Annotated in this window: 201 protein-coding genes, 5 pseudogenes and 1 riboswitch (1 of these 207 cut by a window edge); of the genes and pseudogenes, 85 read left to right on the forward strand and 121 right to left on the reverse strand. The window is 63.5% G+C overall.

What is annotated here, in order from left to right:
- Nucleotides 1-309 precede the first annotated feature (309 nt).
- The 3 genes from QAZ47_RS29280 to QAZ47_RS29290 all read right to left on the reverse strand — a co-directional run bounded on the left by QAZ47_RS29280 (nt 310) and on the right by QAZ47_RS29290 (nt 3980).
- Nucleotides 310-1362, reverse strand: a complete 1053-nt coding sequence (locus QAZ47_RS29280; protein ID WP_278204409.1) for a substrate-binding domain-containing protein — start codon at nt 1360-1362, stop codon at nt 310-312.
- 33 nt (nt 1363-1395) lie between these two features.
- Nucleotides 1396-2391 (reverse strand): ABC transporter permease, encoded by a 996-nt coding sequence (locus tag QAZ47_RS29285; protein ID WP_278204410.1) that lies wholly within the window; start codon nt 2389-2391, stop codon nt 1396-1398.
- Between the two features lie 77 nt (nt 2392-2468).
- On the reverse strand, nt 2469-3980 hold the full coding sequence (locus QAZ47_RS29290) for a sugar ABC transporter ATP-binding protein (protein WP_278231687.1): 1512 nt from the start codon (nt 3978-3980) through the stop codon (nt 2469-2471).
- Nucleotides 3981-4118: 138 nt separating this feature from the next.
- On the opposite strand from QAZ47_RS29290, the gene mtnK reads away from it, so the two are divergent.
- Together mtnK and mtnA are read left to right on the forward strand one after the other, a co-directional pair.
- Nucleotides 4119-5393, forward strand: coding sequence for an S-methyl-5-thioribose kinase (gene mtnK / locus QAZ47_RS29295; protein ID WP_278231688.1), 1275 nt, complete (start codon nt 4119-4121; stop codon nt 5391-5393).
- The gene (gene mtnA, locus QAZ47_RS29300; RefSeq protein ID WP_278231689.1) at nt 5390-6484 is read left to right on the forward strand and encodes an S-methyl-5-thioribose-1-phosphate isomerase; all 1095 of its coding nucleotides are present in this window, start codon (nt 5390-5392) and stop codon (nt 6482-6484) included. Before mtnK ends, mtnA begins: the two co-directional genes overlap by 4 nt.
- 330 nt (nt 6485-6814) lie before the next feature.
- Here the strand turns inward: mtnA and QAZ47_RS29305 are convergent, their stop codons facing one another.
- Together QAZ47_RS29305 and QAZ47_RS29310 are read right to left on the reverse strand one after the other, a co-directional pair.
- A complete protein-coding gene (locus tag QAZ47_RS29305) occupies nt 6815-7897 on the reverse strand; it encodes a transposase (protein WP_278230985.1) in 1083 nt (360 codons plus the stop codon).
- Between the two features lie 127 nt (nt 7898-8024).
- Nucleotides 8025-9131 carry an IS481 family transposase gene (locus QAZ47_RS29310; RefSeq protein WP_278233866.1) on the reverse strand — a complete coding sequence of 369 codons (1107 nt, stop codon included), beginning with the start codon at nt 9129-9131 and terminating at the stop codon, nt 8025-8027.
- Nucleotides 9132-9305: 174 nt separating this feature from the next.
- Nucleotides 9306-9450: riboswitch (FMN riboswitch) on the forward strand.
- A gap of 78 nt (nt 9451-9528) precedes the next feature.
- On the opposite strand from QAZ47_RS29310, the gene QAZ47_RS29315 reads away from it, so the two are divergent.
- Together QAZ47_RS29315 and fba are read left to right on the forward strand one after the other, a co-directional pair.
- Nucleotides 9529-9996 (forward strand): 6,7-dimethyl-8-ribityllumazine synthase, encoded by a 468-nt coding sequence (locus QAZ47_RS29315; protein ID WP_278231690.1) that lies wholly within the window; start codon nt 9529-9531, stop codon nt 9994-9996.
- Between the two features lie 149 nt (nt 9997-10145).
- The gene (gene fba, locus QAZ47_RS29320) at nt 10146-11210 is read left to right on the forward strand and encodes a class II fructose-bisphosphate aldolase (RefSeq protein WP_059185845.1); all 1065 of its coding nucleotides are present in this window, start codon (nt 10146-10148) and stop codon (nt 11208-11210) included.
- Nucleotides 11211-11291: 81 nt separating this feature from the next.
- Here the strand turns inward: fba and QAZ47_RS29325 are convergent, their stop codons facing one another.
- The 6 genes from QAZ47_RS29325 to QAZ47_RS29350 form a co-directional block, all read right to left on the reverse strand.
- Nucleotides 11292-12569: a trehalase family glycosidase gene (locus tag QAZ47_RS29325; protein WP_278231691.1), complete on the reverse strand. Its 1278-nt coding sequence runs from the start codon at nt 12567-12569 to the stop codon at nt 11292-11294.
- 16 nt (nt 12570-12585) lie between these two features.
- A complete protein-coding gene (locus QAZ47_RS29330; protein WP_278231692.1) occupies nt 12586-13626 on the reverse strand; it encodes an ABC transporter ATP-binding protein in 1041 nt (346 codons plus the stop codon).
- A 21-nt stretch (nt 13627-13647) separates the two neighbouring features.
- Nucleotides 13648-14496: a carbohydrate ABC transporter permease gene (locus QAZ47_RS29335; RefSeq protein WP_278231693.1), complete on the reverse strand. Its 849-nt coding sequence runs from the start codon at nt 14494-14496 to the stop codon at nt 13648-13650.
- Nucleotides 14497-14509: 13 nt separating this feature from the next.
- Nucleotides 14510-15355 carry a sugar ABC transporter permease gene (locus QAZ47_RS29340; RefSeq protein ID WP_278231694.1) on the reverse strand — a complete coding sequence of 282 codons (846 nt, stop codon included), beginning with the start codon at nt 15353-15355 and terminating at the stop codon, nt 14510-14512.
- Nucleotides 15356-15450: 95 nt separating this feature from the next.
- Complete coding sequence (locus QAZ47_RS29345; protein WP_278231695.1) at nt 15451-16722, reverse strand: ABC transporter substrate-binding protein; 1272 nt, start codon at nt 16720-16722, stop codon at nt 15451-15453.
- Nucleotides 16723-16758: 36 nt separating this feature from the next.
- The gene (locus tag QAZ47_RS29350; protein WP_278204421.1) at nt 16759-17802 is read right to left on the reverse strand and encodes a substrate-binding domain-containing protein; all 1044 of its coding nucleotides are present in this window, start codon (nt 17800-17802) and stop codon (nt 16759-16761) included.
- A 305-nt stretch (nt 17803-18107) separates the two neighbouring features.
- On the opposite strand from QAZ47_RS29350, the gene QAZ47_RS29355 reads away from it, so the two are divergent.
- A complete protein-coding gene (locus QAZ47_RS29355) occupies nt 18108-18266 on the forward strand; it encodes a peptide ABC transporter permease (RefSeq protein WP_278204422.1) in 159 nt (52 codons plus the stop codon).
- A gap of 113 nt (nt 18267-18379) precedes the next feature.
- The gene (locus QAZ47_RS29360) at nt 18380-19105 is read left to right on the forward strand and encodes an MgtC/SapB family protein (RefSeq protein WP_278231696.1); all 726 of its coding nucleotides are present in this window, start codon (nt 18380-18382) and stop codon (nt 19103-19105) included.
- A gap of 16 nt (nt 19106-19121) precedes the next feature.
- Here QAZ47_RS29360 and QAZ47_RS29365 read toward each other — a convergent pair whose 3' ends face one another.
- The 6 genes and pseudogenes from QAZ47_RS29365 to QAZ47_RS29390 all read right to left on the reverse strand — a co-directional run.
- Nucleotides 19122-20351: a VWA domain-containing protein gene (locus QAZ47_RS29365; RefSeq protein ID WP_278231697.1), complete on the reverse strand. Its 1230-nt coding sequence runs from the start codon at nt 20349-20351 to the stop codon at nt 19122-19124.
- The gene (locus QAZ47_RS29370; protein WP_278231698.1) at nt 20344-22602 is read right to left on the reverse strand and encodes a DUF5682 family protein; all 2259 of its coding nucleotides are present in this window, start codon (nt 22600-22602) and stop codon (nt 20344-20346) included. Before QAZ47_RS29370 ends, QAZ47_RS29365 begins: the two co-directional genes overlap by 8 nt.
- A gap of 3 nt (nt 22603-22605) precedes the next feature.
- A complete protein-coding gene (locus tag QAZ47_RS29375) occupies nt 22606-23685 on the reverse strand; it encodes an AAA family ATPase (RefSeq protein ID WP_278231699.1) in 1080 nt (359 codons plus the stop codon).
- Nucleotides 23686-23703: 18 nt separating this feature from the next.
- Complete coding sequence (locus tag QAZ47_RS29380) at nt 23704-25107, reverse strand: DUF5691 domain-containing protein (protein ID WP_278231700.1); 1404 nt, start codon at nt 25105-25107, stop codon at nt 23704-23706.
- A 29-nt stretch (nt 25108-25136) separates the two neighbouring features.
- A complete protein-coding gene (locus QAZ47_RS29385; RefSeq protein ID WP_278231701.1) occupies nt 25137-26531 on the reverse strand; it encodes an SWIM zinc finger family protein in 1395 nt (464 codons plus the stop codon).
- 126 nt (nt 26532-26657) lie between these two features.
- A pseudogene (locus QAZ47_RS29390) lies at nt 26658-26951 on the reverse strand (ABC transporter ATP-binding protein); the annotation flags it as partial.
- A gap of 38 nt (nt 26952-26989) precedes the next feature.
- Here QAZ47_RS29390 and QAZ47_RS29395 point away from each other — a divergent pair.
- Nucleotides 26990-27376: an IclR family transcriptional regulator C-terminal domain-containing protein gene (locus QAZ47_RS29395; protein ID WP_278233909.1), complete on the forward strand. Its 387-nt coding sequence runs from the start codon at nt 26990-26992 to the stop codon at nt 27374-27376.
- A gap of 162 nt (nt 27377-27538) precedes the next feature.
- Here QAZ47_RS29395 and QAZ47_RS29400 read toward each other — a convergent pair whose 3' ends face one another.
- The 5 genes from QAZ47_RS29400 to QAZ47_RS29420 all read right to left on the reverse strand — a co-directional run bounded on the left by QAZ47_RS29400 (nt 27539) and on the right by QAZ47_RS29420 (nt 31122).
- On the reverse strand, nt 27539-27925 hold the full coding sequence (locus QAZ47_RS29400; RefSeq protein WP_278231702.1) for a VOC family protein: 387 nt from the start codon (nt 27923-27925) through the stop codon (nt 27539-27541).
- Nucleotides 27926-28133: 208 nt separating this feature from the next.
- Complete coding sequence (locus QAZ47_RS29405; protein WP_278204430.1) at nt 28134-28484, reverse strand: hypothetical protein; 351 nt, start codon at nt 28482-28484, stop codon at nt 28134-28136.
- A 188-nt stretch (nt 28485-28672) separates the two neighbouring features.
- Nucleotides 28673-29326, reverse strand: a complete 654-nt coding sequence (locus QAZ47_RS29410) for a glutathione S-transferase family protein (protein WP_278231703.1) — start codon at nt 29324-29326, stop codon at nt 28673-28675.
- Between the two features lie 238 nt (nt 29327-29564).
- Nucleotides 29565-30086 carry a hypothetical protein gene (locus QAZ47_RS29415; RefSeq protein WP_278231704.1) on the reverse strand — a complete coding sequence of 174 codons (522 nt, stop codon included), beginning with the start codon at nt 30084-30086 and terminating at the stop codon, nt 29565-29567.
- A gap of 49 nt (nt 30087-30135) precedes the next feature.
- Entirely contained in the window at nt 30136-31122 is a 987-nt protein-coding gene (locus tag QAZ47_RS29420) for a zinc-dependent alcohol dehydrogenase family protein (RefSeq protein WP_278204433.1), read from the reverse strand.
- Between the two features lie 101 nt (nt 31123-31223).
- Between QAZ47_RS29420 and QAZ47_RS29425 the strand changes: the two genes are divergently transcribed.
- On the forward strand, nt 31224-32126 hold the full coding sequence (locus tag QAZ47_RS29425; protein ID WP_278231705.1) for a LysR family transcriptional regulator: 903 nt from the start codon (nt 31224-31226) through the stop codon (nt 32124-32126).
- Nucleotides 32127-32449: 323 nt separating this feature from the next.
- Here QAZ47_RS29425 and hpaR read toward each other — a convergent pair whose 3' ends face one another.
- On the reverse strand, nt 32450-32854 hold the full coding sequence (gene hpaR / locus QAZ47_RS29430) for a homoprotocatechuate degradation operon regulator HpaR (RefSeq protein WP_278207982.1): 405 nt from the start codon (nt 32852-32854) through the stop codon (nt 32450-32452).
- 143 nt (nt 32855-32997) lie between these two features.
- On the opposite strand from hpaR, the pseudogene QAZ47_RS29435 reads away from it, so the two are divergent.
- Nucleotides 32998-33615: pseudogene (locus QAZ47_RS29435) on the forward strand (fumarylacetoacetate hydrolase family protein); the annotation flags it as partial.
- Nucleotides 33616-33876: 261 nt separating this feature from the next.
- Here the strand turns inward: QAZ47_RS29435 and QAZ47_RS29440 are convergent.
- The 8 genes from QAZ47_RS29440 to QAZ47_RS29475 all read right to left on the reverse strand — a co-directional run bounded on the left by QAZ47_RS29440 (nt 33877) and on the right by QAZ47_RS29475 (nt 41874).
- Nucleotides 33877-34893, reverse strand: coding sequence for an isopenicillin N synthase family oxygenase (locus tag QAZ47_RS29440; protein WP_278231706.1), 1017 nt, complete (start codon nt 34891-34893; stop codon nt 33877-33879).
- A gap of 226 nt (nt 34894-35119) precedes the next feature.
- On the reverse strand, nt 35120-35776 hold the full coding sequence (locus QAZ47_RS29445; RefSeq protein WP_278231707.1) for a methionine ABC transporter permease: 657 nt from the start codon (nt 35774-35776) through the stop codon (nt 35120-35122).
- Nucleotides 35757-36842, reverse strand: coding sequence for a methionine ABC transporter ATP-binding protein (locus QAZ47_RS29450; RefSeq protein ID WP_278231708.1), 1086 nt, complete (start codon nt 36840-36842; stop codon nt 35757-35759). The genes QAZ47_RS29445 and QAZ47_RS29450 overlap by 20 nt, the downstream gene beginning before the upstream one ends.
- A gap of 83 nt (nt 36843-36925) precedes the next feature.
- Nucleotides 36926-37777 carry a MetQ/NlpA family lipoprotein gene (locus QAZ47_RS29455; RefSeq protein WP_278231709.1) on the reverse strand — a complete coding sequence of 284 codons (852 nt, stop codon included), beginning with the start codon at nt 37775-37777 and terminating at the stop codon, nt 36926-36928.
- A gap of 210 nt (nt 37778-37987) precedes the next feature.
- Entirely contained in the window at nt 37988-38785 is a 798-nt protein-coding gene (locus tag QAZ47_RS29460; protein ID WP_278231710.1) for an amino acid racemase, read from the reverse strand.
- Entirely contained in the window at nt 38782-40146 is a 1365-nt protein-coding gene (locus QAZ47_RS29465; RefSeq protein WP_278231711.1) for a cation:dicarboxylase symporter family transporter, read from the reverse strand. Before QAZ47_RS29465 ends, QAZ47_RS29460 begins: the two co-directional genes overlap by 4 nt.
- 2 nt (nt 40147-40148) lie before the next feature.
- Nucleotides 40149-40991, reverse strand: coding sequence for a transporter substrate-binding domain-containing protein (locus tag QAZ47_RS29470; RefSeq protein WP_278231712.1), 843 nt, complete (start codon nt 40989-40991; stop codon nt 40149-40151).
- A gap of 193 nt (nt 40992-41184) precedes the next feature.
- Nucleotides 41185-41874 carry an SDR family NAD(P)-dependent oxidoreductase gene (locus tag QAZ47_RS29475; RefSeq protein WP_278231713.1) on the reverse strand — a complete coding sequence of 230 codons (690 nt, stop codon included), beginning with the start codon at nt 41872-41874 and terminating at the stop codon, nt 41185-41187.
- A 213-nt stretch (nt 41875-42087) separates the two neighbouring features.
- Here QAZ47_RS29475 and QAZ47_RS29480 point away from each other — a divergent pair, with 213 nt between their 5' ends.
- A complete protein-coding gene (locus QAZ47_RS29480; RefSeq protein ID WP_278231714.1) occupies nt 42088-43203 on the forward strand; it encodes an anhydro-N-acetylmuramic acid kinase in 1116 nt (371 codons plus the stop codon).
- Here QAZ47_RS29480 and QAZ47_RS29485 read toward each other — a convergent pair whose 3' ends face one another.
- Nucleotides 43204-43629 (reverse strand): GNAT family N-acetyltransferase, encoded by a 426-nt coding sequence (locus QAZ47_RS29485; RefSeq protein WP_278204445.1) that lies wholly within the window; start codon nt 43627-43629, stop codon nt 43204-43206.
- A 58-nt stretch (nt 43630-43687) separates the two neighbouring features.
- A complete protein-coding gene (locus QAZ47_RS29490; protein ID WP_278231715.1) occupies nt 43688-44875 on the reverse strand; it encodes an MFS transporter in 1188 nt (395 codons plus the stop codon).
- Nucleotides 44876-44923: 48 nt separating this feature from the next.
- On the opposite strand from QAZ47_RS29490, the gene QAZ47_RS29495 reads away from it, so the two are divergent.
- The gene (locus QAZ47_RS29495) at nt 44924-45463 is read left to right on the forward strand and encodes an Lrp/AsnC family transcriptional regulator (protein WP_278231716.1); all 540 of its coding nucleotides are present in this window, start codon (nt 44924-44926) and stop codon (nt 45461-45463) included.
- A 62-nt stretch (nt 45464-45525) separates the two neighbouring features.
- On the opposite strand, the gene QAZ47_RS29500 is transcribed toward QAZ47_RS29495, so the two are convergent.
- From QAZ47_RS29500 to QAZ47_RS29510, 3 genes are all read right to left on the reverse strand, one after another.
- The gene (locus QAZ47_RS29500; protein ID WP_278231717.1) at nt 45526-45840 is read right to left on the reverse strand and encodes an EthD family reductase; all 315 of its coding nucleotides are present in this window, start codon (nt 45838-45840) and stop codon (nt 45526-45528) included.
- 138 nt (nt 45841-45978) lie between these two features.
- Nucleotides 45979-47265 carry a D-tagatose-bisphosphate aldolase, class II, non-catalytic subunit gene (locus tag QAZ47_RS29505; RefSeq protein WP_278231718.1) on the reverse strand — a complete coding sequence of 429 codons (1287 nt, stop codon included), beginning with the start codon at nt 47263-47265 and terminating at the stop codon, nt 45979-45981.
- Nucleotides 47262-48209, reverse strand: a complete 948-nt coding sequence (locus tag QAZ47_RS29510) for a sugar kinase (RefSeq protein ID WP_278231719.1) — start codon at nt 48207-48209, stop codon at nt 47262-47264. Before QAZ47_RS29510 ends, QAZ47_RS29505 begins: the two co-directional genes overlap by 4 nt.
- Before the next feature lie 225 nt (nt 48210-48434).
- Here QAZ47_RS29510 and QAZ47_RS29515 point away from each other — a divergent pair, with 225 nt between their 5' ends.
- Nucleotides 48435-49457, forward strand: coding sequence for a LacI family DNA-binding transcriptional regulator (locus tag QAZ47_RS29515; protein WP_278231720.1), 1023 nt, complete (start codon nt 48435-48437; stop codon nt 49455-49457).
- Between the two features lie 49 nt (nt 49458-49506).
- Here the strand turns inward: QAZ47_RS29515 and QAZ47_RS29520 are convergent, their stop codons facing one another.
- Nucleotides 49507-50655, reverse strand: coding sequence for a Gfo/Idh/MocA family oxidoreductase (locus QAZ47_RS29520; RefSeq protein WP_278231721.1), 1149 nt, complete (start codon nt 50653-50655; stop codon nt 49507-49509).
- Nucleotides 50656-50847: 192 nt separating this feature from the next.
- Between QAZ47_RS29520 and QAZ47_RS29525 the strand changes: the two genes are divergently transcribed.
- The 12 genes from QAZ47_RS29525 to QAZ47_RS29580 all read left to right on the forward strand — a co-directional run bounded on the left by QAZ47_RS29525 (nt 50848) and on the right by QAZ47_RS29580 (nt 62421).
- On the forward strand, nt 50848-51648 hold the full coding sequence (locus tag QAZ47_RS29525) for a class I fructose-bisphosphate aldolase (protein WP_278204453.1): 801 nt from the start codon (nt 50848-50850) through the stop codon (nt 51646-51648).
- Between the two features lie 3 nt (nt 51649-51651).
- Entirely contained in the window at nt 51652-52602 is a 951-nt protein-coding gene (locus QAZ47_RS29530) for a PfkB family carbohydrate kinase (protein WP_278231722.1), read from the forward strand.
- An 86-nt stretch (nt 52603-52688) separates the two neighbouring features.
- A complete protein-coding gene (locus QAZ47_RS29535) occupies nt 52689-53834 on the forward strand; it encodes an ABC transporter ATP-binding protein (RefSeq protein ID WP_278231723.1) in 1146 nt (381 codons plus the stop codon).
- Between the two features lie 110 nt (nt 53835-53944).
- A complete protein-coding gene (locus tag QAZ47_RS29540) occupies nt 53945-55192 on the forward strand; it encodes a sugar ABC transporter substrate-binding protein (protein WP_278204456.1) in 1248 nt (415 codons plus the stop codon).
- 133 nt (nt 55193-55325) lie between these two features.
- On the forward strand, nt 55326-56222 hold the full coding sequence (locus QAZ47_RS29545) for a sugar ABC transporter permease (protein ID WP_278204457.1): 897 nt from the start codon (nt 55326-55328) through the stop codon (nt 56220-56222).
- Between the two features lie 5 nt (nt 56223-56227).
- On the forward strand, nt 56228-57070 hold the full coding sequence (locus QAZ47_RS29550) for a carbohydrate ABC transporter permease (protein WP_278204458.1): 843 nt from the start codon (nt 56228-56230) through the stop codon (nt 57068-57070).
- A 61-nt stretch (nt 57071-57131) separates the two neighbouring features.
- Complete coding sequence (locus QAZ47_RS29555; RefSeq protein ID WP_278231724.1) at nt 57132-57953, forward strand: sugar phosphate isomerase/epimerase; 822 nt, start codon at nt 57132-57134, stop codon at nt 57951-57953.
- Nucleotides 57954-57958: 5 nt separating this feature from the next.
- Nucleotides 57959-59035 (forward strand): Gfo/Idh/MocA family oxidoreductase, encoded by a 1077-nt coding sequence (locus QAZ47_RS29560; protein WP_278231725.1) that lies wholly within the window; start codon nt 57959-57961, stop codon nt 59033-59035.
- Nucleotides 59035-59853 (forward strand): sugar phosphate isomerase/epimerase, encoded by an 819-nt coding sequence (locus tag QAZ47_RS29565; RefSeq protein ID WP_278231726.1) that lies wholly within the window; start codon nt 59035-59037, stop codon nt 59851-59853. Before QAZ47_RS29560 ends, QAZ47_RS29565 begins: the two co-directional genes overlap by 1 nt.
- On the forward strand, nt 59853-60671 hold the full coding sequence (locus QAZ47_RS29570; RefSeq protein WP_278231727.1) for an alpha/beta hydrolase: 819 nt from the start codon (nt 59853-59855) through the stop codon (nt 60669-60671). Before QAZ47_RS29565 ends, QAZ47_RS29570 begins: the two co-directional genes overlap by 1 nt.
- Entirely contained in the window at nt 60668-61390 is a 723-nt protein-coding gene (locus QAZ47_RS29575) for a ribulose-phosphate 3-epimerase (RefSeq protein ID WP_278231728.1), read from the forward strand. The genes QAZ47_RS29570 and QAZ47_RS29575 overlap by 4 nt, the downstream gene beginning before the upstream one ends.
- Entirely contained in the window at nt 61390-62421 is a 1032-nt protein-coding gene (locus QAZ47_RS29580; protein WP_278231729.1) for an ROK family protein, read from the forward strand. The genes QAZ47_RS29575 and QAZ47_RS29580 overlap by 1 nt, the downstream gene beginning before the upstream one ends.
- Before the next feature lie 53 nt (nt 62422-62474).
- Here QAZ47_RS29580 and QAZ47_RS29585 read toward each other — a convergent pair whose 3' ends face one another.
- Both QAZ47_RS29585 and QAZ47_RS29590 read right to left on the reverse strand, forming a co-directional pair.
- A complete protein-coding gene (locus QAZ47_RS29585) occupies nt 62475-63032 on the reverse strand; it encodes a hypothetical protein (protein WP_278231730.1) in 558 nt (185 codons plus the stop codon).
- A 10-nt stretch (nt 63033-63042) separates the two neighbouring features.
- Nucleotides 63043-63873 (reverse strand): class I SAM-dependent methyltransferase, encoded by an 831-nt coding sequence (locus tag QAZ47_RS29590; protein WP_278204466.1) that lies wholly within the window; start codon nt 63871-63873, stop codon nt 63043-63045.
- An 83-nt stretch (nt 63874-63956) separates the two neighbouring features.
- Here QAZ47_RS29590 and QAZ47_RS29595 point away from each other — a divergent pair, with 83 nt between their 5' ends.
- Complete coding sequence (locus tag QAZ47_RS29595; protein WP_278204467.1) at nt 63957-64913, forward strand: LysR family transcriptional regulator; 957 nt, start codon at nt 63957-63959, stop codon at nt 64911-64913.
- A 30-nt stretch (nt 64914-64943) separates the two neighbouring features.
- On the opposite strand, the gene QAZ47_RS29600 is transcribed toward QAZ47_RS29595, so the two are convergent.
- A complete protein-coding gene (locus QAZ47_RS29600) occupies nt 64944-65279 on the reverse strand; it encodes a hypothetical protein (protein WP_278204468.1) in 336 nt (111 codons plus the stop codon).
- Nucleotides 65280-65352: 73 nt separating this feature from the next.
- Nucleotides 65353-66201 (reverse strand): helix-turn-helix transcriptional regulator, encoded by an 849-nt coding sequence (locus tag QAZ47_RS29605; RefSeq protein WP_278231731.1) that lies wholly within the window; start codon nt 66199-66201, stop codon nt 65353-65355.
- 98 nt (nt 66202-66299) lie between these two features.
- Between QAZ47_RS29605 and QAZ47_RS29610 the strand changes: the two genes are divergently transcribed.
- Entirely contained in the window at nt 66300-67202 is a 903-nt protein-coding gene (locus QAZ47_RS29610; RefSeq protein WP_278231732.1) for an SDR family oxidoreductase, read from the forward strand.
- A gap of 408 nt (nt 67203-67610) precedes the next feature.
- On the opposite strand, the gene QAZ47_RS29615 is transcribed toward QAZ47_RS29610, so the two are convergent.
- The 11 genes from QAZ47_RS29615 to tssH all read right to left on the reverse strand — a co-directional run bounded on the left by QAZ47_RS29615 (nt 67611) and on the right by tssH (nt 78845).
- Nucleotides 67611-68318 (reverse strand): GntR family transcriptional regulator, encoded by a 708-nt coding sequence (locus QAZ47_RS29615; protein ID WP_278204471.1) that lies wholly within the window; start codon nt 68316-68318, stop codon nt 67611-67613.
- A gap of 108 nt (nt 68319-68426) precedes the next feature.
- Nucleotides 68427-69173, reverse strand: coding sequence for an aspartate/glutamate racemase family protein (locus QAZ47_RS29620; RefSeq protein ID WP_278231733.1), 747 nt, complete (start codon nt 69171-69173; stop codon nt 68427-68429).
- A gap of 11 nt (nt 69174-69184) precedes the next feature.
- Entirely contained in the window at nt 69185-69907 is a 723-nt protein-coding gene (locus tag QAZ47_RS29625; RefSeq protein WP_278231734.1) for an ABC transporter ATP-binding protein, read from the reverse strand.
- Nucleotides 69904-70683, reverse strand: coding sequence for an ABC transporter ATP-binding protein (locus QAZ47_RS29630; protein ID WP_278231735.1), 780 nt, complete (start codon nt 70681-70683; stop codon nt 69904-69906). The genes QAZ47_RS29625 and QAZ47_RS29630 overlap by 4 nt, the downstream gene beginning before the upstream one ends.
- A gap of 3 nt (nt 70684-70686) precedes the next feature.
- Nucleotides 70687-71667, reverse strand: a complete 981-nt coding sequence (locus QAZ47_RS29635; RefSeq protein WP_278231736.1) for a branched-chain amino acid ABC transporter permease — start codon at nt 71665-71667, stop codon at nt 70687-70689.
- A 7-nt stretch (nt 71668-71674) separates the two neighbouring features.
- On the reverse strand, nt 71675-72541 hold the full coding sequence (locus tag QAZ47_RS29640) for a branched-chain amino acid ABC transporter permease (RefSeq protein WP_278231737.1): 867 nt from the start codon (nt 72539-72541) through the stop codon (nt 71675-71677).
- 161 nt (nt 72542-72702) lie between these two features.
- A complete protein-coding gene (locus QAZ47_RS29645) occupies nt 72703-73905 on the reverse strand; it encodes an ABC transporter substrate-binding protein (RefSeq protein ID WP_278204477.1) in 1203 nt (400 codons plus the stop codon).
- 278 nt (nt 73906-74183) lie between these two features.
- The gene (locus QAZ47_RS29650) at nt 74184-74459 is read right to left on the reverse strand and encodes a hypothetical protein (RefSeq protein ID WP_278231738.1); all 276 of its coding nucleotides are present in this window, start codon (nt 74457-74459) and stop codon (nt 74184-74186) included.
- A gap of 107 nt (nt 74460-74566) precedes the next feature.
- Nucleotides 74567-75424 (reverse strand): sigma-70 family RNA polymerase sigma factor, encoded by an 858-nt coding sequence (locus QAZ47_RS29655; protein ID WP_278231739.1) that lies wholly within the window; start codon nt 75422-75424, stop codon nt 74567-74569.
- On the reverse strand, nt 75424-75912 hold the full coding sequence (locus tag QAZ47_RS29660) for a carboxymuconolactone decarboxylase family protein (protein ID WP_278231740.1): 489 nt from the start codon (nt 75910-75912) through the stop codon (nt 75424-75426). The genes QAZ47_RS29655 and QAZ47_RS29660 overlap by 1 nt, the downstream gene beginning before the upstream one ends.
- Before the next feature lie 89 nt (nt 75913-76001).
- Complete coding sequence (gene tssH / locus QAZ47_RS29665; protein ID WP_278231741.1) at nt 76002-78845, reverse strand: type VI secretion system ATPase TssH; 2844 nt, start codon at nt 78843-78845, stop codon at nt 76002-76004.
- Nucleotides 78846-79177: 332 nt separating this feature from the next.
- Here tssH and tssA point away from each other — a divergent pair, with 332 nt between their 5' ends.
- From tssA to QAZ47_RS29750, 17 genes are all read left to right on the forward strand, one after another.
- Nucleotides 79178-80368, forward strand: a complete 1191-nt coding sequence (gene tssA / locus QAZ47_RS29670) for a type VI secretion system protein TssA (RefSeq protein ID WP_278231742.1) — start codon at nt 79178-79180, stop codon at nt 80366-80368.
- Between the two features lie 5 nt (nt 80369-80373).
- On the forward strand, nt 80374-80910 hold the full coding sequence (gene tssB, locus QAZ47_RS29675; protein ID WP_278073505.1) for a type VI secretion system contractile sheath small subunit: 537 nt from the start codon (nt 80374-80376) through the stop codon (nt 80908-80910).
- A gap of 3 nt (nt 80911-80913) precedes the next feature.
- Nucleotides 80914-82419 (forward strand): type VI secretion system contractile sheath large subunit, encoded by a 1506-nt coding sequence (gene tssC / locus QAZ47_RS29680; protein WP_278073506.1) that lies wholly within the window; start codon nt 80914-80916, stop codon nt 82417-82419.
- A gap of 82 nt (nt 82420-82501) precedes the next feature.
- Nucleotides 82502-82951: an Hcp family type VI secretion system effector gene (locus QAZ47_RS29685; protein ID WP_188131293.1), complete on the forward strand. Its 450-nt coding sequence runs from the start codon at nt 82502-82504 to the stop codon at nt 82949-82951.
- A complete protein-coding gene (tssE, locus tag QAZ47_RS29690; RefSeq protein WP_278073550.1) occupies nt 82938-83690 on the forward strand; it encodes a type VI secretion system baseplate subunit TssE in 753 nt (250 codons plus the stop codon). The genes QAZ47_RS29685 and tssE overlap by 14 nt, the downstream gene beginning before the upstream one ends.
- 1 nt (nt 83691) lies before the next feature.
- Entirely contained in the window at nt 83692-85566 is a 1875-nt protein-coding gene (gene tssF, locus QAZ47_RS29695) for a type VI secretion system baseplate subunit TssF (RefSeq protein ID WP_278231743.1), read from the forward strand.
- Nucleotides 85530-86612 (forward strand): type VI secretion system baseplate subunit TssG, encoded by a 1083-nt coding sequence (gene tssG, locus QAZ47_RS29700; RefSeq protein WP_278231744.1) that lies wholly within the window; start codon nt 85530-85532, stop codon nt 86610-86612. Before tssF ends, tssG begins: the two co-directional genes overlap by 37 nt.
- A complete protein-coding gene (gene tagH, locus QAZ47_RS29705) occupies nt 86609-88066 on the forward strand; it encodes a type VI secretion system-associated FHA domain protein TagH (RefSeq protein WP_278231745.1) in 1458 nt (485 codons plus the stop codon). Before tssG ends, tagH (QAZ47_RS29705) begins: the two co-directional genes overlap by 4 nt.
- A gap of 3 nt (nt 88067-88069) precedes the next feature.
- Nucleotides 88070-88522, forward strand: coding sequence for a type VI secretion system lipoprotein TssJ (gene tssJ / locus QAZ47_RS29710; protein WP_278073510.1), 453 nt, complete (start codon nt 88070-88072; stop codon nt 88520-88522).
- A 37-nt stretch (nt 88523-88559) separates the two neighbouring features.
- Nucleotides 88560-89894: a type VI secretion system baseplate subunit TssK gene (gene tssK, locus QAZ47_RS29715; RefSeq protein ID WP_278231746.1), complete on the forward strand. Its 1335-nt coding sequence runs from the start codon at nt 88560-88562 to the stop codon at nt 89892-89894.
- Nucleotides 89895-89898: 4 nt separating this feature from the next.
- Nucleotides 89899-91227, forward strand: coding sequence for a type VI secretion system protein TssL, long form (tssL, locus tag QAZ47_RS29720; RefSeq protein ID WP_278231747.1), 1329 nt, complete (start codon nt 89899-89901; stop codon nt 91225-91227).
- On the forward strand, nt 91227-94769 hold the full coding sequence (gene tssM, locus QAZ47_RS29725) for a type VI secretion system membrane subunit TssM (RefSeq protein ID WP_278231748.1): 3543 nt from the start codon (nt 91227-91229) through the stop codon (nt 94767-94769). The genes tssL (QAZ47_RS29720) and tssM (QAZ47_RS29725) overlap by 1 nt, the downstream gene beginning before the upstream one ends.
- Nucleotides 94751-95293 carry a type VI secretion system-associated protein TagF gene (tagF, locus tag QAZ47_RS29730; protein WP_278204490.1) on the forward strand — a complete coding sequence of 181 codons (543 nt, stop codon included), beginning with the start codon at nt 94751-94753 and terminating at the stop codon, nt 95291-95293. Before tssM (QAZ47_RS29725) ends, tagF begins: the two co-directional genes overlap by 19 nt.
- Entirely contained in the window at nt 95293-96396 is a 1104-nt protein-coding gene (locus tag QAZ47_RS29735) for a DUF2169 domain-containing protein (protein ID WP_278231749.1), read from the forward strand. Before tagF ends, QAZ47_RS29735 begins: the two co-directional genes overlap by 1 nt.
- On the forward strand, nt 96393-97415 hold the full coding sequence (locus tag QAZ47_RS29740; RefSeq protein WP_278231750.1) for a beta-ketoacyl synthase N-terminal-like domain-containing protein: 1023 nt from the start codon (nt 96393-96395) through the stop codon (nt 97413-97415). Before QAZ47_RS29735 ends, QAZ47_RS29740 begins: the two co-directional genes overlap by 4 nt.
- Nucleotides 97415-98524, forward strand: coding sequence for a DUF4150 domain-containing protein (locus QAZ47_RS29745; protein WP_278231751.1), 1110 nt, complete (start codon nt 97415-97417; stop codon nt 98522-98524). Before QAZ47_RS29740 ends, QAZ47_RS29745 begins: the two co-directional genes overlap by 1 nt.
- Nucleotides 98521-99360, forward strand: coding sequence for a hypothetical protein (locus tag QAZ47_RS29750; protein ID WP_278231752.1), 840 nt, complete (start codon nt 98521-98523; stop codon nt 99358-99360). Before QAZ47_RS29745 ends, QAZ47_RS29750 begins: the two co-directional genes overlap by 4 nt.
- On the opposite strand, the gene QAZ47_RS29755 is transcribed toward QAZ47_RS29750, so the two are convergent.
- The 3 genes from QAZ47_RS29755 to tssI are packed head-to-tail and all read right to left on the reverse strand — an operon-like array spanning nt 99330 to nt 102495.
- Nucleotides 99330-99725, reverse strand: coding sequence for a hypothetical protein (locus QAZ47_RS29755; RefSeq protein ID WP_278233910.1), 396 nt, complete (start codon nt 99723-99725; stop codon nt 99330-99332). The genes QAZ47_RS29750 and QAZ47_RS29755 overlap by 31 nt on opposite strands.
- Nucleotides 99722-100162 carry a DUF6484 domain-containing protein gene (locus tag QAZ47_RS29760; protein ID WP_278231753.1) on the reverse strand — a complete coding sequence of 147 codons (441 nt, stop codon included), beginning with the start codon at nt 100160-100162 and terminating at the stop codon, nt 99722-99724. The genes QAZ47_RS29755 and QAZ47_RS29760 overlap by 4 nt, the downstream gene beginning before the upstream one ends.
- Nucleotides 100163-100170: 8 nt before the next feature.
- Complete coding sequence (gene tssI, locus QAZ47_RS29765) at nt 100171-102495, reverse strand: type VI secretion system tip protein TssI/VgrG (RefSeq protein ID WP_278231754.1); 2325 nt, start codon at nt 102493-102495, stop codon at nt 100171-100173.
- A 309-nt stretch (nt 102496-102804) separates the two neighbouring features.
- On the opposite strand from tssI, the gene tagH (QAZ47_RS29770) reads away from it, so the two are divergent.
- The 7 genes from tagH (QAZ47_RS29770) (at nt 102805) to QAZ47_RS29800 (ending at nt 115720) form a co-directional block, all read left to right on the forward strand.
- The gene (gene tagH, locus QAZ47_RS29770) at nt 102805-103890 is read left to right on the forward strand and encodes a type VI secretion system-associated FHA domain protein TagH (protein WP_278231755.1); all 1086 of its coding nucleotides are present in this window, start codon (nt 102805-102807) and stop codon (nt 103888-103890) included.
- Between the two features lie 380 nt (nt 103891-104270).
- On the forward strand, nt 104271-105761 hold the full coding sequence (gene tssL / locus QAZ47_RS29775; protein ID WP_278231756.1) for a type VI secretion system protein TssL, long form: 1491 nt from the start codon (nt 104271-104273) through the stop codon (nt 105759-105761).
- Between the two features lie 28 nt (nt 105762-105789).
- Nucleotides 105790-109320, forward strand: a complete 3531-nt coding sequence (tssM, locus tag QAZ47_RS29780) for a type VI secretion system membrane subunit TssM (RefSeq protein WP_278231757.1) — start codon at nt 105790-105792, stop codon at nt 109318-109320.
- A gap of 135 nt (nt 109321-109455) precedes the next feature.
- On the forward strand, nt 109456-110229 hold the full coding sequence (locus tag QAZ47_RS29785) for a protein phosphatase 2C domain-containing protein (protein WP_278231758.1): 774 nt from the start codon (nt 109456-109458) through the stop codon (nt 110227-110229).
- Nucleotides 110230-110234: 5 nt separating this feature from the next.
- Nucleotides 110235-112808, forward strand: coding sequence for a serine/threonine protein kinase (locus tag QAZ47_RS29790; RefSeq protein ID WP_278231759.1), 2574 nt, complete (start codon nt 110235-110237; stop codon nt 112806-112808).
- 90 nt (nt 112809-112898) lie between these two features.
- A complete protein-coding gene (locus tag QAZ47_RS29795; RefSeq protein ID WP_278231760.1) occupies nt 112899-113309 on the forward strand; it encodes a DUF1036 domain-containing protein in 411 nt (136 codons plus the stop codon).
- Nucleotides 113306-115720, forward strand: coding sequence for a M23 family metallopeptidase (locus QAZ47_RS29800; RefSeq protein WP_278231761.1), 2415 nt, complete (start codon nt 113306-113308; stop codon nt 115718-115720). The genes QAZ47_RS29795 and QAZ47_RS29800 overlap by 4 nt, the downstream gene beginning before the upstream one ends.
- A 160-nt stretch (nt 115721-115880) precedes the next feature.
- On the opposite strand, the gene QAZ47_RS29805 is transcribed toward QAZ47_RS29800, so the two are convergent.
- Nucleotides 115881-116414 carry an OmpA family protein gene (locus QAZ47_RS29805; protein ID WP_278231762.1) on the reverse strand — a complete coding sequence of 178 codons (534 nt, stop codon included), beginning with the start codon at nt 116412-116414 and terminating at the stop codon, nt 115881-115883.
- Between the two features lie 345 nt (nt 116415-116759).
- Here QAZ47_RS29805 and QAZ47_RS29810 point away from each other — a divergent pair, with 345 nt between their 5' ends.
- The gene (locus QAZ47_RS29810; RefSeq protein ID WP_278231763.1) at nt 116760-117257 is read left to right on the forward strand and encodes a hypothetical protein; all 498 of its coding nucleotides are present in this window, start codon (nt 116760-116762) and stop codon (nt 117255-117257) included.
- A 155-nt stretch (nt 117258-117412) separates the two neighbouring features.
- Here the strand turns inward: QAZ47_RS29810 and QAZ47_RS29815 are convergent, their stop codons facing one another.
- The 5 genes from QAZ47_RS29815 to fghA all read right to left on the reverse strand — a co-directional run bounded on the left by QAZ47_RS29815 (nt 117413) and on the right by fghA (nt 123824).
- The gene (locus QAZ47_RS29815) at nt 117413-118651 is read right to left on the reverse strand and encodes a caspase domain-containing protein (RefSeq protein ID WP_278231764.1); all 1239 of its coding nucleotides are present in this window, start codon (nt 118649-118651) and stop codon (nt 117413-117415) included.
- Nucleotides 118652-118659: 8 nt separating this feature from the next.
- Nucleotides 118660-119766 carry an OmpA family protein gene (locus tag QAZ47_RS29820; protein ID WP_278231765.1) on the reverse strand — a complete coding sequence of 369 codons (1107 nt, stop codon included), beginning with the start codon at nt 119764-119766 and terminating at the stop codon, nt 118660-118662.
- 122 nt (nt 119767-119888) lie between these two features.
- A complete protein-coding gene (locus QAZ47_RS29825; RefSeq protein WP_278231766.1) occupies nt 119889-120158 on the reverse strand; it encodes a hypothetical protein in 270 nt (89 codons plus the stop codon).
- Nucleotides 120159-120187: 29 nt separating this feature from the next.
- Nucleotides 120188-122737: a caspase family protein gene (locus tag QAZ47_RS29830; protein WP_278231767.1), complete on the reverse strand. Its 2550-nt coding sequence runs from the start codon at nt 122735-122737 to the stop codon at nt 120188-120190.
- Between the two features lie 253 nt (nt 122738-122990).
- A complete protein-coding gene (gene fghA / locus QAZ47_RS29835) occupies nt 122991-123824 on the reverse strand; it encodes an S-formylglutathione hydrolase (protein ID WP_278231768.1) in 834 nt (277 codons plus the stop codon).
- A gap of 165 nt (nt 123825-123989) precedes the next feature.
- On the opposite strand from fghA, the gene QAZ47_RS29840 reads away from it, so the two are divergent.
- The gene (locus tag QAZ47_RS29840) at nt 123990-124823 is read left to right on the forward strand and encodes a 3-keto-5-aminohexanoate cleavage protein (protein WP_278231769.1); all 834 of its coding nucleotides are present in this window, start codon (nt 123990-123992) and stop codon (nt 124821-124823) included.
- A 25-nt stretch (nt 124824-124848) separates the two neighbouring features.
- On the opposite strand, the gene QAZ47_RS29845 is transcribed toward QAZ47_RS29840, so the two are convergent.
- Genes QAZ47_RS29845 through QAZ47_RS29855 form a run of 3 tightly spaced genes read right to left on the reverse strand, consistent with a single transcriptional unit; the run spans nt 124849 to nt 128776 of the window.
- Nucleotides 124849-127128 carry a xanthine dehydrogenase family protein molybdopterin-binding subunit gene (locus QAZ47_RS29845; RefSeq protein ID WP_278231770.1) on the reverse strand — a complete coding sequence of 760 codons (2280 nt, stop codon included), beginning with the start codon at nt 127126-127128 and terminating at the stop codon, nt 124849-124851.
- A gap of 2 nt (nt 127129-127130) precedes the next feature.
- Nucleotides 127131-128153, reverse strand: coding sequence for a xanthine dehydrogenase family protein subunit M (locus tag QAZ47_RS29850; protein WP_278231771.1), 1023 nt, complete (start codon nt 128151-128153; stop codon nt 127131-127133).
- Between the two features lie 2 nt (nt 128154-128155).
- Nucleotides 128156-128776, reverse strand: coding sequence for a (2Fe-2S)-binding protein (locus QAZ47_RS29855; RefSeq protein WP_278231772.1), 621 nt, complete (start codon nt 128774-128776; stop codon nt 128156-128158).
- A 332-nt stretch (nt 128777-129108) separates the two neighbouring features.
- Between QAZ47_RS29855 and QAZ47_RS29860 the strand changes: the two genes are divergently transcribed.
- The 4 genes from QAZ47_RS29860 to QAZ47_RS29875 all read left to right on the forward strand — a co-directional run bounded on the left by QAZ47_RS29860 (nt 129109) and on the right by QAZ47_RS29875 (nt 132771).
- On the forward strand, nt 129109-130323 hold the full coding sequence (locus tag QAZ47_RS29860; RefSeq protein WP_278231773.1) for an HlyD family secretion protein: 1215 nt from the start codon (nt 129109-129111) through the stop codon (nt 130321-130323).
- Entirely contained in the window at nt 130320-131918 is a 1599-nt protein-coding gene (locus tag QAZ47_RS29865; RefSeq protein WP_278231774.1) for a DHA2 family efflux MFS transporter permease subunit, read from the forward strand. Before QAZ47_RS29860 ends, QAZ47_RS29865 begins: the two co-directional genes overlap by 4 nt.
- A 71-nt stretch (nt 131919-131989) precedes the next feature.
- Nucleotides 131990-132433: a PPC domain-containing DNA-binding protein gene (locus QAZ47_RS29870; RefSeq protein WP_278231775.1), complete on the forward strand. Its 444-nt coding sequence runs from the start codon at nt 131990-131992 to the stop codon at nt 132431-132433.
- Nucleotides 132434-132492: 59 nt separating this feature from the next.
- A complete protein-coding gene (locus QAZ47_RS29875; protein ID WP_278231776.1) occupies nt 132493-132771 on the forward strand; it encodes a hypothetical protein in 279 nt (92 codons plus the stop codon).
- Nucleotides 132772-132857: 86 nt separating this feature from the next.
- Here QAZ47_RS29875 and QAZ47_RS29880 read toward each other — a convergent pair whose 3' ends face one another.
- Nucleotides 132858-133073, reverse strand: coding sequence for a KTSC domain-containing protein (locus QAZ47_RS29880; protein WP_278231777.1), 216 nt, complete (start codon nt 133071-133073; stop codon nt 132858-132860).
- A 114-nt stretch (nt 133074-133187) separates the two neighbouring features.
- On the opposite strand from QAZ47_RS29880, the gene QAZ47_RS29885 reads away from it, so the two are divergent.
- Nucleotides 133188-133793, forward strand: coding sequence for an alpha-ketoglutarate-dependent dioxygenase AlkB (locus tag QAZ47_RS29885; protein ID WP_278204519.1), 606 nt, complete (start codon nt 133188-133190; stop codon nt 133791-133793).
- 12 nt (nt 133794-133805) lie between these two features.
- On the opposite strand, the gene QAZ47_RS29890 is transcribed toward QAZ47_RS29885, so the two are convergent.
- From QAZ47_RS29890 to QAZ47_RS29900, 3 genes are all read right to left on the reverse strand, one after another.
- Nucleotides 133806-135116, reverse strand: a complete 1311-nt coding sequence (locus QAZ47_RS29890) for a sorbosone dehydrogenase family protein (RefSeq protein ID WP_278231778.1) — start codon at nt 135114-135116, stop codon at nt 133806-133808.
- Between the two features lie 19 nt (nt 135117-135135).
- On the reverse strand, nt 135136-135588 hold the full coding sequence (locus QAZ47_RS29895; protein WP_278231779.1) for a DUF2231 domain-containing protein: 453 nt from the start codon (nt 135586-135588) through the stop codon (nt 135136-135138).
- Nucleotides 135589-135884: 296 nt separating this feature from the next.
- Nucleotides 135885-137309 (reverse strand): hypothetical protein, encoded by a 1425-nt coding sequence (locus QAZ47_RS29900; protein ID WP_278231780.1) that lies wholly within the window; start codon nt 137307-137309, stop codon nt 135885-135887.
- Nucleotides 137310-137836: 527 nt separating this feature from the next.
- On the opposite strand from QAZ47_RS29900, the gene QAZ47_RS29905 reads away from it, so the two are divergent.
- From QAZ47_RS29905 to QAZ47_RS29920, 4 genes are all read left to right on the forward strand, one after another.
- Nucleotides 137837-138061 (forward strand): hypothetical protein, encoded by a 225-nt coding sequence (locus QAZ47_RS29905; protein WP_278204524.1) that lies wholly within the window; start codon nt 137837-137839, stop codon nt 138059-138061.
- Between the two features lie 476 nt (nt 138062-138537).
- The gene (locus tag QAZ47_RS29910; protein WP_278204525.1) at nt 138538-139242 is read left to right on the forward strand and encodes a Crp/Fnr family transcriptional regulator; all 705 of its coding nucleotides are present in this window, start codon (nt 138538-138540) and stop codon (nt 139240-139242) included.
- A 492-nt stretch (nt 139243-139734) separates the two neighbouring features.
- On the forward strand, nt 139735-140430 hold the full coding sequence (locus tag QAZ47_RS29915) for a response regulator transcription factor (protein WP_278207985.1): 696 nt from the start codon (nt 139735-139737) through the stop codon (nt 140428-140430).
- A 533-nt stretch (nt 140431-140963) separates the two neighbouring features.
- Nucleotides 140964-142382, forward strand: a complete 1419-nt coding sequence (locus tag QAZ47_RS29920; RefSeq protein ID WP_278231781.1) for a glutamate-1-semialdehyde 2,1-aminomutase — start codon at nt 140964-140966, stop codon at nt 142380-142382.
- A gap of 207 nt (nt 142383-142589) precedes the next feature.
- Here QAZ47_RS29920 and QAZ47_RS29925 read toward each other — a convergent pair whose 3' ends face one another.
- The 4 genes from QAZ47_RS29925 to QAZ47_RS29940 all read right to left on the reverse strand — a co-directional run bounded on the left by QAZ47_RS29925 (nt 142590) and on the right by QAZ47_RS29940 (nt 145844).
- Nucleotides 142590-142898 carry a hypothetical protein gene (locus tag QAZ47_RS29925; RefSeq protein WP_278204527.1) on the reverse strand — a complete coding sequence of 103 codons (309 nt, stop codon included), beginning with the start codon at nt 142896-142898 and terminating at the stop codon, nt 142590-142592.
- Nucleotides 142899-143086: 188 nt separating this feature from the next.
- The gene (locus QAZ47_RS29930; RefSeq protein ID WP_278231782.1) at nt 143087-143740 is read right to left on the reverse strand and encodes a PIG-L deacetylase family protein; all 654 of its coding nucleotides are present in this window, start codon (nt 143738-143740) and stop codon (nt 143087-143089) included.
- Nucleotides 143737-144552: a sugar phosphate nucleotidyltransferase gene (locus QAZ47_RS29935; RefSeq protein WP_278231783.1), complete on the reverse strand. Its 816-nt coding sequence runs from the start codon at nt 144550-144552 to the stop codon at nt 143737-143739. The genes QAZ47_RS29930 and QAZ47_RS29935 overlap by 4 nt, the downstream gene beginning before the upstream one ends.
- Complete coding sequence (locus tag QAZ47_RS29940) at nt 144549-145844, reverse strand: class I SAM-dependent methyltransferase (protein WP_278231784.1); 1296 nt, start codon at nt 145842-145844, stop codon at nt 144549-144551. The genes QAZ47_RS29935 and QAZ47_RS29940 overlap by 4 nt, the downstream gene beginning before the upstream one ends.
- A 320-nt stretch (nt 145845-146164) precedes the next feature.
- Between QAZ47_RS29940 and rfbC the strand changes: the two genes are divergently transcribed.
- Nucleotides 146165-146704 carry a dTDP-4-dehydrorhamnose 3,5-epimerase gene (gene rfbC, locus QAZ47_RS29945; protein ID WP_278207986.1) on the forward strand — a complete coding sequence of 180 codons (540 nt, stop codon included), beginning with the start codon at nt 146165-146167 and terminating at the stop codon, nt 146702-146704.
- Nucleotides 146705-146710: 6 nt separating this feature from the next.
- On the opposite strand, the gene QAZ47_RS29950 is transcribed toward rfbC, so the two are convergent.
- From QAZ47_RS29950 to QAZ47_RS29965, 4 genes are all read right to left on the reverse strand, one after another.
- Entirely contained in the window at nt 146711-148033 is a 1323-nt protein-coding gene (locus QAZ47_RS29950) for a DUF4910 domain-containing protein (protein ID WP_278231785.1), read from the reverse strand.
- 5 nt (nt 148034-148038) lie between these two features.
- Nucleotides 148039-149100 carry an SDR family oxidoreductase gene (locus tag QAZ47_RS29955; RefSeq protein WP_278231786.1) on the reverse strand — a complete coding sequence of 354 codons (1062 nt, stop codon included), beginning with the start codon at nt 149098-149100 and terminating at the stop codon, nt 148039-148041.
- A gap of 250 nt (nt 149101-149350) precedes the next feature.
- Nucleotides 149351-150703 (reverse strand): DUF4038 domain-containing protein, encoded by a 1353-nt coding sequence (locus tag QAZ47_RS29960; RefSeq protein WP_278231787.1) that lies wholly within the window; start codon nt 150701-150703, stop codon nt 149351-149353.
- Between the two features lie 32 nt (nt 150704-150735).
- Nucleotides 150736-152169, reverse strand: coding sequence for a DUF4214 domain-containing protein (locus QAZ47_RS29965; protein WP_278231788.1), 1434 nt, complete (start codon nt 152167-152169; stop codon nt 150736-150738).
- A 356-nt stretch (nt 152170-152525) separates the two neighbouring features.
- Here QAZ47_RS29965 and QAZ47_RS29970 point away from each other — a divergent pair, with 356 nt between their 5' ends.
- Nucleotides 152526-153983 (forward strand): oligosaccharide flippase family protein, encoded by a 1458-nt coding sequence (locus tag QAZ47_RS29970; RefSeq protein ID WP_278231789.1) that lies wholly within the window; start codon nt 152526-152528, stop codon nt 153981-153983.
- A 104-nt stretch (nt 153984-154087) separates the two neighbouring features.
- On the opposite strand, the gene QAZ47_RS29975 is transcribed toward QAZ47_RS29970, so the two are convergent.
- The 5 genes from QAZ47_RS29975 to QAZ47_RS29995 all read right to left on the reverse strand — a co-directional run bounded on the left by QAZ47_RS29975 (nt 154088) and on the right by QAZ47_RS29995 (nt 160236).
- Nucleotides 154088-155017, reverse strand: a complete 930-nt coding sequence (locus QAZ47_RS29975; protein WP_278204537.1) for a glycosyltransferase — start codon at nt 155015-155017, stop codon at nt 154088-154090.
- Between the two features lie 71 nt (nt 155018-155088).
- Nucleotides 155089-156066, reverse strand: a complete 978-nt coding sequence (locus tag QAZ47_RS29980) for a glycosyltransferase family 2 protein (protein WP_278204538.1) — start codon at nt 156064-156066, stop codon at nt 155089-155091.
- Nucleotides 156067-156185: 119 nt separating this feature from the next.
- Complete coding sequence (locus QAZ47_RS29985) at nt 156186-157508, reverse strand: polysaccharide pyruvyl transferase family protein (RefSeq protein ID WP_278204539.1); 1323 nt, start codon at nt 157506-157508, stop codon at nt 156186-156188.
- A gap of 248 nt (nt 157509-157756) precedes the next feature.
- Complete coding sequence (locus QAZ47_RS29990; protein WP_278204540.1) at nt 157757-158899, reverse strand: glycosyltransferase; 1143 nt, start codon at nt 158897-158899, stop codon at nt 157757-157759.
- A gap of 62 nt (nt 158900-158961) precedes the next feature.
- Nucleotides 158962-160236 (reverse strand): glycosyltransferase family 1 protein, encoded by a 1275-nt coding sequence (locus tag QAZ47_RS29995; protein ID WP_278231790.1) that lies wholly within the window; start codon nt 160234-160236, stop codon nt 158962-158964.
- Between the two features lie 191 nt (nt 160237-160427).
- Between QAZ47_RS29995 and QAZ47_RS30000 the strand changes: the two genes are divergently transcribed.
- Nucleotides 160428-161558 carry a glycosyltransferase family 1 protein gene (locus QAZ47_RS30000; protein ID WP_278204543.1) on the forward strand — a complete coding sequence of 377 codons (1131 nt, stop codon included), beginning with the start codon at nt 160428-160430 and terminating at the stop codon, nt 161556-161558.
- Here the strand turns inward: QAZ47_RS30000 and QAZ47_RS30005 are convergent.
- Nucleotides 161551-162735, reverse strand: coding sequence for a glycosyltransferase (locus QAZ47_RS30005; protein WP_278207987.1), 1185 nt, complete (start codon nt 162733-162735; stop codon nt 161551-161553). The two genes, QAZ47_RS30000 and QAZ47_RS30005, sit on opposite strands and share 8 nt — an antisense overlap.
- Nucleotides 162736-163029: 294 nt before the next feature.
- On the opposite strand from QAZ47_RS30005, the gene QAZ47_RS30010 reads away from it, so the two are divergent.
- The 3 genes from QAZ47_RS30010 (at nt 163030) to QAZ47_RS30020 (ending at nt 165857) form a co-directional block, all read left to right on the forward strand.
- Entirely contained in the window at nt 163030-163902 is an 873-nt protein-coding gene (locus QAZ47_RS30010) for a glycosyltransferase (RefSeq protein ID WP_278204544.1), read from the forward strand.
- A gap of 2 nt (nt 163903-163904) precedes the next feature.
- Nucleotides 163905-165227, forward strand: a complete 1323-nt coding sequence (locus tag QAZ47_RS30015; protein WP_278204545.1) for a polysaccharide biosynthesis/export family protein — start codon at nt 163905-163907, stop codon at nt 165225-165227.
- A gap of 399 nt (nt 165228-165626) precedes the next feature.
- Complete coding sequence (locus QAZ47_RS30020; RefSeq protein WP_278204546.1) at nt 165627-165857, forward strand: hypothetical protein; 231 nt, start codon at nt 165627-165629, stop codon at nt 165855-165857.
- A 16-nt stretch (nt 165858-165873) separates the two neighbouring features.
- On the opposite strand, the gene QAZ47_RS30025 is transcribed toward QAZ47_RS30020, so the two are convergent.
- Nucleotides 165874-166674 (reverse strand): sugar transferase, encoded by an 801-nt coding sequence (locus tag QAZ47_RS30025; protein WP_278231791.1) that lies wholly within the window; start codon nt 166672-166674, stop codon nt 165874-165876.
- Between the two features lie 173 nt (nt 166675-166847).
- Entirely contained in the window at nt 166848-168674 is a 1827-nt protein-coding gene (locus QAZ47_RS30030) for a GNVR domain-containing protein (protein ID WP_278231792.1), read from the reverse strand.
- 241 nt (nt 168675-168915) lie between these two features.
- On the opposite strand from QAZ47_RS30030, the gene QAZ47_RS30035 reads away from it, so the two are divergent.
- The 3 genes from QAZ47_RS30035 to QAZ47_RS30045 all read left to right on the forward strand — a co-directional run bounded on the left by QAZ47_RS30035 (nt 168916) and on the right by QAZ47_RS30045 (nt 173238).
- A complete protein-coding gene (locus QAZ47_RS30035; RefSeq protein ID WP_278231793.1) occupies nt 168916-169194 on the forward strand; it encodes a hypothetical protein in 279 nt (92 codons plus the stop codon).
- 193 nt (nt 169195-169387) lie between these two features.
- On the forward strand, nt 169388-170908 hold the full coding sequence (locus QAZ47_RS30040; protein ID WP_278231794.1) for a phosphomannomutase/phosphoglucomutase: 1521 nt from the start codon (nt 169388-169390) through the stop codon (nt 170906-170908).
- Nucleotides 170909-170934: 26 nt separating this feature from the next.
- The gene (locus QAZ47_RS30045) at nt 170935-173238 is read left to right on the forward strand and encodes an AGE family epimerase/isomerase (protein WP_278231795.1); all 2304 of its coding nucleotides are present in this window, start codon (nt 170935-170937) and stop codon (nt 173236-173238) included.
- A gap of 500 nt (nt 173239-173738) precedes the next feature.
- Here QAZ47_RS30045 and QAZ47_RS30050 read toward each other — a convergent pair whose 3' ends face one another.
- Nucleotides 173739-174218, reverse strand: coding sequence for a cupin domain-containing protein (locus QAZ47_RS30050; RefSeq protein ID WP_278231796.1), 480 nt, complete (start codon nt 174216-174218; stop codon nt 173739-173741).
- Nucleotides 174219-174328: 110 nt separating this feature from the next.
- Between QAZ47_RS30050 and QAZ47_RS30055 the strand changes: the two genes are divergently transcribed.
- The 5 genes from QAZ47_RS30055 (at nt 174329) to QAZ47_RS30075 (ending at nt 179959) form a co-directional block, all read left to right on the forward strand.
- Nucleotides 174329-175237, forward strand: a complete 909-nt coding sequence (locus QAZ47_RS30055) for a LysR family transcriptional regulator (RefSeq protein WP_278231797.1) — start codon at nt 174329-174331, stop codon at nt 175235-175237.
- Nucleotides 175238-175402: 165 nt separating this feature from the next.
- Entirely contained in the window at nt 175403-176269 is an 867-nt protein-coding gene (locus QAZ47_RS30060; protein ID WP_278231798.1) for an oxidoreductase, read from the forward strand.
- 36 nt (nt 176270-176305) lie between these two features.
- Nucleotides 176306-176641, forward strand: coding sequence for a hypothetical protein (locus QAZ47_RS30065; RefSeq protein WP_278231799.1), 336 nt, complete (start codon nt 176306-176308; stop codon nt 176639-176641).
- A gap of 458 nt (nt 176642-177099) precedes the next feature.
- Nucleotides 177100-179319 (forward strand): mechanosensitive ion channel family protein, encoded by a 2220-nt coding sequence (locus QAZ47_RS30070; protein WP_278231800.1) that lies wholly within the window; start codon nt 177100-177102, stop codon nt 179317-179319.
- Nucleotides 179320-179398: 79 nt separating this feature from the next.
- Nucleotides 179399-179959 carry a YdeI/OmpD-associated family protein gene (locus tag QAZ47_RS30075; RefSeq protein ID WP_278231801.1) on the forward strand — a complete coding sequence of 187 codons (561 nt, stop codon included), beginning with the start codon at nt 179399-179401 and terminating at the stop codon, nt 179957-179959.
- Between the two features lie 384 nt (nt 179960-180343).
- On the opposite strand, the gene QAZ47_RS30080 is transcribed toward QAZ47_RS30075, so the two are convergent.
- A complete protein-coding gene (locus QAZ47_RS30080) occupies nt 180344-180709 on the reverse strand; it encodes a VOC family protein (RefSeq protein ID WP_278231802.1) in 366 nt (121 codons plus the stop codon).
- A gap of 311 nt (nt 180710-181020) precedes the next feature.
- Between QAZ47_RS30080 and QAZ47_RS30085 the strand changes: the two genes are divergently transcribed.
- Nucleotides 181021-181752 carry an SDR family oxidoreductase gene (locus QAZ47_RS30085; RefSeq protein WP_278231803.1) on the forward strand — a complete coding sequence of 244 codons (732 nt, stop codon included), beginning with the start codon at nt 181021-181023 and terminating at the stop codon, nt 181750-181752.
- Between the two features lie 283 nt (nt 181753-182035).
- On the opposite strand, the gene QAZ47_RS30090 is transcribed toward QAZ47_RS30085, so the two are convergent.
- From QAZ47_RS30090 to QAZ47_RS30155, 14 genes are all read right to left on the reverse strand, one after another.
- The gene (locus QAZ47_RS30090) at nt 182036-182704 is read right to left on the reverse strand and encodes an MFS transporter (protein WP_278231804.1); all 669 of its coding nucleotides are present in this window, start codon (nt 182702-182704) and stop codon (nt 182036-182038) included.
- 556 nt (nt 182705-183260) lie between these two features.
- Nucleotides 183261-184268, reverse strand: a complete 1008-nt coding sequence (locus QAZ47_RS30095) for a sugar-binding protein (RefSeq protein ID WP_278231805.1) — start codon at nt 184266-184268, stop codon at nt 183261-183263.
- A 78-nt stretch (nt 184269-184346) separates the two neighbouring features.
- Complete coding sequence (locus tag QAZ47_RS30100) at nt 184347-185351, reverse strand: ABC transporter permease (protein ID WP_278231806.1); 1005 nt, start codon at nt 185349-185351, stop codon at nt 184347-184349.
- A 17-nt stretch (nt 185352-185368) separates the two neighbouring features.
- On the reverse strand, nt 185369-186109 hold the full coding sequence (locus QAZ47_RS30105; RefSeq protein WP_278204566.1) for an ATP-binding cassette domain-containing protein: 741 nt from the start codon (nt 186107-186109) through the stop codon (nt 185369-185371).
- Nucleotides 186106-187065, reverse strand: a complete 960-nt coding sequence (locus QAZ47_RS30110) for an ROK family protein (RefSeq protein ID WP_278231807.1) — start codon at nt 187063-187065, stop codon at nt 186106-186108. The genes QAZ47_RS30105 and QAZ47_RS30110 overlap by 4 nt, the downstream gene beginning before the upstream one ends.
- On the reverse strand, nt 187062-187880 hold the full coding sequence (locus tag QAZ47_RS30115; protein ID WP_278231808.1) for an alpha/beta hydrolase: 819 nt from the start codon (nt 187878-187880) through the stop codon (nt 187062-187064). Before QAZ47_RS30115 ends, QAZ47_RS30110 begins: the two co-directional genes overlap by 4 nt.
- Nucleotides 187877-188704, reverse strand: a complete 828-nt coding sequence (locus QAZ47_RS30120) for a sugar phosphate isomerase/epimerase (protein WP_278231809.1) — start codon at nt 188702-188704, stop codon at nt 187877-187879. The genes QAZ47_RS30115 and QAZ47_RS30120 overlap by 4 nt, the downstream gene beginning before the upstream one ends.
- Nucleotides 188704-189783 (reverse strand): Gfo/Idh/MocA family oxidoreductase, encoded by a 1080-nt coding sequence (locus QAZ47_RS30125; protein ID WP_278231810.1) that lies wholly within the window; start codon nt 189781-189783, stop codon nt 188704-188706. Before QAZ47_RS30125 ends, QAZ47_RS30120 begins: the two co-directional genes overlap by 1 nt.
- A gap of 231 nt (nt 189784-190014) precedes the next feature.
- Complete coding sequence (locus tag QAZ47_RS30130; RefSeq protein WP_278231811.1) at nt 190015-191172, reverse strand: ROK family transcriptional regulator; 1158 nt, start codon at nt 191170-191172, stop codon at nt 190015-190017.
- A gap of 297 nt (nt 191173-191469) precedes the next feature.
- Entirely contained in the window at nt 191470-192243 is a 774-nt protein-coding gene (locus QAZ47_RS30135; protein ID WP_278204572.1) for a glucose 1-dehydrogenase, read from the reverse strand.
- A 104-nt stretch (nt 192244-192347) separates the two neighbouring features.
- Nucleotides 192348-193379 (reverse strand): ABC transporter permease, encoded by a 1032-nt coding sequence (locus QAZ47_RS30140; protein ID WP_278231812.1) that lies wholly within the window; start codon nt 193377-193379, stop codon nt 192348-192350.
- Nucleotides 193380-193402: 23 nt separating this feature from the next.
- Entirely contained in the window at nt 193403-194929 is a 1527-nt protein-coding gene (locus QAZ47_RS30145) for a sugar ABC transporter ATP-binding protein (RefSeq protein ID WP_278204574.1), read from the reverse strand.
- A 130-nt stretch (nt 194930-195059) separates the two neighbouring features.
- Nucleotides 195060-196052 (reverse strand): substrate-binding domain-containing protein, encoded by a 993-nt coding sequence (locus QAZ47_RS30150; RefSeq protein WP_278204575.1) that lies wholly within the window; start codon nt 196050-196052, stop codon nt 195060-195062.
- An 86-nt stretch (nt 196053-196138) separates the two neighbouring features.
- The gene (locus QAZ47_RS30155) at nt 196139-196576 is read right to left on the reverse strand and encodes an RbsD/FucU domain-containing protein (protein ID WP_278204576.1); all 438 of its coding nucleotides are present in this window, start codon (nt 196574-196576) and stop codon (nt 196139-196141) included.
- A gap of 285 nt (nt 196577-196861) precedes the next feature.
- On the opposite strand from QAZ47_RS30155, the gene QAZ47_RS30160 reads away from it, so the two are divergent.
- Nucleotides 196862-198088 (forward strand): ROK family transcriptional regulator, encoded by a 1227-nt coding sequence (locus QAZ47_RS30160; protein WP_278204577.1) that lies wholly within the window; start codon nt 196862-196864, stop codon nt 198086-198088.
- A 488-nt stretch (nt 198089-198576) separates the two neighbouring features.
- Here the strand turns inward: QAZ47_RS30160 and QAZ47_RS30165 are convergent.
- Nucleotides 198577-198876, reverse strand: a pseudogene (locus QAZ47_RS30165) (zinc-binding dehydrogenase); the annotation flags it as partial.
- A gap of 416 nt (nt 198877-199292) precedes the next feature.
- On the opposite strand from QAZ47_RS30165, the gene dctP reads away from it, so the two are divergent.
- From dctP to QAZ47_RS30190, 5 genes are all read left to right on the forward strand, one after another.
- Complete coding sequence (dctP, locus tag QAZ47_RS30170; RefSeq protein ID WP_278204578.1) at nt 199293-200411, forward strand: TRAP transporter substrate-binding protein DctP; 1119 nt, start codon at nt 199293-199295, stop codon at nt 200409-200411.
- A 58-nt stretch (nt 200412-200469) separates the two neighbouring features.
- A complete protein-coding gene (locus tag QAZ47_RS30175; protein WP_278204580.1) occupies nt 200470-201573 on the forward strand; it encodes a TRAP transporter small permease subunit in 1104 nt (367 codons plus the stop codon).
- A 60-nt stretch (nt 201574-201633) separates the two neighbouring features.
- Nucleotides 201634-202947 carry a TRAP transporter large permease subunit gene (locus QAZ47_RS30180; protein ID WP_278204581.1) on the forward strand — a complete coding sequence of 438 codons (1314 nt, stop codon included), beginning with the start codon at nt 201634-201636 and terminating at the stop codon, nt 202945-202947.
- 870 nt (nt 202948-203817) lie between these two features.
- Nucleotides 203818-205020, forward strand: a complete 1203-nt coding sequence (locus QAZ47_RS30185; protein WP_278231813.1) for a cation:proton antiporter — start codon at nt 203818-203820, stop codon at nt 205018-205020.
- Between the two features lie 1109 nt (nt 205021-206129).
- Nucleotides 206130-206438: a hypothetical protein gene (locus QAZ47_RS30190; protein WP_278231814.1), complete on the forward strand. Its 309-nt coding sequence runs from the start codon at nt 206130-206132 to the stop codon at nt 206436-206438.
- A gap of 1466 nt (nt 206439-207904) precedes the next feature.
- Here QAZ47_RS30190 and QAZ47_RS30195 read toward each other — a convergent pair.
- The 14 genes from QAZ47_RS30195 to QAZ47_RS30260 all read right to left on the reverse strand — a co-directional run bounded on the left by QAZ47_RS30195 (nt 207905) and on the right by QAZ47_RS30260 (nt 222148).
- The gene (locus tag QAZ47_RS30195; protein ID WP_278231815.1) at nt 207905-208672 is read right to left on the reverse strand and encodes an SDR family NAD(P)-dependent oxidoreductase; all 768 of its coding nucleotides are present in this window, start codon (nt 208670-208672) and stop codon (nt 207905-207907) included.
- Nucleotides 208669-209634 (reverse strand): sugar kinase, encoded by a 966-nt coding sequence (locus tag QAZ47_RS30200; RefSeq protein WP_278231816.1) that lies wholly within the window; start codon nt 209632-209634, stop codon nt 208669-208671. Before QAZ47_RS30200 ends, QAZ47_RS30195 begins: the two co-directional genes overlap by 4 nt.
- Before the next feature lie 21 nt (nt 209635-209655).
- Nucleotides 209656-210642, reverse strand: coding sequence for an ABC transporter permease (locus QAZ47_RS30205; RefSeq protein WP_278231817.1), 987 nt, complete (start codon nt 210640-210642; stop codon nt 209656-209658).
- Entirely contained in the window at nt 210639-211670 is a 1032-nt protein-coding gene (locus tag QAZ47_RS30210) for an ABC transporter permease (protein WP_278231818.1), read from the reverse strand. The genes QAZ47_RS30205 and QAZ47_RS30210 overlap by 4 nt, the downstream gene beginning before the upstream one ends.
- Nucleotides 211667-213193 carry a sugar ABC transporter ATP-binding protein gene (locus QAZ47_RS30215; protein ID WP_278231819.1) on the reverse strand — a complete coding sequence of 509 codons (1527 nt, stop codon included), beginning with the start codon at nt 213191-213193 and terminating at the stop codon, nt 211667-211669. Before QAZ47_RS30215 ends, QAZ47_RS30210 begins: the two co-directional genes overlap by 4 nt.
- A gap of 68 nt (nt 213194-213261) precedes the next feature.
- Nucleotides 213262-214263: a sugar ABC transporter substrate-binding protein gene (locus tag QAZ47_RS30220; protein ID WP_278204589.1), complete on the reverse strand. Its 1002-nt coding sequence runs from the start codon at nt 214261-214263 to the stop codon at nt 213262-213264.
- A 71-nt stretch (nt 214264-214334) separates the two neighbouring features.
- Nucleotides 214335-214994: an L-fuculose-phosphate aldolase gene (locus QAZ47_RS30225; protein ID WP_278231820.1), complete on the reverse strand. Its 660-nt coding sequence runs from the start codon at nt 214992-214994 to the stop codon at nt 214335-214337.
- Nucleotides 214995-215021: 27 nt separating this feature from the next.
- Nucleotides 215022-215798 (reverse strand): SDR family oxidoreductase, encoded by a 777-nt coding sequence (locus tag QAZ47_RS30230; protein ID WP_278231821.1) that lies wholly within the window; start codon nt 215796-215798, stop codon nt 215022-215024.
- A gap of 200 nt (nt 215799-215998) precedes the next feature.
- Complete coding sequence (locus tag QAZ47_RS30235; RefSeq protein WP_278204592.1) at nt 215999-216835, reverse strand: GntR family transcriptional regulator; 837 nt, start codon at nt 216833-216835, stop codon at nt 215999-216001.
- A gap of 88 nt (nt 216836-216923) precedes the next feature.
- On the reverse strand, nt 216924-218168 hold the full coding sequence (locus tag QAZ47_RS30240; protein WP_278231822.1) for an MFS transporter: 1245 nt from the start codon (nt 218166-218168) through the stop codon (nt 216924-216926).
- The gene (locus tag QAZ47_RS30245) at nt 218165-218617 is read right to left on the reverse strand and encodes a MaoC family dehydratase (RefSeq protein ID WP_278204594.1); all 453 of its coding nucleotides are present in this window, start codon (nt 218615-218617) and stop codon (nt 218165-218167) included. Before QAZ47_RS30245 ends, QAZ47_RS30240 begins: the two co-directional genes overlap by 4 nt.
- Nucleotides 218614-219054, reverse strand: a complete 441-nt coding sequence (locus QAZ47_RS30250) for a zinc ribbon domain-containing protein (protein ID WP_278204595.1) — start codon at nt 219052-219054, stop codon at nt 218614-218616. The genes QAZ47_RS30245 and QAZ47_RS30250 overlap by 4 nt, the downstream gene beginning before the upstream one ends.
- On the reverse strand, nt 219054-220205 hold the full coding sequence (locus tag QAZ47_RS30255; RefSeq protein WP_278204596.1) for a thiolase family protein: 1152 nt from the start codon (nt 220203-220205) through the stop codon (nt 219054-219056). The genes QAZ47_RS30250 and QAZ47_RS30255 overlap by 1 nt, the downstream gene beginning before the upstream one ends.
- Nucleotides 220202-222148 (reverse strand): acetoacetate--CoA ligase, encoded by a 1947-nt coding sequence (locus QAZ47_RS30260; protein ID WP_278231823.1) that lies wholly within the window; start codon nt 222146-222148, stop codon nt 220202-220204. The genes QAZ47_RS30255 and QAZ47_RS30260 overlap by 4 nt, the downstream gene beginning before the upstream one ends.
- Before the next feature lie 134 nt (nt 222149-222282).
- Here QAZ47_RS30260 and QAZ47_RS30265 point away from each other — a divergent pair.
- A pseudogene (locus tag QAZ47_RS30265) lies at nt 222283-223239 on the forward strand (acetyl-CoA C-acyltransferase); the annotation flags it as partial.
- A 55-nt stretch (nt 223240-223294) separates the two neighbouring features.
- On the opposite strand, the pseudogene QAZ47_RS30270 reads toward QAZ47_RS30265, so the two are convergent.
- The 3 genes and pseudogenes from QAZ47_RS30270 to QAZ47_RS30280 all read right to left on the reverse strand — a co-directional run.
- A pseudogene (locus tag QAZ47_RS30270) lies at nt 223295-223609 on the reverse strand (Arm DNA-binding domain-containing protein); the annotation flags it as partial.
- 317 nt (nt 223610-223926) lie between these two features.
- The gene (guaA, locus tag QAZ47_RS30275) at nt 223927-225492 is read right to left on the reverse strand and encodes a glutamine-hydrolyzing GMP synthase (RefSeq protein WP_278231824.1); all 1566 of its coding nucleotides are present in this window, start codon (nt 225490-225492) and stop codon (nt 223927-223929) included.
- 56 nt (nt 225493-225548) lie between these two features.
- The gene (locus QAZ47_RS30280; RefSeq protein WP_278231825.1) at nt 225549-226031 is read right to left on the reverse strand and encodes a MarR family winged helix-turn-helix transcriptional regulator; all 483 of its coding nucleotides are present in this window, start codon (nt 226029-226031) and stop codon (nt 225549-225551) included.
- Between the two features lie 85 nt (nt 226032-226116).
- On the opposite strand from QAZ47_RS30280, the gene QAZ47_RS30285 reads away from it, so the two are divergent.
- A complete protein-coding gene (locus QAZ47_RS30285; RefSeq protein ID WP_278231826.1) occupies nt 226117-226434 on the forward strand; it encodes a hypothetical protein in 318 nt (105 codons plus the stop codon).
- Nucleotides 226435-226446: 12 nt separating this feature from the next.
- Here the strand turns inward: QAZ47_RS30285 and QAZ47_RS30290 are convergent, their stop codons facing one another.
- The 3 genes from QAZ47_RS30290 to QAZ47_RS30300 form a co-directional block, all read right to left on the reverse strand.
- Entirely contained in the window at nt 226447-227085 is a 639-nt protein-coding gene (locus QAZ47_RS30290) for a 5'-methylthioadenosine/S-adenosylhomocysteine nucleosidase (protein ID WP_278231827.1), read from the reverse strand.
- A gap of 136 nt (nt 227086-227221) precedes the next feature.
- Nucleotides 227222-227680, reverse strand: a complete 459-nt coding sequence (locus QAZ47_RS30295) for a PaaI family thioesterase (protein ID WP_040973884.1) — start codon at nt 227678-227680, stop codon at nt 227222-227224.
- A 96-nt stretch (nt 227681-227776) separates the two neighbouring features.
- Nucleotides 227777-229066, reverse strand: coding sequence for an RsmB/NOP family class I SAM-dependent RNA methyltransferase (locus QAZ47_RS30300; RefSeq protein ID WP_278231828.1), 1290 nt, complete (start codon nt 229064-229066; stop codon nt 227777-227779).
- A gap of 333 nt (nt 229067-229399) precedes the next feature.
- On the opposite strand from QAZ47_RS30300, the gene QAZ47_RS30305 reads away from it, so the two are divergent.
- Nucleotides 229400-229641: the start of an MIP family channel protein gene (locus QAZ47_RS30305; protein WP_278204603.1), read on the forward strand. 436 nt of this gene lie beyond the right edge of the window; only the first 242 of its 678 coding nucleotides appear in the window; the start codon lies at nt 229400-229402; its stop codon lies off the right edge, out of view.

The raw sequence follows: 229641 nt of genomic DNA on the forward strand, positions 1-229641 counted from the left end.
CCTCTTCTCTGATCACTGGGGCGTCGCCAAAGACGCTTCGCGCGAGGCACTCCGACAAAATTTCGTCGGCCGCCGCTGCCCCTCATCCGCCTGCCGGGCCCCCTTCTCCCCGTAAGTGACGGGGAGAAGGGGGCCCGGCCGTAGCGCCGGTGCCTCGTCTGCGACGGCGACAATTGGCGAAAGCGTCGACGACGGCGTCTTTCTCGGTGCCGACATTTCCAATTGCGCGCGACGGCTGAGATAGCGATTTGCCTAGAATGGGAGCCCGAAGCGCGCCGCATCTACAGACGACGCGCTTCACACCCGAACCTACTTGGCGTTCGGGTTCGGCATCCAGGCGGGCATCGCGACGTCGGCATGGGCGAACTGCGGCAGCTTGGCCGACAGGTCTTCCATGTTCTTGATGTCCTTGTCGACGAGTTCCTTCTGGGTGATCAGCGTAGGCGGCACGATGACGTTGTGGCCGGGATCCTCGCCGGCGAGCAGCTGCGCCAGCGCGCGCACCGAAACCTGGCCGACGACGGCCGGGTTGGTGGCGGCCGTCGCTGCCCAGGCGCTGTCCGGCTCGCGCATCGCGGCGATATCCGAGGTCGAGATGTCGGCCGAGTAGATCTTGATGCCCTTGTTCAGGCCCGCCTCGTCGACGGCGATCTTCACGCCCTTGGCGAATTCGTCATACGGCGCGAACATCACCTTGATGTCGGGATGCGCCTGCAGCACCGAACGCGCCTGGTTGGCGACGGAGTTGGCGATCGGGTTGTCGAGCGTGCCGAACATGGCGACCTCGCTGATGCCCGAATATTTCTTCTTCACGTCGACCCAGGTTTCGTTGCGGCGGTCGAGCGGCGCAATGCCGGCGACATAGACATAGCCGGCCTTCCAGGCCTCGCCATTGTCCTTCACCGCCTGCTCGAGAGCGAGCTTTGCCAAGTCGCGGTCGGACTGCTCGATCTGCGGGATCTTCGGGTTCTCGACATTGACGTCGAAGGCGACGACCTTGATGCCGGCGTCGACCGCGCGCTGGGCGGCGTCCTTCATCGATTCCGTCAGTCCGTGCTGGATGATGATGCCCTGCACGCCGAGCGCGATGGCCTGGTCGACCATGTCCGCCTGGAGGGCGGCATCCTGGCGGCTGTCCAGCACGCGCAGGTCGACGCCGAGCGCCTTGGCCTGCGCCTCGACGCCGGAGAGATAGGCCTGGAAGAAGTCACCGGTCGAGAGATAGCGCACCAGCGCGATCTTGACGCCCGGCTTGTCGAACGGCGCCGGGCGATCCGCCGCCAATGCCGTGCCCTGCATCAGCAGCGCCGCGCCCGCGAGGCCAAGTGCGGCCTTCCCCAGAAGTCTTCTTGTGATGCTCACGTCGTTTTCCTCCGTTGTTTGCCCCGGTCGAAACTATCTCTTGCCCCTGCCGGAAAGGGCGAAGGTGAAGACAAGGGCGACGACGAGCACCGCGCCCTTGACGAAATCCTGCGTGTAGTAAGGGGCGTTCATCATCGTCAGGCCCTGCAGCAGGACGCCGACGAACACCGCGCCGACGGCCGTGCCGAAGGCGTTGGGCTTGGCGGCGCCGAGCACCGCGTAGCCGATGAGCGCCGCCGCTACTGCGTCGAGCAGCAGATTATTACCCGAGGCGATGTCGCCGCGTCCAAGCCGGGCGGCGAGCAAAATCCCGCCGATCGAGGCAAAAACTCCCGAAATGACATAGGCCCAGATTTTGTATGCCTTGACAGGGGCGCCGGCGAGTTCGGCGGCGCGTTCGTTGCTGCCGACGGCGTACATCATGCGGCCGAAGCGGGTGTATTCGAGGAAGAACCAGATCAGCACCGCGAGCACGACGAGCACCACCACGGAAACCGGGATCAGGCTCGGGATGAAGAAGTCGATGCGGTGGCGGCCGAGCGCCAGGAAGGCTTCCGAGAACTTGCCGTTGGCGACCGAGCCGTCGGGCATCGTCATGCCGGTGGCGATCGAGCGGCCCTCGGTCGGGATGCGCTGCAGGCCGAGCAGCAGGAACATCATGCCGAGCGTCGCCAAGAGATCGGGCACGCGCATATAGACGATCAGCCAGCCATTGATAAGGCCGACGACCACGCCGATGACCAGGCAGGCGATGACGGCGACGATGGCATTCTGCTCCAGCACCACCATGGCGTAGGAGGCGGCCATCATGGCGCTGGTGGCGACCGACCCTATCGACAGGTCGAAGCCGCCGACGACGAGCGTCGCGGTGACGCCGAGCGCCAACACGCCGGTGATCGCCACCGACTGGAAAATGAAGACGGCGCTCTGCGGCGAGACGAACCCGTCGGCGGCGATCGCGAAATAGGCGATCAACCCGACCAGAAGGACGATGAAACCATAGCGGATGGCATAGTCACGCAATGTCATCGAACGCTCCCGCGCTGTTGCCCTCTCCGCCAAACTGGAACTCATGCATGCACTCCAAGTATCGTCATCGGTCGACCTCACGCCGCGCTGTGCAGCGGCCCGCCGGCGACTTGCGCCAGCAGCCGGTCGAGATCGATATCGGCGTTCCTGTGCTCGCCGGCGATCGTGTGTTCCGACATCACCAGGATGCGGTCGGCGGTCTCGAGCGCCTCGTCGATCTCGGTGACGAAGAGGAGCGTCGCGCGGCCGTCGGCGCTCGCCCTCAGCTTGGCCGCGATATCGCGCCGCGCCGAGATGTCGACGCCCTGAAACGGCTCGTCGAGGATGAACAGGCGCGAGGCCTGCGACATCCAGCGCGCCACCATCACCTTCTGCTGGTTGCCGCCGGACAGCGCCGAGAGCTCGTCCTTTTCCGAACGACAGACGATGCCGAGCTCGGTGATCTGGCGGCGGGCGGCGGCGCGCTCGGCGCGGCGCTTCATGACGCTGAAGCCCGACATGCGCTTGAGGAACGGCAGGCTGATATTGCGCTCGATGTTGAAGCCGCCGACGATGCCACTGTCGGCGCGGTCCTTGGCGACGAGGAAGACGCCGGCGGCGATCGCTTCGCGCGCCGAGTGTGGCGCGTAGGGCCTGCCGTCCATATGCATGGTGCCGGCCAGCGGCCTGCGCACGCCGAACAGCGTTTCGGCCAGCGCCGTCTTGCCGACGCCGACGAGACCGGTAATCGCCACCACCTCGCCAGCGCCGAGCGTCATCGAGATCGGCTTGGCGCCCTGCGCCAGCTGAAGTCCTTCGGCTGTGAAGACGGCGCGCGCCGAATTTCTGGCGACGACCTGGTCGAGGTGGATCTTGCGGCCGAGCATGGCATTGACGGCGCCCTCATAGTCGAGCGGCTTCCGGTCGAAGACGCCGGAGATGACGCCGTCGCGCATCGAGACGATGCGGTCGGCAAGGCGCCGGATGTCGGACATGCGGTGCGAGATGTAGAGGATCGCGACACCCTGCCCGCGCAACCGGTCGATCAGCGAAAACAGCCGGTCTGCTTCGGCGCTCGATAGCGAGGAGGTCGGCTCGTCGAGGATCAGCACCTTGGGCTGGTGCGCCATGGCGCGGGCAATGGCCACCATCTGCCGGTCGGCGAGCGATAGGTCGGCGACACGCGCCCTGAGGTCGATGGCGAGGCCCATGCGGTCGGCGACGGCCCTTGCCTCGGCGCGAACATTGGCAGGCTTGAACAGCAGCGATGCGCCCTTGCCGCTCAACCGGTCGAGCGTCAGGTTGGTGGCGACGTCGAGATCGGCCACCACGCCGTCGTTGATGTTCTGATGCACGGTGACGACGCCGGCGCGGATGGCTTCCGCCGGCGTGACGGGATCGAATGCCTGGCCGGCAAGCCGCATCGCGCCGCCGCCGCGCTCGTAGACGCCGCTGATGATCTTGACCAGCGTGGACTTGCCGGCGCCGTTGGCGCCCATCAGCACGGTAACCTCACCGGCATGCAATTCGACCGAGATGCCGCCAAGCACCTCGTTCTGGCCGAAGGATTTCCTCAGGCCCTCCACACGGAACACGGCATCTGCGCCCATTCGTTCCTCCCTGGCCACGACGCTATGGGCTCACTCGTCAATTGTCAACACGATTGACAATTGCCAGAGCGCTACCTAGCTTGGCCCCGCCGCCGTGGCTCCGCTATCGTTGGCGACCCACGAGCAGGAGGGGAGAGGATGACCGAGAAGAAGCCGTTCGAAGCATTGTCGGTGGAGACGCTGCCGAAGCGCCTTGGCGGAAACGCGGCGCTGACCGAGCGCATCGGCGAGGACGCCGGCCGCTGGAAGGTACGCGAGGTCGGCGACGGCAATTTGAACCTCGTCTTCATCGTCGAGGGCGACAAGGGCGCGGCGGTGGTCAAGCAGGCGCTGCCCTATGTGCGGTTGGTCGGCGACAGCTGGCCGCTGCCCTTGAAGCGCTCCTTCTTCGAATATCATGCCCTGACCAGGCAAGAGCGCCGAGCGCCCGGCTCGGTGCCGGCGATCTACCATTTCGATGAGACGCAAGCGCTGATCGTGATGGAGTATCTGGCGCCGCCGCACGTCATTCTCAGGCGGGCGCTGATCGACGGACGCGAGCTGCCGAATATCGCGCGCGATATCGGCCTGTTCATGGCCCGCACGCTGTTTCGCGGCTCGGACCTGTCGATGGCGGCGCGCGAGCGCAAGGCCGATCTCGCTTTATTCGCCGACAATGTCGAGCTCTGCGACATCACCGAGAACCTGGTTTTCTCCGACCCCTATTTCGACGCCGAGATGAACCGGCACACCAGCCCGCAGCTCGACGGCCTGGTCGCCGAATTGCGCGCCGACCGCGACCTCAAGGTCGAGGCGCAGCGGCTGAAGCATCTCTTCGCCGCCAATGCCGAGACGCTGCTGCATGGCGACCTGCATTCCGGCTCGATCATGGTCACCGAAGCCGAGACTCGGATGATCGATCCGGAGTTCGCCTTCTACGGCCCGATCGCCTTCGACGTCGGCATGCTGCTCGCCAATTTCTGGATGGCCTACTTCTCGCAGCGCGGCCATGAGGAGAACGGCAGCCGGGATTCGATGCGCGCCTATCTGCTCAGGGTCACGGCCGAAACCTGGACGGTGTTCCGCGCCGAGTTCTCGCATCTGTGGCGAACCGAGCGCACCGGCATGCTCTACCAGAAGAGCCTGTTCGAGGATCAGGGCGACCGCCTGGGCGCCGAACAGGCGCTCGACCACATGCTTGGCGGCATCTGGACCGACCTGCTGGGCTTTGCCGGCATCGAGGTGCACCGGCGTATCCTCGGCCTCGCCCACAATGCCGATTTCGAGACCATTGCCGATCAAGACCTGCGCGCCACATGTGAGGCCAAGGCACTGCGCTTCGGCCGCCACATCGCCGTCAACCGGCATCGGATCCACAGCATCGATGAGGTCAACACCTTGGCCGCGCTGATCGAACAGGAGAGCAGAATTTGAACGTCGGCGAGCGCCACTACCGCACCATTTGGCTCAGCGACGACAAGCGTTCGGTCGAGATCATCGACCAGCGCTGGCTGCCGCATGAGTTCCGCATCGAGACGATCGGAACAGTTGCCGGCATCGCCACCGCGATCCGCGACATGTGGGTGCGCGGCGCGCCGCTGATCGGCGTCACCGCCGCCTATGGCGTCGCCATCCAGATGACGGACGATCCGTCGGACGAGGCGCTCGACGCGGTGTGGGAGACGCTGCACAAAACGCGGCCGACGGCGATCAACCTGCGCTGGGCGCTGGACGAGATGCGGCGGTTTCTCAGGCCGCTGGCGCCGGGAGAGCGCGCCGAGGCCGCCTATCGCCGTGCCGCCGAGATTGCCGACGAGGATGTCGGGCTGAACCGCGCCATCGGCGAGAACGGGCTTGCCATCATTAAGGCGATCGCGGCGAAGAAGAAGCCGGGCGAGACGGTCAACATCCTCACCCATTGCAACGCCGGCTGGCTGGCGACGGTCGACTACGGCACCGCCACGGCGCCGATCTATCTCGCGACGGAAGCCGGCATCCCGGTCCATGTCTATGTCGACGAGACCAGGCCGCGCAACCAAGGCGCCCAGCTGACCGCCTGGGAGATGGCCGGCCACGGTGTGCCGCATACGCTGATCGTCGACAATGCCGGCGGCCATCTGATGCAGCATGGCGACATCGACATGGTGATCGTCGGCACCGACCGCACGACCGCCAATGGCGACGTCTGCAACAAGATCGGCACCTATCTCAAGGCTTTGGCCGCCGCCGACAATGACGTGCCCTTCTATGTCGCGCTGCCCTCGCCCACCATCGACTGGACCGTGGCCGACGGGCTTGCGGAAATTCCGATCGAGGAGCGCTCCGGCGACGAAGTTTCGCTGGTCTGGGGCAAGACGGCCGACGGCAAGGTCGCGCAGGTGCGCGTCTCGCCGGATGCGACGCCGGCGGCCAATCCCGCCTTCGACGTGACGCCGGCAAGGCTGGTGACCGGGCTGATCACAGAGCGCGGCGTGGCGAAGGCTTCGCGCGAGGGGCTGAGGGCGATGTTTCCGGAGCTGGGGTGATCTCCCCCCTCGAGGGGGAGATGTCGCCGAAGGCGACAGAGGGGGCGCTGCGCGTGGAGCGCCGACGCCCTTGCGGACGTGAAGAAGAAGTTGGCGCTCCACGCGCAGCGACCCCTCTGCCCTGCCGGCCATCTCCCCCTCAAGGGCATATGCGCTAAGATAGCTTTGGCATGGCTTGAAATTTGCGTTTTCGCGGTGGCTCACGCCAACGATGCCGCAAGGCATGGAGATTTTGGCGCAAGCTTGCCAAGCGAGGCTGAGTAAAGATCGCTGCGATCAGCGAGGCGACGATCTGGCGGGTGGCGCGCCACAGCAGCGGGCGCCCGTCGCTCAAGGGGGAGAGACACCCAACTCCTGCGAGAGGGGTTCGGTCACAAGCGCGATGAGGAAGTGGGCAAGAATCCAAGGCTTTGCGATCCTTGGGTCTTTGGCGGGAGGCGCGCGCAGCCCGATCAGGCTCTTCAGACGCTTGAAGGCGAGCTCGATGCGCCAGCGCATGCGATAGAGCTTGAGAACCGTGCCGGCGGGAAACTCCTGCCGGTCAAGCGAGGTCACAAGGATGACGAAGCCGGCCGCAATCAGCGTCTCGGGTCGAACCTTGTTGCCCTTGGCCTTGGCTTCCTTGTTGATTTTGCGCCGCGCTTCTTGTGCCGCTGCCTCGGATTTGCGCAAGGCGATCAGGCGCATCTTCACAGGCTCGCCCTTCTTGAGGGCCAACCGGACAGGCGTTTCGAAGACTTCCTCGCGGCGGCTCTCCAGGTAGCCGATGAGATCGAACGCCTTGCCGTTGGCGTCGAGCCATCGCGCATTCTTCCACGACGCGCGCACGACAACGTCGCCGCCTTGCGCCATGACCCTTGCGATCCGCTCGGCCTGCAGATAGGCGCGGTCGCCGATGCGGATCTCGCCCGCCACCACCGGCACGCGGTCGATCAGCTCGGCCTCGCTTTGGTCGGTGATCTCGAGGAAATCGAACTGCTCGCGCTCAAGCTCGAAGGCGCAGTGCATGCGCCAAAGGCCATTGTTCTTCTTCTCATGCGCACCGGCCTTGGCAACCGCCGTCGCATCGAGGATGCGGATCAGCCGGCCCTTGGCCAAGCCTTTTTCCTCGCGCTTCAAAAGATGCCCAATCAACTGCTGCAGCCACGGCCCTGCATTGCGCAGCCGGCCGAGCAAGGCCACGTCCGAGATGTCGGCAATCCCGCTCGCCGCCGCCCAGGCCACGACGCCCCGCATGCCCACCTTGCCAAGGCAGTAAGCCAATGTCAGGCGCAACAGATCGCACGCCGACCGGATACCCCGCGGTCGCAGGAACGCCTTCGTCTCGCGCGCACTTCCTGCGATCAACTCTTCGCCGCCGAGAAGCGCAATCGTCTCGGCCCAGCCGTCATCAACAAGTGATTCGTGTGTCATCCTCAGCGTAGAATCACAACCGATTCCGCGCTGCAACACCTATCTTAGCGCCTATGCCCTCAAGGGGGTGTATGGACTGGGGACATCGCGAACAGGTGTGCGAAGACATCGCGAACAGTTTCCCATGCTAGCGCTGGAACTGGTTGAGGTCGATGGTTTGGATCTTCTGGTGTCGGAAGAAGACATCGAAGACGCCGTCGATTTCGGTCGGCCTGAAGGCGACGACCTTGCCGGCGACGGCGTTGCAGATCTTGAAGGCACGCCCGAACAGCGAGGTCGCTCCCTTCTGCTGGATTTTGCGCAGGAGGTCGCCGGCGGCGTAGTCGAAGGGCGCCACGGTCTCGCAGAAGTCGCGGCCGGAGGGCCGGTAGCGGTCGAGCGGCACAGCGCCGGCAAGGCCATCGTGCGGGCGCTTGGTGTTGTAGAGATGGCGCCAGCTGTCGAAGGCGCTCTGGGCGTGCTGGAGGCTCTCGAAGGGCGGCCCCTGCAGCGCCTCGGCCTTGAGGGAGCGGTGGAAGCGCTCGTCCTTGCCCAGCGTCTGGGGATGGTAGGGCCGGGAATGACTGATGGCCACGCCCACCTCGATCAGCCAGACGCCGAGCACGGTGAGGTTGTTGCGGCCGCCGTCGCCCCAGGGCGGGCCGTTGTCGATGGCGATGCGCCACGGCAGGCCATAGCGCCGGAACGCCGTGATCAGCCGCGCCTTGACGGTCTCGGTCGTCTCGTCGGAGCAGGCCTCCAGGGCCAGCGAGAAGCGCGAATGGTCGTCGAGCACGGTGAGCGGATGCAGCCGTCCCTGGCGCAGTGGCACATGGCCCTTGAAGTCCATCTGCCACAGATCGTTGGGGGCTTCGTGCTCGAAGCGGATGAAGGGCTGAGCGCCGCCGCCCAACGCACCCAGCTCGACGCCGTTGCGCCGCAAGATGCCGCTCACCGTCGAAGGAGCAATGGCGCCGATGCCGTCGCGCTCGAGCACGCCAGCGATCTTGCGCCCACCCCAGGCCGGGCATTCCTTCCGCAGCGACACAACCGCTGCTTCCAGCGACGGCGGGCTGCGCCGCGGGCTCGACTTTGGCCGCCGCGAACGCTCCGCCAGCCCGGCTACGCCTTCCGCACGAAATCGCGCGATCAATTTGTGCCCGCAGGTTCGTCCGATCCCGAAGCGACGGCACAGCGCGCTCACATTCGCCCCTGGCGCCAGCGCCAGTCTTACAAACTCTTCCTTCTGGCTCATCACGCTCCTGGCCTCGAATGGCACCACGAACCTCCCCGCGCAAAACGCACGAAACTGTTCGCGATGTCTTCGCACACCTGTTCGCGATGTCCCCAGTCCATACAGGGGGGAGATCACAGCTCCAGCGACGGCGTCGATTGACATCAGTAATGCACTCTCCCATACACACCGGGTCAATGTTCTCAGGGCGGGGTGAAAGTCCCCACCGGCGGTAAGGGTCTCGACCCAAGCCCGCGAGCGCCTCCCGGCAACGGGAGGGTCAGCAGATCCGGTGTGATTCCGGAGCCGACGGTTACAGTCCGGATGGAAGAGAACGTACGCAAGGACGGTCCGCTCGCGCGGGCCGGTTTTTTGCGTCGTGCGTCCTGATTCTGGTTCGAAACGGAAGGAAGGACCCATGAATCAGCATTCCCCCAAAGACCGTGCATACCGTCGCGTCGCCGTCATCCGTGCGCGCTGGCACGCCGATATCGTCGACCAGTGCGCGACGGCTTTCGAGGCGGAGCTTGCCGCCCTCGGCGGCTTTGCCGTCGATGTCTTCGACGTGCCGGGCGCCTACGAGATCCCGTTGCACGCCAAGACGCTCGCCGAGACCGGCCGCTACGTCGCGATCCTCGGCACCGCCTTCGTCGTCAACGGCGGCATCTATCGGCACGATTTCGTCGCAAGCGCCGTCATCGACGGCATGATGAACGTGCAACTCGCGACCGGCGTGCCGGTGCTGTCGGCCGTGCTGACGCCGCACAACTACCATGAGAGCGCCGAGCACCACCGTTTCTTCCACGAGCATTTTCGGGTGAAGGGCAAGGAAGCGGCGAAAGCCTGCGTCGAAATCCTTGCCGCGCGCGCACGCATCGCCGCCTGAGCAACCGGTGCACCAGAACTAAACCGATTTGGATTTCAGGACCGCGACGAGAGTGGTTGCGGTGCGTCGAAAATCCGGCCAGAAGCAACGGGCCGCCCGCCTGGGCGGCCTTTCAAACACGGCTCGAACCAGATACGGGAGACTATTCGTTGGCTCGCATCACACTGAGACAATTGCTCGACCATGCCGCCGAACACGGCTATGGCGTGCCTGCCTTCAACATGAACAATATGGAACAGGGGCTCGCCATCATGGAGGCGGCCGAGGAGACCAAGTCGCCGGTCATCCTGCAGGCCAGCCGCGGCGCCCGCGCCTACGCCAATGACGTTGTGCTGGCCAAGCTGATCGACGCGCTGGTCGAAATCCATCCCGACATCCCGGTCTGCATGCATCTCGACCACGGCAACAACGAAGCGACCTGCGTCACCGCGATCCAGTACGGCTTCACCTCGGTGATGATGGACGGCTCGCTGAAGGAGGACGGCAAGTCGCCGGCCGACTACGCCTATAATTCCGGCATAACCCGGCGCGTCGTCGACATGGCGCATTGGGGCGGCGTCTCGGTGGAAGGCGAGATCGGCGTGCTCGGCTCGCTGGAAAGCGGCGGCGGCGAGCAGGAAGACGGCCATGGCGTCGAAGGCGCGATCAGCCACGACCAGTTGCTGACCGACCCCGTGCAGGCCGAGCAGTTCGTGCGCGACACGCATGTCGACGCGCTGGCGGTCGCCATGGGCACCAGCCACGGCGCCTACAAGTTCTCGCGCAAGCCGGACGGCGCGGTGCTGGCGATGAACGTGATCGAGGAAATCCACCGCCGCCTGCCCAACATGCATCTCGTCATGCACGGCTCGTCCTCGGTGCCAGAGGAGCTGCAGGAGATCATCAACAAATATGGTGGCCAGATGAAGCCGACCTGGGGCGTGCCGGTGGAAGAGATCCAGCGCGGCATCAAGCACGGCGTGCGCAAGATCAACATCGACACCGACAACCGCATGGCGCTGACCGGCGCGATCCGCAAGGTGCTGACCGAGAATCCGTCGGAGTTCGATCCGCGCAAATATCTGACGCCCGCCATGGCGGCGATGAAGAAGCTCTGCAAGGAACGCTTCGAGCAGTTCGGCACCGCCGGCAACGCGCCGAAGATCAAGCCGATCCCCTTGTCGGACATGGCCAAGCGCTACAAGTCGGGCAGCCTCGACCCGAAGTTCGGCTGAGTTCGGCCGATCTCGCGATCCGGACGACACCGGGCAGGAGCGGACAAGGTTCCTGCCCGTTTTCGTCGTTCCGGCGCATGCTTACGCGCCGCGCAAAAACTCGATCACCATCGCCGCAGTCCAGGTGAAGCGGCCGCCGCCAAGCGGCGCGCCGCTCTTCGGGTCATAGTATTCGGCAAAGCCGCTTTCCGTGATCAAGTCGAGGCTGGAGCGGGTGATGCGGCGGGCGACCTCACCGTGGCCGGCAGCGAGAAGTCCGTCGGCGATCATGTAGTTGACCACCAGCCAGACCGGACCGCGCCAGTAGCGCCTGGCGTCGAAGCGCGGGTCGGCGGGATCGTGCGACGGTACGATAAAGCGCGCCCTGCCGGCCAGGCGCTCGACGGTTGCCGCAAGCGCGGCGGCGCGGGCCTCGGGGATGGCTGCGAAGGCCGGCAGGATGCCGCTGACGGAGGCGCTGTCGACGAGCTTTCCCGTGACGCGGTCGAGGCAGAGATACTGGCCATGCGCATCGCTCCACAAGCGCGCCATGGCCGCCAGCCCCTTTTCAGCGCGGGCGCGATTGGCTTTGGCGATCTCCAGTTCGCCCAGCGCTTCGGCGAGATCGGCAATATCGGCCGCGGCGCGGATCAGGATGGCGTTGAAGCCGGGATCGACAATCTGGAACGGCGAGGCATCGTGCAGCCGGGCATTGTCCCAGCCCAGCCCGCGAAAATGCTGCACCAGCCAGAGATAGCGGTCGTACTGCGCCTTGGTCGGCCGATGCGCCGGATCGGCATGCAGGATGTCCCGGCGGGTGTAGGGTTCGACGCCTTCGGTCGGCACGCGCTCGAAGGCGTCGTCCCAATCGATCGAGTTGTCGCGGCCAGACTCCCAGGGGTGGATGATCGCAACCAGTCCTTCGCCCTTGGGATCCCGGTTCTCATAGAACCACCGGTGCCAGGCATCGATCTTGGGCAGCAGCCTGCGAGCCCGCTCCACGGCAAGCTTATTGTCGCGCGCCCGGTCGAACAGCCGGCGCACGGCAAAGCCGGCGACGGCCGGCTGGGTGATGCCGGAGGTGGCGGTCGGGCGACCGGTTCGCCAGACCTCGGGCCCGGGAAAGTAGCCATCGTTCCAGACATGGAAGACGATGTGGGGAACCATGCCGTCGGGCCATTGGTGTGCGAACAGCGTTTCGATCTCGGTCCAGGCACGCGCCTCGTCATAGTGGGCGAGGCCAAGCGCCGTGAGGCAGGAATCCCAGTTCCACTGGAACGGATAGAGCCCCTTCGTCGGGATGGTGTAGTCGCCGTGGTCGTTTTCCTTCAGCACCTCGACGGCGCGGGCGATGATGTCTTGGGCAGTGCGGGCTGTCATGGCAGATCGAGGTCTTTCAGAGGGCATTGGTGGTTTCAGGGTCGAACCAGCGGATGCGGTCAGGCTTGGGGGCGAGCCGCAGGCGGTCGCCAACGGCAACGGCGGCGTTGGAGTCGAGCACGGCGCGGAACAGGCCGCCTTCGACGTCGCAAGTGATCAGCGTGTGCGGGCCGAGGGGCTCGATGACGCGCACGGTGGCGGGCAGACCCGCCTCGCCGGCATCGACGTCCTCGGGGCGGATGGCGAATTCGATCTTCTGCCTGTCCGACTTCGGACCGGGCAGCGTCAGCCCGGCGACGCTCCAGCCGCCATTCGCGGCCTTGGTGGCGGGCAGGAAATTCATCGGCGGGTTGCCGATGAAGGAGCCGACGAAGCGAGCGGCCGGATTGCGATAGACTTCTACCGGCGAGGCGGCCTGGACGATCCGGCCCTGATGCATGACGGCGATGCGGTCGGCGAGGCTCATCGCTTCGACCTGATCGTGGGTGACGTAGATGGTCGTGGTTTTCGAGGCCGCCAGCACGCCTTTGAGCTCGGCGCGCATTTCCAGGCGCAGCAGCGCATCGAGATTGGACAGCGGCTCGTCCATCAGGATGACGTCGGGCTCCATGGCGAGCGCGCGGGCAACCGCGACGCGCTGGCGCTGGCCGCCCGAAAGCTGGCCCGAGTAGCGCTTCAAGAGCTGCTCGATATGCATCAACTCTGCGGTGCGGTTGACGCGGCGCTCGACGTCGACCTGCGGCAGCTTCTTCATGCGCAGACCGAAGGCGATGTTCTCGAACACGGTCAGATGCGGAAAGACGGCATAGTTCTGGAACACCATGGCGATGCCGCGGTCGCGCGGCGGCAGATGATCGACGCGGCGGCCGCCGATCCAGACCTCGCCTTGGCTCGGCGTCTCCAGCCCGGCGACGATCCTCAGCAGCGTGGTCTTGCCGCAGCCGGAGGCGCCGAGCAGCACCATGAATTCCTGGTCGGCGATGGCGAGGTCGACCTGATGCAGCGCGGTGAAGCCGCCGAAGCGCTTGGCGACTCCCTTTATGGCGATTTCAGCCATGGGTGTTCTCCCTGCCCTGTGTCATCGGTTGGCGATCCCCCACATGGCGAACAGATATTTCCGGACGGCGAAGATGAAGATCAGCGCCGGCACGACCAGCGCCGCGCCACCGGCGAATTTGAGATAGAGCGGCGACTCGCCGAGGCTCTGCAGCAGGAAGGCGGTCAGCGTGCGGTTCTCGATGGTGAGCACGGCGGCGGCGAAAACCTCGTTCCAGGAGATGGTGAAGGCGAACACGGCGGACGCGGCTATGCCTGGCAGCGCCAGTGGCAGGATCACCTTGCGAAAGGCCTGCCATCGCGTGCAGCCGAGTGTCCAGGCAACCTCCTCCAGTTCGACCGGAATGCCGGAAAACAGCGAGAAGGTGATGAGCACCGCGAAAGGCAGCGCCAGCGTGGTGTGCACCAGCGCCAGTCCGATCGCGGTGTCGTCGAGCCCGGTGCGAATGAACATCACCGCCAGCGGCAGTGCCAGCAGCGGCAGCGGGAAGGCGCGGGTCATCAGCACCAGGAAGCGGAACGCGCCCTTGCCCGGGAAATCGAAGCGCGACAGCGCGTAGCCGGCCGGCGCGCCGAAGCCGATGGAAAGGATCATCGTCAGCGTGGCGACGAGCACCGAGTTCCACAGCGCCCTGGCGACGCCGGCGAAGTTGATGAAGAAGGAGAGGCTGCCGAAATCGAAGGACGGGAAGAAGCGTTTCGGGAACGAGGTCACCTCGTCCGGCGAAGATAGCGCGTTGACGATCAACAGATAGATCGGCAGCAGCACCCAGACGCTGAGCAGGATGGCTGTGGCGACCAGCAGCCAGTCGCCGGCCTTGCGCGCATCGGCGGTTGCAGCCGTGACAGGCGCTTCGGCGACGGCGCTCATATGCGTGCCTCCTTCATATCCGTGCCTCCTTGGGGACGCGCAGCACTCTCAGGAAGAACAGCGTGAAGCCGATCGAGATGGCGAGGATGAGCAGCGCCGAGGCGGCGGCGACATTGCGGTCCTGCAGCGTGAATTGCCAGTTGTAGGTCTCGCCCATCAGCACCGGCAGATTGGTGCCGCCAAGTGCTGCAACGACGGCAAAGACCTCGAAGGCGAGGATGACGCGCAGGATGATCGCCGTCTGCAGGCTGGGGCGCAGCAGCGGAAGCGTGATGCGCACGAAGCGCTTCCATGGGCCGGCGCCGAAGACTTCCGCCGCCTCGTAATATTCCTTGGGGATCAGCCCCATGCCGGCGACGAGGATGACCATCATGATCGCGCTGGCGCGCCAGATCTCGGCCAGCGCCACGGCGATGAAGATGGTGAGCTTGCTCTGGTAGCCGAGGAACATGATCGGCCGGTCGACGATGCCGAGGCCGGAAAGCAGCGTGTTGAGGAAGCCGGACTGGTCGAAGATGGCGAGCCAGATCAGGCCGGCGGCAAGGTCGGAAATGCCGAGCGGTATGGCGAAGATGTAAAGCGCGGCGCTGCGCCCGGTCTCCAGCCGCGACACGATGCTCGCCATCAGCAGCGCCATGGCGAGCTGGATCGGCACGACGATTGCCGCAAGCAGCAGCGTGTTGCGGACGGTGGCCGGAAACTTCCAGCTGCCGGCCATGGTGCGAAAATTGTCGAACGTGAAGGCGCCGTCGCGGGTCACCGCCTCGAAGGCGACCAGCACGAAGGGGTAGAGGAAGAAGACGCACAGGAACAGCGTCGCCGGCATCAGCAGCAGATAGGGCAGAGCCTTGCCGTTCATGGTGTTTATCCTTTGCGCGCCGCAATCGAGGGCCGCGGTCCGGGCGCCCGGAGCACAAGCTCCGGGCACCCCTTGGGAGGATTTTGTGGTGAGGGCTAGTCGACCGGGCAAGCACCCTCGGACGGTTTGTCCGGTGCCCAGCACGGCGCCTTGGCCTGGTCGATGATCGCCTTGAGCGCGGCCGCCTGCTCTTCGAGCACGCCATGCACGTCCTCGCCGCCGAGCACGATGCGCTCGAAGCTGTCGGTGTAGACCTGGTTGAACTTGCCGCCGAGATCGCCGAGACCCATCGGCAGCAGCGCCGGCAGCGCATCGGGGGCGCCGGTCATGGCGGCGATGGCCGGACCGAACGCCTTCACCGAGGCCGGCATGTCGTCAGGCAGCTTGACGTCGACGACAGGGAAGAAATTGGTCGCCTTCAGCGTCGCGATCTGCGTCTCCGGTTTCAGCATGTAGGCGACCAGCGCCTTGGCCTTGTCGATGTCCGGCGAGGTCTTCGGGATGGCGACGCCGGCCACCACCGGCATGAAGCCGCGGCCGGCGGGACCGGCCGGCGCCGGGAAGGCGACGAAGTCGCCGGGCTTCTGATTGAAGGCGTCGGCGAGGCGGGCGACGTGGTCGAACGCAATCCACACCTCGCCGCTCAGCAGCGGCTCCTGCATGAAGGCGTAGTTGGTCGAGTTCGGGTTGGTGTACTGCCACAGCTCCTTGAACTTGTTCCAGGCGGTTTCGGCTTCGGGCGAGCGGAACTTGGTCACCATCGAGCCGGTATAGGAGGGATAGAGAAAACCCTCGAAGAAGCGGTGCCTCAGCCCCTTGGGCCCGGCCGGAAAGCCGAATTTCGGCGAGCCGGTCTTTTCGGCGATGGTCTTCGACCATTCGATCAGCTGGTCGTAGGTGATGGTGTTGAGATCGACGCCCGGCGGCAGATATTGCAGCGCCTGCTTGTTCGCCGCCATCAGGTAGGTGGCCTGCATCCAGGGCATGTATTTCTGCTCGCCGGTGCCGAGCATGCCGAGCTTCTTGTAGGCCTCGTTGACCTTGACCCCTCCGACATCGACGGCGGACAGGTCGACCAGGTCGGCGCCGACGGTGGAGAAGTCGCCATGCAGGCCGCCGAGCAGGCCGATGGTGCCGGAGCCGGCCTGCAATTCGGCCTGCAGGCGGGTGAGCCAGGGGCCGTCCTCGGCGACCTGATAGTCGACCGGACCGTCGAAGCCTTTCAGCACCTCGTCACGCATCTTCTGCGTTTCCTCGACCGGGCGCGCCTGGGTCGACCAGAACAGTACCTGCTGCGCCTGGGCGCCGCCAACGGCAAAGGACAGTGCCAGCGCAGCACCCGCCAGTTTCCTCAACATGGTCTTCATGCTCTTCCTCCCTGGGTTGGCGCCGTCATGTCGGCGTCAGTTTCTTGTCCGCGGCGCGGGTCCATGGCTCGCCCTTGGCACCAAGGTCGGCCGTATCAGCCGCGTCAGCGGCTCGGCCGGCCTGTCGACAATGACGGTGAGCAGCATGTCGGCGATCTCGCGCGCACACTGGCGGATCGAAGCGTCGAACGTGGTCAGGCCGGGCGGCGCATAGGCCGAGGCAAGGACGTTATCGAAGCCGATGACGGAGAGGTCGCGCGGCACAGTGAGGCCGGCGCGCGCCGCCTCCTCCATGACCGTCAGCGCCAGCTCGTCGAACAGGGCGACGATCGCGGTCGGGCGGTCGGGACCCTGCAGCATGCGGTTGACGGCCTGGATGCGGGCGCCGCGATCGAAGCGCGGCGCGGTCGCCACGTCGAGCCGCACCGATGGATCGCCGCGACGGGCGATGGCGGCGGCGAGACCGTCCTGCCTGAGATGCCTGAAGGTCATCGGCTCGGAAATCGTCACCAGGCCGAAATGGCGGTGGCCGAGATCGTAGAGCATGTCGAAGGCTTCGCCGAAGGCATGGGCGCCATCGGTGTCGAGCCAATTGTAGGCAAAGTCGCTGTCGAGCAGCCGGCCATGGGCGACGAACGGAAAGCCGCGCTGGCGCAGATAGGCGAGCCGCTCGTCGATCTCGGCGATGCGGGTGACGACGACGCCGTCGGCGCGCCCGGATTCGACGACATGGCGCAGCACGGCAAGCTCGGCCTGATCCTGCGCTGCGGTGGCGAGAATGAGGTCGGCGCCATGCGCCACCAGCCCCTCGCCGAGTCCGGTGACGAACTCGCCGAGGAAGGAATCGACCAGGTTCGGACCGCGGATCGGCAGCACCAGACCGATGAAGCCGCTGCGGCCAGAAACCAGCGTGCGCGCCGCGGTGTTGGGGACATAGCCAGCCTGGCGCGCCGCCTGGGCAACGCGCTCGCGCGTCTTCAGGGCGATCTGCTGATGGCCCGCAAGCGCCCTCGATACCGTCGTGATCGACAAGCCGAGGCTGGCCGCAAGCTCCTTCAGCGTGGTGACACGGGCCGGCAATCGTTCCTCCCGAATGTAGTGTTGAAACGTTTGTAATCGGCTTTTATGGAATTGCAAACGTTTTAAATTTTGCAATCAGGCGTCGAGGATCAAGCCGCGCCCTTGTGGAATTGCTCTGGGCGCTGCAAGTCGGGGAGCCCCGACCCGAAGTTCGGCTAAACCACCATCTCCCGCGGGACCGGCTGAAATCCGTCGCGAGAGGCCATCCGCCACTCCGCCAGGACGAATTCGGCGGAACTTCACGCCGGCGAATCGGTTCCTGTGCTGACACCTTCCTCGCCCCATCCGCAGGCAAGGAGCAGATCATGAGCAAGGATCGCGACAAGGAAGGCCCGGTCTTTTCCGGGCAGGACGTGCGCCAAGGCGAAATCATCCTGCGCACGCGCGCAAGGCGTATCATCTTCATCGCCGGGCTCGTTGGCGTCGTCGTGCTGGCACTGGTGCTGAGCATCGTCGTCCGATGAAGGACCGTTCGCGCTTACGGAATCGAGCTGCGCCGGCCACGGAACCATCGGCGGCCAAGCCCAGTTGAACATTCCAGACGCAACGGAGGGCGCCCTGGCTGCCCTGACGGACGATGTTCGAGCCGCTTTGCTGCGACATGCCGCTTCATCCGACCTGGCCGGATCTCGCCGCGCGGCTGCTGGCGACACTGGTCGCAGGTTTTCTCATCGGTTTGAACCGCGAAGCGCGCGGCCACTCCGCCGGGCTGCGCACGACCATACTGGTCGGCCTTGCGGCTTGCGTCGCCATGGTCCAGGCCAACATGCTGCTCGATGTGTCCGGCAAAGCGCCGGACTCCTTCGTGCGCATGGACGTGATGCGTTTTGCGCTCGGCGTGCTCACCGGCGTCGGCTTCATCGGCGGCGGCGCCATCCTGAGGCGCGGCGATCTCGTCACCGGCGTCACCACCGCCGCCACCATGTGGATCGTGACGATGATCGGGCTGGCCTTCGGCGGCGGTCAGTTCGGCCTCGCCGCAATCGCGACCGTTCTAACGCTGGTGACCCTGCAGGCCCTGAAATGGGTCGATTTGAAGATTTCTCGCGACCACAAGGCGATCCTGTCGGTCTCATGGCCGAAGAGTTCGCCGCCCGACATTGGGGACATGGTGCGCCCGCTCGGCTACGACGCACGCTTCGTCGGCATGGAGCACGATACCGACCGCGACTGCTTCGTGTTTTCCTTCAACGTTCAATGGAAGCAGCCCGAAGCGCTCGAGCCTTCGACGGACGTGCTGGCGGTGATCGCCGAGCACTGCGCGGTCGAGCGCTTCGAGGTGATCGGCGAGAAGCCGTTTTGATCGTCGGCCGGCAGGCTTACTCGGAGGCGGTTGGCGCCTCGGCGTCGGCGCGAATGAGCTTGATATCCGCTCCCGCCGCCCAGGCGCCAATGTCCTCGCGGCGCAGCGCCGCCGCCATCATGTCGGGGAAATGATCGGGCGTGCAGGCAAAGACCGGGATACCCAGCGCGGCGACCGAACCGGCCATCGACGGATCGTAGCCGGGGCGGCCCTGATCGGTGAGGGCGAGCAGCACGATGACATTGACGCCGGACCGAACGAGCGCGGCCAGTCTTTGCAGAAGCTCCTGGCCGTTGCCGCCTTCGTAGAGATCGGTGATCAGCACGAAATGCGCCTTGGTCGGCCGTTCGATGCGCCCGGCGCAATAGGCGACCGCCTGGTTGATGTCGGTGCCGCCGCCGAGCTGGACGCCGAACAGCACTTCGACCGGATCGCTGAGCTCTTCCGTCAGGTCGACGATCGCGGTGTCGAAGCAGACGAGTTTTGTGCGCACGACCGGCAGCGAAGCCATGAGGGCGGCGAAGATCGACGCATAAATCACCGAACTTGCCATTGAACCTGACTGGTCGACGCATAAAGTCACCTCGTCGAGGTCGACAAGCCGGCGCTGGCGACGCATGAAGCCGACCAGCTTTTCCGGCACCACGGTCTTGTGGTCCGGCTGATAGTGGCGAAGGTTGGCCGCGATGGTGCGCGGCCAGTCGATGTCGCGCTGCCGCGGCCGGTTGGTGCGCCGCGAGCGGTCGAGCGCGCCGCGGATCGCCTCGGCGGTCTTCTGCTCCAGGCGCTGCATCAGCTTGGCGACGATGTCGGAAATGATGGAGCGGGCGATGTCCTTGGTCTTCTCCGGCATAGCCGAGCGCAGCGAGACCAAGTCGGCGACGAGATTGACGTCGGCCTCGATCGCCTTGAGGAACTCCGGCTCCATCAGCATCTGCTTCAGGTTCAGCCGCTCGAAGGCGTCCTTCTGCACGACCTGGACGACCTGTTCGGGAAAGAACGAGCGGATATCGCCCATCCATTGCGCGACACGCGGCGCCGAGCGGCCGAGCCCGCCGCGCCGCTTGCGCGGATCGCCGGCCGCCTCGCCATCGCCATAGAGCGCGTCGAGCGCCGCCGACAGCCGGCGGTCCTCGGCCGAGAGCGCAGAGGAAGTTTCATCGTCGGCGCCGATCGCCAGGCGCCAGCGGCGCTCTCGTTTGTCTTGCGTCGAATTGAGGTCCGGGCCGACCGTTTCATCATCCATGGCCGGCCTCCCCCGCAAGCAGCTTGCCGATGATGCCGAGATGCCGGCGCCAGGCCTCGCCGCCGTCCGGCGCCGGCATCAGGCCGGCGGGGAGGCTCGCCCGGCGGCCAAGCACGGCCTCGATCAGGCGGCGGCGCTCCATGCTGTCGAGATTGGAAAAGACGCGGCGCAGCAAGGGCAGATGCGCCACGAACGCCTCTTCGTCGAGCGATGCCAGCCATGCATCGACGGCGCCGCGCAGGCCCTCGTCATAGATAAGCCTCTGGCCGGCGCCGCTGAAGAAGCCTTCGAAGAAAGCGGCAGCATCGATCACCGGCGTTCCCGGCGACAGGCGCTTTGCCAAAAGGTCGGCCGTGGCTTCGGCCGAGAGCCGCCCGGCCTCGTAGAGCAGATGCGCGGCACAGCCGGCAACGAGCGCCGTCGAGCGCGACGAATCGAGCACGGCCGTCAGGCCGTTCCGCCACGCCTCCAGGACATGTTCGTCCGGCTCCACCAGCCTGATTGCCTCGTCGGCCTTGCGCAGCGCGCCCATCAGCGCCGCGGCTGCCTGAGCGTCGAGGTCGCGCGCCGCATAGGGCAGCGCCATCGAACCCTCGATGATCAGCCGTTCCAAGAGGCCGGCAAGGCGCTCGGTCTCGGTCTTGCGCGCTTCGCCGTAGCGGATGATGTCGGCCAGCGGCGGCACCGAAGCCAGCAGTTCCAGGCATTCGCTGCTGTGCGCCGCCTTTTCCTCGAGCGCGGCGAGGCCGGCCGCGGACGCCTCGCTCAAGGCGGCCGTGATCGCGCTCTGGACCAGCGCAGCCAGAGCGTCGAGCGCTGTGGCCGCGCCGATCATCTGGACAAGGCGGCCGTTGGCGGCCTTCTCGATGGTCGGCCCGTAGATCAGGTTTTCGACCAGGCGCACGGCATATTCCGGCTGCCAGGCCAGCATCCAGCGCTCGCGGAACGTGCCGCGGCTGCGGCCGACATCCGTCAGCCTGCCCCAGTTCACGCCAAGCACGTTCAGACGGTGCAGCAGCGTCGAGCGGAAGAGTCCGCTGTCGCTGCGCAGGTCGATGGACAGTTCCCGCTCAAGCGCCTCTGGTTTCAGCCTGGCGGCTTTCTGGTTGCGCTGCAGGTCGTCGATCAGCGGCGCAAGCGGCGTGTCGGCCGGGATCTCGCCGACATCGGCGCCGAGCAGCAGTTCGGCCTCGACCATCTTCCACAGCAGGGCCTCGCCGTTGAAAAGGGCTGAAATCGAGGCATCGCGCAACTCCTCGAAGCCCGGCTTCGGCCGTTCGCGGATGGCGGCGAGCGCACGCGCCAGACGCTCCGCTTCGATCAGCGACGCCGTCGAGATCATGTGGCCCTTGGCGCGGAGTACCGCGGCGATCTGCGCGAGCCACAGAACCGAGGCGTCGTCCTGCCCCCGCGTCTGCCACAGATGCTTGCACCAGCCGGGCGCGACGACGCCGGCGCCGTAGCCATGGCCCAGCGCCAGGCGCGGTCCAGTCCACGGCGCATAAGTCATCGTGGTCTTGCGCCGGCCGGTGCCCCTGAGCAGCGCCTGGTCGCTCTTTTGTGTGTGCGCGGCCCGCAAGGCCGGCACATGCCAGGCGCCGCAGACGACGGCCAGCGGTCCGTCGAACTCCTTGCGCGCGGCCGCGATCTCCAGCCGCATATGCGCCTCGCGCATAGCCTCGAACTCGCCGATCGCGCCCTCGCCGTCGCGCAGCGTCGTCATCGCGTCGGCGATGGCCGCGAAGATCGGGCCAGGATCAGGGTTCTGCTCGATGATATCCGACCACCAGCTTTCGCCGTCCTCATAGCCGGCGGCGCGCGCCAAGGTGCCTATCGGATCCTGGATGCGCGTGGTCTCTTCGCTCTGCGCTTCCGTGACTTCGGCCTCGGCGGCATCGGCGTCGGTCGATCCTTCAGGCGCCCTCTCCGCAAGCCTCGCGGCCGACGGAAGATCGATGAAGCGCAGCGCCGCCTTGTTGGCGACGGCCCAACGTGCTGCCTGATATTCCGGCGAGAATTCGGCGAAGGGCCAGAAGCTGGTCGCGGCTGGGTCGTCCTCCGGATAGCAGAGCAGCGCCACCGGCGGCCTCATCTCGGGGCTGGCAAGCAGCGGCAGCAGCGCCGACGCGTCCGCCGGCCCCTCGATCAGCACGGCGACCGGCTGAAATTCCTGCAACGCCTTGACCAGGCTCGCGGCAGAGCCCGGCCCGTGATGGCGTATGCCGAAATAGCTGATGCCGCGCTCAGTCATGGCTCAGATGGCCGCGTTCAACGCCGCGTAGTAGCCGGCATAGTCCGGCCGCTTCTTCAGCACCGTCTCAAGATATTCCTCGAGCACGACCTTGTCCTGGACCGGATCCTTGACGATCGCGCCGACAAGGCTCGGAGCCAGGCCTTCGGCATGGAGCTTGCCGCCGTCGAACCACGCCGCCTGGCTGAGGCCGCTGATCATCGTGGCGATCGCCTCGGCGGTGGAGAGCGAGCCCGACGGCGTCTTCAGCGTCACCTTGCCGTCCGAGGTCGCGCCGGAGCGCAGTTCGCGGAAGATAGTGAGCACGCGGGCGATCTCCTCGCCGACATTTTTCGGCACCGGCAAGTCCAGCCCGCCGGCCATCTCGCCGACGCGCCTGGAGACGATTGAGACCTCTTCCGCCATATCCTCCGGCAGAGGCAACACCACGACATTGAAGCGCCGCTTCAGAGCCGAGGAGAGTTCGTTGACGCCCTTGTCGCGGTTGTTGGCCGTCGCGATGATGTTGAAGCCGCGCTGCGCGTAGATCGAGGTGTTAAGTTCCGGCACCGGCATCATTTTTTCGGACAGCACGGTGATCAACGTGTCCTGCACGTCGGAACCCATGCGCGTCAGCTCTTCGAGGCGGCAGAGCTTGCCATCCTGCATGGCGCGATAGAGCGGCGTCGGCACCAGCGCCTCCTGGCTCGGGCCTTTTGCCAGCAGCTGGGCGTAGTTCCAGCCATAGCGGATCTGGTTCTCGTCGGTGCCGGCCGTGCATTGCACGATCAGCGTCGAGTTCCCCATGATGGCACCGGCGAGATGTTCCGAGACCCAGGACTTCGCCGTTCCCGGCACGCCGAGCAGAAGCAGCGCCCGGTCGGTCGCGAGCGTCGCCACCGCAGTTTCCATCAGTTGGCGGCGGCCAACATATTTCGGCGTGATGAGCGTGCCGTCGCTCGCCTTGCCGCCCATCAGGTAAGTGAGGACGGCCTTTGGCGACAGGCTCCAGCCGGCAGGCTTTTGCCGATCATCGTCGCGCGCGAGCGCCTGCAGTTCGGCGGCGTAGACCTGCTCGGCCGGAAGGCGGATGGCTGCGTTCATGCGATCTCTCCGGGTTGATCATCTGGTTGGGTTTCCGGCCAGCGCCGCGTTGAGGCGCAGCAGGCCGAGCGACGGGGAAGCCGGCGGCAGGCCGGCGGCGACGACCTCGCCGATCAATTTTTCCGCCGTCATAGGATTGGCCAGAAAGCCCAGGGTTTCGAGATGTTGCTCGGCGTTTCGTTTCGTGACGTCGTTGTCGCCCGAGACGGCGGACCGCAGCGCCGAAAGCGTCTTGCCCTTTGCTAGGTCGCTCCATTCGAGCCAGCTTGCTTCCGCGCCTTCGACCATGTTGAGAGCGGCCAGGTTTTGCGCATCATTCAGGATCTGCCTGATCAGGACGCGCTTCCTGCCGCCATCCAAACGCAACATGAGCTGGAGGGCGAGAATCGCCAGCCTGCCGCCGGCGGCGGCAAGCAGATCCGCCAGAGAGGCCACCGCCGCGTCGCCGCCGGACACCGAGACCATTCGAACCAGAAAGAGATCGGCGCCGTCATCGACGCCGAACTGCCATGCGCCGATGAAATCAGGCTCGGTCCTGCCAAAGCGGGCGACGAGATCGCCGAAGTAACAGGTGGCGAACAAGTCGGCGCGACGTGCTTGTTGCGCCTGTGACTTGGGTTTTGTCGGCGCGTAGGTGGAGCGGCGGCGGATGAAGCCGGATTTGCCTTCCTCGATGAAAGCGGCGAGCTCAGCTGTCGGATCTTCCGACCCGCCATCCGTTGGATTGCCACGTTCCCCCAATCTTGCCAGCAGCCGGCCAGCCATTTCGCGCACCTTGCCTGAGCGGTCGGCGGACAGGCTCTTCAGAAACGGAACGTCATCGGCACTCAGGCCGAAGCGCATGAGTTCAATGAGCGCCAGCCTGACCTCCGCCGGCTCGCTTGCCCCCTTGGTCTCGATAAGAGTGCGCGCCAAGGCAGGCATGGTGCGCCGTAAATCGACCAGCGCGCTACGGCGCGCGGCGGGATAGAAATCATCCCAGGTTTCCGCCGTCAGATGCTCGCGTCGAGGCTGTTTTTCGCTGTCCGCGCCCGCCTGCCAATCGACCCAGGGGCCGTAGACGTCCGGACTTTCCTGATATGACGCGGCGGGCATCCAATCCATCGGATGCAGCACGAAGCCGCGGCTGGCGACAAGCGTTGCCACGCGGGTCTTGAGCCTCGCATCGGCCGCGTATTTCAATGCGGCACGCAGCAACGGCCGCAGGCGATCGGGAAGCATAGGCAGCGCAAGCACCGGCAGGGGTGGACGCCGTTTCAAGGTTTTCGGCGCCGCCGGCCGAAGCGCGACATCCAGCGCCTGGGCGGCGATCGCCAACAGCCGCCGCTCCTGCTCGTCGGGGTTGGCGGCAGCTGCAAGCTCCTTCCACTCGGCCGGTGCAAGCTCGAAACCGACGCCGCCCGAAATCCAGCCGTCGCGCAATCTTGCCAGCCCTGCCTGCTCCAGCTCGTTCATGACAGGTCGAGCCTCCCGATGCTGCTCTGCGATGCCAGGAGCTCGAGCCTGGCGCCGTTCCAGAGCGCTGCCGTCGCCGCGAGGTCGAAGCCGAGCAAAGTCTGGCTGACGGAACCCGCGACAGGCAGGGCGATGCCATGCGGATCGCTGGCCGGCTGCCACCAGGCGCCGTCCTTCTCATCCAGCGCGATGGCACCCGCCGGCAAGATGATGGGGCAGTCCGAGAGCCAGGGCGCGCCATCCTGGAACGCGGCGTAAGCGGCCAGCGGATCGCCGGTAGCGTCTTCAGCGAAAATTGGCCACGCGCCCGGCGCCGCATCGCCCAGTCGTTCCGCGACCAGCGCCCGCAGCGGATTGCGGGACGGATAGAACACCAGCCTCGCCTTGAAGCGATCCCCCGGCGCGAAGGCGCCGGAGCGCCGCCCGGCCGACGCCGGAAAGAAGTCGAGCAGCACCGCAAAGCGAGGCGTGGGGCTTTTCAGATCGAGCAGCCAGGTCGCGTGACTGACGAGGCCGTCGCGGCGACTCTCGATCTTCTCGCCGAGCACCTCCCAGTCGCTCTCGACCTGGATGGCATCCGGATTGGCAAGGATCTGGTCGCGCGTCTCCGATGTCGAGACCAAGCGCTTCAGCTCGGCATCGTCGGGCGCAGCGCGCCAGGCCTTGGCGATGAGCACCAGCTTGCCGAGCTCGCGGATCGCAGCGTCCGGCCGCTCCTCGCTGCGCAGCGCCATCAGCCGCGCCGGCAGCTCGTCGATACGACCGGCCAAAGCGGTCGCCTTCAGGTCGACAAGCCGCGCGGCGATGCGGCGACAGCGCTCGCTGCTGGCGTCGACAAATCCGGCAAGGCCAAGCCGCAGCTGGTCGGCAATCCACTGGTCGAGCTCATCGAGCGCCGCCGAAACCGCGGTTCGCGTGTCCTCAGCCCGCTTGCGCTGTGCCGCCTCACGGCGTTCGGCGGCCGCGGCGTCTTCGACCGGGGCGCTCTGCTCAGGCCGCGCGGCCTCTTCGATGCTCTTGCCTTCGGCGCGTGCTGGCGCTGCCGTTGGCGGCTGGCCCGGCTTGCGGCGGCGGCCAAGCCAGTCGTTCACCCATTCCGGCGTCTGATCGACCCGGGCGAAACTGTCTGGCGCGGTGGCGCCGATCCACATCAGCGCCAGAATGTGCTTGCACGGAAACTTGCGCGACGGACAGGTGCATTTATAACCGTGATCCGACGTATCGAATGCGACCCGGTAGGGATTCGAGCCGGAGCCCTGGCATTCGCCCCAGATCAGCGGCAGCTGTTCATGCGCTTCAAGCCGGGGCCAGTTCGACCGCTTGGTCAGCTTGGCGGCGGCGCCAAGCGAGGCCTGATCGGGGGCTAAAGCCTCGATTGTCTTCAAATCCAACTGCAAGCTGCTTCCCCATGACCCCGAAGCATGATGTCGCGACGATTGATAGCCGGTTGCGGCGCGCTGGTGTAGCTCCAGCCGCAGCAAAAATTCAGGCCTTATCTAATGTTCCGTTGCCCTGCTTCAGGCGGGCACGGCGGTGTCGGCTCCGCCGAGATAGAGCCGGTGCAGTTCGTCCGGCGATTGGCGAAGATTGGCGCAGTCGCCGTCGTAGACGACGCGGCCGCGGCGCATGACATAGGCGCGGTTGCCGATCGACAACGCAAGTGCTGCGAACTGCTCGACGAGAAGCACCGCCAGGCCATCATCGGCGAGCTTGCGCACCGCCGTCATCAGCCGCGTGACGATGACCGGCGCCAGGCCGGCCGACATCTCGTCGATCAGCAGCACCTTCGGGCGGGTGAGAAGCGCCCGCGCTGACCGTCCATGTCGAACTGTCGGCCAAGGCCAACCGGATCAATGTCGATGTCGGCCAGGTGCTGCCGCTGCACGGCACGGCGTCGGGCATCGCCTTCCTTGCCGCCTCGCGGCTGGAAGTGGTCAGCGCTTATCTCGAAAAGCCTTTGCAGGCCTTCACCGCGCATACGATGACAGGGCCGGAGACGCTGGCCAAAGCCATCGCGTTTGCAGCCGCAAGCGGCTATTCGCGCAGTTCGCAGAGCTATGAGGAAGGCGTGCACAGCATAGGCGCCGCGATCCTAGGCGCCGACGGCCAGCCGATCGGGACGCTGTCGATCGCCTCCCCAGTCTCGCGCGTCGACGACGCGGTCGCGGCCAGCCAGGGCGAGGCGGCGGTCAGGGCGGCGCGGCTGATCTCGGCACGGCTGACCGGCGAGGCATAAGTTCGTTTCCGCCGTTGCGGCAATGATGGTTAAAGCATGTCTCCCGAAAGTGGGAACCGGTTTCGGGATAAAGACATGCGTAAAATCAAAAACCTAAAGCGCATGGAGCGAATCTGAAAGATCGCGACGCGCTTTAGGTGCTGCCGAAGCCAGACGTCGCCGTCAAACTACCTCCTGGTAAAATTCGATCGGGAGTCCATCGGGATCGGCGATGAAGGTAAACAACCGTCCCGTGTAGGGATCTGTTCGGATGGGTTCCACCTCAACGTCTTGCGAACGAAGCAGCTCGGCAGTTGCCTCGACCGAGGCGACCGCGAATGCAATATGTCTTAATCCACAGGCCTCGGGCCTGCTGGGCCGGCTTGGCGGATCTGGGAAACTGAACAACTCGATCTGGATGGCGCCATGACGCAAATCGCACTTCCAAGACTGCCTCTCGGGGCGCCAGTTTTCAGCGAGAACGACGAAGCCGAGCTTGTTCGTGTAGAACAGCTTGGACCTTTCATAGTCACTGCAGATGATTGCGACATGATGGGCAGCCAGGAGCATCAAATTGGCCTCACGCAGGGTTCGTTAACGGCGACGCAGCAGAGTCGCATCGGGTATGCCTGTGGCGCAACTAGGTGCGGACACTTCATCGAGCGGCCGTAGAACGTACGGAGTCCCGGCCGCTTGCCAGGTCCTTGTCGCCCTGCCCTGAGCGCTTCCTTCGTCAACGAGCGTGAATGAATTTCTGCCGTTGCGACCCAGGCGAAGGTCAGGGCGCGGGATCGGTGAGGAAGGGCATGATGTCCACGCCGTCTCCTGGAAAGACGGAGAAATGCGGATGGTTCTCGAAGAGGCGGGCGGCGGCCTCGATGGTTTCGGCCTCAACGACGATGTAGCCGCAGAAGGGGTTCACGGCGCCGGCGATGCCGTCCTTGGTCACGCGCGTCGTCTTGCCGACCATGCCGCCACGATCGGGAAACGATGCGGCGTTCCTCTCCTCCCAATCCGCCCACCGCTTCAACCCGATGGCGTCGATCGCGTCCTGCTCGGGCTTGGGCAGGCTGCGAAAGCGGGCGAGGTCTTCGGGTTTCATGGTGTAGACGGCGAGAAAGCGGGGCATGCGGCGCGCTATATATGATGACGGAAAGGCATTCGAGCTTAGAGCCGCTACCGGCCGAAGTCACTCCGATCAGGTGCCCGCCGCCTATCTGCATCAGATCGGGACATCCGCTTCCGGAGGACGGAGGGCCGGCGGAACAGCCGAGATCGGCGTATTGCCGACGCCGCCACCGCATCGAGATAGCAGCCTCATCGCCCACCCGACGCGGCCGTAGCAACCGCCAATTGCGCCTCGAACGCTCGCTTGAAGGCCGGCCTCGCTTCGCCGCGGGCGACATAGGCGGCGAGGTTCGGGAATTCGTCCAGCAGCCCCGACCTGTTCAATCTGCGCAGCACCCCGACCATGACCAGGTCGCCGGCGCTGAAGGCGCCGTTGAGCCAATCGGCACCGCCGAGGCAGCGGGAGAGTTCGGCCAGCCGCTTGCGTATGCGATCCTCGACGAGGGGCAGGCGCTCGGCGTGCCACGGCGCGTCGCGCTCGATGATCACGGCGGTTACGAGTTCCAGGATCGGCGGCTCCAGCGTGCTGAGCGCGGCGAACATCCAGGTGATGGCGCGCGCTCGGGCGTTCGCGTCCTCAGGCAGCAGGCCGGCATGGCGCTCCGCGATATGGAACACGATCGATCCAGACTCGAACAGGCAGAGATCGCCTTCCTCATAGGTCGGAATCTGGCCGAACGGATTGACCGCAAGATGCGCGGGTTGCTTCATGGCGCCGAACGAGAGGAGACGAACGTTATAAGGCTGGCCGACTTCCTCGAGCGCCCAGCGGACACGCATGTCGCGTGCCTGCCCCCTGCCGCCGTCGGGCGAGCGTTCAAAGGCGGTGATGGTGGGGATCATTGGCGGGCTCCGGGTGCATGACTGGCGAGCGGGAATGATTGCGAGCACCCAAAGGACGAACGACCGCTGCTGCTCCCGACAACTTGCCTCGTTTTCTTTGTCATGGGACTTTCCCGTCCGAGCCTTTGGCGCGCGGGTGCCGTCGGCGACCCGAAACCTTTCGCACTCATGATCCGAGCTCAACCCGGAACAGCAGCGGGAACCATGGGCCGATGAGGCTATCGACGCCGGCTCCGGATCAAACGCCGGCAATCGCCAAGAGCCAGGCCAGGATGTCGAGCAACAGGAAGAACAGCGCTATCTGCAACGCCACCCGCAGCCGCTGGATGATACGCCAGTTGCTGGCCATGTCCGCCTTGATGCGCAAGGCAAGCGCGCGGCGCATGGCCGACATCGTTGCCGGCCTGTCGCCATCGACATATTGTTCGAGCAGCTCTTCCGGGTCGAAGCGGAACGCGTATTGGTGGTAGGGCCAAAGCATGAAGACGATCAGCCCGCCGATGCCGAACAGCAGGGCCACCGCGATCCAGTCCCAAAGCCCAAGCCCATTGGAGAGGGCCGCGCCGCCGAGCAGCGAGTTCGCGAATGCGGTGGCGAAGATAAGGCTGCCGGCGCGGGTATTCATGTTCTCCACGACGCTCTGCTGATGAGTGAGACCTCTCACCGCCTCCTCGTAGATGAATGCAAGACGAGGATCGTCGTCGGCAAGACCGTTTGCGTCGGCTCCGTTGCTTTCTCCTCGACCCGGACGTTCGGCCATGAAAGGTGCCTCCAGCGCGGCGAAGCTTAGCTCAAATCTTTCGCAGGCTTCAAACGGTCACCACGATCTTGCCGAACTGCTCGCCAGATTCGAGGAAACGATGCGCCTCGACGATTTCGTCGAACGGGAAGGTCCTCGCGATGACCGGCTTCAGCGCGCCAGCCGCGAGGCCGTCGAGAATGAAGCGCTTGGCCGCTTCCAACCGGGCCGGATCGCCGGTGATTTCGTGCACCAAGTAGCCGCGCAGCGTCAGCGTCTTGGCGAGCACCTCGAACAGCGGGAACGGCGTCGGCTCCGGGCTCAAGCCGCCATATTCGATGAGCATGCCGCCGTGCGACATCGCCGCCGTCAGCGGCGTGAAGATCGGACCGCCGACCGCGTCGAGGACGACGCGCACGCCCTCGCGCGCGATCTCCTTCAAGCGCGCCTCCAGGTCCTCTTCCTGCAAGGCCACGGCGTGAGCGGCACCCGCATCGAGCAGAGCGCTCTTCTTGGCCGACGTCCGCGTCACGGCAATCGGCACGGCGCCGATCATTTTGGCGATCTGGATTGCAGCGAGCCCGACACTGCTCGATGCCGCGGTGATGACGACAGGCTCGCCACGACCGAGACGGCCGATATCGACCAGCGCGCCATAGGCGGTGAGATATTGCATCCATGTCGCGGCAGCGGCTTCGAAGCCGAGCGACGGCGGATGCTTGACGGTGAGATCCGCCGGAAAGGCGACGAGCTCGCCATAGGCCGGCCAGCGCGCCATCGAGCGCGGCGGGATGATGCTGACCGCGTCGCCCGGCGCAAGACCATCGACGCCGTCGCCGATCGCCTCGACGAGGCCGGCCGCTTCGAGGCCGAGGCCTGACGGCAGCGCCGGTGCCTCGATATAGGCACCCTTGCGCATCAGGGCCTCGGCGCGGTTCAAGCCCAGCGCCTTGACGCGGATCCGCAGCTCACCCGGACCGGGCGGCGGCACCTCGACATCCTCGATGCGCAGCACGTCGGGGCCGCCGTGACGGTGAAAGCGAACAACCCTTGCCATCAGTGCACTCCAAATCCAATCGACGGAATGGACTATGCAGAGGCATCCGAAGCGGATAAATCGCGCGCTAAGCAGAACAGTCGAAACGATTGGTTTTGAATATGGATCGCCTCGAAAGCATGGAAGTGTTCGTCAAGGCGGTCGACCTCGGCTCGTTCGCGGCTGCCGCGGCGGCGCTCGACCTGTCGGGGCCGATGGTCGGCAAGCATGTCCGCTTCCTCGAGGAGCGCCTGGGCGTGCGCCTCATCAACCGTACGACGCGCCGGCAGAGCCTGACCGATTTCGGCCGCGCCTATTACGAGCGCTGCCGCATCGTGCTGGCGGAGGCGCAAGCCGCCGATGCTCTGGCGGCCGACCAGTTGTCGGAACCTCGCGGCAAACTGCGCGTGACGATGCCGGCGCATTTCGGCCGGCACTGCGTGACCCCGATCCTGCTCGAACTCGCGCGGCGCTATCCGACGCTGGAGATCGACCTGTCGCTCAGCGACCGCTTCGCCGACCTCGTCGAGGACGGTTTCGATCTGGCGATCCGCACGGGAGCGCTGGACGACAGGGCCGGCATCATCGCGCGACGCGTCGCCCGCCAGCGCATGATCGTCTGCGCCTCGCCCACCTACATTGAGAGGTTCGGCCAGCCGCTTCGGCTCGAAGACATCGCCGGCCATCAGGCGCTAATCTATCGGCGGCTCGGCCATGTGCTGCAGCCCTGGCTGTTCCCGCGCGACGACGGCTCGGTCGCCGAGGTCGCCCCGGCCGGCCGGCTGCGGCTCGACGACTTCGACGCGATCGCCGACGCGGCGACCGAGGGCATGGGTCTCGCCTGGCTACCTTACTGGCTGGTGCGTAAGCGCATCGACGCCGGCGAGCTCGTCCGGCTGCTGCCGGACCAGGCGGACTATCTCTACGACTGCCACGCGCTCTGGCTGCAAACGCCGCATCTGCCGCTGAAAGTGCGGCTGGCCGTCGATGCGCTGGCGGCGGGTCTGCCGAGAATGATGAGCTAGTTTTACGCCGACTTTAGGCGTTGCATCGCACCAAGCCGCTGCGCCGATTTCATTGTGGGCAACCCCTGAATGGTTTCCGAGATTGATCCACGCCGTCTTCAGGTCCGTGTATTTGTCGATGGGGAGTTTTGGCGGGTGAGGAATGCGCCTTCCCTTCTCCCCCTGTAGGAGAAGGTGGATCGGCGCGCAGCGCCGAGACGGATGAGGGATATTGGAAGGAATGAGGCGGCGACGATTTCGAACGTATCGCCAAGCTGGAGCACCCCTCATCCGACCGAGCTTCGCTCGGCCACCTTCTCCCACAAGGGGAGAAGGAAAAGCGCTCAGCTCTCCACCGTCTCCGACTGGATCAGGCTTTCCAGCATGTCGAGCAGGCGCTCGTGCTGCTCGGCGCCGTAGCGCCTTTCGATGGCGTCGTAGATGGCGACGCGCTCGGGCGCCAGCTCCTCGATCAGCGCCAGGCCGGCCGGACTGATCGCGAGCAGCGCACGGCGGCCGTCGTCCTTGACCTTGTTGCGGGTGATGAACTCGCGCTCCTCCATCGCCTTGATGATGCGGGTGAGGCTGGGCGGCAGGATCGAGGCGCGGTTGGCAAGCTCGGTTGCCTCCAGCGGACCGGTTTCGGCAAGCACACGCAACACGCGCCATTGCTGCTCGGTGATGTCGTGGCGGGCAAGCATCGGCCGGAAATGCGCCATGATGACTTCGCGAGCGCGAAGCAGAGCCATCGGCAGCGAACGGCGAGTGCTGGGCGGTAGCAAGGTCAGGTCTCCAATTCCAGGTTCCGCTCGCGACTCGAGACAAAACTCGACGGCTATCGAGCTATATCCGCGATTTTGCCGGGAGCGGCAATCCCACGCCCGGACGCTACATTGGCTTAGAGAACGACGCTTGAGTCCGCGCTCAGCATCGACATCCCGGATTCCGGCATCCTGTTCGACAATATGTTCTTCGAGGACGGCGGCATGGTGCCGGCCGGCCGCTTCATCCAGCCGCGCATCGAGGCCGAGATCGCCTTCGTGATGAAGGCGCCGCTCGCCGGTCCCGACATTTCGATCGACGACGTGCTCGACGCCACCAGTCACATCACCCCGGCACTGGAAATCCTCGACACCCGCATCGAGCGGATGAACAAGGAGACCGGCAAGATCAGGACCTTCTTCGACACGATCTCGGACAATACCGCCAATGCCGGCATCGTCATCGGCGGCCGCTCCGCCGGCCCGCGCGAGGCGGATCTGCGCTGGACCGGCGCCATCGTGTCGCGCAACGGCGAGGTCGAGGAGACCGGCTCGGCGCCGGTGTGCTCGACCATCCAGCCAAGGGCATCGTCTGGCTCGCCAACCGGCTTCACCGATACGGGATGCAGATCGAGGCCGGCCAGGTGGTGCTCTCGGGCTCCTTCATCCGGCCGATCGAATGTCGGCATGGCGACCAGATCGTCTCGGATTTCGGAGCCTTTGGTATGATCCGCATCGCCTTCGCCTGACCTCGTCAGTCTTCTGTCTTTTGCGCAATTGCGGGCGGTGGCCGCAGTGCGATGGCTTGCGCCAAAGAAAAAGGCCGGGCGCCAAAGCGGCCCGGCCAAAAATGAAGGTCATAACCTTCAGAGGGGAACATCGCCCGGCGCAATGGGAGGAAAACACCGGACGACACCTGTTATTTGGGCTTTGGCCGGCCGGTTTGCGACGAACGGAATTCCAAAAAATAGCCGAAACGCGAAAAAATATCGCTCGGGCGCAGGCAAAGCTCAGCCGGCCGTGGCCTTTTCCAGCAGATCGGCATAGTGCCGCCGCGCCACGTCGGGATGCGACCTCAGCCGGCTCTTCAGCAGATTGGTGCCGACGTTGCGGAACAGCGGATTGTCGGGATCGCTGGCCGGACCCCGCGCTTCGGCCGCCAGTTCCTCCGGCAGGTCGAGCAGCGGGATCGTCGCGTCGAGACGGGCGCTGAAGAAGAACGGCACCGATATCCGCTCGACGCCGGCCGGCGGCGTGACGACGCGGTGCACGGTTGCCCTCAGATAGCCGTTCGAGGCGAGCTCGAGCAGCTCGCCGATATTGACCACGAGCGTTCGCGGGATCGGGTCCACATTGACCCAGCTGCCGTCATACTCGACCTGAAGCCCCTTGTTCTCGTCCTGCAACAGAAGGGTGAGCAAGCCGCCGTCCTTATGCGCGCCGACGCCCTGGTCGTCGCCGGTGGCGTCGCGGCCGGGATAGCGAACGATCTTCATGCGGTGGTTGGGCTCGCCGCGATAGATCGGATCGAAAGCGTCTTCCAGCTGATCGAGCGAGAGCGCGAAGGCCTTGAGCAGGCGGATCGCAACCTCTGTCGCCTTGGCCTGCCAGGCGAGCAGCGCCGGCTTCAGCTCGGGCAGCGCGGCGGGCCACTGGTTCGGACCTTGCAGGCGCGTCCAGACCGGCACCCCCGGCCCTTGCGAAATGGTCGCGCGCTCGACGCCTATGTCCAGCTGCTCGCGCCAGTCGGCCTTGCCCTTGGTCAGTTCGCCGCCGGCGCGCGTATAGCCGCGGAACTGAGGCGACTTCACCATTTCGATCGCGAGCTTGTCGGCTTCGGGCAAGGCAAAGAAGTGGCGCGCGGCATTGAGCACCGCGTCGATATCGGACTGTGCTATGCCGTGGCCGCTGAGATAGAAGAAGCCGACATCGCGGGCCGCCGTTCGCAGGTCAAACAAGAAAGTCCGCAGTTCCGACGCGCCCTGTTCAAGGCGGTCGAGATCGAGCACCGGAATTATTCTGGCCATGGACAGGCTCCTCCTGCGGCAACTCTTTGTTTTCGCAATCCGGACGGAAAAACCGCTGTGCACTTTTCCTGGAATTGCTCTGGCGACCCCGCCGCACGATGACATGCGCGTCATTGGAGGTGAAGAAACGCGCCGACCAATCTCATTGCAAACGGAGCAAGCCGCCGCTCAAATCCGGGCTTTTGCGGCAAATTGCGTTCGATGCGACCGCCGCCGGCCCAAGCGCTCATGCGCGATGATCGAGCCGCGCCACCAGGCGGTCGCCGATCCACTGGATGCCGCAGACCAGCACGATCAGAACGACGACCACGGCGATCATGACGCTAGTCTCGAAACGCTGGTAGCCATAGCGGATGGCAAGGTCGCCGAGACCGCCGGCACCGATGGCGCCGGCCATGGCCGAGGCGCCGACCAGCGTCACCAGCGTCACCGTGAAGCCGGCGACGATGCCCGGCAGCGCTTCCGGCACCAGCACCTCGCGGATGATCGTCCAGCGATTGCCGCCCATGGCGCGCGCCGCCTCGATCAGGCCGGGGTCGACCTCGCGCAGCGACACTTCGGCGATGCGGGCATAGTAGGGCGTTGCGGCGATCGACAGCGGAACGATCGCCGCCCAGGTACCGATCGAGGTGCCGACGATCAGCCGCGTCACAGGGATCAGCGCCACCAGCAGGATGATGAAGGGCACGGAGCGGAAGCCGTTGATCAAAGCGCCGAGGACGCGGTTCACCCAGAGGTTTTCGGCGATGCCGCCGCGATCGGTGGCGACCAGCGCCAGCCCGAGCGGCAGGCCGAAGACCAGCGAGATGAGACCGGAAGCGCCGGTCATCAGCACGGTCTCCCAGATCGAGCGAAGCAGGAGTTCAAACAGGACTGGCGACATGGCCAAGCACCTCCACCCGCGCGCCGCGGTCTTTCAGGAATGCGATTGTCTGCGCGAGACCCCCGCTGTCGGGGACGGCGAGGAACAGCGTGCCGACTGGTTGCTGCTGGACATGGTCGATGCCGCCATGCACGAGGCGGATCGGGCCGGGCACACTGTCGCTCAGATCGGACAGCAGCGGACCGCGCGCCGCATCGCCGGCCACATCGACCTTGAGGATCGTCTCTGCGCCCTCGCCCACGGCCAGCCGGCCGGCGATCTCGGGCGGCAGTTGCGGCCGGATCGCGCCGAGCAGGCTGCGCGTGATCTCGGATTTCGGATCGGCGAAGACTTGCCAGACGGCGCCCTCCTCGACGATGCGGCCGGCGTCGATCACCGCCACGCGGTCGGCGATCGAACGGATCACCTCCATCTCATGGGTGATGAGCAAAATGGTGAGGCCGAGCCTGGAATTGATGTCCTTGAGCAGCGCCAGGATCGAGCGCGTCGTCTCCGGATCGAGCGCCGAGGTCGCTTCGTCGGATAAGAGCAGAGCCGGTCGCGCGGCGAGCGCCCTGGCGATGCCGACACGCTGCTTCTGTCCGCCCGAGAGCGAGGCTGGATAGGCTTTCGCCTTCTCCGACAGACCTACCAGTTGCAGCAATTCGGCGGCGCGTGCCATGCGCTCGGCGCGCGGCCGCCCCTCGATCTTGAGCGGCAGCGCGACATTTTCCTCGACGGTTTTCGCCGACAGAAGGTTGAAGTGCTGGAAGACCATGCCGATGCGGCGGCGCAGCGGCTGCAAGTCGCGCTCGCTCAGACGGCTGATCTCGCGGCCCTCGATGAAGACCTCGCCCGAATCCGGCCGCTCCAGGCCGTTGAGGCAGCGGATCAGCGTCGACTTGCCGGCGCCGCTGCGGCCGATGATGCCGAGGATCTCGCCCTTGCGAACCGTGAGCGAGACGCCGTCGAGCGCCGCCGTCGCGCCGAAGCTGCGCTTCAGGCCGACGAGACGGACGACATCTTCCGTCCCCGTGGGCCGGATGTGGACCGGTTCGGCTATCTCGGCCTTGACATGCTGGTTCATTGCTATGTCCGTTTCAGCGCTGCGCAAACGCGACGGCGGCCCGCTCGCCGGCGAACCGCCCGTTCCTGCCAGCCAGGCCCCGATCAATAGGCGCTGATCCCGGTGCCCTTGTAGACCTTGTCGAACTCGGCCTTGACGGTTTCATTCTGATAGGAAGCGACCAGCGTCTTAACCCAGGGTTCGTTCTCGCTGCCGGCCTTGACCGCGATGAAGTTGCGGTAGGGATTGTCCGCCACCGGCTCCTGCGCGATGCGTTGCTCCGGGCCAAGGCCGCTCTTCAGCGCCCAGTCGGTGTTGACCACGGCGGCGTCGAGATCGTCGACCGAGCGGCCGACGATGCCGGCGTCGAGCTCCTTGATCTCGAGCTTCTTCGGGTTCTCGGCAATGTCGGCGGTCGTGGCCAGGATGCCGGTGCCGTCCTTCAGCTTGATCAGCCCCTCATGCTCAAGGACATGCAGCGCGCGGCCTTCGTTGGAGGGATCGTTCGGCAGGCCGATGACGGCGCCTTCCGGTAGGTCGGCGACCTTGGCGTGCTTCTTCGAATAGAGGCCGATCGGCCAGACGCCGGTATAGCCGACCGGGACGATGTGATACCCTTGAGTCTTGATCTGGTTGTCGAGGTAAGGCTTGTGCTGGAAGGCGTTGGCGTCGATCTCGCCGCGCTCAAGCGCTTCGTTGGGCTGGGTGTAGTCGTTGAAGACGACGGTTTCGATCGTCAGTCCCTTCTTGGCCGCCTCGGCGGTGACGACACGCCAGACATCCTCGTCCTCGCCGCTGATGATGCCGACCTTGATCGCCTTCTTGTCCTCGGCGAGGGACGGCGACGGCTGGGCGAGGCCTATGACGGCAAATGTCGCGGCCAAAAGTGCGGCAAGTCCGGCGCGTCTGGTGATTGACTTAGCGAGAGAATTTGAAGCGTTGCCGCGTTCGGACATGATGCGTTCCTTGCGATCCTGAAATCATTTCGGCCTGGCGGAATGCGAAGCCTCGATATCAGCATCACCAATGCTGCCCGGCTGGGCAAAGAAGCGCTTTTCCTATCAAACGGGAGGCGGAAAATATTCTCTCAAAGATTTTGTGACTTGGAGAACGCTGGCCGCCGCCGGCAGATATTCGACGCGGCGCAAGATCGGAGCGGCGGGCGTTTATGAAGCCCGCTGTGCGACGGGCCAGGGCAATCGGTCATGCGCCGGCAGCCGCGAAACGGTCGGCAGGCCTCGCGCTTCCTGCGCGCCAAAGCCCAATCGTGTCAGGCAGGCTCGCGCCAAGGCCGCATTGCTGTCGATGACGATCAGTCCGTTCGTGTCGTTGAGGCTGGCGGCCACCACCGACAGTTCGGTGCAACCGAGCAGGGCGGCATCGGCGCCAGCCAATCGCGCGAGATGAAGCGCGCGCTCGGCCTCAATCGCCGCATCCACGATCGAGCCGGCCTTGACGAGGGCGATCGCGTTGTCGACGCTTTCCTGAAACTCCTTGCTCGCGGGAAGGCATAGGTCGAACCCCGCCGCCGCTATCCTCTCCTGATAGAAGCCGGAGACGAGCGTGCCTCGGGTTGCGAGGTTCGCAACCCGTCCGTGGTCCTGGCAGCGACGGATCTCCGTCACCACGGCATCGCCGATATGAATGATCTCCGCGCGCGAGTTCGCCGCCAGTTGATCGTACCAATGATGGGCGGTGTTGCACGGCATCGCGATGCACGCGACGCCCAGCGCATTGAGCGTCGAGACAGCGGCTTGCAGCGGCGCCAGCGGCCCGTCATGGTTGCCGAGGATCGCTTCCGTCCTGTCGGGCAGTTGCGGCACGCTGAGGATGACGGCGGGCACATGCTCGTTGTCGCGGAGCGCCTCGGTCATCCGGGTCAGCTTGAAGTAGAAGTCGGCCGACGCAAGCGGCCCGAGACCGCCTATGATGCCGAGCTCAGGACGGATGCTGTCGTCGATCATCGGGCGGGCTCGGCTTCGGGCACTTCCTGGACGATTTCGGCAGCCTGCGGCGCCTCCCTGTGACTGGGCGCGATCATGGCCGTGCTCGCCGCGACGGTGCTGACGCTGGACAGCGTCATGAACGTATCCACGGCAGCATCCACCGCGACGAACAGGGCGAAGGCCGCCTCGAAAGGAAGCTTCAGGTAGCCGCACACGATGGACATCTGCGACAAGATGAGCAGGCTGCCCATGCCGCCGGTCGTGAGCGCGAGAAGCGCCGAAACGATGCCGACGAGCAGGAGGTCGGGCACGCCAAGCGGATGGCCGTAGAGCTGGGCGATGAACAAGGTGCCCGAGGTGTAGAGAAGCGCAGGGCCGGTCCGCAGCAAGGCCGCCTGCAGCGGCACGAGCAGCTCGACCACCACCAGGCTGAACCTCAGCCGCTCGCTCAACAGGTTGATGACCCACGGAAGCGAGGCGACCGTGGAGCGCGTGGTGATCGCCACCATGAGAAGGGGCTGAAGGGTCTTGATGGTCGTCCAGTAGCTGCGTCGCGATCGGATGGCGATGACTGCAAATGCAACGGCGAGGAATGTGAGGCAGGACAGGCCCATCACCAGCAGGTAGCCGCCCATCAGCGTGAGCGGCCTGGTTCCGGTCGAGGCGGTCTGGTCGGCGATCAGGATGAAGGTTGCGACGGGCAGCCCCCAGACGAACCAGTTGGTCAGCACCGTGCAGGCCCGGTAGACCGCGTTGAGCGCCTGGGACAGGCTCATGGACGAGGGCTGAGGGATCTTGCCCATTGCGAGCCCGAAGAGCAGGCAGAACAGCAGGACCTGGATGGTCTGGCCCGAGGCCAGCGCGTTGAAGACGTTGTTGGGCACCAGGTCGAGCAGGATCGAATGCTCGCCGTTTGCGCCGGCATTGGATGGCGGCGGCTGGAACGGGAATTCGAGATCGGTGGATACGCTGCCCTGGGAATTGATGAACTCGCCGAGCTCGATGCGCGACTGCGGGTTCTCGATCTGGCCCGGCTGCAGGACCAGCGAATATATGCCACTCACCAGCACGGCCAGGAACGAGACGACCAGTACGGCCATGCCCACCTTGCCCAGGTAGCGGACCGATTTCGGATCCTGGACCATCGCCGTGATGGAGAAGATGACCGACGACACCAGGTAGGGCAGGACGACCATCTTGAGGAAATTCAGATAGACCTGCGCGACAGGGTTGATCGCGTGGGAGAACCCTGGATAGTAGAGACCGCACAGGATGCCCGCCGCGATCATCGCCAGCGTCGTCACAGGCGAGCGCAATATGCGCCTTGCCGCCAGGCGCCAATCGAAAGGCAAGGGTTCGGCTACGTCGGCGACGGTCATCGTCAGGCTTTGCTCCCCAAGCGATAGCGCGCGATGATCTCGTCGGTGTTTAGAACCTGCTGGCCCCGGGCGAGATCGAGATAAAGGTCGACGAAGGCCGCGAGATGCGGATTGTCCGGCCGGACGCCGACCGCAATGGTGTCGACCTTGTCAGTCAGCGTGATCGAACGCGCCACGACCGTCATCGACGGATCGTCGACCATCAGCTTCTTGATCTCGAAATCGTCGCGATAGGCCATGTCGATCGTTCCGCTCCGGATCGCATCGACAACCGTATTCCAGCCGGCGAAGCGACGGATCTGCGCATGCGGGAAGGTCGTGGCCGCATAGGTGGCGAATGACGAACCCTCGATCACCCCGAGATCGCCGGAGAAATCGCGGATGATCTGTTCCGGCGGCTTGCCCTGCGTAATGCGCGCCAGGTTGAGGCGATTGGCGAGCAGCCCCTGATGCAGCATGGCATAGGGTCGCGAATAGAGGATCGAACGGCCGCGCTGAAGAGTGCGGCTGAGTTTGCCGATCGCTATGTCCGCCTGACCCGACATCAGCTGTTTCACCATGCCGTCGAACGTTACGGCGGATCGGTCGAACACCGGCTCGACGCCAAGCTCCGCGGCTATGCCGCGGGCCAGTTCCATGTCTATGCCCTTGTCTCCCGCCCCATCGGCCGGGAAGAATGGATCGGACGCAAAGGCCGGCATGGCGATGCGCAGTCTATTGTCGCCCGTGATTGGCTGCGGGGCGTTCTCCGCCTGCTGCGCCGGGCTGTTTGGCGCCGCCCGCGCTCGCGCGATCAGCAAACCGCCGCCTCCGGCTGTAAGCAGCGTGCGACGTGTAAGCGACATGCGCATTTCTCTATTCGTTCAGGGATTCCAGTAACAAATCCGACCAACTCGCAGTATGCACGCCGAGGTTAAACAAAGGTATCTTTTAAAGCTTTAAATATTACTAGTGGCCAGAGCAACGAAACATGCACCATGGCTAATATGACATGGACACCGCAGGGGCCGTGTAACTGTCAGCAATCGGCGCGGGTTGTCAGAACGTCTCAACCCATGGCCTGAGCTCGACCTCGAAGCTCCAGGCGCTGCGATGCTGGCGATGGACCGCGAGGTATGTCTCGGCGATCGCGTCGGGCGAGAGGCGACGATCAGGACGGTCGGGCTCGGGCGCCTGTCCGGGCGGTTCGATCTGGCCGTCGATGATGAAATGCGCGACGTGGATGTTCTTAGGGGAAAGCTCACGCGCCATCGACTGCGCCAGCCCGCGCAGCCCGAATTTCGGCATGGCGAAACCGGCCGAGCCGGAGAACCCTTTGAGGCTCGCGGTCGCGCCCGTGAACAGGATCGAGCCGGCGCCGCGCGCGACGAGCCGGCGGGCCGCCTGCTGACCGACGAGGAAGCCGCCATAGGCGCCGACGAGCAGGGCCTGCTTGACCGCCTCGGGATCGAGCTCGGCGATCGGGCCGCGCGTGCGGCCGCTGGCGTTGAAGACGGCAATTTCGAGCGGGCCGGCCTTGTCCGCGGCGTCGAACAGCCGCGCGACGGAGGTGGCATCCGACACATCCGTCTCCACCGCCTGTGCGCCGGTCTCCTCGACCAGTGCGGCCAGCTTGTCGACATTGCGGGCGGCGAGGATGACGCGGTAGCCTTCCTTGCCGAGGAGGCGCGCCAGGGAGGCGCTGAGGCCAGCTCCAGCGCCTGCGATCACTGCGACATTGGCTGCCATGTCGTTCCTCCTTGCGATGATGTTCGGCCGATACCGATGTTCGCACAGGCTCGCGCCTTCCGCGGCAAGAGGCAAGAACGGCGTTGCTCCATTTTCACCGTTCGGCGCAAAAAGCCGTGAAGGGATGCGAGGCTTCGCCGACCATGGCGAAGGACTTGCCTGCCGGACCGATCCGTCCGACACGTTGGTTCAACGGCGATTCGAGGAGCGACCATGGAACCAATCTGGGCCGTCGGCCTGATGACCGGCACGGTGCTTGACGGCAACATCGACGTGGCGCTGATCAAGACCGACGGCGAGCGCATCGCCGACTTCGGCACCTATACGCTTGCGCCCTACCCGCAATCGATCCGCACGCTGCTGGAAGAGACGCTGCGCCAGGCGCGCGCCTGGAATTTCGAAGGGCCGGAGCCGGCGATCTTCCGCGAAGCCGAGGAAGCGCTGACGCGAGCGCAGTCGGCCGCGGTCAGGGATCTCGTCGAAAGCCAAGGGATGACCATGGCCGACATCGGCGTCGTCGGCTTCCATGGCCAGACGGTGCTGCACCGCGCGCCGCAGCCGGGGCGGATCGGCAGGACCCGCCAGCTCGGCGACGGCGAATTGATGGCCTCACTTCTCAGCACCAAGGTCGCCTATGATTTCCGCTCGGCCGACGTAGCGGCAGGCGGGCAAGGCGCGCCTTTGGCCGCCGCCTATCATGCGGCGCTGCTCAAGGAGGCCGACGCCAGCGGCGACACCGCCGTGCTCAATCTCGGCGGCGTCGGCAACATCACCTGGTGGGACGGCAAGGACGCAATCGTCGCCTTCGACACCGGTCCGGCCAACGCACCGGTCAACGATTTCATCAAGTCGAAAGGTCTCGGCGAGATGGACCGCGACGGCAGACTGGCGGCTGCGGGCACCGTCGACGAGGCAAGGCTCGAGCGGCTGCTTCAGCATCCCTATCTCACCAAGCCCTACCCGAAATCGCTCGACCGCTTCGACTTCACCGCGGCGATGGCCGACGGACTTGGCGCGGAGGACGGCGCGGCGACGCTGACGGCTTTCACCGTCTCGGCGGTCGGCAAGGCGCTCGATCTCTTGCCGCGCCGGCCGAAGCGGCTCGCGGTCAGCGGCGGCGGTCGCCGCAACCCGACGATGATGGCGATGCTCGGCCGCCGCGCCGGCGTCGCAGTGGTGCAAGCCGAGGCGCTCGGCTGGAAGGGCGATGCGGTAGAGGCGGAATGCTTTGCCTTCCTTGCGGTGCGCGTGCTGCGCGGCCTGCCGATCAGCTTTCCGAGCACCACCGGGGTGCCGAAGCCGATGCGCGGCGGGCGGCTTGCGGGCTGATCAAGCGGAAATTTTCTTCTGCAGAAAGATGCGGCTGCGGCCAACCGGAAAATCAGGGATCGCGCCGAAGGGACGATAGCCTTGTCGCTCATAGACCTTGGCCGCGGTCGGATTGAAGGTGTCGATCCAGGCGCCGTGGCAACCGCGTGCAACGGCTTCCCGTTCGGCGGCGTCCAGCATGCTGGCGGCGATGCGCCGGCCGCGCAGCTTTTCGTCGACCCAGAGCCATTGCACGTAGAGCCAACCCCAGGCGGTGTAGCCCGATATGCCGGCGACGACCGTGCCGGCATCGTCGCGAACGAAAACGGCAAGTGTCTTGCGGCCAGAGGCGCCAACATCGCTATCGTTGAAAGCGGTAAGGCTCTCGCCGACAAAGGCAAGGTCGCGCGGCGGGGGCTCGGCGGTGACTTCAAGGCTCGTCTTCATCGTAGCTCCGGTGCGGTGCGGAGCCAGCCTTAGCGAACGACCGAGCGGCGACGCAAGCCTATTGCGCGGCGCCAGCCGACCGCCATGCTGCGGCCGAAGCGGCCACCAGCATCAGCAAGGCGGCGATCAACGCGCAATTGGCGAAGCCGAGGCCCGTATAGAGCGGCCCGAAGCCGGCGGTGCCCACGGTGACGGCGAGATAGGTGACCGCGCTATTCAAGCCCATGATGGTGCCGCGCCGCGCGGGGTCGAGCGCGGTCAGCCGCATCACCAGAACGTTCAGCCCGAAATGGTTTGCAAGCCCCCAGACGGCAATCGTCGCCATCAGAAGACCGAAGCCGCCGCTTGCCAAGGCCATCGCGACATAGACGGCGGCGACCAACAGGTAGGCGAAGGGCATGACGCGGCGCGCGCCGAGGCGGTCGATGACGCCGTCGAGCAATGCGGCCGCGCCGAAGCCGAGGCCGTAGGCGATTGCCGCGAGGCCGTTGGCGCTGACGGGTTCGCCGAGATCCCTGTGCAGATGATCGCCGAGATAGCCGTAGACGCCGTAGAAGGCGGTCATGAAGGCGCCGCAGGCGATCAGCAGCGGCAGGATGCCGAGCACGGCGAGCGCACCCAGCGGCGACGGCGCCGGACCGGTTTTCCTGATGTCGCGCAGCGAGCTCATCGTCAGGCCGGCGACGGCGGTCCCGGCAAGAAGCGCGACAGCGGCGAAGACGGCGCGCCAATGGATGAGATCGGCAAGCACGGCCGACAGCGACACGCCGGCGACCATGGACAGCGTCCAGCCGGTCAGCACGACGCCGATGGTGCCGCTCTCGCGGCCGGGCGGGGCGATCGCCGCGGAGCTGGCATAGATCGCCGGCATGGCGACACCGGCGGCGATGCCGGCGACAAGCTGGGCCGCGACCAGCGCCGTCACCGCCGGCGCCAGCGCGCTGGCAACCAGCGCCAACGCCAACAAAAGCAAGGCGCCCTGCAACATGCGGCGCGCGCCGATCCTGTCGATGTAGCGGGCGAGGAAGAGCGCGCTGGCCGAAGTGCCGAGGCCGAAGGCGGCAGCCGCCGTCATCACCGCCGGCACGGTGGCCCCGAACGATGCCGCGACAGCGGGCGCGATCGGTCCAAGCACCAACGAGTTGGAGCCGATGACGGCGATGCAGCCGGTGAGCAGGTAAGCCGCCGCCGGGATCGGCGCGCGGGGCGCGGCGGTCAGAATTGCTGATTGATCACTGTTCGACATATCTCCATAATGGCCGAATTCAATTCAGCATCAATGGAGAATTTCCATATGGACGCAGAAACAGATGACGTTCAGCGGAACAGGCAGTCTCCCCGCGAGGTCGACCCGATCGACCGAAAAATATTAGGCGTTCTCGTCGAGGACGCGACCATCAGTTATGCCGAGCTCGGCGATCGCGTCGGCCTGTCGCCGCCGGCCGCGCATGAGCGCGTAAAGCGGCTCAGGCGCAGCGGCGCGATCCGCGCCACCTCGGCGATCATCGATCCGAAGGCGGTGAAGAAGCCGTTGCTCGCCTTCGTGCATATCGACACCAGAGGCTGGGGCAAGACGCCGGAGCTGATGGCGATTTCCGAATGTCCGGAAGTGGAGGAGATCCATTCCGTCGCCGGCGACACCTGCATGCTTCTCAAGGTACGCGCCGAGGACACGCGGGCGCTGGAAGGCCTGCTGTCACGGATCTACGAGACGCCAGGCGTGGTCTCGACGCGCAGCTACGTGGTGCTGTCGACCTACCTCGAACGGCCGGTGCAGCCGGACATCACGGCCGAGTGGCCGACGCCCAGGCACATGGCCACACCGGTGTACTAGGCTGCATCGAGACGATCGGCCGTCATTTGACCCGCTCGCCTGCCGAGACGAACAGGGCAGGCTCAGACTTCCTTATTGTCGAAAAGGAACATTTGAACGCCCGAGTCGTCAGGCGCGTAAATTCGGCGATCCACGCCGGCAGCTTTGCCCTCCGGGCTTGCGAACGCCTTTTCGAGCGCTGCAAGATCGTCGAAATAGAGCGTTCCGATCCGATGAATGCCAGAGGCTCCCACGGGCGTCACGACGGGGCCGTCGCTGATCTCGTATTTCCTGAGACCCGGAAGCTTTTTGGCGAGAGGCACGTGGATTTCGAAGTAGTGTCGATCAAACGCCTGAACATCCTTCGGTGTTGGGTAGATAACGACCATAAGGGCCATTGCGGTGCTCCTTTGTTTCGGACACAGCAAGGACGACCCGAAGGGCGGAAACGGAACGCGCCACAGAGGATTTTTTGGAAGCCTGAAGTCGTGCGCTTTGCCGGGCGTCGCAACCACAGCCGGTCCAACCGCTCGGGCTTACGGACTCGTTGCGCTGCGGTAGATGTCGAGGACGCGCGTGACGCTGCCGATCAGAAGCTCATGCGCGGTCGGCTTGATCCGGCCCGCGCCGACCTCGGCATCGAGATGGGCGAGATACTGGCTGATCAGCGGGCGCGGGATCTCCCGGTCGCCAAGCGCCGCCAGCAGCGCTTCGGTCGCGCGTTGCGCATCGGGCGACGGCCAGTAGTAGCGGATGCGGTCGCTGAAGGAGAAATGCCGCTGCAGGCGCTGCTCGTCGGGCGTGCCTGGATAGTATTTCCGCCAGTTGCCGGGCGAGGCCAGCATCACTCGCTCCATCGCGTCGGGCAGGCTGTCACGGGTTGGATCGGGCACTAACTGGCCGGCAATGTAGCTCAGTCCATAGAGCGCCTCGCGCAGGGCGAAGGTCAGCCAGGGGCCGACCTTGAGGATGGCGAAGCCGTCGCGCACGAGCGCGGCCAGTGCTTCGGCCGGCTGATAGTCGGTCGAATGCGCCTCGAAGACGAATTGCGGCATGCTCTCCAGCGACGTCACCAGCTTCGTCGCCTTCCGGGGTTCGTAGGCGATGATGTCGGCGTTGCCGAATTCGACGCCGGGCTGGACGACGACGCCGACGGCGCGGGAAAAGGCGGCATCGAGGCCGAGGCGGGCGAAGGCCTGACGGTGGACTTCGACGGTGCGCAGCGCATCGGCCGGCTCGGTCACATGCATATGGTCGAGCGCTTCCAGCGCACCGCCCGGAACCGGCACTTCGGTGCCGATGATGTAGACGGGTTTCTGGCCGCCCGTGCGCGCGACCGCCGCCTCGGCGGCCGCCGCAAGATCGGCCGCGCGCGCGGCGACCGTGTCGTCGGCGAGCGCCGCCGGATCGTCGGCGCACGCCATGCTGGCGTCGAGATGCAGCTTGGTGAAGCCGGCGGAGGCATAGGCGTCGATCATCGCGACAGCCTTCCCCATCGCTTGCGCCGCGGGCAGGTGTTTCCACGGGTTGGGGCCGAGATGGTCGCCGCCGAGGATCAGCCGGTCGAGCGGAAAGCCGGTGCTGGCGGCATGCGCCTCGACGAAAGCGCGAAAAGCAGCCGGCGTCATGCCGGTATAGCCGCCTTCATGGTTGACCTGGTTGCAGGTCGCCTCGATCAGCACATCCGCGCCATGCACCGCACCGTGACGGAGCGTCGCTTCGATCACCAGCGGATGCGCCGAACAGATCGAGGCGATGCCGCCCTTCCCGCCTGCCGCGCGCCGGTCGGCGATCGCCGCAAATCTTGTCGTGGCGCCGGTCATGCGCGTGGTCCTGCCTTGGCGATGAAAGCCTCGACATCGGCAAGCCGATGAATGCCCTCCATCGGCCCCTTGCGGGTGACCGCGAGCGCGCCGCAGGCATTGGCGATGCGCAGCGCATCGGCGGGCGCGGCGCCGCGCAGCCAGAAGGAAACGAAGGCCGCGCCGAAGCAGTCGCCGGCGCCTGTCGGGTCGACTTCCTCGACGGCAAAGCCGGGCATCACGACCGTGCCCTGCCGGTCGTGATAAGCGGCGCCGTCGGCGCCTTTCTTCAGCACGATGCAGGAGATGCCACGCCCCAGCAATTCGCCGACCGCGCCCTGCTCGTCACCGACTGACGAGAACAGGAACAGCTCGTTGCCGCTGGGCAGGAAGACATCGGTCTGCGCCAGCACTTGGTCGAGCGCCTGGCGCATGCCGGAAGCCTGCATGATCTCGCGACGGATGTTGGGATCGAAGGACACGGTGCCGCCCTTGCCCTTCACAGCCGCGATCGCGCCAAGCGCGACTTCGGTGGCGCGGTCGGAAAACAGCGAGGAGCCCATGACATGGACGTGGTCGGCGCCGGAGAGCAGCCGCTTGGCCGCGTCGTCCGTCTCCAGCAGGCCGGCGGCGCTGTTGCGGATGTTGAAGACAAAATGCCTGGACGCGTCGGGCCGATAAGTGACGAAGGCGGTGCCGGTGGCGTGGCCTTCATGGACAGCGATTGCCGAAACGTCGGCGCCGAGCGCGCGCAACCGGTCGATGTTCAGTTGGCCGAAATCATCCTTGCCGACGGCGCCGATGAGACCCGCGGGTTGGCCGAGCGCCGCCGCCTGGCCAATGAAGATCGCCGGGGCGCCGGACGGAAAAGGTCCGACCAGCGGACCGGGTTCGAGAAAACTCTGGCCGATCCGCTCCGCCATGATCTCGACGAGGATCTCGCCGGCTGAGACTAGCTTCTTCATCACGTCCTTCCGGCATTCGCCGTGCACGGCGTAGTCATTGAAAATTGAATACGGCCAGCGCTTTTTCACGTCAATTAATAAGTTTACGCATGGAATAATTTCGCTCGACGCGTTGAAACTTGTAGAGCTTCCTGTAAAGTTTCAACTTGCAGTCGCGCGCCGGCGAGCCGTATGTAGCGCGGGGCGGTGCATGGGGAGCGAGGATTCCATGCCGCGAGGGTTTGGATGCCGATGACGCACAAGACGATGGAGGATTTCGCCCGTTCCTGCGGCGTCTCCCGACCGACGCTGTCGAAATTTTTCGACGATCCGACCAGCGTCAAGCCGGCGACGCGCAAGCGCATCGAGGACGCGCTGCGCTCCTCCGACTACCAGCCGAATCTCTTCGCCCGCAATCTCAACCGCAAGCGCACCCGCAGTATCGGCATCGTCGTGCCGACGGTGACCGACCCCTTCTATTCCGAGATGGTCAGCCGCATCGAGCTCAGGCTGCGCGACGAGGGCTACTGGCCAATCGTCATTTCCTCGCATGGATCGAGCGAGCTGGAAGCCGAGGCGACGCGGACCATACTGTCGCTGAAGGTCTCCGGCGCGCTGGTCGCCCCGCTTGGCCGGCGCTCGGACCCAAAGGCGATCGAGAAGCTGACGCAGGCGATCCCGATCGTCTATTTCGACACCTATCTCGAAGGCGACACGCCCTTTGTCGGCAACAACAACGTGCAGAGCATGTCGACCATCGTCGACTATCTCTGTCGCTCGGGCGACGCTCCGGTTTATTTCGACATCCCCCATGTCAACCACAATTCGCGCGAGCGGGTGGAGAGCTATGTCGATGCGATGAAGCGGCTCGGACAGGAGCCGGTCGTGTTCGGCAACGTCGAGGACTACACGTGGGAGTTTGAGCGGATCGGCTATGAGCAGACGGAAAAGCTGCTCAACAATGGCGGCCTGCCGGGCAAGACCATCCTGTGCGCCAACGACCGCCTCGCCTTCGGCGTGATGGCGGCGGCCTATTCGAAGGGGCTGAAGGTGGGCCGCAAGGCGGATTGCGACGTGCGGGTCGCGGCGCATGACGACCATCCGCTCAGCCGTTACACCTGCCCGGCGCTCACCACCATGGCGCAGGATTTCGCGGCGATGGCCGGCCACAGCGTCGAGACGCTGCTTGCGCTCCTCGACGAGGACGGCACGGCTGTCGCACCGAAGGTCAAGCTCGATGCGACGCTGGTGATGCGCCAGTCGGCATGAGGCGGTTCCCGCCGCGCCTGCGGATCGAGCTATGCTGTCATGATCGTCCTCACGCGAGCAGGCTCGCCGCCTCGTCCTCGCCGAGAAGCGGCGGCTGGTCGACCGAGCCGACCACGGCGACGGAGTTGCGGCTTTCGCCGGAGGCAAGGATCGCTTCCATGATCTCCAGCACATGCAGCGCAAGCTCGCCGGACGCGCGCGGTCTCCTCTCTTCCGACAGCGCCCGCGCCAGGTCGGCGACGCCGAGCATGCGGTAGTTGGCACGGTTCGGCGCGGCGTAGGGCCAATTGCGCGCGCCATAGAGCTCGCCTTCGCTTTCGAAATCCTTCCAGTCGTCGCCGCGCGCCGACAAAGAGACGGTGCCGCCAAACGTGTCGGGGTCGGGCAGCCTGAGCGACCCTTCCGTGCCGTGCAGCTCGATCGGGTGGTTGGAGTGCTTGAAGACGTCCCAGGACGCGCCGAAGGTGACGGTGACGCCGGAGCGGAATTCGAGCAGCGACAGGATGTTGGTCGGCGTGCCGACCCTGAAACTGGTGTTCTTGTAAGGGCCGTCAGCGGTGATCAGGCGCTCGTCCTGGCCGCGCGTCGCCATCGCCATCACGCGAGCGACCGGGCCGAGCAGGTTGACGAGCATCGTCAGATAATAGGGCCCCATGTCGAAGACCGGACCGCCGCCCGGCTGATAGTAGAATTGCGGATTGGGGTGCCAGTGCTCCATGCCGCGCCCCATCATGAAGGCGGTGCCGGTCACGGCGCGGCCGATCGCGCCCTCGTCCATCAGCCGGCGCGCCCGGCGTCCGGCGGCGCCAAGGAAGGTGTCGGGCGCCGAGCCCAGCAGCAGCCCACGCTTCGCCGCCTCGGCGACCAGCCGGCGGCCCTCGCTGGCGGAGGTCGCGAGAGGCTTTTCGGTGAAGACATGTTTTCCGGCCGAGAGCGCCGAAAATGAGATGTCGAAATGCGCGGAGGGAACAGTGAGGTTGAGGACGAGATCGACCTCGGGATCGGCGAGCAGTGCATCGACGCCGAGGGCGCGGATGCCGTATTCCTTCGCCCGCAGAACCGCCATGTCGGTGGAAATATCGGCGCATGCGCGCAATTCCACACCGGCAAAAAGGGCCGCGTTGCGCAGATAAGTCATCGAGATGTTACCGCATCCGATAACGCCGATGCCAAGCTTAGCATCTGATTTCGCTTGCATTTTCCTTCCGACCTCCCAATGCGGCAGCGTTTCCGACAGGCCGGCGCGCCGGCGTCGGACCATTTTCGGGATTCGCTATACAGCATTTTAAATATTGACGCGCGTAAAATTTTTATAGAGCATGTGAAAATGCTGGCGCGATATCGGAGGCCGCCGGCTTGAGGATTTGGAAATCAAGAGGTCAGGGAAATAATGAGCCTAGGAACCAAGGTGCGCCTTGCGCGCCTCTTCGCGCATCCATCGGGGAAGCTTTTTGGCGGCGCGGTCGACCATTTTGTCGGCTATGGCGACGTGCGCAAAGGAGGTCTTGCCGACCTGCCGGGCGCGCTCGCGCGCGTCATGGCGGGCAAACCCGACTACGTCAGCATCCAGCCAGGCACCGCGCGCCACCTGTGGCCGCAATATGCGGGCAAAGCTTCTCTGGTGATCCAGGCGGGCTGCTTCACCCCGGACGATCGCATCAGCGAGCTGATTGCAACGCCCGAGGATGCGGTGCGGGCTGGGGCCGATGCATTGGCCGTAGCCATTCCGGTGCGCGGCGCGACCGAGGGCAAGTACATACGCTGGCTGACCGATTCGGTGAATGCGGCGGCCCGCTACGGCATGCCGGTGGTGGCCCACATCTATCCCCGCGATTTCACCGACGGGGCGAAAATCGTCTTCACCCCCGACGAGATCGCCTATGCGGCGCGCATCGGCTACGAGTCCGGCGTCGACGTGATCAAGATAGGCTACACGGGCGATTTCGAGTCGTTCCGAGAGACCGTTCGGACCTGCCCGGTGCCGGTTGTGATCGCGGGCGGTCCGAAGACCGATACGCTGCTAGGCGCGCTTCAGCAGACGGCGGACGCCATCCGTGCCGGCGCGCGCGGCGCCGTGGTGGGCCGCAACCTCTGGGGGCATGGCGATCCGCAGAAGGCAGCGCTCGCCTTTCGCGGCGTCATCCATGACGGGCTTTCGGCGCAAGAAGCGCTGGCGAAGGCGGGGGCCTGAACCATGCCCACCGTCCCTTCAATCCTCGGCTTCGGCGCTATTGCGATCGACGACATCGTCTACGTCGATCAGCCGTTGTCGGCGGGCAAGGGGAAGGTCCTGCAAAGTGTCCGAGCTTTCGGGGGAAATGTCGCGACAGCCCTTGCCGCCGTCGCTCGGCTCGGCGGAAGCGCCGGGTTCGTCGGATGGCTGGGCAGTGCCGCGGACGACGCCGTGCTGTGCGATCTCGTTGCCAACGGCGTCGAAACCGCATTCGCGCCGCGCCACCCCGACGCGCGCCCGGTGCGCTCGCGGATCACCGTCGGCTCGGATGGGGAGCGGTTCATCGCGTATGACGACGAAGCGATGCTGGGCACCGCGCCGGACTTTCCGGACGAGGTTCTCAGCCGCGCAACGGTGCTGATAGTCGATGGTTACGCGATCCGGTCGATGGATGTCGTGGCTCGAGCCCGCGATCTCGGCCTCGCGATCCTCGGCGATATCGAATGGAGCGCCGGCCCAGCCACCGAGAGGCTGATCGCGCTCTGTGACCATCTCATCCTTCCGCTCGGCTTTGCGCGCACGGCCACGGGCCGCCGATCGCCCGCCGAAATGCTCGATGCATTGTGGTCGCCTTCGCGGTCCGCCGTGGTTCTGACCGATGGCGGCAGGGGCGTTTATTATCGCGGACACGAAGAGACAGGGCTCTGGCACCTGCCTTCGCACCTGGTCGCCGTCGTCGATTCGACCGGCGCCGGCGACTGCTTTCATGGCGCCTATGCCCACGCATTGGCGCGCGGCGCCGACACAGCAGGCCGGGTCGCATTCGCGACCGCGGCCGCGGCCCTGTCCATCACGGGGCGCGGCGGGCGCGAAGCGCTGCCGACCGCCGACGAGGTCACGAGACTCCTGGCATCGACGAACGCTCCGTCAGCGGTCGAACTGAAACATGCGCAGGTCGGCACTGGAACATAGCTGAAACTGTCCGAGGAAACATTTCGCAGGTGAAAATAAGCCGGGTACAACCATAAAAATCAATAGCTTAGACTTGAGGGAGGAAGATGGCAGAAGTCATTCTCGAGAATATCTGCAAGACCTATGGGAACAATTTTCACGCGATCGACCAACTGAACCTATCGGTCGAGGACGGCGAGTTCTTGATTCTCGTCGGGCCGTCCGGCTGCGGCAAATCCACGGCGTTGCGAATGATCGCGGGGTTGGAGGACGTCACCAGCGGCAGCCTTCGGATCGGCGGCATAGACGTCGTCGACATGCCGCCCAAGGACCGCGACATCGCGATGGTCTTCCAGAGCTACGCGCTCTACCCGCATATGACGGTGTTCGAAAACATCGCCTTTTCGATGCGCCTGGCAGGCAAGCCGAAAGCCGAGCGCAGGAAGCGCGTGGACGAGATCGCCAAAACCCTTCAGCTGACGTCGCTGCTGGACAGCAAACCCGCGAACCTTTCGGGCGGACAGCGCCAACGGGTTGCCATGGGCCGCGCCATGGTGCGCGAGCCAGCCGCCTTTCTCATGGACGAACCGCTTTCCAATCTGGACGCGAAACTGCGCGTGCAGATGCGCGCCGAAATCACCAGCCTGCAAAAGCAGCTCGGCGTAACGACCATATACGTGACCCACGACCAGACCGAAGCGATGACGATGGGGGACCGGGTCGCGGTGCTGAAAGGCGGCGTGCTGCAGCAGGTCGACACACCCAAGAAGCTCTATGAATCGCCGGTGAACGCCTTCGTCGCCGGCTTCATCGGCTCCCCTTCGATGAACCTTTTCGAGGCGACCCTGACGGGCGACGAACTGAGGTCCGGCACCTTCACCATCCGGCTGCAGGATGCAGCCTTCGCGCGCAGGCCAGGTTTGAGCTCGTATGCGGGGCGCAAGGTCGTGTTCGGGATCCGGCCGGAGGACCTCTATGACAGCAGCCTAGAATCGGGCCGCAAGTATCAGACGATACCGGCAAAGGTGACCTCGATCGAAGAACTCGGGTCCGAGCATATCGTCCATCTCAGCATCGACGCGGTGCGGGTGGACTCCGGCGACCCGGACGCGGTGCAGGATTTCGGCCTGACGTCGAACGCGGTGGCGAAATTCGAACCGGTCAGCGAGGTCCGCGCCGGCTCGGAAATCCGGTTGGCCCTAGACGATACCAAGCTGCATTTCTTCGATCCCGCGACGCATCTGGCGATCTGAAGATATGCGGCAAGGCCCGCAGGCGAAGGCGAGGCGCCTGCGAATGAAGACTTCTGAATAACCAGACGATCGCCCGCATTGTGCGGCCGATCTTAAAGAAGGAGGAGAAAATGACGTTTCGGATAAAACCCGCGATGCTGAAAATGGCAGCGGCCGCATGGTTGCTTGGCGCAACCGGCGCCATGGCGGACACGACGCTGGAATTCACCCAATGGTGGGAGCCTGAGCTGCCCGCAGGCTCCTTGCGGAAAATCATGGACGATTTCGAGGCCGCGAACCCTGGAATCAAGGTGACGCTGGTCAGCGGCCCCTATGCGACCACGCGAGACCAGATCTCGGTCGGTGCCGCAACCGGAACGCTCAGCGACGTCGTCGGCCTCGACGGCGCCTGGGTGAACAATCTGAATGCGCAGAACGCGCTGGCCGACATGAATCCGATGATGGATGCGAGCAAGTTCGACAAAGCCCAAGTCGCGGATATCATCAAGGTGGACGGCAAAGCGGTGATGTTTCCCGTGGCTTCGTTCGTCTATCCCGTCTTCGTGAATTTGGACCTCGCCGCCCAGGCGGGCGTCACCAAGCTGCCGTCGACCCGCGCCGAGTTTCTCGAAGCCGCCAAGAAGATGACCCATGCCGACAAGAACCAGTATGGCTGGGTGCTGCCGCTGTCGCTGCAAACGCCGTCCGGCGTCCAGAACGACATGATGTCGTGGGTCTGGGCATCGGGTCAATCGATGATGGCGGACGGCAAGCCCGCGCTCGAAGGCAAACCGGTGGTGGATATGCTGACCTTCGTCAAATCGCTCAATGACGCGGGCACCATCTCGCCCGGCATCGCCACCAAGACCGAGCAGGAAAAGGTCGAGGAATTCGTCAACGACCGGGTCGGGATGATGATCGACTCGCTCGCGCATGTGAACCTCATCCGCAAGCGCAATCCCAAGCTGAACTTCGACCTTATCCCGGTCCCGGTCGTGGAGAACTACAACGGCAAGCGCGGCCTTCCCTATGCCTCCTGGGGCATCGGCATCTCCGCGGGCTCGAAGCATCAGGAAGAGGCCTGGAAACTCGTCCAGTATCTGATGAGCGAAAAGGTGAACGCCAAGCTGGTGTCGCTTGCCAACGCCTTCCCGGGCAACGTCGATGCGAAGCCCGATTTCGTGACCTCCGACAAGGCTTTCGGCAAGGCTTTCGAAATCTTCAAGACCGGCTATCTCGCCAATGAGTTCACGGGGCTGCCGGTGGCGGAAGACCTGATGACCCAGTTCGACGTGGAAGCCCAGAAGATGCTCGCCGGCGAGCAGTCTCCGGAGCAGGCCGCGGCCAACGCGCAAAAGGGCTGGATAGCGAAATTCTGATCGGCTTGTTTTACGATCTTCGACCGGGAGGCCCGACTGCGGGCAGGCCTCCCGGCAAACAAGCACAGGCAATGCGAGACGGACCCGCTTCCGAAACTCGCCTTCTCTTGAAGGCGTATCCCAAGGTTGGCATATGACCCGGCAGAAGCGCCCCCGCCATAGACTGAAACGAGCGGTCGCACCCTATCTCTACCTGTCGCCTTCGCTCCTCATAATCGGCCTTCTGATGCTGCTGCCGATGGTGACGGTGATTGCGTATTCGTTCCAGAACAGCGCGGTGCTGCGTCGCGACCCGTCCTTTGCCGGACTGAAACACTACCAGGCGATCTTTGCCGATCCCGTGTTCTGGGAATCGCTTTGGCACACACTCTACTTCACCTGCATGAGTGTCGTCTTCCACATGACCATCGGCATGATCTTCGCGCTCATGCTGAACAGCGACCGCATCAATCCGACGCTGCGCAATGTCCTGCGCGTACTCTACATACTGCCCTGGCTGTTCACCGCGGTGATCATTGCGGTGATCTGGCGCCTCCTGCTCGAGCCGAACGGCGTCGTGAACAGCATCCTCATACAGATCGGCGTCATCGGTTCCAAGGTCGAGTGGTTTTCCTCGCCCGAGACCGCGCTGCACGCCGTCACTTTCGCCAACATCTGGGCCGGCTACCCGCTTTTCATGGTCAGCCTGCTCGCAGGCCTGCAGGGCATTCCCAAGGACTTCTACGAAGCCGCCGATATCGACGGCGCGAAGGCCTACCAGAAGCTGATCTTCATCACCATCCCGCAGCTGATGCCGATCATCATCAGCATCTCGCTGCTCGATTTCATCTGGACCATGCAGGTCTTCCCGCTGATCTGGATAACGACAGGCGGCGGCCCGATCTACTCGACCGAGGTGCTGAGCACCTACACCTACAAGCTGGCGTTTTCGAGCTACAACCTGTCACAGGCGGCGGCAAGCGCCGTGATCATCCTGCTGATCTCTCTCGGCCTGACGCTGTTCTACATCCGATATCAAAAGGCCCGGTAGTCACCATGAGGAAAAGACACACGCCGAAAGACAGGCTGATCACCGTCGCGCTGCATGTCGCGCTTGCCGCGGGGCTGTTTTTCGCGGCCTTCCCGATCTACTGGATGCTGAGCAGCTCGTTCAAATCGAATACCGAAATCTTTGCCCTGCCGCCAACCATCCTGCCGAAGGCCTTCACGCTGGAAGCGTATGCAGCCATCCTTGGCGATCCGGTAAAGCTGCGCTTCTTCTTCAACAGCTACTTCGTGGCCGGAGCGGTGACCGTGCTGACGGTGCTGATCGCCTTGCTCGCAGCCTATGGATTCAGCCGCTTCAACTTCCGCGGCAAGGGCAGCCTGAACACGCTCATCATCAGCACGCAGACGATCCCGCCGATCACGCTTCTGATCCCCTTCTTCGGGCTTGTCGTCTCATACGGCATCTTCGACACCTACGTCGCGCTGATCCTGACTTACCTGGTGTTCACGCTGCCCTACGCGATCCTGCTGATGACGGGATATCTGAACACCTTGCCCCGCGATCTCGACGAAGCGGTGGCCGTCGACGGCGGCACCAGTTGGACGGCTCTTTGGCGGGTGATTGTGCCGATCTCGCTGCCCGGCATCGTGGCGACGTCGGTCTATACCTTCCTGCTGTGCTGGAACGAATTTCTCTTTGCGCTGACACTGACGAAGTCGACGTCGATGCGCACCGTCCCGATCGGCATCCAGCTGCTGATGGGGCAGCACGCCTTCGAATGGAACCAGATGATGGCGATGAGCGTGCTCGGCTCGCTACCGCTCTTGCTCATCTACCTCATTGCCCAGAGGTTCTTCCTCGCCGGCATGACCGCGGGCTCGGTCAAGTAGATATCCATCCCATGGAGCGCAGAGCGACATCAAGGAACGGGCGGTATCAAGGATTGAAAGGATGAACGTGAAAGACCTCAAAGTCGGCTGCCAGACCTTCACCTGGGAAATGCTCGGAGACCGCTTCAAAGGCGGTCCCGACGACCTGCTCAAGGCGATCGCCGACGGCGGCTATGCCGGCATCGAGATCACCGACACGATGATCGGCCACTATGCCGGCAAGCCGGCGGAGTTCGGCGCAGCGTTGAGATCGCTTGGCCTTACGCTCGTCTCCTTCGCTTTCGGCTCGAAGAGCGGCTTTACGCTGAAGGAGAGGATCGGCGCCGACCTCGATACCGCCAGGCGCTGGATCGACTTCGCCGCCGCCTTCCCCGGCGCGCTGGTGTCGATGGGCTCGGCGACGGTCGTGTCCGACGGTCCGCGCGACGACAAGTTCGCGATTGCCGCCGAGGTCTACAACAAGGCCGGCGAGATCGGCCGCAAGGCCGGCGTCCAGGTCGCGGTGCATCCGAGCTCGCACCACAACACGCTGCTCTTCGACCGCGCCGACTACGACCGCATCTTTTCCCTGATCGACGCCTCGCTGGTCGGCTGGGTGCCGGACACGGGCCATATACTGCGCGGCCATCAGGACATGGCCGACACGCTCACCACCTATCGCGACCGCATCCGCTACGTGCATTTGAAGGATGTCGACGCGAACGGCACCTGGGCGATGCTCGGCAAAGGCGTCTGCGACACGGCAAAGGTGATCGAGATCGCCGGCGCCGCGCCCAACTTCAACCGCTGGCTGGTGCTGGAGGAAGAATCCGAAGCAGCCGCCGCCGATCCGGCTGGCGCGGTCAAAACCAACCGGCAGACCATGCGCGGCTACGGGGCCTAAAGACGATGACCCGCAAACAAGACCGTCGCCTTCGTGTCGGAGTGCTCGGCTGCGGGCCGATCGCGCAGTTCGCGCATCTGGAGAGCTGCGTGAAGGCGAGCAATGCCGACCTCTACGCGATCTGCGACGCGGCGCCCGATCTCTTGGCTCGTATGGGCGCGACTTATGAACCCGAGAAAATGTACGGCGATTATGACGAGATGCTCGCCGACCCGGAACTGGAAGCGGTGATCGTCGCGACGTCCGACGCCTATCACGTGCCGATGTCGATCAAGGCGCTCGAAGCCGGAAAGCATGTGTTGTGCGAAAAGCCGATCGGGGTTTCCGTCGAAGAAGGCGAGAAGCTCGCCGAGGCGGTCAAGCGTTCCGGCAAGGTGCTGCAGGTCGGGCACATGAAACGCTTCGATCCGGCGCTGGAAGCGGCGCGCGATTTCGTGCGCGACGAGATGGGCGAGGTTCTGGCGCTGAAGGCCTGGTACTGCGATTCCACCCATCGCTACACCAACACCGACGCCGTGCAGCCGCTGCCCATCACCAGCAGGCTGGCGAAGAAGCCGGGCGGCAATCCGAAGGCCGATCTGAGACAGTATTTCATGTTGGCGCACGGCTCGCATCTGGTCGACACGGCGCGTTTCCTCGCCGGCGAGATCACCGCCGTGCGCGCGCGCCTCAACGAGCGCTTCGGTGCCTATTGCTGGTTCGTCGAGACCGAGTTCGCCAATGGCGCGCTCGGCCATCTCGATCTCACCGTCGCCGTGCGCATGGACTGGCACGAGGGCTTCCAGCTCTACGGCGAGAACGGCTCTGTGATCGCGAAGACCTTCAATCCCTGGTATTTCCGGGCGAGCGAGGTCGACATCTTTCACGAGAAGGATGCGACCTCGCGCAAGCCGCTCGGCGCCGACGGCCATTTCTTCCGCCGCCAGTTGGAAGGCCTCGCCGACACCGTGCTCGACGGGAAGCCACAGCGCGGCGCAACCGTCGAGGACGGGCTCGCCTCGATCCGCGCCATGGTGGCGATCGCCCGCTCGGTCGAAAGCGGCGAGCGCGTCGAGCTCGCCGGCGTCGCGGGAGCGGTCTGATGCAGGTCGGGGTGTTCGCCAAGACCTTTCCAGGCAGCGAACCGGCCGGCGTGCTTGGCGCCGTGCGCGACGCGGGTTTCGCGGTCACCCAGTTCAATCTTGCCTGCGCCGGCCTGCCGTCGATGCCGGACGCGGTTTCCAACGCTGCGATCGACGCCATCGATGCCGCTGCCAAGGCTACCGGCATCGGCCTCGTTGCGCTGTCAGGCACCTACAACATGGCGCATCCGGACAGCCGCGTGCGCGGCGACCGGCTGCGGCGGCTGGCGGTTGTCATCGAGACTGCAGCCCGGCTGTCCGTCCCACTCGTCACGCTCTGCACCGGAACGCGCAACACCCAAGACCAGTGGGCGCATCATCCCGACAATGCCGATCCCTCGGCCTGGGCCGACATGGCGCGCGAGATGGCAAAGGCGCTTCAGCTTGCCGAGCGTCACGGAGTCGATCTCGGCATCGAGCCGGAGCAGGCCAACATCGTCACCTCGGCCGACGACGCCGTGCGGCTGATCGCCGAGATGGGCTCGAAGCGGCTGCGGATCGTGCTCGATCCCGCCAATCTGTTCGAGCGGGCGAATGCAGATGAGGCACGCGCGATCGTCGCCGCAGCGGTCGAGCGCACAGCGGGTCATGTCTCCCTGGCGCACGCCAAGGATCGCTTCGCCGACGGGCGCTTCGCCACGGCCGGACAAGGCATCGTCGACTTCCCCGACTTCATTGCTCGCCTGAAAGCCGCAGGCTTCGACGGGCCGCTGGTGACGCACGGGCTCTCCGCCGAGGAAGCGCCAGGCGTTGCCTGTTTCCTCAAAGGCCTGGCGTGATGGGCACGCTGCTCCACGACGGCGCCACGCTCCGCGTTACCGATACGGGCGAAGGCCTGGGGATCGTCTTCCAGCACGGGCTGGGCGGCGGCGAGGCGCAAGTCGCCCAGACTTTTCCCGCCGGCTTCCGCCGCATCACGCTGGAATGCCGTGGCCATGGCGGCTCCGATCTCGGCAAGCGGCGGCCCTTCTCGTTCCAAATGTTCGCCGATGACGTTCTGGCCGCAGCCGACCAAGCCGGCCTGGACCGCTTCATTGCCGGCGGCGTCTCGATGGGCGCGGCGATCGCGCTGCGTCTCGCCTGCTGTCATCCGCGGCGCGTCGCCGGCCTGATCCTGGTGCGGCCGGCCTGGACGTTTTCGCCGGCGCCGCAGAACATGCGGCCGATTGCCGAGGTCGCCGAGCTCATCCTCGCACACGGGGCCGACAAGGGGCGGACGATCTTCGCGCAGTCCGAGACCGCAGCGCGGCTCTATCGCGAGGCGCCCGACAATCTTTCCTCGCTGCTCGGCTATTTCGACCGGCCCGACGCCGGTGCATTCGCGCAAGTGCTGGCCAACATCGCCGCCGACGGGCCAGGAGTTTCCGAGCGCGACGCCGCAACGCTCGACATTCCGGTACTCGTCATCGGCAACGAAGTCGATGCCGTCCATCCGCTGTCGACGGCCTATGCACTGGCTGCGGCGATACCCAAGGCGATCTTCGCCGAGATCACGCCCAAGGCGCGCGACAGCGTGAAGCATTTCGCCGAGCTGCACGAGCAGATCAGTTCCTTCCTCCAGTCCCACTCGAATATCCGGAGTCCCATTCCGTCATGACCGCCAAGCCCCTCTCCGGACCCGCGGCAATAGCCGCATTGCCGCGCAACCGGCTTATCGGCGAGTTTTCGCTGTGGTCGGCGGATCTCGCCAATATGGAGCGCGACCTTAAGCGCATCGAAGCCTATGCCGACCTGCACCACATCGACGTTGCGGACGCACGCTTCACCCCCGGCTTCCTGTTCTTTCCCGACCTGGTGGCGCGCATCACCAGGCTGACGGCGAAGCCGATCCACGTGCATCTGATGGTCGAAGCCGAAATCGTCGAGGCGCAGACGCGCCAGTTCATCGAGGCCGGCGCCGACCTCGTCACCATCCATGCCGAGAACCGCGAGGCCGGCCTGCGCGCGGTAAAGCTGGCGCGTGAGCTCGGCGCCGCAGCCGGCGTGGTGCTGCGGCTCGAGACGCCGGTTTCCGCGATCGAGCCGTTCCTGCCGGACGTCGCCTTCGTCACGCTGCTCGGCACCTCGATCGGCGTCAAGGGGCAGAGCCTGTCCGAAAAAGCCTGCCCGCGCCTGATCGAGGCGCGCGCGCTGATGAGGAAAGCCGGCCGCGAGGCCGACATCCTGCTTGCCGCCGACGGCGGCATACGCCACGAGACGGTGCCGCTGCTGCGGGCCGCCGGCGCCGACACCGTGGTGCTCGGCTCGCTCGCCTTCGGCGATCCTGATCTTGCGCAGCGCATGGCCTGGCTGCACGGGCTGAAGGCCGCCGCCTGATGAGCACGCTCGCGCTTGCCTTCGATCTCGGCGGCACGGAACTGCGCGGCGCGCTGGTCGAGCGCAGCGGCGAGGTCGTCGCGCGCGTCTCGGAGCCAACATTGGCCGGCGCCGGATCGGAAGCGGTCATCGGCCAGATCATTGTGCTGGCGGGCAAACTGCTCGAGGAGCATCCGCAGGCAAGGGTCATCGGCATCGGCGCGTGCGCGCCCGGCCCGCTCGATCCCAAGGCAGGCATCGTCATCGGGCCGCCGACGCTCGCCGGCTGGCACAACGTGCCCATGATCGACATTCTGAGTCGCCAGTTCGGCTTGCCGGTGCGGCTGGAGAATGACGCCAACGCCGCCGCGTTGGGCGAATGGCGCTTCGGCGCCGGCCGCGGCGCCGCATCGATGGTCTTCGTCACGGTGTCGACCGGCATCGGCGGCGGCGTGATCGCCGACGGCCACATCTATCACGGCAGGCGCGGGCTCGCGGCCGAGATCGGCCACATGACGATCACCGGCGAAGGCGATCGCTGCTTCTGCGGCAATGTCGGCTGCTTCGAGGCCGTCGCTTCCGGCACCGCGCTCGGACGCCGGGCGACGCGGCTCACCGCGCCTGGCGACGGCTCGCTGCTGCGGCGGCTTTCCAGGGACGGCGACGTCTCCGCCCGCCATGTCGTCGAGGCCGCGCGGACGGGCGATGCGGCAGCATTCGGCCTGGTCGAGGTGGAAGCGAAATGGCTCGGCATCGGCTTCACCAACCTTTTGCATCTCTATTCGCCCGAGGTGATCGTCATGGGCGGAGGGCTCGCCAACGGCTTCGAGCTGCTGGCGCCAGGCATCAGGGCAACGATCGATGAGCGCGCCATGCAAGCCTATCGCGACGTACCGATCGTGCCGGCGGAGCTCGGCGACCGCGCCGGCCTTGTCGGCGCGGCAAGCCTGATCCTGTGGGAGGGCGAGCCGGGCACGGCGCTTTCGATGGTGCAGGACGACGAGACAAAGACCGGTGGACCGGCCGGCGCCAGAGAAGCAAACCATGGCTGAGCTCAAGGCGCGCGGCGACGAGCTCTTGCTGGGCATCGCGCCTATGGCCGAGATCATCGAGCGGATGAGGGAGAGCGGCGGGAACTGATGCCGCCTGCCTCCTTATCGCCGGCGCTGGGCGCGGCCTTGGGCTGAGGGCGCGCCAGCAGATAGAAGGCGGCGACATGCGAGATCATCAGCAGCGGCACATAGACGATCGGGATCACGTAGGTAGCGCCCAATTGTCCTGCCAGGTCCGGAAGGTCGAGCACTGTGCCGTGGTAGTAGTCGACGACAAGATCGACTGTCCCGACCACATTGAAGGCGACAACGAGCGGCCAGAAGATCGAGGGTCGCCTCACGGCAAGCAGCGCCAGCATGGCCAGCAGTCCGGTCGCGAAATCGCCATAGGCGGCGAAGGCGGCAAAACCCGCGGGCAGGTTCGGACCGACCACGCCCGGAAGCAGGAAGACCAATCCGAAGAAGCGGAAGCTGTGCAGCGTGGCGATGGCGCGCTGTGCCTCGACGCTATCCATCGTCTTGAGCCTTGGCCAGACATAGGCGCCGAAGCAAAGCAGCCACGGCACGTAGCCCAGGACGAGATGGATGTTGAAGATCATCGCCGGCGACATTTCCACCTCCTCAGTTGCTTGCCGGAGATGCTTCGAACACCGCCGTCAGGATGCCGAGCCGGCCTTCCATGAGATTGCGTCCGAGATTGGCGGCAAAATCCGCGAAACCCGGACCCATGACGACGCCGAGGTTCAGCGAAGGCGGCGGCCCGGACGCCCGCAGCGCCGCGAACCAGGTCTTGGCATCCGCTGTATCGTCCTGCTGGACCAGCAGGCGGAACCCGGCGGCCTCGATCGCCTCGCAGGTAGCGGCGGCGGAGAGCAGAAAGCTTTCCGCGGGTGTCCTCGCCCAGGGCACCGGATAGTGCGGATCGCCGCCGTTCAGCACGACATCGAAGGTCGCGAATTTTCCGCCCGGCTTCAGCATGCGCCTGATCTCGCGGTAGAGAAGCGGCCGGTCGGCGATGTTCATCGCCACATGCTGCAGCAACACGACATCGAAACCGCCGTCATCGAGCGGAAGCGCCAGCGCGCTGCCGGCCTTGAACGACACTTGTCCGTCCTGCCCCGTGCGCGCGGTGAGATACTGCGCGGCTTCGACGAAGGGCTCGCTGAGATCGACGCCCGTGACGCTACAGCCATAGGTCGCGGCGAGAAAGCGGGCCGGTCCGCCCACCCCCGACCCGACATCGAGGACCGACATGCCGGCCGCAACGCCGGCCAATTTGGCAAGCTCCGCCGTCGCGGCGAGGCCGCGGGTGTGGAACTGGTCGAGGGTCGCCAGTTGCTCCGGCTTCAACCGCTGCTCGTTCGGCCCCAATACGGCCAGTGCCGTCTTCAGCCGCTCGGCCAGGCCGGTCGCGCGGTAGTGATCGCGCACTCGATCCAAATCGTCCGTCATTGCACTTTCCTTCAGGCTTCCAATCCACGACACAGATACGACCGCTTTGTGCCGGCGACTATCCGCGATAATGTCGACGGGTCATGAAGCAGAACTTCACAGTCCGGCATGGCGCGCTCGACGGCGTCGAGGCGTTCCTGAGCGTGGCCAGGCACCGCAACTTCCGTAAGGCGGCGGCGGAACTCGGCGTCACGCCGTCGGCGATCAGCCAGGCGGTGCGGACGCTCGAGGCGCGCATCGGCGCCGCGCTCTTCACACGCACGACACGCAGCGTCGGCCTGACCGAAGCCGGTGAGCGGTTTTTTTCGCGCGCACGGCCGGCTTTCGAGGAATTGATAGCCGCGAGCGAGGTCGCGCGCGGAATCGGCCAACGGCCGGCCGGGCTCTTGCGCCTGTCGGTGCCACCCGCGGTGGTGTCGACCCTGCTGGAGCCGATGATCGCGTCCTTCTGCCAGGCCTATCCCGAGATCGAGCTGGAGATCGTCGCAAGCGGCGAGCTGGCCGATCTCGCCGCCGAAGGATTCGATGCCGGCATCCGCATGGGCGACCTGATCGCGCCCGACATGGTCGCGGTGCGGCTGACGCCGTCCTTCCCGATGGTTGTCGTCGGCAGCCCCGACTATCTACGCCAACGAACAGCCCCGGAGCGCATCGAGGATCTGCGTCACCACGCCTGCCTTCGCCTGCGCCGATCGAATGGTTCGGTCGCGCCGTGGCGCTTCGCCAAGGGCAACAAGGCGATCGAGGCGATCGTCACCGGACCGCTCATTGCGCACGACTATCCTTCGCTGCTCGGCGCGGCGATCCAGGGCGTCGGGCTGGCGCAGGTGCCAGGCCCCATCGCCGACGCGCCGATCGCCGATGGACGTCTGCAGGCGCTGCTCGGCCGCTTCGCGGTGACCACGCCGGGCGTGTTCCTCTACTATCCGGAAAGGCACCAGGTGCTGCCTAAGCTGCGCGCCTTCATCGATCATATCCGCTCGCAAGGCGGCGCCGATGATTCCCGAAAACGATCTCGGGAACGGCAGGCTCGGGCCTGACGTATCACCGTCGGACCGACCGCGCGCGCCCTACTCCCTTGCGCGCCAGGCGAGGATCCTGTGGATCTCGTTCCGCTTGTCTTCCGCGAGACCCGAAAGCATCTCCTCGTCCAAATACCCTTCCTCGACGAGGGCGGCAAAGACGAAGATGAGCTGCGAGTAGCGATAGTCGAACATCTGCTCAAGGTTTCGCCGTTGCTGCCGCAGATAGTCTTCGATTTCCCACATATCGGAAAACGTCGCCGCCTCGCTGGCCTTCTTTTTGAATTCGGCCAGTGTCTTGCCGAGCGCCACCTCCAGCGCCTTATCGAAAGCGATACGGGCCACCTTCTTCTCGGATGCGGACCATTTTTGATCAAAGCTCATGCAATACCTCTGGTGGCCTCGCCTCAAACTCAAATACTAAGCGGCGCTGCGAGACGAAACAATGCGCATGCCATCACCCGGAGCGAGACTCGATCAGCGATCGAATGCGCTCGGCGTCGGCGGGCGTCGCGGGGTTGTAGACGATCATGCCGAGCTCTGGCCGGCCGTCGACGGCGAAGACCGAGAATTCCAGCTCGATCAGTCCGATCTCGGGATGCCGCAGGCGCTTCACGCCTTCGCCGTGCGCGGGGACGACGTCATTGTCGCGCCACAGCGCCTCGAATTCCGGACTGATCCGGCAAAGCTCCTCCACGAGCTGGGTGATTTCCGCGTCCGCGCCGGCCCTCGTGGCATCTGCCCTGAACGAGCCGACCACGAAGCGCGCGACGCTCTGCCAATCGTCCTGGGCGTCGCGCACGCGGGGATTGCCGAACATCAGGCGCAGGATGTTGCGCTGCTCGCGCGGCAGCTTGGAATAGTCGGTCAGCATCGCTGCCGCGGCGCGGTTCCAGGCAACGACATCCCAGGTCGCGGTCTTGATGATGGCAGGGCTGGGGTCCAGGGCGTCCAGCACGCGCTGCAAACGCGGCGTCACGCTGTCGACGTTCCTGTAGCGGACCTCGGGAGGCCGCCCGAGACCCAGCATGAACAAATGCTCGCGCTCGGGCTCGGTCAGCATCAGCCCGGTCGCGATGCGGTTGAGCACGTCCGCGGACGGCGCGCCGCCCCGGCCCTGCTCCAGCCAGGTGTACCAGGTCGGGCTGATATTGGCGCGTTGCGCCACTTCCTCCCGGCGCAGCCCCTGTGTGCGCCGGCGTCCGGTGGTGAAGCCAAAGGCGACGGGGTCGAGGCGCATGCGGCGATCCCGCAAAAAGGTGCCCAGCTTGTTGGTCGTCTCTTTGTTGGCGGTCCCTTGGGGCATTGCCATCCTGTTGGCTATTATACCATAATAAAGTCACTACTTTAACAGAATGATCTATAGCGCAAATAGGGCCTCCGAACAACAAGCGGAGACCTATCATGCGTGTATTCCTTACCGGCGCGACCGGCTTCATCGGTTCCAGGATCGTGTCCGAACTTCTTGCCGCCGGCCATCAGGTACTTGGCCTGACCCGTTCGGATGCCGGTGCGCGGTCGCTTCTCGCCGCCGGCGCCGAGCCGCATGGCGGCGACATCGAAGACCTCGACAGCCTGCGCGACGGCGTGGCGAAATCGGATGCGGTGATCCACACCGCCTTCGACCACAATTTCTCGAACTTCGTCGCGAACTGCGAGAAGGACAAGCGCGTCATCGAAGCGCTGGGCGGCGCGCTCGCCGGTTCGGACCGGCTGCTCATCATCACGTCGGGTGTCGGCATGGGCTCCGGCGAGCACGGACAGCCTGCGAGAGAAGACATCTTCAACACCGACCATCCCAATCCGCGCATCCTGTCCGAGCTCGCCGGCGCGGCTATGGCCGAGAAGGGCGTCAAGGTGTCGGTGGTGCGGCTGCCGCAGGTGCATGACACGGTGAAACAGGGCCTCATCACACCGCTGATCGCGCAGACGCGCGTCAAGGGCGTGTCGGCCTATCTTGGCGAAGGCCGCAACCGGTGGTCGGCGGCGCATGTGCTCGACGTCGCGAAGCTCTACCGCCTGGCGCTGGACAAGCAGGAAGCCGGCGTGCGCTACAACGCCGTCGCCGAGGAAGGCATTCCAGTCCGCGAGATCGCGGAGGTGATCGGCGCCGGCCTCAAAGTGCCGGTGGTCTCGCTGTCGCAGGAAGAAGCGGCCGACCATTTCGGGTGGCTTGCCATGTTCGCCGGCCTCGACATACCTGCATCCAGCGAATGGACGCGTGCGCATCTCGGCTGGCAACCGACTGGGCCCGGCCTCATCGCCGATCTGGAGCGGATGGATTATTCGCAAGCCGCCGCAGCTTAGTCCCCGACGCTGGGATTTTGAAAGGTTGCGGTTCGTCTTCGTGCAAGGTTTTTCCGTTCATTTCGGTGGAATCCGCGCAGGCGCCGCAGATTTGGTTGAAGCCGCCCCAACCTCGTCATTCTATGGCGGAGCAAGGAGCGAAGCGACGCGGCGAAGACCATAGAATCCATTCCGTGACTTCGAAGCGCTGCCGCGGTGAAGAATTCTGCTCCGTTGCACGCCTTGGCGGAGGTAACGGCATGGATTCCAGGGTCTTCGCGACGGAGCTTCGCTCCTGCTTCGCCCTGGAATGACGATCGCGATGGGCGTTTCGGCCAATCTCCAGCGCATGCCACCTGCCAATGCAAACAGAGCCGACCGCTCAAAATTCCTCCGGCGGTTCAGCGGCCGGTTGGACCACCGCCTTTCCTAGGCGCGCAGCAGATCGGCCAGGCTGTCCGACTTCTCCACCTTGTCGGTGAGGTCGAGCCCGGACAGCAGATCGACCAGGTGGCTGTTCATCAGGGCCGCGGCGTCGGCGCTGTCGCCGGCCTCGATCGCATCGACCAGCGCATGATGGGCGTGCTTTTCGCAGGTCGCGTCCCGGCGCTTCCAATAAAGCGCGATGATCAGCGAGGAATGCGAGACGAGATCGCGCACGAAGTTGGTGAAGACGGAATGCGCGGCGATCTCGGCGATGCCGACATGGAAGCGCGCCGACAGCATGATGGCGTCGCTGTCGCGGCCGGCATGCAGCGCCTCGTGCTCCTTCTCCAGATGCGCCCGCAGTTGCGCGATGTCGGACGGCACCGCCGCCTTGGCGGCAAGTGCCGCCACCTTGGGCTCGATCAGGGCGCGGGCCTCGAAAACTTCGCGCGCCTCGATCTTCGACGGCTGCGCGACGAAGGCGCCGCGATTGGGCTCCAGCCGCGCCAGCCGGTCATGCGCGAGGGCCTGCAGGGCGGCACGGACGACGGTGCGGCTCACCGAATAGATCGAGGCCAGCTCGTCCTCCGGCAGCTTGGTGCCCGGGGCGAGGCGATGGCCGACGATGGCGTCCCTCAGCCCATAGTAGATCGGCGACCAGCGCGCTGCCGGCTTGTCGTCGCGATCGTCTTCCCTGAGTACCGTCAACATGCTTTCAATGCGCAGGCCCGATCCGGCCCGATCTGCTCCCAAATCGCCAGCAGCCAACCCAATCTAATGTCGCCCGCGCCCCGGTCAATCCCGCTGGGATCCGACGCCCTAGCCCGGCGAACCGGCTTCCATGGGCGAGGCCGAGGCAAATATGCCGGCGAAACGCTTGCCGCGCGGTGTCGCGTAGCCGCCGACTTTCGATGTCTTCAAGCCCACCTTGAACAGGCTCTCGGCCAGCGTCACCGCGCAGACGACGCCGTCGAGCACGGGAACTCCGTGCTCCTCCGACAGGCTGTGCGCGAGATCCGCCATGCCGGCGCAGCCAAGCACGATCGCCTCGGCGCGATCCTCGTTTATGGCGCGCGCAATTTCCTCCGATATCCTGTGCCTTGCATTCGAGCCGGGCCGTTCGAGCTCCAGCACGGCGACCTCCGAGGAGCGCACCTTGGCGCAATGCGAGGCAAGACCGTATTTTGCCAGATTGTGCTCGATGGCGGGAACCGAGCGGGCAAGCGTGGTGACGACGCTGAACTTGCCGGCGACAAGGCTGGCGAGGTGGAAGGCCGCCTCGCCGATGCCGATGACCGGAGCCTCGGTAGCGCAACGCGCGGCATCCAATCCAGTATCGTCGAAGCAGGCGATCACATAGGCGTCCGCCGCCGGCGCCTTGCCCATCTCGGCGATGATGCCCGGAATGGCAAAAACCTCGTCGAAATAGCCCTCGATGCTCGGCGGACCGTCGGCCGGATTGACGGCGATGATTTCGGTGCCCGCCGCCGCGACGCTAGCCGCGGCCTGACCGATCTTGGCGGTCATCGATGCCGTCGTGTTGGGGTTGATGACGAGTATGCGCATTAAAATCAGCCTCAGATCTCGCCGCCGAGATAAAGACGCTTGACCCTGTCGTCGGTCAGCAATTCGGTGGAGTTGCCGCTCAGCGCGACGCTGCCGGTGGTCAGCGCATAGGCGCGCTGCGAGATGCGGAGCGCCATGCGGGAATTCTGCTCGACAAGAAGAACGCTGACCTTTTCGTCGCGGTTGATGGCGACGATCGAGCGGGCGATGTCCTGGACGAGCTTTGGCGCGACGCCGAGGGATGGCTCGTCGAGCAGCAGAAGCTTCGGCTTCGCCATCAGCGCGCGGCCGATGACCAGCATCTGCTGCTCGCCGCCGCTCATCGTGCCGGCGGCCTGCGAGAAGCGCTCCTTCAGCCGGGGAAAGCGCCCCAGCACCATCTCCATCGTCGCGGCGATCTCGGATTTGCTCGAGCGCGTGAAGGCGCCCATCAGGAGATTGTCCCTCACCGTCATGTAGGGGAAGACGCGCCGCCCTTCCGGCACCATGGCGATGCCCATCTTGACGATCTCGTCCGGCGCGGCGCCGTCGATGCGCTTGCCGTTGTAGTGGATTTCGCCGGACCTGATCCTGTTCAGACCGGTGATGGCGCGAAGGATCGACGACTTGCCGGCGCCGTTGGCGCCGATCAGCGCGACGGTCTCGCCCTCGCTGACCTCGAGCGAGACGCCTTTCAGCGCATAGACGTGATCGTAATAGAGCTCGACACCGGCGAAATTCAGGATCTGGTTCATAGGCCGATCGCCTCGTCTTCGCTGCCGAGATAGGCTTCGATGACCTTCTCGTTGGCCTGGATCTCCGATGGCGTTCCCTCGGCGATCTTCTGCCCGAAATTGAGGACCACGATGCGGTCCGAGATCTTCATCACCGCCGGCATGTCGTGCTCGACGAGCAGGATGGTGAGGCCGAGATCGCGCAGGCGCCGCACCATCGCCACCATGCGCATGGTCTCCTCATGGTTCATGCCGGCGAAGGGCTCGTCGAGCAGCAGGATGGAAGGGTTGGTGGCAAGGCCGATGGCGATGCCCAGCGCCCGCAAATGGCCGTGCGGCAGGTTGCGGGCGATCTCGTTGGCAATCGGGGCCAGGCCGAGCAGCGCCAGGATCTCGTCGGCGGACTGGCCGAAGGCCGCTTCGTCGGCCTTGGCCGTGCCGGTGCCGAAGAAGAAGCCGACGAGGCTCGCCTTCGAGCGCAGATGGTGCGCGATGACGACGTTGTCGCGCACGCTCATGTTCTTGAAGATCGTCGTTTCCTGGAAGGTGCGCACGACGCCCTTGCGGGCGGCGACATGCGGCGCCATGCCGGAGATACGCTCGCCCTTCAGGCGCACCTCGCCTGCGGTCGGCCTGAGGAACGACGAGATCAGCTTGAACAGCGTCGACTTACCGGCGCCGTTCGGACCGATCACCGACAGGATCTCCTTTTCGCGCACCGAGAAGGAGACGTTATTGACCGCGACGAGACCGCCGAAGCGCTTGGTGATGCTGGAGACTTCGAGCATTTCGGCCATGGCTCAAGCCTTCTTCCGGGTCGAAGCCGTGAGGCTGAGCAGGCCGTTTGGCAGCACCAGCATCAGGACGATCATCAGGCCGGAATAGATGAGCAGTTGGAACTGGCCGGTTTGGAACAAAAGGTCCCATCCGAAATAGAGCACCAGCGTGCCGAGCATCGGCCCGAACACATAACCGAGGCCGCCGAGGAAGCAGTTCAGCATGAAGTTGACGGAGTCTGTGACCGTGAAGCTCGACGGATAGATCGATTGCGAGATGGCGGCGAAGATCGCGCCGGCGACACCGCCGAAGAAAGACGACACCGCATAGGCGATGACGCGCAGATAGGCGATGTTGACGCCGATCGAGGAGGCAAGCTCTTCATTCTGCTGCAGCGACTGGCAGAGCTTGCCGATGCGCGAATGGACCAGCCGGTACATGACACCGAAGCAGACCACCATCAGCGTGACCGCCAGCAGATAGAAGGCGAGCCGCGAGTTCTGCAGCGTGGCGAAATCCGGGATGATGGTCAGGCCGAAGACCGACAGCGCGCCTGGCAACGGGATGCTGACGATGCCCTTGGCGCCGTTGGTGATCGGCAGCGCCAGCGCCAAGAGCCGCGCCACCTCGGTCAGCGTCAGCGTCACCATGGCGAAATAGACGCCGCGCAGCCGCAGGATCGGCAGGCCGATCAGCACGCTTGCCGCGGCGCAGAACAGGCCGGCCACGGGCAGCGTCAACCAGAAGGACCAGCCATGGTTCATCACCAGTATGGCCGAGACGTAGCCGCCCATGAGCGCGTAGGCGCCCTGGCCGATATTGATGCGGCCGATGTAGAAGGTGAGCCACACGCCGGCGCTGGCGATGCTGAGCAGCGCCACCGAGGTCAGCGTGTAGTAGAGGTCGATGCGGCCGCTTGCCGAGATCGCGGCCGGCACGACGACGAAGACGATCGCCAAAAAGGCCACGACCGAAGCGATTTTCATGTTGCGATTGCGGGTCATGGCGCTCTCAACCCCACGGCTTGCCCATCAGCCCGTTGGGGCGGATCGACAGGAACACCATCAGGGCGGCGAAGATGACGAGATAGGTGACGTCGCCATATTCACGCAGCACGGTCAGGCCGACCGACTCCATCATGCCGAGGATGAAGCCGCCGGCGATCGCGCCGCCAACCACGCCGGCGCCGCCGATCATCACCATCAGGAAAGCCTTGATCGAGATCGGGCCGCCGATGCCGGAATTGACGCCGGTGATCGTGACCAGCAGGCCGCCGACGACGCCCGCCAGCATGGCGCCCAGCGCGAAGCCGATCATCGAATAGCGGTCGACCCGCACTCCCATCAGCTGGGCCGCGACGCGGTCCTGGGCGAGCGCCCGCATGGCGCGGCCGACCCGGCTATATTGCATATAGAGGACGAAAGCGGCGATGAAGACGATGGCCAGGGCACCGACGGCCAGTCGGTCATAGGGCATGATGATGCCGGCCTGGTTGAAGACGCCCTTGACGATCTTGGGCACGCCGCGCTGCTTCTCGCCGAACATGAGCAGGATGACGGCGTCGAAGAAGAAGGCCGTCGCCGCGGCGAGCAGCATGGTGCTCTCCTCGCGATGACTGCGCCTGATGACGGTGCGAAAGAGGAATTTCTCCATCAGCGCGCCGATCACCGCGAGCGTCACGCCGGAGGCCAAGAGCGCCACCACGAAGGGCAGGCCGAGCTGGCCGTAGACTGTGTAGGTGATGAACCCGCCCAGCACGTACATCTGCCCGTGGGCGAAGTTGAGCACGTTCATCAGGGCGAAGATCAGGGTGAGGCCCAGCGCGATCAGCGCATATTGGGCACCGAGATACAATCCGTTGGCGATGACCTGTTCCATGGAGACCTTCGATCTTCCGCGGGGTCCGGACCATAGCCCGGACCCCCGGCATGCGGGAGGAAGTAACCTTAGGAACCTGACGCTAAAGCTTGTGCCTTAGGTTTTTGATTTTACGCATGTCTTGGTCCCGAAAACCGGTTCCCGCTTTCGGGAGACATGCGTTAGTCGACGGAGCCGACGAACAGGGTCTGGAAAGCGCCATCCTTATACTCGTTGACCACCATCGGCACGGAGAGCTGACGCTTCTGGCCGAAGGAGGTCGAGCCGACATAGCTCAGCTTGGCGTCGCCCTTCAGGAAGGGGTTGGGCGCCGAGAACGTGTCCATCGTCTTCTTGAATTCCGCGACGTCGTTGATGGCGGCGGGATTGGCCTTCAGCGTATCGAGAATGTATTCCAGCGCGTAGACCTTGGTGTTGGACTCGTCGTTGTACTCGCCGAACATCTTGGTGTAGCGGGTGACGAACTCCTTCATCTCGTCGGAGGCGATCTCCGGCGTGGAGGCGCCGCCGACGGAGATGAAACCGTTGGCATATTCGCCGGCCCCCTCTTCCAGCACCTTGGCGTCCTGCGCCGTCTCGGTCGAGATCAGGCCCTCGTAGCCGAGCTCGCGGGCGGCGCGGATGAGCAGCGGCGCGTTGGCGGGCGCCACGCCGGACAGCACCAGCAGGTCGGGCTTCAGCGCGACGATCGGCGTCAACACCGGCGTGAAATCGCGAGTGTCGTTCTGGTAGGTGTCGTTCTGGGCGACGATATCGAGGCCGAGCGCCTTGGCCGCCTCGACGCCGCTGTCACGCTGGCTGAGCGGGTCGGATTCGTTCGCCGCAACGAAGGCGATCGTCTTCACGCCCTTGTTTTCCTTGAGATATTTGTAGATCGCCGGGCCCGACTGATAGTTGGCGATCATGCCCAGCACGGCATTCGAGGCCGGCTTCTGGTAGAGGGCTTTCGGGAAAGCGTAGGGGAAATAGATGATGCCGTTGGACTCTGCGACAGGGCGCACCGCGGCGGCACCGTCATCGACATTCGGCCCGACGACATAATGGATGCCTTCCTGCGCCATCTTCTCCATGCCGGCGATGGCGCGCTTGGGATCCTTCTGGTCGTCGAAGGTGACGATGTTGATGTTATAGGTGTCGTCGCCGATCTTGACGCCGCCTTTTTCGTTGAGCCAGGCGGCGCGCGTCTGCATCGAGCGCACATTGGACGTGCCCCAGGCAGCGGCGGGGCCGCTGGTGACGCCAACGAAGCCTATCTTGAGCTCCTTGTTTCCAGCCTGCGCGGACGGGATGGCAAAAGCGGCAATGGCCAGGGTCGAGACGGCGCCAAGCACCATCGATTTCAGAGTCGAGCGTCGATTGATCATTTGCAGGTTCCCTTCTGGTTATCGCGCCTTGTGTTTTTCGTTGGATGGCGCGGATAGGCCTAAGGGAAACCGGCTGCGACGGATTGTCAACATATTTCTTAATTATTGTATACAATATTTGAACCAGATGTGTGCGATGGCGCGGCAGCCGCACGCTGCGCAACGGCCGACAACAAGCGGGCACGACTCGGCCAACCCGATCAGCACTTGATGGAGAGGGCAAAAAGCGGGCGCGGCTCATCGAGGCCAAGCCGCGCAAAGAACAACCGCGAGAGCGGCTATTTTCCGCAATGATGGTCGTTGATCTTGTTCAGCGCGTTCGCGTCCGGTCCGGTCCGATGATAGGAGCAGGCGCCCGCCGCCGAGGTGACCAGCATGGCGTCATAGTAGCGCGGACCGCCGAACAGGATGTCGATGAGGTCGCCTTCGGCCGGAACGTAGCGTTCCTGCTCGACCAGCCGATGATGATGCCGGTCGCCGGCCAACGCCTGACCGGACACGCCAATTGCCGCGGCCAGAACGGCAGCGGAGATCGCAAGGTTTTTCGTCGTCATCGTCAGCAACCCTTCTGGCATCCGGTGCCCAAACATATAGCCAAAATCGCCAGCCGAACAAAGGTTCCGTCGGCAGCCTTGCAGGGTCTCTCGGCCAGTTGCGATTGCTAATGCAGATGCTTCAGCTTGTCGGGATTGCGCATCACATAGATCGCGGTGATCTTGCCGTCCTCGATGTCGAGCGCGGTGGTCTGCAACTCGCCGTCGGCTTCCAGCGTGACGAAGCCGGGCAGCCCGTTGATGAAGCCAAAGCGGACGAGCTGCGAGCGATTGTCCCTAAGCCAGGCGACGACGGTCTCGTATTGCTTGATGACCGCGTCGTGGCCGAAGACCGGCGCGATCGCCGCCGGGCGCTTACCGCCGCCGTCCGCATGAGCGCTGACATCGGCGCCGAGCATGGCGCCGAGCGCCTTCATGTCGCCGCTGCGCGAGGCATTGAAGAAGGCCTCGGCAAGCTCAAGGCCACGCTCTTTCTCGACCTTGAAACGCGGCCGCGCCTCGCGGACATGGCTGCGCGCGCGGGCGGCGAGCTGGCGACAGGCCGCCGGATCGCGGTCGATCTCGGTTGCCACTTCCTCGAATTGCAGCCCGAACACGTCGTGCAGCAGGAAGGCCGCCCGCTCGAGCGGCGACAGGCGCTCCAGTGCCAGCATAAGCGGCAAGGTGACGTCGTCCGCCTCGTCGTCTTCGACGACGGGATCGGGAAGCCAGGAGCCGACATAGGTCTCGCGCTGATGGCGCGCGGACTTGAGCTGGTCGAGGCAGAGGCGCGTGACCGTGCGGCGCAGGAACGCCTCGGGCTCGCGCACCTCGGCACGGTCGGCCCTCATCCAGCGGATGAAGGCCTCCTGCACCATATCCTCGGCATCGGCCACCGAGCCCAGCATGCGGTAGGCGACCCGCATGAGCTTCGGGCGCAGCGGCTCGAATGCCGCCGCCGCACCCTCGGATGCCGGCTTCGCCATCAAGCAGCGGCCGCCTTGTTGGAAGCCTTGGCATTGGCCGCCTTCACCGCAGCCGGATCGACAAAGCCGCCGAAGCCAACCGCGATGCGGTTCCAGCCGTTGATGATGTTGATCATCAGGGTGAGCTTCACCCGTTCCTCCTCGGTGAAATGGTCCTTCAGCGCCTCATAGGCGGCCTCATGCGTATGGCCTTCGCTGATCCGCGTCAGCGCCTCGGTCCAGCCAAGCGCGGCGCGCTCGCGGTCGGTATAGCACGGCGCCTCGCGCCAGGCCGCCAACAGGTAGACACGCTGTTCGGTCTCTCCGCGCTCGCGGGCATAGGTGGTGTGCATGTTGATGCAGTTGGCGCAGCCGTTGATCTGGGAAGAGCGGATCTCGATGAGCTCGGCGAGAGCCGGATCGAGGCTGGCAGAAATCGCGAGCGAGGCGCGGTGCCACTCCTTCATCAGCGAAGGGGCGGCGGCAAGGGGGTCAAGTCTGGCAGTCATGGTCGGTTCCTTTCGTTGGTTCCGACCTCAAGACGAGTGAGAACCCGCCCAACGTGACATGGCGCCGAATCTTTTGCGTCCCAAACCCCCTACTCGAACGAATACGTAAACCCTTCCGCCGAGGCCCCGACGGTGACCTTCGTTATCTTGGCGCCCTCGAGCGATCGGTTGAGCACGCCGCGGCTCAGCTCCGGCAGCAGCGTGTTGGTGAGGATCGCGTCGATCATGCGCCCGCCGGATTCGATCTCGGTGCAGCGCGCCTTGACCAGGTCCATGACACCGTCGCCGATGACCAGTTCGGCATCGTTGGTTGCCTTCAGCCGCCGCGCGATCTTGCCGAATTGATGGCGGGTGATCGCCTCGATCATCGCATCCGAGAGCGGATAGTAAGGTATGGTGACGACGCGGCCGAGGAAGGCGGCCGGGAACACCTTCAGCAGCGGCGCGCGCAAGGCAGTATCGAGGTCGTCGATCCCGGTCCGCACGGTGCCGTTCCTCGTGCGGTCCATGATGACGTCCGAGCCGACATTCGAAGTGAGCAGGATCAGCGTGTTCTTGAAATCGATGCGCCGGCCCTCGCTGTCGTCCATCATGCCCTTGTCGAAGACCTGGAAGAATATCTCGTGCACGTCCGGGTGCGCCTTCTCGACCTCGTCGAGCAGGATCACCGAATAGGGTTTGCGGCGCACCGCTTCGGTCAGGATGCCGCCTTTGCCGTAGCCGACATAGCCGGGCGGCGCGCCCTTCAGCGTCGAGACGGTATGCGCTTCCTGGAACTCGGACATGTTGATCGAGATCAGGTTCTGCTCGCCACCATAGAGCGTCTCGGCGAGCGCCAGCGCGGTCTCGGTCTTGCCGACGCCGGACGGACCGCAGAGCAGGAACACGCCGACCGGCTTTTCCGGGGCGCCGAGGCCGGCGCGGCTGGTCTGCACGCGCTTCGCGATCATTTCCATCGCATGGTCCTGGCCGACCACCCGCTCGGACAGGGTGGCGGCGAGCCTGAGCGCCTTTTCGGTCTGGCTGGACAGCATGCGTCCGGTCGGGATGCCGGTCCAGTCCTGCACCACGGCGGCAACCGCGTTGCGATCGACCGAGGGCAGGATGAGCGGTGTCTCGCCCTGCGCCGCGGCGAGTTCCGCCATCAATTCGCGCAGCCGCGCAAGGTCGGCGGTTGAACCCGCCGATCCCTCGGCGATCGTCTCCGCAGCGGCCGCCTCGGCTTTGGCCGCCTCGCCCTTGGTCGGCTTGGCTTTCGAACCCTTGGATTTCGCTGGCTTTGTTTCAGCCGCCTTGTTCTCAGGCGCCTTCGCCTTGGAAGCTCCGGATGCACGCGGCTCAGCCCCTGCGGTTTCCTCGGCGCCCTCCTCGGCCGCAGCCGCATCGAGCGGCACGCCTTCGCCGCGCAATTTGGCGCGCAGGTCGAGAATCTCGGCCACCAGCGCCTTTTCCCGATCCCAGCGCGCCTGGGCGGCGGCCAAGGTCGTCTCGGTTTCCGCCAATCCGGCGTCGACGCGAGCCTGCCGGTCGGCAACGTCGATGCCGATCGCCGCTTCGCGGCCGATGATGCCGCTTTCGACCTCCAGCGCCTGGCGGCGGCGCAGAATGTCCTCGACCTCGGCGGGCGTGGCATGCTGCGAGACGGCGACGCGGGCGCAAGCGGTGTCGAGAAGGCTGACCGCCTTGTCCGGCAATTGCCGTGCCGGGATGTAGCGGTGCGAGAGAGAAACGGCCGCCTCGATTGCCTCATCCAGGATCTGCACCTTATGGTGCTGCTCCAGAACGCCGGCGACGCCGCGCAGCATCAGCACGGCCACGGCTTCCGACGGCTCGTCGATCTTGACCACCTGGAAGCGGCGAGTCAGCGCCGGGTCCTTCTCGATATGCTGCTTGTATTCGGCCCAGGTCGTGGCCGCGATCGTGCGCAGCTCGCCGCGCGCCAGCGCCGGCTTCAGAAGATTGGCCGCATCGCCGGTGCCCGCGGCACCGCCGGCGCCGATCAGGGTGTGCGCCTCGTCGATGAACAGGATGATCGGCGTCTCGGAGGCCTGCACCTCGTCGATCACCGCCTTCAGCCGCTTCTCGAACTCGCCCTTGACGCTGGCGCCCGCCTGCATCAGCCCGACATCGAGCATGCGCACGCTGACGTTCTGCAGCGTCGGCGGCACGTCGCCCTGGGCGATGCGGAGCGCGAAACCCTCGACCACCGCCGTCTTGCCGACGCCGGCCTCGCCGGTCAGGATCGGGTTGTTTTGCCGGCGTCGCATCAGGATGTCGACGATCTGCCGAATTTCCGGATCGCGGCCGACGACCGGATCGATCTTGCCGTCGCGGGCGCGCTGGGTGAGGTCGGTGGCGTATTTCGCCAGCGCCGAATCCCCGCCCGGGCCGCGCTTCACCGGTGTCTCGATGGCGGCTGCGGCGGAAGCTGAGCCGGCTTCGAGCGAGCCTTCGGTGACATCGGCGAAGCGGGAAACGACGCCGTCCGCATCGATCTTGTCGAACTCGGCGCTGATCTTGGAAACCAAGCCTTCCAGAACGGGCGTCCTCAGGCAGGCAAGCAGGATATGGGCGCTGCGCACCTCTTCGACGCCGAACTCCAGCGTCGCCAGGTTCCAGCCTTCCTGGATGGCGTGGAAGATATGATCGGAGAATTCCTCCACCGAGGTCGCGCCATAGGGCAGCTTGTCGATGGCGCGCGTCATATCCGCCGAAAGCCGGCTTGCGTCCACTCCGGCGTCGGCAAGGATCATCTGCACGTCCGAGCGCTCGGACAGCACCAGTTGCTGGATGAAATGGACGAGCTCGACATAGGGATTGCCGCGCAGCTTGGCCGTGTCGGCCGCGGCCTTGAAGGCACGCACCCCCGTGGCGTTGAGCTTTGCGACCAGTTCCTTACGCTTGAAGCTCTGCGATGACCGGCGCTGTTCCATCGAACCTGCTCCCGCAACCTGCCGACCGTACCCTGCCATATAAGCGGCGGCTTGACAAAGCCGTGTGACGGATCAGGCGTTTGGATTCATCCAGGCGGCACCGCCCGGTTACACAAGCCTTGCAAACTCACCCAACAAACACCGGATTACTGTCCGGGCTATGCGAGCCATTTCACATACCCGGTCCGACAATCGCGCAATGGGTTTCGCCGAAGAAAACGGTCGCGTTTAGCTTCCGTTAGTTTTTGAGCGAGTGCTCAATTGTGATAAAGTGAGGCCGTGTGATAACGTTGCGTCACATAGGGTCTCAGGGCCGCTGGCTGGGGGTTAGTGTGATTGATCTCGCACTCTGGCTGAATCCTCTGAACGGTGAGAATCCGTCGGGAGAGGACTTGCGCAACGACCCGGCCTTTCATGAGCTGGAGCGTCTGACCGAACCGCAAGTCAAGGTTGTCCACGACGGCAACAGCAAGCCTGTCTCGCAATCCAGCCCGGTCGACTGGGCGGCCGTCCTCGAAAAGGCCGAAGAGCTTCGCCCCCGCGGCCGGGATCTGCGCCTGCTGGTCATCGTGGCGCGCGCTTTAGCCAACGAGGAAAGGCTGGCAGGCCTCGCGCAGGGCCTGACGCTGATCGCCAGGACCTTCGACCAGTACTGGGACACGATGCATCCGGCAGTGCGGGCCAACGCGCCGCCGCGCGACGCCGCCTTGCGCCGCATCAATGCCCTGCTCGACCTCCAGAATGCCCAAGAAGGCCTGTTGGCGAACCTGCGCGAGATGATCTTCTTCTCGCCGCGCCAGGTCGGACCGATCAGCGGACGCGACCTGGAAAAGGGCGCGCTCGACGAGCGCGTCATGCTGCAGGAAGCGGCTTCCGGACTGGGAGCCTCCGAAAAAGCGGCGCTGGCGACCGCTCACAGCCAGCTCTTGAACCGGGTGCGCAGCGGCTGCGTGGCACACATCGACCAGGCCGGCGACGCGATGGCCGCGCTGCTCGCCGACGCCCGCGCGGCGATCGCCGCCCTCGACGAGGTCGACGCCGCTCTCAACAAGCGTATCGAAGGCAATGGCCCGACCGTCCCGGAATTGAAACGGTTCCTGCAGCGTTTGCTGACGACGCTGGAGCGGAATTCGTCCGCCGGCACTGCTGGAAACGGAGCCGCAAAGCCGGTCCCGCAGGAATCGGCAGCGCCTACCCGAAACGGTCATCGAGCGGAAGGGGCCGAAGCGATGGGAGCCGAAACGATGGCAAGTGTCGCAAGCCGTGCGGAACCGGGCGTCGGGCTGCCTGACCGGATCACCTCGCGCGACGACGTCGTCAAATGCCTCGATCTCGTCGTCGCTTTCTATGATCGCACCGAGCCTTCGAGCCCGATACCGCATCTCGCCCGCCGCGTGCGGCGCATGGTGCACATGGATTTCGTGGAACTGATGGAAGATCTCGCCCCGTCGGGGCTGAAGGAGTTCCGGCTGCTTGCCGGTGTCCCCGATCCCAAGAAGCCGGCCCAGAAGGATGAAAGGTAACAAGCATGCCAGCAGAGAGCAAAGCGAAGGTCATCGAAAGAAACCGCGCGCCGCGCGTGCAGATCGCCTACGACGTCGAGACCTACGGCAGCCCGACGACGATCGAACTGCCGTTCGTCATGGCCGTGATGGCCGATCTATCCGGCGCTTCACAGACCAAGGAAGCGGTGAAGTCGGTGCTCGACCGCAACTTCGTCGAAACCGACGCCAACCGCTTCCCGAAATTCATGGAGGCCATGGGACCAAGGGTTAAGGCGCGGGTCAAGAACACGCTGCCGCAAGCCGAAGGCGCCGAGCGCGACGAGGAGCTCGCGGTCGATCTCACCTTCTCCAAGATGGGCGATTTCGCCCCGGACAAGATCGCCGAGCAGGTCCCGCAACTGGCGGAGATCCTGAAGATGCGCCGTCAGCTCGAGGAGCTGCTGGGCTTCATGGACGGCCGCGTCGACGCCGAAAAGCGCATAGCGCAGCTTCTCAACAACGAGCCGCTGCTGAGCAAGATCGCCAGCCAGGCGATGGCTGACGGCAAGGGCGAGGAGTAAGTCATGGCTGAACAGCAAAAGACCGCAGCCGCCACCGCCGAGGCGGAAGCAATCGATCTCGGCGAATTCAGCGGACTCCTGGAAAAGGATTTCAAGGTCAAGAAGGACGACAGCGAGAAGCTGCAGCAGTTGGTGCGCAACCTGGCGCTGGCGGCGCAGTCGCGCTCCGAGACCACGACCATCTCGTCCAATGCGATCAAGTCGATCAAGTCGCTGATCGCCGGGATCGACAAGTTGCTGACGACGCAGGTCAACGAGATCCTGCACGCGCCGGAAGTGCGGGAGATGGAAGGCACCTGGCGCGGCCTCTGGTACCTCGTCAACAACACCGAGACGGATACCAAGCTCAAGATCCGGGTGATGAACATCTCCAAGGAGCAGCTGGCCGACACGCTCGAAGACTATGAAGGCCAGATGTGGGATCAGAGCCCGATCTTCAAGAAGGTCTACACGGACGAGTATTCGATGCTGGGCGGCGAGCCGATCGGCTGCATCATCGGCGCCTACGAATTCTCGAACCATCCGCGCGACGTCGGCCTGCTGCGCAACATATCCGGCGTCTGCGCCTCGGCGCATACGCCCTTCATCGCCGCCGCCTCGCCGCGCCTGTTCCGCATGGACAGCTGGCAGGAACTGCCCAATCCGCAGGACCTGGCGATGATCGTGAACAACCCGGCCTATGCCTCGTGGCAGTCGCTGCGCGAGAGCGAGGACGCCCGCTATATCGGCCTCACCATGCCGCGTGTGCTGGCACGCCTGCCTTACGGCACCGAAACCGTTCCGGTGAAGGGATTCACCTTCGAGGAAGAGGTGGGGGGCGACCACAACAAATATGTCTGGATGAACGCCGCCTTTCCGATGGGGGTCAACATCAACCGCAGCCACAAGCTCTATGGCTGGGGCACGCAGATCCGCGGCGTCGAGAATGGCGGCACGGTGCTCAACCTGCCGGTGCACGCCTTCCCGACCGATGACGGGTCGATCGCGATGAAGTGCCCGACCGAGGTCGCCATCGACGACCGGCGCGAGGCGGAATTGGCCAAGCTCGGCCTGATGCCCATCCTGCACCGGAAGAACACCGACCTTGCGGCGTTCATCGGCGCGCATTCGCTGCAGGACGACGAGACCCGCGCCGGCCGTCTGGTCGATCCCGACGCGCAGTCGAACGAGCGGCTCAGCGCCAACCTGCCCTACCTTTTCCCCGTCTCGCGCTTCGCGCACTACCTGAAGGCGATTGCGCGCGACAAGATCGGCTCGTTCAAGGAACGCACCGACATGCAGATCTGGTTGACCGAATGGATCAACCGGTACGTGCTGGCCAACCCTGCCTTTGCCGACGACAAGGCGCGCGCCAAGCGCCCGCTCGCCGCGGCCGAAGTTCAGGTCGACAGCGTCGAAGGCCGGCCCGGTTACTACAATGCCCGTTTCTATCTGCGTCCGCACTACCAGCTGGAAGGCATCAATGCCTCGCTCCGGCTGGTGTCCGAACTGCCGTCAGTGAAGGGCTGAAATAGCAAGCATAATGATCTGTTTCGTTTGAAAGCGGTGGAGAAAGACAATGCCGACAACAGTGAGAACGGATGGGCCTACAATGAAGATCGATGGTTTTTTGAAAGTCCCGGACATCAAGGGCCCGAGCAAGCGCGACGGCCATGAAGACGAGATCGAGATCCATGGCGTCGACTACAAGATGATCGCGCCCTACGACCCCAACTCGCTGTCGCGGCGCGGTCGCGTGTCGATGGGGATGATCAAATTCACCAAGCACTACGACAAGTCGTCTCCCTACCTGAAGAAGGCGCTGTTCGAAAACAAGGCGCTCGACGAGGTGGTGTTTTCGGCGCGCCGCACCATCGACGGCGAGACCAGCGACTACCTGGTGGTGACGCTCACCGACGCCTCGATCATGGAATACGATATGCGGCAGGCCAACGACGAGGCCGACCTGATCGAGGAAGAAGTCAGCTTCGCCTACAAGAAGATCAAGTTCGTCTATGACAAGGACGACGAGATCGAAATGGATGTCTATGTCGGCAAGTGAGGCCAAACGGCCTGGTGCGAAAGCGCAGCTTGCCGGCAGTTCCCGGGCAAAGCGCGAGGCGGTCCAGCCCTCCCTCTGGGACCGCCTCATCAACGACTTGCCCGGGCTGACCTCGGAGATCGACGGGCTGCGCCGACTGCTGGAAGAAGAACTCGGCGCCGAGCGCGTCGAGGCTCTTCTCGCCGGCAGCGCACGCGCCATCGATGCCGATGCGGAATTGACGGCCGACCAGAAGCGGCGCCTGCACCGGCTTGTCTTCCAGACCGAGCATCGCGCCGAGATCGAAAGCCGCGGCGTGGTGGTGTCGGCGCGGGTGCTCAGGGAAGCCGTCCGGCGCGACATCGAAGCCCTGTTCAACACCGAGCGTTTTGAATCCGTTCCGATGCTCTCCGACGCCGAGCACGAACAGCCATTGGACGAATTGCCGTCGCTCGCCGATTTCCCGGAAGTGCGTCGCAGCGTCGTCAATTACGGCGTGCCGTCCTTCTCCGGCCGCTCGTCGCGGGATTTCGACCGCGATACCTTGGCGCGCGAGATCCGCGCGGTGCTCGCAACTTTCGAGCCGCGTCTGAAGGAAAGCGCCACGACGGTCAATGTGACCCTCGGCGACAAGAGCGTCGGTCTGAAGATCGAGATCGATGCCGTGCTGATCATGACGCCGACGCCGGAACGCATGCGGCTGCGCACCACGATCAATCTCGACAACGGCCTGGCGCGAACCGAATTCCGGGAGACCTGAGATGGATCGGGTCTTCGTCGAATATTACGAAGAAGAACTGACCCATATCCGGGCGCTGGCCGCGGAATTCGCCGACATGCATCCGGCGGTCGCCCGCAATCTTTCCCTCGACACCGTCCCCTGCCCCGACCCCTATGTCGAACGGCTGCTCGACGGCGTGGCCTTCCTCGCCGCGCGCACGCGGCTGAAGGTGGACGCCGAGCGCTCGCGCTTCTCGCGCGCCGTGCTCGACGTGCTTTATCCGGACCTGGTGACGCCGGCGCCGGCAACAGCGATGGCCGTGCTGAAACCCGGCCAGCAGGTGCAGTCGATGATTGCCGGCCACGCCGTCGCGCGCGGCACGCGACTGGTTTCCGGGCTGCATCCGGGGCTTTCGACACGCTGCACCTTCACCACCGCGCAAGAGGTCACGCTGTGGCCGATCTCGATCACCTCTGTCAGCTATTTCCAGGACCGCAGCGCGTTGGCTGCCGCCGGCATCGCGCCGATCGGCGGCGTGCGCGGCGAAGCGGCGTTTCGCATCGCGCTCGCCCGAACCGGAAAGGGCAAGCTCAGCGAACTGTCGCTCGACCGTCTTGACCTCTATTTCGCCGGGCGCGCCAAGGCGCCGCTTCTGTTCGACGCGATCTTCGGCGCCTGCTCGGCAGTCGGCGCCCGAGCAGAGGGAAAGACCAACCCGCTCTCGGCCTTGCCGGAGCCCGAAATGGTCGGCATCCGCGACGATGAAGCCTTGATGCCGCGTACCCGTCCGACCTTCGAAGGCTACCGGCTGCTGCGCGAATATTTCATGATCCCGGAGCGCTTCCACTATGTGCGGGTCGCCGGATTGCAGCCGGTGGTGCGCAAATGCGAGGCGGGGATCGAGATCATCTTCCTGTTCCGCCGCCCGGTGCCCGAGCTCGCAGATGTGACGCCGGCCGATCTCGAGCTGTTCGCGACGCCGCTCATCAATCTCTTCGAGCGGGAATGCAACGTCATCGAGATCGATCCGCGCAGGACGCGGCAAGTGGTGCACGCCGACCGCACCCGGGCGCGGGATTTCGAGGTCTTTCGGATCACCCGGGTCGAGGACGCCGATGCGGAAGGCGGCGAGGCGCAAATTCCCGAGCTTTTCAGCCTGGGGCAGAATCGCGGCAGCGGCTGGGTCTATTCGACAGAGCGGCGCCCGCGCCGGGCGACGGAAGACGAGCGGCGCGAGGGCCTGACCCGCACGTCCTACACCGGGGACGACGTTTTCCTGGCGGTCTCGCGCCCGGCCGGCAGCCCGGCGAACCGGCCGCTCAAGCGCCTCGACGTGATGGCGCTCTGCACCAATCGCGACCTGCCGATCCTGGACGACACACCGACGCTGACGCTAGAGACGGCCGATCCGGTCGAGGCGGTCAGGCTGCTCGGCGCACTGCGGCCGCCGCAGCCGGCGATTCCGGCCTCGCTGCCGGCGGGCGCCGAGGGCGAATCCCGCGCCGACAATCTCGCCTGGCGGCTGGTGGCGCAGCTCTCGCTCAATTTCCTGAGCCTCGCCAAGGAGGGGCGCGGTGTCGATCCGCTGCATGCGCTGCTCGATCTCTATGCCGATCGCGGCGATCCAAGCCTTGCCCGCAACGTGCATTCGATCACGCGCATCGACTCGCGCCCGGTCATCGAGCGGCTCAAGATCGACGGGCCGATGTGCTTCGGGCGGGGCACGGAAGTGACGCTGCATGTCGACCAGTCGGTGCTGGCGGGGCAAAGCACGCTGCTGCTTTCGGCCCTGCTTGCGCGGCTGTTTGCCCGCCATGCCGGAATAAACGGTTTCGTGCGGACGCGCACGCGGCTGCTGCAGAAGCAGGAGGATGTGCCATGGCCGATGACGCCCGGCAATCGCTACCTGATCTAGCGCGGCCCGCCCCGAGCGGGGCCGCGCCTGAGGGACTCGGCGCGCTGTCGGAAGGCTTCGACTTCTTCGAGCTGCTGCGCCGGCTGGAGCAGAGAGGCGGGCTGTTCGGCTATTCCGGCCAGGCCAGTCGCGAGCCGGCGCGGCTCGGCCAGCATGTGCGCTTGAGCTTTTCGGCCAGGGACGTGGTCAAATTCCAGGAGGCGGGCGAAAAGGCCCCGGCGCGGATAACCGTCGCCAATCTGGGACTCCTGGGACCTGAAGGACCGATGCCGCTCCATCTGACGCGCTGGGTGCTCGACCGGCTGTCGCAGCGCTGGTTCACCGGCGCCGATGCGGAGCAGACCAGCGACACGACCTTCGTCGACTTCGTCAACATCCTGCAGCATCGCATGATCGCGCTTTACTACCGGGCCTGGGCGGACGCGCATCCAGCGGTGCAGGTCGAGCGCTCGGTCGGCGGACGCATCCGCGCCATGCTGGAAGCGATGGCGGGGATCGGCCTTCCCGGCACCCAGGATCCCGAACTCGACACGGTGCGGCTGCGCCAGGCCGGATCGCTCGCCAACCAGGTCGACGGCGCGGAGCGGCTGACGCTGTTTCTCGCCACGGCCTTCAAGGTGCCGGTTGAGATCAAGGAATTCGTCGCCGCCTGGATCACCATACCGGCGGCGCTGCAGAGCCGCGTCGGCAAGGCCTATGCGGCGCTCGGGCGTGGGGCGACGATCGGCCCGCGCGTCTTCAGCCGTCAGAGCCGGATCGAATTGCGCATAGGTCCGCTCAGCCTCGACGACTTCAAGTCCTTCCTGCCCGGCGAGCGGCGCCTCGCCATTTTCAAGAAAGCAGTTCGCGACATGATCGGCGAGGCGCTCGATGTCGATTTGCGCATCGTGCTTGCGCGCGACGCCGTGCCGCCGCCAAGGATCGGAACCGTCCGGCTTGGCCGGACCTCCTGGCTCGCGCGCCCCGCCGAAAAGGGAGACGCCGACGATCTCAGGCTGCGCACGATCGTCGGCTGGCGGCCGGAAATGGCGGAGGCGGCCGTATGAGCCTGCTGCTGACCCTGGAACAAGGCCCGCGCTCGCAAGTGGTCAGGCAGACCCGGCTGGACGAGGGCGAATTGGTGATCGGCCGCAGCGCCGACGCCGGCTGGCAGATCGACGATCCGGACATGTTCGTCTCGCGCGCGCATTGCAAGATCAGCGGCGGCCGCGACGGCTACTTCGTCACCGACACATCGAGCAGCGGGCTTTTCATCGACGATTCCGACAGCCCCCTCGGCGCCGGCAGGTCGACGCGGCTGCAGAGCGGCATGCGATTGCGGTTGGGCGACTACGTGCTCTATGTCGAGGTCCAGCCGAACGCGAGCCAGACGTCGGTCGGCCAGGCCGCCAACCATTCGGCCCCCGCATGGTCGCCGCCGCCGCAGCCGCGATCTTCGCCCAGCATCGGCGGCGACGACTTCTTTTCGGCCAAGGTCGAGGAAGAACCGCGGCGGCCGCGTCCGGCCAATCTGCCGGACCCGTTCGAGCAGCCCGTGCCCGGCGCCTATGACCGCGCCTCGAACCAGCGCAGCTCGCCCGCCTTCGACGATCCGTTCAGCCTCGACCCGGTGGCGACACCGGCCTCGACCGACGACGCGGCGGCGAGCCGGTCGGACCCGTTCGGCTTCGGCGACATGCCGCCGCCCAGCGATCCAGCGGAGCCCACACCGAAGGCGTCCAGCTTCGATGACGATTTCAGCTTCGGGCCGGCCGCGACGCCTGCTTCCACCAACGGCGCCGATCCGGCTGGCCGTGGCGAGCAGTTGGCCGACAAACCGCAGGCCGCCCATCCCTGGGATATGCCGGTGCGTGCCGCGGAGCCTCCTCCTTCGCCGCGCCCCGCTCCCGTGCCCAAGTCGTCCCGCCCGGAACGCGCGGCCCCTGCCTCGGAGATGGCACTTCGTGCCGCGTTCCTGCGCGGCATGGGTGTCGAGGAAGCCGATTTTCCCGGCCGCGACGCAGTCGCCGAAATGGAGAAGTTCGGGCGCGAATACCGGCTGATGCTGGATGGCTTGATGCAGCTTCTGCGCAAGCGCGCCGAGGAAAAGGGAAGCGCCCGCGTCGCCCAGACGATGGTCGGGGCCTCGGAAGTCAATCCGCTCAAGTTCCTGCCGACGGTCGAGGACGTCATCGTCACCATCATCTCGGAGCGCAGCCCCGGCTTCCTCTCCGGCCAAGCGGCGATCGCCGATGCGGTGCGCGACCTCGCGCAGCACCATGTGCGCGCCTGGCGCGGCGTGCAGGCAGCGCTTCGGCGCATGATCGACCGGTTCGATCCGGCCGCGATCGAGGAAGAGCTGAAATCCAATTCCGCGATCGGCAACCTGCTTTCGGGCGGGCGCAGCGCCAAGCTGTGGGAGCTTTACCAGAAACGCCATCGCGACATCGCCCAAAGCGCGGAATCGAGCTTCCTGGGCGAGATCGGCGCGGACTTCAGGGATGCTTACGAAGAGGAGTAGGACATGATCGATCGACGCGAATTCATCGTTGCCCTCGGCGCGACGGGGCTGCTTGCGGCTTGCCAGAGCGGCCCGCCGAAACCATCGGTTATCTCGGTCAATGTGAGCGGTGGCGCAGGCATGAATCCGGGACCGGGCGGCGGCGATCGGCCGGTGACCGTGCTGGTGATGCGGCTTGCCAGCACCGGCAAGTTCAATTCGGCCGACTATTTCGCGCTGCAAGGCGATGCGGGCTCGGCGCTCGGCGCCGACCTCATCGGATCCGACACGATCTCCGTCGCGCCGGGCAAGACCGCCGCCAAGACCATCACGGTCGAGCCGAACGCGACCGCGCTCGGCTTCGTCGCGCTGATCCGCGAACCTGGCGGCAGGAACTGGCGCACGACCAAGTCAGTGTCGCCAGGGTCGAAGTTCACCATCAACGTCAGCCTCGGCAAGGGCGGCATTTCCGCCTGACGGCGAGACAACAGGTAGCAGTGCAGAGAGCAGCAGCATGAACGACACAAACAGGGTGCTATGGTCCGAGGGGCTCTTCTTGAGGACCCAGCACTTCCAGCAGCAGGACCGGTTCTTCGAGGGGATGGTGCGCGGCGCCTTGCAGGCCGGCCAGCTCCATACGTTCGGCTTCCAGCAGCTGACGCTCGACCAGTCGCTGCTCGACGCCGGCCAGGTTTCGATCGTCTCGGCCAGGGGCATTTTTCCGGACGGCACGCCCTTCTCCATTCCGGAGCTGATGGACGCGCCCAAGCCATTGCCGGTCACGGCCGACACGGGTGCAGGCCCGGTGCTGATCGCGCTGCCGCTCGAGCCGCCCGGCGGCGTCGGTTTCGATCCGGCGCACGCCGCGTCGACCGGCGCGCGCTATCACGGCAAGATCATCTCGGTGCGCGATGCCGTGCAAGGCGGTGCGGACGCGGAAGAGATCGAGATCGCCCGGCCGCAGGCAGTGTTGCTTGCACCGGGCAAATCGGTCGGCGGCTACACCGCGCTGCCGGTCGCCGATATCAAGGGCGTTCGCGCCGACGGCGGCGTCTCGCTCGACGAGAGCTTCCTGCCGCCGACACTGATCACCGGCGCGGTCGCCTGGTACCGGCAATTGCTGCAGGAGGTGGTCACCGGCCTCGACCAGATCGCCGAGGCGCATGGCAAGATGGTGATGGGCGGGCCGGGTCGCAGCGTGGAGGACCTTTTGATGCTCCACCTTGCCAATGCCGCGCGGCCGCGGCTCGCGCACATGCTGGCGCAGGACGTCTTTCATCCGGCCGAGCTCTATCTCGAGCTTGCCGGTCTGGCCGGCGAGATGGCGACTTACGGCTCCAGCTCGCGAAGGCTTGGCGAGCTACCGGCCTACGACCATATGGCGCCTGGACCGGCCTATATGGCCCTTGCCGACGCCTTGCGCTCGCTGATCCTCAGCCTGCGCTACATCGAGCCGAAATCGCGCGCGCTGCCGGTCATGCGGCATGCGACCAATGTGTGGAAGGTCCGCATCGACAATCCGAAGCTTCTCGTCGCCAGCCGCATCGTCATCCGCGTCGGCTCCGAACTGTCAGAAGACGCACTGCGCAAGATCTTCGTCAACCAGGCGACCGTCGGGTCGGCCGACCAGTTCGAAGGCCTGTGGAAGTCGCGCCTGCCCGGCATTCCGCTGAAGCCGCTGCACTCGCAGCCGCGCGAGATACCCTATGACGGCGACCGGCTGTGCCTGGAGCTGGACCAGAAGAGCGAGCATTGGGCCTCGCTGCTCGACGCGCCCGGTTTCGTCATCGGCGTTTCCGGTGTGCTGCCGAGCGAGCCGCAGGTCGACTGCTATTCGGTGAACAGGTGAGGCCATGAGCCGGGATGATCCCTTCGGACTGTCGGAGGATCGCGAACGCACGCGCATCCGGCTGACGGGGGCCGCGCCCCGGCCGATGGCGCCGCTGACGCCGGGCGCACCAGTAAAACGGGCGCGCGCCCATCCCAACACGCTGATCAACACATTCGCACCGCTGCTCGAATTCGCGCCGGAGCTCGAAAGCGCGCTCGCGCCCGAGAATCCAGAAGTGATGCGCACGCGCCTGCTCGACGAGCTGGTCCGGGCGCGCGACACCGCGATGGCGGCTGGCTCTTCGCTCGAGCGGGCCGACCAGGCCGCCTGGGCGGTGGCGGCGCTGCTCGACGACCTCGCGCTCAACACGCCCTGGGGCGGCGCCAGCGCCTGGCCGCGCCAGCCGCTCGTGGTGATGCTGCGCGGCGACGTCGATGCCGGCACGCAGTTCTTCTCGCGTCTCGACGAGCTGGAGCGGCACCCGAACCGCGACCGCGAAATGCTCGAGCTGCAATATTACTGCCTGGCGCTCGGCTTCCGCGGCAAGTATCGCGTGCCAGGCCGCGCCGGCGACCGCTCGCTCAACGCCGTTCGCGTGGCGGCGGCGCGCTTCCTGCGCAATGCCGACGCCGAAGACGCGCCGCTGTCGCCGAACTGGAAGGGCGTGACGGCGTCCGACGAGCCGCAGCGCTTCATCGTGCCGATCTGGGTGATGGCGCTTGCGGCCGTGGTCATCGCCGCCGCCGCCTATATCGGTCTGTCGATGGGGCTGAGCAGCCAGGCGGTCGAGCTGTCCGCACTGGTCCGCACGCTGCCGCCGCCCTCGCGTGGCGACGTTACCCGCGCCCCGCCCAAACCGGATGCTCCCGAACCGGAACCGCCGCAGCCGGTCGATTTCGCGCTGCTGCCGGAATTCAAGGCCGAGGCGCCGGATAGCCTCAAGGGGGCGCTGAGCGGCACCGAGAGCGTGTCGCTGGCCAAGCTGGTCATCCAGTCTTCCAACCCCGAGTTGTTCCAGTCGTCGCGGCCAACGCTCACAGAAGGCTACGAACCGCTCGTGGAGTCGATCGCCAAGGTGATCCTCGCCAACCAGGAGCTGATCGGGAACATCACCGTCGTCGGCCACACCGACAACGTGCGTCTGCAAAAATCCAATCCGCTTTCGTCCAACCAGCGGCTGTCGGAAGCGCGCGCCGAGACCATAACCAGCCTTCTGGTGCAGGCCGGCGTGCCGCAGGAGCGCATCCATTCCGAAGGCCGCGCCGATACCGATCCGGTGGCCGACAACGCCACGCGCGAGGGCCGCGCGCTCAACCGCCGTGTCGAGGTCCTGGTCGAGAAGAGGCTGTGATGTTCATCCTGCGCTTCCTCTGGGCCGTCCTTACCTCGCGCTTCCTTTGGACCCTGATCGGCATAGCGCTGCTTTCGCTGCTGATCTGGGTGTTCGGCCCGATCGTCCAGGTCGGCCCTTACACGCCGTTCGAATCCGACAATGTGCGCATCGCCATCATCGCCGGGCTGATCATCCTGTGGCTGATCTGGCTGATCATCGCCCAGCGGCGCGCGATCCGCGCCAACCGCATGTTCGTCGCCGAGATCGCGGCGCCGGTGCAGGAAAAGCAGCTTACGCCGGGCGAAGAGAGCGTTGCGGCGGTCGGCGCCAAGTTCGGCGAGGTGATGGCGGAGCTCAAGCGGCGCAAGCTAGGCGGCAGGAAATTCCTGCGCGAGATGCCGTGGTATGTCATCGTCGGGCCGCCGGCCACCGGCAAGACGACGGCGTTGCGGCAGTCCGGCCTGAATTTCCCGATCGACCTCACCGATGACCTGCAGGGCGTCGGCGGCACGCGCAACTGCGACTGGTTCTTCTCGGAGAACGCGGTGCTGATCGACACCGCCGGCCGCTACGTCCAGCAGGAGAGCCAGCCGGATGTCGACGCGACGGAATGGCTGGGCTTCCTCGATCTTCTGAAGAAGCATCGGGGCCGCCGCGCGCTCAACGGCGTCATCGTCGCGCTGTCGATCGACGTGCTCTCGGAAGGCGACGAAGCCATCAAGGCGCATGGCCGCAAGATCCGTCGCCGGCTGGCTGAGCTGAACGACCGGCTCGAAATCCGCCTGCCGGTCTACCTGATGCTGACCAAGGCCGACCTGATCAAAGGGTTCGAAGCCTTCTTCGGCGGCTTGTCGACCGCCGCCCGCGAACAGGTGTGGGGAACGACCTTCCCGCTCGACGCGCGCATCGACGCCAAGACCGTCGAAAAGGAAATCGCCACGCTTGCGGCTGAGCTCGAGCGGCGGCTGGTGCCGAAGCTCGAGGACGAGGACAAGCTTGGCGCGCGCGCCGAAATCTTCCGCTTCCCGGCCCAGCTCGCCAGCCTCTCCGAGCCGATCCAGGTGCTGATAGAAGCGATGTTCGGCGAAAGCCGCTACGAGGAAGCCGCCTGGCTGCGCGGCCTCTATCTGACGTCGGCGACGCAGGAAGGCGCACCGATCGACCGGCTGACCGCGGCGCTGTCCTCCTCTTTCGGGTTGCCGCCGCGCCGCGCGATGCTGGCGCCGCGCGTCGAGAAGCGCAGCTTCTTCCTGCGGAATCTTCTGACCGAAGTCATCTTCAAGGAAGCCGGCTTGGGTACATTCGATCCCCTGGCGCAGCGCCGCCGCGCCTGGATCTGGCGCGGCGCGGCCACGGCCTGCGCGCTTGCCGCCCTGCTTGCCTGCGGACTGTTCACCTGGTCCTATCTCGACAACCGCAACGCCATCACCGAGCAGGCCGGCCAGTTCGAGGCGCTGCAGGCGCCGCTGACCGACGTTTCAGCCGCACCGGCATCGGTGGAGCAGCCGACGATGGATGGAGCGCTGGCCGCGATGGACGCGGTGGCGACGGCCCGCACCACGCCGCCGGACGCGGTTCACAATCTGCTCGGGCCTACCGCCTCGGCGGAGCTCGTGCGCGCGCAGACCGACACCTATGACCACGCGCTGCGCAACGTGCTCGAGCCGCACATGGTCGCCCTGCTCGAGGCGACGATGTGGCGGCAGATCCGCGATCCGGACTTCATGCTCGGCGCGCTGAAGACCTATCGCATGATGACGGGCCTGTCGCAGATGGACGCCGACTTCGCGCAGAACTGGTGGGTGAACAGCCTGCCGGAATTCGCGCCCGCTTCGCCCTTCCCCACCGCGGACGCCGAGGAACACCAGCTTGCCGCGATCCGCCGCATGGCGGTCGACGACAACTACATCGCCCCCGACAAAGAGCTGGTCGCAGAGGCGCTGAAGACGGTCTGCACGATCTCGCTGCCGGAGCGCGCCTACAAGCAGCTGCTCGCCGACCCGGAAGTGGCCGCCGTCAAGGAATGGCTGCCAGCCAATTTCGCCGGGCCTAACGGCGCGAAGGTGTTCGCGCGCCGCTCCGATAAAACGCTGCGCGTCGGCGTTCCCGGCGCCTATACCTATGCCGGTTTCCACGATGCGATCCTCGACCGGGTCGAGGATGTGGCGGCGCAGGCGGCGCTCGACCGGGCGGTGTTCGCCGGCGGTTGCTCGGAAAATTCCGAGACCTCGGTATCGGCGCTGTCCGAGGACATTCTGAAGCTCTATTACGACGACTACATCGCCCAGTGGGACAGTTTCCTGCGCGACATGCGGCTGGCGCCACTGACCGACCTCAATGTCGCCAGCGAAAACCTCAAGGATCTTTCGAGCGCCGATTCCGCGCTGAAGCGGCTGCTTACCGCGGTCGTGCAGGAAGTCGATCTCACCCGTTCCGACGACGCGCCGGCCGATGACAAGAGTGGCGGCGCCGCAAAGACCGGCTCGAAGCTGCTCAGCAAGCTCGGCAAATTGGGCAAGGTGGTGAAAACGGGAGCGAAATTGCTGCCCCGCGCGGGCTCGGCCGATCAGGTCGACATGACCGGCAGCCTGGTGGCCGCGCATTTCAAGCCGCTCAAGGGCACCATCGCCGAAGTCGACGGCCAGCCGCCGGCGCTCGATGCCGCGGTGGTGGCGCTGACGGCGCTTTCCAACGTGCTGCAGACGGTGACCGCCAACCCCAACCCGCAGGACGCCATCAAGAAGCAGGGCGGCCTCGCGGAACTGACGGGAGCTGTGGCCAGGCAGGCGCAGATCCTGCCCTCGCCGATTAACGATTGGCTGGGCGGAATTGCCGGCGACACCAGCGGGCTGTCGCAGAAGGCCGTCACCAACGAGCTCAACGCCATCTGGCGCGCCGACATCCTGCCCTTCTGCCAGGCGGCGCTCAACAACCGCTATCCCTTCAGCCCCGACAGCGCGGTGGACGTCAATGTGCGCGACTTCCAGCGTCTGTTCGGTCCCGCCGGGTTGATCGACGCCTTCATCAACGACCATCTGATCAACTATGTCGACACGGCCAGCGAGCCGTGGAAATGGCGCGCCGATTTCGGCCTCGATCCTACGGCGCTGCCGGCTTTCGAGCAGGCAAGGCACATCCGCGACGACCTTTTCCCGGGCGGCAGCGGCCCGGTGATGAACTTCACGCTGGAACCAAAGGACCTGTCGCCCAACGTGGCGCGGGTGACGCTCAACCTCGATGGCCAGAACCTCGTCTACTACAACAACGCGACGAGGCCGCAGCCGATGACATGGCCCGGCAAGGACGGAACCGGTGTGATCTCGCTCGCCTTCCAGCCGGTCGACGGCTCGCCCGAGGTGATGCTCAACGAAACCGGCAGCTGGGCATGGCTGAGGATGCTGCGCGGCGGCAAGTTCGCCGGCACCAAGCTCGCCGACGTCTACAGCCTGCGGCTGGGCACGAAAGGCATGTATGCCGATTTCGAGCTCAAGGCGGCCAGCGTCGAGAATCCCTACACGCTCGAGATGTTCAAGAAGTTCACATGTCCGCCGCAGATCTGAACATGCCCGGCTTCTACGGCAAGATGCCCGCCACCGGCGATTTCGTGACGCGGCGGCTGGCAGGCGATTTCGTGCGCGTCTGGGACCGCTGGCTGGCGCAGCACATCGTCCCGCTATATGGGCTTGAAAACTGGCCGGCGGACATCGCCTTGCGCTTCCTCAGCGGTCCTGCTTCCTTCGGCGCCGCCGCGGGTATCGTGCTGCAGAGCGCCGACAGGGTCGGCAGGCGGTTTCCGCTCAGCGTCGTCGCCCGGCTTGCCGAAGCGCCGCTGAAGCTTGCTCATGCCGATGTCTGGTTCGAAGGCATGGAGAAAGCCGCTTTCGCAGCGCAACGGGGCGAGTTGGCGCCCGACGAACTGGATGCCGCCCTAACAGCCCTGCCGGTTCCGCTTGCCGATGGCCAGGGCGATGTCATCGACGATCTCGTCATGTGGACCGCGCGCACGGATATCTTCGACGTCGATCCGCAGGCGCCGCAGCCGGCGCTGGAGCAGATCTTCGCGGCTAGTTGGGAGACCAACTGATGCAGATCTGGAACCAGATGGGCTATCCGCACCAGTTCACCATGGGCATGGACAAGGCCGGCCACGAGTGGCTCGTCGTGGTGGTGAAAGGCACTTTCGATTTCCCTACGAAGCCCGGCGGGCTGGTGCAGAAATCGGCCGAGCAGGTCCCGTTGGTGATGGCCGACACCCACACAGGCGTGCCTGGCTATTCGGCGACGCTGTGGGAAACCGACTTCGCCTTCCGCAAGTCGCGCTGCGACGTCATCGCCAATGGTTGCGCCTATGCGCCTGGCGGACGTCCGGCGGAGCGTGTGCCTGTCGGCATCAAGGTCGGCAATTGGTCGAAACTGTTCGAAGTTGTCGGCCACCGCGAATGGCGTGCCATCGGGCCTGTGTTCACTGCAACAGCGCCGCAGCCCTTCCTGAAACTGCCGATCTCCTACGACGTCGCCTGGGGCGGCGTCGACCGGCTGGACCCCGAGGACCAGCTTCCCGCCAGCTACAAATACAACCCGGTCGGCACCGGCTGGTCGCGTACCAAGAACCAGCGTCTCATTCCGGGCCTGCGGCTGCCGAATACGCAGGCCGTTGGCGAAGAGGTCCGCTCGCCCTTCGGCGACTATAAGCCGATGAGCTTCGGACCGATGGGCCGCGGCTGGCCTGGTCGCATCGAATACGGCGGAACATATGACCAGAACTGGATCGACAATGTCTTCCCCTTCCTGCCTGAGGATTTCGACGAGCGCTATTTCCAGATGGCGCCTGAGGATCAGCAGATCGACCAGCCAAAAGGCGGCGAAGACGTGCAATTGATGAACCTAACAGCGGAAGGGCGGGTGAGTTTTCGCCTGCCTCAGACAGCACTGCCGATGACTTTGTTCAAAGGCCGCGCAAAGGCGTACGAAGGCAATATCTTCCCTGACACAATTCTTTTCGACCTGGAGAATCGGAGGTTTTCGCTAGTCTGGCGCGTTTCGCAGCGTATTCATCGCACGATACTCGACTTCTCCGAATGCTGGATTGGGCCGCCGACCGAGCCGATGGCACAGGCACGCGCCTTGGGCCGTGTTTATTCGCGCTCCGATGAGACGATGGTCGCGCAGAGGGCTGAGAAGGCATGAGACCGTCGCTCGACATTATTTCTGTAGGTATGGTTACGGCGGTTGGTCTTGACGCGCCTTCGGCCTGCGCCGCGATGCGGGCTGGAATTGATGGTTTTCGGGAAACGCGGTTCAAGGACGAAGCTAACGAGTGGCTTATCGGCGCGCCGATTCCGCTGCCCCGCAATTGGATAGGCGAAAAACGAATGGCGCATCTCGCTGCGGGCGCCATCCTCGAAGCATTCGAAGAGGTTCCGGAAGCTCGCGGGCAGGCTACGCTAATCCTTTGCTTGGCGGAGGAGGACCGGCCGGGCCGGCCGGTAAAAAGCACGCTGCGTCTACTCGATCGCATCGCCGAGATAACTGGGGTCGAGAAACACTCGCGATCGAGGGTGGTCGCCCATGGGCGACCGTCTGGACACGTGGCGCTTGATCATGCTCGTCGGATGATAGCCTCGGGCGAAATGCCTTACGTTATGATCGTAGGAGTCGACAGCTATCTGACGACCCTGGCCACTACACACTATCTCAAGGAGCGCCGACTTCTGACGCCCGACAATCCAAACGGGTTTATCCCCGGCGAGGCGGCGGCGGCAATCCTCTGCGGGCCCCCGAGGCGAGGGGGATTTCGACTCGCGGGACTGGGCCTTTCGCGCGAGGCTGCGTCCATCTACAACAAAGGAGACTTGCCGCTCAGGGCTGACGGTATGACGTCCGCCTACCGCCATGCGCTAGGCGAGACTGGCATTGAGATGAATCGCCTTGGTTATCGGATTTCCGATCTCATCGGCGAACAGTACTGGTTCAAGCAGACTGCGTTGGCATCGATGCGATTGGTGCGCAATCCGTGTCCGCAGCAGGATCTGTGGTCACCCGCAGAGACGCTTGGCAATATTGGCGCGGCGGTAACGCCTCTGATGCTCGGGATGGCGCTGATGGCGTCAAGAAAGAATTACGCGACAGGCAACACGGTGCTTGTCGAGGCCTCCAACGATGCAGGCGCTTGCGGCGCGGCCGTATTCATTGCGAGAGCAGCCTGATGACCGTGTTCGCCAATGGATTGGAGGTCGCCGCCAAGGCCCAGGGAAACAAAGTAATCGCAGCCTTTCCAGACGTATGTTTCACTCCGCCAGAAAATCCTGCAACACCGCCAGGCGTACCGATCCCCTATCCGTCGTTTGGAATGGACTCGGACACTGAGAATGGCACCGGAACCGTCAAGATTGGCGGAGAGAACATCACGCAGAAGGACAAATCTGATTACAGCAAGACGACTGGCACGGAAGCTGGAAGCGCGGCCAAGAAGGGGGTCATCTCCTCGACCAACACCAGCAAGGAATACGCGAGGGCGTGGTCTAGCAATGTCAAGGCCGACGGCCTGCCGGTTAGCCGGTTCACCGATATTTCGACAAACAATCATTCAAGCGATCAAGTTGGCAACACGCCCCCACAAGCCAAGATCGGGACACCGGGACCTGGCGGCGGATCAGCCCCGAAGACAAAATGCCCGTGCTGCGGAGCAGAGCCGGCTCACGCCAATCAGGTCAAGGCCAACGGCGAGATGTGCGATACGATTCCCGAGTCTCAATATTACTCGGAGCGAATGCAACGCGCGAACGCCAAGATTGACGATATCGAGGCAACTATGACGCCGGGAGATCCGCGGCGATTCAAGGCATGGGAACAATATACAAAACGCAAGCAAGCTCACGAGACTGTAAAGAACGCTCGATCTGGAGGTAAGAAATGCCCGAATCTTCACGAGGAGGACAAGGACTGCGGCGTTCACTTCCAGGGAACACGCAGCTATTCCGAGATACTTGAACAAGAGGATCCCGATAAGAAGCGGGAGCTGGAACTAAAGCATGCTGGGAAACCAAACGCGAAAGATCTTACCCACGTCGACATTTTGCATCATGTCCGTACAAAAATCCTCGGCGTAACAGACTCTGTCAAGAACCAGATAATCAAGAGGGATGGGAAAGGAACCGGTCAGAACAAAGGGAAAGTTCACCACATGACGCCAATTGATGCAGGAGGGTGTCCTACTTCACCCAATAACCTTATCGGCGAAGGAGCTCTTGCTGGTGATTGCAAGGACATTAACGAGGCGCAGGGCACACTTCAAGGAATCAACCCGTACCCATGACATTTTCCACTCGAGGCAAACTTTTTCACTTTGCAACGACCGAGTTTCGTAGCCGGTCGACGCCGGCTGGCGCACAACTGATGCAAATACTCAACGAGTGCAAAGCCGGAAACTTCGCAGCAGCTTCGGCGTTTCGCCGCGTTTTCGAATTGTCCCCTTCGATTGACGTCATCATCGATGCGCTTACTCTTTTCCCTTATGTCACACCAAGGAGCCTGCTCCTGGAATTGGCAGACCCGATACGTCATCTGCTGAATTCGGACAGCCAATCCATCGAATGGCTTTGCATCGCCCTGACGAGAAGCGGCATGTTGGATGCAACACGGAAAGCCGTCCTGATCTACAAAGACGATGTAACCGTTTCCAGCGAAACCGACCTTCCGTATCATCTGTCGATTACCTTAGAGTCTTCGCTGAGCGAAGTTTTCTATGGACCGCAACTCTTACCCGATTCCATCGACGAATACGAACCCGAGCGACGTGAATATGCCGTAAGCGAATACGTCGAATTTGTTGAAAGTAAAATTGAAGAAGTTATAAGAAAATTCCCTAACTATTACCGAAAGTTATTCCTTTATGGAAAACCTATAGACATAGAGGAACTGGTGATAAAACTGATAAATACCATTGCTGAAACCTACGACAACGAAGACGTTGTCGTAGGACGAAGTTTGATCGAGGCGTTCACTGGAGTCGATCTTTCAAATTTTTACAGAAACATCCAGTTGGATAGGAAACCGGCGACAGCGGCGCTCGAGCAACTCCTTGATGACGTTGACCTTTCCGAGTTCAGGCCGGGAGTTCGCTATTTCTTTGGTCGAGAAATACCGGAGTGACCAGGGGCAAGCACACCAGCCTTTTCTGAAGCACCTTCAGTGGCGAGATATTTTCGAACTTTCTCCAGATCGAGATCGACGATACGCATATTAGAGCTACCCGCCAGCATCCGCACAACAAAAAGCTCCCCAGCTTCCGGAAACTCGTCGTAGCGCTCTTTGGCAATTCCCCTTCCCGTTTCGCCGGCCACACGCAATCCATCGAGATGCGCTTCAAGCCGAGCAACGAGCCTGGCCATCCGTTCATCATCCATTTCGGGATTTTTGCCCGGGTGCCGCAAATTGTAGTCATAGACGGTCCACAGAAATGCCGCCATTTCAGCGTGCTGGCGAACGATTTCGCGGAGGATGGGCGCAGTCATCAGTTCAGATTTATCGAGCCGCCGCGAATACGATTCGCGACACTAGCATGGCTCGTCACATAGGTGCCGCGAATGGTGATACGGCCATCTTTCTCCATGACAATCACTGCTTTCCCGCAGCGCAGTTCGACGCGTTCCTGACCTGTGATCCGGACCCGCTCCCCATCCCGAATCACATCTGGCGCCTCTGACTTCCGTGTAGGCTCCACAATGCGGCCAACAATGAGCGGCCGCGTAACATCGCCCTCCTGAAACAGGAGTGCAACCTCGGACCCAATCATTTCGGAAGTCAGCTCAGCCAAGCTACGAGCCGGGAGAGCGGTGTCCTTGGGATTGCCCGGAAAGACCACAAGCGGTCCGTCATTGCTGAACCCCAAAAAAACGCCGATCACCACTCCTTCAATGCGCTCGACTTCAATGCGCTCGACCCTTCGTACCATCGCAGCCCTCAGTTTTGCTTTATCTCCGAACCCTTCATGACTATATCGCCCGACGCGTTGGCAAGAATCTTGCCGCTGCCAGTTATTGTTATGTCCTTGCCCTTGATGCCAATCGTTCCGTCCTTCTTCATAATAATGGAGGCATCGCCGCATTTGATTGTGATCTCATCGCCTGCATCTATGACCAGCGACTTCCCGACGCCAATCGACCCGTTTTCGGCAATGGTGATTCCGCTGCCCTTTGCTATCTTGAGCGCGTGGGCTCCGCCAATGTCGGTAATGTCATCCGCCGCTATCTTGGCTGTCCTGGCTTTGCCGATCTGCGTTGCTTGTCCACCGCCGATATTAAAGCTCTGGTTGGCTGTTATGTCGACGCTCTGATTGGCTCCGATCTCCCAGCTATCCGACGCGCCAATGCTGTGGCTTTGGCTGATACCCACGCTGACTGCCCGTGTCGCCCCGATCGTGTTAATCTGTGCCGCGCCGACAGTCCGTGTCTCAGCCGCCCCGACCGTATCGACACGCGCAGCCCCCACCGTCACCGTCTGCACCAACCCCACCGTCTGCGAGTGGTTCGCGTCGATGTTTTCCGTCGAGTTCGAGACGACGTGTATCGTCTCATTCGCCATAACCGTCAGCGAACGGTTCGCGCCCACCGTCTCGGTGTCGTTCGACCCGATGTTCGTCGTCTGGTCGACGCCGATCTTGACCGTCTTGTTGTTGCCCACGTCCTCGTCGAGGTTGTGGCCGACCGAATGCTTGGCGTCGTGGTCGATGCGGTCGGACTGGTCGTGCTGGACCGTCTTGTTGCGGTCGTGCTTGATCAGCAGGTGGTGGTCCTTCTGCGCCTGGAAGTTGACAAGCTCTGAGCCGGCCTTGTCCTCGAACATCAGCTCGTTGTAACCGCCGCCGCCCTTGGATGAGTTCGACTTCCAGCCCGATTGCGTCGCGTTGCCCGGCAGCGCATAAGGCGGCATCTCGGCGGCGTTGTAGACGCGGCCGGTGATGATCGGCAGGTCGGGGTCGCCCTCGATGAAATCGACGATCACCTCCTGGCCGATGCGCGGAATCTGGATGAAGCCCCAGCCGCTGCCGGCCCAGGTCTGCGACACGCGTACGAAGCAGGACGAGTTCTGATCCTTCTTGCCGAGACGATCCCAGTGGAACTGCACCTTCACGCGGGCATATTTGTCGGTGAAGATCTCCTCGCCGGAAGGGCCGACCACCGTCGCCGTCTGCGGGCCGCGCATGATCGGCCGCGGCGTGATGCGCGGCGGCCGATAGGGCAATTTGGTGGGTGCCACGCCCAGCACGACCCTGAAATTCTCGCTATGGGCCTCGTTCTGGGTCCGGTAGCCCGGGTCGAACAGCCGGTATTCGGCGCTGATCACCAGATAGTCCTGGTTCTGGTCGTCGCGCGGAAAACTCTCCAGCTTGAACTTGCAGCCGGAAAAGAGGCCGCGCACGGTGCCCACCGCCGTGCTGCGCTGGTGCACCGCCTGAAGTTCCTCGCGGCGAATCCCCGCAATCGTATCGCCGCGCCCGACATCGAGATGCGCTCCAGGCTGGCGGTAGTTTTCGCCTGCCGCCTCCTTATGGCTGAACGGCTGGGCGGACTTCGCCATCAAGTCCGCGCCGGGCTTCTCGAAATCGTAGTCGGTGTGGGCATAGGCGCCCGGCCGCACCGCGCTGCCGGGAATCCATTCGGTGATGTATTCGACGTCGCGCCGCGAGCCCTGCCCCTCGAAATTATAGAGCACCTTCTCGTAGCCAGGTGCTGCCTTCAGCTTGCTCATCGCATCGCAGAGCACCAGCGTATGCTTGCCCTCGTCATGCTCGAAGAAATAGAAGATGCCCTCGTGCTCCATCAGCCGCTGCACGAAATCCAGATCGCTCTCGTCATACTGCACGCAATATTCGCGCTGGGGGTAAGACCCCTGCAGCCGCTTCTCGAATTTCGCGATACCGTATTTCGTGAAGATTTTTTCGATGATCTCGACCGCGGTCATGTTCTGGAAGATGCGGCAATCGGTGGTGTTGCCGAGGAACCAGAGCCACGGCCTGACCACCGCCTCATAAAAGGCCAGCCGGTCCTCGATGCGGGTGAGCTTGAATTCCGACACCAGCCCGCTGAACCAGCGTTTCGGATCGGATTCGCCTTCGACCGAAACGACGCCGCCGAGCATCTTCAGCGGATCGACATCATGGCTCTTCGAGACGAAGCCGACGGTATAGGCGAAACAACGGCTGATCTCATCGCGGCCGATGAGATGGGTGAAGGTCAGGTCGGCGCCAACCGGCGTCTGCACAACGGTGGCACGTTCGTTCGGCATGGGTCGTGCCCCTCCTGGACGCGGCCGCCAGTGTGATGGTTCGAAGTCCCCGCTCTGTAAACTGCATCACGTTCGGGAAGTTTTCGCATTCACCGCACCGGACCGATCCAAACCTAGCACATGTTTGGTGCCGGCCAAACAACAGCGGTGCCTAAACGGTGGCGATGCGCCGATGTGAAACGCTCCTCTCCCGTCGTTCCCGCAAGCTGCTAGAATGCCGGAGCAATTCCGGGAAAAAGCGCGTAGCGGTTCTCCGTCCGGAATTACGTGAAGCAAGTATCTATTTACCAAGTTCGGCGACGCTTCCGGATGTTCATCTCGCTCCAGATCAGCAATGTCGACAGGCTGCCTCCGGGCACGGCGGCAAGCTACGCCGTCCGCGACCGCAGCTTCGAGATCGGCCGCGAGAACTGCGACTGGACGCTCGCCGATCCGGACAAATTCATCTCGGGCCGGCATTGCGAGGTCCGCTATCAGGCGGGCGCCTTCTGGCTCTACGACATCTCGCGCAACGGCACCTTCATCAATGGCTCCAGCCAGCGCATGGCCGGGCCGCACCGGCTGGCCCACGGCGACCGGTTGCTGATCGGCCGCTATGTCATTTCGGTTTCGATCGACGAAGAGCGTATCGCCACCGGCCATCCGCAAAGCCGGAGCGGGTCGACGCAACGTGAGCTGCCGCCATCGACAGGCAGGCCGCTGGAATTAGGCAACGAGCCGTTCTTCAGTCCGAAGGAGCAGCGGCCCGGACAAGGATTGCCGGCATCGACGTCCTCGGCGCTGCAGCCGCCGCCGACCCCGGCGGCCCCGGCTGGCCGGCCCGCGGCAGCCGATGCGCTGTTGCGGGATATCGCGAAGGCGGCCGGCATTTCGCCTGACCTGCTTCAGTCGCGCGATCCGCATGAAGTGGCCGCCGAGATCGGCACCGTGCTCAGAACCACGGTCGAGCAATTGTCCCTGCTGCTCAAGGCGCGCGCGGCGGCCAAGGTGCTGGCCAAGAGCACGCATCGCACGATGATCGGCGCCGAGGACAACAACCCGCTGAAATTCGTTCCCGGCACGGACGACATACTGGAGATCATGTTCGCGAAACGCAGGGCCGGCTACCTGGACGCCGCGCACAGTGTCGAGGACGCCTTTCGGGACCTCAAGGCGCACGAATTCGCCACCTATGCCGCCATGCAGTCCGCGCTTTCCAGGCTGCTCGACGACCTGTCGCCGGAGGCGATCGCCAGGAAACTGCCGCCGGCCTCCTTTTCATCCAAGAAGAGCCAGGCATGGGACGCCCTCGTCGCCACCTGGCGGACCATGGAGGAGAAGCATGAAAACGGCATGCTCGACGTCTTCCTCGCCTATTTCAGCGAAGCCTACGCCAAGGCTGGCAAGCAGAAGTAACGAACCCGGTGTTATGTGAGCGGTCTCACAGAAGAAACCGCTGCTTTGCGCATCCTGCTCTCCGATTTCAATCGGCCACCCGTGCGGCCAAAGCGCGTCGCGAACGTCCGGATTCGCTCCATGCGCTTTAGCTTTTGATTTTACGCATGTCTTTGTCCCGAAACCGGGTCCCACTTTCGGGAGACATGCTTTAGGATAAGCGCACGGAAGCTTGCCTGGCGGGGCAAAGCGGCGTGGCTTGGGGCGTGTGCAGCAATGTCATGTTTCGGCGAGATGAGCCTTTCCATCCGGCCCGCCGCCAAACCTTGGCGCAAAAGGCGCGAGGCCGGCCTCATTTCCCGCCAGAGAAACGGTCGCCACACCTCGACGGTGGACCGCCGATGAGCTCGAACGACGATCCCTCCGTGCCGGCGGACAAGACCGTCATCCGCGCGCCACGGCCAAGACAACGCTCGCCCGCGGCTCCCGATCGAGCCGCTTCTGGTGGCGTCGCGCCAGCCGCCCGGGAATCTACTGTGTTCGATCCGGGCGTCCGGCAGATGCCGACCGGCTGGTCGTCCGGAACCGTGATCCACCAAGGTGCTTCCGATGCGGCGCCTGCTGCATCCGCGCCCGCGTTGCAGCAGGAAATCCTGCTTAATGCCACGGACGGCGTGAAATACGCCGCGGCAAATCCAATTCTCGCTGCAGCGGCCCCCTTGCTGATGCTGTTCGGCCAGTTGCGGCTGATGCCGGTCGAGAGGCAGGCAGCACCGCTCGCGGAGCATATCGCCGAAGCGATCGAAACATTCGACCGGGAGATGACGAAAGCCGGCATCGCCGAGGAGGACGGCAGAATCGCAAAATTCGCCCTTTGCGAGACGGCCGACGATCTCGTCGGCAACCTGCCCTGGCCGAAGGAGGACGGCTGGAGCGGGCACAGCCTAGTGGTGCGGTTCTTCCACACCAAGCCCACCGGCGCCGGTTTCTACGAGGCGCTGAACAATATCCTGGGCAGCCCGGATGGCCATCACGACCTGCTCGAACTGATGCATGCCTGCATGTCGCTCGGGTTCGAGGGCCAGTATCGCGGGCGGGCCGGCGAGCGAGACACACTCGAACGTGTCCGGCGCGACGTCTACGACACGCTCCGCTATTTCAGGCCGCGCGCCGAAGACGACATCTCTCCTCATTGGCAAGGCATGGCGGCGAGGCTGTCAAAGCCCCGCGCGCGGCTGCCGCTGTGGGCGGTGGCGGCCGCCGCGGCGACGCTGGTGGCGGCGGCGTTCTTCGGGTTGCGGGCCCTGATCACCGACCAAGGCGACGTCACCGCCGGCGAATTGCTGGCGCTCAATCCTTCGACCCCGGTCACCATCGAGCGCGCCAGCGTTGCGCCGCTCGCCGAACCCGCGGAAGCCGCCCCGCCGCCCGTCGCTCCCACCTCCACCCAGTTCGACCGCATCCGCGCAGCCTTGGCCAAGGAGATCACCGGCGGCGGGCTGACGGTCGGCACCAAGGGCAACTTCATCGTCGTGGAGGTCAACAACCAGCTTTTGTTCGCGTCAGGCCAGGCGGAGCTGAAGGCAGAGTTCCAGCCCATCGCGGCCGACATCGCCTCGGCGCTCGACGGCGAGCCAGGGCCGATCCGGATCGTCGGCCATACCGACAATGTGAAGCCGAAGAAGTCGAGCACGTTCAAGTCCAATTTCGATCTCTCCGTCGCCCGCGCCAAAGCCGTCCAGGCAGTGATGGCCAAGCAATTGAAAGACCCGTCGCGGGTAACAGTCGACGGCAAGGGAGAGGATGAACCGATCGCCGACAATGCGACGGCGGACGGCCGCGCCAAGAACCGCCGCGTCGATGTGATGATCGCAAAGGAGGAGACGCTGTGAGCGGGCGCGGCAGGGGGCGGCGGTACTGATGCGCTGGGTGCTCAGGATATTCAGCCTGCTCGCGCTTGCCGGGTTCTCGGCGGCAGTCTGGTATGCCGGGCCGCTGATCCGCTTTGCCGACACCCGTCCGCTCGGATCGGCCTGGCTGCGAGCGACGATCATCGGCGCGACCGTCGCGCTGCTCGCGCTCTTCTACGGCATCCGCTTCCGGCAAGGACGCAAGGCTCAAAGGGCGCTCGAGAAAGCGGTCGTCGCCGGCGACGACCGCAACGACGATTCACGGCTGCTCGAGGCGCGCATGGGCGAGGCCATCGCGACGCTGAAGCGGTCGAGCGGCAGGCGCAATTTCCTCTACGAGATCCCCTGGTACATCATCATCGGCCCGCCGGGAGCCGGCAAGACGACGGCGCTGGTGAATTCCGGGCTGAAATTTCCGCTTTCGGGCTCGGGCAATGCCCAGCCGGTGGCCGGCGTCGGCGGCACACGCTCATGCGACTGGTGGTTTACCGACGATGCCGTGCTGATCGACACCGCCGGCCGCTATACGACGCAGGAGTCGGACCGCGAGCGCGACAAGGCTAGCTGGCTCGCCTTCCTGACGCTGCTGAAGAAGCACCGCACCAGACAGCCGATCAACGGCGTGATCCTCGCCGTCAGCCTTGCCGATCTCATCGGCTTCGACGACCGGCAGCTCGACGCGCATGTCACCGAAATAAGGAGCCGGCTGCGCGAACTGCACGACACGCTGAAGATCCTGTTCCCGGTCTACCTGCTCTTCACCAAGGCCGACCTCGTCGCCGGCTTCATGGACTATTTCGGCGATTTCGACGAGGCGCGCCGGCGCAAGGTGTGGGGCGCGACCTTCCAAACCACCGACCGCAACAGGAACATGGTCGGCGAGGCCCCTGCCGAGTTCGACGCGCTGGCCGGGCAACTGGCGGACGAGATCGCCGATCGCCTGCAGGACGAGGCCGATCCGGTGGCGCGCATCGCGATTTTCGGCTTTCCGGCGCAGTTCGGCGCGCTGCGGACCCGCGTCGTGCGTTTCGTCACCAGCCTGTTCGACGCCTCGCGGGCGCAAGTGAACGTCAGCCTGCGCGGGCTCTATTTCTCGTCGGGCACGCAGGAAGGAACGCCGATCGACCAGGTGCTGGGCGCGATCGGACGCAGTTTCGGCAGCGCCTCGCAGGCGCATCTTTCCGGCTCCGGCAAGAGCTTCTTCCTGCATGACCTTCTGGCGCAGGTGATCTTCCCGGAAGCAGGCTGGGTTTCCTTCGACAGGACCGCGGAGCGGCGCGCCAGGCTCGCCAGATTCGGCGGCCTTGCCGCGATAGCCTTGGCGGCCTTAGCGGCGCTAGGCGTCCTGGGCCTCAGCTTCTTCGCCAACAAGTCGCTGATCGCCTCCACGAGGCAGGCGATGGCGCAGTATCGCGACAGCGCGGATTCGCTGCTCAAGAGCGCGACGGTGACCGATGTCGATCTCGAGAACGTCATCGGTCCGCTCGACCAGCTGCGCAACCTGCCGGCGGGATATGAAGCCGCCGGCCAATCGAAGCCGATCGAGGAGAGTTTCGGGCTCAGCCAACGGGAGAGACTTCTGTCGGCGTCCAAGACTGCCTACCGGCAGGCGCTGGAGCGAAGCTTCCGCTCCCGGCTTCTGGTTCAGGCGGAGCGGACGATCCAGGCCAAGATGGCCGATCCGATCGCGCTCTACGAACCGCTGAAGATCTATCTGATGCTGGGCGGCAAGGCGCCGAAGGTCGATGACGAGCTGATCGTGTCCTGGATGAAGCAGGACTGGGAGGAAAACCGCTACCCGGGCGAGAACAACCGCGAGGGCCGCGCGCAGCTCGAAAAACATCTGCGCGCGATGCTAACGCTCGATGACGCCTACGACCCGGTCTTCGAGCTCAACCAGCCGCTGGTCGAGGCGGCGCAACGCTCGCTCGGGCGCATGAGCCTTGCCGACCGCGCGTCGGCGCTGATCAGGTCGGCGGTCTACGCGGCAAGGCTCCAGGACTTTTCCGTTTCCGCGAAGGCCGGTCCGGAAGCGCAGCTCCTGTTCGAGCGCATAGATGGCAGCGAGCTCTCCGACCTTAACGTTCCCGGCCTCTACACCAAGGCGGGTTTCAACGGCTTCTATCTGCCGCAGCTTTCCCGCATGGCGCAAATGCTGGTCGAAGACCAATGGGTCCTCGGCGGCGGCGGCGAGCAAGGCAGCATCGACCAGGACCTGCCCCAGCTCGGCCCGGAGCTCATCGACCGCTACGGCAAGGAATTCGCTTCCGCCTGGAACGGCGCGCTCGACCAGCTGAAGTTGAAGGCGATGCTCAAGGACAAGCCGCAATATATCGCGCTGTCGGCCGCCGCGTCGCCGGGCTCGCCACTCGACCGGCTGTTCACGGCGATCGCCGATGAAACCGCGTTGACGAAAGACAGCGCCGCCTCCGAAGGCGAGACCGGCGCGGCGCAGCAGGACCCGGCTGTTATGGCCAAGGGCCTGGCCCGCATCGGCCTGCAGATCGCCGGCGGCAAGTCGCAAAGCCGCGCCGGGACAAACGCGCCCGCCACACAGAACGCCGGCGCCACGGTGGAAGCGCAGTTCAGGCCGTTCCAGGCGCTGGTAAGCGGCTCCGGCGGGCGCCGCCCGCTCGATGCGCTGACGCAGAATTTCCACGACATCTACCAGAGCGTGAAGCTGGCGGCGGACGTCCCCGCGCAGACGGAACGCGTCAACGCCAATTTGAAGCTGCAGATCTCGACGATGCGCGCCAATGCCTCGCGCCTGCCCAAGCAGCTCGCGCGCATGGTCGACGCGGCGGCGGACGAGTTCGAGGGCAACGTGGCCGAGACCTCGGTCGCCAATCTCAACCAGACGCTCGACGAGACGGTCACTCGCCCCTGCGAGGAAGCCGTCAACGGTCACTATCCCTTCGCAAGCGACGGCACGGAGGACATCTCGATGGCGGATTTCGCCAAGCTGTTCGCTCCGGGTGGCGTGATGGACCGGTTCTTCGCGCAGAACCTGGCGCCGATGATCGACATGACGGGTCAGGACTGGACCTGGAAGCAAGATGCGCACGCCGGCCGCGAGCTCGCCAAGTCGACCTTGAAGGCGTTCCAGTCGGCGGCGGAAATCCGCAGCGCCTTCTTCCCGTCCGGCGGTTCGACGCCGCTCGTCTCGATCACTTTCACGCCCACCTCGCTGAACAGCGAGGCCGACAGCGCGGTGCTCGATGTCGACGGGCAGACCGTCCAGAGCGCGCAGGCCGGCAACGCGCCGAGCACGGTGACATGGCCGAGCGGCGCCGCTTCTGGCTCAGCGAGCCTCAGCCTGACGCCGGAAATGCCGGGCCGCGAATCCGTCCTCAAATTCGAAGGGCCATGGGCGCTGAAGCGCCTCATGGACAAGGCGAGCGTCACCAGCAATGGCGGCAATACCGAAGCGCGCTTCGTGATCGGCGGGCGCGACGTCGCCTATACGCTGCAGCCCGGCTCGGCCGCCAATCCCCTCCTGTTACCGGCGCTGTCCGGGTTCAGCTGTCCGAAGGCATTCTGACATGGCGGCGTTCCAGAGCAGCACCAGCCCCGGCCTTCATTTCGGTACTCTAATGTATGCGCTTGTGGCAGAGTGGACTGGGCACGCGGCCCAAGGTTCGTCACAGAGGACGCTCGCGAAGCGCTTGATGGCAAATTGAGCACTGTCGCCCTTCCCATGGAAAGCTTCGCCGTCAGCCACAAGGGCTGCGTGCGCGACCACAACGAGGACAATTATCTCGTCGAGCCACAGACCGGCCTTTGGGTGGTGGCCGACGGGATGGGCGGACACGAGGCCGGCGAGGTCGCTTCGGCCAGCATCGTCGATCATCTCGCCACGATCGGCATCGCAAGTTCGGCACCGGACCTGCGCGCGCGCTTCGAGGATCGGCTGAGCCGCGCCAACACCGAGATCCGCAACATCTCGCGGTCGCGCGGCATCACCATCGGCTCCACATTCGCGGCGCTGCTCGCGATGGACGGGCGGTTCGCGGGCCTATGGGCCGGCGACAGCCGCATCTATCTGGTCCGCGGCGGTGCGATCTCGCAGATATCGAGGGATCATACCGAAGTGCAGGAGCTTCTCGATCGCGGCATGATCAGCGCGGAGGAAGCCCTCGCCTGGCCGCGCCGCAATGTGATCACGCATGCCGTCGGCGTCAGCGACGAGCTCGTGATCGATTTCCAGCAAGGCGAGCTGATGCCTGGTGACGTTTTCGTTCTGAGCACCGACGGGTTGACCGCGCATGTCAACGACGCCGAGATCGAAGCGGCGGTCAACTCAGGGCCACCACAGGCGGCGTGCGAGAAGCTGCTGGAGATGGTGCTGGCGCGCGGCGGAACGGACAATGTCACCGTCGTGCTGGTGAGGGTCGGCGACGGGCGCGACGGACAGCCGCGCCATGCAGATCGGTCCAAGGCGGAAGGCTGAGGCAGATGAGCGACGACGACAAGACGCGAATTTCGCCGAACCTGGCCTTTACGGGCGTGGGCACGCAGCTCAGCGGCATCTACGAGCTCGACGAGAGGATAGCTTCCGGCGGCATGGGCGAGGTCTATCGCGGCCACAACATCCAGACCGGTGACCATGTCGCGATCAAGATCGTGCTGCCCGAGTTCGCCCGCGACCAGACGATCCTGTCCCTGTTCCGCAAGGAAGCGTCGATCCTCAACCATCTGTCGCATGACGCGGTGGTGCGATACCACGTCTTCACCATCGATCCGGGGATCGGTCGTCCCTACCTTGCCATGGAGTTCGTGGACGGTCAGTCGCTGTTCGACGTCATGCGGCGCGGCCCGATGTCGCCGCCGGACGTGCGCAGGCTTTGCCATCGCCTCGCCTCCGGCCTGAGCGCCGTGCATCAGGCCGGCGCGGTCCATCGCGATCTCTCGCCCGACAACATCATCCTGCCGGGCGGCCGAGTCGATCGGGCGAAAATCATCGACTTCGGCATAGCGCGTTCGGCGACTGTCGGCGGCGAGACTCTGATCGGGGGAAAGTTTGCCGGCAAATACAACTACGTTTCGCCGGAACAGCTCGGCCTCTATGGCGGCGAGGTCAGCGAGCAGTCGGACATCTACAGCCTCGGGTTGGTTCTGGCCGCCGCGCTGCGCGGAAAGCCGCTCGACATGAGCGGCTCGCAGTTCGAGGTGGTCGAAAAGCGGTGGGCCGTGCCGGATTTGTCGGATATCGACCCCGATTTCCGCGCCCTCATCGAAGCGATGCTGCAGCCGAATCCTCGAGACCGGCCGGCGAGCATGGCCGAGATCGCCAGGGCGACGCGCGACGAAGATTTCGACGCGACCTTGCCGCCGCCCGCGTCTTTCGCCCCGCGCGAGCGCTCGGGCCTGCCGCGCGCCGGATGGACCGCGCTGCCGAACTCCGGCCCCCCGCCTTCGACCGTGCCCGGAGAACAACGCTTCGTCCCGCATGTGCGGCCGGCGCATCTGTCGGAGCCGCGGCCTTCGCCGCCGGCTGCACCGGCCGGCGCACCCACGCGACCCGCCGAGCGAAAGCCTTCTCGGATCCCGGCCATCGCGAGCGGCGTCGCGGTGCTGGCCGTCCTGGCGGGGGCTGGCGTCTATTTCAGCGGCGCCTTGACGCCACCGCCCGCCGTGGAAAAGCCCGAGCCTCTTACGCCGAAGCCGGCGGCAAAACCCGCGGCGGAAGCGCCCCAGCCGATAGCGGAGGCAAGCAGGCCTCAGCCGGAGACCCCGAAACCTCAGCCGCAAGCGCCGGCCGAGTCTCAGCCGAAAGCACCGAAGGCTCACAGTTCTGCCGCCGTTGAGCCGGCAAAGCCCGTCGCTCCGGCTCTGCCGCAACCGCAGGACAAGACCGTCCAGAAACAGACGCAAGCCGAGACAGAGCAGACACCGGAGCCAACGCAGCCTGCCCTTCCGGAGGGTCCCGCCAACAACAACCAGATGCAAGCCTCGCAGCCGGCAGAGGCCGAACCCACGCAGCCGCCAATAGGGAAATCACCGGCGCCTCCGCCGAAGGCCGCGGAAAACCAAAAACCATCGCAACCAGCCGGCGAGGTGCCGGTGGTCAAGCCGAACCAGACAGCGGAAAACACTCCGGCGTCGGAAGCAAAACCGCCGGCGGCCAAGCCCAGCGCGTCGGACCTCGTCGACGCACTGTCCAAATTGTCGAAGTCGAAAACGCCGGCGCCTCAAGTCACGGAAAACCAAAACCAGGCACCGGCTTCGCCGCTGTCGACAGCGCCCGAACCAGCCAGCAAACCGGCAACGCCGAGCGCATCGACGCAACCGGCGCCACTGCCGCAACCATCGTCTGCCAACAAGCAACCTCAGGATACGGACGTTGCCATAAACCTGCCCAAGCCGCAGATTCCGCCGCCGGCAAACAAAAACGACGAGCTGGCTCAGCGAGCCTCCTGGGTGCGCGACTTCAGCGGCGGCGATTGCTTCTACGCGAGCCTGACATCGGCAACGGACAGCGCCGCCACGATCGAAGGCTTCGGAACCGCGGTGCAGCCCTTCGAGCAGATGCTCAACGATTTCCAGTCGCGGTTCCACCTCGAGCCGGACATCAGCGTGCGCCTCATCGACCAGCCGCAATGCGAGGTGACCAATTTCCTGCGCTTCCTCGACCGCAGCGGCACAGAGCGGCCGCAGCTCGTTCTCGACCGGACGTCCGTGCCGGACGGCTCGCCGATCAGCGGCACGCTGGTGACGCGCGGCGGGCTCGTCTCCAACGTGATGCTGATCGATCACAAGGGGATCGCCTTCAACCTCGACGACCGCATGGTGGCGCAACTCGACAAGGCGACTTTCAGCATTCCGATCGGTCTCAGCACCGCCGACAAGGCGGCCGGCAAGGCCTTGCCGCAGATCATGCTGGTAATCACCGGACCTCAGGATATCCAGGCCGCGATGTTCTCGCGGCCGACGCCGGCCTCGGAACTGCTGCCCAAGATCCTCGAGGAGATCGAGGCCGACGGTTCCCAATTCTCCGCAACCGCCAAGTATTTCCGGCTTGGCGGATAGACATGGACGCCGATGGAACTCCGCCTGCCGCGTTCATTGTTCGAGCCAGCACCACGCAGGACGCGTGGACTGCTCATTCCGCCTGACCGCATGAGACTTGCAGTTCTTCTCGGCGCGGTACTGCTCTCGATCTTCCTGACCGGTAAGGCGCATGCCGAATTCACCGTCTGCAACCAGACGCTCGACGTCGTCAACCTCGCCGTCGGACAGAAAGTCGACGATGCCGACCAGACCGACGGCTGGTGGACCATCGGCGCCAACCAGTGCGTCAACGTCATCCGGGAGGAGCTGACCAACCGCTACATCTACATCTACGCGACCGACGTCTTCGGTCACGCGATCCTCGCCGGATCGACCGAGATGTGCATCGATCGGCGCCGCTTCTCGATCCGCGGCATCGACGAGTGCTGGCAGCGCGGCCATATCGCGGCGCGCTTCGTCGAGGTCGATACGCAGGAGCAGGTGCGCTGGACCTATTTCCTGACCGGAACCAGCCCGTGACGCACAGCATCGACACGAGCTTCAAATTGAAGAAGCAGGCGCGCCTGGCCGAGCGCCGGCGCAAGCTCTGGCTCTGGGTCCTTTCGAGCCTGGCCGCGCTCGCCGTCGTTTCGATCGCGACGGGTTTCTACCTTACCAAGGACTACTGGTCGTTCGGCGACGAGGACGAGGAACTGCACCCGGTCGAGGGCATGGAAGACGTGCCGCCCGACGCGTCGGTCTATGTGCCGGCCATCATCGACCTCGCCGGAGACCCGATGTGGATCACGCTTGCGCCCGACGCCGACACCGCAACGAAGGGCCACACCGTCGCGCGTCCGGCCGAGCTCGACGGTTCCGGCGCCTCGCCGCAGATCGAAATCCTCTCCGACGTCATGTTGAGCGCCAGCGAAAAATTCATGACGACGATCCCATCGACGCAAGAGGATTTCGCCTTCTTCCAGGCGCAGCGGCAGACCGCGCCGAAAGCCTCAGCGGCAGCGCCTGACGATCAGCAGGCCACCCTGCCGCCTGCCCCAGTTGCAACGGACGATCAGCAAGGCGATCTGGAAAACGATCTGCAGCCGGCGCCCGACGAGAGCGAAGCGCCTGCCGCCTCGGCGCCCAAGGCGGATGCCGGCGATCCGGAGGCCGGCTGGGGCGAGACCGTCGATCAGGGCGAAGCCGCCCTTCCCGCCTTCAAGAAGACCGAGATCGAGAACAACACGACCGTCGCCACCGTCACCAGCGAATACCAGCGCTTCGAGGCGACCGAGGACACGTTCGTAAAGATCCTCAACGACCGCAGCCTGGACAGCGTCGTCGCCGACGCGCATTTCTCCGCCGACGACGCCAAGCTCGCCGGCGAGGCGCTGAAGACGCTGTTCAACCGCGACGGCGTGGAGGCGGGCTATGTGGTGGCCATGCGCGGCTTCAGGCCGAACCGCGAGACGACGGCCATGTCGCTGATGCAGGTCTCGATCTATGCCAGGAACGTCTATGTCGGCACGCTGACGCGCAACGCTGCAGGCGCCTTCGTGTCGGGCGTCGACCCGTGGGTGCGCGAGGACCTGTTCAACTACTCCGGCGCGTCCGACCAGGGCGGACCCAAGCGACAGTACCGCCTGCTCGACGCGATCTATTCGACGGCCGCGCGCAACAAGGTTCCGACCAGCGTGATCGGCGAGGCGATCATGTATCTGTCGCGGGGACAGGACCTCGACGCCTTCGCCAGCGAGGACCAGCGCCTGGTGCTGATCTATTCGCAGACGCCGCGCGGCCAAAGCGAGATCTCCGGACGGGTCCTCTATGTCGGCGTCCAGGGCACGGAGAAGACCCTCGACTGTTTCGTCTACCAGCAGAGCGACGGCCAGTTCGCATGCGTCACGGGCAATGACGAGGTTCGTTCGCTGACCGTGACCAACGGCATGGTCACACCGGTCGCCGGGGTGATGACGTCGACCTTCGGCCCGCGCAAGCATCCCATCCTGGGCACCGTTCGCATCCACAAGGGGGTCGACTGGGCCGCGCCGGTCGGCACGCCGATCATGGCGGCCTTCGACGGCGAAATCAGCTTCCAGGGCGATGGCGGCGGCTACGGCAATCTGGTCAAGATCGCGCATGCCAACGGCCGTGAGACGCGTTACGCGCATATGCAAAAATTCGCCATCGCAAGCGGCGTCGGCACCAAGGTCAAGGCCGGCGACGTCATCGGCTATATCGGCACCACAGGGCTCTCGACCGGCCCGCATCTGCATTTCGAACTCTACCAGAACGGCGAAGCGATCGATCCGCTGGGGACGGTCACCGCGGTTGCCACTTATGCCTCCGGCGGTTCCGGCGATTCCGCCGTCGAGACGTTGACCGAACGCATCGTCCATGTCGAAAGCGGCGGCAGCGCGCGGGCCAAGAACCCGCTGTCCTCGGCGACCGGCGCCGGCCAGTTCATCACCAAGACCTGGATCCGGATGATGAACACCTATCGGCCGGATCTTGCCCGCACGCTGTCGACGGCCGACCTGCTCGCGCTTCGCTACGACGCCACGCTTTCGCGTGAAATGGTGCGCAACCTGGCGCGCGAGGGCGAAGCCTATCTTCGCGCGCGCGGCCACCAGATTACCGCCGGGCGGCTCTATCTCTGCCATTTCCTGGGCATGGAAGGCGCGGCCCAGGTTCTGGCGGCTCCGGGTTCGGCGCAACTGAGCGCCGTGCTCGGATCGGCCATCATCCAGGCCAATCCGTTCCTCACCGGCAAGACCACCGGCTATGTCATCGACTGGGCCGAGCGGAAGATGGGCCAAAGGGTGACCCGGCTGGCCTCCGACCAAGGCCAGCAGACGACCACGACGCAAATCCGGCAGACCTCGCCGGAATTCGAGAAATACAAACAGGCCGTCACGGCCCTCATCGGCTCGATCCAGGCCACGCTTTGAACGTGCCCGTCGCCGTGAGCTTGGCCGGCGCGCCATTGGTGTCGGCTCGGCGCCAGATGCCATAATTGCGCGGTGGGCGGCGTGCTGAACAAGCCCTGATAAAAACGGGAGCCCGGCCTAGAGACCGGGCTCCCGTTGATTGATGCTTTGTGCCGGCGGCTTATTCGGTCCTGATCCGCATCTCGACCCGGCGGTTGACCGGATCATACGGGTTGGCGACGCGCGGATGCGATTTGCCAAGGCCGATCGCCTCGAGCCGTGCGGCCTGAATGCCATTCGCGGTCAGGAAGGCGGCCACCGACTGCGCCCTTCTTTGCGACAGATCCTGATTGTAGCGGTCAGGGCCGGAAGCATCGGTATGGCCTTCGACGACGAAGCTGAACGTGCTCAGCCGGTTGTCCTTCAGCGCCTTGGCGAACTCGTCGAGTTCCGCGCGCGCCGTCGGGTCGAGCTGGGCCGAATCCAGCCCGAAATTGATCATCATATCGAGCCCGGTCTTGTTGGGGGCCGCGTTCTTTTCGTTCTTGCTCTTGCACTCTTCCTCTGTGCCGACGCAAATCCCGCGCGATGCGCCGAGATTGCCCGCGCCGGTGAAGAATTTCACGATGTCTTCCGATTTCTGAAGCGGATCAGCGGAAACGTGCGTCGAAAAAAGCACGGCCGCCAATGCAAAGGCTGAGCAGGCCCACCGCATGACCGTTACTCCCTGTTTGAGCGGATCTCGTCAAAGCGTGTCGCGTCGAAACCTGTTCGGGCGCCGCGCTTCAAGCCCTCATTTCATGCCCATCGTTTCCCCGAAACCGCTGCACGGTTTTGGGCGACATGCACCAGCGTGGACAATATCAAATTTCGCGTCGATTGTCTGTGAACAAACGCACGTTGAGAGCGCCCGCCGTTTGCTAAAGCTAAAGCTTGACCAACGCCTCCGCCGGGGCTTCAGTACCTTATTCCTAGTGAGGGCGTGGCAGCCATGGCGAGGGGGCTCCGGTTCAGGACGGCGCGGGATCTGTTCAGCGCTTGCCCTGCCGTCGCCCAGGACATGAAAGCGCCCCCAACCGATCAGCCTTCGATCGAGTTTTGCCGTACGCTGCTGGCCGGGCGCGTGCCGGAGGAGGCAATCACCTTCTGTGCCTATCTGCTGCCGGAGCGGGCCGCGGTCTGGTGGGCGCATGAGTGCCTGAGCAACCTTGCCGAACTCCTCGGCGACCGGGACCTCGAATTGCTGGCGCTCGTCAGCGACTGGGTCGGCGAACCCGGTAATCCCGACCATCGCACCGCGGTAGCCCAGGCCGTGGAAGTGCCGCCGGTGACGCCTGTTTCCTGGCTCGCTTTGGCGGCGGGTTGGCGCGACAGCGGCTCGGTCATCGATCAGGCCGCGGGCGGATTTCCGACCGCCCATGCCGTAAGCGCAGGGATTCTGGCAGGGCTTGCGCGTGTGTCGCTCGCGGACCGCCTCGCCGTCCTTTCGGCCTTCGTCGAGATGGGCATCCAGATGGCGGAGATGGAGGCGCAGCAGCAATCGGCCGACGTCTATTAAAGCGCGTCGCGATCTTTCAGATTCGCTCCATGCGCTTTAGGTTTTTGATTTTACGCATGTCTTTATCCCGAAACCGGTTCCCACTTTCGGGAGACATGCTTTAGCGGCTGCCGCGTATGGAAAATTCGAAGGGTCACGGGTGGAGGTAGCGCCGCTTACTTGCAGCCGCCTTGCGCCCACTTCGCCAGCGCCACCTTGAAGCGGGTTCCCAGCGGGTGCTGCAGGCGCAGCACCGAGACATCGTTGGCGGCGAAATTCTTCGCCTGCTCGCACAGCCGGGCCTCGTTCCATTGGTGGCAGCCGTCGCAGTGCTTGCCTTCCCAGACCGACTTGTCGAGGCCCTCCACCGGACTGAACAGCGGCTTGCCCTTGATCAGCTGGGCGATGCTCTTGCCGTCGATGGCCGGGTCGCCGAACTTGATCGGATGATCGAAAAGGATCGGTTCGTCCGTCGCCAGTTTCGGGATCTTCTGGCGCAGGACGTTGAGAGCCAGTTGATCGTCGGTCTGGCCCGGTGCGGCTCCAGTGTTGCGCGTATCGGAACCGCCTTCGGCCTTCGGGGCGCTCGCTTCGCCAACGATCAGCGGTGCATTGAGATCGACCTTGTGCAGGACGACCTCGGTGGTCAGCGAGACGTTGAGCCAAGGGCGCTGCTTGCCGGCCGTCGCCTTGAAGACGTCGCTGGTCACCCTGTTCATCGCCTCGGTGATGGAGACGTTGGATTCGCCGATATGCTGGATCAGCGCCGCGGTGAAAGGCGAGTGCTCGCCCGATCCGTCAAAGGCAAGCTGGTTAGGGCTGGCGGCGAAGGCGACGAGCGTGCCGGCGCCGCCGTTCTCGATCGGGATTTCGGCAAGGCCGCTGGCCGCGCCCTTGACGCCGGCGGTCTTGGCCAGCACTTCGGCCAGCGGGTTGTCGCGGCAGGCATCCAGGAACACCAGCCTGATGCTGGTCTCGCGCGACATCTGGCGCAGGACGAAATCGACCGACACGGCCTCGAAATCGAGCGAGGTTTCGTCCTCCAGCGCGGCGTCGACGGGAAGCAGGTAGTTCTTGCCCGCGACCTGCAGGCCATGGCCGGCATAGAAGAAGAGCGCGATGTCGGCGCCGCGCACCTGCTTGGCGAACTGAGCGACGGTGGTCTGCGTCTGCTGCTTGCTGAGGTCGTAGCCGGAAACCACCTCGAAGCCCAGGTCCTGCAGGCGCGCGGCCATGGCCTGGGCGTCGCGCACCGGGTTGGTGAGCGGCGCCGCGTGCTGATACTGCGAGTTGCCGAGCACCAGCGCGACGCGGCGTTCGGCGCTGGCGGCGGTCAAAGTCAGGAGCACGGCAAGCACAGCGATCCCGACGGCGCGAAACAGGCAGCCGCAGCTGGCGATCCGATCGGGGCTCACCCGCGACCTCAGTTCGCGAGCTTGGTGGCGGAGAACTCGATCCGCCGGTTGAGCGCCTTGTTCTTGGGCGTATCGTTGGCGGCGACAGGCCGTTCCTCGCCATAGCCGGCGGCGCTGATCTGGTTGCGCGGCACGCCGTCGGCGACCAGCGCGTCGGCGACCGCCTGCGCCCGCCGTTCGGAGAGCGCCTTGTTGGCCTCGGGCGATCCGTCGGAATCGGTATGGCCCGAAACCTCGACCTTGAGGGCCGGGCATTTGCCGACGACCCCTTCGACCTCCGCCAGCAGCGGGCGGCTCTTGGCATCGAGCCTCGCGCTCGCCTGCCGGAAGTAGATGGCGCCGGTGTGCGAGAGCACGGCAAACCTGTTCAGGCACTCCTCGTCGCTGAAATTCGATTTGGCGGCATCGGTGGCGACCGGCCCGACGTCGGCGGCACTTGCCGCGACCGTCTGGACCGCGGTCGGCTTGCTGCCATCGGCGGTGAAGACGAAATCGAAGGAAACCGAGGCGGTCGGCACGATGTTGGTCACATTGGCCGCCTGCTGCAGCTTGTCGACGTTGGGAAGCAGGCCGAAATCCTCGACATGGACCGCGACGGGCGCTTCCGAGGCGACGGAGACCTGGGAGTCGCTGATCATGGTGACGACGATGCTGGCTTCGAGGTCCTTGTCGACACCATGGAGGCTGAGGCGAAAGGGCAAGGTCGCCTTGATCCTGCGTTTTGTAGGCAAGTCGGCGAATGCGGCAGGGTCCACCTTCGCTGTCAATTCGGCCGTCGGGTACTTGAAGGTCTCGAAGAACAGGAAGCGCATGCGGACGTTGCGAAGGTCGACGCCGGTATCGACCGAATTGAGGTCGAAGCTGATCTTGGCATCACCGGCCGAGCTCAGCGTGCCGGTGATGTTCCTGATCTTGTTGGTCTCGACGATCGTGTTCTTCTTGACCGACTGATAGGTGAGCACCGAAGCGGAGGGATCGAGCGTCCAGTTCGGCGCAGCGTTGGCGGCCGGCGGCTGGAGCAGCAGCAAAGCGAACAGCGCGGCGACGATGAAACCCGCGGCCCGCGCGGCGGTTTGCAACCGCATAGTCCACCAGAATGCGACGACTTCGACCATGGAACGCCCCCCAAGGACAACCCTATATCGATACCGGCACGTGCCGAGAGCATAGAGCACTTGCTTCGGCTTGGCGAGCGGTTCGAGCTACGCGGAACGATGTTGCTGTTAACGGGGGCTTATCACCAGCCGCCGCCACCACCACCGCCACTGCCACCGCCGCCCAAGGGCGCAATGACAGGTGTGGTTTCGGTCTGAACGGGCGCAGCCGAGGTTGTGGCTATGACCTTCTTCTTCTTCACGACCTTTGGCGCGGTTGTCGTGCGAACGACCTTCGGCTGAGGTTTCGCCGCTACCGGCACCGGCTCCGGCTTGGGCGGCAATAAGGACGTACAGCCCATGAGCGCCGCCAAAACGGCGGAGAGAGTTGTTCCGACGATTGCCTGTTTCAATGCCCTGCCCACCATTGCCTCCCTGTTGATCAGAACAAGTCCCGACGTGGGTTGGCTTGTTCCCAGACAGCCCTGGCCGTCTTGACCAGTTGGTCGTCGAGCGAACCGCCTGTCGCGATTTTCGATTTGAGTTCCGAACGAAGTTGTTTCAACGCCGCCGTCTTGGCCTTTGCCGGGAATTGCGCCAACGTGGTCTGGGCGCTCGGCAACTCGTTACGAAGATCGAGTCCGACCGCGAATGCGAGATAGCGGATGGCCACGGTCTGGTCCGCCTTTGCGCCCTTCTGCATCTCGAGCGCCGCGCGATCATATGCGCCGGAATAGTCGCCGCGGGCGGCTGCCATCTCAAACAGCCTTTGCGCTTGGTCTAGATTCTGCGCCACGCCAACGCCGTCCCTATACATACGCCCAAGGCTGCCAGGAGCATAAGGCTGGCCGAGATCCATGGCCCGTTGGAAAAGCGCCTGCGCCTGCTTCGGGTCCTTCTCCACGCCGCGACCGGAAAGATAATTGCGACCGAGGATGTTCATCGAATACATATCCTGCCGCTCGACTCCGGCCTTCAGAAAGGCCACAGCGCGATCCGGATCCGCAGGGACGCCGTTGCGGCCCTCGGTAAAGATCGCGGCGAGGTCGTTCATGGCGTAGGTATGGCCCATCGCAGCCGCTTTCAGCAGCAGATCCAGCCCCTTGCCGGTATCGCGCTGAACGCCAAGTCCATTGAACAAGGCCCGGCCCCAGGCGGTCATTCCGTACGGATCGCCTTTGTCAGACGCCTTTAAGTAGAAGCCATTGGCCTTCGTGGGATCGACAGCCGTCCCTATTCCGGACGAGGCGATATACCCAAGCTCGAACACCGCACGGACGTGCCCCTTGTCGGCGGCCTCCTGGATCGCCTTCCTGGCCTCGTCGACCTTGCCGACCGCAAGCAGCGCGCGCCCGAGTTCGTAGCGGAAGCGGGCGACATCGGGATAGGCCTTCACGGCCGCCCGGCAGACGTCCACCGCGTTGCTGCTGATTTCGTTCGGCAGCAGGCCCGGAACGACGCCCTGCAGGTCGAGCGGCTCGCCGGCTTCCCTGTCACAGGGCTCGACGCTCGGCGACAACTTCATCGTCGCCGGCTTGGGCGACGCGTTGCCGGCCTTGATTTCGAGGCCGACTATCAGCGGCTTGTCGGCGCCGATCTGCGGTTCGTAGCGCAAATGGTCGACTTCATCGGCCATCAGGCTGGAATCGGGCGACAGGGTCCGGTCCGGCAGCGACAGCGTTCCGGTTGCCGGATAGCTTGCGAGCTTCAGGCTGACAGCAGGGTCCTTGGTCGGGAAATCCAGCTTCAGCGGCACCGGGCCGACGCCGACCGGGACGCTGATGTCGCGCTTCTCGATGGCCTCGGCGGCGCCGGTGATATGGATGCCGCGCTCCAGCACCTGTTGTTTCTGCTCGGCCTCGAGCGAGGCCACGAGCTGCTGACCCGCGGCGCCCTCGCCGTTCTTGACCCGGAAGACCAATATGCCCTGGGATTCACCGCCCCAATTGTCGCGCGTGGCATAGGCCAGCATGTCGACCTCTTCCTGCCCGCCCGTGCCCTTTGGCACGTCCATCGCAAGGCGCGGCAGGTCCTTGCCGGCGATGGGCTCGCCGGTGGCGACAGGCTTGCCGTCGAGCACCAGGCGTCCAAGCGCCGGCGGCCTCTCGATGCTGATGGTGACGGCGCCGCCGTCGACATCGACCGGCTCGGGCAGGTCGAGCGCGACGGGGCCGACGCCCGACGGTACGACTTTTTCCAGCACTGGCGGCAATGCCGGGCGGCTGGCGCGGCGCATCAGCACCACCTCGTCGATCAGCGAGGAGTTTTCCCAGGGAACCTGCTTGCCCCTCGTTGCCTCGACCACGTCGCGGCGCACGGCGGCCATCACCGTGCGTATCTCCTGGTTCGGCGCCAGCGCGCGACGCGAAAAGGCGGAGGAGAAGGGACTGAGGTCGCCGGTGCCGTCAAAGGCAACCGCCCCCGGTTCGGTGGCGAAGGCAATCAGCGTGTTCAGAGAGCTCTTCACCTGGGCAAGGCCGGTGCCGCCCGCCGCGATCAGCTGGTCGCGCAGCCAATAGTCCTTGCGCGGAAACGGATTGTTGCGGCAGGCATCGAGGATGATCACCTGGATCTTCGACTTCGAGCGCATCTGCTCCAGCACATCGTCGAGCTTGATGGCCTGGACCTCGATGTCGGCCGCGGCCTTCAACGAGGCGTCGACAGGAATCAGGAAATTCTCGCCGCCGATCTGAAAGCCGTGGCCGGAATAATAGACGACGGCGAGATCGGCGCCGTCCGCCGCGGCAAGATAGTTGCGGAACTGCTCCTCGAACTGAAGCTTGGTGAGATCCTTGGCGACGAACACGTCGAAGCCGGCAAGACGGAACGTGTTCGAGACGTCCTCGGCATCCTTGTCCGGGTTCTTGAGGGCCGGGATGTCGCGGTATTCGGAATTGCCGATCACAAAGGCAACCCTGCGATCGGCGTGAGCATCGAGCGTCGCGAAGCCCACGAGGATCAAGGCTGCAAGGAACGCGCAGCATCGCAGCATGGCAAATCCTTAACTGCTATGACCTGTCGGCCACAGCAATGCAGCTTGCGGCGTCGAGGTCTGTTAAAGAGTTCACAATCTGCCGGGACCGGAGCAGACCGCATGCATAACGACAGCAAGCATGCGTCTCATCCAACCAAGTTCTAAAATACTCCAGAGGCGTGGAGGCCGCAATGATCGGACGCGTTGGACTGCCGGATTGCGTCGCGGGCATCCGACCTCAGCTTTAGGGCTTCCCCGGGCGTTGGGTTGCCTATGCCAGCCGCGCTGCGTGCCACTTCAGGTGGTCGTCCATGAAGGTCGAGATGAAGTTGTAGGAATGGTCGTAGCCTTCCTGCATGCGCAGCGTCAGCGCGATGCCCGCCTTCCCGCAGGCGTCTTCGAGCAGCCACGGACGCAGGCCGTCCTGGAGGAAGCCGTCGGCGGTGCCCTGGTCGACCAGCAATTCGCCGTAACGATGGCCGTCCTCGATCAGCAGCGTGGCATCGTAGGCGCGCCAGCTCTTTTCGTCCGGCCCGAGATATTTTTCGAACGCCGGCCGCGACCAGCCCGCCGTCGTCGGCTGCACGATCGGCGCGAAGGCCGAGCAGCTCCGGAAGCGCCCGGGGTTCTTCAGCGCGATCGTCAGCGCGCCGTGGCCGCCCATCGAATGGCCGAAGATGGACTGGCGCGACATGTCGACGGGGAAATTGGCGGCGACGAGCGCCGGCAGTTCCTCGGTGACGTAGGAATACATGCGGTAGTTTTTCGCATAAGGGGCCTGGGTGGCGTCGACGTAGAAGCCGGCGCCGCAGCCGAACTGCCAATTGTCCTTTTCGTCCGGAACATCGGGGCCGCGCGGGCTGGTGTCGGGGCATATGATGACGAGGCCCAGCTCGGCCGCCAGGCGCCGGTATTCGCCCTTGTCCATGACATTGGCATGGGTGCAGGTGAGGCCCGACAGATACCAGAGCACCGGCACATGACCCTTCGCTGCCTGGGGCGGCGCGAAGACGGCGAAGGTCATGTCGCAGGCGCAGGTCTCCGAGGCGTGCGAGTAGACGCCCTGGATACCGCCATGCGATTTGGAGGTGGAAAGGACGTTCATCGGTTCTGCCTTTCTCGTCAGGGGATGTCGGGTCCGGCATAGCCGCCGAACCTCGCGCCCGCAACCTTGCGCCTCGCAAAACCGTGCCGGGTTGTTCGTCGAGTGCTGCTATGACCGCGCTGTAGAAACCGACTGGAATGGATCATAGCCCGATCGAGATGCGAAATGAGAGCTGATGCGCCGCGCGAAGTCGTGATTGCCGTGGCACCGAATGGCGGCCGGCGCACGAAAGCCGATCATCCGGCAATACCGCTGACGGCGGCCGAACTTGCGCGCACGGCCGCCGAGTGCCTGGAGGCCGGCGCGGGCATGATCCATGTGCACATACGCCGGCCTGACGGGCGCCACCTGCTCGACGCCGATGCCTACAGACAGGCCATCGCAGCGATCCGCGCGGAAGTCGGCGAGCGTCTGATAATCCAGATCACCACCGAGGCGCTTGGCATCTACGGCCCGGCGGAACAGGCGGCGGTCCTAAAAGCGGTAAGGCCCGAGGCAGCCTCGCTGGCGTTTCGGGAATTTGCGCCTGATGCCGCCTCGGGCCCGGCCTTCGCCGATCTGCTGGACTGGATGAAGGAACACGGCGTGCTGCCGCAGATCATCCTCTACGATTCTTCAGAAGCCGTTCGCCTGGCCGGCATGATCAAGCGCGGTTCGGTGCCTTGGACCGACATGCCGGTCCTCTACGTGCTCGGACGCTACACCGTTTCGCAGACCTCGCGGCCTGCGGACCTGCTGCCTTTCCTCATGCCAGGCGCGCCGCAATTCTCCAACTGGAGCGTGTGCGCATTCGGCAAGCTTGAAGCTGCCTGCGTCGTCGCGGCCGCATTGCTGGGCGGCCATGTGCGGGTCGGCTTCGAGAACAATTTTCATTTGCCCGACGGCCGGCTGGCAGGCGGCAACGCGGCTCTGGTCGAGACGGTCGCAAGCGCCGTCGAGCGGCTCGGATACGGCCTCGCCGACGCCGCCGCGGCCCGCAGGCTGCTTTGCGCGCGATGACGGCGTCGCGACAGTGTCGGCATCGTCAAACGATAAGCTGCTCGATCCTGATCGGCAGATCGCGGATGCGCTTGCCCGTCGCATGGTAGACCGCGCTGGCAACGGCGGCGGCCGTGCCGACATTGCCCAGTTCGCCCAGGCCCTTGACACCGGCCGGATTGACAGCGTGGTCCACCTCCGGGACCAGGATCACCTGCAGATCCCTGATGTCGGCGTTGACCGGCACGAGGTAATCCTGCAGGTCGCGGTTGACGTAACGGGCATAGCGCCCGTCGACCTCGGTCGCCTCATGCAGCGCCTGGCCGATGCCCCAGATCATGCCGCCCATCAGCTGGCTGCGCGCGGTACGCGTGTTCATGATGCGGCCGGCCGCGAAGGCGCCGACGATGCGCGGCACGCGGATTTCCCTGGTGTAGCTGTTGATGCGGACTTCGACGAACTCCGCGCCGAAGGCGTATTTCACCGAATCCTCATCGTGCTCGCCGCCATGGAATTCCGGCAGGCCGGCATAGAGCTTCTTCAGCGCCCCCGGCGTCGCGCCCTTGGGCGCGAACTCGGCATATTCGTCGATCGCGCCGACCTGCATGATCTTGAAGACATCCTCGATCTTCGCCGAGGCGCCGCCCTTCGCAAGGATCTTCCCGGCGGCGAAATCCAGTTCCTCGTTGTGGGAACCGGCAAGCGGGGCGCCTTCGCCTGTCGCGGCCGCGGCAAGCTTCGCCCGGATCGCATCGCAGGCCTTGAGCACCGCCGAGCAAACGCTCGCGGTGGAAATCGAGCCGCCCGACACCGGGGCCGGCGGCAGGCTGCTGTCGCCCATTTCGACATTCACCTTGCCGACCGGGATGCCAAGACGTTCCGAAGCCATCTGAGCGGCCACGGTGCGGACGCCGGTGCCGATCTCGTGCGAGCCGCACTGCACCTTGACATCGCCGTCGGACGTCAAGCGCACACGCGCGGCACATGGCGCCGCGGCGGTCGGATAGATGGCCGTGGCACAGCCCATGCCGACCAGCCAGTCTCCATCGCGCATCGCCCCGACCTTGGGATCCCGCTTCGCCCAGCCGAAGGCGTCGGCCGCCTGTTCGTAGCACTGGACCAGCGAGCGGCTGGAGAAGGGCTTCCTCCCGATGGGTTCCGTCTTCGGCTCATTGATCCGGCGGAACTCGACCGGGTCCATGCCGAGCGCCACCGCCGTCTCGTCCATCGCGTTTTCCAGCGCGTAGACATAAGGCGTCTCCGGCGGCGAGCGCATATAACCCGGTGTGTTGCGGTCGGCCTCGACCAGCGAGACATGGGTCAGCACCGAGCCGTAATCGTACATGCGGCCGGTAGCCGAAGTGCCGGCGACGACGTAGGCATCCGGACGCGACGTCACCTCCCAGCCTTCATGCGCGAAGGCGGTGATGCGTCCGTCCCTGCCCGCCCCGATCCGGATGCGATGGCGGGTTTCGGCCCGATAAGTCTGGGTGCCGAAGGCCTGCATGCGGCTCGTAACGCAACGCACGGGCCGGCCGAGACGCTTGGCGGCGACGGCGACGATCGCGGTGCGTGACGTCATTGGCCCCTTCGAGCCGAACGCCCCGCCGATGAAGGGACTGAGGATGCGCACATTCGCAGGATCGATCTTCAGCTGCCGCGCAAGCTCGGACTTCCAGCCAGTGACGTTCTGCGACGGCTCATGGACGATGAGCTGATCGCCCTGCCAGAGCGCCGTTGTCGAGAACAGCTCGATCGGATTGTGATGCTGGGTCGGCGTCGAATAGCGCGCGTCGATCTTGACCGGAGCCGCGGCATAGGCGGCGTCGAAATCGCCGGCCTTCACATCCTCCTTGTGCATGGGGTTCTTTCCGGCAGCATCAACAGTCTTCGTGCCCGGACTGTCGAAGCTCGCGGTCGGCTTTTCCTCCTCATACTCGGCGTGGATCAACTGCGCCGCCTCTTCCGCCGCCTCGAATGTCTCGGCAACGGCCAAGGCGATGATCTGCCCATCGTGGAAGATCGTGCGGTCATGCAGCGGTCCGATCGAGTTTGCACTGCCATTGCCGAACTTCGGCCTGTCGACCTTATCCATGTCGCCGTATGTCACGATATCGAGCAGGCCCGGCACCGCACGAGCCTCATCGAGATGAAGCTTGGCCACCTTGCCCTTGGCGATGCTGCTCGTTGCAAGCGCGCCATAGGCGATGTTGGCCGCCGGCAAATCAGCCGGATAGCCGGCCTGCCCGGTGACTTTCAGCCGCGCATCGATGCGTGGCAGCGGTTCGCCCATGTTCTCCTTGGGCCTTGGAGCGGCTGCGTCCATGGTCACACCTTCATGTCTCGGGTTTCGAGCAGCGCGCGCACCAGCGTTCGTTTGCCGAGCTCGATCTTGAACGCGTTGTGCTGGCGCGGTTCGGCATCGGCAAAGGCGGCGTCCGCCGCAGCACCCGCCGATGTCTCGTCGAGCTTCTTGCCTTGCAAGGCCGCCTCGGCTGTCTTGGCGCGCCAGGGCACGGTCGCCACGCCGCCGAGCGCGATCCGCGCCTCGCGGACGCTGTCGCCGTCGAGATCGAGCGCAACGGCCGCCGAAGCCAGCGCAAAGGCGTAGGATTCGCGGTCGCGGATCTTCAGGTAACGCGAGCGCGTGGCCCAGGGGATGGCGGGCACCTCGATGGCGGTGATGATCTCGTCGGCCGCCAGATCGGTCTCGATATGCGGCGTGTCACCGGGCAGCCGATGCAGCCTGGCGAAGGGAATCTTCCGCGCTCCGCGCGAGCCCTCGGCACGAACGACGGCGTCGAGCGCGATCAAGGCCTGGGCAAAATCGCCGTGATAGGTGGCTATGCAGGCATCGCTGGCGCCCAGCACCGCGTGCTGACGGTTGAAGCCTTCCATCGCCGCGCAGCCCGAGCCCGGCATCCGCTTGTTGCAGGCCCAGGAGGTCTCGCGGAAATATTCGCAGCGCGTTCGCTGCAGCACGTTGCCGGCAAGGCTCGCCATGTTGCGAATCTGGCCGCTTGCCGCCAATCTCAGGCTATCGGCAATGACGGGATAGCGGCGTTTGACTTCGCCGTGGTCAGCGGCCTCTCCCATCCGTACCAGGGCGCCGAAGCGGACGCCGTCGTCGCTGACCCGGATCTGCCTGAGCGCCGGCTCCTCAAGCCGGTTGAGGTCCAGCAGCCGGCCGGGCGCGGCCACGCCAAGCTTCATGTAGTCGGCGAGATTGGTGCCGCCGGCGATGAATTGCGCGTTCGCCCGCGTCGGCTGGTCGTCGTCGGTCGTAAAGCGGGAGGCGATGGCGACCGCGGCGGAAATGTCCGCCGGCCGTTCATAGATGAAAGGGCGCATGGTCAGGCTCCCCTCGCCTGGTCACGCGCCTGGGCGATCGCCGCGACGATGTTCGGATAGGCCGCGCAGCGGCAGATGTTGCCGCTCATATATTCGCGGATGTCGTCCTCGGAGTTCGCGTGACCTTCGTTGACGCAGCCGATGGCCGACATGATCTGACCCGGCGTGCAGTAGCCGCACTGGAAGGCGTCGTGGTCGATGAAGGCCTGCTGCATCGGATGCAGCCTGCCGTCGCTCGAAGCGAGCCCTTCCACCGTCATCACTTCCTTGCCCTGGTTCATCACGGCAAAGCTCAGACAAGAGAGCACGCGTTTTCCGTCGACGAGCACGGTGCATGCGCCGCACTGGCCGTGGTCGCAGCCCTTCTTCGTGCCGGTAAGGCCGGCATGATCGCGCAGCGCATCCAGCAGACTCGTCCTTGTGTCCAGCGAAAGCTCGTAAGGCTGCTTGTTGATACGCAGCGATATGGCGACGGCTTCCCTGAGCTTGGAATGGGTCGCGGCCGGCACTTCCGCCTTTGCGGCGGAGGTCAGCAACGGCGCGGCAGCGGCAGCTGAAACCGTACCGGTCATGAAGCTTCGTCGGCTGAGACCAGTCGCGCTCGATACGGGATTTTGGGACATGGCTCGCTCCCCTGGTTGGCTGGGTAGGCTGGCTGGGTATCAGCGCTAACCTCTCAGCCGCGGCATTGTTCCGAATTTGTCGGCTCAAAAACGGGTCACGAAAGAGTGACTCCCGGACGGCTTCCAAGGACCCGACGACGGGCCATTGCATGGGGATTGGCGTCGGGCCGGTTGTCGCGGCAAAGGAACTTTTCCGAATGCGGAAGGTTGACCTCGGCTTGGGCTGGTGATGTGCGGCCGCGCCGCGCAAGTTCCCATGCGAGCAATCCCAGCAAGTGCGCAGCGGTTGACTGCCCGGAATTGCACAAGACAAAACACTTCGATCGAAAGGCATGCCGGTGGATACGAATTCTCCAGTTGCCGACCCCGTGGACGAGAGGCGGCGGCCGACGCGTCGCTCCGAAAAACGAGACAAAAGCCCGCAGCGCTCCGATACCCGAAGAAGGGCAGCGCCCGATGCCTCGCCGGATAAGACCGATGCGTCCCCAGAAGATGGCGGCGCGCCGCAGGACAAGCGCAGCCTGTCCGGGTCCATCAAACGACATCCCGTCACCGCGGGCACCGTCCTGCTTGTCGTGCTGCTGGTTGCGGCAGGCGCGGTGGCCTGGTGGCTGAACGCGCGCAACTACGAATGGACGGACGATGCCTTCATCGATGCGCGCACGGTGACCGTCGGCGCCGAAATCGCCGGCCGCATCACGGAGGTGGCCGTCACCGACAATCAACCCGTCGAAGCGGGTGCGGTCCTGCTTCGCATCGACGACAGCGACTACCAGGCCTCGCTCAAGCAGGCTGAGGCCAGCGTGGCGGCGGCGCAGGCCGAGATCACCAATGTCGCGGCCCAGACCGAGGCGCAGAACGCCAAGATCGATGCCGCGCAAAAGCAGGTCGCCCAGGCGCAGGCGGCGCTGGAATTCGCCAAGTCGGAGGACCGGCGCAACCGCGAGCTGCTGGCCCGGGGCACCGCCACCGAGCAGCAGGCGCAGCAGGCAGCGTCAACGCTCCGCCAGGACCAGGCGGCCCTCGACACGGCGACGGCGAATGCGGAGGCCGCGAAAAGCCAGCTCGCGGTGCTGCAGGCACAGGGCAAGAGCGCTGACGCCAAACTGCGGCAGGCAAGAGCGAGCGAAGACCAGGCCAGGACCACGCTCACACGCACCACCATCGTGGCCCCGGTCGCCGGCCGGGCAACCAACATCACCGTTGCGAAAGGCACCTATGCTCAGCCCGGGCAAGTGCTGATGATGTTCGTTCCGAAGGACGTCTGGGTGAAGGCGAATTTCAAGGAGACGCAGCTCGACCTGATGCGGCCGGGCCAGCCGGTCGACATCGCCATCGACGCCTATCCGGAAAAGACCTTCCACGGCCGTGTCGACAGTGTGCAGGCCGGCAGCGGCACTGCCTTCAGCCTTCTGCCCGCCGAGAACGCCACCGGCAATTTCGTCAAGGTCGTCCAGCGCGTGCCCGTGAAGATCGTCTTCGACCAGCCGCCGGACGCCTATCTCGGTCCGGGTATGTCGGTGGTGCCGACGGTCAAGGTACGATGACTGATGCGGTATTAGCCCATGGCGGCGAAAGCCGCTCCGCCGCCGGCGGACGCAATCCCTGGCTTATCGCGATCGTCGTCTCCATCGCCACCTTCATGATGGTGCTCGACACCGCGATCGCCAATGTCGCGTTGCGCAACATTGCCGGCAGCCTGGCGGCCGGCCTGGACGAGAGCACCTGGGTCATCACCACCTATCTTGTCGCCAGTTCGGTCATCGTTCCAATCAGCGGCTGGCTCGCCGACGTCGTCGGCCGCAAGCGTTATTACATGCTCTGCGTCGCCACCTTCACCGGCGCGTCGTTGCTCTGCGGCCTGGCGCCCAATCTCGACATGCTGATCCTGTTCCGCATCCTCCAGGGTCTTGGCGGCGGCGGCATGGCGCCGAGCGAGCAATCAATCCTCGCCGATACTTTCCCGCCCGAAAAGCGCTCGCAGGCCTTCGCGCTCTACGGCATCGCGGTCATCGTGGCGCCGACGGTAGGCCCGACGATCGGAGGGTGGCTGACGGACCATTTCTCCTGGCATTGGATCTTCTTCATCAATGTGCCCTTCGGCATTCTTTCGCTGGCGCTCGTGCAATGGCTGGTGGTCGAGCCGGACGTGCTGAAACGCGAGCGCCGGGAGAGGCTGAAAGGCGGCCTAAAGGTGGATTGGGTCGGCTTCATCCTGGTGACGCTGGCGCTCGGATGCCTGGAGGTGTTCCTCGACGAGGGCCAGCGCAACGATTGGTTTTCATCGAGTTTCATCACCACCTTCGCCGTGATCTCCGCCGTCTCGTTGCTCATCCTGATTCCGTGGGAGCTGGCACACCGCGACCCGATCGTCGATATGCGGCTGCTGTTCATGCGTCAGTTCGGCACGGCCTTCCTCGTCATGATGGCGGTAGGCGCGGCGCTGTACAGCACGACGCAGCTCCTGCCGCAGCTGCAGCAGACAGCGTTCGACTACACAGCGACGCTGTCGGGGCTTTCGATGATGCCGGGCGGCATCGCCATGCTGATGCTGATGCCGGTCTCGGGCTTCGCCTCCGGTTTCGTGCAGCCGAAATACCTGATCATGCTGGGCATGTCGGCGGTGGCCATAGCGCTCTGGCATCTGACCTCGCTGGCCCCGGATGCGACGTTCAGCTTCTTTGCCTTTGCCCGCGTCTTCCTGATGGTCGGCCTGCCCTTCCTGTTCATCCCGATCTCGACCGCGGCCTATCTCGGGCTGCCGCCGAGGAAGACCAACCAGGCTTCGGCGCTGATCAATGTTGCCCGCAACCTCGGCGGCAGCATCGGCGTCTCGCTGACCAACACCGTGATTGCGCAGCAAGCGCAGCTGCATCAATCGAATCTGACAGCTGACACCGTGCAATCATCGTCCACCTACCAGCAGACATTGCGGCAGATCAGCGAGTATTTCACCGCCCAAGGCTCCCCCGCCGTCGAGGCGAAGGCGCAGGCGGTCGGCTGGGTCGGCCAGCTCATCGGCCGCCAGGCGACGCTGCTCGCCTATGTCGACGTCTTCCGCTACTCGGCGATCGCCACCGCGTTGCTGGTGCCGCTGGCGCTTCTTTTGCGGTCGCCCAAGCCGTCCCGTCCGGGGAAATAGCGCGCTTCCGACGGAACATGCGTTGCCGGTTGCGAGTTTGCTCCCAAAGGCAATGGCCGTTGCGAAGCGATATGAAATCGAAGCTGATCGCAGAAACTTCCGGACAGAGAACTTTCGTGGTCGTGTTGGACCCTGGCGAGGAAGCGATCGCCGCGCTGACGACTTTTGCCGAGCAGAAAGGGATCACCGGCGCTTCGCTGACGGCGATCGGCGCGTTCGAGAAGGCGACGGTCGGCTGGTTCGACACCGGGTCGAAATCCTATCGCAAGATCCCTGTCGATGAGCAGTGCGAAGTGCTGAGCGCCATCGGCGACGTTGCCGTCGGCGACAATGGCAAGCAAAGCCTCCACATTCACGCGGTGCTTGGTCTGCGCGACGGAAGGACACGCGGCGGACATCTGCTGGAAGGCACTGTCCAGCCGACATTGGAAGTTACCGTGCTGGAGTCGCCTGCGCATCTGCGCCGCAGGAAGCGCAGCGATCTGGGGATCGCGTTGATCGACCTCGAGGCCTGACAGCAGACAAAACCGCTCACTTCCAGGCCGAAAGTGAATCCGCAGCATTGGAGAAAGAGATGGACCCCCGTAACAAGCAGCGAAAACAGCAAGACGAGGCCGAGGCTCCGGCCATCGAGCAGCAGGACTGGGATTCCCTTGAGGGCGACAAGGTGCTTCCGGACAGCGTGGTCGTGGAAGAAGGCATTCCCGACGCCAGGGAGACGGAAGACACTCCCTCCGAGGAGGACGATGACAATCCCAGCCAGAACAGCGACGAGGCCTTGCCCGACGACGAGGAGGAAGAGGTTTTGTCGCGGGATCCCTCCAAGGAGGGAGGCCGGTTCGACGAGGTCTAGGAATCACGCGCCTGCCTGGCCGATGAAGGTTGAAAAACATCCGATCGGCGCGGGTTGCGAAGGGCACCCGTCCCGCGGCCGCCCGTTCAATGCCTTGATCCGTGCTCCACCAGACGGAAGCTGTACCGGTCGCGTACGAATTCGTTGAAGAACCGCCCCTTGGAGGGAGCGGCCGTGAACGCGGCGTAGGTCTCAGGCTCGACTTCCTCATAGTCATAGCGGTCGCCGCTCGGCACGAACCATACCGAAAGGATCTTCGTCGCAGGATCGTAATGGGTGTTCCGGATGGCAGTGGAAGGCATGACGGACATCCTGTTTTGCCATGCGTAATTCCTGGGTTGTCATGAGGTTCCGCGGTATCGGGCGTCGGCGGCACAAAGCCTTGTGAGGGCGGCGGAATTGCCTATCTGAAGGCTATGCCATCAGCGAAATCGAGGACCGCGACTCAGCTCCGCCAGGGCGATCTTTTCGGCGCCCCAGACAGCTTGCCGGAGGGATTCCACTACCGACCGGAGCTGATCACGCGCGGCGAAGAAAGCGATCTGGTCCGCCATATCGGCTCCCTGGCCTTCAAGCCCTTCGACTTTCATGGCCATCTTGCCAACAGGCAGGTCGTCGGCTTCGGGCTGCGTTACGACTACGATCGCCGCGAAGTCGTGGAAGCACCGGCTATTCCAGATTTCCTGCTGCCGCTCCGCGACAGGGTCGCCGCCTTCGCCGGCCGACCCGCGTCCGAGTTCTCGCAGGTGCTGATCAACGAATACCGGCCCGGCGCCGGCATCGGCTGGCATCGCGACAAGCCACATTTCGAGCTCGTCGCGGGCGTCTCCCTGCTGGCGTCCTGCAGCTTCCGGCTACGCCGCAGGAACGGCGCGACTTGGGACCGCGAGACGATCGAGGTCGAGCCAAGATCCGTCTATCTCATGGCCGGTCCGGCGCGCAACGAATGGGAGCACAGTATTCCGCCACTCGCCCAGCACCGCTACTCGGTCACATTTCGGACGTTGCGGCCCAAGCTCTGAGCGGGCGTCGGCTCACGCTCCCGGCGACGCCGACGTCACTCGCCACACCGTGTTGCCGACGTCGTCGGCTATGAGCAGCGCGCCAGATCTGTCGACGGCGACGCCGACCGGTCTGCCTCTCGCCTCGCCCCTGTCGTTGAGGAAGCCGGTCACCACGTCCTGCGCCATTCCGTTCGGGTGCCCGCCGCTGAACGGCACGAACACGACCTTGTAGCCGTTGAAGCGCTGGCGGTCCCAACTGCCATGTTCGCCGACGAAGGCGCCACCGCGATAGCTCTGCGGCAGGCTGTTGGCGGTGTAGAAGGCCAGCCCCAGCGGCGCGACATGCGAGCTCAGTGCATAGTCCGGCGGGATCGCCTTTGCCACCATGTCCGGGCGCTGCGGCATGACGCGCGGATCGACATGCTGGCCGTAGTAACTGTAGGGCCAGCCATAAAAGGCGCCGTCTTTCACCGACGTCATGTAGTCCGGCACGAGATTTGGTCCGAGCTCGTCGCGTTCGTTGACCACCGTCCAAAGGGCTTTGCTTTCCGGCTCGAACGTCAGGCCGTTCGGATTGCGCAGCCCGCTGGCGAAGATGCGCGAGCGTCCCGTTGCACGATCGACCTCCCAGATCGCCGCACGGTCCTTTTCGGCCTGGATGCCGTTTTCGGTGATGTTGCTGTTCGAGCCGACGCCGACATAAAGCAGGGATCCGTCCGGGCTCGCGACGAGGCTTTTCGTCCAGTGGTGATCGATCGGACCGCCCGGCAGCTCCGTGAGCACCTTGCCCGGCGCAGTGATCGTGGTGTCACCCGGCTGGTATGGATAGCGCATGATCGCATCCGTATTGGCAACGTAAAGGTCGTTGCCGACCAGCGCGACGCCGAAGGGCGAGTTGAGATGGTCGAGGAAGACGCCCTGATATTCCGGCTTGCCGTCGCCGTTGGTGTCGCGCAGCAGCGTAATGCGGTTGCTTGGCCCGGTGTCGCCGCCGGAGGTGACCCAGGACTCGACCCAGTCCATCACGATGTCCTTCGGCCGTTTGACCGATCCCTCGGTCGGCGCCGTGGACTCCACGACCAGAATATCGCCATTGGGCAGCACGTAGAGCGAGCGCGGATGCTGCAGGCCCTTCGCCAGCGCCTGGATCTGCAAGCCCTGCGCGACCGTCGGTTTCTCGTCGTTCTTCCAGCCGACCACCGAGGCCAGATGCATCGGCGGGAAGAAATACTGGTTTATTTCAGGGAGCTTCGGGTTCGCGCCGATCTGCTCGTTGGGATCGGTATTGTCATTGCTGCAGCCCGCAATAACCAAGGCGGATGCGCACGACAGAGCTGCCATTGTCCGCGTGATGGATCCATCAAGTCGTCTCATCGGCTACTCCCACGTGATGGCGATAGACCAGCGCCCAGCCGAGCCAGCCGGTGAACAGCAGGATGATCACGACCAGCGCCGACAGGATCAGCCCCGTCGGCACAACAGACGTCCATGCATCGCGCGTATGGATGAGCATGTTGAAGAAGGCCAGGACGAGCGCCACGAAATTGCCGGCCATGTGCAGCCAAGCGGTCGGCTGTTCGCGTATCTGCCGTCCCGCAGTAAAGTCCACGAGCCCAACGACAGCTGCCAGAATCCCGACGATGACGCCGACCGTAACGAGCCAGGACGAGAAGTTGGCCCATGTCATTTCGGCGGTTCGCCAGTAGACTATGTCGGTCAGCAAAGTACCGACAAAGCAGGCTATCGGGATCGTGATCAGCATGGGGTGGATAGGGTGGCCGGCTATGCTTGCCGTTGATCTCGGATTCTCCATGCGGAAGCTCCTTTCCGTAAACTCAACAAGGCAAACAGGCTAATGTTCCGCTAGGAATTACCGCGGTCACCAGAAGGTGAACGAGTCCGCTTTCCATGTCGCTCGGCCAGGAGATCGGCCGCTACGCGCGGGCCGGTCACGATCCTGAAACCGGTCCCGTACCATCCGATCGCGGTGCAGGTTGCCAACCGCATGCATGCCTGGAACCGTTTTCAGGATCGACGCTCGTAAGGCAGGCCGACAGGCTGCCTCAACGTGCTGCAACGGCATTTCGCCCGAGCTTCGCGCGGCGCGGTTCAAATCGCTTGCGTAAGCAACCGATGCTGGGTTTGCCGCAATACCGTGACGGTGCGCCGCGCGCGGGCCTTCGTGGCGGAAACGGCGGCGAACGCTATGAAGAAGAGCATGCCCGGATCAGCGCTGCCGCCTGACACCGAGTTGGCAACGATGCTGGCGAGGGCAGCATTCCTGACGCTCAACACGACGGCGTCGGTTTCCGGGTCCAGGCGCTCCCGCGCCCGGCCAACCCCGCTGACAAGGACGGCGACCAGGATCGCCACCATCAGTGATCCGAACAAGCCAAGCTGGGACAGGACCGCGATCGGCCAGCTCGAAGCCCTCGAGCTGCCGAAACCGACCCCGAGACCGCTGGTGTCCAGAAAGGACTGCAGGCTCTTGACGTTCCAATAGGTGCGCTCCTCACCGGAGGAGGAATTGGCCTTGTTGATGATGGTCGAGTTGATCAGCCTGATGAAGGGATCCAAGGCGCCGGCGTCATAGAGACTGACGCCCAAGACGGTGACAACGCCGAAAGCCATGATGGCGAATATGAGGATCTCCTCGCGTTCGAAGCGGCCGCGCAGAACCGAGGCCGACATCGAGAAGGCTACGGGGACGCAGAGGATCGTCAGGCCGATATAGGCGGTCGACGACGTCGACAGAATAGTCAGAAATAGCAAGATGGCTGCCAGCCACTGGGCAAGACGCGATTTGGTTTTTCTCCAGTATGTGTAGCAGAACGCCAGACAGGCGAGGGAAGCGGCGGCGAAGGAAGAGGCCTCGGAGAACGCCCCCGCGATTCGCGAGAATCCTGCCTCGACCGCATCTGTCAGTAGAGCATAGCTCGCGGTCCTGATCGGAGCCAGCAGGTCACCTGCACCTGCGCATTTGCCGAAGAAATCGATCAGTCCCATGCCCGCATGGAGACCGCACCACAGGAAAAATCCACGGCGCAGCTGATCGATCCTGTCGGAGTGCAAAAACAGCATGCAAAGCGCAATGGCTGTGAGACCGCCAAGAATGAAATAGCCCGTCTGCGACGTATTCGCCGAGACCGGGGCCAGAGAGGCTTCGACGACCGCGCCGCGGGTTTTCGACTGCACGAAGACGACGGTCTGTCCTGCGAAGAGTCTTGGAAGCAGCCACGCCCCAATGATCGCGTAGGTCATGAGGCTCATGAGTATCCAGATCGAGCGGATGCTCCCGAACACACTTCCAAGCTCGAACCAGACATAACGCCTCGCAGTCACGGCTGTGACGAGCAGCGCCGCGAACAAGGTGTAGATGAGAGGCGTGGATCCGCCGAGCGAAGTAAGGGTCATGGCGGCCGTCGAGCCGAACGCCAGGGACGCCATCAGGCCGATAATCAACATGCCGCGGGAATAGTAGGCGACAATCAGGACAGCGGCGCACACTGCCAGTCCCGGAATCGAGAACTGCATCGTCGCACGGCCTTTCTCGTACAGGTCGCCCTCTGGATGCCCCTAGGCAGCCAGAGGCGGTGTCTCGCCCTGCATACTTCGGCAGACGGGTGTCCCGGACAAGGGAGCCAAAGGACGTAGCCGAACATCCCACAGCGGTAGGGTGCCGGCAGATACGCCTTCCGAACGAACCGGTAGAGGGTCGGCCCGGCGGTACGCATTAAAGCTTAAGCACGGCGGAGGTGCTGGAGACCCCGGCACGATGTAAGCTCGTTCCTGCTCGGATCGGACGTCTGGATACCAGTGCTGAATGTTGCTTGCCAAAAGCCGCGAGGAGCTGGCCAACGAAACCGAGCGCGTTGGTTTGCCCGTCATGACAGGCTACCGCCCAAGGTGGCCGCTTCATCGCGTGCGAAGGCGCCGCGATGCCGATATAGATCGCCGCCTCCGGGTGGCTGGACTATTCGACGGCGGTCGCGATCGCGCATTCGTAATTCTGGCACAGGCGGTGGATTGGTTGGCGTACCAGCGCGAGAAGGAGGAGCGGTATGACCAGGCGGATCAGGCGAGGGACGTTGGGAGCCAAAGAGGCCAAGCAGCTCAAGGAAGTTTACGACCGGGCCCGGGCCGTTCAAGCCAAATACGCGGAGTCCCACCTCGCGGGCCGGGCGGCAAAAACGCTGGTCGATGCGTTCGAAGCCGCGGGGCATCCCGAAGATACGGCTGTCGATCCGCAATGGCTGAGCAAGGCCGCCCCCAAGGGAAATGCGTGAAAACATCATGCAATCGAAAGCCGCGGCGGCGCCCTAAGCGCTTCGCGATCTTTCGGATTTCGCTCCATGCGCTTTAGGTTCTGATTTTACCATGTCCTTTTCGCGAAACCGATTCCCACTTTCGGGAGACATGCTCCAGGTCTCTCCTGCCAGCCTCGCATTCTCGGGCCTTGCCGGGCAAACCCAGCTGCAACCTTGGGCAACCGGCGGAAGGCATGCCCGCAAAATGCGGAAGCCAGGCAAATGCCGCCCCGCCTGACAGGGCCCGGCGCAGACATCGGTCTTCGATTTTTTCCCATCGCAGGAGCTCGATGCGGAACTTCGAAGTCGGTCGCGACGTTATTGGCGGTTGGAGAAGGGTTCCTTTCCATCGGGCATAGCAACTGAAGTCGGCTCACTGTGAAGCCGCTCACATCTGGCTTTCAAGAAGCAACTATTGTAGGTTGTGTTAAAGTTGGAGAAACTGGCGGGTCTCCATGCAGACACTGTCGCAGTTCATAGGACCACGTCCGCTTGGGGGGACGTGGTCGAAGGTCGAGTGGGGCAACAACGATTTTCTCGGTGTGGCCGCAAGAGCCTATAAACCCCATTCGATCGTGTGTCGCCAGGATGACGACGACGACACGATCTTCATCGTAAAGTCGGGCTGGACCCTGCTTTGCCGCGGACTGCCGGACGGAGAACGGCAGATCATCGACACTCCTCTTTGGGGAGACATAGTCGGCTTCCGTTCCGCGGACGGGCCTCGCTTCGCTTCGCTGGTCTCCATAACCGACGTCACCGTTTATCCAATACCAAGGAAAGCGCTGGTCGAGAGTATCTCGTCCGAGGGTAGCTTCGGTAGCAAGATTGCCCACTCGCTGGCGCGGATGAACGCCATCCTTGCCGAACATCTGGTGAATGTCGGGCGACGCAACGCAATGAGCCGGATCGCCCATTTCCTGCTCGAGTTGGAGGAACGGCTCTCCAAAGTCGGCCTGTCGGCTCACGGGAGATATGATTGTCCCCTCACTCAGAACGAGCTGGCGGACATCCTCGGAATGACCCCCGTTCACGTGAACCGGACACTGCGGGAGCTCCGCAGGGCCGATCTCGTCTCGTTCAAGACCGGCCGTGTCGAGATTCTCAACCGCAAGAACCTCGTCAAATTGGCCGGGTTCGAGAAAGAGTACCTCGGCTAGAGCATTTCACCGTTTCACGGAAACGGCGAACCGCTCTATCTCTTTGTTTTGGCGCAATTTCGGACGGAAGGCTACGGCGAGGTCGCCGAGCCCGACCGCCTCACACTTTTCCTGGTATTGCTCTAGATTTACGGATCCAACCATGCTGGCGTGATGCCTCCCGCCTCCAGGCGGGCAGCATGGCTGCGTGCCTGCAACCAGCGGCGCAGCTTCCCTAAAATCGGAAATTTACGAAAAATTAACCTAGGTTAGCGACCCCTAATAATTCGGTCCTAGAGTAACGTTAGCCGTTCTTCGCTGGGGTAGGCGTGGAACTGCCATGTCAGAATGAAGCGATCCAGCTCAAAACAGGGCGGGCGGGGTCACTTTTCCACATTCTAGAACAAGGGGTAGTCGGCCGCCGGCGGCGGCTCGTGTGCAAAAAGGGTGGGTAGTATGAGTTCAACAGCAGGACTGGTTAATTACACCTCGATAAATCAGCCAAGAATTCCGATCAGCGGAATTGAAAGTGCTCCTCAAAAGGAATGCCTCCTCATACTGGATGGAAGGGCCTTGGACCGAGAATGTCTTGCATCGGCCCTCGTAGACCACGAACTCGGCATGGCGGTCGCGGCCATGGGTTCAATCGAAGAATGGCGCATGAAGAAGAGTTCGGTACCTCCCCTGGTCGCCATACTCTTCAACCTTGGCGGTCGGAAGATCACCGATCATGCCACGGCGGACGAGATCAGGCGGATATCGTCTGAGTTCAAATCGATCCCCGTGGTCGTCCTGGCCGACAATGAAGACCTCGCACAGATACTGGCAGCTCTCGAATGTGGCGCGCGAGGCTACATTCCGACCTCGGTCGGTATCGACGTGTGTGTCGAAGCGATCAACCTGGCGGCAGCCGGCGGCATCTTTGTCCCGGCAAGCAGCGTTCTTTCCATGCGTCATCTGATCGACTCCGACAGCCGCGACACGCAGCCTTTGTCGAGAATGTTCACGCAGAGGCAGACCGAGGTCGCCCAGGCACTCCGGCGCGGGAAGGCGAACAAGATCATCGCCTACGAACTGAACCTGCGCGAGAGCACAGTGAAGGTGCATATTCGAAATATCATGAAGAAACTGAAGGCGACCAACCGCACGGAAGTCGCCTACAAAGTCAACGATCTCTTCGCGGAAGGAGTTGCCGCGGAGCGACCTTAAACGCTAGAGCGGTTCACCGTTTCACGGAAACGGCGAACCGCTCTATCTTCTTGTTTTGACGCAATTCCGGACGGAAAACCGCTCACACTTTTCCTGGAATTGCTCTAGAACGGCCCGCCGTCGCGGGCCGTATCTATTGCTTCGACTGAAGTAAGCACCGGGGCCTCCGTTGCCTTTGCGGCAGCGGAGGCCCCCAGACAGACTGTCCGGCCTGGTCCGAGCTTCCCGACAATTGGAGCCTCTGGTGGTGTCAAGTTGGACCGGCGCGCCAGAACGCTTCACAGTTTCACGGAAACGGCGAACCGCTCTATCTCTTTGTTCTGACGCAATTCCGGACAGAAAGCCGCTCACACCTTTCCTGGAATTGCTTTAGAAGTTCGCTGCGTCCGCTCGGTGCGCCAAATGCTGCTCCGCCGCTTCCTGTCACCGATAGTACGAAGCTATCCGCCATAAGTGCTAACCGATGATCTTATGGAGAACGCGAAATCCCGGGCCGAACATGTAGATACTGTGTCGGAATGGAGTTTTCGCGCATGTCTGAGCAAGGTCTTCGTTTTCCAAGATCCGTCCACCTGCAGAAACGCGGCCGCCAACTGATCCCCGGCGGATGTCACACCTACGCAAAAGGGGAGGATCAATATCCTGTCCTTGCTCCGGGTTTCATCGAGCGCGGTCTGGGTTGCCGCGTCTGGGACGTCGACGGCCACGAATACATCGAATACGGCATGGGCAATCGCGCCGTCGGGCTTGGGCACGCTTACCCGAGCGTGCTGAGCGCCGTGGAAGCCGCTCTGGTCGGCGGCTGCAATTTCACGCGGCCCGCGAAGATCGAAGTCGACTGCGCCGAGACGTTCCTGGAGCTGATCGGTGCGCAGATGGTAAAATTCTGCAAGGATGGGTCGGATGCCACTTCGGGCGCCGTCCGCCTTGCCCGCGCCTACACGGGCCGCGATCTCGTTGCCTGCTGCGCCGACCACCCGTTCTTTTCGACGGACGATTGGTTCATTGGAACCACGCCGATGAATGCGGGAATTCCGGAGGCGGTCCAGAAGCTGACCGTCACCTTCCGCTACAACGATATCGCCAGCGTCAAAGATCTCTTTGAGAGATATCCGGGCAAGTTGGCAGCGTTGATCCTTGAACCGTCCCGCGGCGACGATCCTGCGAACGGGTTCTTGCACGAGGTGCAACGTCTCTGCAGGGAAAATGGCGCGCTGCTCATTCTCGACGAGATGATCACCGGCTTCAGATGGCATGCGGCCGGGGCGCAGAAACTGTACGGAATCGAGCCAGACCTGTCGACATTCGGCAAGGCACTCGGCAACGGGTTTTCCGTCTCCGCCCTGGCGGGGAAACGCGAATATATGCGTCTCGGCGGCCTGGAGCAAACGGACCGTCCAAGGGTGTTTCTGCTGTCGACCACGCATGGCGCGGAGACTCATGCGCTCGCGGCGGCGATCGCAACCATGCGGGTCTACCAGAACGAGCCCGTGATCGAGCACCTTTATGCCCAGGGAACAAAACTGAGGGAAGGGATCGAACAGGCCGCCAGACAGCATGGAGTGGATCAGCACTTCAAGGTCACCGGTCGTCCTTGCTGCCTGGCATTTGCCACGCTCGATCTCGACGGCAAACCGTCGCAGACCTACCGCTCGCTGTTCCTGCAGGAGACGATCAGGCGTGGGGTGCTCATGCCGTCCCTGGTCGTCAGCTACACGCACGACGACGACGCCATCATGAAGACTATCGAGGCTGTCGACGGAGCCTTGGCGGTCTATGCGCGGGCACTGGATTCGGGAGCGGACCATTTGTTGGTCGGGCGTCCCTCGCGGGTCGTGTTCCGCCGCTACAACAGCGGCGATGAGCGGGCCGAAATGATCGCGGAGAGTTCCGAAATCGCGACGGGCGCGATCGAGAGGCAATCGGAAAGCCGGCTCGCAGCGACAGCTTGACTAGATCGGTTCATCGTTTCACGGAAACGCCGAACCGCTCTAACTCTTTGTTTTTACGCAATTCCGGACGGAAAACCGCTCACACTTTTCCTGGAATTGCTCTAACTGAAAGCGCCTTCGGTCCCTTCGATCCGGGCACCAACAATCACCCGACCGCAGACTGCAAGCTTTCGTCAAGTGAGACGATGGAGAGGGACCTTCCTGAACTCACGGTCCTGCAAGTACAGAATCCGCTGATTGATCTGCAGTGACCTCAGGTCCAGGGAAGGTGTATTTGCCCAGCCAGTTGACGGCTTCCTCGATCGTATCGAAATTCTTGTGTTGCCCCGTGAGCAACCCGAAACCTGTCTCAAGGAACCATTTGCCCTTGGTTGAATAGGTCTCCTCGTCGATCCGGGTAAGTATAGCGACCAGCTGGTCGAACTTCCATACTAGAATACCGGACTCTCCGCCCTCAACCGTTCCTATTCGGGCCTCGTTGAGCGAAAACCCCGGAGCAAGTCTGGCGTGGCCCACCTTGATTTTTCCCCTCGAACTCCACACGCACGACAAAAATGCCTAGCGTGGATCGCTTCTTCTGTGTTCGGTCTTTTTGTTGCGAACGTCGTCCTGCCGGACGACGGGTAAGTTTGTTAGCAGATCGTCAGATACGTTCAAAGGCCCTTTCGCTCGTCATCCACTGTTGGTTTTTTGGTGGCGTCCCACTAGAAAATATTGGCTTTTCGGAGCGTGAAAGCCTCGGCGAAATGCTCGGGCGCCCGGCACTCCATGCCGCGCAATCGGGCAAGTCCGACGAAGGTCTCGCGGTCGAACCAGTCCTTGGAGCGCTGCGTCCCGAAGTGCTCGTGGAGAAGCTCGATCTTGCGCTCGAGAACCTTGGCCGCAAGCGGCACATAGGCATTGGGCTGGCCAAGGTCGCCGTCCCACTTCGGGATCTCGTATTCGAGCACCAGATGATCGCGGAAAACGTTCCAGGTCAATTGATTGACCTCTCGATGATCCTGATGGGCGTCGAACCTGGAGTGCGTAAACACCACGTCGGGGTTGATCCGTGACCGCAGATCGATCAGCCAATGCTTTATCGATCGGCTATGGGCTGGAAAGTAGCTGTCTTCGAAATCGGCGACGTCGACCGTGGACGCGTTCGATCCTTCGAGGAAGGATTTCGCCGATGCCCTGGCCTCGGCCGATCGCTGCCCGCCGGCGCTCAACACGCACCAATGGACGTTCAGTTTGACCCCCGACGCGATCAGGCTGAGGATCGTGCCTCCCGCTCCGATCTCGATGTCGTCGGAATGGGCGCCGAGGCAGAGGATCGAGACTTCCTCCCCTCGACGCGCGAGGCCAAGCCCCTTCATGATGCAGCCATCACCATGCTGCGTCTGATTTTCTCGGCGGTGGTCTTCCGGTTCCAGGGCATGTCGCCCTTCTCGACCATGTCTTCCAGCGACTGCCAATCGCGCAGTGTATCCATCGAGCGCCAGAAGCCTTCATGCTTGTATGCCATCAGCATGTTGTCGTCGATCAGCCGCCTGAAAGGTTCGATAACGAGCTCCTCGCCGTCTCGCATGTAGTCGAAGATTTCCGGCCGGAACACGAAGTACCCGCCGTTGATCCAGATCTCCGAAGTCTCGGTCGTGCGGAACTCGCGCACCCGGCCGTCCTCGGCGATGTCGGCCAGATGATAGGTCAGCGGCGCCCGCACTGCGAGAAAGCAGCCGATCTTGCCGCTGGCCTCGAACTTCGCGATCATGTCGTCGAGGTCGACATTGGTCAGACCGTCGGAATAGTTGGCCAGGAACATCTTCTCGTTCTTGACGTGGTCCTGCGCCGCCCACAGGCGCTCCCCGATGTTGCGCCAGATGCCGGTGTCGAGCAGGGTGATGCTCCAGTCCTTGACCGCGTCGCCAAGCAGCTTCACGTCCTGGCCGCCATGCGTGACGATGCAATCGGAGAAGGTCTGTGGCCGGGTGTTCAGGAAGAAATCCTTGATGACGTTGGCCTTGTAGCCCAGGCATAGGACGAACTCGTCATGCCCGTAGTCGCTGTACCATTGCATGACGTGGCGCAGGATCGGCTGATGGCCGAGCGGTATCATCGGCTTCGGTATGCTGTCGGAATAGTCGCGGATCCGCGTGCCGCGGCCGCCGCAGAAAAGGACGACTTTCATCTCGATAACTCCGATGGATCGATCACTGCCACGAAAGGAATCGGCACCACGAACTTCGCGCCCCAAGCGGCGACGTGGTGCATCTGCTTGATGATTTCGTCCTTCAAGTTCCACGGCAGGATCAGGATGTAGTCCGGCTTCGCATGGTCGATCGCCTCGATCGGCTTGATCGGGATGTGCATTCCCGGTGTGAAGCGGCCGTGCTTGTAGGGATTTCGGTCGACCGTGAAGTCGAGGAAGTCGGTGCCGATGGCGCAATAGTTGAGCAGCGTGTTGCCCTTGCCGGGCGCGCCATAGCCGCAAATCCTCTTGCCTTCGCTTTTGGCCGAGATCAGGAACGCCAGGAGATCGCGCTTCGCGCGCTGGGCCTTTTCACCGAAGGAGGCGTAGGTCGCCATTTCCGTGAGCCCGTGCCGCTTTTCGCGATCGAGAAGTTTGGCGACGCGGTCGTTGACACTCCAGCTGCTGTCCTCGTTGGCGAGATAGACACGCAGTGAGCCGCCATGCGTCGGCAGTTCCTCGACGTCGATCACGCGCAAGCCGTGACGGCTCGCCATCAGCTCGATGGTCAGCAACGAGAAATATGAAAAATGCTCGTGGTAGATGGTGTCGAACTGATTTTCGGCCATCAGCCGTTCGATATGCGGGAATTCGAGGGTGACCACGCCTTCCGGCTTGAGCAGGATCTTCATCCCGGCGACGAAGTCGTTGAGGTCCGGCACCTGCGCCAGGACGTTGTTGCCGACGATGAGATCGGCGCGAAGTCCTTCGCTCACCATCTGAAGCGCCAGCCGCACTCCGAAGAAGTCGACGCGCGTGGGCACGCCCTTGTCGACCGCGGCCTGGGCGACGTTGGCCGCCGGCTCGACGCCAAGCACTGGAACACCGAGCGGCAGGAAGTGCTGCAGCAGGTAACCGTCGTTGCTCGCGAGTTCTACCACGAAGCTGTCGGCGCCAAGGCCAAGTCGCTTCGTGACAGACTCACAATAGGCTTTGGCGTGGGCTACCCAGCTCGTCGAGAAGGAGGAGAAGTAGGCGTATTCGCTGAAGATGGTCTCGGCGCTGATATACTCCTTGAGCTGCACCAAATAGCAGGTGTCGCAAACCAGGACGTTGAGCGGATAATAGAGTTCCATATGGTCGAGTTGGTCGGCCCGCAGGAAACTCTCGCAGGGCGGGGACATGCCAAGGTCCACCAGCGTGTGGCGCAGACGCGATCCGCAGAGCCGGCAGCCGACTGGCCGGCGCCCCATGTCGTGATCGCGGACGACTTCGATCGCCTGAATGTTCATTCCTGCTCCTGCCCGATTGAATTGAAGAAGGAAACGCGGTGGCCTGACGATGAACCTGTGCCTGCCGCGTCTCCCCAGGTGGATGAAAGCAACTTAGATTCGAGTGCCCGCGGGTTCGATTTGCCAATCCGTTGGGTGCCTTAAGCCTTATGGAGAAACCGCGGGGGGCATCACCCCGCCCAGCCCACCGAAGGGGTAGTGCGATCGGCCGGGCGTACCGCGATCGGAGGCTCCGATAAGGCTTTGGTAGCTCTTCCAGCCCAGGCATGCCCTATCGACAATCCGACCGGCTGTCTTGCCACCTCGAGGCCAAGGTCGACATGCGATTTACTGAGACGAAGCTGAGCGGTGTCTGGCTGATCGAGCCGACGCCCATAGTCGACGACCGCGGTTCCTTCACGCGCCTGTTCTGCGAAAAGGAGATGGCCGATTGCGGGCTGGCAACGCGCTTTGTCCAGCACAGCCGGTCGCATTCGGTCAAAAGAGGCACGCTGCGCGGTTTGCATTATCAGCAGGAGCCATATTCGGAAGTGAAGCTTGTCTCCTGCGTCCGCGGCGCGATCTTCGACGTCGTGGTGGACTTGCGCCTGAACTCGCCGACACGCCACAATTGGCTGGCCTTCGAGCTCACTCCCGAGAACATGAGGCAGGTCTACATCCCTGCCGGATTCGCCCATGGGCTCCAGACGCTCACGAACGATGCCGAAGTCTCCTACTTGATCTCGCAGTTCTACACGCCGCATGCATCGACGGGCCTGCGCTACAACGACCCTGCCTTCTCGATAAACTGGCCTTTGATGCCGACCGCGATGTCGGAAAGGGACCTGAACTGGCCGCTGCTGAAGAACCTGGTTTCCTAGAGCGGCTCACCATTTGCCCGCTTCGGCCAGGAGACCGTGATCCGAAAGCAATCTCGCTGCGGCAGCCAATTCCCTGAACGGCAGACCCGAGCGCTCCGCCATCGCGAGAAGCGAATGCTGCCCGTCGGCGAGATTGAGTACCCAAAGCAGGGCCATCGAGCTTATGCCGGATGACTTCTGCCCTCCCAGGGCGCTGTAGAGGCCACGCCTGCCGAGTTGCGGCTCACCCTTGGGGAAGAGGTTCAAGGGCGTCCAGTCCCCTTCGACGATGTCGATCACGTCCATGAGGATGCGGAAGGAATCCTCCAGATGCTGCGGCGCGATGAAGTCGAGATTGTCGGCCGAGGTGTGATATTCGGGGAAAGTGCCGTGGACGCTGCGCTGGAACATGCCGACGGGAAGATTGAAACCCGGCGAACAATATTGCCTCTCGTCATAGCCGTAAGGGGAAAAGTCGATCAGCTTCGCCCCGGCCCGACCGCCAAGCACATGCGCCATCGCGCGGTCGATGAAGGCATCGCCGCGACGGCTGCGCTTGTAGGCCGGCGCCGCGGCGTCGCCTACGCAGGACATCACCAGGCCGTGGTCGATCAGGCCTACCCGCTCCTCGTTGCGGGACAGCCATGCGAGCGCGCCGATCGTGCCGGGAGCGAAGAGGAAGCGGTAGCTGCATCGTGTCTTTCTTGCCTTGAGGCTTCGCGCAAGGGTCGCCAGCAGGGCCAGGCCCGAGCAATTGTCGTTGGCCAGCGACGGATGGCATATGTGTGCCGACAGCAAGAATTCCCGCTCCGTCTCGCCGCGGTGCAGATATTCGCCGTAGGTGAGGCTGCCGTCCTTGAGCTCGGCATCGATCTCCACCCGATAGAGACCGTCGGGCATTTCGGCCAGACGATCATGGGCCATGCAGAACCCCCATGCCGGAGTGTAGTAGGCGGTGCGGTAGGGGATCAGTTGCGGCTGCTCAGGCAATGTGTGGATGTGCGGTCTCAACTCGTCGAGCGTCAGGGTGCCCTTGAAGGGTATGGAGTAGTTGACGACGTGCAGGTTGGAGTCCGCAAAATCCACGACCTTTTGTCCGTCAGGGCCGATGATGCTTGCCGAGCGGATGTTCCATTCCCTGGGAACGGTCCAGTCGAACAGCTGGGTGCCGGTGGGCACCTCATGCCGTGCAAGGTCGACGTGCTCCGACAGGATATCCAGCGTCCGCCGCACGCCGTCGCCGGTGATGCTCCTGCAAATCGGAAAGAGACGTTCGGCCAGCGCATGGATTTGCTGGCCGAGGCCGGAAGACAGCAACGGACCAAGTTCCTCGGGGTTTATGCATTCCATTGCGGTCAGCCCGCCGCCGCCTCCAGCTTTCGCGAGGGTTCAGCCATCCGCATCCGCTCGTCCAAAAGTCCGTTGGCCCGAAGATACTTGATGTGGCCTATGCGCTGGAAGCGCGGCCCCTCGAATTCCTCGAGCGTGACGTTCGACTTGCGGTAGGCTTGGTACAACTGCTCCGCGCCCTTGCGCGCATCCCATTGCGGCCTGAAGGCAGGAAGAACGCGCGCGATCTTGTCGAAGCTGACGCGATAAGACCGCTTGTCCGGGCCGGCATCGGACGCGAATTCGAGCCGGCATCCCGGCACGACGCCGGCGACGATCTCGGCGATGTCGCGGATCCTGTAGTTGTGCTCCGTGCGCCCCACGTTGAAGGCCTCGTTGTGGATGCTCTCGCGCGGGGCTTCCAGTCCTGCGATGAAGGCCCTCGAAATATCCTCGATATGGACGATCGGCCGCCAGGGCGTTCCATCGGACTTGAGCAGGATCACCCCTTTCGTGACAGCCCAGGCGACGAGATTGTTCAGCACGATGTCAAAGCGCAGGCGCGGCGACAGGCCGTAGGCGGTGGCGGGCCGGAAGTAGATCGGGGAGAAGTTGCTGTCGGCCAGTTCCGAGATGTCGCGCTCCGAAAGCACCTTGGACCAGCCATAGGCGGTAACCGGGTTCAGCTCCGCCGTCTCGTCGACGATCCCGTCACCTGCCTGTCCGTAGTTGCTGCACGAAGAGGCGAGCAGGAAGCGCGACACGCCTGCCTGCTTGGCAGCCTTGGCAAAGCGGACCGTGCCTTTGTGGTTGATCTCGTAGGTGATATTCGGATCGAGATCGGACAGCGGGTCGTTGGAAAGAGCGGCCAGATGAATGACGGCATCGAACCCCTCGAGGTCGCGCGCATTCACGTCCCTGACGTCCTTCAGGATGGACGGAACGGCAACCTGCTCGCCTCCCGAGGCAAAGGTGCAGCGGCGGTAGAGATCGCTGTCGTAGCCGCAGACCGAATGCCCTGCGCGCAGCAGCATCGGCACCATCACCGAGCCGATATAGCCTTGATGGCCGGTTACCATAACTTTCATCGCACACCTTTTCTCGAGCGCCCACAGTCGCGAAAAGGCTACTTGGGCGCGAAGAAGCGGGGGAGAACGCCAATGGGAGATCGGGATGCCCCGTTGGACGAAGCCTTGCCACCGGCTAGGTCTTTCGGGCGGCGCGCGCGTAAACCTTTCGGAGGATGCGTATCGGAGCAAGATTGAGGCGGTTTGGTTGCGCGCTTCTGCCCAGGTGGTTTGGGTCCGGTTCTCGGCAACGCTCCGGCTGCCAGGTCCGTCATTGGCTCTGCGCGACAGGGGCCCTCGGCAAGAGTTCCAGAATCCAGTCCGGATTTCCGTGGCTGTTAAGTCCGGGCGGATTGAAAACCGCTCGCTCCGCCTTGAACGGGGAACCTCGGACAGGCGACACTTTTCCATTTGTAGGATCGCGCCAACGGGCATCCACGGAAATCGCCGAAAATCGTGAAAGGTCCACGGCGAGCCCCTTATTGTCCGGCAAGTAGGCAACGGCGTAGGAACCGTCTTTGGCGGTCGCGGCCACCGCCCTGCTCATCCCTGCACCCATGCCGTCGACGAGCAGATTGTTCTTGCTATCAGGCTCGAGCAGCCACCACTTAATCGAGGAGATGAAGCCGATAAGCTGCTCCATGCTTTTCGCGCCAGGGCTGTTCAGCGCCTCCTTCCAATCCATGGTCGGCTTTTCCAGACCGGGCCCTCTGAAGTGCCATATGGGGTTGTTGCCGTAGACATGGCCAAAGGCGCCGGACAGGATCGCCTGGTAGGCTTGTATGCGGACCCGGTATTCGGTGGCGCCATGTTCGAATTCGTATGCGCTCTCTATGAGGAAGAACGGCATGCCTCTGCCGATGTCGTACTCTCTGATCGCGGCCGTGTAGACGGGATCATAGGCAAAGACCGTGTTCAGCTTCAGCCAGGGCTCATGTCCCCAGATGTCGAGCGGCGCCGTATCGGAACCACCGTGAAGGGTGCTGAGCGCATCCGGATCCTCGGCCATGATACCGAGCGCGAGAGCCCGGACCAGTTCCTTGTCGGGCACATTCCAGTCACCGCCGCTAACCCAAACGATGTTGTCGAAATGTCGGTAGCGGCGTCCGACGAAATGACCGTAAGCGGCTAGCCGGTCTGGTCCTGCGGCCACCATTTCCTGGTACCAACCGTCCGGGCCTCCGCCATATCCGACATATGACGGCACCAGCAGGACCAGGAAGCCGAGATCGCAGGCCTTCTGCAGGATACGATCGGCATGAGCAAAATACGCCTCGTTTGGAACGCCGAACACATCATTGTCCGCAAACGGTCTCGCGCCATACGCATTGGCAGGCGGGTTTTGAGAAAACCGGTGCTCGAGAAGGTTCACCAGCAAGGTATTGAACCCGCGCGCCTTGCGGTCCTCGAGATAGAGAAAAGCTTCGTCATCCTTGAGGTCTGCGATGAGCGACCATGGCGAATCGCCCTGCATGAAGAAGGGTTGGCCTGCCTTGTCGACCGGGTAGTTCTTGCCGGGCTCGACATGCAGCGGAAACTGTGTGCCACCATTCCTCTCGCAGGCCGGGCTTCCCGTCCCCATAGCCAACAGCAGGGCGCCGGCCAAAATAGATACGAAGCGCACTTGACTGATACTCTCTCTCCCAGCCCTTGTGATCAACCCGGGGTCGACACGGCAGGAGCGCCGCGGGTAACGACATGCCTTGAGTTGAACTCCGATGATTGGGCGATGCCGAAGACCAAGTCGTCGCGTGTCATGGTCCCCGCGCGCAACTGCCGGGTGTAGGTTTCCATGCCGTAGTCGTCGGCGGGACGGTTCAGAAGCAGCATGTAGACGAAGCCGACATAGGCGCGGTCCGTGAGACCTATTGTGGCATATTTGGTCTGAAACTCTTCCGAGCGCATCAGCTCCATGATCATTCCGGCGACCGTCCTGTCTCCGCTTTCAAGCGCTTGCGACCACTTTTCCGCGCCGTCGGCGGCGACCTCATGTCCCATCACCAGGCAGTACGCGAAGCTCGCCTGCCTGACATATGTGGATTTGTCCGCCGCAATGGTCTCGGGGTCGCATTCCCGAACCGCCTTCGGCGAAGGCTGAACCCCGCGCGTAATGTCGCGCACCGTCTTGTAAGCAGGCTTCGGCTCGCCGGTCTTCCATTTGCCGTCGGACGCCGGCGTAAGTCTGACCAATCCCATATTTGCTTCGAAGCTCGGCGCCCAGTAGGTCTCGTCGAATAGTTCATAGATATGGGCGACTTCGACCTTGTACTTATCGCTAAGCTCGCCAAGCCTCGTCATCGTCTGCTTGATGCCGTCGGCCTGCTGCCTCTCGCCGCGCTGGCTTCCATAAGGATTGTTGAATTCGGTGACCCAGATGGGCTTGCCGTAGGCGGAGATCTCGCGAAAGGCCCACTCAGGATCCTCGCCATACATGTGCCAGACCGAGATGTCCCAGGCGATCCCGTCCTGCTTCATCCGCGCGAATGCCCCGGTGTGGCCCCATCCGGCTGTGCCGATCGCCTTTCTGATGCCGGGATCGACCTGGCTCATGCCTTCGGACAAGCCTTTGAGGACAGCGCTTACCTTCACCCACCGCGGACCGTAGTAATCAAGCGCTCCGGTTCCCCCTCCGGGTCCCCATCCACAGGGATACTGGCTGCCGTCGTCCCGCTTCTCGCAGGCCTTGATAATGGCATAGTTCTCCATCTCGTTACCGAGTTCCCAAACGCGGATGTCGGCCTTGAACCTGGTTCCGAGAGCGACCGCCACGTTTCGGCTCTTTTCGTAGAGCTCCTGCGGAGTGTCCTTGTCCAGATCCATGCCACCGGGTGTCAGCACAGGCAGGATCTCGATCCCTTTCGCCTTTCCGACCGCGACTAGTTCCGCAAGCATGTCCTCGTTGTCTTCGCCGGTGACGTTGACCCTGTATGATTTCAGGCCGAGATCCTTGAGGAAGTCGAGCTGCCGCTCGATCGGAATGCCCGGATAGGCGGTTATCGGGTGGCCGTTGACGCCCCAAAGTACATCCGCCGAAGCAGGCATGGCGGTCGCCAACAGACAGGTTACGACGGCTGCAAGACGCAACGACATGACAAGAGCCTCCTGCCCGAATACAGATCCAGCCTCGATAGTTGGGACAGCAATGCCGGGAAGCAATTTGCCCATACGGGTGAACGCAACGCTTACGTACCCCTTTCGGAGGCTATCCAATCGGGGCTCGCGCCGTCTTGGCAACAGCCTGGCGAGCCGCCGACCTCTTCGGCAAGTATTGGCGCCGCCCGGCCGCCCGAGGCCTTCCGCCGCCACTGAAGCGGCGAGGAACCTCGGTTTCCACTACCCCTTTGGGCGAGTGCATTGCCTAACCCATTGGACGTCATGACCTTCCACCCGGTTTGGCTGACTATCCTTAGGAACGCAGGCGGTCGCCTTGGCCGGAAAGGACAGGAATGCTCTCGGTAAAGCGCGCACTCTTCATGAGCGTGGGTGAACGATACGTGCTGCTCGTGACGAATTTCGTCACCGCCGCCTTGATCTCCCGGATCTTGACGCCGAAGGAGATCGGTGTGTCGGTGATTGGCATGGCGATCCTGACGGTCGCCCTCTCGATACGCGAATTTTCCAGCGCGAGTTTCCTCATCCAGCACAGGGAACTTCACCGCGACGATGTCCGCAGCGCCTTCACGGTGACGTTCATCCTCACCGGAGTAACCGCCGCTGTCCTTCTTGTTGCCTCCCCCTTCCTGGCCCGGTTCTACAGCGAGCCCAACCTCGTTCCCTTCTTCAGGGTTATTGTTGCTTGCCTTTTCCTCGACGCCGCTTCCAACCTCATCATCGCCCTCCTGCGGAGGGAGATGTCCTTCGGTAAAGTGGCGGCCATCGACATAGTGGCAGCGGTGGCAAATTCTGCAGCGACGATGGTGCTGGCATTGGCCGGCTTCAGCTACATGAGCTTCGCCTGGGGCTACTTGATTGGCAGCGGGCTCGGCGCAGGGCTCGCCTTCGCCCTGTGTCCCCATGTCTGGATGTTCAAACCGTCGCTGACCAATTGGCGCGGGATGATCTCATTCGGCGGATACAATGGCGTCATAGCCATACTTTTCCGGATCTTTGATGCGCTGCCTCTGCTCATGCTTGGCCGCGTCGTGTCGCCGAATGCGGCAGGCCTGTTCAGCAGAACCCTCTGGATCGGCCAGATACCCGACAAGCTGGTCATCGGAGGCGCGATGGCGGTCGTACTACCCGCTTTCTCGGCCGAAGCCAGGCAAGGCAGGGATCTGAAACGCCCGTATCTCGCGGCGCTTTCCTTTGTCACAGCACTCCATTGGCCCGCGCTCCTGGTGCTGGCGGTACTGGCGCACCCGATTGTGAACATCGCGCTCGGCCACCAGTGGACCGAGGTGGCGCCACTCGTGCAGATCGTTGCGGTCGCCTTGCTTTTCTCCTTCAGCTTCGAGCTGAACTATCCGGTGATGGTTGCCGTCGGGGCAATCCGCGATCTGTTCATTCGAGCGCTGATCGTCTTCCCTATTTCCGGCATCCTCCTCTCCGTGGCCATTGTCGGCGGTGGGCTGCAGGCAGCCGCCTGGTGCATGCTGCTTACAGTTCCCTTTCAAGCCTACGTCGCCCTGAGTTTTGTCCAACGCAGGCTGGGCCTCAGATCGAGGGACATCGCCGCGGCGCTATGGAAAAGTGCTTTGGTTGCTTTCGCGAGCGCAGCACCGCCTCTCGCCGCCATCGGGATTTCCAGTTCCGGCTTCGACCTTTCCAACGCCGAAGCCGTCGCTGCGGGGCTAACGGCGTTCGGAGGATGGTCGGCCGGCCTGATCATCACCAGGCATCCTCTGCTCGACGAGGTCGTCAAGATTTTCCCGGCGCTCCGGCGGGCAAGGGCCTCGGCCGGCTGATCTGCGGATCCCGGAGGGTTCACCGTTTCACGGAAATGCAGAACCGCTCTATCCTTTTGTTTTGAAGCGATTTCCGGACGTGATTGAGGTTCTGCCGCAGGGCCTCAAACCTCGAGAACGCGGCCAATCATCTGCGAGATTCTCGCGCGGTAAGCTCTCCTGCGCAATCGGTTGGCCCAGTAGAACAGCAGCGCATATGCCGGAGGAATATCCAGACCGAGTTCCGCGCAGTTACGGGACACCCGGCCGAGTGCGGCTCGTTCCTTGCCGTCGATGCGATGCGCCCTCGCCGGCAGAAATTTCTCCGGCCCCGTATAGTGGCGGATCAATGCCCGATTCCAATAGCTTGTCTGGAACGCCGACTTCTGCACGTTGAACTCGACGGGAAGCGTCTCCCATCTTCCGCCGGCGGCGATGTTGAACGCGCATTGGTCGACGTGAGTGCACGAGCCGTCCCAGTAGGGGCAGAACTGCGCGTGCATTTCGGCGGCGGAGTAGAACCTTTCGGCAATGTCCGACCCGATCCAGCGGGGTACATTGATGGCCATGAAGCCGGAGTTGAAGTAACGCCGCTCGAGGCCATGTTTGTCGCAATTCCGGAAGAATGCGGGATTGTCGAGACCCGTGCATACGGAAAGATCCGGCACGGCTGCGACCGGTTCAGTCTTCGGCGCGGCATCTGCCAGGTCGAGAGGCCGCATGGCCAACGTGTCATTGTCGAGATAGCAGACGATGTCGTGGTCGCCCGAAACGGCGGCAATCGCCGCAGCTTTCTCATAAGCGGTCGATGTTATGTGGCCATGTCCGGAGCGGGCCCGGTCGGACGGCGACAGGGCATGAGTTGCCAGCCGATGGCCCCTCGCCTGAAGGACCCTCAACGCCGCCGGCGGGGGCGTTGCGCTGAAGCCCGACTGGACGATGTGGATGTCTATTGCCCGCGCATGATTCAAGCCCAGGGCCACCGCGCTGGTATAAGTCAAGTCGTCACGCTTGCCGTCGGTCAGGTAAACGACACCGATGCGCTTTTCGGTCATGCGTTATCCTCTGTGTGGACGGCATCCGATCCGAAGCTAGGTCCTCCTGCCGGAGCCGGTCGCGTCGTCTGTCAATGCCGGCTCCAAGCCTCCGCCAGGCGCGTGCGAATATGGGTCAGGGGGTTGGGGAGATGAGCCAGGTAGTCAACCGGCGGGATATAGACAAGGCTGGGCGAAAGCTGAGCCGCAAATCTAAGCAGATCGAGGCCGGCCGCCCGTTCGCCGCGCGCTATGTGTGAAAGCCCAGCCCAATATGCCCGCTTTCCGAGGTTTCGGTACACGCCCTTGCGCAACCGTTCCACACCGGGCACGAAGGCGGCTTCATGCGAGAAGAAACTATCGAAAGTGATTTTCTTCTCGATCATGTCGCGCTTGAAGTCCTGCCAGAATATGGCGGAGAGATTCGCGCCGTGCACCCGCCGTATGCCGTGGATCGCCGTCGTAAGCGCCGCCCTGCGGCCCAGCGACAGCCGCAGGAACATCTCCAGGTCCTCGCTGTACGAGATTTCCGACCTGAAATGCCCGACCCGTTTCAGATCTGAAGTCCTCATCACAGCTGCGCCGCCTCCGAACAGGACCTTGCTCGGCAGCGACCGCTCCAAGGCAAAAGCTTCCATCGACAGAAACCGCCAGTCGTGAACGCTCGAATTGTCCACGACGGGGAAGGGATTCTCCTCGTGCCAAACCAACTCGCCGCCGCAGGCAAACGAGACGTCCGGCTCCCGTTCAAGAACCGACAGGGCACGGTTGAAACAACCCTCGACAAGCAGATCGTCGGCGCAAAGTATTACAAAATACTTCGAGACGGCCCAATCCACGCCCTCGTTGCAGGATGCATGCAGGCCGAGATTCTTTTCTCGCGCGACAACAGTTATCCGTTTGTCCTGGCTGGCCAGTTCGTTGGCGACAGCGACACTGTTGTCGGTCGACGCGTTGTCGACGATCAGGATCCTGATGTCGTCCACCTGCTGCCGCACGATGCTCTGGACAGTCTCAGGCAGGTACCGGCCGTAGCAGTAGTTCGGGATCACAACGTCGATTAGGGGCATCGATCAACCTTCGCCAAAATCTCTGAGATAGCCGTTCATCCGTGCGCTCGGGACGGGAACCGATCTTTCGGTGTCACTTGCGCCGATCCTTGCATCGCCCATGCCATCCTGCTCCAATGCTACGTCGACAGCAGCGGACGAGACATCGCGCCGGCGAAGACATCGTTTCGCAGCGCAGCTTCCTGATCCATGAGCTCTTGCCGGTATCGCGAAACCGTATCGCGAACCTGCTTCGCCCTGACCTCTCGCTCTGCCAGCAGTGTCTCGAGCCGGTCCTCGAGCCATTCAACGCTGAAGCTTTCGACACTGGTGCAAAAGGCCGATAGGCCGGTGTCGGCGGCAAGCGCGTCGTGCTTTTCGAGATAACCGAGAGATATGACCGGAAGCCCCACCCTCAGCGAGCAAACGACGTTGTGGAACCTGGTGGCGACCACGACGTCCGTCGTCTTCATTTGCGCCATCACGTCGTGGAGCGATGCGGAGCGATCGTAAAAGACGCGCGCCAGGTCGACGCCTGAGAGCCGGCCGCGAAGGCGTTCGAGTACATCGATTACCGCAACCTCGTCATTGTCCTGGCCCAGGATAAGTCGAACGGCGAAGCCTTTCGTCACCGTGCGCGCGACAAACTCCGCGAGCTTGGAAATGTATGCGTCATAGATTGCGTTGTTTCCGCCTGCGGTGCGGCCGCGATAGTTCATCACGCCGACGCCAACGACGGTGGTTTCCGAGAACTTCCGTTGGACAGTTGGGGCCGGGAGGCCGAAGGCCAGATCGGGATAGACCCGGTCATTGACGACGTCGACCCCGAGGGTGCGGATGAAGTCGCGTGAAATCTCATCACGATAGGAACGGTATGAGGCGCAACGGGCAACCCAGGCGAAGAACAACCGGCTGAGGGGGTGGTAGGCAGGTCCGGCGCCGATGCTGGCGAATGCGACCGCACAGCCCCTCAGCCGCGCCATCAGAAACCATTTGAGGAAAACATAGGGCATTCCGAACGGAGTATCGCCAAAGTCGTCGAACGCACCGGTTCCTGGCAGCACGACGGCATCGAATCCGCGGAGCTTGAGAAAGGCCCGGACGGGTCCCGCGAGCTTGTAGGGCACGCGGCCGAACATGCGGTTCGCCAGGTCGAGCCAGCGCGACTTGATCGCCGGCCGGGTCAACCTGATGGTCTCCACGCCGAAGGCTTGCTCGACGGCTTCCGGCAGGGTGCAGATCACGACAAGTTCGGCGCCGGGACAGATCCGACGAAGCGTGTCGATCATGGCCTCGAGCGAGCCGTCATTGCCGAAGTTGCCGACACCAAACTGCCCCAGCAGACCGATCCGATGCCGCCTGGCGCCTCGCGTCGCATGCGTGTGGTCGTAGCCATTGACCCATCGATGCGGCTGGAGTTGGGGATCGAGCACGGTTTCACTTTGCGCGTTTTGGGACTGCATCAGGAAACCGTCGCTCTCGAATGAATGCCGATTGACTGCAGTATAGAGCCACCCGTCCGTTTCTTCGCTTCAACCTATGGGCTGACCGATACCCCTTTTTGGCTTACTCATGCTTTCAGGCGGGTTTGCCGTGCGGCGGCGAAGCCCGCATCGCGGCGGCCTGCGAGGCTGGCCCAACTAGACTGACCGCTGCGGATTTTGTGCTCCCAACACAGGTAAGGGATACGGCTACATCCAACTGCGATTTTTCAGCTGGACCCGGCTGCCTGCTCGGTCAGCAAATCCCTCCACTGCTGCAGGAACCGATCCTTCGTCGCGGCCGACGCCGTGTCGAGCAGCGAGCGGCTCGTTTGCGCTTTCTCCGCAGGGCTTCGCGAAAATGCCTTCCACATCGCGCCAGCGATCGCGGCGGGATCATCGGGCCGCACCTTCAGGCACTTGCCGCCCACAGCCTCGACGAGGGCGCTGTCGGCGGACACTATCGGCAACAGCCCCATATAGGCCGCCTCCAGCGCCGGCATGCCGAAACCTTCAAGCAGGCTCGGCAGCACGAATGCCTCCGCATTTGCGTAGAGCCACCGCAGCTGCGCGTCGGGCACGTAGCCCATGAGCTTCACCCCAGCTATGGTCTCCGCAAATTCCGAGATCTCAGCGTGACCATCGCCGCGCGATCCGCACAACACGTATCCGATACCCTGACGGTTGAATCCGCCGTCACGATACGCCCTCAGGGCGGAGATCTGGTTCTTGCGGGTTTCGAATGCGCCGACGGTGAGAAAATATCGACTGGTGATGCCGGGGACTGCTTCCGCCGGGCCGTCAAACAGTTCGGTGCGCAGATAGAGCGGGATTGTTTTCAGGAAGCGGAAATCGGATCCGAAGAGGGACTTGAATTGCTTCGCCGAGAAATTGCTGACGAAGACAACTCCCGGCTTGGCGCGCCGGATTTTCTCGTAGGCGAGCTCGTAGTTGGCGCTGGTCCGTTCGTCGTAGAGCTCGCCATGGGTCAGCGGACCGACATCGTGGCACAGGACGATATCGTCCTTCGTCAGGCGAGACCTGAGAACATAGAGCGGATCCAGGAACAGCCGGAAACCGCGCTTTTCGACCTCGTCACGGATCAGGAGATGCTCGCTATCCTGGAGCCAGTTGATTTCCAGCATCATCAGCCGGGCGATTATCTTGCGGACAAGGCCCTCGGGGGCGAAGGAACCCAGCCGCCAGTAGCGGACCCCGGCTTGGTTCGGGACAAATTCTCGGGTCAGGTCCTTGGCGATGTGGTAGGCGCCGGTCCTGTTCAGGATCGACAGCGAGTTGTCGAGAAGGACCGTGCCGGAGGACACCTGGCCGCTCGTAGCGTGCAGTCTTTCTGGGTCGGTCCACACATTCATCATGCGCTCCTGCGATTCAGCCCGGCCGTTCGCGCGGCTGGGAAAGTTTTCCCGCCGTAAGCTCACGTTCGGTCAACTGTAAACTCCCCGAAATCGGCATCGACCTGGACCATCAGTTCCAGATATTTCCACGCGATCCAGCGCCAGGAATAGCTGCTCGCCTTGGCGTTGCCCTTGGTCACCAGCCACTCGCGCAAGGTCGGAGTGAGCATGAGCAAGCGAACCTTCTCGGCCCAGGAATGGACGTCGTCGGGATCGGCGTAGAGGGCCGAATCCCCGCAGATTTCCGGGAGGCAGGGCGAGATCGATGCAATGACGGGACAGCCCGAGGCCATCGCTTCGACGGCGGGCAGCCCGAAACCCTCGATGCGTGACGGAAACAGGAAGCAGAGCGCGCCCTCGAGCGCCTTCTTGAAGTCGTCATCGCCTATGCGACCAAGGAAGACGATGTTGCCGGGCAAGTTCGGGACGTATCGCAAGAGCGTGGCTTCGTCGACATCGCCCGGCATCCACAGATCCAGACCCATCTCATCGAGGAGCGGGGCCAGCCGGGCGAGAAGTCCCATGTTCTTGTATTCCTGATCTCGTCTGCCAAGGCAGAGCACATAGGGTCTGCCACGGTCGACGGTCAGCGACGATCTCGCGGCATCCCATCTCTGGGCGTGATCGCTGCCGTTGTAGGTGATGACGATGTTTTCGTCCGAAGCGATGCCGAACCCCACCAGATGGCTGCGCGAGAGTTGCGAGACGGTGGTGATGCGGGCCGCCCGCCTGCCGAGCGCCGGCAGAATGAGGCGGTGCGCCCAGCGGAAGCCCCGTCCATAGCTCGACGGCATCAGCCTGGTGTGCATGTCGTGGATGCAGGCGATCTGGTGCTTCAGCACGACGGGGGCGAGATTGCAGAAGCTTAGCAACCCGCCTGGCACGTGCCAGGGCAACTGCGCCTGCACCCAGAACTGGGGAAGTCGCGGCCGGTTGAACTCGGGAACCACTCGGACGGCGATGGCGTCGAGATGGAGAGGTTCCGACAGCGGGCGCGGCACGACGAGATCGATATCCAGGTCGCGCCCTAGCGGATGCCGCTCCGAAATGAGGGCATCGAGCGCCATCGTGACCTCGCGGGCGTAGCGGGCCACGCCGTTCGGCCGAAGTGTCGTGAAGTCTCCGTTTATGGTCCAGCGCCGTCTCGGCGTTTCCGGTTTTTCCAAGGACCACGCGGAATGCCCGATCGAATTCTGTGCATTCTCGGCCAGCGATTTCACCAGCGGCGTGTCGGGGCGATGTCCATTGCGCTGTCGGGGTGGCGCGTCTGTCGTATCGAAATCGAGCTTGCCCATGCCCTTCCCCGGTCCTTTCGGAACTCATGGCCAGACTAGCATCCCCGGCGGCGCGGAGGTCCTCAGACGTTTGAGGTAGGAAGGCCGTCCGATCTCGCCCATCCGAATGATTGCCGGCGAACCGCATGACCCGATGGCCATGGTGACCCTGCGTCGCCGCCCGCCCACACTAAGGGTACAAAGAGGTTGCCATGACACGGCGCTGGACAATCAACGGGCGCTTCCTTTCCCAGCCGACAACCGGCGTCCAACGCTATGCGCGCGAGGTCGTCCGCTGGCTCGACGCGTTGATCGCGGAAAAGGTGCCTTTGGCCCGCGGGCTGGACGTTGCACTGCACTGCCCGTCCGGATCGGAGCAAATCCCCCTCGCTTTCATCGAACGCCGCGAGATCGGCAGCGGGCGCGGCCATGCCTGGGAGCAGACGCAGCTTCCCTCATCCCTCGGTGGCGGCGGACTGCTCAGCCTTTGCAACACGGGACCGCTCTTTTGCCGGAAGCAGATCGTCTGCATACATGACGCAAATGTCTGGAATGCTCCACAAAGCTACTCGCTTGCCTTCAGGAGCTTCTACAGGATGCTGCTGCCGTGTCTTGGCAGGACCGCATGGGGCATTTCGACCGTTTCCAACTACTCGCTGGGCGAGCTGGCCCGCCGCGGCGTCATCCCCGCGCGGCGAGCTTTCGTGGCGCCGAACGGCCATGAGCATGCCCTGCGGTGGACGCCTGAACACTCGCCGGCGACACGACGGGCGGCCTCGCCGGAAACCATCGTCCTGATCGGCAGCGCCGCACCGCACAAGAATGTGGAGCTCATCCTGAACATGGCCGGCCGCCTTGCCGAAAACGGGCTCAGGATCGCGATTGTCGGCATGTCGGATTCGCGCGTTTTTCGCTCGGAATCGACCAGGACCGAAGCGCAAAACGTTCATTGGCTCGGTCGCATCTCCGACAGCGAGCTGGTGGCGCTGCTCGAGGACTCGCTCTGCCTAGCCTTCCCTTCGCTCACGGAAGGTTTCGGCCTGCCTGCCCTCGAGGCGATGGCGATCGGCTGCCCGGTGGTTTCTTCCGACCGGGCCAGCCTGCCCGAAGTCTGCGGCGACGCGGCGCTGTTTGCGCCTCCCGACGACCCGGAGGCCTGGTTCGCGCATTTCATGCGGCTGCGCAGTTCCGAGGCGCTGCAGTTGCGGATGGTGGCGAGGGGAAAAGAAAGAGCCCTGGAGTACGGCTGGAGGGCGACCGCCCTGCGCTATCTCGAAGCGATGGCGGCCGCCGATGGCGTCGATACGGAAACGAGGATCGTCAGGGTTCGCGAGTTCACGTGATCTCGTGAAGCGCCTGTACGGCTCCCAGCGATTCCAGGATGGCGCGGTCGAAGTTCTCTTCGGAAAAGCGTCCCGCATTCCTGGAGCAGGTCCGGGGCGCGATCGCATGGCTGTTCTGCTCGAACCGTTCGACTGCTTCCTTGAGATGATCGACGGTCTGCGCCTTGAATAGCACTCCCGTCGGCTCGGGCGATGAACCAAGGCGCCGCACGATGTCGACCGCCCCGCCGCGGCCGAAGGCGATCAGCGGCGTCCCGCAGGCCTGCGCCTCGGCCAGCGCTATGCCAAAATCCTCGCAGCCGGCGAAGACCATGGCCTTCGCCCGCGCCACGGTGTCCACGTAGTCCTGCCGGGGCAGGTAACCCGAGAAGGTGATGTTGGGGCCGGCAAGTGCCCGCAGGCCGGCCGACTGCTGCCCCTCGCCGACGATGACCAGCCGCCGCGACGGCATCTCGTTGAAGGCGCGGATGACGAGGTCCGTGCGCTTGTACGGGGCGAGAAAGGATGCGGAGACGTAATAGTCGTCCTTGTCGTCCACGCATGGCAGTTCTCCGAGCGCAACGGGCGGGAAGACGACACGCGCGTCGCGGCCGTATATGTGCTGGATACGGGAGCGGACATAGTTCGAGTTCGCCAGCATCAGGTCGGGACCGTGCGCGGTCCTCGTGTCCCATGTCCTCAGACGATGAAGCATGTAGCGATAGAGAAACCCCTTCGGACCGAAGCCGAGCCGCCCTTGCTGGAGATAGGAAAACTGCTCGTCCCAGGCATAGCGGACGGGGCTGTGCACATAGCACAGATGCGGTTGGTCCGGCCTGGTGATCACGCCACGCGAGAATGCGGCCGAGGATGAGATCACCGCATCGTAGCCCGTCACGTCGAACTGCTCGATCAGGAAGGGGCAGAAGAAGAAAAGGGACCGATAGAATTTCTGCACCATCGGGATGCGGTTGGCCGCGGAGGTGTGGAATTCCACGTCGCGGAAATATTGCTCCTTAACCTCGGCCGGCAGAAAATCGAAAAGCGTGAAGACCTCCGCATTGGGAAACTGCTTGCAGATCTGCGCCAGGACCCGTTCGCCGCCGCGGAAATTCGGACACCAGTCGTGAACGACCGCTATCTTCGCGTATCTATCGACCTGAAGCTCCGGCGCGGCCGGCAGATCCTCGATGGGCATGTCGAGCCTGGCCGCGACCGCCAAATCGGAAGAGCGTTCATGGAGCATGGGTCCCCCTGGCACCAGTAGACCCGGCAATCTCGGTTCCACGTCACGCTCCCGGCAAGTTGTCCGATCGGGTACCGGCTGCTTCAGGCGCATGCGTGCCTAGTACTTACGGCTGTGGCTCCACGGCGGAAATACTCCGAAAGCCTGTGCCCAGGGGTAGGGCAAGTCCGGTCCGTCTCCTTTTATGCATGCTGTTTCGCTCCCCTGGCCGGTCTAGCTTCCTGGAAACCGACGTATGGATCGAGCATGAGACTGGCAGTGATCATCCCGACCCTCGGCCGCAAGGAACAGCTGGCGCGCCTGCTCGTCTATCTGGGCGGCCAGACGAGGCTTCCCGACGAGGTCATATTGTCGGCACCCGACTCTACCCATGTCGAGCTGCCGGCAAGCTATCCGTTCCCCGTGTCGCCCGTTTTCGGACCGAAGGGGCTGGCTGCCCAGCGCAACTCCGCCCTTGCCACGTCCTTGGCGCGCTTCGACGTCATCACCTTCTTCGACGACGATTTCGTTCCGTCGGCCAACTACCTGGAGCAGGTCGAGAAGGCCTTCGAAGAACATGACAACTGGGCGGTGGTGATGGGCAATGTCGTGCGGGACGGTGCCAGCAATGCGGGCCTCACCTGGCAAGATGCCGAAGCCGCCCTGCGAGAGGCCAACGGCGAAGGAGCCGATGAACCATCCGTCGTCGACCATGTCGGCGCATACGGCTGCAACATGTCCCTACGTTCCTCGCTTGTCGGCGACTTGCGCTTCGATGAGCGCCTCGTCCTCTACGGCTGGCAGGAAGACATCGACTTCACCAGTCAGATGAGATCCAGGGGCCGAGTGGTTTGCGTGACTTCGATCAAAGGCGTGCATCTCGGCATCAAGACAGGGAGGGTGAGCGGGGAACGGTTCGGCTACTCCCAGGTCGCCAATCCGATCTACCTGATCAGGAAGGGCTCAGTTCCCGCCTCGTTCGCGCTTCCCCTGATGTTCAGGAACATAGCGGCCAATCTCGCAAAGAGCCTGCGGCCCGAGCCCTATGTCGACCGCAGGGGCAGGCTGAGAGGCAACATGCTGGCTATCCTGCATGTCGCGATGGGGCGCATCGAACCCGAATACATCCTGAAGATCTGACGGTGGGCAAGACCATGCGCAAATGGGTGGTGACGGCAGCGGCTTCATTGGCGACAATGACCGCCTGGACCCTGCCGACGATGGCCGACGAGTATCTCCTCGGGCCGCAAGACAAAGTCAGGCTCAAGGTCTACGAATGGCGCGCATCGCGCGACGTGTTCTTCGAATGGACCGCGCTCAACGACGACTTTACCGTCGGCGCCGACGGCACGCTCTTTCTGCCGTTCGTCGGCCAGATACGCGCACAGGGAACAGCCCCTGGCGACCTTGCCCGCGCGATCGGCAGCCGTCTGACGCAGCAGATGGGCCTTGGCCGGCCGCCGGATGTCGCCGTCGAGATCGCTCAGTACAGGCCGTTCTACATCGTCGGCAACGTCGCGCAGCCCGGCGAGTTTCCCTACAGACCCGGCCTCACGGTATTGCAGGCGATGGGTATCGCCGGCGGCTTGCGGACACGCGACGAAGATCTCCCGAGGCTCGAGCGTGAAGTTATCACGGGCCAAGGCGACGTGGAATTGCTGGCGCAGTCCAGCGTAAGCCTGCTCGCACGCAAGGCACGGCTGGAGTCCGAACAGGCTGGCAGTGACGACATCTCTTTCCCGCCGGAGCTGAAAGTGAGGGCTTCGAACCCGACGGTCGCGATAGCGATGGAGCAGGAGCGCAAAATCTTCGCCGTCCGCAAAGATGCGATGACCACGCAACTCCGCTCGCTGAACGAACTGAAAGAATTTCTGGAAAAGGAACTGGATTCGCTCGGGCAGCAGATGACCTTCCGCGACAAGCAGATCGAACTCATCCAGAAGGAACTCGCCGGCGTCTCGACTCTGGTACAGAAAGGGCTGGCGGTTGCACCGCGCGAACTATCGCTGGAGGGTACGCTTGCCCAGATGCAGAGCGACAAACTGGTGGCCGAGACCTCGATCCTGCGGGTGCGCCAGGATATAAGCAAGACCGACATCGAGATCCTCAACCTCGGCAATCAAAACGCAAACGAGATCGCAGCGGCCCTGCGCGAGACGCAGCAGCAACTCAATGAAATTACCAGCAAAGCCGACACCGCGGTCCAGCTGCTGCACGAAACCGAGGTCACCGCGCCTGCTCTGCTCGCCCTGAGGGACCGCTCCGAAAAGACCAAGCCCATCTTCAAGATCGTCAGGACGACGGCCAGCGGGTCCGAAGAACGCTCGGCTGACGAAACGACGCTGGTCGAGCCCGGCGATACCGTCAAGATCGAAATTCCCCGACCGGAGTCGGGCGTGGCAGCCCTGCCCGCGGCAGCCGGTGGCATGCAGGCGGAGACGCTGCCGATACAAGGCACCAACTGACACCCAGGAAACGATGTCGGCGAGAACGGCAGGCCGCTGTCCCTTGGCCGCTTGATCGACCGTCACTGAAGCGCGTCGCGCTGAAACGGATTCACGCGACGCGCTTTTGTATCAACGCATGTCGTTTTCCCAGAGCCGCTGCGCACCTTGAGCTCGCGGTCGTCTCCGTCGCAAAGCCAAGGGTGCCACAGCCTCGGAATGAGCCGCCTCAGCCCGACACCACCAAAAAAGGTGCAGACAAGTACCCGATGCCAGGGCATCATCCGGCCTCGGCGCTTGCCATGTATTTTTAGGCCGCATATCTGTGCTTCGATCGCTTCTGCACCAATTGCATGTTGATTCCTCCCAACTGCGGTCGATCGGTACCTGGGGGTACCACAATTGGAGACGTCGGTGCTGATGAGTGTAGTCGCCGTATTTGCGTCAGGCATTCTGATCGGACTGCGATTCAAGGCTCCTGCCTTGATCGCTGCGACCGCGCTTCTGATAATTGGGAGCTTTGCCTGGAATGGCCTTGGTTTGCCCGGCTATGTGACGGTTGCCAAATTCCTCATTCTGGCGTTCGCATTGGCCTGCGCCTACATCGTCGGGCTGTCTCTGTCCGTGCACTGGAAGCGGAACGAGGGCTGATTGCCCGGCGGCGGTTTCAGGACGCCCTGTCGAAACGCATCACCGCGAAAATGGTTCTGACCAATATCGCAAGATCGAGCCAGATCGACCAGTTCCGGACATACTGGCTGTCAAGCGCCACGCGGCTAGGGTAGTCCACGCTGCTTCTGCCGCTGACCTGCCAGAGGCCAGTAAGCCCGGGCCTGGTGCGAAGGTACTCCCCGACATGATCGCCGTAGCGCTTGAGTTCGTCGTTGACGATGGGCCTCGGACCCACGCAGCTCATATCGCCGCGGATGATGTTGAAGAGCTGGGGCAGTTCGTCGAGGCTCGATTTGCGGAGCATCCAGCCGAGCGGCGTCACGCGGGGATCGTCCCTGATCTTGTGCGTCTCCTCCCACTCGATGCCGGCATCGGGATTGGCTTCGAGATATGCCTTGAGCACTTCTTCCGAATTCGTGACCATCGAACGGAACTTGTAGCACTTGAACGGCTTCCCGCCGAAGCCCACGCGGCTGTGCGAGAACACCGCCGGACCTCCCGCGGTCACCTTTATCAGCAGGACGACGACGATCATCAGGGGCGCGGCAACGATGAGTGCCGAGGTGGCTATGACCAGATCCATGATCCGCTTCAACAGACCTCCCAGGGGCGGGTTCGTCGTTCCAGCCCTGAGCGAAGGCGACAGGTCGGTCCAAACTGCCCCGGCATTGTTGGGATCGGGCGCGGAAACGACATGCACGACCGCCGGCCGGCTATCGGTCTCCACGGGAAGAAATGGCTCAACCCAGATCAGAGGTCTCTGGCGAGACTGCTTCTCGAAGGCGTTTGTTGTCATAGGGCGGTCGCCAGTTCGAACTTGCTCTCGTCACTCTTCCAAGACCAGTGCCGCCGAGCAAGGAAGGCAAAGGAGGTAGCGGGGTGCTCCGGGGCTATACCCTCTAATCCCAAGGAATGATCCCACTGCATGCTTTGCCGCCTCAACAGGAGGAAATATCGAGCGACCCGCTCTCATGCTTTGCGGTTCGCGGACGTCATCGCCCTGACTCTCGTCAGGAGCACGCCGAGGATGGGAGTCCGGCTTGTCTGCAGCGTTCTGGTGAGACCGCGCAGCGTTTCGAGGTGTGTCTTGCCCCACTCGGCGACCATGACGACACCGTCCAGGATCGACCCGACCTTCAGCATGTCAGGCCCCGAGGCAAGCGTCGGCAGGTCCAGGATCACGATATCGTAGGCGTAGGCCGCAAGGTCGCAGGCTGCCAGATCCGAGAGAAAGGCCTCCATGTTGTCCGGCACCAACAAGTTCTTGGTCTTGACCACCGAACTGGGGAGCAAATCGAACGGTCGCCCCGGAGTGCTTATGATGTTGAGCCGGACCAGATCATGGCACGGCCTGTCGAGCCCGCGCAACGGGCCGAGCAGCCGCATCGTCAAGGTCGGCTGCCGGACGTCGGCATCGATGACCAGCGTCTTCAGGCCGGACATCGAATAAAGCGTGGCAAGGTTGCTGATGACCGAACTCTTCGCGCTGTCGTCGGATGCAGCGGTCAATCCAAGGAATTTTATCGGATGATCGGTTTCCGAAAGGCTGATTTCGGTTCGCGCCTTCCGGAGGCTGTGGCTGTAGCGGGAGTGCGGACGTCTCAGCACTTCGTCGACGCGACCGGTCTCCCTTCCCTTGCCAATGTGCGGCAGCTCCCCGACGCATTCGATGCCCAGGTTGTCGCGAATAAGTCGCGGCGACTTTATGGTCCAGTCGAACGTATGCCGTACAAACGACAGGCCGATCCCGAGGATGAGCCCGGCAACAGCGGCGAAAGCCAGGATGAGCTTCGGCCGGGGAGCGCTGGGAGAGAGCGGCGCCGTGGCGGCCGTGATCACCCTCGCATCGGCAACAGGATATGATTGCTGGCTCACCGAATTGGTGTAGGCCTGCAGAAAGCTCTCGTACATCTTCTGGTAGGTTTCGGCGGTCGTTTCGAGCTCTTCAAGCGTTGGCTCAGAATTCGTCCCGTCTCCCCCCTCGCCGCTGACGCTGTAGTCGTGCCGTGAACGGAACTCCTGCGCCTTCGCCATGGCCTTGTTCATCTGGGTGCGAAGCTGCTCAAGGCGTGTCTCCAGCCACGCGCCACCTTCTTTTGCAGCTTCCGCCTTGGTGTCGATCTGCTCCCGCACGAAGGCGTCGGCCGTCGCGTTGGCGATACTGGCCGCGGCCTCGGGATCAAGAGCGGTGAAGGATATGTCTATCGCATAGGAAACACCAACCCTGCGGACATCGAGGCCGTCGCGAAAGATCGACATCGCGCGCCGGCCCCGTTCATATTCGGAGAGCGTCGCAGGCGTTTCAGCAACGTCCAGACCGACATGCTTGCGAACCTTGCTAAAGAGTGCGCTATCTTTCAGTCCGAAAGCTTGAATGACGATCGTTCCTATCTTTTTGAATCTGTCCCGCAGCGACGGTGCCTGTGGTTGGTTAAACTTGGGATCGTCGGCGAGTTTCAGCTGACCGAGAACCATTGCCGCGATCTTTTCCGACTGCATCACCGCGATCTGGCTTTCAATCTGGGCGGTGTCCAGGGACAGGGTTACTTCGCCGCCGTCCTGGAGATGCTGCGGCAGCCTCGGCTCGATCAGGATCTGTGTGCTCGCGGTGTAGACCGAGTCAGTGGTCGAATTGTAGAACGCGGCGACCAGGAATGCCGCGGCCAATGCCGCGATGATCGTTGCGATATAGCGCTTGAAAAATCCGGTTATGTCGGAAAGACCGATGAACTCCTGACCGCCGGATGCCAGCTGATCCGCTGCCGCCGGCCATCTATGGGGGAACACACGGTCCATTCAATCCCTCCTGCACGCGCATGCCACAATTGCGCGCATGCGCCGTTCGGAAGCAGGCGATCCATGGTTTCCGACTGGTATTTTCATTGAAGGCTGAGGCCCCGAGATCCCAGACTGCCGCAAAAAGACTACCTCCAGCTTCCGGAAGGTAAACGCCGCCAATTGGCGTATGGGCTTACGCCCTATGGGAAGAGAGAAGGCGCGACAGCCCCGCTCTGGCGCTCTCCACAATTGAGACCTGATGTTCCAGCAGCACCTGTCGCCCACGATTTATCGCCATATCCCTGGTCAGGGCATCGACCTTCGCGGACAGGCGTTTGGCGTCCTCGCCGTTCTCCATCGCCTCCAAGGAGAACGCGGCGCATTGCTCCATCCTGTCTCCGGACTGGCGGAGTTGCGCGGACTCGCACTCGATTTCCGCTCGAATCCCTTCGAGAAGGCGAGCCAGGCGCCCGAAACGCCTTTGGTCGATGGTCTCGTGCAACGCGATCAGCGGCATTTTGCAGGCCACTCTTCGTGAGATCCGCGACAGGACGCGCACCCGTCAGGATAGGAATCCCCGAGGGCTGGACGAGATATCCTTTCGGCCGTTGGCCGGCATGCTCCTAACGGATGAGGGGGTGCGGACCGGCGAGCGGAGCTATCCGAATTCATGACGCGGCTCGCGCCCGACCTCGTGCTAGGACTGGCCCGCAAATTGCGGAGCAGAAGCCGTGAGCCTGAACATTGTCGGCCAGGCCAGGCCGAACACATTCGCCTTCGAAACCAGTGCTCTCATCAAGGCCACTGGCTTTCGAGAATATGACGCGCGTTGGTGGTTCGGGCACCCAGGTTCCGACAAGGAGCCCGAACTCAACCTGCTGGGCGTGCAGGCGCTCGGCATGGGGCTCGGCACTTTGATACGCCGAATGGGCATGCGCCCAGAGATCATCACCGGCCACGACTTCCGCAGCTATTCCACGGCCATCAAGATGGCGCTGGTCAGCGGCCTGATGGCGGCCGGCGCGCGCGTCAAGGACGTCGGCCTGGCGCTTTCTCCCATGGCCTACTTCGCCCAGTTCGCGCTCGACGCTCCGTCGGTGGCGATGGTGACGGCCTCGCACAACGAAAACGGCTGGACCGGCGTGAAGATGGGAGCGCAAAGGCCGCTGACTTTCGGCCCCGAGGAGATGTCGGCCTTGAAAGCGCTCGTGCTGGACGGCGACTTCGATCTCGTGGGCGGAGGAAGCTACGAATTCGTCGCCGGATTTCGCGAGCGATACATCGAGGACCTGACCGCGGGAAAGACAATCGGCAGGAAGCTGAAGGTGGTGGCCGCCTGCGGCAATGGCACCGCCGGCGCTTTCGCGCCGCAGGCGCTGGAACGCATCGGCTGCGAGGTAATCCCGCTGGACATCGAGCTCGACCACACCTTTCCGCGCTACAATCCCAATCCCGAAGACATGAAGATGCTGCATGCGATCCGGGACAAGGTTCTGGAGACGGGCGCCGATGTCGGGCTCGGCTTCGACGGCGACGGGGATCGCTGCGGCGTGGTCGACAACGAGGGCCACGAGATTTTTGCCGACAAGGTCGGCGTCATGCTGGCGCGGGACATTTCCAGCCTGCACCCGAAGTCCGTATTCGTCGCGGACGTGAAGTCGACGGGGCTGTTCGCGACGGATCCCATCCTCGCCCAAAACGGGGCGATCACGGATTACTGGAAGACCGGGCATTCCTACATCAAGCGGCGCGTTGCCGAGCTCAACGCTATCGCCGGCTTCGAAAAGTCGGGGCATTTCTTCTTCAACCCGCCGATCGGGCGCGGCTACGACGACGGGCTCGTGACGGCAATCGCCGTCTGCGAGATGCTCGACCGCAGCCCGGCCAGGACATTGGCGGACCTCTATCGCGACCTGCCGCTGACCTTCGGCACCCCGACGATGTCGCCCCATTGCCCCGACGAGGAGAAATACGGCGTGGTCGAGAAGGTCGTGAAGGCATTCACGAAAATGAAGGGCGACGGGATCGAGTTCGCCGGCCAGCCACTGGCCGATCTGGTCACCGTGAACGGGGTGCGTGTAGTCGCCCAGGACGGCACGTGGGGTCTGGTCAGGGCCTCATCGAACAAGCCGGAAATCGTCGTGGTGGTGGAAAGCCCCGTCTCGCCGGAGCGACGTCGCGAGATGTTCCAGGCTCTCGATGCGGTTCTGCGCCGCAATCCGGAAGTCGGAGCTTACAACCAGACGTTCTGAGAGGAATAGGCTGAGGGGAACTCAACATGCCGGACCGGATCGTAAGTTTCGTCATGAGCGGGGGCGTGGGCTCGCGGCTGTGGCCCCTCTCGCGCGAGGACAACCCCAAGCAGTTCCACGACCTTTCGGGCGACGGTTCGATGCTTGCCAAGACCGTACGGCGCTTGAAAGCGCGGCCGGACGGCGAGACCCCCATCTACCTGATAGCGTCCGAACGGCATGCCGACCGTCTTGTTTCGGACATCTGCCCGCTCGGCCTGAATGGCGGCAGGCCGATTTTCGAGCCCGTCGGCCGCAATACCGCCGCCGCCGTCGCCGTGGCCACCCTGCAGACGATTTCCGAACATGGCGGCGACGCGCTCGTGCTCGTGGTCCCCTCCGACCATGAGATATCGACAGAGGCGCAATTCTGGCAAACCGTCGAGGCGGGCAGCGCCGCCGCCAGTTCAGGAAACATCGTCGTGTTCGGCATCAAGCCGACCCACCCCGAAACCGGATACGGCTACACCGAGGTCGCCACGGCAAAGGGCGACGCAGTTGCGGCAGTCTCGCGCTTTGTCGAAAAGCCGGATGCCGAGACAGCCCGCCAGTACGTCTCTTCGGGAAGATTCTACTGGAATGCCGGCATCTTCCTGTTCCGCGCCGAGACGATGCGGCAGGCCTTCCTCGAATTCCAGCCTGACATCTGGGAAACCGTCGAGCGGGCCTATCGGGCCGCGCGGACCGACGTCGGCGGCATCTATCTGCCGCAAAGCTTCTACTCCGCCGTCCCCTCGATATCGATCGATTACGCGGTGATGGAACATGCGCGCGGCATCGCGATGGTCACGGCTTCCTTCCGCTGGAACGACCTTGGATCGTGGCAGTCGCTGCTCGAAGCGAGCCCGACCGACCCCAACGGCAACGTCGTGATGGGCGACGTCGTCGCCATGGACTGCGACGGCTCCTACCTTCGCAGCCAGGGCAGATTGCTGACCGTCATCGGGATGAAGGACGTGGCGGTGGTGGCAACGCCCGACGCCGTATTCGTCGCCCCGGTCAGCCATAGCCAGAACGTCAAAAAGGTCGTCGAACAGCTGGAGAAGGGCGGACGTCTCGAGACGAAGTTCACGGCGTCGGAAGACCGCGTCGTCCTCAGCGGATCGTGGCGCAAGCGGGTCGAGCACTGGCTCTTCGACGAGACCTTGCCGCTATGGTCCGCCTCGGGTGTCGACGATGTCCATGGCGGCTTCCATGAGGCCCTCGGCTTCGATGCAAGGCCGTTGGGCAAACCCAAGCGCATGCGAACGATGGCGCGCCAGATATACGCTTTCGCGGTCGCCAAGGAACGCGGCTGGACCGGACCGGCCGACAGGCTGATCGACCACGGCATCGACTTCATCGCCAGGAACGGTCGAACCGACCGCGGCGGATGGGTGCGGACCCTTCAACCCAACGGCAGCGTGGCCGACCCGGCGGAGGACGCCTACGACCATTCCTGCGTGCTGCTCGCGCTTGCCCATGCGCACCGGTGCGGCCATCGGGACGCCTTGCGGCTTGCCCAGGAAACGTTCCAATTCATCGACGCCCATCTCGAGGATCACAGCCTGAATGGTTTCCTCGAGAGCCCGGGTTGGAACGGCATGCGGTTCTCGAACCCGCACATGCACATGTTGGAATCCTTCCTTGCCTGGCATGACGTCACCGGCGACCGCGCATATCTGCGTCGGGCAGCGCGTGTCATCGATCTCTTCCGGTGCCATTTCTTCGACCAGGAGAGCTGGACGCTCGGGGAGCGTTTCGACGCCGATTGGTTGCCATCGCCAGGCCCCGACGGACAATGGACCGAACCGGGGCACCATTTCGAATGGGCTTCCCTCCTCGTCGACTTCTCCCGGGCAAGCGGGCAGAAGGATCTGGTGGCCTATGCGAGAAAACTCTATTCGTCGGCGGTCGCCAGCGGGTTGAACAGGGCGACGGGGCTGGCCTATGCGGCCGTATCGCGGAACGGGATTCCCCTCGACCGCATCTCCCGAAGCTGGCCGCAATGCGAGGCGGTCAAGGCGGCGGCCGCCCTGGACGGCATTGGCGGGCCCGACCTGAAACCCGAGATCGAAGCCCGCGTCGCCCGCCTCTTCCGGTGGCATATCGATCCGGCACCGCTCGGCCTGTGGATCGACAGGATCGACGAGCGCGGGCGATCAGTGGCGACCGAAGTGCCTGCAAGCATCTTCTATCATCTGGTGACCGCGTTGATGCAGTATCTGGACAAGACCGGAGGGCAGGTCGAGCCGTTCCGGCCGCCCGTTTCGGAAACGGGCAAGTCGACCGTCAGACGCGCTTACGCCTGAGCCGATCAGTCAGTCACAGTCGTGACGGCTATCGTCTCGCATTCGTCGCGAAACGGGTGCCGAGCGATGCCATCCGTCCGGGCGACCCGTTGCTCCAACGCCGCGACCATCGCCGCTGCTCAGCCGCCTCGAGACACCAACGAACCGCTCGTTGACACCCTTCCTCACAGCCGGGCCGGTTCAGCTTTCGACAGAGCGTCGACGCGCTCCAAGTATTTGTTTTTATGTAGATCTCAGCGGAAAGCTACTACGCACTTTCCAGAACTAACGCTTCCGGAGCATCCCCTTTTTGCTGAATTAGCAACTACAGGAAAATGACTAAGCTCCCCTCTCAGCCGGCGGGCCCGCCAAGACGCCGGTCAGGCCCAGCGGCCACTCCAAGTCATACCCGCGTCTGCTGGGCCGCCCGGCCAACAACCCCTTCACCTCGAGGGACGTCGGTCTGCCTGTCGAAGCGCGCCGGGCGACGCAATCCACGGCGAATAAGACTGCAACTCAGCTCACGCCGCCGGCTGGTCGAGGGTGACGCCGTATTTGGCGGTGATGGCCGCGAGCTTCGCCATGTCCGGCTTGCCGGAGACGGTCGCGGCCTCGAGTTCGGCAAACATCTGGTCCAGCCCACGGCTCGGCGTGCACAGAACCAGCAAGCGCGCCGGCTGGTCGCCGACATTGCGGTAGCCATGGCGCCTATGGCGCGCGCCGTAGAAGAAACCGCCGGGTCCAACGCGGCGCGGCGCGGGCTCGCCTTCGAATTCGATCTGAATTTCGCCGCTCAGGACGTAGAAGGCCTCATCCTCGCGCTCATGTGTATGGGGCGGCGCACCCGCACCCGGCGGAACCACGTCTTCCCAAAGCGAGAAGGAACCCGCGGTTTCGGCGCCTGTGGCTTTGTAGATATGGGTGACGCCCAGCACGTTGAGCGTCGAACCGGCGGACGGCTGGCGAACGAACGGTTCGGCTGTTGCAGCTTTGGCATCCATCGTCGATCCCTTCATGTTTCACGTAACCGGGCGAGAGATAGGCCCTTTGCGGTCTGGCGATTAGCCGGAATTGTATGGACACGCTTTCCTGAATTCAGGACAATCTGCCGATGGACCCGCTAGAAGGCATCGCTGCATTCACTCGCGTCGTGGACAGCGGCAGCTTCTCGGCGGCGGCGCGGCATCTCAAAATCTCCAAGTCCGCGGTGAGCGCCAACGTGCAACGGCTCGAACAACGCCTGGGCATCCGCCTGCTCAACCGCACCACGCGCCGTCTCTCGATGACCGAAGCGGGCGCGGCCTACTATCGTCACTGCGCGCGGATTCTCGCCGAAGCCGAGGCCGCGGAGCAAGCGGCGACCGCGCTGCAACGCGAGCCGCGCGGCACGCTGCGCATCTCGGCGCCCGACAGCTTCGGCTGGATGCATGTGGCGCCAGCCGTCCCGGCGTTCCTCAAGCGCTATCCAGAACTTTCCGTCGATATCAGCTTGAGTCCGGCCTATGTGAATCTCATCGACAAGGGGCTCGATCTGGCGATCCGTATCGGCGTGCTGGAGGATTCGCCCCTTGTCGTGCGCAAGCTCGCGCCATCAAGGCTCGTCGCCTGCGCGGCGCCCGCCTATCTCGAGGAGCATGGGGCACCGCGCGAGCCGAACGATCTTGCCAAGCACAATTGCCTCTGCACCGGTCTCTTGCCCTGGGGCGACGAATGGCGCCTTGTCGGCAAACGCGGCGAGGTGCGGGTGGCTGTCAGCGGCAATCTCCGCAGCAGCAGCGCCGAGACGCTGCGCGCGGCGGTGCTTCAAGGCGTCGGCATTGCCGTGCTGCCGACCTGGGCGGCAGGTGAACCGTTGCGGACCGGCGCGTTGCGGCGCGTGCTCGATGCCTGGAAACTGCCCGCGAGCACGATTTATGCCGTCTATCCCGGCAACAGGCTGATGTCGATGAAGGTGCGCGCCTTCGTCGATCACCTGGCGCGATGCTTCGGCCGAACGCCCTATTGGGACGACGGTCTTTGAGGGCGGCCGATCCGCAGACTTATAGCGCCGCCGATATTGCTCTCATTCCCATTCGCTTGCCACCCCGCTGCAATGCGGAACGAGATCGGTGCTGTCCCGTTCCCGTTGAGGGGCAAATATCGCGGGACTGCCTGTTACTCGCGTTCTGAAACGGAGGTGCCGAACATGGTCGATCAACATCGGAAGCAGCGTGTCTGGTTTGTGACCGGAGCCTCCAGCGGTTTTGGCCGGGCTGTGAGCGAAGCCGTCCTCGACCGCGGCGACCGGCTGGTAGCCACCGCCCGGCACGTCGATGCGATACGCGGTTTTGCCGGCCGAGGCGGCGATCGGGCACTGACGCTGCCATTGGACGTCACCAGTGCGACGGCGGCAAAGGAAATAGTTGACGAGGCCGTCGCGCATTTCGGCCGGCTCGACGTGATTTTCAACAATGCCGGATACGGTCATGTCGGCGCCATCGAAGAACTGACAGAAGAAGAACTCCGGCAACAGGTCGAGGTCGATTTCTTCGGCGTCGTGAATGTCACGCGCGCGGCGCTTCCGCATCTGCGCCGGCAGCGCTCAGGCCACTTCGTGCAGATGTCGTCGCTCAACGGCGTCGAGCCCTTGCCGGGCGGTGCTTTCTATTCCGCCGCCAAATTCGCAGTCGAGGGCTTCTCGGAAGCGCTCGCCGGCGAGGTGGCTCACCTCGGGATCAAGGTGACCATCGTCGAGCCGGCTCCGTTCCGCACACGATTTCTCAGCGGCGAGTCCGCTAAATGGTCGCGCCCGATGGGCGACTACGAAGCCAGCGTCGGCCGGGTGCGGCAGACGCTAAAGCAAATGGACGGCAAACAGCCGGGCGATCCTGCTCGCGCAGCGCAAGTCATCATCGAGGTCGTCGAAGCCGAGAATCCGCCCTTGCGGCTGCCGTTGGGACAGATCGCGATCGACCACATCCGGGCGGCGCTCGATGCCGAAGCGAGGGAGCTCGACGCTTGGGCGCATGTGAGCACGTCGGTCGATTTCCCGCGCGCGAACCTGTCCGGTTAAGCACCCAGCCGCGGGCCGTCGCTTGGGGTGTCCGAGATGGCTCTACGATCCACATCAGCAATTCCAGTCGGCCAAGCGCTCAAGATCACCTTCGCCACCTTCACAGCGCGGATCACCATTCACTCCGAACGCGAGCTGACCGTGGAAATCATCGCGGGCGACAATGCCGGTTTCTCCGACACCGTCGAGTATGAGGCGATCGCGGTTCGCAAGGACGTGGTGTTTCTTTCATGGCAAGAGCATATCGGAAGCACCATCGTACACGTTCTTGATCTCACCTCCGGTCAGGCATACACCGCGGTAACATCGGCGAAAGGCGATTTCATGCGACTGACCGGTCGGATCGCAATCAAATGGGCAGGATCTATTTGACCGCCAGGCGCATCTTCCACACGGGAATATGCTAAAGGTTTTCGAAGAATAGGTGCGTTTCTGCAGAATTGCATGAAATTACTATTTCATCGCTACCGACACTACTTCAGTTCTATCGGGGTCGATCGGGCGATTTTTTGATTTGGCGGCATTCGACAGCACGCCCAAGCCGCCTCGAACAGCGCCCTCCCCGCTCCAACCACGGCAATTTTTTCGTTGCAAAATCAACGGTCATGGCAGGCTCGGAGGACATGCTGTCGATATCGTGCCCAGCGCAACGGTCCAACTCGGAACGATGGCGTCTTGCGCCACAACATCGGTTTCTTCAAGGTAGGAGTAACGACGGACATAGATGTCGTCGCTCGCCGATTCGGCCGGAAGGTTGCAGCAGGATGCCACTCATGATTCGACGATTGGGAGCCAGGAATCCGGCACGACGTCTCGGAGATCTGACTGCAATGCTTGTTCTGGTTGCGAGGCCGCTTGTCTTTGGGATCGCCCTCTTGTTGGCGGGTCCGGCACAGGCGCAGGCGCCGGCGGCCGTCCCGCCTGAAAAGGTCAACCAGCTGTTCCAGCTTCTCGACGATCCGTCAGTGAAGGCCTGGGTGGCCGAACAACGAAAGCAGGGCTCCGGGCCGACGGGAACGCCTGCCGCGGCGGGAGCTTCGCCGGCCGACGCATCGCCCGACGCCGCAGCCGCACCAGGCCAGATGAATACGATGGCATCCTCGACGCTCGATCGGATCAAGCATCACATCCAAAGAATCGTACGGACTTTGCCCTTGCTGCCAGGTCAGTTCGCGCGCGTTCGAACAGAGACCATGGACGATATGTCCAGCAAGGGCTCGGCCGGCGTATTCATGCTGATTGCGATCTTCATCGCTGCCGGCGTGGCGCTCACCTGGGCAACGTACAGGCTCACCCGTCCGTTTCGTCTCTGGGTCATAGCGCAGCCGAAGGATACGCCCATCGGGCGGGCCAAGAAGATCGGCGGCCGTACGCTTTATTCCAGCCTGCTAATCGTCTCGTTCGCGCTGGGCAGCGCCGGCGCGTTCATGTTGTTCGACTGGCCAATGCTCATCCGCGAGATCGTGCTGACATTTCTGATGGCTGCAGTCGTCACAGCGGGTGTGCGCATGTACCTCGCAGCCATGCTCGTCCCTTCCTTCATGAAGGTCGAGAACGCCGTCGAGGTTCGGGCTTTGCCGATCACCAACGAAACGGCCGACCATTGGTTCTATTGGCTACCCCGGATCGTCGGCGTCTTCGCCTTCTTCGCCGCTGCGTTCACCCTCTTGCCGGGTCTCGGCATCGATCGGGACGGAATGCTGGTCCTGTCAACGGGCGCCGATTTGGTACTGCTGTTGCTGTTGCTGCTTGCCGTTTGGCGCCGGCCAAGAATCGAGCAGGAGAGTGCGCACCACCACGCGGAAGCGACATGGTTGTTGACATCCTATTTCGTCGCCCTGTTCCTGCTGCGCATCACCGGCCTCACTATATTGTTCTGGTTTACCTTCGCCGCATTCTTCCTGCCTTTGGCAGTCGTGCTGACGCAGCGCGGGGTCAATTTCGTCCTGCGGCCGGGTTCGGAAGATGCCGGCCGGCCTACGATCCCGGCGGTGACGATCGCTGTCATCGATCGGGGAGTCCGGATGATCCTGATCCTGACGGCGGCTTATTTTCTCGCGCGTGTCTGGGGCCTGGACATGCAGTCGATGCGGGACAGCGATACGACGACGACGGTCGTATTGCGCGGCTTGATCAATGTCATGGTCATTGCGCTCGCAGCCGATTTCGGCTGGTCGATCATCAAAGCCTTGATCGAACGAAAGCTGGGCATCGAAACCTCGCACGCGGTGATTGACGACGAGGAGGTCCCGATCCTCGATCCGCAGCAGGCGCGGCTGCGCACGCTCTTGCCGATCATCCAGAACATTCTGCTGGCGGTAATCGTCGTGATGGCGGTGCTGATGATGCTCGCCTCAATGGGTATCGAGATCGGCCCGCTGATTGCCGGCGCCGGCGTTGTTGGCGTCGCTGTAGGATTTGGAGCTCAAACCATAGTCAAGGACGTCATTTCGGGCGTGTTTTTTCTGCTCGATGATGCGTTTCGTGTCGGCGAATACATTACATCCGGCCGTTATGTGGGCACGGTGGAGAGCTTTTCGCTGCGCTCGGTGAAGCTGCGCCACCATCGTGGCCCGCTGTTCACAATACCTTTCGGTGAGCTCGGAGCGGTCCAGAACCAGAGCCGCGACTGGGTCACCGACAAATTCAACATCACCGTCGGTTACGACACCGATATCGACTTCGCTCGCAGGCTGATCAAGCGGATCGGCCTCGAACTGGCGGAAGATCCCGAATTCAAACCCTGGGTACTCTCGCCGATCAAGATGCAGGGCGTGCAGGAATTCGGCGAATACGGCATCGTCTTGAGGGTCAAGGTCACGACCAGACCGGGAGGCGCCTTCAATATGAAACGAAAATTCTATGTACGCATTCGCCAAGTCTTCAAGGAGCAGGGCATCGAACTGCCATTCCCGACCGTCCACGTCGAGGGGCTACAGAACCCACGTGCAGCCGAGAACGCGCCGTTGCAGGTCACACCCGAGCTGAAACTGGCCGTCGCGCAGTCCCACACCAATCGGCGCAGGAAAAAAACCAGCACAACGGAGTAGGAAAGCTGTGGCAGAGGTGATGTTGGCCTCAAACTCCACGCGCCGATAGCTGCCGAACTTACAGCGACGGAGGTGCAGCATGGAGATGGCGTATCGAGAGCGGTGGCAGGCTGAGATTGCCGCGCTGCAGAAGATCTTGTCCGAGTTTGACCTAAGTGAGGAGTGCAAGTGGGGAAAGCCCTGCTACACGCTGGCTGGAAAAAATATCGTCATCATTCAGGGCTTCAAAGAATATTGCGCGTTGGGCTTCTTTCAGGGTGCGCTGCTGAAGGACCCCAAGAAGCTGCTGGTGCAGCTCGGGCAGGTTCAGGCAGCGCGGGTGATGAAGTTCACCAGCGCCAAGGAGATTGCGACGAAAGCGAACACTATCAAGGCCTATGTGCACGAGGCCGTAGCGGCCGAGAAGGCCGGAATGAAGGTTGAGACGAAGCCCCTAGAGGTTCCCGTGCCTGAGGAGCTGAGGGAGAAGTTCCGCAACGATCCGCGGTTCAAGCGCGCGTTCGAGGCGCTGACGCCGGGTCGGCAAAGAGGATATCTGTTTCACTTCGCCAGCGCGAAGCAGTCTGGGACACGGACCGCGCGGATCGAGAAGGCGATGCCTGCGATTTTCGAAGGACGAGGGTTCCTGGAGCGGCGATAGAGAGCGGCGATAGATCGTGAAACTGTTGATGTGTACCGAGTGATAGTCTTCTTAACGGTATCCGACGCTGCGTGCCCTTACTCCCCACTCGATCGTTCTGAGTCATCGTAATGCGCTGATTTGGCACTGCAATTTATTTCTGCGTACAACGAAGAGCCGTCTCGCCGATCCGTCAGAAATTTGCGCTCCTGATTTCAAACACGAATTTCGACGATCCGCGATCTGCTCGGTTTCAAAGACTATCGGCGTCGATCGGTCGATTTTGGTCCACTGTCGCTCGTTGGACCATGCGCGGCATGAAAGCCGGGCAGCTCCCTCAGCTGCATTCAGTCGGCTTTGCGAAATGCGTGAACATGAAGATCGTGTCGACGATCTGCGCGCCACTCATTTCTTCTTGAACTCAAACAGTTCAACCAGATTGCCCGACGGATCTTCCAGAAGTCTGGCGCGACCAGCTCCCGCCTCGCTGATTTCTCCTCTGAATTTGGCGCCAATATCGTTCAACCGACCGACGACGGCGTCTATGTCTTTCGTGACAATCATGAATCGGTTCCATCCGCCGGGCTCTGGTTTACCGCCAGCAGTTCCCCCACTGCCTGCCCCGGGAGCGCTAAGGTAAAGCGTGAGATCATCGCGAATGAGCGCTGCAAACTTGCCAGGGTTGTGCATGGCGACCTCGAACTCGAGTTTATCGCGATAAAACACGACCGAACTATCAACGTCCGTCACAATGTATCGAATGGATGCCATCGTCCGTTCTCCTTTCACCATAGAAGGGGAACGGACTCATGCGAATGCAGTTGCCTTGACATTGGCGATCACGGCCAACAGTCGGCCAGCCGGCTGATAAGAAACAGCTAGCCTTCTAAAGCCTGCGAATCGCGTCGCTCGATTTCTTTCGCCCACGCGATTGCGAGCGCGAGTCTCAGGCGCGAAAAAACTGCGGAAACCCTCGCTCAGATGAGGCGTTCATTCATGAACCGACGCATGAATCAGGCGCATGAATTATGAGTAGGCGCGTAGCTATCGTAACTGGTGCAGGACGTGGCCTTGGGCGCGTCATGGCGACGGCTCTGCTGAACGCAGGTCATCGCGTATTTTTGACGTCGACAGATATTGAGTCGCTTGACGAGACACGGCGCGCCAGCGGAGCGGGCGAGCGCGCTGCCGTGAAGACTGCCAATCTCGGCAATGAACGAGAGCTGGCTGAGCTAGTCGATGCCGCCATGCACGCGTTCGGGCGCGTCGATGTCCTTGTCAGCAATGCAGGCATTCCAAACCCAGCGGTACGACGACCGCTCGACGTCACACCGGATCAGTTGCGGCGGTTGTTCGAGATCAACACCCTTGCCTCGATCAATTTGATCCGACTGGTCGTCCCCGGCATGGTTGCGCGCAGATGGGGTCGTATCATCTTCATCTCCACCAGCCTCGATACCATGCTCGATCCAGATCATGTCGCGTACGGAATGACCAAGGCGGCTGGAGAATCCTTCATCGCGGCTCTCGCAACGTCCTTTCAGTCGACGGGGGTCACGGCCAACGTGCTCTTGCCCGGCGGCGCCGTTGCAACCAGGATGGCGGCAGGTGTCGCGGACCCAAAGGACCTGCTTCAGCCTGAAATCATGGCGGCGCCCATTGCATGGCTGGCGTCGGACGATTCGAACAATGTAACCGGCCGGCGGTTCATCGCCGCAAAGTGGAATACCGCCCTCAATCACGCTCAAGCGGCGCAGGCCGCAAGCGCGCCGGCTGCATGGGGCGGCTATGGCGACAAAAGTATCAAACCGTAAAGAGACCGTAGCGCTCAGATCGATCGACAATTATCGACTACGTTCGCTCGGGTGCCCGCCTACGATATCCAGCACTATTCAAATTTACACTGCAATACTCCCGCTCATTCCCACTCGATTGTCCGGCGCCATAACAACCATCTGAATTCATTGCAGAAAATATTTTTCCATTCAAATACTACCGGCTCGGGACCCGTCAGGAATTTACAATCCTGATTTCGTTTAAGAATTTCCGCCCAGCGCCGCGGACCATCTATCGACTATTATCGGCTCTTGTGCGCCATTACAGGTCTGACGTCCAAACCCATGTCACACCCAAAAGTACCGTCAGCGTTGGCAGGATCGGAGACCTACGCGAATGGGCAAAGTCTGCATCAAAAATCCTCCAACCACTGGAGGATAGGCGTTTCACTTGACGCAGGCGCCCGCCCCCAACGAACATTGCGACGCCTGTGCCGAACGCCGCGCCGAGCGAAAATATCCCGAGCGCAATACCGCGCCGTCGGGAAGAAAAGCTGTCGAAAATCAGCGCCGAGGCTGCCGGGATCAGCGCCGCCTCGCCGAGGCCCACCGCGACCCTCGCGGCAAAAAAGCTCCAGAAGTCGCCAGCGACCCCACAGGCAATCGTCGCTACGGACCAGAGCGCAATGCCGGTCATGATTACATTGCGGCGGTTAGCCCAATCGGCGAGCCGGCCGCACGGTAAAGTTGCCAGGGCGAAGATCACGGCAAATCCGGCGCCTTGCAGCAGGCTCACCTCAAAGTCCGTCAAAATCAGATCTGCGCGAATGGGATCGACCACGAGATTGATGACGAGTCGGTCGGTGAAGGAAATCAGCAAGGCAAGGCACAGAACGATGACCGTGTACCAACCGGCAGTCGTAGAAACATTCTGTTCCGTACTAGGCCTGTCATCGTCCAATAGAGTGTACCCCACGGCACCCTCGACCATCCTTAAATCCTCGCGCAAAAAGCAACCGGTGGCAAATGGAGTGGCCAAGGAACACAATGAAGCGTCGAACGTGACGAACCTAGTCCTGCTTAGTATGGCAGCCCCGGCCACGCGTGAGCGTGTCGTGTTGCATGCGCTAGGGAAGCGGAGAGATTGGTGCATCGGTCGACAGGGTAGCATGGCGAGTTCCTCTCGTTGAAAGGAACTCGACGGTCGACGCCTCTAGTCGATGGGTTCTTGGGGTTCGTTTTGCCGTTACCAAGAGGTGGATTTGAACGCGCGGCCGCTTTCGGTTGCCTCTGCCCCCGGGCGGAACGACTGAGATTGGGCGCGAAACCGCCATTCCGCAGCAGAGAACTGCGGCCGGCGAGTGGCTGGCCGGGCTTCTTGAATCAACTTTGGCGAGCTGCTCTGTAGGCTATTAACACGACAGTTATGTTGGTCGCCGAGCATTTGTGGGCCGAGATGAAGTTCGATCGTTCGACCCGCCACCTCGTTAACAAGTACCTAAGCCGGGCTTGGCGGGAGCGTGAAGACTCCCACCAAGCCGGTTTTGTCAGTTCTTGCCGCAGGTGTCGGCCATGTCGGGCGTGCACTTGACGAAGCCGGTGTCGATATAGGGGGGCACCGTCTTGCCCTGCTTCAGGTCGTGCAGCGCCTCGATCGACTTGTAGCCCATATTGTATGGGCTCTGACCGACGAGGTAGTGGGCAAGCCCATCCTTGAGCAGCGGCAGCTGCGGCGCGAAGGCGTCGCCGAAGGAGATGACGAGGTCCTTGGAATCGACGCGGTCCTTCACGCGGCCGACCGCCTGGCGGTAGGCCGACGGCGCGTATTGCGCCCAGCCGCCGACGGCCACGAAGGCGTCGAGCTTGGGATTGGCGACCAGCACGTCGTTCATCTGCTGGGCGGCGAGGCTGATGTTGTCATTGTTGTAGATCGGGCAGCCGTCGACCTCGGTCCAGCCGTTCTCGCCGGCAAGACGCTTCACCGGCTTGTCCTTGGAGACATTGGCCAGCGTGTCGCGAATGCCCTGGACGCGCAGGTCGAGATTGAGCGAGCCGGCCGTGCCGGTCTGGATGCAGACCGTGCCGCCCTTCGGCTTGTGTTCGACGACCTTCTTCGCGAGTTCCACGCCGAAATTGTAGTTGTCGGTGCCGATGAAGGTCGAGCGCAGGCCAGCGTCTTCCTGCAGCAGGTCGCCATCGAAGGTCACGATCGGGATGCCGGCGGCCTTGGCCTTTTCCAGCAGCCGGGCCACGGACTTCGGATTGGTCGCGGAGACCGCGATGCCGTCGACGCCCTTGGTCAGCACGTCGTTGATGACCTGGAGCTGCTGGGCCTCGTTCACCTCCGACGGGCCGATATAATAGCACTCGACGCCGAGGTCTTTGGCGGCCTTCTCGCAGCCCTCCTTGACCGGAGCGCTGAAGACGTCGTTCACCGTCTTGACGATCACCGCATAGGTCTCGGCCGAAGCCGGCGCTGCATTGATGCCAGCGGCGAACGCCGCGGCGAGCACGGTCGCGCCCATTCGGGCGGTCAGTCTGTTGATGCGTCTCATGGTTTTCTCCTCTCTGATGTTATGTGCACGAAAGTGCGCGAACCTGCCGGACAGGCCACCTGCCTGTCCGGACCGGTCCTAGGCGCGGGTGGAGCGGAACCGTTCAAGCAGTACCGCGAACAGGATGAAGAGGCCGACGAAGGTGCCCTGCCAGAAGGGGTTCACGCCGGCGAGCAGCAGGGCGTTGCGGATCACTTCGATCAGCACCGAGCCGATGACGGCGCCGAAGGACGTGCCGAAGCCGCCGAGCAGGTTGGCGCCGCCGATGACGGTCGCGGCGATGACCTGCAGCTCCTGGCCCTGGCCGAGCGCGTTGGTGGCGGCGCCCATCCAGCCGACGAGGAAGATGGCGGTCATGCCGGTCATGGCGCCGAGCAGCGCGTAGGTCGAAACCTTGACGCGATCGACCGGGATGCCGGAGAGGCGCGCGGCGTTTTCATTGCCGCCGATGGCACGCACGTAGCGGCCCCATTTGGTCATCGACAGGAGCCACTGCATGACGACGGCCGAGACGATCACCGCCCACAGCACATTCGGCACGCCGAGGAAGGAGCCGCCGCCGAGCGCCAGCAGCGTGTCGCCGGCCTTGCCGAAATCGTAGACGACCTGGTTGTTTGTGACGACCAAGGTTTGAGAGCGCACCAGGCTCATCATGCCGAGCGTGACGATGAAGGGCGGCAGCTTCAGGTATGAGACCAGCGCGCCGTTGACGATGCCGACGAACGCGCCGACGAGAAGCACGAACAAGACGACCACGGCAAAAGGATAGCCGCTGGCGCTGAACAGGCCGAGCATCACGCCGGTCAGGCCAAGCGTGGAGCCGACGGAGATGTCGATGCCGCCGGCCATGATCACCGGCGTCATGCCGATCGCCATCAGCGCCGTGAAGCAGAAATTCTGCAGGATGTTGGCCATGTTGGCGCCGGTGAGGAAGCGCGGCGCGATCATGCCGACCACGGCGCCGATGATCAGCACCGCGACGACGATCCAGAACTCCTGGCTGCGCAGCATCTCGCCGAGCTTGCTGCGTTCCGACAGGTTGAAGACCGAATCCAGGTTGCTTGCGTCCGGAGACTTGTTCATCTCATCCTCCCTTTGCCTCAGGCCGCGGCCTTGGCGCCGACGATCAAGGCGGTGATTTCCTCGGGCGAGCTGGTCGAAGCGAGCTTGTTGGCGACCAGATGGCCGCGCCGCAGCACCATGATGCGCTCGCATACGCCGAACACGTCGGGCATGCGGTGCGAGATCAGGATGACGGCGACGCCGCGCTCCTTGAGGCGCTTGATCAGCGCCAGCACCTCGGCGACCTGGCGCACCGAGATCGCGGCGGTCGGCTCGTCCATCAACACCAGCTTGGCGTCGGCCAGGCGGGTGCGGGCGATGGCGACGGCCTGGCGCTGGCCGCCCGACATACGCTTGACCACATCGCGCGGCCGCGTCTCCGACTGCAGTTCGCGGAACAGCTCGGCGGCGCGCTCGCGCATCTTGCGGTGGTCGAGGAATTTGAACGGGCCGACCGAGCGCATGATCTCGCGGCCGAGGAAGACGTTGGCGGCGGCGCTCAGATTGTCGCAGAGCGCCAGGTCCTGGTAGACGATCTCGATGCCGGCGCGACGGGCGTCGGACGGCTGGCTGAACTGCACTTCCTTGCCGTCGAAAGTCATCTTGCCGGACGAGGCCGGGAAGTTGCCGGCGATCATCTTGACCAGCGTCGACTTGCCGGCGCCGTTGTCGCCCATCAGGCCGACGATCTCGCCGGGCTCGATCTTGAACGACACGTCCTCGACGGCGTGGATGGCGCCGAACTGGCGCGAGATGTTCTTCAGCTCCAACAGGCTCATGGCAGGGACTCCCGTTCTTGCTTCGCTTGCGATGCCGGCATCGATCGCGCCGCGGCATAGTCGTCGGCGGCCTTGAGACCGCCATAGAGGACGGCGCGCCAGCCGAGCCCGGCCCAGCGCAGATCCATCGGGCGGCCCGTCTCGGCGAAGGGCGCGCGCAGCGCCACAAGCTCCTCCAACCGCCGGCGCGGGAATGCGTCGATCGCGCAGACCCCTCCCCCGAGCACGATCGTGGCCGGGGAAAACAGCGCCACCGCCGTGCCTATTGCGAGTGCCTGATCGCGCACGAAGCGGTCGATGTCGGCGCCAAGCCCCGGGATGCTCCGGGACTGGACAAAAACCTGGGTGACGGGAACGCCGTATCTCTCGGCAATCACTTCCAGTGCGCGGCCTGAAACGTAGGTTTCCAGGCAGTCGGTGCGCAGCCCCTCCAGCGTCCTGCCCTCATTGCCGAAAGGCATATGGCCGATCTCCAGCGCCCAGCCGCCACCGCGAAAGGCTTCGCCGCCCTGCAGGAAGGCGCCGCCCACCCCGGTGCCGAAGAACAGGCCAAGCACGCTGTCGGCGTCTTTGGCGGCACCCGCGATCACCTCGCCGGCCAGCACCAATACGGAGTCGCGTTCGATGATGACGGGGAAGCCGAGCAGCGCGCCGAGTTCGCTCGCCAGACGATGGCCGTTGAGCTCGGGCACATTGCCGGCGAAGAGCACACGGTCGCCGTCGATGTCGATGAAGCCGGGAACGGTCGAGACCATCAGGTCGGGGGCGAGGCCGGCCTCGGCGCAGAACTCCCTGACGAGCCTGGCGAAGCTGCCGACGGGATCGGCGTTGCGCAGCGAGGAGGACGGGAAGAGCCGCTCGCCGGCCTGCGGAACACGGTCGACGACCATGCCGCATTTGACCGAGGTGCCCCCGACATCGACGACCAGGATCGAGCGGATCGAGGCTCGCGTCATAGGTCGCCTCCCCTGTCCGGAAGGAAGCCCGCCAACGCATCGCGGAACTCGGCGACGTAGGCCGCGCGGTCGATCGTCTTCGATGTGATCTCGGCCAGCCGGGCGCCCGGTATGAGGCCGGCCAGCTCGCGCGCATAGGCGAGCGGGTGGACGTAGTCCTGGTCATTGCCGATGATCAGCGCCGGCTGCCGGATCGTCGCGATTTGGGCCCGGCTCACGCCCGGTGAGTCGAGCGGGATGCGCGACAGAAGCGCTATCGTGGTGTCGGGCCGCGGGCGCTTGAAGAAACCGATGAGCGAAACCGCGTTGTCCGGCGAGGCCGCCATGACCTCGAGGAACTCCGGCGAGACGCGAAAACGCTCCGCGCCTTCTTCGGCGCCGTATTCCTCGAGATATTGCGCCGCGACGCGATAGCCGTGCTGGCGCGCGATGGAAGGTGCATCCACCCAGGCAGGCCGCGCCAGCACCAGCTTGGCAACGCGCACGGCGCTGAGGCTTGCCAGCCGCAGCGCGATCGCCGCGCCCAATGAGATGCCGCCGACCGCTGCCTGTTCGATGCCGAGATGGTCGAGCAACGCCATGGCATCGTCGGCGAGTTGCGCGATCGAGAGGCGCGACGGATCGCCAAGCGCGGAGGCGCCGTGACCCCGGCACATCAGCGTGATGCGTTGCAGACCGGTGTTTTCGGGGAACACCTCGACCGGCTGGTCGAGGGGCGCGCCGAGCCCATGCTGCCACAGCACCGGCTGTCCTTTACCCGCGACATCGAAGGTCAGCGCGCAATCGTCGGCGGTGGTGAAGGTACCGACGGTCACCAGACGTCCTCAAGAAGCGCGCGCAGAGTTGCTCCCGACGCGGCTGCATCCTTGTGCTCGAAGCCATGCGCGACCACGGCCTGGCCGTAGCCGCAGGAGCGTAAGAGCCGCAGGAACCGGTGGATGTCGACGGCGCCGGCCCCGGTGGCGACCACCGCGCCGGCGCGGTCGACATCCTTGGCATGCGCCAGGATGATGTGCTCGCCGAGCAGGTCCACCGCCTCTTCCATGACGCGGGCCTGGTCGCTCAGCCTATCGCCGACGAGATTGGCGGCGTCGAGGATGATGCCGAGGCGCGGGTTCCCGACCTCGTCGAGGATCCGGCGCGCGAGAACGGCATCGGCGACGACATTGCCGGGCTCGGGCTCGATGCCGAGCCTGACGTCGTGCTTCGCGGCAAGCTCGAGCGCCGCATCGAGTTCGGCGCGCATGTCGGCCCAGGCGGACGGCGAGGCGTTGTCGGGGTGGGCTGCCCACATGTCGTCGGCGTTGCGCGAACCGGTGCACAGCGTCACGATCGGCGCGCCGAGCAGCGGCGCGGCGGCGACGACGTTGGCGAAGCGGGCACGGGCGGCACGGCGCACCGCCACGTCGGGATGAGCCACGTTGTAGGTGCCGGAGAGACCAGCGATCGCCAGGCCGTGCTTGCGGGCAGCCTCGGCAAACGCTTTCAACTCACCGGCAGGGACGGAGTCCGGAAGGCTGGCCAAACCCAGGCACGACAGGTTGAACTGCATGCCCTCATAGCCGTCCTGCCCAATTGCCGAGAGTAGCTCGTCGACGGTGCCGAGCGGATAGGTGCGGGCCAAGATCGCGGGATACATCAGACCGGCCCCGAGGCGTCCGCCAGATCGACGGGCTTGCCGCTGCGCACCGACTGGCCGATCGCCACCATGGCGCGGACGGAGGCGACGCCATCCTCGATCGAAGCGCCGTTCATCGGCGTGCCGTTCAGGACGACGTCGGCGAAGCCTTCGAGCTGGCGGCGGTAGAAATGGCCGTCGGCGCCAAGCACGCGCTCGGAGGAAGCGCTGCTTTCGCGAAAGATGTCGACCTCGCTCGACTTATAGTACCAGGGATTGAAGATCTTGCCGGTGGCGCTGCCGTTCTCGCCATAGAGTTGGAAGCCCTCGTGCCAATCCATCCGGACCGGCAGCGTCAGATCGAGATGGCCGAGCGCGCCGTTTTCGAATTCCGTGTCGACGAACCAGCAATGGGCGCAGAAGCGTTCGAGCAGACGCGCCTGGACCGACTTGATCGGCCCGGCCAGATAACGCGCGAGATCGACGAGATGGCTGCCATGCGCCAGCATGAAATAGCGCTGGCGGTCGGCTTTCTGGTCCCCGGCCGGCTTCAATGCCTTGGCGCCGGTCCTCGGCACCGGCTGCACGGCATCGGTCATGGTGTAGCGATGAGTGGAATCGCAGTACCAGGCCTTCAGCGCCAGCAGCGAGCCCATCTCGCCGGTGGCGAACTCGTGCGCCGCCTGGATACCGGGGTCGAAACGCAGCATATGGCCGATCTGCAGCACCAGGCCGGTGCGCTCGACATGGGCCTTCAGTTCCTCCGCCTCCTCGACCGACATGGCGATCGGCTTTTCGCAGAGAACGTGCTTGCCGGCCGAAAGCGCCTTGATTGCCGCCGGAACGTGGAAGGCATCGGAAATGCCGATGACGACCGCCTCGACTTTTGCGTCGGCAAGCATGCGGTCATAGTCGTTGTAGATGCTGATCGCGTCGTAGAAGGACCCGAAACGCCGCGCCAGATCGACATCGGCGTCGCAGACGGCCTGTAAGACGACGTTCCTGCCCTTCTGCGCCGATTCCAGATGCGCGAACTGGGATATCGGTCCGCAACCGAGGATACCAATGCGCAGGCAACGGTCGTCTTTCTTAACGGGCACAGGCTATCTCCCTGATATTTGTTTTTGTCTTATACAAAAACAAATATCACAAACCGCGTCACGTCAAGGCGGTTGATCAGGATTTCTGCGATTGCTGTTTTGCGGGGCGCGTGGATGGCGCTGAGCTGCGCATCCTGTCCGTGCTACTTGCTTGAACCGGCGCCTAAAAACAGACGGCGGTGGCCGAATGCCACTCTGCGCGAAAAGTGACGGAAAACGCTGTGGACCGCGTTACAGCGTGCTGGCTTCGAGGTCCGGCAGGGCGAAAAGCGTGTCGCGGATGGTGGCCGCCGCGCCGATCGCCGCGCCGTCGGCGCCGAACTGCGCCACCCTGATCTCGGGCATGGCGAAACCCGCCAGAAGCCGCCGCTTGATGTCGGCCTGGATGCGCCGGCTGAGTTTTGGGTAAAGGCCGGCCAGCGGGCCGCCGAGCACGACGCGCCCGGGATCGAGCAGATGGATGGCGTTGACAAGACCGGCCGAAAGGCCGCTGACCCAGGCGTCGAGCGCGGCATCCACCGCCTTGTCGCCGACATTGGCGAGCAGCATCTGGACCCCGTCGGCCACCGGCTGCCCCTCTTCGAACAGCCGCGTGAAAAGCTTGGCGCCGGCCAGCATCTCGAACGTGTCGACGCGTCCGCCGGCGGAAACGATGGTGTGGCCGATTTCGCCGGAATAGCCGTGCCCGCCCATCACGACACGGCCGTCATCGATGATGGCGCCGCCGATGCCCTCTGCCAGGAGAACGACCAGCATGCTGCCGGCCTTGGCCGTGGCGGAGGCGGCGAGCTCGGCATTGGCGAAGGCGAAGGCGTCGTTGCAGACCAAGACCGACCAGTCGGCCGGCGCCTTCCGCGTCAGCTCCGCCTGAAGCGGATAGTTGCGCCATTCGAGGAATGGCGCATGCACCACGCTGCCGTCGCGGGCGACCAGGCCTGGCACTGAAATGCCGATGCCCTCGACCTTGTCCTGCAACGCGGGATTTTCGTTCAGCAGCCTCTCGATCAGCGAGAGCAGCCTTGCCGCTATATGCCCGGCATCGCGGTAGCGCGGACCAGTCGGCTCGGCGATCCGGCTGGCGACATTCATCTGCAGGTCGAGCAGCACCCCGGTCAAGGAACGCGTGCCGACATCGACGCCGACAAAATAAGCGCCCGAAGGGTTGAGCGACACGCCGACGCCCGGGCGGCCCTTGCGTGATTCAGGCGACATTTCGGCACTCTCGACGACCAGGCCGGCATCGAGCAGGACGCGCATGGCGTTGCCGATCGTGGCCCTTGTCAGGCCGAGCTGCCGAGCCATGTCGGCGCGAGAAAGCTGCCGGCCGTTTTGCAGCAGTCTCAGACAACGCCTGGCGTTGATATGGCGCAGTAGGCTTGTCGTGCTCACGGCCGCATCTTTTGGTTACGTCCGCGCAAATACCATCGGAAGGGGCTATCCCAAAGCCGTTTTCTCACGGAAGCGTCCAAAGTCGGCACAGCCATCGTGTGGGCAAGGATATAATACTGAACCAGAGCCGCTATGGGGTTGACCGGGCTTGCGCGCCGACGCGGCCGCAGCGCTGCAACAAGTTCGTCCGCGCAGCCTAACGAGGCGAAACTGGAACCACCGTTTTCGACCGACTCGCTGTCTCTCAAAGATCGTCGCGAGCCGCATGGCAATGATCACAGAGGGAGTCCACTGATCTTATGCGATCGACCAGCCGCCATCGATCATGAGGTTGGCCCCGTTGACAAGAGCGCCCGCAGGTGAAGCCAGATATACCACCGCGCCGGTGACATCATGGGTCTCACCAATCCGGCCGAGCGGAATATGCGCGAGCGTCTGGCGATGCGCCTCGGGGTCACTCAGATAGGGACGCGTCGAGTCGGTCCAGATAAAGGTCGGCGAAATGCTGTTCACAGCAATTCCCAACGGACCCCACTCGGCAGCCAGGCACCTGGTGAGATGATTGATGGCAGCCTTCGACATGCAGTAGATCGACTCCTCGCGCAGCGTGACGGTCCCGGCCTGGGAACTGATGTTGAGTATCCGGCCAGCACGACGCTCGATCATTGTCCTTGCCACAGCCTGCGTCAGGAAGAACGTGCCTTTGAGGTTCGTGCCTAGAACCAGATCGAAGTCCTCCTCGCTGACGGATTGCGCCAGGCTTCGCCGCGATATGCCGATATTGTTGACCAGGATGTCGATCTGGCCGAAATGAGCCACCGCATCGCGTACGGCGTCTTCAATTCGTCGGGTCTCGGATATGTCCAACGGGACAATCAATGCGCGGCGCCCCAGCGCTTCGATGGCCGAGGTCAAATCCTTGCCGGCATTGTCATCACGAACGATCGCAACGATGTCGGCTCCCGCCTCGGCGCACGCCAACGCACAGGCTCGGCCAATACCGCGTCCAGCGCCGCTCACCATCACCACTTTCCCGTGAAGGCCGAAGCTTGGCAAAGAACTCTTGGTCATCGTCAGTAGCTCCAATGTGCGCCGCTTCCCGGCTCCTGGTTGTCTGATGCTGCTTTGGTAAGGTGGCAAAACGCTACGAGTTGTGACGACTCTCCGCGATCGCCTCACAAGATCCGGCGTCGTGATTTCACGAAGGTGTCGAACGCGACCGCCAAAACGATGATCATCCCGATGATGATCTGCTGGACGTAAGCCGAGACATCCAGGAGAACGAGGCCGTTGAGCAGGACACCGATCAGAACGGTGCCGATGACCGTGCCGAATATTGTCCCGGTGCCCCCAAAGAGGCTGGTCCCACCGATCACAACCGAGGCAATGACAGTCAATTCAAAACCAGTACCGGCCACGGCCTCAGCCGAATTCAGTCTTGCCGCCAGGACGAAAGCACCGAGACCAGCGAAGAAGCCGGTGATGACATAGACACTGAGGATAATCTTCTGGACGTTGAGGCCGGCGAGGCGCGCAGCTTCGGGGTTTCCGCCGACTGCATAGATCTGCCGGCCGTAGCGCGTGTAGCTCAACGCTATGTGCGCGATGACGGCGAACAGGACAAAGATCAGAACCGGAACCGGGACTGATCCCAGCTTACCTTGACCCCACCAGACAAAGGCGTCGTCGAAGCCGCTGACCGGCCCGCCGCCGGAAAAGAGCAAGGCCGCACCGCGAAAGGCCGACATGCCGCCCAGCGTCACAACGAAAGGCGGCACCTTGAACCGGGTGATAGCCAGCCCCTGAACAAATCCTGCCGCGACGCCTACGCCTATCGCTGCCAGCGCTGCGACCTCCCAACCGAAACCCATTGCGGCCGATCCATCGCCAACACTGAAACGGTTGTCGAGGCCGCCCTTTGCCACCACCGCCGCGACAAGCCCTGCCAAGGCTAGGATCGAGCCTATCGAAAGGTCTATTCCGGCAGTGAGGATGACGAAGGTCATTCCTATCGCCAGCAGTCCGTAGATCGAGACCTGGCGCAGCACGTTGAAAAGGTTCAGCGGCGTGAGAAAGCGCGGCTCGAGGATCGAGAAGCCGATCATGAGAACCACGAGGAACAGCACTGGCGCGAAGCGCGCCACCACGTTAAACGGCCGAATTTGCTGCCGCTTCGCGACCGGTGCCTCCGCTGCCACTTGCGCCATGTCATTCTCCCCTGGTTGATCTCTCATGCCGCGACCGCATCCACGGTCATCAGGGCCATCAGCATTTCTGGATTGGCGGCATCCGCTTGCACCTCGCCGGTGACGCGGCCCTCGCGCATTGTGATGATGCGGTCGCTGATGGCCAGCACCTCGGGCAGCTCCGAAGAGATCACGACGATGGCGATCCCAGTGCTTGCCATTTGAAACAGCAGATTGTGGACTTCGGCTTTGGCCCCGACATCGATCCCGCGGGTCGGCTCGTCGACGATGAGCACCTTGGGACCCAGAGCGAGCCAACGTGCCAGGACAATCTTCTGTTGGTTGCCACCCGAGAGGTCGGAGACGATCTGCTCCGGCCCCAGCATCCGGATGCGAAGCATTTTTCGGTATTCCGCGATCAGGGTGTCCTCGGCACTTGAATCGATGAAGACACCCAGCCGGGAAACCCGGTCCTGCGCGGTGACCGTCAGGTTCGCGCGGATCGACTGCGACAGGAACAGGGCTTGCTGCTTCCTGTCTTCCGGCACCAGGCCGATGCCTTTTCGAATGGCGTCTTGCGGCGATGTCGGCCGCAACGACACGCCATCAACTAATATCTCCCCCGAATCGAACGGGTCGGCACCAAAGATCGCACGCGCTGTCTCCGTGCGGCCGGAGCCAACCAGCCCGGCAATGCCTAGGATTTCGCCGCGTCGAACCTCGAAACAGATGTCATGCAAGGCCATGGCGTTCAGCCCTTCGAGGCCCCTGCGCCGCGACAGATTCTCGACTCGAAGAACGACCGCCTCGGTCGCGGCCGGCGCCGGGCGCCGTTGCATCGCGGTGATTTCGCGGCCGACCATGTGACGGATGATGGCGTCGATGGAGGTATCGGCGACGTCTCCTTCGCAGACGAAGGCGCCATCGCGCAGGATGGTGAAGCGATCGCACACGCGCATGACCTCTTCCAGGCGGTGCGTGACGAAGATGACGCTGAGGCCCTCATCCCGAAACCCGCTGACAATTTCGAAGAGCCGGTTCACCTCAGCATGTGACAGCGCCGCTGTCGGCTCATCCATGATGATGAGTTTCGATTTCATCGACAGGGCGCGCGCGATCTCGACCAATTGCTGTTCGGCCACGGACAGATCGCGAGCCAGTATGCGTGGGTTCTTCTCGAGACCAACCTTCGACATCAGGCCTCGCGCCTCATTGACCAAGCGTCCCCAATCCACGAAGTTTGCCCGGCCAGGTTCACGGCCAAGGAAGATGTTCTCCGCAATCGACATTCCAGGAACGAGCGTCAGCTCCTGGTAGATTGTCGCTATGCCGCTGCGTTGCGCATCCTGGGGTGAGTTGAACGTTGCCTTCGCGCCCAGAAAATCTATCTCGCCGGCGTCCGGCGCCTGAGCACCCGACAGGATCTTCAGCAGGGTCGATTTGCCGGCACCATTTTCGCCCAGCAAGGCGTGAACCTCGCCTGCGCCGACGCGCAAATCCACCGCTCTCAGCGCGGAGATGCCGCCAAACGACTTGGTGATCCCATTCATCTGCAAAAGCGGCTGGCGCATTGTGAGATCCAAACGAATTCAGCAGTCGGGAAAGGCGCATTGCTTGCGCCAGCGAGGGTGAGGTCGAGCTTGGGCCTCATCCCCCGCAGGCGATCGCCTTGGGAGGCTAGTGGTCGCGCGCGACGGAGTGTTACTTCAGCTCTCCCAAGCGTTCGCCGGCGTTCAGGTTGTCCTGTGTGACCGCGATCGGTGTGAGCAGCGTGATCTTGTGTTCCGGCGCCTTGCCGTCGCGCACAAAGGCCACGAGAATATCGACAGCCTGCCTGCCTTGCTTTCCCGGCATTTGCTCGATGGTTCCGGTCATGCTGCCATCGCGTACCTTGCCGAGAGATTCCGGCAGGGCGTCGAAGCCGATCAATTTCACCTTGTCGGTCAGGTCGCGAGCCTTCAGCGCCTCAAGGGCTCCGAGCGCCATATCGTCGTTTGCCGCGGCGATGGCGTCGGGCGGTGTCGCCATGGATGCCAGCGCGGACTCGGTCATGGAAAGACCCTTGGCGCGGTCAAATCCAGCCGTGTCCTCGAACACGAACTTGTATTTGGCCGCGAGGGGATCGAGCGCGTTGTGCAGGCCCTTGTTGCGATCGATCGCGGCGCTGGTGCCAGGCTGCCCCTGCAGGTTCATCACCCTGGCGCCGTCGGGAAACAGTTTGATGACGAGTTGGCCCTGCACCTCACCACCCTTCACATTGTCGGCACCGACATGAGCCAGGATTCCTTTGACGCTGTCGATCGAGCGATCGACGGTGACGACCGGTATCTTGGCATCGATCGCCTCCTGGATTGCCGGCGCAAGCGCCGCGGAGTCGTTGGGGCTGATCACGATTCCGTCGACACCCTTGGCGATCGCCGCCTCGATATCAGCGCTCTGTTTGCTGGAATTGCGCTGACCATCGCTCACCACAACGTTGATATTGCCGAGCTTTGCTGCCTCGTCCTGCATCTCTTTCATGATGTGGACCGAAAATGGAAAGGCCAGATCAGGGCTGGAAAGCATGATCGTCAGGGGTTTGTCGCCGGCCCACGACAGAGCCGGCGTCAGCAGCATTCCAAGAACCGCCAGCGTTGTCGCGAAGGTGTTTGTGCGCATTTTCTCCTCCTTGGTTTGTGCACGGATCGCGGACAAATGCTCTCCTCCCACGACCTCCGGCAATTTGTTTATGTTCTATACATATTACGCAAAAAAAGAGAATGCAAGCCTCCCCTCCTGCATTAGTCAACCGGCGGTGCGACAACGCCCTTTTTCAGAAGGATGTTTCCGTAGAGCCGCCGATCGCCGCTGAGAATGATTGCGAAGCCGCTCTTGGCGCGCTGCTTGAATTCGTCGGGGGTAATCGGCGCCAGCGACAGCGGCCGGTCGGAATGCCTTGCGACAATATCCAGGAATTCGCCGAAAATGGGCAGCTCCGTTTCGGGGTTGCCCTCGACGATCATGCGGCAGGCTGCTTCGGAATCGCGGCTTTCGAGTGGCATTACCGAAAGCACCGCTTCGAGGATCCGGGTGCCCAGCACACCGTCGAGGCGGATGATATGGGCATCGTCATCGCACGGATAGTTGGCATCCACGATTGCGATCTCATGACCATGGCCCATGGACCGCAAAGCATGGAGAAGATCGGGCGACAGGATTGGATCGATACCTTTCAGCATGACAGGCGTCCTTTCAGATTTGCGTTTTTACTCAATGGGTGCGCGAGCGTTCCGACGCTCAGCGATTTGACAGGAGATGCAAAAAATATCCGAAGAACTCGGGCATCTTGTATTTGCATTGATCCTATACTAATTGGCTTTGGTGGCCGTCAATGGCAATTCCTGCGTTGCAAGCGCGATGCAGCCAGCGACGTCCAATCACTCTGGACGCACACGGCCGCGTGACGTTAACAGGGCAGACGCGCCACGATACGAAATGACGATCGAAACGGACGAGCAGGAAATTTGAAAACCACCAACCTCATCCGCCACGTCAATGAGACGCGGTGCCTGCGCCTGTTGCGAAGGGCCTCGCCGCTTTCGCGCGCCGACATTGCCCGCGAGCTTGGCCTGACCCGGGCGACTGCCGGGAACGTCATTGCCGTGCTGCTCGAGGCGGATCTGGCCATGGAACTGACCGAGCCTCAGGAGGCGGGCAAGGTCGGCAGGCCGGGAATACGCGTAGCGCTAAATCCCAAGGGAGCTTTCTTCGTGGGTATCGACGTATCAAGCACCTGGCTGGCCGGCGTGCTCGTCGACTTCACCGGGGCTGCGCTCAACAAGATCACCATTCCCAACAGCAAGAATTTCAGGGACCCGGAAACCGTTGCGCAGGCGATCGCCGATCTCGCGCGCCGCCTTGTTGTTGGTGCTGGTGTCGATACCAAGCGAGTTCGAGGCGTGGGCGTCTCCGTTCCCGGTATCGTGGGCCGAGACGGGGTCGTGGTTTCGGCGAGACTGCTGGAGTGGGAGGACGTCGATCTTGGACAATTGGTCGCCTCCTCACTTGGGGCACCATGGCCGATCCGGGTGTGCAACGACGCCGTCGCGCTTTCTGCAGCCATCGGCGCGCTAGACACCCACGAGCCGGAGGACATGCTCGTGGTGTTGCTCTCGGAGGGGATTGGCGCGGCGATCATCCGGAACGGTCGGGTTGCCGAGGGCGCCAGTGGTTTTGCCGGCGAAATCGGTCATATGGTTCTTTCCGTCAGACCAGAAGATGCCAAATCCCAAACCCTGGGACTGCTTGGAGGCTACGGCCCTTTCCTGCCGCTTCTTCCCGACGGCCAGTCGATCGCCGAGGGCCTGGCGGATTTGGCGGCTGTTCGGGATCACGGCAGCGTCCTGGAAACAAAACTCGATACATGGGCCGACGTGATTTCAATCGGACTGCTCAATCTCATCCACATTCTAAACCCGGCACGCATCGTCCTCGGCGGCCCATTGGCTGTGTTGTTCCCAAGGATCCAGAGGAGGGTCGATGCGATTCTGCGAGCCAATTTACTGCACGGCTTGGCGCTGCCCCCCATCGAGATCGCCGGCATCGAAGCTGACACCGTTGCAATCGGCGCCGCCGGCACGCTCAGAGACAGCATTTTCCTGCTTCCTGAACTGGATCAAATTGGAAATGGAGTGCCTGTCGGCCGATCGCCCCAATTTGCCGAAATCGCTAGCTCATACAGCGAACGCTAATTGCAGTCGGACACGCCTACGCGTATCGCCGCCTGTTCGACGGCGCTAGCGGTCGTGCAGTGATTGATGCATAGTGGCGAGCCTCGTTACCGCACTTCGATATGAAGTCACACAGGCCTCGGCTTTACTCGGATCGGCCAGCCTTGATTGCGAGCGACCGGTAACGGCCTGCAATAAAAACAAGCACTTACTCTTAAAGGCGGGCTAATTCACGCCTCTTACCCGCGCGGACGGAGGCGCAATTGGGGCCGCGGAGTCGTTCGGACCCAATGTCTGAAATGGAGCCGAGACCGGCCTGTCTGTTATTGGCATCTGATCGTAAGAAACTGCCGTTCTGCCAGACGATAAAGCGCTTTTGATTGGCATCTGTGACGCATTAGCACGCTCTCTAACGAAGTGACCCTTCCAACGAGTGCGCGTAGAGGCCAATCCGTCAGGAAGATACGGCAGGTGCAAGTGGCGCCAATATCCTCATTCTCGACGAGTCCTCACGGACCGACGCGAACGACGGTCTTCCCCGCCCGCCTCTCGGTCGAATTGAACGTGGCGATAGCATCATCCAGGCTCGAGACCTTGCCAATGTTCGTGCGCAGCCGCCCGTCCCGAACTCGCTGAATTATCTCGGATAATTGAGCGCGATCCGCCTCCACGACGAAGTCGATTGTCAAGCCGTCTGCTGGCCTAACTTGGGTAGGCCCGACGACGGTCACAAGCGTTCCTCCGGCCCGGATCAGCGCTGCGGACCGTATCTGAACATCGCCACCGATGACGTCGAACACCAGATCGACGCAACGAACTGGATGTTGATTGCTGTCTAATGCGATGCTGTCAGCCGCCATGATGAGAGCAGCGTCCACGATATGGATATAGCGCCTCTCGTCAGCATCATGATGGGTAACCGAGAGGGTCTCCGGTAGATCCCTCAAACGTCGATAAGCCGAAGGAACACCGCGTTGGCTAGCCGATAACCTGCTAAAAAGGCTGGATTTATTGAAATCGCGCGAGCATATTATGGGTCGGGCGCGCAGTGATTGAAAATGTTTGCGCCGCGCTGTGTTATTTTGCATGCCGCGCCCTTTCTTTCTCTCTCGTTCGTGGCGCTGGTAATGCTCTGATCCTCAAAAGGGTTGTGTCATTGGTTTTAAGTCTTTGAGACCGGCGACGGGTCTATCGTTTGTCCGCTTGCCGAATAGGGAGGAAGACAATGGCCGAGGATGAACGTTCTCAATCAAGGCGAAGATTTCTGAAGACGAGTGGACTTGTTGCTGGCCTGACGGCGACGGCGGTTACGGCTCCCTGGGTTCGAAGAGCCGGAGCCGCTGACACAGTCACCTGGAAAATTCAAACCTCGTGGCCAGCGGGTGTAGGGCTTGAAACTTTCCAGAACTGGTGCGGGACCATCAAGGAAAAGACCGGAGGCCAACTGGAATTTCAGCCGTTCAAGGCAAAGGACATCGTTGGTGATTTCGAACTCCTTGACGGAGTGAAGAACGGTGTCCTGGAAGCGATGAACTCGTTTTCACTTTACTGGGCCGGCAAGCTTCCCGCTGCAGCGTTCCTGTCCTCGTACACGATGGGGCTACGCTATCCGCATGAATGGGACATCTTTTTCTATTCAAAAGGTGGTCTGCAGGCTGCGCGCGACCTCTATGCGAAACAAGGCCTTTACTACGTCAACCGCATCCACCATGGACCGAACATCATCCACTCCAAGACACCGATCCGCTCGATCGAAGATTTCAGGGACCTGAAACTGCGCGTACCGGGCGGCATGATCGCCGAGACATTCGCGAAAGCCGGCGCCAAGACGACGCTGTTGCCTGGCGGCGAAGTCTTCTCCGCGCTGGAGAAAGGCACGATCGATGCGGCCGACTACACAGGCCCGGCGGTAAACTGGGCGCTCGGCTTCCAGCAGGTGACCAAATACATTTCCATGGGGCCGCCTGGACTGATGTCGGTGTATCAGCCCGTCGACCTGATGGATTTCGCCGTCAACATGAATGTCTGGAACCAACTCCCAGACAATCTCAAGAAATTCGTAGAAGACGAGATCCAGGTCTATTCGAACATCCATTTCGGGGCCATCCAGAAGGCCGACATGGAGACCTGGCACAAATTCACCGACGCAGGCATCGAGATCAATCGGCTTGGTCCGGAGGACCTCCAGAAGTTCCAGGAAATCGCGGTGCCGATCTGGTTCGAGTGGGCCAACAAGGACAAGGACGCGGCGCGCATATTCAAGCTGCAGCTTGAGGTTATGGAGAATCCAACCGTCGGTTACGTAACGCCTGACATGTATCAAGGGTTGTCGATCAACCTCTGAGGCTCTCCGCGCCCGTCCCGGTCGGGCGGGCGCACTCTCCTTCAAGAGACGGTCGCCGATGCCCTCACTCACATTTGTGCTGCCGCACTGGCTCTACTGGTCGAGCCTCGTGCTTTTTCCACTTGCCGCGGTCTTCTTCGTGTTTCGCGAGCGGGCTCGACGCGATGCCGGCCGAGCCAACCTGTTCCTCGCCTATTTCTTCCTGGTCACTGCCGGTTTTCTCGGCATGCACCGTTTCTACCTGAAGAGCCGCTGGGGGTTCTTGTTCATCCCGTTCTTCGTCGCTGTTCTCTGGACCAGTGCCCAGGTGCGGGATGGCCGCGAAGCATTGTCTCTGGCTCGATCCCAAGCGGAGCATGCCGAGAGGGTCCTGACGCAAACCAGGGCCGATGTCACATCCGGAAAGAGCGGTGCCGCCGGTCGCCTTGCGAAGGCCGAGGCGGATGCGGTGACGGCTCACGGCAATGACGCTGCTGCCATTGCTGGACTCGCCCGCTCGAACGCCCTTGCCCGAATTGCCGGAACTCTCCTCGGCCTCGTTCTCGTGGGCGACATCTTTCTCATGCCGGGCTTGGTTCGCCGCGCCCGCGAACGTGAGTTTCAACCGGCCCCAACCGACACCCATCCGCTGGTGACCGATGTGCCTGCCACGCCGGTCAAAGCCCCGCTCCCGATTTTTAGGCCCGTCGACCGGCTGGTCAAGGTGACGGGTGAGTTGGTCGCCTACTGGTCGGTCCTCGCGGTCATCGCCTATTATTACGAGGTCGTGGCCCGTTACGTTTTCAATTCACCGACGAACTGGGTGCATGAGAGCATGTTTCTCATGTTTGGCATCCAGTACATGCTGGCAGGAGCCTATGCTTATCGCGACGAAACCCATGTTCGGGTAGACATCCTCTACAGCCACCTCTCCGAACGCGGTCGGGCTATCTGCGACATCATCACCTCGGCCTTCTTCTTCCTGTTCACGGGGACCATGCTCGTCACAGGTTGGCGTTTTGCCAGTGACGCAGTGGCGGTTGGCGAACGCTCGTTCACCGAATGGGGCATTCAATACTGGCCGGTAAAGCTCGCAATCCCTATTGGGGCGGCCCTCCTGTTGCTTCAGGGTCTGTCGCGGCTGATGCGAGATATCGCCACTGCATTCGGAAGGACCGGCTGAGCGATGGGTCTCGAGCTTCCGATCCTTTGGCTTAGCATATTGATGTTCGGTGGTCTGGGCGTGCTTTTGCTGCTCGGATTGCCGATGGCCTTTTGCACCGGCAGCCTTGCCGTGCTTTTCCTCTTTCTGTTCGGCAATTCGGCCATGCTGAACATGCTGCCGTCTCGAGTCTTCCCATTCATGACGGATTATCAGCTCTCGGCGGTACCGCTTTTCATCTTCATGGCCGCGATTCTCGAGAAGGCGGGCATCATCGAGGAATTGTTCGACGTCGTCTACAAATGGCTGGGCGGGCTGAAGGGGGGACTCGCCTCGGCCACGGTGGTCTCTTGCACGCTGCTGGCCGCCATGGTTGGCGTGGTCGGGGCGACCGAAGTGACGATGGGGATGATCGCGCTCCCCGCTATGCTGCGCCGCGACTACGACGCCAAGCTCGCCTGCGGCTCGCTTCTTGCAGGCGGGACACTCGGCATCCTCATACCCCCTTCCGTCATGGCGATCGTCTATGCCGTCGTCGCGCAGCAGTCGCTGGGCGAGCTTTTGATCGGGTCGGTGTTTCCCGGGCTACTGCTGTCCGGGATGTACGTCGCTTACGTGACGGCGCGCTGCTACATCAATCCCAAGCTCGGCCCAGCGTTGCCACCAAACGAACGCATCGCATTCGCCGCAAAACTCAAGCTTTTGCGCCGCACGTTCATGCCGATATTGCTGATCCTGCTTGTGCTCGGTGTCATTTTCATGGGCATTGCCACGCCGGTCGAAGCTGCAGGCATCGGCACGTTCGGTGCCTTCATCGTCTGTGCCGCGCATCGGCGCCTGACCTGGGACACGATCCGGCAAGCCGGCGTCGCGACGCTCAAGGCAACGGCGATGGTCATGTGGATATTCTTCGGCGCCACCATGTTCGTCGGCTTCTTCATCCTGAAGGGTGGGCAGAACTTCGTCGCCGAGTCCATACTCGGCACAGGCTTGGCGCCTTACGGCGTTCTTGTTCTGATGATGATCATCCTGTTCGTCCTCGGCATGTTTCTGGACTGGGTGGGCATCCTGCTTCTCACCGTACCGATATTTCTGCCTATCCTTAAGTCGCTCGAATTCGGCGGCACGTTCGGGTTAGCCGGCGTGGCTCCTGAAGATGTGCCGCTTTGGTATGGCGTCATTTTCATGGTCAACATGCAGATGGCGTTCCTGAGCCCGCCGTTCGGCTATTCGCTGTTTTACCTGAAGAGTGTTGCGCCACCGGAGATATCGATGGCGACTATCTTCCGATCCGCGGTCCCCTTCTTGTGCCTGCAGGCGATCGGAGTAGGATTGTGCATCGTGTTCCCCTCGATCGTCGTTTGGCTGCCGAAGGTCATGTACGGAGGCAACTGACCACATTGCGGTTTTCGTCATCCGACGCTGCGGATCAATCGAATTTGATAGCTTTTCGCTTAAACGGCGTGACTTTTTTGCCTTCCTTTGCGCGCTGTCATGAGATCGCTTCTTGAAACAATCCTGGCTGCAAATGGGGGTGTATTGTTCTTGACCACTCTACGCTATCTCGCCCACGCCGTCCCGGGCGACGCAGTGCCTTTCCTGGACTGGCTTACCAGTCCACTCCATTTCAGCACGTTTTTGTGGGTCGTTCTTGGGACTCTATTCGGGATCAGCGCCCTGCAATTCCGACGGGGACGCCTTGCCAGTCGCGACACCCTGAAAGGAACAAGTAAGACTGATGACGGCCAGAGGCTGATTGGCAACACCTCAGGGAGTGGCGACAGCCGGCAAGCCAGCCCCCTTTCGCCGCCTTTGCAGCCAGAAAACTAGGCCGAACAACAAAAGCGCCGGAAGCACAAACTGCGGTGACGACGTACGTTCGAAACGCCTGGGGAACAAGGCCGATCCGGTTGCGCTGGGCGACGTCAAGGCACTTCGCGATTCCATCGAGGCCAAGAGCAGCGCGTACTAAGTATTCTGCGACCGAGCGTCATATGGCATCCCCGCCGCTATATCGCAGCGTCGCTGGCATGCTTTCAATTGAGACAGGCCGAGCGTTGCACAATTAAGCGAACTCGCTAGCATCCTGGACGGGAGTGGCCTGAGCACGAAAGAGGGAGTTCCGTGGATCACGAGTCCATGCGGAGCTTGCGCCCCTTCAGCAGCCTGTGAGGAGATGGAGAGGCATCTCTATTGTTGCCTTTATCTGAGGCACGCTCATTTAGCCGGCGAGCGCTTACAGCGCGCCGACGACCTGGAGGCGCAATGGACGAGCTGTCTATCCCGACATTGGGAATGATCCTACTTACGGCTTCGCTGGTTGCCATGACCTGCAGGCGATTGCGGCTTCCCTACAGCGTGGGGCTGGTTGCTGCCGGTATCGCGCTCAGTTTTTTGCCTGGCGTAGCCAAACTGCCTCTCAGCCCGGACCTGGTTTTTACTGTGTTCCTGCCGCCGCTGATCTTTCAGGCTGCCCTCGAAATCGAGTGGCGTCACTTTAGAGTGAACCTGCCGGTGACGGTGCTGCTCGCCTTTCCCGGTGTCGTGATTGCTGCTGCAGCGGTAGCTGCTGGAATGCGTCTTCTACTCGACTGGAGCTGGATCGGAGCAGGCCTCTTCGGCGTGCTCATTGCCGCCACCGATCCGGTGTCGGTACTGGCTGCCTTCAGGGAAATACGGGTCCAACCCCGCCTCGGACTATTGGTCGAATCCGAAAGCCTGCTCAACGATGGCGCGGCAGCCGTCAGCTTCGCAATCATGTTGGTGGTCGCTTCCGGCGCCAGTGCTACGCCATTGGCGATAGCGTCGTCATTTGCATGGATGGTCGCAGGAGGCGTTGCCGTCGGTTCCACTGTGGCGGCCGTGCTTCTACTCGTTGCGGGGCGGACCGAGGATCACCTTGTCGAGATCACGCTTACGACGATTGCCGCATACGGGTCGTTTTTGATTGCGGAGAAGTTCGGCACGTCTGGCGTTCTCGCAACGCTCACCGCCGGTTTGATGGTCGGGAATGTGGGTTGGAAGGGCGCAATATCGGCCAATGCGCGCAGCCATGTGCTCGCTTTTTGGGAATATGCGGCCTTCCTTGCCAACTCGGTCGTGTTCATCCTGATCGGCGGCCATGAAGCGCACCAGCCGCTTGCATTTTTCGCGGCAAGTTCGGCGGTTGCCGTCGTGCTCGTGCTGCTCGGTCGCATGCTGGCCATCTATCCACTCTGTGCCCTGCTAAATGGGAGCCCACTGAAGGTTGATCTCAAACATCAGCACATTCTCGTCTGGGGAGGACTGCGGGGTTCACTCGCTCTTGGGCTGGCGCTTGCCCTTCCCGAGAATATAGCCGAGCGCAGCGCGATCATCGTGACGGCCTTTGCGGTCGTAGCGTTCTCAATTTTTGTCCAAGGACTGACTATGCCTTGGCTGATAGGGCGGATGAGACTTACCGGGGGTAAGCGCGACAGTGAGGCTTAAATCAGTCTGTTTTGCTTGCGAAAAGTGTGGCAGATGGGGCCACCATGTCCCTTGGAAGAAACGTATTCACACCGGCAGAATTGAATTAGCACTGCTCGCGACAGTTTTTAATCGAGGCTAATCTATCGCGAGACTCGGGAGAAGAGGGCCTCGCGGATAATCGCCTACTACCAGGCTGGAATCATCGGCGAGGCGAAACTGAGCGAGCTTTCGCGGAGGCCCCTCGGTCGCTAATTGTCAATTCCCGCGGCAGCGGTGCTGGTGACCATTGGCGTTTTGGTTTGGTTTCTGGACCCGCCCTGAGGCGGTCTCTGACAATTTCAGCACGTATACCTCCGAGGGATGCAGCGTGGGGCGGCGAACATCATCGCGCCACCATTGGTCTGCGATTGTGGTCTACTTAGCCGAAGCGTCGAAGCCCAGTCCTCCTGTTCATAAAGCGCGCTGAGGCGCTGAGGCCTGCAAGGTATGGATGCTCTTTGGAGCGAGCCGAGGACCTTTGACTTTTGTTGGATACACATCGGGCGCGATCGGCGCCGTCATGCTCGCCGGCGCAGTCTGGCGTTGGCGACGAGCAAGCTGAGCTCGGCGTCGGTCAAGCTGATCTGATAGCGTTGCGTGGAGTTCTTCGAGTAGATGTCATCTGCAATTATCGAGATGGTGATCTCACCATTCTCACCGGTCTGCAAATCATCAATCTGCAGTGGCTCTGAGTACAGGCACTTCGGTGACCCTGGCTTTCGCCCAGGCTGTACGATCAAACGCAAGTGTCCAATTCCGCTGTTTCCGGCAATTTGTTCTACGCAAGACGGGTGCCAAAGCTTCCGTCCCGAGATGAGACACTGGGATAGCGGTGCCTGTGATCTAGCACGGAAGCTGCGTTGGCCTACTTCCAGCCTCGTCCTTATGGATGCGTGCCGAGTATTTCGGCAGGGGCGTATATTTCCTCGTCAGCCGGCGCCCTGTTTCGCTTCCGAGCTCGCCGGTCAGGCCCGGCCCTGCCAAGCCTACCCCCGCCGGAGTGCCGGGCCGCCCGCTGCTCATCTATTCGTCGCGCCAGATGACCAGCTGCTTCAACGGATTTCCGTCAGCGACCCGGGATGGAACGATTGTTGCACGACCTCTCCCCATGGATCATCCTTGGCCTCTTCGCATGGCTGATTTGGGGAGTACGGGCCGCATGGAAGAAGGACCGGCAGCACAAGCGAGCGACCGCATATTATCGCAAGGTGTTGGAGTTCTACAAAACGGTCCACTGCACGGAAGACGAGAATGACACTGCGAACACCCTGGAATGGAAGCGTGAGTATGCCAAGCTATTGAACTGGTACACCGCCCACGATCCCGAGCACGGCGTCAAGGAATACGGATCAATATGGCGGAAGATTACCGCGAAATTGGATGACGATCACGAGTAGCGGCCAAGTGCGATTTTCCGTTGCCATCAGGACGGATGTCAGGCTTGATGAAAATCTCAGCGGGTCGGCTCGTCCCCTAAACTCTAGCCACCTCTATGGCCCCTGCGAACTGAAGGCCGGTCGGCTCCCTAATCGGCCTTACCTTTTGGCCAAAGGCCGCACCGCAGCATCGATTCTGTTATCCAAGCGCCTGCTAATGTGATAGCGTGACTTTCAGGCTCGCGGCCGCCTGGTGTCTGTCCCCACACCCCGTCTCTGGGCGCTGCTGCGAGCGTCCTCGGCAAGAGGGCCGGTCGCTTCTTTGCCCTGGCGGTCGACCCTCTTCTCCTCGGCCGTGACGTTGCTATCCTAATTGTAGCTTCGCAGCTCGGTTGTCCCTCAAGAACCAATTTGTCCCAAGAGAAAAGCCCGTCGCGGCTAATGAGCGTTGGCGACGGGCTTCCTGCGATTAGATGCGGCTACACCCTAAGGGACTGACCGCTCACCGTAACTCATCAAGCTGTGCATTCGCTCCAAAATGGGACAATTTTCTTCGCGTCCGAACCCGTTTGAGATAGTCTGCATAAGCCGCGCTGAGGGCGGCGGCCATGTCAGTGTCGCGTTGCAGTGGTGTCTACTGCCCTGCTGATTTGGATATGCTCCAGCGGGTGTTTGACCGCTTGTGCGATGAGCGTCGCCTAGCCAAGAAAGACCGGGAGCAGCGGGAATACCTGGCTAAGGAACTGTTCCAACTTTTCGATAACGGCACCACCGACGAAACTGCCCTACTGCGAGCGCTTTCGAAGCGCGGTAGGGCATAACCGTCTGGGTTGACCTCTTCCTTTTGCACACGATGCCGCTATCCTCTCCACCAGCCCGCCGCTAGGTGTCCCTAACTTCGCAAGCTCGCGCCCCACCCTGCGACGATGAATTTCACCCGACGCGATCTCGCTCGTGCGATACGTGCCGACGAATTGCCCGTCTTTGAGAATCGTCAACTCATCCCCTACGGCAAGCACCTCGTCGAGGTGATGAGAAACCTTGCAGGTTCGGCTGGCGGTGCAGGGGATGGATCGAGTCGTGCGTCTGGTGACGCGCAAGCCGATGCTTGGCGAACCTATTGGCGAACCTCGTGGCGAACCACCCTACCATTGATAAATAACGATAATGGTGGGCCCGGAGGGTGTGAGACTGCCAAAGAAAATCAATGGCTTACAGGATGGTTAGCCAACCCATATCCTTCGTATAATCTCGTATGGTCGGCGAACCAAATGACCAATATGAAGAGTGACTTGAAGCTGTTCCATGCGCAATTCAACCCTGCGTTAAGACGATCCCTCTCCTCTTTGAATGCCCTCGACACTTCCTCAAGCGTTCCGCTGAACCAGCCGTTCTGAACCGAATCCGACTCAAGCATTCCATGGGGCAAACGGCGGCTCTGCGCCAAGAAGTGGGCTTAGCGATCGCGCAGGCCACCCAGCGAGTGGTCAGTGGTAGTAGATGCCGCCGTCGACGTTGAGCGCCTGGCCGGTGACGAAGGCCGAGAGATCCGAGGCGAAGAACAGCACCGGTCCGACGATGTCTTCTGGCGCGCCGAGGCGCTTCAGCGCCGCGACCTCCTCCCAATGGCGGATCGCCGCTTCGCTGCCCAGATTGTTCTTGCCCATTTCGGTCAGGATGATGCCGGGGCAGATGGCGTTGACGGTGACGCCGTCCATGCCGACCTCTTGCGCCAGCACGCGGGTCAGCGTGATCACCACCGCCTTGGTCGCGGCGTAGTGGCCCTGCGTCGGCACGCCCTGCCGGCCGGCGATCGAGGCGATGTTGATCACCCTGCCCGACTTCCTGGCGCGCATATGCGGTAGCACCGCCTGGCACATCATAAGCACGCCCTTGGCGTTGATGTCGAAATGCGCATCCCAATTGGCCTCGTCGAGATCCTGCAGCAGGCTGGGTTTCAGGATGCCCGCATTGTTGACCAGCACATCGATGCTGCCGGCAGCCTTGAGCAGCGCCTGCGCGGTCGCCTCGATGTCCTCCTTCTTGCTGACATCCATCGTATAGACATAGGCCTTGCGGCCAGCCGCCTCGATCTCGCCCTTGGTCACATCGAGCTCGGCCGCCTGTGAGGGCAGATCGGTGATTGCGACGTCGAAGCCAGCTTCGGCGAGCCCTTTGGCGAGCGCCCTGCCGATGCCGCGGCTGGCGCCGGTGACGAGAGCCGTCTTGCCCTTGGCTTCGGGGAGAATGGTCATGCTGCTTCCACCTTTGATGTCTTGACCCGAAGCGAGTTCATCGCCGCGATCGTGTCGTCGAATGAAACGAGCTTGCCGTCGGAGCCCAGCCCCATCGCCACCTTGGCGGCGACGGCGCTGGCAAAGCGTGCGGACTGCTTCAGGTCCCAGCCCTTGACGATGCCGACGATGATGCCGGCGGTGAAGGAATCGCCGCAGCCCGTGGTGTCGAACACGTCGACCTCGAAGGCTGGCAGATTGAAATCCTCGCCATGTTCGGGCGAGACATAGACGCCGCCGGCACCGAGCGTCAGGATGCAATTCTTCACGCCTCTCGCCTTGAAGAAGGCGGCGACGCGGGCCGGATCGCGGTCATGCGCCATCTCGCCGGCTTCGTCGATGCTGGGCACGAAATAGTCGATGTAAGGAAGGCACGGCTCGACCAGTTTCCAGGTCTCCGGCGTCGCCTGGATCAGATCGAAAGTGGTGACACGGCCAAGCTCCTTGGCGCGCTTCAAGAGCCTGACCGTCGGCTCACCATCAAAACGCTTCAGCAGTCCGGTGCCGCCTACATGGACGACGGTCGCGTCGAGCGCCGCGTCGAGATCGGCCTCAAGAACGTCGAACAAGGTGGCGGTACCCGGCACATGCAATGCGGGCCGCTCGCCGTTCGGCCGCACCGGCAAGATGGTGGACGAGGTCTGGACGCTGCCGTCGCGGCGGACAAGGCTCGTCTCCAGACCGTATTTCTTCAACTTGGCGAGGAACCAATCGCCCATATCGTCGGTGCCGAGGGTGGTGACGGCGCGGGTCTTCAGGCCGAGGATGGCGCAGTCCATGCCGGTCGCGCCCGCCGTGCCGGCGATGGTCATGCGGATCTCCTCGATATAGTCGGCCCGGCCTCCTTCGGGGATGCGCGAGACTGGACGTCCGAGTATGTCAAGGACGTAGAAGCCGATCGAGCTGACGTCGAATTGGGGCATGGCTGACTTAACCTTTCGAACTCAATGGGCGGCGCGGCGCAGACCAAAGCTCGCGGCGAGCACCAGGAAGACGAGCACGCCGATGCCGACCTGCTGCCAGTAGAAATTCCAGCCCACCAGCAGCAGCCCGTTCTTGACGATAGCGAGCAGCAACACGCCGAGCAGCGTGCCGATGACCGAGGGCTTGCGCTCGCGGCTCAGCGTCGTGCCGATGAAGGTGGCGCCGATCGCGTCGAGCAGAAAGGCATTGCCCGACAGCGGCACATAGGATTTCACCGTTGCCGACAAGAGAATGCCGGTCACGCCGGCGAGCAGCGCGCACAGCACATGCACCATCGACAATTCGCGCGGCACGCGGATGCCGGAATACCAGGCCACACCCGGCTGCGCGCCCATGGCCTGGACATAGCGGCCGAAGACCGAGCGATGCAGCAGGAGATGGACCGCGACCGCCAGGACGATCAGCACGATCACCGGTGTCGGTATCCCGAACAGAGTAGTGCGGGCGATGGCGTTGAACTGGTCTGCCGCATAACCGCTTGTGAGGTAGATCGGCTGGCCGCCGCTGGTGGCAAGCTGCTGCGTGCTCTGGCCGATGAAGAGCACGCCGAGCGTTGCCAGGAACGGGCTGATGTTGAGCCTGGTGATCAGGATCGTGTTGAGGATGCCGACGATCAAAGCGGCGCCAAGTCCGCCGGCGACGCCGACCACGCCGCTGTAGCCGGCGGCCAGAAGCATGACGAAGATCATGCTTGCCATGTCGACCGAGACGCCGACCGAGAGATCGATGCCGCCGGACGAGATGACGATTGTGAGGCCGAGCGCCACGATCGCCAGCATGACGACGTTGTTGACCAGCACGTTGAAGAGGTTGGCCGGCGTCAGGAAGGTCGGGCTCGCCACCGAAAAGAAGACGACGATGGCCGCGAAGGCGATGAGCACGCTGTATTTGGCGAGGAAGCCGCGCACACTCACCTTAGCCGAGTTGTCGTTGGCCGAGACGTTCATCGCGAACCCTCCGAACCGCGGGCAAAGGATGTGATCGCTACCACCAGCAGGATCAGCGCGCCCTGCACGCCGTTGACCCAGTAGCTGGAGACGTTGAGCAGTTGGAAGCCGTTGGCCAGAAGGCCGATGAACAGCACGCTGAGCAGCGTGCCGCCCATGGTCGGCACGAAGCGCCGGGAAAAGACGGTGCCGAGCAGCGCCGCGGCCAGCACCGACAGAAGCAGCTCGCCGGAGCCGGGCGTGCTGGCCGACAGGCGCGATACGGTGAGGATCGCCGCCACGGCCGCGCAGAAGCCGCTGAGAACATAGGTGAAGGAGACGTAGAACGGCACGCTGATGCCTGCCGCGCGCGCCGCCTCGGGATGGCCGCCAACCGCGTAGAGCCTCAGCCCGAACGATGTGCCGTGAACAACCACGATCATGATCGCGGAGAAGACGATCAGCGCCCAGGCAAGCGCCGAGATGCCGAGGAAGCTGCCCGACACCAGCACGCCGAGCAGCGGGGAGGATGCGCCGACGACCGTGTTCTGGGTGAGCGTGAGTTCCATGCCGGCCGCCACATTGAGCACGGCAAGCGTTGCGAGCAGCGGCAGGATGCCGAAGCCAACCACGGCGAGGGCGTTCAGCGCGCCGACCGCCATGCCGACGGCGATCGCCGCGAGCACCGAGAGGAAGTCGCCATAGCCCATCGACAGAAGCGTGGCGTAGACCGCCGCGCACAACCCCATATTGGCGGCGATCGAAAGGTCGATGCCGCCTTCGGTGACATCGGAGCCGCCGCCGATGATGACGGCCGTCATGCCATAGGCGAGCACGCCGAGGATCGCCGACTGCTCGACGACGTTGATCAGGTTGAAAGTCGAGGTGAAGCCCGGCGCGAAGATCACGAAATAGGCCATGATCGCGGCGAAGGCGGCGATCGCGCCAAGCCTCACGACCAAGGCGCCAAAGCGGCGGCCGGCGCTCTTGGCGGCTGCCTGCTTTTCGTCGGAAACGGCGACTTCGGTGTGGAGGACAGTCGCGCTCATGCGGCCACTCCATCGGTGTTCGAGCGGGCGCCGGACGAAGCGGCCAGCAGCGCGTCGCTGTTCATCGCAGGGCCGGAGAAACTGCCGGCAAGCCTGCCGCGATAGACGACCAGCACGCGGTCGCAAACGCCGACCAGTTCGAGCAGATCGGAGGACAGAAGCAGGATCGCCGCGCCTTCGCCCGCCAGGCGATTGAGGAGATTGTAGATCTCGACCTTGGCGCCGACATCGACGGCAACGGTCGGCTCGTCCAATACATAGACGCGCGACTGGCAGCTCAGCCATTTGGCGATCGCCACCTTCTGCTGGTTGCCGCCGGAGAGCTCGCGCACCAGCGCGTCGCGATGCGGCGTCTTGATCGACAGTTCCTTGATCAGGCCGTCCACCGCCTGGTTCTCAGCGCCACGACTGACCATGCCGCTTCGCGAATAGCGGCGCAGGCTGGCCAAGGAGATGTTCTCGCGCACGGAAAGGCCAAGCGCCACGCCATGGGCGCGGCGGTCTTCCGGCAGCATGGCGATGCCGTCGCGCACCGCCTTGACTGGCGTCGACAGCGACAGCTCCCTGCCCTCGACCTTGACCTGGCCGCCATCGGCGGTCTTGAGCCCGAACAGGCACTGCACGATTTCCTTGGCGCCGGAGCCAAGCAGGCCGGTGAGGCCGACGATCTCGCCAGCGCGGACGTTGAAGCCGATGTTCTCGAAGCTGCCGCCAAGCCGCAGATTGGAAACCTCCAGCACCGGCGCGCCAAGCTCGACCGAGCGCTTCGGAAACATCTCGCCGACATCGCGGGCGATCATCATCGCAATGATCTCGTCGATCGGCGTCTGGCGCGGATCGACCGTGCCGACGTCGGTGCCGTTGCGCATCACGGTGACGCGGTCGCAGAGCTTCTCGATCTCCTGCATGTAGTGGGAGATGAAGACCACGGCGATGCCGTCGTCGCGCAGCCGGCGCAACACGTCGAACAGGCTGTCGACCTCACGCTTGACCAGTGCCGCCGTCGGCTCGTCGAGCACCAGCACCGATGCCTTTTGCGCCAGCGCGCGGGTGATCTGGACGACCTTCTGCTGCGCCGTGGTCAGGTCTTTCACCAGCGTTCCAGCCGGCAACTCCATGCCGAAGAAGCGCTTCAGCAGGTCTGCGGCCCTGCGCTCCATGGCGCGGCGGCTGACGAACGGGCCGAGGCCGATCTCGTGGCCGAGGAAGACAGCCTCACCGACGGTCGCGGTCGGCACCAGCAGCCTATCCTGGTGGATGAAATGCACGCCGAGCTTTTCAACCGATGCCGGCGTCAACGCGCTGACGGTCTCGCCATTGATGACGATCGAGCCGCTGTCCGGCTTGATGATGCCGGCCAGCACCTTGATGATGGTCGACTTGCCAGCGCCGTTCTGGCCGACAAGGCCGAGGATCGAGCCCCGGGCGATCTCGAGGTTCGCGTTCTCCAAGGCGCGCACCGGACCGAACCGCTTCGATATGTCCGTCATCGATACAGCAATGTCACGCTTTGCTGTTTGCATGGCCGTCTATCCTGGTTGGGTGTGACGGGCAGCCAAATAGGCATGGCTGCCCGCCGTTTCGTTCCGTCCTATTTAACGCCGGCTTTTTCGGCGGCGTCGAGAAACGGCTTTCCTTTTTCGGCAGCGTTTTCCTTGTTGATCAGCACCGCCGGAACGAAGGTAAAGGGCGGCACTTTTTGGCCAGCCAGGTATTTGGCGACGTTGTCGACCGAAGTCTTGCCGATCTCGTAGGGCTGCTGCGCGGCAACGGCGCCGGCCGACGATTTCGGGTCCATCACCATCTTGACGACTTCCGGGCTGCCGTCGATGCCGTAGGTCTTGACCTCGTTGCGGCCCGCTGCCTCGACCGCCTGCGTGGCGCCGATCTGGGGCACGTCCCAGCAGGCCCATACCGCGCCGATAGAGCCCTTCTCAGGGGACTTGGTCAGCATGTCGGTGACGTTCGAATAGGCGCTCTGCACCGTGTTCGGGATGACGTCGCGCAGCTCGGGCTCGACGATCTTCACATCCGGGAACGAGGTCAGCACATATTTCAGCTGGTCGTAGCGGATCTTGCAGACCGGTACGCTGTAGAAGCCGTTGAAGACCAGCACATTGCCCTTGCCGCCCATGTCGGCGACCATCTGCAGGGCGATCTCGGCGCCGATATTGTAGTTGTTGGACGTGGTGTTGTTGATGGCGTGCGGCGTAGCCGTATCGACCGTGAACAACGGGATGCCGGCGTCGCGAATCTTCTGCAGCCACGGGTTCAGCACTTCGAGATTGCCGAGTTGCTCGATGATGGCGTCCGGCTTCTGCGCGATCAGCGTCTGCAGCTGCGCGATCTGCTGCTGGTCCTTGCGCCCGGCGTCGAGCGCGATGACTTCGCCGCCGAGCTCCTTAACGCGGTCCTGAATGCCGCGGAACGCCATCAGGTCCCAATAGTGATCCGTGCCAATCGCAGAGACGCCTACGCGCTTGCCCTTGAGCGACAGTTCCTCGGCCGTCGCGCCGGAGATCGCCGCCAAGCTGCAAGCCGCCGCTAACCCCAAAGCAAGCGCCTTGACGAGGCCTTTCATGGATCTGGTCATTTCGATTTCCTCCCTTGTTGATCGCTCCGGGCCGTCCCGGAGGATATGCGAAACAGTAGGTTTGCTGCTCCTCAGGCAGCGTCGTCATTGTCACGCAGGCCGTAGCTGGCCATGCGTTTGATGACGTTTTCGATCTCCTCGTCGGACAGGATCGGCGGCTCGCCGATCTGCAGGGCGCCGTGATACTGGCGCGCCAGCGTCTCGACCTCGACGGCCAGCCACATCGCCTGGGCGAGGCTCGACCCGACGGCAATCATGCCGTGCTGGGCAAGCAGGCAGGCCTTGCGGCCGCGCAGCGCTTCCACCGCATGCGCCGAAAGCTCCGCCGTGCCGAAGGTGGCGTAGGGCGCGCAGCGTATGTCGCTGCCGCCGGCGACGGCGACCATGTAGTGGATCGCTGGTATCTTCCTGCCCATGATGGCGATCGTCGTGCAGTAGGTCGGATGCGCGTGAACGACCGCGTTGACATCGGGCCGTGCCTTCATGATGTCGAGATGGAAGCGCCATTCGCTGGACGGCGGCAGGCGTCCGTCGACCTCGCCATCCCAACCCATGAAGACGATGTCTTCCGGCTGCAGCGTGTCATAGGGCGTGCTGGTCGGCGAGATCAGCATGCCCTCGCCATGGCGGCAGCTGATGTTGCCTGACGTGCCCTGGTTGATGCCGAGTGCGTTCATCTCGATACAGGCGTCGATGATGGCCTGGCGCACATCTCGGTCCGAAACGGTCATGCGATATTCCAATCCTTGCTCAGTCCGTCACCAGGCCGTGTAGCCGCCATCGATCGACAGGATCGCGCCAGTGACGTAGCTCGAGGCCGGCGACGCCAGGAACAGAATCGCCGAGGCGATCTCCTGCGGTGTGCCCAGCCGGCCGATCGGCGTCATGTCGATCCAGGTGTTGAAGAGTTCGGGACGCTCGCGCATCTTCAGCGTCATCTCGGTGCCGACATAGCCCGGCGCCAGCGCGTTGACGCGCACGCCCGATTTCGCCCATTCGACCGCGAGCGCCTTGGTCATCATGTGCACGGCGCCCTTGCTCACCATGTAGGACGGCGCCGTCTGCGGACGGTTGATGATCAGGCCCGACATGGAACCCAGATTGACGATTGAGCCCTTCTTGCAATCGACCATCGAACGGCCGAAGGCGCGCGAAGCCCAGTAGACGCCGTTGACGTTGACATCCATCACCAGGCGCCATTCTTCGTCCGGGGTGTCGAGCGCGGTGTTGAGGCGCGCGATGCCGGCGCTGTTGACCAGGATATCGACCTTGCCGAAATCACTGACGATCTGAGCGGCCATCGCCTCGACGGCTTGCGGATCGGTAACGTTCAACACGCGGCCATCGACGCTCGCGATGCCAGCGGCCGTAAGCGCCTCAGCAGCGGCTTTCAGCCCATCCGCATTCATGTCGAGCAACACGATCCTCGCGCCGCAAGTCCCCAGCGCCCTGGCGGCCTCAAGTCCGATCCCGCTGGCACCGCCGGTGACAACGGCAACCTCGCCCGTCAGGTCGAATTGCGACCGGTAATCCATGCACGTCCTCCATCAGGACGGACTTGAGCGTGGGCAAAACACTGCCCTCGCCGCCGAAGCAGCGTCGCAAGCCAGCCGGTCCTGATAATGCCTCCGGGTCAGGCTCCTCCCGACCCCATGACGGAGACGTTACAGAAGCTTCCCGGGCCCGTCAATCTGGTTATAACCAGAAAACAGAATCTTTTTTGAGTGAGCGTAACTCAGGTGCGATCGACGCCGTTCACCGTGGCGGATGGCTGCTCGACCGCCATGTGGATACGGGCGACGGAGGAGTTGTAGAAGGCCTCGTAATATTCGAGCGCCGCACCATCCGCGTCATAGGCGATCGACTCGATCTCGATCAGCGGCGTATTGGCGGCGACGCCCATCTCATCGGCCTCTTCCTTGGTGGGCAATGCCGCGCGGAGCCAGCGGTCGGCGCGCTTCACCGTCAGGCCGAAGACGGCTCGGATCGTGCCGAAGATCGACTGGTTCTCCGACAGGATATTTTCCAGCCCCGGCACCCTGTGTCCCGGCAGGCTGATGCGCGTCATGGTGATCGGCGAGCCGTCGGTCATGTAGACGCGGCTGATGCGTACCACGCTGCCATTGGCGGGAATTCCGAAGACCTTCGACTCCTTCTCGCTCGGCGGACAGCGATAGATTTCCAGCGTGCGGGTCGAGACCTTGTGGCCCTTCGCGGTCAGGTCGTCGAAGACGCCGAGATTGGCGGTCATGAAGTCGACATGTTCGCGGGGAGCTGCGACGAACATGCCCTTGCGCGGCATCTTGATGATGCGGCCTTCGTTGGAAAGCGAGCCGATCGCGGCGCGCACCACGGGGCGCGACACGCCGAAGAAATCGCAAAGTGCCTGTTCAGAGGGAATGCGTGAATTGGCGGCCAGCAGGCCGGTGTTGATCGCTTCCTCGAACTGGTTGCGCAACTGCACCCAAAGCGGGGCGGCCTCGTCGCGATTGAGCTGAACCTTCGAGCCGATCGAGCGGAACGCCTCGGCCGCCTCGGCATCTTCCTGGTCGTAACGAGGACGCCCGCGCATTCTGGTTGCTTGTTCCATCATCGGTCTTCAGGCTGCGGGCAACCGCCCGGTAGAATGTTTGCCGCGACTCAAAGCGCAGCAGCGGCTCCTAACGGAGGCCGCCCGCCATTTTCACGCTCTCCGGCAAGTTTCGCAACCATAGCATGGCGGCTGCCCCCAGAAGCGGTCCGGGAACCAGGAGCAGGAAGGCCCAGCGCCAGCCGCCGATGAAATCGGCGAAGCGCGGCGTCAGCCAGATGGCGAGCACCGTCAGCGCGAAACCGGCGCCGAGTTGCACCGACAGCGCGGTGCCGACGAAGCGGCGGTCGGCAAGCTCGGTGACGGCCGCGGAGAATTGCGCCGAATCGCCGATCACCGAGACGCCCCAGACGATGGCCACCAGCATGAACAGCCAGAGCGGGCCGGTGAAGAGAAAGCCCATCAGCAGGGCGCAGCCGCCCGAGACGAGCATCATGCCGGCGGTGGTGGCGGTGCGGCCGACGCGGTCCGACAGATAGCCGCCAAGCACGCAGCCAAGGATGCCAGACGCGACGACAAGGAAAGTCGAGAGCGAGGCGGTGGCGGCGGTCCCGATCGCCTGCGCCTCGAAGGCCGCGCGGGTGTAAGCGAGCAGCCAGGCCCACATGGCGTAGAGCTCCCACATGTGGCCGAGATAGCCGAGATTGGCGAGGAGCAGCGGCTTTTCGCGAAACACCTGGCCGATCCGCGAGGGCTCGAACACCGCCTTGCCGAAGGGATAGGGCCCTTCCTTCGCGAACAGCAGGAAGAGCAACGCGCCGGCCGCGGTGGCCACGCTTGCCGCTGCGACCACCGGCCGCCAGTCGAGCGCGGTCGAGACGGCGCGGAAGAGATGCGGCAGCGCCGAACCGACTGTCAGCGCGCCGATGACCGCGCCGAGCGCCAGCCCCCTGTCGCGCGTGAACCAGGTGGCCACCAGCTTGAGCGCCGGCGGATAGACGCCGGCAAGCGCAGCGCCGGTGACGATGCGCGCGGCGATCACGCCACCCGGCCCGGGATGGAAGAGCAGCGTCGCGTTGGCTAAAGCGGCGACAAGAGCCGCCGCGGCCATCAGGCGGCTCAGCCGTACAAGGTCCGGCAAATTGACCAGGCTCGCCGCCAGCGCGCCGATGACGAAGCCGACCTGAACGCCATTGGTCAGCCACGCCTCGGCGCTCGCGCCCAGCGCCAGATCCTGTTTCAATTCGGGAAGGATTGCGGTCGCCGAGAACCAGGTGGTCAGCGACAGGACGACCGCCAGGCAAAGCAGCGACAGCACGCGCCAGCGCTCGCTGTCGGCCGCCATGCCAAGCCGGCCGCCGCCGACTGTGCTCATGCGCCTTGCAGCGGTACGGTGAAGACCGTGGCCGTGCCGGTGAGGCAAAGCTCGCCCTGGCCGTTGCGCACGCTGGTCTCGATCTTGCAGATCGGCTTGTCGGGGCGCACTTCCTTGACCTCGACGCGCCCGGTGATCTCCTCGTCAACGCCGACGGCCTTGACGAACTTCCAGGCCACTTCGAGGAACACGGTCCCGGGGCCGGGCAGATCTTCGGCGACCAACGCGTTGAGGATGCCGGAGGTCACGCCGCCCTGGACGATCAGCTTGCCGAACACCGACTTTTCGGCCAGAGCGCGGTCGTAATGTAGGGGATTGCGATCGCCGGTGATCTCGGTGAAGGCCTCGATGTCGCTCATCCTCGTGCGGCGCGTGCGCTCGGCAAAGGCGCCGACCTGCGGACGGCCTTTCACGACACCCACCCAACCGTCTTTCGTCTCGGTGCTCATCGCGGCTCCTCCTCTGTTGCGAGTTCGATTTGTCTGAAGGCCGGCAGGACACGGCCGCCGATGGCGGTCGGCGCAAGCCGCAACATGTCCCCGACCTGTAGCGGCCGTGTGCCGGCCAGGATGAAGCTCAGCATCGTCGGGCCTTCGGCCAATTCGACCAGGCCGACCACATAAGGTGCCGTCGGCAGCCAGCCGGGATGGCCGGGCTTGTGCACCTCCGAAAAGGATTTGAGCCGCCCCCTGCCCGATACGTCTTTCCAGACAAGACGCCTGCTCCAGCAATGCGGGCAGATCGGGCGCGGATAGAAGATGGCCTTGCCGCAATCCTCGCAGTGCTGGATTTTCAGCCGGCCCTCGGCGGCGGCATCCCAGAATGGCTTGGTCAGCGCGGTGATCGTCGGGCCAGGGGTTTTCAGCGTGTTGAGATCGACGGACATCAGGCGGCTCCCAGCACCAGCGCGGTCGCTTCGCTCATCGTCGCGCCATTGCCGGTGACCAGCGCGAGCCCGGCCTTGCCGATCTGGCGTTCGCCCGCCTCGCCGCGCAATTGGCGCACCGCCTCGACGACATGGGTCATGCCGCCGGCAAGGTCGGGCTGGCCGAAGCCGAGCTGGCCGCCATGTGTGTTGAGCGGCTTGTCACCCTTGTGGGAGAGGTCGTGGTCGTTGAGCCACGCGCCGAACTGGCCCGACGCGCAGAGGCCGGCATCCTCGATGGTGGTCGCGACCATGATCGTGTAGCAATCGTAGAGCGACAGAAGATGCATCTCGTCGGCCTGCATGCCGGACTGCGCGAAGGCCCGCGCCATGGCGCTCTTCAGCGGACCGGAGGTCAGGCTCGGTGCCTGGCTGACCGCGCGATGCGTGATCTTCTCGCCGGCGCCGAGTAGATGCACGGGCAGCTTGCGCAACGACCGCGCGCGTTTGGCCGACGTGACGACGACCGCTTCACCGCCGGCGACCGGCATGACGATTTCGAGGAGGTGCAGCGGCGAGGCGATCATCGGCGAGGCCAGCACCGCTTCCACATCGGCCGGCTTGCCGAAGAAGATCGCGTCGGGATTGAGCTGCGCATTGGCGCGCGCCGCCGCGGCGATCAGGGCGAAATCCCGCGCGGTCGAGCCGTATGCCGCCATATGCGCCTGCATCAGCAGCGCGTAGGAGATGTTGGCGCCGGAGGCGCCGAAGGGCACATCGAACTCGCGGATCGGATTGCGGTTGGGCGAGCGGGGTGCTGCCTCCTCTCGGTTGTTGGCGAGCACGCACAGCACCGTCTCGCACATGCCGGCCTCGATCGCGGCTGCCGCGCGCCAGACCATGCCGGCGCCGGACGCGCCGCCAAGATCGACGACATTGGCCATGGTCGGCGCGAGGCCCAGATATTCGGCGATCGTCGCCGGAACATGCTGCGGCGTCTCGCCGACCTGCGGCCCGACCAGCAGCCCGTCGATCGCAGCCGGCTCGAGCCCGGCGTCGAGCACCGCCAGGCGCGAGACCTCGGCGATCATCTCCAGCGTCGTCACGCCGCTGGTCAGGCGCTGCGGCTTCAACTCGCCGATGCCGACGATCGCTCCCTTTGCCCGGCTCATGCCGCCTTGCTCCGATCGAGCGCGCGGTATTCCTCGAGGCAGGCCGGATTGGCGAGCGAAGCCAAGTTCTTGACAGGCTTGCCTTCGAGCGTGGTGCGGGCGGCACCCTCGACGCGCTTGCCATTCAGCGTATAGGGCACGGCCTGGACGGCGTGAATGCGGTGCGGCACGTGGCGCGGCGAAGCGCCTTCGCGGATCGCTTTGCGAATTCGCGCGGCAAGCTCGGGGGTCAGCGCATAACCGTCATTGAGCTTGACGCAGAGCACGATCTCCTCGTCGCCTTCGATGGGCGCGCCAAAGACCAGGCAATCCTCGATCTCGGCAAAATTCTCGCAGGCGGCGTAGATCTCGGCGGTGCCGACGCGAACGCCGCCGGGCTTCAGCGTCGTATCGGAGCGGCCGTGGATGATGCCAGAGCCGTAAGCCGTCATCTCCGCGACATCGCCATGCGTCCAGATCTCGCGGCGTGCGGCAAAATAGGTGGCGTGATAGCGCGCGTCGCCATCCTTGCCCCAGAAGGTCAGCGGCATCGACGGGAACGGCTCGGTGCAGACTAGATTGCCTTGCCGGCCGATGACCGGCGCATTGCGCTCGTCCATGACGCCGACGGCGAGGCCGAGCCCTTTCACGGTCAGCTCGCCGCGCCGCACAGGATGGATCGGCGATCCCAGCAGGAAGCAGCCGATGATCTCGGTGCCGCCGGAGATCGAAGCGAAGATCATGTCGCGCTTCACATGATCGTAGACCCAGTCGAATTGCCCGGGAGAGACAGGCGCACCGGCCGACAGCAGCGAGCGCAGCGACGGGAGATCATGCAGGCGCCCCGGCGCGTAGCCTTCGGTCGCAAGTGTCGCCAGATATTTCGGGCTGGTGCCGAAATGCGTGACCCTGGCGCGCTCGGCGATTTTCCAAAGCGGGCTGGGGTCGAGGCCATCGGCCGATTTCAGGATCGGCGCGCCGTCATAGAGAACCACGGCAGCAGTGCAGGCGAGGCCGGAGATCAGCCAGTGATACATCATCCAGGCGGTGTTGGTGTACCAGCTCATCACGTCGCCCGGGCGGACGTCGCCATGCAGCAGGTGCTCCTTAAGATGCTGGAGCAATACACCGCCGGCGCGATGGACGATCGCTTTCGGCGCGCCCGTGGTACCTGAAGTGTAGAGAACATAGGCCGGATGGTCGAAGGGCACGCGCTCGAAGCTGAGCGGGCTGTCGCCGCCGAAATCGTCGAAGGAAATGCAATCCGCCGCACAGTCCGGCTTGAGACCCGTTCTGCCGGTCAGCACCAGCGTCGTCACTGTCGGCATCGCCGCGACGATCTCGGCCAGCCTGCCGGAGATGTCGTGCTCCTTGCCCGCATAGCGGTAACATGGCGCGGCGAACAGCACCTTGAGGCCGATCTGGCCGAGGCGGTCGGCGATCGCGGCGGCGCCGAAATCCGGCGAGCAGGATGACCAGACAGCGCCGATGGAGAGCGTCGCCAGCAGAGCGACGAGACCCTCGACGCGATTGGGCAGGATGCCGCCGACGCAATCGCCCTTGCCGATCCCGGCCGCGCGAAGGCCATGCGCCGTCCGGGCAACGAGCCGGCGCAACGCGCCGAGCGTGACGGTGCGGAAATGGCCGCTCTCGTCGCCCTCGATGAGAGCAACCCTGTCTTCGTCGCCGCGCAGCAGGTTTTCCGCGAGATTGAGCGAGGCTTCCGGCAGGAAGCGACTCCCGGTCATGGGCGCATCGTCGTCGCGCAGGAAGGAGATCGCGCCAGGCTCACCGACGACCTCCGCGAAATCCCACACCGCCCGCCAGAAGGCGCCGGGGTCGCCGATCGACCAGCGATGCAGCGTTTCGTAGTCGCGCGGGTCGAAACCATTCGCGAGAGAGAAGCGCGCAAGGTTGGACGATCGGAACGCGGCCGGCGCCGGCGTCCAAAGCACGGATGACATGGATTTCCTCCCGCAACGCACTCCGGGCTCGATGCCGCGACCTTGCCTGCCGATGCATTTCATGATTATTGGTTATAACCAGAATGTCAAGCGGCGATCCCGCCTATGTGGATCGCGCGTGCGGAGGATCGGAAATGGATGCGATCTATATCGTTGCCGCCAAGCGCACGCCCATCGGCAAGCTGAACGGCGCGTTCGCCAGCCTGTCGGCGGCGGAGTTGGGCGCGCAGCTTATCCAGGCGATGCTGGCGGAAACCCAGCTCGCGCCCGACACTGTCGGCGAGGTGATCATGGGCCAAGTGCTGACCGGCGGCGCCGGGCAGAACCCGGCGCGGCAGGCCGCGCTCAAAGCCGGCCTGCCGGTAAGCGTGCCCGCCATGACCGTCAACAAAGTGTGCGGCGCCGGCCAGAAGTCGATCCATCTCGCCGCCCAGGCCATTCGCTGCGGCGACGCCGATTGCGTGATCGCCGGCGGACAGGACTCGATGACCTCGGCGCCGCATTTCATTTCCGGTATGCGCGGCGGCATCCGCATGGGCGACCACATGGTCAAGGATTCCATGATTACCGACGGGCTGTGGGATGCCTTCCATCAGGTACATATGGGCGTGACGGCCGAAGCGCTGGCGCAGCGCTACCAGATCACCCGCGAAGAACAGGACAGGTTCGCGCTGCGCTCACAGGAGAAGGCGGACGTCGCCATCCAGACTGGCCGGTTCGACGAAGAGATCGTCCCGATCTCGATAAGGACAAGGCAGGGCGATCTCGTCATCGACCGTGACGAACATCCCAATCCCTCCACCACCATGGAAGGCCTCGGCCGGCTGAGGCCGGTCTTCGATGCGGCTGGCACGATCACGGCCGGCAACTCATCCGGTCTCAATGACGGGGCAGCGGCGGTGCTGGTGATGTCGGAGGCGCGGGTGAAGGAACTCGGCCTGACGCCCCTCGCCCGCATCGCGTCCTACGCTTCCGCCGGCGTCGAGCCGATGGACATGGGCCTCGGACCGGTGGCAGCCTCGCGCCGCGCGCTCGACAAGGCCGGCTGGCGCTCGTCCGATCTCGACGTGATGGAGATCAACGAGGCTTTCGCCGCACAGGCTATCGCCGTCAATCGCGAGATGGGCTGGGACGAGGACATTATCAGCGTTCTCCGAACTCGCCGAAGCTCTTCGCTTCTTTCAGGCGCCGCTTATGTCGCTGCTTCTCCTGAGCAGGCGAGATTCCCTCACTCACCATGCGGCGCGCGTCGAGACACAGCTCCCTCGCACGGGCGAGTGTTATACCGTCCGGCCCATATTGTCCGAGCGTTACAGTTTCGCGCCGGCCGTTCATCCGGTAGTCGTATCGGAAGGTCAGCGCGCCCGAGCTTTTGACGAGGACGTACATACCGTCACGGTTCGTGACCTTGTAATCTTTTGCCTTAGATTTCAGATGCTTAAGCGCCGTGTCCGTCAGCAAGGCGACCTCCATTTCTGGCGGAAATCGACCGATTTGCGGCTAAAAGACCGTCAAGCAAAAATCGGCCTACTAGAACGCTGCTTTTCCTAACGAATTCAGCGCGTTAGCTTCCGAAAAAAGACCGTCATCGGCTGAATTGGGCTGACGGTATTGCGATTTTGGCGCTCGGACAAGAAAATGCATACCGTCAAAAAGACCGTCGGAGCGGTCCTTTTGCACGCGATAGTCCGCGATAGATGATGAAGATTTCTGCTTTGAAAATCAGCTACTTAGAGTTGGCTAGCGGTAGTTCGCGATAGGCCGCGAAGGACGCTGAATCATTCCCACTCGATCGTCCCAGGCGGCTTGGACGTTACGTCGTAGACGACGCGGTTGATGCCTTTCACCTCGTTGATGATACGGGTGGCGGCAGCGCCGAGGAAGTTCATGTCGTAGTGGTAGAAGTCGGCGGTCATGCCGTCGACGGACGTTACCGCGCGCAGCGCGCAGACGAACTCATAGGTGCGGCCGTCGCCCATGACGCCGACGGTCTGCACCGGAAGCAGCACGGCAAAGGCCTGCCAGATGGCGTCGTAGAGGCCGGCCTTGCGGATCTCGTCGAGATAGATGGCGTCGGCCTCGCGCAGTATCTCCAGCTTCTCGCGCGTGATGCCGCCCGGGCAGCGTATGGCAAGGCCGGGGCCAGGGAACGGATGGCGGCCGATAAAGCTTTCCGGGAGGCCGAGTTCCTTGCCGAGCGCCCTCACCTCGTCCTTGAACAATTCACGCAGCGGCTCGACCAGCTTCATGTTCATGCGCTCGGGCAGGCCGCCGACATTGTGGTGCGACTTGATCGTCACCGACGGTCCGCCGGAGAACGAGACGCTTTCGATGACGTCCGGATAGAGCGTGCCCTGCGCCAGGAAGTCGGCGCCGCCGAGTTTCTTCGCCTCCTCCTCGAACACTTCGATGAACAGGCGGCCGATGGTCTTGCGCTTCTTCTCGGGATCGCTCTCGCCTTCCAGCGCCGTGATGAAGCGATCGGAGGCGTCGACCAGGATCAGCGGCAGGTTGTAGTGCTGGCGGAACATCTCCACGACACCCTTGGCCTCGTCCTTGCGCATCAGGCCGTGATCGACGAGGATGCAGGTCAACTGGTCGCCGACCGCTTCGTGGATGAGAAGCGCCGCGACGGAGGAGTCGACGCCGCCCGAGAGCGCGCAGATGACCTTGCCCTTGCCGACCTGCTTGCGGATCGTCTCCACCGCGTGCTCGCGGTAGGCGCGCATCGTCCAATCGCCCTCGATGCCGGCGATGTTATGGACGAAGTTCCGGAGCAGCCTGGCGCCGTCCGGCGTGTGCACCACTTCCGGGTGGAACATGATGCCGTACATCTTGCGCTCGATATCGCCGAAGATGGCGAAGGGCGAGCTTTCCGATTTGCCGAGCACCTTGAAGCCCGGCGGCAATTCGATGACGCGGTCGCCATGGCTCATCCACACCTGGTGGCGCTGGCCGGGCGCCCACAGACCTTCGAACAGCGGGCTTTCCTTCTCGATCTCGACGAAGGCGCGGCCGAACTCGCGATGATTGGAGCTTTCGGCGACGCCGCCCATCTGCACGCAGAGCGCCATCTGGCCGTAACAGATGCCGAGCACCGGCACGCTGGCGTCGAAGACGATCTGCGGCGCGCGCGGGCTGCCGATATCGGTGGTCGAGGCCGGGCCGCCCGACAGGATCACCGCTTTCGGGTTGATGCGCTTGAAGGCAGCTTCGGCCGATTGGAACGGCACGATCTCGGAAAAGACGCCGGCCTCGCGGATGCGGCGGGCAATGAGCTGCGTGAACTGGCTGCCGAAATCGACAATCAGGACGGTGTCGGGATGATTGGCTGTCGTCGTCATGGCGAGCCTTTAGAGAAAGAAACGAGTCGGCGCAATGGGTTGTGCGGTCGCACAGCTTACTCCGGTACCGATGCTTCTTCCGATGCGTCGGCCGGTCCGGCGTCGAGAGAGCGCAAGGCATCCATGAGCGCCGCGAAACGCTCTCGGCCGATGCGGTCTATGTAGTCCCGTTCGATCTCGAGCTTGATGCGGTCGCCGTCGCGCAAGGCATCCAAGCCCTTGCGCGTATAACGTACAAGCTTGCCGCGCCCATCCCGTGGGTCGGGAAACCGCTCCAGCACGCCTTCCGCCTCCAGCCCGTCGAGCAATTGCTGAACCGCCTGCTTGGAGGTGGCCGAGCGCTCGATCAATGCCGACTGGCGCGTGCCGTTGCGAGGGATGTGCCCGAGCAGCCCGGCACGCGCTTCGCTGAACCAGGCGTGGCCGGCGGCCCGCATGGCCGCAGAAAATTCCGCCTGCCATGCACGGCTCGCCCGCCATAGCCGCCAGCCGACATGATCGGGCAACGCCCCGATTTTTTCGTCAAGCTCCTTGACCATCTGATCTGTGCTCCATATAGTCAAGATACTTGACGATATTCATGCCGTCGAGACTCTTCGGAACGCGAACCCACGGACAGGGACAATGACGATACTGAACAGGGACACGCTGGCTGTTATCATGGTCGGAACCACGCACGTCATCGACATGGGCGGCAAGAACGCCTTCATCCACTATGAAACCGATGATCGGGCACACATGCTTTTGCCGGACGGCACACGCTTCCACGGACTTTGGAGGCTGCTGGACGACGGCTACAGGGTCGAATGGAAAGACGGTCCCGCCGGCACGTGGAAGCTCGATCATACACCGGGAGCGATCGACTATATCGATGCGACCGGCGCCGCCCGTGGACGCATTGCACGCATCGATTTCGGCGATCCGCAGCGCCTGGCTGCTTGATCCCAATAGCTCTCAGCCATCCAGCAGACCACCGCCGATCGCCTGCTCGAGCAAACCTATTGCCGCGGCCAGCTTTTCGTCGATGACGTGCAGATACTCCGTCCAGTCGCCGACGTGCCTGAGATCGGCGGCGCCGTCGGAAATGCCGCGCAGGCCGATCAGCGGCACGCCGAACAGCTGGCAGGCGCGCAGGCAGGCGAAGGTCTCCATGTCGACCATGTCGGCGTCGATCGCGTCATAGGCGGCGCCGGTGACGATCGCACCACCGGTCGACAGCGTCGCGCTCCTGATGCCGGGGATGACAAAGGGCAGCGGCACCGTCACCGGCAGGTCGAGGAACGGCGTGGCGCCCCTCTCGAAGCCGAGCGGGGAGGCGTCGATGTCGCGGTAGCTCACCGACACGGCCTGGTAGATTTCGGTCTGCTCCAACGTCCGGCTTCCCGCGGAACCGAGCGAGACGACGAGATCCGGGAGCGCGTCCTGCGCCTTGAGCGCCGCAAGCTCCGCGCCCAGCCGCACCGCGGCCTCGACCGGACCGACGCCGGTCATCAGCGGCGTGAAAAGCCCCTTGAGATGCGGCCCGTATTCGGCCTCCGCGGCCATGACGAAGAGAACGGACTTGCCCGAAAGACGTGACGCTTTATCGGTCATGACGCTCTACCTCTTGTCTGTTGCCCGGCGAAGAGAAAGGGCAACGTGCCCTCGCCCAGCCCTTCGCTATGGCTCCGGGCTTTCGTCGCTCGAAAAAGCCCATTTGGCGGCTTTTCGTTCGCTACGGGACCGCTCCTCACCCCTCAATACCGTCGCGGCCGACAACCGTCATCATCGTGCCGGTCATGGTGGCGATCAGCTTGGCCTCGCCGTCGGCCGCGAAGGCGTAGGCCTGGCCGTCGGCAACGATGATGGTGCGGCCGGGCTTTGTCACCGAGCCGCGGAACAGGAAGCGCTCGCCCCTGCCCGGCGCGAGCAGATTGACCTTGAATTCGATGGTCAGCACGCTGGAATTCTGCGGCATCAACGAGAACGCGGCGTAGCCGCAGGCCGAGTCCAGCGCGGTCGAGATGACGCCGGCATGCAGGAAGCCGTGCTGCTGGGTGAGCGACGGCGCGTAAGGCATCTCGATCTCGATGATGCCGGGCGTGACCAGCGTCAGTTCCGCGCCAATGGTGGCCATCGCCTTTTGGCGGGCAAAGGAAGTCCTGACACGATCCTCATAGTCGGGAGCGGGTACGATCTTGGCTGCCATGGCCCTTCGCCTTCACGTTTGCTGGCGAAGCTTATTGCAGAGGCAGCCAAGACAGGCAATCTCTTATGTTGCAGCGCAGCAAAACGCCGCCTGCCCTCAGGCTGCCCTGCGCAGGGCATGGAAATAGAAGCCGTCGGTGCCGCTGAGCGCCGGCGACAGCGAGATGCCGCCGGTGCCGGCGATGCGCGCAGCGTCTTCATGGCCGGGGAAACGGGCATCCCAAAGCTCTCGATGGTCGACCGGCGCAAACTCGCCGTTGCGTTCGCGGAAGGCCGCGACCTGCTCGCCGTTTTCGGCATCGAACACCGAGCAGGTGATGTAGACGAGCAACCCGCCGGGTTTCACAAAAGCCTGCGCCGTGTCGAGGATCGCCTGCTGCTCGCCCTTGCGGGCGTCGAGCTGCCTTTCGGTCAACCGCCACTTGGCGTCGGGCCGGCGGCGCCAGGTGCCGCTGCCGGTGCAGGGCGCGTCGATGAGCACGATGTCCATATGCGCGGTGAGCGGCGTGAGCTCGGCGGGCTTGCTGACGATCTGGATATTGCGGCTGTGCGCGCGACGGATGCGTTCGAAGATCGGCGCCAGCCGCACCTTCTCCGCGTCGTGGGCGAAAAGCTGGCCTGTATTGCCCATCTCGGCCGACAGCGCCAGCGTCTTGCCGCCGGCGCCTGCGCAATAGTCGAGCACCTGCATGCCGGGCGCGGCACCCGCAAGTGCGGCAGCAAGCTGCGAACCCTCGTCCTGCACTTCGAACCAGCCTTTCTGGAAGGCTGGCTCGGCCTGGACGTTCGGATGCCTGCCGTCGCCGTCGATCGGCGGGATGCGGATGCCGAGCGGCGCGATCGCTGCAGGTGCTGCACCCGTGCCCTTGAGTTCGGCCAGCACCTTGCCACGGTCTGACAGCAAGGCATTGACCCTAAGATCCAGCGGCGGACGCGTCGCAAGAGCCGCCCCCTCCTCGACCCAATCTTCGCCATAGGCCTGCTCGAGCAGCGGCGCGCACCAGTCCGGAACATCGGCCCGCACGGCGTCGGGCGCATCGGCGAGCCTGCGCTCGGCCGCGGCTTTCAGTTCGGCGGCGCTGAGCAGCGGCGGCGCGAACTTGTCGCCGTCGAGCGCCTCGTTCAGCGACCGCGCAGTCTGGCCCCATTCCAGGAGCAGCGCGCCGAAGCCGGTGGCGCGGGGCGTGTCCTCGCCGAAGAGCCAGCCGGCCGAGCGCCTGCGGCGCAGCGCGTCGTAGACGATGTTGCCGATCGCCGCCCGGTCGCCGCCGCCGGCAAAGCGATGCGACAGGCCCCAGTCGCGCAGAGCGTCGGCCACCGGCCGGTGGCGCCTGCCGATGTCTTCCAGCACTTCGATGGCCGCCGCCAGCCTTCCGCCCAGTCTCATTCCTGCTTCCGTCTACCGTTGCTTTCAGCCCTGCTCTTAGAGCCTTTCCTGCTCCGATTGAAACAGTTCTGTTGCGGCGAGGCCAAAACGACCTGTCCAACGCCATGCTGCCTGCAACAGACGGAATGCTTTTTCGCAGCAGTCGGCCGCCGACGGAAAACAAGAACAAATCGATGGGAACATGAAACTTTTCTAATGTTTTGACTGGCGGATACAAGCAAGCCTGCTGGATTAACCACTCAGCTTTCCAAGTTTTGCCGGCAGGAATACTCTTTCGCCTGTGATTCGCGGCGCGGGAAACGCGCTTTGACGGATCCTCACGAGGAGAGGGCAATGAAGACTTATCTGGCAGAAGTTCTAGGCACGTTTTTGTTGGTGTTCATCGGTACGGCCTCCGTGGTCACGGGCGGTTTCGGCGGCGCGCTGCCGCTCGGCCAGGAAGGCATCGGCCTGGCGTTCGGCATCGGCCTGATCGCGGCGGCCTATGCGATCGGCCCGATCTCGGGCGCGCATCTCAATCCGGCGGTGACGCTCGGCGTGTTCCTCGCGGGACGGATGCCAGCCAAGGATGTCGT

Origin of the sequence: Mesorhizobium sp. WSM4904, assembly GCF_029674545.1 — a bacterium.
Lineage (GTDB): Bacteria > Pseudomonadota > Alphaproteobacteria > Rhizobiales > Rhizobiaceae > Mesorhizobium.

Bases quoted from the DNA above. Each gene is read 5' to 3' on its own strand.
- QAZ47_RS29285 (WP_278204410.1), bottom strand. From the start codon at position 2,391: ATGACATTGCGTGACTATGCCATCCGCTATGGTTTCATCGTCCTTCTG.
- QAZ47_RS29290 (WP_278231687.1), bottom strand. From the start codon at position 3,980: ATGGGCGCAGATGCCGTGTTCCGTGTGGAGGGCCTGAGGAAATCCTTC.
- mtnK (WP_278231688.1), top strand. From the start codon at position 4,119: ATGACCGAGAAGAAGCCGTTCGAAGCATTGTCGGTGGAGACGCTGCCG.
- QAZ47_RS29305 (WP_278230985.1), bottom strand. From the start codon at position 7,897: ATGACACACGAATCACTTGTTGATGACGGCTGGGCCGAGACGATTGCG.
- QAZ47_RS29310 (WP_278233866.1), bottom strand. From the start codon at position 9,131: ATGAGCCAGAAGGAAGAGTTTGTAAGACTGGCGCTGGCGCCAGGGGCG.
- QAZ47_RS29315 (WP_278231690.1), top strand. From the start codon at position 9,529: ATGAATCAGCATTCCCCCAAAGACCGTGCATACCGTCGCGTCGCCGTC.
- QAZ47_RS29325 (WP_278231691.1), bottom strand. From the start codon at position 12,569: ATGACAGCCCGCACTGCCCAAGACATCATCGCCCGCGCCGTCGAGGTG.
- QAZ47_RS29330 (WP_278231692.1), bottom strand. From the start codon at position 13,626: ATGGCTGAAATCGCCATAAAGGGAGTCGCCAAGCGCTTCGGCGGCTTC.
- QAZ47_RS29335 (WP_278231693.1), bottom strand. From the start codon at position 14,496: ATGAGCGCCGTCGCCGAAGCGCCTGTCACGGCTGCAACCGCCGATGCG.
- QAZ47_RS29340 (WP_278231694.1), bottom strand. From the start codon at position 15,355: ATGAACGGCAAGGCTCTGCCCTATCTGCTGCTGATGCCGGCGACGCTG.
- QAZ47_RS29345 (WP_278231695.1), bottom strand. From the start codon at position 16,722: ATGAAGACCATGTTGAGGAAACTGGCGGGTGCTGCGCTGGCACTGTCC.
- QAZ47_RS29355 (WP_278204422.1), top strand. From the start codon at position 18,108: ATGAGCAAGGATCGCGACAAGGAAGGCCCGGTCTTTTCCGGGCAGGAC.
- QAZ47_RS29360 (WP_278231696.1), top strand. From the start codon at position 18,380: ATGTTCGAGCCGCTTTGCTGCGACATGCCGCTTCATCCGACCTGGCCG.
- QAZ47_RS29365 (WP_278231697.1), bottom strand. From the start codon at position 20,351: ATGGATGATGAAACGGTCGGCCCGGACCTCAATTCGACGCAAGACAAA.
- QAZ47_RS29370 (WP_278231698.1), bottom strand. From the start codon at position 22,602: ATGACTGAGCGCGGCATCAGCTATTTCGGCATACGCCATCACGGGCCG.
- QAZ47_RS29375 (WP_278231699.1), bottom strand. From the start codon at position 23,685: ATGAACGCAGCCATCCGCCTTCCGGCCGAGCAGGTCTACGCCGCCGAA.
- QAZ47_RS29400 (WP_278231702.1), bottom strand. From the start codon at position 27,925: ATGCTCCTGGCTGCCCATCATGTCGCAATCATCTGCAGTGACTATGAA.
- QAZ47_RS29405 (WP_278204430.1), bottom strand. From the start codon at position 28,484: ATGCCCCGCTTTCTCGCCGTCTACACCATGAAACCCGAAGACCTCGCC.
- QAZ47_RS29410 (WP_278231703.1), bottom strand. From the start codon at position 29,326: ATGATCCCCACCATCACCGCCTTTGAACGCTCGCCCGACGGCGGCAGG.
- QAZ47_RS29415 (WP_278231704.1), bottom strand. From the start codon at position 30,086: ATGGCCGAACGTCCGGGTCGAGGAGAAAGCAACGGAGCCGACGCAAAC.
- QAZ47_RS29420 (WP_278204433.1), bottom strand. From the start codon at position 31,122: ATGGCAAGGGTTGTTCGCTTTCACCGTCACGGCGGCCCCGACGTGCTG.
- QAZ47_RS29425 (WP_278231705.1), top strand. From the start codon at position 31,224: ATGGATCGCCTCGAAAGCATGGAAGTGTTCGTCAAGGCGGTCGACCTC.
- hpaR (WP_278207982.1), bottom strand. From the start codon at position 32,854: ATGGCTCTGCTTCGCGCTCGCGAAGTCATCATGGCGCATTTCCGGCCG.
- QAZ47_RS29440 (WP_278231706.1), bottom strand. From the start codon at position 34,893: ATGGCCAGAATAATTCCGGTGCTCGATCTCGACCGCCTTGAACAGGGC.
- QAZ47_RS29445 (WP_278231707.1), bottom strand. From the start codon at position 35,776: ATGTCGCCAGTCCTGTTTGAACTCCTGCTTCGCTCGATCTGGGAGACC.
- QAZ47_RS29450 (WP_278231708.1), bottom strand. From the start codon at position 36,842: ATGAACCAGCATGTCAAGGCCGAGATAGCCGAACCGGTCCACATCCGG.
- QAZ47_RS29455 (WP_278231709.1), bottom strand. From the start codon at position 37,777: ATGTCCGAACGCGGCAACGCTTCAAATTCTCTCGCTAAGTCAATCACC.
- QAZ47_RS29460 (WP_278231710.1), bottom strand. From the start codon at position 38,785: ATGATCGACGACAGCATCCGTCCTGAGCTCGGCATCATAGGCGGTCTC.
- QAZ47_RS29465 (WP_278231711.1), bottom strand. From the start codon at position 40,146: ATGACCGTCGCCGACGTAGCCGAACCCTTGCCTTTCGATTGGCGCCTG.
- QAZ47_RS29470 (WP_278231712.1), bottom strand. From the start codon at position 40,991: ATGTCGCTTACACGTCGCACGCTGCTTACAGCCGGAGGCGGCGGTTTG.
- QAZ47_RS29475 (WP_278231713.1), bottom strand. From the start codon at position 41,874: ATGGCAGCCAATGTCGCAGTGATCGCAGGCGCTGGAGCTGGCCTCAGC.
- QAZ47_RS29480 (WP_278231714.1), top strand. From the start codon at position 42,088: ATGGAACCAATCTGGGCCGTCGGCCTGATGACCGGCACGGTGCTTGAC.
- QAZ47_RS29485 (WP_278204445.1), bottom strand. From the start codon at position 43,629: ATGAAGACGAGCCTTGAAGTCACCGCCGAGCCCCCGCCGCGCGACCTT.
- QAZ47_RS29490 (WP_278231715.1), bottom strand. From the start codon at position 44,875: ATGTCGAACAGTGATCAATCAGCAATTCTGACCGCCGCGCCCCGCGCG.
- QAZ47_RS29495 (WP_278231716.1), top strand. From the start codon at position 44,924: ATGGACGCAGAAACAGATGACGTTCAGCGGAACAGGCAGTCTCCCCGC.
- QAZ47_RS29500 (WP_278231717.1), bottom strand. From the start codon at position 45,840: ATGGCCCTTATGGTCGTTATCTACCCAACACCGAAGGATGTTCAGGCG.
- QAZ47_RS29505 (WP_278231718.1), bottom strand. From the start codon at position 47,265: ATGACCGGCGCCACGACAAGATTTGCGGCGATCGCCGACCGGCGCGCG.
- QAZ47_RS29510 (WP_278231719.1), bottom strand. From the start codon at position 48,209: ATGAAGAAGCTAGTCTCAGCCGGCGAGATCCTCGTCGAGATCATGGCG.
- QAZ47_RS29515 (WP_278231720.1), top strand. From the start codon at position 48,435: ATGCCGATGACGCACAAGACGATGGAGGATTTCGCCCGTTCCTGCGGC.
- QAZ47_RS29520 (WP_278231721.1), bottom strand. From the start codon at position 50,655: ATGCAAGCGAAATCAGATGCTAAGCTTGGCATCGGCGTTATCGGATGC.
- QAZ47_RS29525 (WP_278204453.1), top strand. From the start codon at position 50,848: ATGAGCCTAGGAACCAAGGTGCGCCTTGCGCGCCTCTTCGCGCATCCA.
- QAZ47_RS29530 (WP_278231722.1), top strand. From the start codon at position 51,652: ATGCCCACCGTCCCTTCAATCCTCGGCTTCGGCGCTATTGCGATCGAC.
- QAZ47_RS29535 (WP_278231723.1), top strand. From the start codon at position 52,689: ATGGCAGAAGTCATTCTCGAGAATATCTGCAAGACCTATGGGAACAAT.
- QAZ47_RS29540 (WP_278204456.1), top strand. From the start codon at position 53,945: ATGACGTTTCGGATAAAACCCGCGATGCTGAAAATGGCAGCGGCCGCA.
- QAZ47_RS29545 (WP_278204457.1), top strand. From the start codon at position 55,326: ATGACCCGGCAGAAGCGCCCCCGCCATAGACTGAAACGAGCGGTCGCA.
- QAZ47_RS29550 (WP_278204458.1), top strand. From the start codon at position 56,228: ATGAGGAAAAGACACACGCCGAAAGACAGGCTGATCACCGTCGCGCTG.
- QAZ47_RS29555 (WP_278231724.1), top strand. From the start codon at position 57,132: ATGAACGTGAAAGACCTCAAAGTCGGCTGCCAGACCTTCACCTGGGAA.
- QAZ47_RS29560 (WP_278231725.1), top strand. From the start codon at position 57,959: ATGACCCGCAAACAAGACCGTCGCCTTCGTGTCGGAGTGCTCGGCTGC.
- QAZ47_RS29565 (WP_278231726.1), top strand. From the start codon at position 59,035: ATGCAGGTCGGGGTGTTCGCCAAGACCTTTCCAGGCAGCGAACCGGCC.
- QAZ47_RS29570 (WP_278231727.1), top strand. From the start codon at position 59,853: ATGGGCACGCTGCTCCACGACGGCGCCACGCTCCGCGTTACCGATACG.
- QAZ47_RS29575 (WP_278231728.1), top strand. From the start codon at position 60,668: ATGACCGCCAAGCCCCTCTCCGGACCCGCGGCAATAGCCGCATTGCCG.
- QAZ47_RS29580 (WP_278231729.1), top strand. From the start codon at position 61,390: ATGAGCACGCTCGCGCTTGCCTTCGATCTCGGCGGCACGGAACTGCGC.
- QAZ47_RS29585 (WP_278231730.1), bottom strand. From the start codon at position 63,032: ATGTCGCCGGCGATGATCTTCAACATCCATCTCGTCCTGGGCTACGTG.
- QAZ47_RS29590 (WP_278204466.1), bottom strand. From the start codon at position 63,873: ATGACGGACGATTTGGATCGAGTGCGCGATCACTACCGCGCGACCGGC.
- QAZ47_RS29595 (WP_278204467.1), top strand. From the start codon at position 63,957: ATGAAGCAGAACTTCACAGTCCGGCATGGCGCGCTCGACGGCGTCGAG.
- QAZ47_RS29600 (WP_278204468.1), bottom strand. From the start codon at position 65,279: ATGAGCTTTGATCAAAAATGGTCCGCATCCGAGAAGAAGGTGGCCCGT.
- QAZ47_RS29605 (WP_278231731.1), bottom strand. From the start codon at position 66,201: ATGCCCCAAGGGACCGCCAACAAAGAGACGACCAACAAGCTGGGCACC.
- QAZ47_RS29610 (WP_278231732.1), top strand. From the start codon at position 66,300: ATGCGTGTATTCCTTACCGGCGCGACCGGCTTCATCGGTTCCAGGATC.
- QAZ47_RS29615 (WP_278204471.1), bottom strand. From the start codon at position 68,318: ATGTTGACGGTACTCAGGGAAGACGATCGCGACGACAAGCCGGCAGCG.
- QAZ47_RS29620 (WP_278231733.1), bottom strand. From the start codon at position 69,173: ATGCGCATACTCGTCATCAACCCCAACACGACGGCATCGATGACCGCC.
- QAZ47_RS29625 (WP_278231734.1), bottom strand. From the start codon at position 69,907: ATGAACCAGATCCTGAATTTCGCCGGTGTCGAGCTCTATTACGATCAC.
- QAZ47_RS29630 (WP_278231735.1), bottom strand. From the start codon at position 70,683: ATGGCCGAAATGCTCGAAGTCTCCAGCATCACCAAGCGCTTCGGCGGT.
- QAZ47_RS29635 (WP_278231736.1), bottom strand. From the start codon at position 71,667: ATGACCCGCAATCGCAACATGAAAATCGCTTCGGTCGTGGCCTTTTTG.
- QAZ47_RS29640 (WP_278231737.1), bottom strand. From the start codon at position 72,541: ATGGAACAGGTCATCGCCAACGGATTGTATCTCGGTGCCCAATATGCG.
- QAZ47_RS29645 (WP_278204477.1), bottom strand. From the start codon at position 73,905: ATGATCAATCGACGCTCGACTCTGAAATCGATGGTGCTTGGCGCCGTC.
- QAZ47_RS29650 (WP_278231738.1), bottom strand. From the start codon at position 74,459: ATGACGACGAAAAACCTTGCGATCTCCGCTGCCGTTCTGGCCGCGGCA.
- QAZ47_RS29655 (WP_278231739.1), bottom strand. From the start codon at position 75,424: ATGGCGAAGCCGGCATCCGAGGGTGCGGCGGCGGCATTCGAGCCGCTG.
- QAZ47_RS29660 (WP_278231740.1), bottom strand. From the start codon at position 75,912: ATGACTGCCAGACTTGACCCCCTTGCCGCCGCCCCTTCGCTGATGAAG.
- tssH (WP_278231741.1), bottom strand. From the start codon at position 78,845: ATGGAACAGCGCCGGTCATCGCAGAGCTTCAAGCGTAAGGAACTGGTC.
- tssB (WP_278073505.1), top strand. From the start codon at position 80,374: ATGCCAGCAGAGAGCAAAGCGAAGGTCATCGAAAGAAACCGCGCGCCG.
- tssC (WP_278073506.1), top strand. From the start codon at position 80,914: ATGGCTGAACAGCAAAAGACCGCAGCCGCCACCGCCGAGGCGGAAGCA.
- QAZ47_RS29685 (WP_188131293.1), top strand. From the start codon at position 82,502: ATGAAGATCGATGGTTTTTTGAAAGTCCCGGACATCAAGGGCCCGAGC.
- tssE (WP_278073550.1), top strand. From the start codon at position 82,938: ATGTCGGCAAGTGAGGCCAAACGGCCTGGTGCGAAAGCGCAGCTTGCC.
- tssF (WP_278231743.1), top strand. From the start codon at position 83,692: ATGGATCGGGTCTTCGTCGAATATTACGAAGAAGAACTGACCCATATC.
- tssG (WP_278231744.1), top strand. From the start codon at position 85,530: ATGGCCGATGACGCCCGGCAATCGCTACCTGATCTAGCGCGGCCCGCC.
- tagH (WP_278231745.1), top strand. From the start codon at position 86,609: ATGAGCCTGCTGCTGACCCTGGAACAAGGCCCGCGCTCGCAAGTGGTC.
- tssJ (WP_278073510.1), top strand. From the start codon at position 88,070: ATGATCGATCGACGCGAATTCATCGTTGCCCTCGGCGCGACGGGGCTG.
- tssK (WP_278231746.1), top strand. From the start codon at position 88,560: ATGAACGACACAAACAGGGTGCTATGGTCCGAGGGGCTCTTCTTGAGG.
- tssL (WP_278231747.1), top strand. From the start codon at position 89,899: ATGAGCCGGGATGATCCCTTCGGACTGTCGGAGGATCGCGAACGCACG.
- tssM (WP_278231748.1), top strand. From the start codon at position 91,227: ATGTTCATCCTGCGCTTCCTCTGGGCCGTCCTTACCTCGCGCTTCCTT.
- tagF (WP_278204490.1), top strand. From the start codon at position 94,751: ATGTCCGCCGCAGATCTGAACATGCCCGGCTTCTACGGCAAGATGCCC.
- QAZ47_RS29735 (WP_278231749.1), top strand. From the start codon at position 95,293: ATGCAGATCTGGAACCAGATGGGCTATCCGCACCAGTTCACCATGGGC.
- QAZ47_RS29740 (WP_278231750.1), top strand. From the start codon at position 96,393: ATGAGACCGTCGCTCGACATTATTTCTGTAGGTATGGTTACGGCGGTT.
- QAZ47_RS29745 (WP_278231751.1), top strand. From the start codon at position 97,415: ATGACCGTGTTCGCCAATGGATTGGAGGTCGCCGCCAAGGCCCAGGGA.
- QAZ47_RS29750 (WP_278231752.1), top strand. From the start codon at position 98,521: ATGACATTTTCCACTCGAGGCAAACTTTTTCACTTTGCAACGACCGAG.
- QAZ47_RS29760 (WP_278231753.1), bottom strand. From the start codon at position 100,162: ATGGTACGAAGGGTCGAGCGCATTGAAGTCGAGCGCATTGAAGGAGTG.
- tssI (WP_278231754.1), bottom strand. From the start codon at position 102,495: ATGCCGAACGAACGTGCCACCGTTGTGCAGACGCCGGTTGGCGCCGAC.
- tagH (WP_278231755.1), top strand. From the start codon at position 102,805: ATGTTCATCTCGCTCCAGATCAGCAATGTCGACAGGCTGCCTCCGGGC.
- tssL (WP_278231756.1), top strand. From the start codon at position 104,271: ATGAGCTCGAACGACGATCCCTCCGTGCCGGCGGACAAGACCGTCATC.
- tssM (WP_278231757.1), top strand. From the start codon at position 105,790: ATGCGCTGGGTGCTCAGGATATTCAGCCTGCTCGCGCTTGCCGGGTTC.
- QAZ47_RS29790 (WP_278231759.1), top strand. From the start codon at position 110,235: ATGAGCGACGACGACAAGACGCGAATTTCGCCGAACCTGGCCTTTACG.
- QAZ47_RS29795 (WP_278231760.1), top strand. From the start codon at position 112,899: ATGAGACTTGCAGTTCTTCTCGGCGCGGTACTGCTCTCGATCTTCCTG.
- QAZ47_RS29805 (WP_278231762.1), bottom strand. From the start codon at position 116,414: ATGCGGTGGGCCTGCTCAGCCTTTGCATTGGCGGCCGTGCTTTTTTCG.
- QAZ47_RS29810 (WP_278231763.1), top strand. From the start codon at position 116,760: ATGAAAGCGCCCCCAACCGATCAGCCTTCGATCGAGTTTTGCCGTACG.
- QAZ47_RS29820 (WP_278231765.1), bottom strand. From the start codon at position 119,766: ATGGTCGAAGTCGTCGCATTCTGGTGGACTATGCGGTTGCAAACCGCC.
- QAZ47_RS29830 (WP_278231767.1), bottom strand. From the start codon at position 122,737: ATGCTGCGATGCTGCGCGTTCCTTGCAGCCTTGATCCTCGTGGGCTTC.
- fghA (WP_278231768.1), bottom strand. From the start codon at position 123,824: ATGAACGTCCTTTCCACCTCCAAATCGCATGGCGGTATCCAGGGCGTC.
- QAZ47_RS29840 (WP_278231769.1), top strand. From the start codon at position 123,990: ATGAGAGCTGATGCGCCGCGCGAAGTCGTGATTGCCGTGGCACCGAAT.
- QAZ47_RS29845 (WP_278231770.1), bottom strand. From the start codon at position 127,128: ATGGACGCAGCCGCTCCAAGGCCCAAGGAGAACATGGGCGAACCGCTG.
- QAZ47_RS29850 (WP_278231771.1), bottom strand. From the start codon at position 128,153: ATGCGCCCTTTCATCTATGAACGGCCGGCGGACATTTCCGCCGCGGTC.
- QAZ47_RS29855 (WP_278231772.1), bottom strand. From the start codon at position 128,776: ATGTCCCAAAATCCCGTATCGAGCGCGACTGGTCTCAGCCGACGAAGC.
- QAZ47_RS29860 (WP_278231773.1), top strand. From the start codon at position 129,109: ATGCCGGTGGATACGAATTCTCCAGTTGCCGACCCCGTGGACGAGAGG.
- QAZ47_RS29865 (WP_278231774.1), top strand. From the start codon at position 130,320: ATGACTGATGCGGTATTAGCCCATGGCGGCGAAAGCCGCTCCGCCGCC.
- QAZ47_RS29870 (WP_278231775.1), top strand. From the start codon at position 131,990: ATGAAATCGAAGCTGATCGCAGAAACTTCCGGACAGAGAACTTTCGTG.
- QAZ47_RS29875 (WP_278231776.1), top strand. From the start codon at position 132,493: ATGGACCCCCGTAACAAGCAGCGAAAACAGCAAGACGAGGCCGAGGCT.
- QAZ47_RS29880 (WP_278231777.1), bottom strand. From the start codon at position 133,073: ATGCCTTCCACTGCCATCCGGAACACCCATTACGATCCTGCGACGAAG.
- QAZ47_RS29885 (WP_278204519.1), top strand. From the start codon at position 133,188: ATGCCATCAGCGAAATCGAGGACCGCGACTCAGCTCCGCCAGGGCGAT.
- QAZ47_RS29890 (WP_278231778.1), bottom strand. From the start codon at position 135,116: ATGGCAGCTCTGTCGTGCGCATCCGCCTTGGTTATTGCGGGCTGCAGC.
- QAZ47_RS29895 (WP_278231779.1), bottom strand. From the start codon at position 135,588: ATGGAGAATCCGAGATCAACGGCAAGCATAGCCGGCCACCCTATCCAC.
- QAZ47_RS29900 (WP_278231780.1), bottom strand. From the start codon at position 137,309: ATGCAGTTCTCGATTCCGGGACTGGCAGTGTGCGCCGCTGTCCTGATT.
- QAZ47_RS29905 (WP_278204524.1), top strand. From the start codon at position 137,837: ATGACCAGGCGGATCAGGCGAGGGACGTTGGGAGCCAAAGAGGCCAAG.
- QAZ47_RS29910 (WP_278204525.1), top strand. From the start codon at position 138,538: ATGCAGACACTGTCGCAGTTCATAGGACCACGTCCGCTTGGGGGGACG.
- QAZ47_RS29920 (WP_278231781.1), top strand. From the start codon at position 140,964: ATGTCTGAGCAAGGTCTTCGTTTTCCAAGATCCGTCCACCTGCAGAAA.
- QAZ47_RS29930 (WP_278231782.1), bottom strand. From the start codon at position 143,740: ATGAAGGGGCTTGGCCTCGCGCGTCGAGGGGAGGAAGTCTCGATCCTC.
- QAZ47_RS29935 (WP_278231783.1), bottom strand. From the start codon at position 144,552: ATGAAAGTCGTCCTTTTCTGCGGCGGCCGCGGCACGCGGATCCGCGAC.
- QAZ47_RS29940 (WP_278231784.1), bottom strand. From the start codon at position 145,844: ATGAACATTCAGGCGATCGAAGTCGTCCGCGATCACGACATGGGGCGC.
- rfbC (WP_278207986.1), top strand. From the start codon at position 146,165: ATGCGATTTACTGAGACGAAGCTGAGCGGTGTCTGGCTGATCGAGCCG.
- QAZ47_RS29950 (WP_278231785.1), bottom strand. From the start codon at position 148,033: ATGGAATGCATAAACCCCGAGGAACTTGGTCCGTTGCTGTCTTCCGGC.
- QAZ47_RS29955 (WP_278231786.1), bottom strand. From the start codon at position 149,100: ATGAAAGTTATGGTAACCGGCCATCAAGGCTATATCGGCTCGGTGATG.
- QAZ47_RS29965 (WP_278231788.1), bottom strand. From the start codon at position 152,169: ATGTCGTTGCGTCTTGCAGCCGTCGTAACCTGTCTGTTGGCGACCGCC.
- QAZ47_RS29970 (WP_278231789.1), top strand. From the start codon at position 152,526: ATGCTCTCGGTAAAGCGCGCACTCTTCATGAGCGTGGGTGAACGATAC.
- QAZ47_RS29975 (WP_278204537.1), bottom strand. From the start codon at position 155,017: ATGACCGAAAAGCGCATCGGTGTCGTTTACCTGACCGACGGCAAGCGT.
- QAZ47_RS29980 (WP_278204538.1), bottom strand. From the start codon at position 156,066: ATGCCCCTAATCGACGTTGTGATCCCGAACTACTGCTACGGCCGGTAC.
- QAZ47_RS29985 (WP_278204539.1), bottom strand. From the start codon at position 157,508: ATGCAGTCCCAAAACGCGCAAAGTGAAACCGTGCTCGATCCCCAACTC.
- QAZ47_RS29990 (WP_278204540.1), bottom strand. From the start codon at position 158,899: ATGAATGTGTGGACCGACCCAGAAAGACTGCACGCTACGAGCGGCCAG.
- QAZ47_RS29995 (WP_278231790.1), bottom strand. From the start codon at position 160,236: ATGGGCAAGCTCGATTTCGATACGACAGACGCGCCACCCCGACAGCGC.
- QAZ47_RS30000 (WP_278204543.1), top strand. From the start codon at position 160,428: ATGACACGGCGCTGGACAATCAACGGGCGCTTCCTTTCCCAGCCGACA.
- QAZ47_RS30005 (WP_278207987.1), bottom strand. From the start codon at position 162,735: ATGCCCATCGAGGATCTGCCGGCCGCGCCGGAGCTTCAGGTCGATAGA.
- QAZ47_RS30010 (WP_278204544.1), top strand. From the start codon at position 163,030: ATGAGACTGGCAGTGATCATCCCGACCCTCGGCCGCAAGGAACAGCTG.
- QAZ47_RS30020 (WP_278204546.1), top strand. From the start codon at position 165,627: ATGAGTGTAGTCGCCGTATTTGCGTCAGGCATTCTGATCGGACTGCGA.
- QAZ47_RS30025 (WP_278231791.1), bottom strand. From the start codon at position 166,674: ATGACAACAAACGCCTTCGAGAAGCAGTCTCGCCAGAGACCTCTGATC.
- QAZ47_RS30030 (WP_278231792.1), bottom strand. From the start codon at position 168,674: ATGGACCGTGTGTTCCCCCATAGATGGCCGGCGGCAGCGGATCAGCTG.
- QAZ47_RS30035 (WP_278231793.1), top strand. From the start codon at position 168,916: ATGTTCCAGCAGCACCTGTCGCCCACGATTTATCGCCATATCCCTGGT.
- QAZ47_RS30045 (WP_278231795.1), top strand. From the start codon at position 170,935: ATGCCGGACCGGATCGTAAGTTTCGTCATGAGCGGGGGCGTGGGCTCG.
- QAZ47_RS30050 (WP_278231796.1), bottom strand. From the start codon at position 174,218: ATGGATGCCAAAGCTGCAACAGCCGAACCGTTCGTTCGCCAGCCGTCC.
- QAZ47_RS30055 (WP_278231797.1), top strand. From the start codon at position 174,329: ATGGACCCGCTAGAAGGCATCGCTGCATTCACTCGCGTCGTGGACAGC.
- QAZ47_RS30060 (WP_278231798.1), top strand. From the start codon at position 175,403: ATGGTCGATCAACATCGGAAGCAGCGTGTCTGGTTTGTGACCGGAGCC.
- QAZ47_RS30065 (WP_278231799.1), top strand. From the start codon at position 176,306: ATGGCTCTACGATCCACATCAGCAATTCCAGTCGGCCAAGCGCTCAAG.
- QAZ47_RS30070 (WP_278231800.1), top strand. From the start codon at position 177,100: ATGCTTGTTCTGGTTGCGAGGCCGCTTGTCTTTGGGATCGCCCTCTTG.
- QAZ47_RS30075 (WP_278231801.1), top strand. From the start codon at position 179,399: ATGGAGATGGCGTATCGAGAGCGGTGGCAGGCTGAGATTGCCGCGCTG.
- QAZ47_RS30080 (WP_278231802.1), bottom strand. From the start codon at position 180,709: ATGGCATCCATTCGATACATTGTGACGGACGTTGATAGTTCGGTCGTG.
- QAZ47_RS30085 (WP_278231803.1), top strand. From the start codon at position 181,021: ATGGCGACGGCTCTGCTGAACGCAGGTCATCGCGTATTTTTGACGTCG.
- QAZ47_RS30090 (WP_278231804.1), bottom strand. From the start codon at position 182,704: ATGGTCGAGGGTGCCGTGGGGTACACTCTATTGGACGATGACAGGCCT.
- QAZ47_RS30095 (WP_278231805.1), bottom strand. From the start codon at position 184,268: ATGAGACGCATCAACAGACTGACCGCCCGAATGGGCGCGACCGTGCTC.
- QAZ47_RS30100 (WP_278231806.1), bottom strand. From the start codon at position 185,351: ATGAACAAGTCTCCGGACGCAAGCAACCTGGATTCGGTCTTCAACCTG.
- QAZ47_RS30105 (WP_278204566.1), bottom strand. From the start codon at position 186,109: ATGAGCCTGTTGGAGCTGAAGAACATCTCGCGCCAGTTCGGCGCCATC.
- QAZ47_RS30110 (WP_278231807.1), bottom strand. From the start codon at position 187,065: ATGACGCGAGCCTCGATCCGCTCGATCCTGGTCGTCGATGTCGGGGGC.
- QAZ47_RS30120 (WP_278231809.1), bottom strand. From the start codon at position 188,704: ATGTATCCCGCGATCTTGGCCCGCACCTATCCGCTCGGCACCGTCGAC.
- QAZ47_RS30135 (WP_278204572.1), bottom strand. From the start codon at position 192,243: ATGACCAAGAGTTCTTTGCCAAGCTTCGGCCTTCACGGGAAAGTGGTG.
- QAZ47_RS30140 (WP_278231812.1), bottom strand. From the start codon at position 193,379: ATGGCGCAAGTGGCAGCGGAGGCACCGGTCGCGAAGCGGCAGCAAATT.
- QAZ47_RS30145 (WP_278204574.1), bottom strand. From the start codon at position 194,929: ATGCGCCAGCCGCTTTTGCAGATGAATGGGATCACCAAGTCGTTTGGC.
- QAZ47_RS30155 (WP_278204576.1), bottom strand. From the start codon at position 196,576: ATGCTGAAAGGTATCGATCCAATCCTGTCGCCCGATCTTCTCCATGCT.
- dctP (WP_278204578.1), top strand. From the start codon at position 199,293: ATGGCCGAGGATGAACGTTCTCAATCAAGGCGAAGATTTCTGAAGACG.
- QAZ47_RS30175 (WP_278204580.1), top strand. From the start codon at position 200,470: ATGCCCTCACTCACATTTGTGCTGCCGCACTGGCTCTACTGGTCGAGC.
- QAZ47_RS30185 (WP_278231813.1), top strand. From the start codon at position 203,818: ATGGACGAGCTGTCTATCCCGACATTGGGAATGATCCTACTTACGGCT.
- QAZ47_RS30195 (WP_278231815.1), bottom strand. From the start codon at position 208,672: ATGACCATTCTCCCCGAAGCCAAGGGCAAGACGGCTCTCGTCACCGGC.
- QAZ47_RS30200 (WP_278231816.1), bottom strand. From the start codon at position 209,634: ATGCCCCAATTCGACGTCAGCTCGATCGGCTTCTACGTCCTTGACATA.
- QAZ47_RS30205 (WP_278231817.1), bottom strand. From the start codon at position 210,642: ATGAACGTCTCGGCCAACGACAACTCGGCTAAGGTGAGTGTGCGCGGC.
- QAZ47_RS30210 (WP_278231818.1), bottom strand. From the start codon at position 211,670: ATGAGCGCGACTGTCCTCCACACCGAAGTCGCCGTTTCCGACGAAAAG.
- QAZ47_RS30215 (WP_278231819.1), bottom strand. From the start codon at position 213,193: ATGCAAACAGCAAAGCGTGACATTGCTGTATCGATGACGGACATATCG.
- QAZ47_RS30220 (WP_278204589.1), bottom strand. From the start codon at position 214,263: ATGACCAGATCCATGAAAGGCCTCGTCAAGGCGCTTGCTTTGGGGTTA.
- QAZ47_RS30225 (WP_278231820.1), bottom strand. From the start codon at position 214,994: ATGACCGTTTCGGACCGAGATGTGCGCCAGGCCATCATCGACGCCTGT.
- QAZ47_RS30230 (WP_278231821.1), bottom strand. From the start codon at position 215,798: ATGGATTACCGGTCGCAATTCGACCTGACGGGCGAGGTTGCCGTTGTC.
- QAZ47_RS30235 (WP_278204592.1), bottom strand. From the start codon at position 216,835: ATGCGCGGGCGTCCTCGTTACGACCAGGAAGATGCCGAGGCGGCCGAG.
- QAZ47_RS30240 (WP_278231822.1), bottom strand. From the start codon at position 218,168: ATGAGCACAGTCGGCGGCGGCCGGCTTGGCATGGCGGCCGACAGCGAG.
- QAZ47_RS30245 (WP_278204594.1), bottom strand. From the start codon at position 218,617: ATGAGCACCGAGACGAAAGACGGTTGGGTGGGTGTCGTGAAAGGCCGT.
- QAZ47_RS30250 (WP_278204595.1), bottom strand. From the start codon at position 219,054: ATGTCCGTCGATCTCAACACGCTGAAAACCCCTGGCCCGACGATCACC.
- QAZ47_RS30255 (WP_278204596.1), bottom strand. From the start codon at position 220,205: ATGAGCCGGGCAAAGGGAGCGATCGTCGGCATCGGCGAGTTGAAGCCG.
- QAZ47_RS30260 (WP_278231823.1), bottom strand. From the start codon at position 222,148: ATGTCATCCGTGCTTTGGACGCCGGCGCCGGCCGCGTTCCGATCGTCC.
- guaA (WP_278231824.1), bottom strand. From the start codon at position 225,492: ATGACGACGACAGCCAATCATCCCGACACCGTCCTGATTGTCGATTTC.
- QAZ47_RS30280 (WP_278231825.1), bottom strand. From the start codon at position 226,031: ATGGTCAAGGAGCTTGACGAAAAAATCGGGGCGTTGCCCGATCATGTC.
- QAZ47_RS30285 (WP_278231826.1), top strand. From the start codon at position 226,117: ATGACGATACTGAACAGGGACACGCTGGCTGTTATCATGGTCGGAACC.
- QAZ47_RS30290 (WP_278231827.1), bottom strand. From the start codon at position 227,085: ATGACCGATAAAGCGTCACGTCTTTCGGGCAAGTCCGTTCTCTTCGTC.
- QAZ47_RS30295 (WP_040973884.1), bottom strand. From the start codon at position 227,680: ATGGCAGCCAAGATCGTACCCGCTCCCGACTATGAGGATCGTGTCAGG.
- QAZ47_RS30300 (WP_278231828.1), bottom strand. From the start codon at position 229,066: ATGAGACTGGGCGGAAGGCTGGCGGCGGCCATCGAAGTGCTGGAAGAC.